Source organism: Yersinia proxima (genome assembly GCF_902170785.1).
In the GTDB taxonomy this organism is placed as follows: Bacteria; Pseudomonadota; Gammaproteobacteria; order Enterobacterales; family Enterobacteriaceae; genus Yersinia; species Yersinia proxima.
Map to the genome: position 1 here is coordinate 1 of NZ_CABHYG010000001.1, position 230,686 is coordinate 230,686.

Sequence of the window (230,686 nt, forward strand, 5' to 3'; positions counted from 1 at the left end):
GAGTAGGACACTGCCAGGCATCAAATAAGCCGAGACCCCATGCCAAAAGCGTGGGGTTTTTGCTATGTGTGAAATATGAAAGCCAAAGAAAGAGCCTTCTGCTGTGCAGAGGGCTTTTTTTATATCTGAAATTTGGAAACGACTTAACGATATATGAATCACATATACAGGTATGTGGTTATTGCATATATCTAAGCTGACAGAATGCTTGGATGCCAAGACAATATTCCTGCTGTATTAATTTTTCTGCCATTTTTATAACCACGACCACAGAAATAAAACTTCATTTCCTTAGAATCATTGATTCTAAAATTGAAACGATGTTTTGATTATTGAGGTCTAAATGAATGCTGGTCTCTTTGTATATACCGCAATATTGGCGACGACGCTTACCTGTACAGCGGTTCAGGCAAGCCCAGTGACATACCAAAAAGTAGCCATTACTGAAAACAACCTACCGGTGTTTTATCCACAGCTAAAAAAGCAAATGACTTATCAAAGCTCATGGTTGGCAGGTCAATATACTGATTTTGCTTTGTGGAAGAGTGATACCAGAAAAGTTCTTCGACAGGCACTACTCACTCCTGACTCAACCATTGCTTTCTCCGCAGAAAAGATCGATCAACAAGAACGTGGTAGCTATATTGCTGAAAAGATAGTGTTTAATATCACAGATGAAAGCCGAGTGCAGGGATTACTATTGACGCCAAAGAGCAAAGGGCCTCATCCGGCGATTGTTTTATTGCATGATCATGGCTCCAAGTTTGATATTGGCAAAGAGAAAATGATTCGTCCTTGGGGGGATAGCGCGCAGCTTGCCTCAGCACAAGAATGGTCAGATAAATTCTTCGGCGGTAAGTTCATTGGCGATGAATTGGCAAAACGAGGATATGTGGTGCTATCCATCGATGCTATTGGTTGGGGTGATAGAGGCCCTATCAGCTATGAGCAGCAACAAGCCTTAGCCAGTAACTTCTTTAATCTTGGGCGATCATTAGCGGGAACAATGGCTTATGAGGATATGCGAACTGTTGATTTTCTGGCGACATTGCCATCAGTTGATCCGCAGCGTATTGGCGTTGTAGGTTTTTCTATGGGTGCTTATCGCGCCTGGCAGCTAGCTGCATTGTCGGATAAAGTGGCTGCAACTGCGGCTATATCTTGGTTTGGTAACTACCAAGGCCTGATGACACCAGGGAATAACGTACTCCGCGGACAATCCGCTTTTTATATGCTGCACCCTGGCATTGCCAATAAGTTAGATTTTCCCGATATTGCCAGTTTAGCTGCACCAAAGCCGATGCTACTTTTTAACGGCGGAAAAGATAAGTTATTCCCATCGGATGCTGTGCAAGAGGCATATAACAAAGTACATGCCATTTGGCGTTCACAGAATGCGGAGTCACGGTTGGTCACGCGCAATTGGCCAGCATTGGGGCATGTATTTTATCAAGAGCAACAAGATGTGGTGTTCCCGTGGTTAGATCGCTGGCTCAAACCATAAAAAAAAGGCCCCGCAGGGCCTTGTGTGAAATCAACCGAATTAGTGAGAACTGCTCTGAGAGGCACCCAAGCCAGTTTGTGAACGTACAAACTGGGCTTTAAAGCGCAGCCGTTCTTGCTGGCCCTCTTCTGAGTTATCGGTAATGGAGAAGAACCAGATCCCGACGAACGCCACTATCATTGAGAATAGTGCAGGGTATTCATAGGGATAAATTGGTTTTGCATGTCCCAGGATAGTTACCCAGATTGTTGGGCCTAAAATCATCAGGATGACCGCAGTTAGTAACCCTAACCAGCCTCCAATCATTGCTCCGCGAGTCGTCAGCTTTTCCCAATACATAGAAATGAAAATAATAGGGAAGTTACAACTGGCGGCAATGGAGAATGCCAGGCCAACCATGAAGGCAATATTTTGTTTTTCAAACAGAATACCTAAGCCGATTGCGACAAACCCTAAAACCACGACAGTGATTTTCGATACTTTCAGTTCATCACGCTCATTTGCTTTGCCCTTCTTGATGACACTGGCGTAAAGGTCATGAGAAACCGCAGATGCACCTGCTAATGTCAGACCCGCGACCACCGCCAGAATAGTTGCAAAGGCAACAGCTGAGATAAAGCCTAAGAAGAAACTACCGCCTACAGCATCAGCCAGATGAACTGCCGCCATATTGTTGCCGCCCAGCAATGCGCCGGCCGCATCTTTAAAGGCTGGATTTGGGCCGACTAACAGGATCGCGCCAAAACCAATAATAAAGGTCAATATGTAGAAGTAACCGATAAAGCCTGTTGCATAGAACACGCTTTTACGGGCTTCTTTGGCATCACTTACAGTAAAGAAGCGCATCAGAATATGTGGCAAGCCAGCAGTACCAAACATCAAAGCCAGGCCAAGAGACAAGGCGGATATAGGGTCGGATACCAACCCTCCGGGGCTCATGATTGATAGGCCTTTAGGGTGAACTTTAACTGCTTCGCTGAACAGTGTATTGAAGTTGAAGTTAACCGACTTCATCACCATGAGAGCCATAAAGGAAGCGCCAGCCAGCAGTAATACGGCTTTAATTATCTGTACCCATGTTGTGGCCAACATGCCACCAAACAGGACGTACAGCACCATCAAGATACCGACCAATACGACGGCAACGTGGTAGTTCAAGCCGAACAGCAACTCAATTAATTTACCTGCCCCGACCATTTGTGCAATCAGATATAAAGCCACTACAACTAACGAGCCACAGGCAGATAAAGTGCGGATAGGTCTTTGTTTCAGCCGGTAAGATGCCACATCGGCAAAAGTATAGCGGCCCAGGTTGCGCAGACGTTCAGCGATTAAAAATAGAATGATTGGCCAGCCGATTAAAAAGCCGATGGAATAAATCAGACCATCGTAACCGGAGGTATAAACCAATGCAGAAATGCCGAGGAATGAGGCCGCTGACATAAAGTCACCGGCAATCGCCAAACCATTTTGGAAACCGGTTATACGGCCACCCGCAGTGTAATAATCGCCACGTGAACGGGTTCGTTTAGATGCCCAGTAGGTGATATATAGTGTTGCGCCGACAAACAGCACAAACATCACAATTGCTTCAATATTAAGTGGTTGACGATGGACTTCACCGGTAATTGCCTCTGCTTGTGACAGCGCAGGCAGAGTTAATAAGGAAAGTACGGACCAATGACGAGTCTTCATTGCTTCACCTCACGAAGAATTTCTGCCGTCAGACGGTCAAACTCGCCATTAGCACGAATAACGTAAATACCTGTCAGAACAAAAGAAATAACAATCAAACCCACACCAACGGGAATGCCGCGAGTAATGGTCGCACCCGCGTATAGCGGGGTGCCGAGCCATTGTGGTTCGAAAGCAATAAGGAAAATGAAACCGACATACAGCGCCAGGGTAATCAGCGACAGTAGCCAGGCAAAGTGACTGCGCTTTTGCACCAACTCTTTGAAACGCGGGTTATTTTCAATCTCTTGATAAATGTTGTCATTCATCAGAGTCTCTCCTTTGAGGCATTAAATAAGGTGCCGCCCGAAGGCGGCATAATTTACGATGGTGCTTGCATTGATTGTTTTTCTTCCAGCAACTTGTCGACGACACCCGGATCGGCGAGCGTTGAGGTATCCCCTAAGTTACTGGTATCACCTGCGGCGATTTTGCGTAGGATCCGGCGCATAATTTTGCCCGAACGTGTTTTTGGTAATGAATCGGTCCAGTGCAAGATATCGGGTGTGGCGATTGGGCCAATCTCTTTACGTACCCAATTGCGCACCTCGGTATACAGCTCAGGAGTTGGCTCTTCACCATGATTCAAGGTGATGTAGGCATAGATAGCCTGGCCTTTGATGTTATGCGGAACACCAACGACAGCGGCTTCAGCAATTTTTGGGTGCGAAACTAGCGCTGATTCAATTTCAGCAGTACCCAAACGATGACCTGATACGTTCAGCACATCATCAACCCGGCCCGTTATCCAGTAGTAGCCATCTTCGTCACGACGTGCGCCATCACCACTGAAATACATGCCTTTAAAGGTAGAGAAATAGGTCTGTTCAAAGCGGTCATGATCACCAAACAGGGTACGGGCCTGACCGGGCCACGAGTCGGTGATGACCAGATTACCTTCGGCGGCACCTTCTTGCGGGTTACCCAGGTTGTCTACCAGCGCCGGCTGAACGCCAAAGAATGGGCGAGTTGCAGAACCTGCTTTCAATTCGGTGGCACCTGGGAGTGGGGTTATCATGAAACCACCGGTTTCAGTCTGCCACCAGGTATCAACTATCGGGCATTTACTATTACCGATTTTATTGTAATACCATTCCCATGCCTCTGGGTTAATCGGCTCCCCAACCGATCCCATGATACGTAGCGAAGTGCGTTTAGTGCCTTCGATGGCTTTGTCACCTTCGGCCATTAAGGCGCGGATGGCTGTGGGGGCGGTATACAGAATATTGACCTGATGTTTATCAATCACCTGACCCAAGCGATTGACGCCCGGATAGTTCGGCACACCTTCAAACATTAAGGTAATAGCACCACAAGCCAGCGGCCCATACAGTAAATAGCTGTGGCCAGTGACCCAACCCACATCAGCAGTACACCAATAGATATCGCCAGGGTGGTAATCAAAAACGTATTTAAAAGTCAGTGCGGCGTAAACCAAATAACCGCCGGTGGTATGTAATACCCCTTTCGGTTTACCGGTAGAGCCGGAGGTATACAGGATAAACAGCGGATCTTCCGCATTCATTTCTTCCGGTGGGCAGTCGGCCGAAGCATCTTTAATCAGGTCGTGCCACCACAGGTCTCGTCCATCTTTCCAATAACTGGCATTGCCGGTTCGTTGGAACACAACAACATTTTTGATACTGGTAATGGCAGGGTTTTTCAGCGCTTCATCGACATTTTTTTTCAGTGGGATTGCGCGGCCAGCACGGATGCCTTCATCGGCAGTAATCACCAGTTTTGAGTTAGAGTCGATAATTCGGCCAGCGACTGCATCAGGTGAGAATCCACCAAAAATCACCGAGTGAACCGCACCAATACGGGCGCAGGCTAGCATCGCAACGGCAGCTTCTGGCACCATTGGCATATAGATAGCAACAACATCACCTTTCTTGATGCCCAGTTTTTTCAGCACATTGGCAAACTGGCATACATCATGATGAAGTTGTTTGTATGTAACGGTTTTGGACTGATTAGGATCATCGCCTTCCCAGATAATCGCAGTTTGATCACCGCGTTCTGCCAGATGGCGGTCCAGACAGTTTGCTGCAAGGTTCAATGTACCATCTTCAAACCAGCGGATACTGACATGGCCGGGATCGAAAGAGGTATTCTTCACCGTTTTATACGGTTTAATCCAATCAATAATCTTGCCATGTTCACCCCAGAATTCATCTGGGTTCTGAACCGATTGTTGATAGTATTGGTGATATTGTTCTGGGTTTATCAGGGCATGCTCTGCAATTGCAGTTGGAATAGAGTGCTTATGTATTTGGCTCATCATCATTCTCCTTGAGATTGTTAATAATATGTCAATCAAAAGTTAATTATAGTGTGAGGCGATGTTTTGTTTCTTTTTTGGGCGACAGATCACGCATAAAAGATGTTGATTTAGAGACTTACTTAATGTGCTGAGTGGTGAATCGATATCTTAATGATAGAAGAGCCGCGATTTGACCATGCTATAAAGGAAAGGAAATGTGGGCATCAGCTCATTTTCTGCACGAAAAGAGGATATCTTTAGACTGACAATGTGAATGATATTAACGCTACGTGATTAACACTGAGCGGTATTAGTAGTTAACCAGAAAAAATAATATCTATTTACCGATGAAGAATAAACATTATTTTAATCTCTTACTGTAATTAAAAAATAATATATATTCCAAGACGGAATATGTACTGGAAAATAAAAGATGAGCGGCATAAGTATGCATTTTAATGTTTTTATTATTTCCATCTTTGTTTGAGAATTTTCTCAAAAAAAATAGACTTTGGTTGCGGAATACCCAAAATAAGCGGAGAATTACAACAACGTAAATTAACAAGATGTAAACAAAATAACCCACAAAACAAAACATAATTATGGATTATGCAATAATTTAATTTCGCTCACTTTTCCTACTGATCGGTTAGGCTGTTATTTGCCATTGATGTATTTTACTTTTTTAATAACAAATATTTACTGATGATTAGTGATTATTTTGGCTGATTTTAAGCATAGGTGCGATGTAGGCGTAGTGTAAACAAGGCTTGCAGAGGAGTGCCTAGAAATGATACTGATTTATAACGTGGACGGCTGACGGGAGGCTGGGCCATAAGTTTTATCAACTATAGCCCCGTATTTAATGATTAAGTATTCTATTTGAGATGCTTGGTAACTTGCATTTTATAGAATGCTTTGAGGAATTTTTAGGGTATGAAAAGTGTAAAAATAAGTCTGGCCTGGCAAATACTCATTGCATTGGTATTAGGTATTTTGGTTGGTGCAGTTTTGCATAACCAAATTGAATCAAGAGAATGGTTAGTTAATAATATTTTAAGCCCAGCGGGCGATATTTTTATCCGCTTAATTAAAATGATTGTGGTGCCGATCGTTATTTCAACCTTGATCGTAGGTATTGCCGGTGTTGGTGATGCGAAGAAACTTGGGAGAATCGGTCTAAAAACCATCATCTATTTCGAAGTCATCACGACTGTTGCCATTATTGTCGGGATCACCTTGGCGAATGTGTTCCAGCCAGGGCACGGCATTGATATGTCAGCGTTGACTGTAGTTGATATATCTCAGTATGAAAAGACCACTGAACAAGTACAAAGTAGTAGCCACAGCCTGGTAAGCACCATTCTGTCGCTGATCCCTGCTAACGTCTTTTCTTCTATGGCAAAAGGCGATATGTTGCCAATTATTTTCTTCTCAGTGTTGTTTGGTTTAGGGCTATCTTCATTGCCAAAAGAAACCAAAGAACCACTGTTGAATGTGTTTAAAGCCGTATCTGAAAGCATGTTCAAAGTCACACACATGATTATGCGTTATGCGCCGATCGGGGTGTTTGGTCTGATCTCGGTAACGGTCGCCAATTTTGGTTTTGCATCATTGATTCCGCTCGCCAAATTGGTTGTTCTGGTTTACGCCGCTATTATTTTCTTTGCTTTAGTGGTGCTGGGCACCGTGGCGAGATTATGTAAGTTGCGTATTTGGACATTGATTCGAATTCTAAAGGATGAGCTGATTCTTGCTTATTCTACGGCTAGTTCTGAAACTGTATTGCCGCGAATTATCGAAAAAATGGAGGCTTATGGCGCGCCAAAAGCGATTACCAGCTTTGTCGTACCAACTGGTTATTCATTTAATTTGGATGGCTCCACTTTATACCAAAGTATTGCTGCTATATTTATTGCCCAGCTTTACGGCATTGAACTGTCAATCGGGCAAGAGATTATTCTCGTGCTGACCTTGATGGTGACTTCGAAAGGTATCGCTGGCGTTCCGGGTGTCTCTTTTGTTGTTTTGCTGGCAACATTAGGTAGCGTCGGTATTCCGTTAGAAGGCTTAGCCTTTATAGCGGGTGTTGACCGTATTTTGGATATGGCGCGTACTGCACTGAATGTAGTGGGTAATGCATTAGCAGTGTTGGTTATTGCCAAGTGGGAACATCAGTTTGATCATAAGAAAGCCAAGGCTTATGAGAAAACATTGTTTGCACCGAAACAAACACCGGTTCAAAGCTAACCATCACGTTTTCTCTTATTAGTAAAAAACCCCCTGTTGGTGAGAAACTAACAGGGGGTTTTTATTTACCACGCTCATAAATCATGATCATGCCGATAACTTATTGGCATTACTCATTTAAACCTAAACGATATGACCATTGAATCAATTCGGCGACTTTGTGCACATCCAGTTTTTTCATCATATTAAGGCGATGGGTTTCAACGGTTTTCTGGCTGATAGAAAGCTGAGTTGCGATAATACGATTACAGGACCCTTCGGTGATAAGTTTCAATATTTGCCGTTCGCGTGGTGTTAAAATGGTTTGATTTGTCTCGCTATCTTGAGTCAATTTGCTCAATAACATGCTATTGAGCGCGGGGTCAATATAGCGCTTACCCGCTGCCACAGTTTGAATGGCCGCTATCAAAATTTTCTGTGGGCTTTTCTTCAGAACATACCCTAGTGCGCCATTATTCAGTGTTCGGCTGGCGTAGTGCTCTTCATGACGAGCGGTTAATACCAGAATCTTCATGGCTGGCCAGCGGCGAATAAGTTGAATAATGACATCAAAACCGTTCATGCCAGGCAACCCTAAATCAATAATGACGATATCTGGTTCGGTTTGGCGACATAAGTTATACACCTCCAACCCATTCTCTGCCTCACCGACAATCTGATAGCGTGGATAAGCTGCAAGCATATTTTTGATGCCATTAATAATCAGTTCATGATCGTCCACAATTAATAATTTTGTATTCATAAACTTATTCCTTTACTTGATAATTTAAATGGCCTCATGGGTGCCCTGTGGTTGAAATAGACAATGGATTATTTTGTAATAACTAGGCCGCGTCTAAAGCCCCATCTAAAGGGGGGCGGATTTTATAGTTTATTGTCGGATTTACACTACTTAGACTTTACCAATGCCGGTGTCCGTTCCTTTTATTTTATTTCCAATATGTCGCATTTATTATTCACTAAATAGTTGTAAGTGTGGGTAATATACCATGATTCATCCATGTGTTTAATGAGTGAGCGAGGCTCAATTGCACATGTTCCTGTGACATTAATAATATTGATGAAGCTCCATAATAATAAATAAAGTGACAAGGTGAGTAATAAAAAAATAGTCAGTGAAAATGAAATTTGATGTAATACAGGCTTCTGCGGCTTGAATGTTGTGAAACCTTCTTTTTTGTTAATCGTATAACTATCAAAATAATAGGTTTGACCTCCAGTGTCGTAAACCTGAGTTATTGGATGACCATATTCAGACTGCTGACGTGTATCTTCATATGAAAAGAGCATCTTTGTAGTAATTGAGATTAACCAAATGGCCATTAGGGTTATGCTGAGTAAGTGTATCAATCGAGTGACGAGTGATGATGATTTTTCCATAAAGCCACCTGACTATTTTTTTTAGTACGCCACAGTCAAAATTTGATATCAAGAATTAAACTGATTTCGTTACTACTCGTTATAGATTCATTTAACTTCTAACAACTAGCGGATAATGAAAATGAATCATCGAGAAATTATATTTTTAAACGACCCTGTACGACATCAGATAACGAGTAAATTACTATGTTAATCGGGGAATATAAATTATAGTTTAATTAAATTTAAGGTTTATACCGGATGTCACCTTGCTACATTATTTGCCAATCTTGTGTTATAGCTATAACACTCGAAGGGATATTATGAAATCAATACAGTTTATTCTATTTCGGCAAGAGGAAAGATTACGTAGGGACGGGATCTGTTATACCGTGCCTGCCAGTAGTTTAGTCATTACCGATGAGCAAGCGAGTATACACTCTTTTTCACAAAACATTTTTATCTCTATATTGTGTTATCCGATAGATCTTTTACCACTTTATCAGGATTTAGCGAGTAAGATGGCACAACCAAATAAGTTTCGGCTGCCACAAAATACACATGAGTGTTGTAAAATATTACCGGTGAACAACAATATTATTTGTTCTGCCGAGAAATTAGTTGATATTGATCGGACTCTATCACTGCGGTTTCTTTATCTTTATTGTTTGGGCTTAGATTGTGTTTATTTCTCCAGATTATTAGAATCAATTGTCGGAACTAATAATGAATTACTAGAGTTTTTTGAGAAGAATCGCCTTAATCCTTGGACAGTTTCGCGTTATGCCAGCGAATTAGGCATTTCGACACGTAAATTGAATTTTTTATTTTATGAGAAATTTGGAATGTCTGCAAAACAATGGCTACTGGATCAACGTTTGAAAAAAGGTTGTGAGCTGTTGCTATCCACGCGACTCCGTGTGGCAGATATCGCCATGGAGTGTGGTTTTAGTAATCATGCCCATTTCTCAGATAGTTTCCGTCGTCGTTTTCAGCAATGTCCGTCCAGTATGAGGTCACTTATGGAATAGGAGGATTTAATGAGTATCAATGACTAGTTAATGGTTTGGCGCTGGGCTATAAAATCCCGAATAATAATTTTGATTCACGATAGATACCTGCGAGCCAGATATCTCACCCCACTGGGTTAACTTTTGTCTAACATCTAATTTTCAATACATCATCCCTTCATTAAAGAAATAATTGGCTTATTATACGTAGGTCTATTTTCTCGCTACGGCATATGAGCCTTATCTTGTCGGCGACAACACGTATTTTGGAGGTGTCAGTGTGAGCTGGCAGATGTTTAAATCTCAATATTTGGTGCGCTTCTGGGCCCCTCTACCCGCGGTAATTGCCGCCGGTATCTTATCGACTTATTACTTTGGTTTAACCGGTACATTCTGGGCGGTTACTGGTGAGTTCACTCGCTGGGGGGGCCACCTAATGCAGCTGTTTGGCGCGCACCCGCAAGAGTGGGGTTATTTTAAAGTTATCGGCTTAGAAGGGACGCCACTGGATCGCATCGATGGCATGATGATCATTGGGATGTTTGCTGGATGCATTGCTGCTGCGCTGTGGGCTAACAATGTGAAATTGCGCAAACCCCAACATGGTATTCGTATTGCTCAGGCACTGGTCGGTGGCATTATTGCGGGTTTTGGTGCGCGGCTGGCAATGGGGTGTAATCTGGCGGCTTTCTTTACCGGTATTCCGCAGTTTTCACTGCATGCCTGGTTCTTCGCGCTCGCGACGGCAGCCGGTTCCTATTTTGGTGCCAAATTCACGCTATTACCGTTGTTTCGTATTCCGGTGAAATTGCAAAAAGTGACAGCAGCCGCGCCATTAACCCAGCACCCAACCAGGGCTGCGCGACGTTTTCGTCTCGGTATGGTGGTGTTTGTTCTGGCGCTGGGCTGGTCATTGATTGAGTTGTTCCGCCATCCAAAATTAGGTATCGCCATGCTATGTGGGATTGGGTTTGGGCTTCTGATTGAGCGGGCGCAAATTTGCTTTACCTCCGCCTTCCGTGACCTGTGGATAACCGGGCGCACGCACATGGCGAAAGCGATTATTCTGGGAATGGCGGTCAGTGCTATTGGGATTTTCAGTTATGTGCAACTGGGTGTCGCACCGAAGATTCTATGGGCTGGGCCGAATGCCGTGATTGGCGGTTTACTGTTTGGTTTTGGTATTGTGCTGGCCGGTGGTTGTGAAACGGGCTGGATGTATCGCGCGGTAGAAGGGCAGATTCACTACTGGTGGGTGGGGCTGGGTAATATTATTGGTGCCACTATTCTGGCGTATTATTGGGATGACTTTGCGCCGGCATTGGCGACCAATTATGACAAAGTCAACTTATTGGAAACGTTCGGTCCAATCGGCGGGTTACTGGTGACTTACCTGATGTTGGCTATCGCTTTTGTGGCCATGTTGTGGTGGGAAAAGCGCTTCTTCCGTCAACAAAAAGCCACTGCATCCACTCTGGTTAAGGAGCCATCATGAGTCATTCTTCGTCAGTTGATAGTTTAGCCATTGATAGTTCAGTAGCACCTACGGCTATCGTGCCGGATTACCGTTTGGATATGGTGGGCGAACCCTGTCCATACCCAGCGGTCGCCACACTCGAAGCGATGCCACAACTGAAACCGGGTGAAATCCTGGAAGTGATCAGTGACTGCCCGCAATCTATTAATAATATTCCGTTAGATGCCCGAAATTATGGCTATACGGTATTGGATATTCAGCAAGATGGCCCGACTATCCGCTATCTGATTCAGCGCTGAAATGGGCAATCGATAAGACTGTTAAAGGCGGGTTTAACCCGCCAGTAAGGCTTTAATCGGTTTCAAATCTGTTTTAGTTGCCATCAGTTGACGTGCTTCCCAACGATCATGACCAGCCTGAACATTAATCCAAAAATCTGAGTCCGTTTCGAACAACGCTGCCAACATCACTGATTCTTCAATACTGATACGGCGTTTACCATTCAGTATTTCCGCAATGCGGGGACGAGACAGATTTAGGGCTTCCCCCAGTTTTGCCTGAGTGATATTAAGAGGTTTCATAAACTCTTCCTGAAGCATGATGCCTACAGTGGTTGGTTCACGCGAAATAGTATCCATAACACCTCCTGCTAATATTTATGTGGATCAAGATAAACATCCTGCGCCGCGCCATCTCGCCAACGAAAGATTAATCGCCATTGGATATTCACTCGAATACTTGACCACCCTTCCAGTGACCCCGATAAGCGTTCGTAATGATTACTTGGAGGCGCAAATAAGGAGCGTTCTGTTGTGGCGTATTCGATAAGGTCTAGTTTACGTGCCAAAGCTGACTCTATCGTGAGCGGAATGTCCTTAGCCCGATTTTTATTGAGATGGAATTGAGCTAAAGAACCCGACTGACCATCTTTAAAATTTTCAATCATCCCTGCATCCTTCGTTTTCCCAGTGCAATTATAGTATCTAAAAATGCGCCTGGTAGGAACGAATTTCATTACATGATGATATGAAATTCATCACTTAACAGAATGAAATACGTTGCATGAATATTGGCTTTAACCCTTCACGTTATAAGCAATTGGCGCTATCAACTCAATCACACCGTTGCGCAGTAGTTCGGTGGGGGGAATGGGTAATGGTTGGGCACGAGAAATCAGGACCATTGCCTCACGATCCAGCATTTTAGCGCCAGAGCTGGCGAACAACTCTGCAGTTAATACTTTTCCTTTATGATCAACAACAAAGCGTACGTGGCTGATCCCTTCCAGGCGATAGCGCAAGGCTTCTCGTGGATAGCGTTTATAGCGCGATAGGTGGGCCAGAACATCACTCTGCCATGAGGCTTTCCCACTGATTGCGGCTGAAGCATCGCTGGAAAAAGTCGCGGTGTTTTTATGACTCTCACCCGGTAATGGCGCGCTGGTGGTTGGGGCCGCCTTCTCTGCGACGACCGGCAGCGGAGTGTCTGTCCGTGGTTTAATCGGTTCTATTTTTTTCTTCTGTACCACTTTCTCCGGCCGAATAGCATGGGTGCCTTTAGCGGAGTGGGTTAATTTTGGTAACTCTTCCGGCCGTTTTTCGGGGGGAGCATCATCCGGTGCTGCCATGCTTTGCTGCAGCCCTTGGGGGATTTCGCGAGGGACCGATTTGGCTTGTTGATACAGCGTCAGTTCAATCATTACCGCCGGGGGCAACACGCCCTGGGGGGCCATTTTATTTATCCAGCCGAGCATAAACGCGGCGGTAAGCAAGTGTAGCCCGACCCCCAACAGCAAGCTGATACTCCAGCGTGTCCTGGGCTGCCCGAGGGGTAAATCCATCCTAAATTCATGGTTATTTTTTATTATCGACATAACTGTGTTGCCTTCCTGCAACTCGAATTATCTATGATGTATTTATTTGATTAGTAATATTTTTATTATTTATTTTGGGTGTGTTTGGCCAGCTAATAACTCTTTTCCCCAAAAAATAATAAGTGACAGATTATACAAATCAATAAACATATTGATAGTTATTGTGATTATCATTTGCATTTGATCGGGTTTTTCGCTTATAACCGCCAGCCTTAGAAGAGTGAAACCCTATGGTATTCACCCTCGTTTAATTCGCTGTTTTATTGCTTATTTCACCAGCCTTTTCTACCAGCAAAGTGGGCCACTGGATAAATGTACCTGATGCCGCAGGGTTGCCGCGTAACTGCCCGTTCGCCGGCCTGAGGCTGTACTGTCTAACGGATGCATTCATGGATAAACCGCCATCAAATAAAGTGAGTCTGGCCTATCAGAACACTTATGGTCAGTTGGTCAGCTTCTTTCGCAAAAGGCTGGATAATGCCAGCGATGCCACGGATCTGTCGCACGATGTCTTTACGCTGTGGCTAAAGCGAGCGAAACAGACACCTGTCGAGCATTCGCGGGCATTTCTTTTCAAGATTGCTCATCGGGTATTGATTGATCATTGGCGGGCTGCGGGTAAGCAGCGTATGGCGCTGGCACAAAGCCATGAAGATGACGAGGCCGAGCAAGAAATGGCACCGTCCGGGGCTGATCCGCAACATGTGCTGGAGCAGCAGCAGCGGTTGAGTCGATTGGAACAGGCGCTAAATAGCCTTAGCCCCCGCCGTCGTGAGGCTTTTCTGATGCATCGTTTCGACGGTTTATCCCAAATTGAAGTGGCGGAGAGGATGGGAATTTCTGTCAGTATGGTCGAAAAACATATTGCGGGCGCATTGCTGCATTGTAAGCGCTACGTTGCTGAACAAGGGAGTGAGCAACATGATGAATGAGAGCCGTTCTCTGAGCGCTGAGATTGATGAGCAAGCGGCGTTATGGTTCAGCCGCAGCCAGGCTCGACGCTTAACCACCCAAGAACAACAGCAACTGGATACATGGTTGCAATGCTCCCCCTCCCATGCGCAGGCCTATCGTCAGATGCAGCAGATTTGGGGGGATTGCGCATTAATTCCCCGGCCGGCCAGTGCGCCACAACCAGAAAAATCAACCCGCGGTTGGCGGCCCTTGCGCAGTTGTGCCGCCGGGATATTTTTCCTGTTTGCGCTGCTACTGCCGATGAGCCAACTGCCCTCGTTATTGACTAATGATATGAGTCTGCAGACCACGGATTATAGCCGAGAAATTGTGCTGTCAGATGGCACTCGGGTGCATGTTAATCGCCATTCGCAGGTGCGTGTTCATTATGCAAAAGATAATCGTCAGCTCTGGTTGGATCAGGGGGAAATTTACCTGCAAGTGGCCGCCAATAAAGCCCGGCCATTTATTGTTTACGCGGGTGAGAGCCAGGTGAAAGTGGTTGGAACCGCATTCGATGTGCGCTACGACTTAGGCGAGGTCGCGGTGGCGGTCAAAGAGGGGATTGTCGCCATGACCGGCAGGCCGAATATGACAGCAGTTATGCTGCATGCCGGTGATCGGGCGCAGTTGTTGCCGGCGAAGAAGCGCTTGCTGTTGAGCAAAAGTGCGGTGGCTGAAATTGGTCAATGGCGCAGCGGGCAATTATTGTTCCGTAATCGTCCTTTGGGGGAACTGGTCACTGAATTGCGGCGCTACCGGCCGGGTAAGATTGAACTGACCGATACCCGTTTGGCGCAATTACCGGTATCCGGCTCACTGGATTTAAATCATCCAGATGAGTTCCTCGACTCATTACCGTTGCTGCTGGCGGTGAATGTGGTGCATGACGATCAAGGTAACGTAATGATTTTTAGAGATTTAAATAAAAAGTAAAAAATAGTTAATTTTATAGGTGAGGATAATTCTCATTATCACGTCTTCCCTGATGCTGGTGCTTATTGGCATCGCATTGACATTTCTTAGGGAAGAAATAGCGTGATGATAAACAATAAAAAGAAAGTTTCTGGGGTGCCTGTTCTCACTGCCTTAGCGCTGGCAACGCTATTAGCGACACAGGGCGTTATGGCAGCGGATGTTTCGTTCAATCTGGCCGTGCAACCGCTGGCGAATGCCATTACTCAGGTGGCTCAACAGGGTCAATTACACGTCATTTTCGATGAGTCTGATGTGCGTAATTTGCGCGCTCCGGCTCTCAGCGGCAACTACAGTGCGCAAGGTGCATTGCAGCAATTGCTGGTGGGTAGTGGATTGGAACTGGTTGCCAGTGGTAAGGGGTATGTCGTCCGCCCCACACTGGTATCAGGGGCTGCGGCTGGTAGCATGGTGTTGCCAACCACCTCGGTGATGGGTGAGGCCGGTGGGCGTGCAGCTGTAGACAACGTGATGTCCGCTCCGCAAGTAGTGACCTCGGAAGAGATCCGCCAACGCCCGACGGGTAACGGCAATATCACTGAATTACTGCGCACCAATCCGGCAGTGCAATTCTCCAATAGTGACAACACCAGTCTGACGCAGGGCGAAATCAAACCCGGAGCCATTTCCATTCATGGTTCGTCGAGCTATCAGAATGCCTACAATCTGGATGGTGTCAGCTTTAACAACGATATCGATCCGGCCAGCGATGGTAACGGCGAAACTATCACCCGCATTGATAGTAGTGATCAGGGCATGTATATCGATAGCCGTTTGATCGACAGTGTGACGGTGTTCGACAATAACATTCCGGTGGAGTTTGGCGGGTTTACTGGCGGTACATTGGATGTCTCCAGCCGTCGTTGGCGTGGCGAGAACAGCGCCCATGCTTTTTACCGGGAAACTCGTTCGTCGTGGAACAAGGTTTTCACTGATCCGGATATGGAGTTCGATAGCTCGAAAAATGACACTAGCCGCCCGGCGCGTTATCAACCGAAATACAATAAGCAAAGTTTTGGTGGCTGGTTTGAAGCAGGCATTACCGACAATATGGGCATTGTATTTTCTGCCTCACAGCGTCTCTCTGATATTCCGACCTACACCACCGGCGGCAGCGGCCTGCAATTAAGCCCGAACAACGAGTTGGAGGTGGTCTCGGTGACCCCAGGCTATCGCAGCCAGAAGCGGGTTTCTGATAACTATTTCGCCAAACTTTCCTGGGATGCCAATGAGCGCACCAGTGCCCATCTCTCGGCCAATTACTCCGCTTACACCAGCACACTTTTCTCCAGCAGTGTCATTAACTCCGGCTATGACAATGACCATAACGGGCTAAGCACTACGCTCCAGTTGGAGCACCGTTTTGATATTGCCAATCTCGATTTTACCGCCGGTTATCAGCAACTAAAAGATGAACGCACCAATGATGTAAAAGACTTTTTCACTTTAGAAGACTACATGACCGACTGGCGTAATCCGCAGTTTTATAACAATGGCGGGCAGGGCGATTTGACCACTCGCCAGAACAGTGCCAGCGCCAAAGGGGTACTGCGTTTTAATGAATTTAATGCCTTAGGCCTGCAACACTCCCCCAATCTTGGCTTCGAACTGAACAAAACGACCGCCCGATATATCCGTGATCGCGACTATTACCGCTACAAATTCAGTGCTGCGGCGGATGATATCGCCTCTCTGACTGAAGCCAGTTATATCACCCGCTTCCGCGCCGGTAACTATGAGGCTGGCTACACCAACTACGCGCTGTTTTTGGATGACAGCATGCAGTATGGCCGCTTGACTGTACGCCCTGGTGTACGTTTGGATCGCGATGATTTTGTTCAGAAAACCAATATCGCTCCGCGCCTGAGCAGCAGTCTTGATCTATTTGGTACTGGTGACACTGTGCTGATCGCCGGGGCCAACCGCTACTATGGCCGCTCAATGCTGACTTACGCTTTATACGAAGCGCAGAACGCGGGTATGGAGCATTGCTACTACTTCTGTTCATTGGACCCATCCGAGAATGATTGGGATGGCGTGAAAGATTTCGAAGGTATCGACAGCTTAAAGACACCGTATAACGATGAACTGAGTTTTGCACTCCAGCAACAGGTGATGCAGAGCACATGGCGCTTACAGTATGTGCATCGTGAGGGTTACGACGAAGTACGTAGCCGCACCAAATACCGTAATCCAAACAGTGCATCACAAGCCCGCATCCGGACTTTTGATAACGGTGGCCGTAGCAGTAACGACCAGGTATCACTCTCGGTCAGCAACAGCAAACCTTGGGAACTGGCCGCCACAACTCATGCTTTTACCGGCTCACTCACCTGGCAGCAAAGTAAAAGCAATACGCCGAAAGATCAGGGCTATGCCTTCTTTGATCCGAACACCAAGCTGGATTCAGACAAAGTGTGGTACGACGGCAAAGTGATTAATGCCTCCGATTTGCCATCGACCAATTTCAACTCGCCGTGGCGGCTCAATCTGGAGCTAACCAGTGAGTGGCAAGAATATGACCTTACCGTCTATAACCTGTGGCAATGGCGCAGTTCGCGTAATCAAGCAGTGCGCTATCAGAATGAGTATTACACCGACACCAGCACCGGCACTCAGATGCTGAAATACGAAAAAACTCATTTTGCCAGTAACTTCCGCTGGGACACCAAAGTGACCTGGCAGCCCGCATTTGCTTATGGTGCTGGCATCTCGATTGAGGTGAATAACCTACTCAATAAACGCAATGTTTCCGACACCTTTGTGTATGGCGATCGGGTGCTGCACTCCTATGATCCGGGCCGCCAATTCTGGCTGCAAGTGAGCTACGACCTGTAATCAAATCTTTGACTAAAAACCATCGGGTTGCTTAGGCGGCCCGATACTTTTTGTTCTGAATCTTCAGAACTCTGCTTGCAGTTTGTTGATGAAAGCAATTGGCCTTATTTATGAAAAAGAACAAATTATGAAAACACTGAAACAATTCTATTACCTAGCCAGACCGTTCTGGGGCATCCGCTCAGCACTGCTGGCCTGGTTATTACTGCTGGTGGTATTGGCGCTCAGCCTTTCTTCTGTTTGGTTTAATGTGCAACTGAACCAATGGAATGGCAATTTTTACAACGCGTTACAGCAACTGAACAGCCAGGCGCTGTACCAGTTATTGCAGCATTTCATCCTGTTGGTCAGCGCATTGATTTTGGTGGTGGTTTTTGCTGACTACCTTAAGCAGCGATTGATTATGCGCTGGCGTATCGGCATGACCGAACATATTCTGGCGCGCTGGTTGTCGCATAAAGGCCAACATTATGCGTTAAAAATCAATGCGCTGGTGCCGGATAACCCAGACCAACGTATTGCCGAAGATGTCCGGTTGCTAATTGAATCCAGCCTGCGGTTGCTCATTACTTTCCTGCATTCACTGCTCACTCTGATTTCGTTCGCCACCATTCTGTGGCAACTCTCTGGCAGTATTAGCTTCTCGCTGGCACAACGCAGTTTCACCCTGCCGGGCTATATGTTCTGGGTGTGTATTCTGTACACCTTGCTAGGCATTGGCTTGACCCATTGGATTGGCTATCCGCTACGCCAGCTTAATATGGATCGCCAACGGCGTGAGGCAGATTACCGCAGTGGCTTGATTGCTCGCCGTGAAGCCAGTGATGCCATTGCCGGGCAGCGCGGTGAATACCATGAACGTGCGGCATTATTACAACGTTTCCGTGCGGTAGCCGATAACTGGTATCAGCTGATTCGCTATGAAAAAAACCTCTCATTCTTCACTGTGGGCTATCAACAACTCAGTGCGCTGGCACCCATTTTCTTTGCGCTACCCAAGTTTTTGGCCGGTGAGTTATTACTGGGCGGGCTGATGCAAATCCGCCAATCATTTGCACAAGTTGCTGGGGCGTTGGGTTGGTTTATTTTCTCTTACCGTGAGATTGCCGCCTGGCAGGCCACGGTCACCCGCTTGTATAACTTTGTGGTGTTACTGGATGCTGAGCCGGTTAGCCCGGTTGAAAGTGCGCCAGACGACGGCTTACCACTACGTGCTGCATTGGATCTCTACACTGCCGATGGCGCGATGTTATTGAGCAATATTACTTTTAATGCCACTGCGGGCAGCCTGACCTTGATCCAAGGGCGATCGGGGATCGGCAAATCTACCTTGCTACGCACTTTAAGTGGCCATTGGCCTCATTATCAGGGCCGCATTCAGCGCAGTGACAGTGTGAGCTGGTTGCCTCAGCGCCTCTATCTGCCCCATGAGCGACTGGATGACTTACTGGCTTATCCGGCACAACGCGAAGATTTCACTGAAGCGCAATTGCAGCAGGTGTTGGTGCAAGTTGGATTGCCGCAACTGAATTATCAGTTAGCGCTATCAACTGATTGGCAACAGCGTCTGTCCGGTGGCGAACAGCAACGGCTGATGTTCGCCCGCCTGTTACTGAATAAGCCTCGGCTGATTTTGCTGGATGAAACCACCGCTGCGCTGGATGCCGCCAGTGCTCGCCACTTATTACAGTTGCTTAGGCAGCAGTTACCGAACAGCGCGGTACTGCTGGTTAGCCATCAAACCTTCCTGGCTGATATTGCCGACTACCAATACCACCTCGACTATTCATCCGATGTTATTCAAGGAGTTGCCACACCATGTTTAACCAACTAGTGCGAACATTATTTGTTTGCCTGTTTTTGGGTTGTGTTCTGCCGGTTTCAGCGCAACAGCAAACACTGCCGGTGCGTGCTGATCTTCAGCATTTCACTCTCGGCAATGGTATGCAGGTTTACCTGTTGCCGCGTGATCAACCCGGTGTAGAACTGCGCCTGCTGGTGAACAGTGGTTCATTGCAAGAGAGTGAGCAACAGCGTGGGCTGGCTCACTTTGTTGAGCATATGGCGTTCAAAGGCACTCGTCACTTCCCCGGCACCAGCAGTTTTAAATCGCTAGAGAAACAAGGGATTACACTGGGTAGCCATGTCAATGCTGTGACCAGCCTGAATGCCACTACGTATAAGCTATCTCTGCCAAATGCCGATGAAAAACAGCTGACTTTGGGGCTGAGAATCTTATCGGACTGGGCGCAGGGCATCAGCTTTGAACCCGCCGCCTTTGATAAAGAACGGCAGGTGATCGTCGAAGAGTGGCGCTTGCGCCAAGGTGTAGGGTTCCGTATCAATCAGGCTTTGGAGCAGCTACGTTACCACGGGAGCCGCTATGCAGAACGTGATCCTATTGGGTTGCTGGATGTGGTGCGACAAGCTCCAGTCAGCGAAGCTGTTAATTATTATCAGCAATGGTATCAGCCTCAGCGCATGGCATTGGTGGTGGTCGGCCAATTTAAAGTGAATGATTTACGCAAACAGATCAATGAGTTATTCGCGATCCCTGTACCAGAAAAGTTGGCGAAGGATGATGCCAGTTGGTCGAAATTCGCCCCGCAGCCAGGGTTAATGCTCAGCACGGTATTTGATGCTGAGCAGGGAACGCGCATTATTCAGTTAGCACTACAGCGTGACCTCGCGGCCCCGCTAAACAGTGACAATGGGCAGTGGCGTGATCTGCTCGATACCTTGTGGCTGACTATTTTTAATCAGCGGCTGTCATTGCTGGTGGATAACGACCTGTTATCGGTGGCAAGCATCAACCAACAAGGTGCTCTGCTGGATAACCGTCGCATTCAACACTTGATGATTGCCCGCCCGCAAGGCAGTGACTATAACGGCACATTGCGCCAGCTATTCACTGAGTTGCAGCGAATGGCAACTGCGCCAGTTAGTGAGGCGGAGCTGAATGCGGCCCGCCAACAAATCCTCATCAAGCTGAGCCAGCAGGCGGCTTCCGAGAGCCGCTATCAGCATGGGTATCTGGCGGATAATATCACCACCGCCATTGAATTTGATCTGCCAATGCTAAACAAACAGCAGCAATTGGCGATGACCAAAACCTGGCTTGAGGCCATTGGCCCACAGCATGTTCAGGCGCAAGTAGCTGAATTATTGCAGGAAGGATCTGCCCGGCTGGCACTGATTGGCCCGGATAGTGATAAGTCACTGGTGGATAACCAGCAATTGGCGACGATGTGGAACAGTATTCGCCAAAGTGCTCCAGGGCCGTTTACCCTGAAGCCGAAGCCGGTTACCTTGACTGTCACCCCGCCGCCTGCCGGTAAGATTGTGCAGCGCCAGACTTTACCTATCCCCGATACCCAACTCTGGACATTGAGTAATGGTATTCGGGTGATTGTGAAAGCCAATGACCGCTTAAAAGATGATGTGCAACTCTCGCTGCGGATACCGGGTGGGCGCTCGTTGGAGGATGATAGTCGTGTCGGTGAAGTGAATTGGGCGATGCGGTTACCGGAAGTGAGTGGCTACAGCCAATACAACCCACGGCAGTTAGCTCAATTAGGCAAACAATCCGAAGTGGCTGTCGCTCCTTATGATGAGATGCTGTTCCACGGCTTACGCGGTTCGGCCCCGGCAGACAAACTCGAACCTCTGTTGCAATTGCTGTATTTGAAAATCACCGCACCTCAGTTTTCCGCAGAAAAATTAGCACAACAAAAACAATCATTTGGGTTGGGATTGGAGAAACAGCCCGTTGAGCGCCGCTTCCTCGACAGTATTACACAAGCGGGTTATCAACATGGCGATCGGTTGCTGGTAACCGCAACAGGGCCGTGGCGTAACTTCACTGTGGCGGGCCTTGAACAACGCCATCGGCAACTCTTTTCTGCCACGCAAGATATGACCGTGGCCCTCAGTGGCGCGTTAGATGAGAAACGCTTACAGCCGCTGGTGGAAAAATGGCTGGGCAGCTTGCCGCGCAGCGAACAGCGTTTGCATTGGCGCGATTTAGAAATAAAACCGCTGAACCAGGCGATGAGCCACGATTATCCGCTCGCCAGTAGCCCGAAAACGATGGTCAGTATGCAGTTCTCAGCCGAGGCTAATTGGTCGCAGCCGAACCTACTGGCACTGCAATTATTGGATAAAATCGTCACATTGCGGTTGCGTTATGACATGCGCGAGCAAGCCAGCGGTATTTATACGTTAGGTTTCTCACAACTGTTGGCAAAACTGCCACAGCCTTATTATCTGGCACGGCTTAACTTTACCTCAGCCCCTGAGCGCTCACAGGAAATGGTGCAAATGGCGCAGAAGGTTTTACAGCAAATAGCCACGGCGGGCGTCACGCAATCAGAGTTGGATAAAGCGAAAAAAGCCTGGTGGATCGAGCAAGATGCCAGCCGTACCAGTGCCAGTTATTGGACTGACGCACTGGCACAAGTTGCCAGCGACGATGGCAACTTTGCTTTATTGGCTCAAGAAGAGCAGCAGGTGAAAGCGGTCACACTTGAGCAGGTTAATGCCTTAGCCGCCCAATGGTTAGGGCGCAATCCAAAAGTGTTTAGCCTGAGTCCGACGAAGTAACTTATTGAGGGGTCATAAGTTTTATTATCATGATATGACTTATGGCCCACTCAAGGTTAATTGACAGTGGGTGGGCTTTTGGTCGTTGCCACCGCCAGAGACACACCTGCGGCTCGAAGTCGTTTTAATATACTGAATAACAACGAGCTTTTAGTATTACTCACCATGCGTGGACTCGGTACCAAACCGGTGACACTGAGTACAATACCGTCCGGACTTAACTGACTGAATTTCACTGATGGGGCAGGGGTATCGAGTATCGACTCGTGTTCTTCATACGCTTCTATCAGCAGTGCTTGTGCCAGTTCAACATCTAAATCCAGCGGGAATGTCAGGGCAATAGTGACAACTCCTTGTGCATTAGCCATCGTAGCATTACGCACATTCTGCGAAATCAATTGAGAGTTTGGTACGATAACCGTTGAGCGATCACTGAGTTGAATTTCTGTGGCGCGGACATTAATGCGCCGAATATCGCCCTCAACACCACTAATACTAATTAAATCGCCCACTTTAACTGGGCGCTCGGTGAGCAAAATAATGCCGGAAATAAAGTTCTTCACAATCTCCTGCAAACCAAAACCAATACCCACAGATAATGCACTGACAATCCAGGCTAATTTATTCCACTGAATACCGAGCACAGATAAGGTCAGCAGAATCACCAGTACATAACCGATATTACTGAATAGAGTGACTGCCGAGGTTTTTATTCCGGAATCCATCTGGGTTTTTGGCAGAAACTCATTACTTAGCCAACGTCGAGCGACATTCAGCGCATATAACCCGATAAGCAGACAAAGTGCTGCATTAAATAAATTTGTCGGGACGATATTTAATTTTTCCAGCCCTTCCCCACCTAACAGTTCCACGGTCTTTTGTAACAGCGAAACCGGAGTCGTCGAGCCAAAGGTGCCATTAAATAGCGCAATAATAGCCAGTAATATTAGTGTGACTTTGCTGGTGGCTGATAATAGTGTTGCTGCTTGGGCCAGATGGCGGTCATCAATATTTAGTGTTTGCTTAATCGCTTTACCGGCGCTACTGGTAGGAGAAAAGAGACTTTCTGCCAAATCAACACAAAGATGAGTCAGTAAATATAAGCAGGAGAGAACCAGGCAAACCCACACCAATTTGTAACTTAAGAATTTCGCCAGCGCGATATATCCAACTAACAATGACAGCAATATCGCTACTGCCGTAATGCCAATAGCCAGATGAATCAATCCAGCTAAAGTGGAATAGGCTTCTGGTTTTTCACCATTAACAACCAAATTACGGCGTATCCGGTTGGCGCGTAATGGAATAATAGCGGCGGTCAGTGCCACCAACAGCGCTGATATTCCATTGCCAAAAATTGTTCCCGATACACTGATATTGATCATATTGTTCATCTGATCAATGGCACCAAAAATCATGATGCAACTGGCTAATAGAGGAGGGAACAGTTTTAGAGACGCTGCAACTTCGTCAGCAATCGCGGGTAAACGCCATGAAGGACGCTGGTTAGATAAGAACGCTCGCCCGAGGCCCGCCACTAACGCAGAGAAAAACATAAGCTGAACAAAAGCCAGTGCAAAGTTCATCACCACCTGCGAGACATCCGGCGTGCGAGTGAATGCCTGAGTGATACATTGTGCCATGGTGACAGTAATCAGCACGGTATATAAGGTCGTTGCGCAGGCCATAAAACTGCGGCGCAAGGGGCCTTGAGGCAGGCATTTGGCGCAAAACCAGGCAGTCAGTTTGTCGAGGAGCTTAAAGCCAAATGCCCCGATAAGTAGTGTCAGCAACAGATATATCGTTGTGCCAATACGCCACTCGGGTTCCCAGGCGGTGTTCCAGGCATCCGCAAGTTCTTGCATAAAATCTTTCAGCCGCTTGTCATCATCGGCATTGGGATTAACGATGGGCGCCCAGAAATTTGCGCCCAAAATACTGCCGGAATTTAAGGCAATTTGTGATTTCAGTGCCGTTCGCCGCAAGGCGATAATCTGTGTTTCCAGATTTTCCGCATTGGTTTTGATGGCTTGGGCCTGATCATGCTGGCCTTCTAATTGTACTTTACGGGTGTTTAGCACTCGGCGTTGTTGGGCAACTATCGGGGTTTCGGTTAGTGTCCCGGTGGCAGGCGGAGGACCTAAAACATCTAATTGTGTTTGTAGCTGTTCCCGCTTGGGTTTCAATTCCGCCAGTAGAATATCGACATCCTTCACTAGCGCTATTGCCGTTTCATTTAACGCATTTAACTCATTATCTGATGTGCTGACAGAGACACTTTGCTTTAGCTTATCCAACTGTTTTTGCAGGCTAATTAATTGTACCGATATCGCCGGCTTTGCCGGTTCTTCGCTGCTCTCGGACGCGGTGTCTGATGTTGCCGCCGCCAGGGCAGTACCTGTCGTTGACAGCACCATAAGGGGTGCACAAATCAGTGCGAATAACAGACAGAATAGAGGGTAATGTCGACGTGAAACAACGTGCTCGTTCTTTTTCATAAAACCTGTCAGCCCGAATGTGAATACCACAATTAACCCATTAATTAGTGTAGGTATGCCTGCCTGATACTTATTGTGGCACACCCTGTGAGTTACTGAATAATCTTACTCCGATAATCACTCCCCTAAATTAAATATTAAAGATAATAATTATCATTGTAATTACCACTCTCATTTAATAAATTGTGCCCTGAACTTATGGACCCACGATATGTGGCGCGCAGGCAAGGGTATTTGCCGGGCGAAAATAGCAATGGATGCTAATTGATAACCATCTATTTCATATGCTCATTCTCTGGGGAAGATAACTATGTTCTCGGCTTTTATAATAAAGCGCTCCGCTATTTTATGCTCATTGGCTATGTTTATACCCTTAGCCTCCATTGCTGACGATACGATAGAAGTGACGGCTAAAGCAGGCCACGAAGCCGATTTACCCACCTTGGGTTACACCGCAACCACCACGAAAGGGGCCACCAAAACTGATCAGCCGCTCATCCTGACGGCACAAGCTGTATCAGTGGTTACCCGCCAGCAGATGGACGATCAAAACGTTGCGACAGTTAATCAGGCGCTGAATTACACGCCGGGTGTCTTCACTGGTTTTTCTGGTGGTGCAACCCGTTATGACACTGTCGCCTTGCGCGGTTTCCACGGCGGTGATGTGAACAATACCTTCCTTGATGGGCTGCGCTTACTCAGTGATGGTGGTAGTTATAATGTGCTGCAAGTGGACCCGTGGTTCCTTGAGCGTATTGATGTGATTAAAGGCCCATCTTCTGCGTTATATGGTCAGAGCATCCCTGGTGGCGTAGTCATGATGACTTCTAAACGCCCGCAATTTACCTCTGAAGGTCATTTCCGCCTGACGGCCGGTAATAACAATACGCAAGTTGCGGCATTTGATTATACCGACGCGATATCTGAACACTGGGCGTTCCGCCTGACCGGGATAACCCGTAACAGCGACACCATGTATGACCATCAGCGCGAAGAGCGCTATGCGATTGCGCCGTCATTATTGTGGCAACCCGATGAGAATACCTCATTGTTGCTGCGCGCCAATTTGCAAAAAGACCCTTCCGGCGGTTACCACAGCGCGGTTCCGGCTGATGGCAGCATCTATGGGCAGAAGTTAAGTCGCGGCTTCTTTGATGGCGAAAGTAATCACAACGTGTTTAAACGTTGGCAGCAAATCTATAGCTATGAATTTTCACATAAGTTTGATGATGTTTGGTCTTTCCGCCAAAATGCCAGCTATACCCATTCTAATACTCAGTTAGAGCAGGTTTACCAAGGGGGCTGGAATAGCGACCGTACCCTGATGAATCGCTATTATTCTGGCGAAGACTCCTCGCTCAATGCCTTTGCTGTAGATAACCAACTGGAAGCGGATTTCGCGACTGCAGCAGTTAAACATAAAGTATTACTGGGCTTTGATTTCCAGAAGTTCCGTAACAATCTGCGCAGTGATAGTGCTTATGCCACGCCGTTAAACCCCTATACCGGTGTTTCGGGTGGTTCGACGCTGTATAGTGATTATCTGCTGACCACTCCCGGCATTAATACATCCTATTTAAACCGCCGCTATGAACAGAGTGGCGTTTATCTGCAAGACGAAATGACACTGGATAATTGGCACCTGAATCTGTCCGGTCGTTATGATCGGATGAAAACGGAAAATATTAATAACACTGCCAACAGCGCCGATGAACGTACAGATAACCACGCGAGTGGGCGTGCGTCACTGTTGTACAGTTTTGATAGCGGTATTTCACCATACGTCAGTTACAGCCAGGCAATTACGCCAAGTTTGTTCCCGGATGCACAGCAAAAACTGCTGAAACCGATGACCAGCGAGCAGTATGAAGTGGGGATCAAATATCAGCCGCCGGGCAGTACTTCGCTCTATTCTGCCGCCTTATATGACCTGACCCAAAATGATGTGGCAAACCGTGCAGTACCGGCGACTTATTATATCCCGGCAGGTAAGGTCAATTCACAAGGGCTGGAATTGGAAGCCAGAAGTCAGATTAGTGACCGGCTGAGTGTGATTGCCGGTTATACCTATAATCGCGTGAAATTCAAAGATGCGATTGATGGCAATGATGGCAATACGCCAGTACTGGCACCTTCCAATATGGCATCGCTGTGGGCACAGTATGAAGCGGGTTACGGCATCAATGTGGGGGCGGGTATCCGTTACATTGGCAAGCAGTGGGCGGATGATGCTAATACCTTGCGTGTACCTTCTTATACCTTGGGCGATGCCTCTGTTCGTGCTGATTTAGGGACATGGGCTGCATCGTTGAAAGGCGCGTTTGTTCAATTGAATGTGAATAATATCGCAGACAAAAAATATGTCGCCGCCTGCTATAGCACCTCGTATTGCTACTGGGGCGCAGAGCGCTCAGTACAAGCGACAGTGGGCTACGATTTCTAACCGGTTCTCTATATTCTTCAATAGCCCGCAATCTCTGCGGGCTATTTATTACATTACTTCTTCTCAGCGCCAAAACGGGCGGCTGTAATCTCGCTTAATATCCTCTCGGCTCAGGCCAATATCTTTTAGCTGATCTGAATTCAATCTCGCTATGACATTGGCTGCTTTACGCCGCTCATTCCATTGATACGAGTATCTGTATGCTTTTAGCCATAATTGAATAAAAATATTTTGGCGATTTTTTGCAGCTCGAACAGTTGACGAGCAGCATTCATCTATTTGATCTTCAATTATATTATTCATCATCGACTCCCCGTCAGTAGGTGAGCCATTAGCATGAAACTTTGGCACAAAACATTACAGATGCAAATTAGGACTATTATTTCCATACAGATATGCGATATATCAACTGAATGGTTTGATTTCGTGCCATCTGTACCGGTTTTTATTCATTTATCAGGTGATACCAATGACTCGTTACCAACAACTGGCCGACATTCTTAGTCAGCGAATTAAAGCCGGGCTTTATGCCGCCGGTGAGCGGCTCCCCTCGGTCAGGCTCTTGAGTGACGAGCATGGAGTGAGTATTAGCACCGTACAGCAGGCATATCGGCAGTTGGAAGAATGCTTGCTGATTGAGGCGCGGGCGAAGTCGGGTTATTTCGTGCGTTGCAGTTCAAATTTGCCCTCTTTACCCGCCACATGCACTCATGCACAGCGGCCGGTCGAGATTTCGCAGTGGGAAAATACGCTGGCATTTTTGCAAAAAAGTGATCAGGACAATGTTATCCATCTGGGGACTGGCTCGCCTGACCTTTCTGGCCCAGGGCTTAAAATCCTCAGCCGCTTATTAAGCCGGGTGAGTCTTCACCAAAGTGAAGAAGTGCTGGAATATGACAATATTTACGGCTCGCCAGTATTACGTGAACAAATCGCCCGCCTGATGCTCGACAGTGGCAATCATCAATCAGCTGAAAATATTATTATTACTTCCGGATGCCACGGTGCGCTGGCTATCGCGTTGGGAGCTGTTTGTCAGCCCGGTGATATTGTGGCGGTAGATTCCCCCAGTTTTCATGGCGCGATGCAAACCCTAAAAGGGATGGGTATGAAGGTGATTGAGATCCCAACCGATCCGGTGGTGGGGATCAGTCTGGAAGCCTTGGAAATGGCTTTGGATCAATGGCCGATCAAAGCTGTACAACTGACGCCGACCTGCAATAATCCTCTGGGCTACAATATGCCGGATGAGCGCAAAAAGGCATTATTGACTCTCGCTCAGCGTTACGACATCGCCATTATTGAAGATGATGTGTATGGCGCTCTGGCTTATCAATATCCGCGCCCACCGACCATTGCCTCATTTGATGATGATGGGCGGGTATTGCTGTGCAGCTCTTTTTCAAAAACGGTGGCACCGGGTTTACGTATTGGTTGGATTTCTCCGGGGCGCTATTTGGATAAAGCGTTACACATGAAATATATTTCTGCCGGACGGGTTGCGTCATTGCCACAGCTGGCGATGGCTGAATTTATCAAGCAGGGCCATTACATGCAGCATTTACGTCGGATGCGCCGCCAATACCAACGTAATCGCGACATTATGACCGGTTGGGTGATGAAGTATTTCCCGCCGAATACGTGTCTCAGTCGGCCACAAGGCAGCTTTATGTTATGGGTCGAATTGCCGCATGGCTTTGATAGCTTGCGCCTAAATCGTTGTTTGTTGCCATTAGGTGTACAGGTGGCGGCCGGGTTTATCAGCTCTGCTTCAGGTAAATATCGTAATTGTTTGCGGTTGAGTTACAGCAAACAGATGACGGCTGAAATTGAACGCGCCGTGCAAAAAGTGGGTAAGACGATTTACGAATTGCTGGAAGAGGGTGGGTTGTCGATAGGGACATAAAAACCAAACCAACCTGCGGCTGGTTTGGCTTGAGATTATTGGCGCAGATAAATTTGCGGCAGGGCGCTTTCCGGATGACGCGAAATACCCAGATCAGCCTGATACCAGCGGGTCAGTGTTTCGGCATTGAGCACTTCCTCTGGTGTACCACAGGCCACCAGTTCGCCCTGTGCTAACAGCAAAATACGATCGGCATAGAGTGCGGCCAGATTCAAATCATGCAGCACGCAGCACACCGCCAGGGGTTCCTGAAGGGTGAGCTGGCGTAATAAGCGCAGGGTATGCTGTTGATGATACAAATCTAATGCGGAAGTTGGCTCATCAAGGAACAGCCAGCGCGGGGTCGGTTCCGGTTGCCACAGTTGCGCCAACACACGAGCGAGTTGAACCCGTTGTTGCTCACCTCCGGACAGTGCGCGGTAATCCCGCTGCGCCAGTGCCAGACAGTCGGTTTGCGCCATCACTTCTTGTAACGCCTGGCGATTTTGCGCCGCCCCATAAGGTGCACGGCCCATCTGAATCACTTCGCTAACACTGAATGGAAAGGCCAAATCGCTGTATTGGCGCATCACCGCTCGGGTTCGGGCTAATGCTTGGGGCTGCCAACTATTGAGGTTCTTTCCGAGCAACTGGCAGTGACCTTCAGATGGTGCGAGATAGCCGGTTAATAAACGCAGCAGAGTGGATTTCCCTGCGCCGTTTGGCCCGATAATCGCCACCATTTCACCGCTGGCAATTTGGAGTGAAACGTTATTAATCAACTTTTGCCCTTGTACATGGTAGGAAAGCTGATTCGCTTCTAATAGCGCCGTATCAACCACTGCGTTGCTCCCGCTGACGTAAAATCAGCCACAGAAAATAAGGGCCACCCAGTAGGCTGGTGATTAACCCGACCGGCATTTCTGCCGGAGCGACCAGAGTACGAGCTAGTGTATCGGCGGTCAGTAACAGGCAAGCGCCGCCCAGCGCAGCGCCGGGTAGTAACCAGCGGTGATCAGCTCCGATCCTCATCCGGATAAGATGCGGAACGACCAGCCCAATAAAGCCGATAACACCACTGACGGCGACAGCGGCACCAATCAAAATGGCACTGAGTAACAGCAAGCGCAGTTTGGCTTGCTTTACATTAACGCCGAGGTAGTGCGCTTCTTCGTCTCCTAGCTGCAACAGGTTCAACTGGCGTGCTTGCAGCAAACCGAGCACACAAGCGGGCAGAATCAATGATGCCGCTACCATGAGTGTTGACCACTGCGCCTGACCTAAACTGCCCATGCTCCACAGAGAGAACTGGCGTAATTGCTGGTCATCACTGATATAAGTCAGCACACCGACCGCTGCACCACATAGCGCATTGATCGCAATGCCGGCCAGCAGCAAACGGGATAAGTTGCCATGCCCCCAGCGGCTGAGGGTGAAAATAATGGCAGAAATGGCCAGACTGCCAATAAAGGCTCCGACCATATGACTGTAAAGCGCCAGCAGTGGCGGCAGGCTGAATGGCATCACAATAATCAGCCCGACACACAGGGCTGCGCCACTGCTGATCCCCAACAGGCCGGGGTCTGCCAGTGGGTTGCGGAATAACCCCTGCATGATCGCGCCGGAAACCGCTAGTGCGCAGCCGACCACTACCGCCAGCAGCACACGGGGCAGGCGGATATTTAGCCAAATATGCCACATGGCATCATCTAATGATGCATGCCACAAGGTACGAAACGAGAGCGTCAATGCACCCATATTGGCTGAACCGAGTGCCAGGATGATCAGGATCATCAGCAGGATACTCAGCATGAGTCGCGGGTGAATACGGCAATTCATTGCGCTTGTTCCATACCTTTGCGCAGTTGCGATAGCACTTGCGGTGTTTCCAGGCCAAAGCCGAGCAGCGCCATATCATCAACGACTAATAGGCGTTTATTTTTGCCCGCCGGTGTCAATGCCATCCCCGGTAATTTCCAGATACCTTCACTGCCACCTAGCGCTCTCACACCGTCACTGGTGATCAATAATAAATCCGGCGCACTGGCAATCACCCCTTCCTGTGATAACGGACGATAGCGGCTAAAACCTTGCATCGCATTGCTCCCACCGGCGGCGCGGATCATGGCGTCTGCTGCGGTATTTTGACCAGCTGCCATCGGGGTTAAGCCGCCATGACTCATGACAAACAGCACTTTAACCGGCAGTGGTGTGTTGTTCACCGCAGCTAAACGTTGCTGATAGTCTTTGATAAGTGCTTGCCCTTTTTCCTGCTGATTCAGTGCGCTGGCAACAGCATTTATCTTCACTGCCACACTTTCAGGTGTGGTTTGACCCGGTACAGTGACAACATTTACACCACTGTCGGCGACTTGTTTGAGTACCAGTGAAGGTTGCGCCAGCTCACTGACCAGCAGCATGGTCGGCTTCATTGCCAAAATCCCTTCGGCATTAAGCATGCGCATGTAACCAACATCAGGCAGCTTTTGCACTGCCTGAGGCTGTAGACTGGTACTGTCACGAGCCACAATCTCACCACCCGCACCCAGTGCGTAGGCGATTTCTGTGACATCACCGCCAATGGTGACGATACGTTCTGCGGCGAAAGAGTTCAGCGGCAGAAGACAGGCGCTCAGCGACAGAATGAAAGGGAGTGACAGTAACCTTAGTCTCATGCGGCGATATCCTTATTATTGAGGCGAGCAATTTGCTCACGCCATTGCGTTTGTTCTGGCTGGCCTTCGGTGCGCTGACCGTAAAGTTGTGCAATTTGGGTGCCATCAGCAGCAAACAGTTCCAAACTGGTCACGAAACCGTCTTTTGTTGGTTTGCGGGTAATCCAGCTTTCAGCAATCGTTGTTTCAATCAGATGCAGCGTGAAGCGCTGGTTGAAAACATTAATCCAATCTTGATGTGGTGTAACCTTTTCAATCATGCCGGTGAAGATTTGTACACAGCCACGGTTGCCCACAAAAATCATGATTTCATTCTGTTCTTGCTGAGCAATGTTCAGCAACTGGGTCAGGGAACTGTTATCAACCTGATAAGCCAGATCATTACCCACAGCGCGGAAAGCCTGTTGACGAGTCAGGTTATTGCGTTTGAGCAACTGGAAGAACTGATGCACGTCAGTCATAGCACGCCATTCAGCATCTACAGCTTCATCGGTGGCTGTCGGTTCAGTGACTTCAGGTGCGTTCAGTGGCTCTAGCTGCAACTCTGGGTTTTCTGTGGTGATAAACTGCGCCAATAGGGCTTCCCAGGCTGGCATGTCAGTTTGTTCAGTGACATACACTTTATGCAAAGCATCGCCTTGAGGGTCGAAGAACTGGATGCTATGGCGTACACCGTGGCGAGTTTCTTCTGTCAACGTGAATGCGCTGGCCCACTGGTTGAGGAACAGGCGTAAATCTAAATTGCGTGGATTGAGGATCAAACCAGCATGACCATTCAGATGTTGATTTTCGTAACGGCCCAGTTGCTCATGCACGGCATAGGTGTTGCGGGTGATAGCTTTGGCCTCACCGACAGCTTCCAATGCGGCCAGTAGTGCGCGGGCATCACCTTTCAGACGTTTGGCATCATGACCAACGCGGCTGTGGGTCAGTTCCGCTTCTGAAATGCCCATTAATGTGGCTAAATCGCGCGCATATTTGCCCGGATTATCTGCTTTAGCTTGTAGATACTGCTCATATATTGATTTGCTCATAATAACTTCCTCGTTCTATTGATTTTTTATATGCAGGTGACAGGTAGAAATGATAATCCGGTAATTCGCTGATTGAATTACCGGAAGTGTTATTTCAGACTAACTTTTGTATTCAGTTACCACTGATAGCTCACGAAGAACTTCGCGTTACGACCATCCTGTGGCACGCCTTGTGGCGCGTAATACTCTTTATCGAATGCGTTACCCAACACCACGGTGGTGGTCATACCTTTAAATTGCTCTTGGCCTTTATAGCTGACGTAGAAGTCATTGACGCCATAACCGGCTTGCGGTGTGCCTGAGCTAGAGACTCGGCTAGAACGATCAGCAAATGTTCCGATCCAACCCACAGCAAAGCCGGAGTTAGCAACAGGTACATCCAGGGTGCTGGTGACGGTATCCGGGTTAATGGTATCGAGCCATTCATTGGTATTTTGGTTTTTACCACGGGTGCGGTTATAGGCCAGGCCCAGGTTAAACCACTGGGTTTGGTAAGTCATAGTGGCATCCCAACCCCAGATTTTTGCCCGATCGATATTGGTGGAATAGGTCGAGCAGTTTTTGCAGTACAAGCCACCAGGCCCGAAGCCAAAGTCCATGGTCACGCCGGTGGAGATATAGTCTTTGGCGTTGGTATCGAAGTAGCTGGCTTTGAATTGCAAGTCATCTTCAGCCAGCATCAGGTCGTTAAAGCGCAAGCCAAAACCGTATTCTTGGGTTTCGTTGGTTTCCGGTTTCAGATTTGGGTTAGGTACCCAGTAGTTGGTCAGGGTATTGCCCGCGATATTCATCGAGAAATGCTTCGAATCGTTGTACATCTCACCCATAGTTGGAGCGCGGAAAGCCTGAGCATAGGAACCAAACAACATCAGCCAGTCTGTCGGTGTCACACTGACGGCACCACGAGATGACCATTTATCGGCATCTACATCGGCATAGCCTTCGCTGCTACCGCGATAGTTGTCATAGCGAGTACCGGCCAAAATAGAAACCGGCAGATCGCGTAAGGTGATTTCATCTTGCAGCCAGCCAGAACCAAAGCGGATATCTGCCTGCGGGAAACTTTCTGTTGCGCCGCTCGGTGTTTGTTCCTGTTTATAGGCTTCTGTACCGTAAGTCAGCAAGTGTGATGCAAAACTGTCGGTGAATAGGCGGGTGCGGTTTTCCAGCTTGCCACCTTTGGTCGTTTGCTTGCGTCCTTCTTCTGGCGTGCCTTGTGGTCGTGCATTGATTTCCACTTCAGAGTAGTAAACCTGTGCCGTGGCATTCAACCATTCTTGATCAAGTGGCTTAATGTTGTATTTAAGCTGAGCGTCACGTTGGATAGTCGAGCGGTCAGTTATAAGATTGGTGCTGGATGCCGCGCTAGTTTGCGGATTCTTTGGCTCCAGTGCGCTGTTGTTGTAATAGCGCAGATTGGCACTTAACGACTGAATCTGATCAATACGCCAGGTACCTTTTGCCAGCACATTGCTGATGGTTTCATCATTTGGCGCGTTAAAACCGTCACTTTGGCGAATATTGCCGATATCACGAGTACCAAAAGAGAGAATGCCATCGACATCATCGGTGCGGCCAAAGGCACTGGCACCCAAGCCGAAGCTGTGATCACCGGTCGCCGCAGCGCTGTAAACCCGATAGCCACTATTTTGGCCTGGCAATAAGAGATCGGCGGCATCAACGGTTTCATAAGAAATGACGCCACCTAATGCACCACTGCCATACAGCAGCGCTGATGGGCCGCGGACGATTTCAACACGTTTGACCAGCGCCGGATCGAGGAAGGTAGAGTTCAGGTGGCCGGTGTCAGTGCCTTGGCGAATACCATCAACCAAAGTCAGCACGCCTTGTTTGCCGTAGCCACGCAGTGTCACATCCTGCCCGTTAACGCGCCCGCTGCCAGTGACGGTCAGCCCTGGGATATTGCGCAGCATATCCGTGGCAGAGGTGGCGGTTTCGCTGGTCGGTGTATCGGCCTCAACCACTGTCACCATCATTGGTGCTTCAAAACTGCTGCGCTCATTACCAGTTGCAGTCACTACCATGGTATCGGCAGTGCGTTTTTTGCTGTTGGTTTGAGTGGATGTGGTATCAGCAGCTTGAACAGCAAGAGGCAAAGTGCAAGCGATTGCCAAACTGAGTGGGGACCAGCGGAAACGGTCGGAAGTGGAACGCGGCATGTCGGCAATTCTCCATATTTTCTATGCAAAAAATCATATGCAAAACAAATAAATAGGTTGCTGGCTGCCTTGATTCTAAAATCTGGGTGGCTTGCGATGTATCCTTTTGCCCTTGACGCCACAGCGGTGCTAGCGGAAACCGCTACCGTGCTGTCACGACATTGGCATTGGGTTATTATTTAGTCAGTATCAGTTTCCCTGCTTTAGTCTGGCGCAGTTGATAGCATTCGCCCTGATGAATGATAAAAGCGACACCGTGCTCCCCCAGCAATTGCTCGCTGGAGACAGACAGGGGTTTGCTGCCCGTAGGAGGTTTGGCCGCAGGCTCGTCATTCATTGTGGGTGCTTTGTTCAACTGTTTATCCATATAATCGGCAAGGCAATGATAACCACTATCAATATGATAAGCATTATCAATCATGGTTCGGTGTTACATCAAGACATATTTATTGTTAATTGATTTTTACTTTGCGAACTAATCCTGGTTCGACAAGCGCATAAATCTGACGATATGTGGCCGGATCTTCGATCATCTGGCTCAAATGAATGGCAACATCTTCGCGGGTAACCAGACCATGGGCCTCGGTTTGTAAACGGATAGCTTTACCTGTTGCGGGTTGGTCCAGTAAACCGCCGGGCCGAATCAGGGTATAAGTCAGTCCACTGGTTTGTAACCAGCTCTCAGCCAGTGACTTCTCGCGTACTGCCTGACCAAAAGCGGCTCGGGCGGCAGGGGAAAGCGTCGGCCAACTATCGCCGCAGCCAATGGATGTCACCAAAAGCATACGTTTCAGGCCTAGCTTCTCGGCGGTATCAATGATCAATCGGTTGCCTTGATAATCCGCAGTACGGCTACCTAATGTTGAAATGATGGCAGCGTCTGGGCCTGCGAGTTGGCAGGCCTGATGCACACTGTCTGGATCACAAGCATCCCCACACACAACAGTTAGCCCCTTGCTGCGTAACTCTTCTGCTTGCTGCGGATTACGGATCAATAATGTGACAGGGCGCGGGTTCTGAGCCGCGTCGGCATGTTGGTTTGCCAGTGCGAGTAAATGTGCGCCAACGCCATGACCTGCGCCGAATATCAACCAGGGTTTCATGGTGTTTCCTTGATTTTTTTATCGAAAACAGATGGTTCTTGAGCAAGCTGTTGAGCCAGTTGGTGGAAAGCGGCAAGGCCGTCAGCACGTAGCTGGCGATGTTCATCACGGCCAACATAGACTTTCAGCATCACATCACCTTGCTGATTAAAAAATTGAACCGATGCGGTCGCCATGCCCATAAACGGGCGTTCCAGTAGGGCAATGGCCTGGCAGTTTTGTGCTCTGATATGACCGCTAAGACCTTGTTTCTCGCGAAGGTTGAAATAGCCGTGGCGATGAAAACCGCTCGGCAGTGGGCCTTTGTGTTCCAGAATAATATCGGCGGTATGTACCAGAGTGGTGACATCTCCCCACTCCGTCATACTGTCCCAGACGCGATCAAAATGCTCAGCGCTGACTAATACGCGCTCTGGTAATTCACGTACCACATCAAGCGGGCTGACCTGATAATCCTGAGCAATTTGTTCCAGCGTGCCATCGGGTTGAGTGGCAAGAAATTCGGCCAAAGAGGGTTTATTTTGGAGAGTTGGAGCATTCATGAATGGCTTTCCGTGGTCATAAGTGAAGGAATAATATTTTGCAGAGCCTGCATGATGTTACTGGCCCAAAAACGCCCGCTGTCGGTGAGCCGCAGGCAGAAACTGTCATCTTTTAGCAGGTGGCTCTGATGCCACTGCGCGATCAATGGCATTAATGGGTAGGGGTCTGTGATTAACTCGCTCAAATCTAAACGACCGACTTCGATACCGCTTTGCAATTTAGCTCGCCACGGATGTTCGCCACTGGCTTGCGTCATCATCATCAATGGTTTTTGCCCGCTGTCGATTAATCGGTAGTAGTTATCCAGACTGCGGTGCTGCATGTAGGCGTGCCCTTGTAAAGAGCCGCCCGCACCGCTACCCAATGCAAGACAATCCGCTCCTTGTTTAATCAACAAGTTATAAAGATTTCGCTCACGAGTGGTGCGCGCCCAATGGCTATTACTTAACTGATGCCAACCGGCTTGGGCGAGGCTCTCCGCGCCGTTACAGTAAAAATCACACTGCTGCGCCAGTGTCGGCAGTTCTATCCGGTTATTTTCCACTGACTTGGCCAGTGGCGTGGTCGGCAACAGATTGAGGGCATACAGGTCAACACCATCTAGTGGCAGTTGGCGCACGATAGCCAAATCTTCCTGCCAGGTTTCCGGTGTTTGATGGGGTAAACCGAACATTAAATCGCAAACTATGGCAGCGCGATCGCGGGAAGCCAGATTTGTCAGAAAATTAATCGCCTCATCACGACTGGCTTTACGCCCCATGCGCTGACGAATGCGGGTATTAAAGGTTTGTATCCCGACCGAGAAACGGTTAGCACCCGCTTCCAGACAAGCATCAATCCGCTCATCGTCAAAATTGAAAATTCGCCCTTCAACGGTTATTTCACAGTCAGGAGCTAGCGGTAAACTTTTACGCAACTGGCTGATAATACTGTGTAACTGTTGTGCTGAAAGCGCACTGGGCGTGCCACCACCGAAGTAAATGGCATGAATTGGCCCCCCTTGTAGCAGTGGGCTGCTGGCCTCCATGCTCAATTCCCGCAGCAGGTAGTCGGTGTAGCGCGCGGTACTGTCGGGTTGCAATGGATTTTGATAGAAACCGCAGAAAGTACAATGAGTAGCACAAAACGGAATATGTAAATAAAGCAAACGCTTATTAGGCGGTAGCGCCTTTTGTAGCAGTGCCTGCCAGCTATCCTGGAGTGACTCTGCCGGTAAAGGGCGACTATCCCGCCATGGCATTGTGGCCCAGCGTTTTGGGAAAGGTAGCGGCCCCTGACGGGCGTGATATGGCATCAAATCAATATTCATAACAGGCTCTATTTCATTCTGAATGATAAATTAAATGATAATCATAAGCATTCGATCAATAGTTAAAGCCCGATACATTGATCCGTGTCATTAAATCAGTGTGGAACATGCGCAGATTGGATCGTCTTGTAGGAAATGTGGTGGCGCGGTGTCGTATTCGGGGGGGGTAGTGGAAGTTATACTTAGATTGTGACGAAAACTCTTATCAATTCAGTTGGGTAAGCTAACACTGTTACACGGGCATTAGCTTACCCGGATACTTAGGCCAGATAATGGCGGAACCAGGCGATGGTGCGTTCCCAAGCCAGGTCAGCGGCTGCCTTGTCATAGCGTGGTGTGGAATCATTGTGAAAACCATGATTTACACCGGGGTAAATATAAGCCTCATAGGTCTTGTTCGCGGCTTTGAGTGCTTGTTCATAAGCTGGCCAACCCGCATTAATATTGGTATCCAACTCAGCATAGTGAAGTAACAAGGGGGCTTTGATGCGGGGAACATCTTCGGGTTTAGCTTGCCGCCCATAGAAAGGGACTGCCGCCGCCAGTTCGGGGTAGGCGACAGCGGCGGCATTAGCCACTCCTCCACCATAACAAAAGCCGGTAATCCCAACTTTACCGGTGGTGGCTTCATTTGCTTTCATAAACTCAATTGCAGCAAAAAAGTCATTCATCAGTTTGGTAGGATCAATCTGCTGTTGCAGTTCACGGCCTTTATCATCATTGCCGGGATATCCGCCGACAGAGCTAAGCCCATCAGGTGCGAGTGCAATAAATCCGGCTTTTGCCACACGGCGGGCAACATCTTCAATATAGGGATTTAGCCCCCGATTCTCGTGAACAACTATTACCGCAGGAAGCGGGCCAGTTGCTTTGGCGGGGCGAACCAGATAGCCGCGAACTTCACCGTGGCCATTGGGGGAAGGGTAGGTGATATATGAAGGAATGATATCGGGATCAGTGAATTCGACTTGTTGAGCGAGTGCGTAGTTTGGAGTGAGCTGACCCAGTAGAGTGAGTGCGGTCAGGCCACCGACGGTATATTTTGCTGCCAACTCAAGGAACTGCCGCTTGGTTATCTTACCGTGGGCGTAATAATCGTAGAGTTCGAGCAGTTCGGGGGAAAAATCTTTCGCGGTAAGACGGGACATCGGCATGCTCCTTTTGTCGTGTGTAGAAACAACTTAAAAGATAGCAGAGTTACAGTTGCTAGTTTTTAGCCACTTGTATCCGATGTAAAACCCAAACGTCAGAAAGCAAAAAACCAGCCGTTAAGCTGGTTTCTTTAAATATGGTGCCCGGACTCGGAATCGAACCAAGGACACGGGGATTTTCAATCCCCTGCTCTACCGACTGAGCTATCCGGGCAACGGGGCGCATTAAACCGTATTGACCGCTGACCGTCAACGAATTTATAGCTTAAAATCGCTAAAACTGTATTGATCGCTCTCTTTTCAGGCAAAAAATGAAAAATACCGCAAAATTGTCATGAAATTATGCCTGATTCAAACATTAGCTTAGTGCCCCATTCTTACGACATTGAGCCACTTCCAATACATCTTCAGCCAGGCGTTTGGCCACTTCAACATCAATCAACTGGCGTTTAACCAGCAGTTTGCTGAGGCAACCTTCCAGAATCAGCTCCATTTGTTGTGCGACCATGCCAGCATCATCGGCATCCATCTCGTGCAACAGTTGTTGCGTATAGTTGAGCGAGGCTTGTTTTTGCTGTTCCGCCAATTGGTGGATTGGATGCTCATCATCAGGATAGAAGCTGCACGCCGCAATAAACAGGCAACCGGGATAGCGTCGGTTTTGCACTTGTTCACTGAGGGTTTGATAGCGTGCCAGTAATTTTTGTTTCGGCGATAATGTTTCATCTAGCTGCAATTGACGCCGCCAGGTATCGATCTGTTGAGCGTGGTAGCGCAAGCAATCATACAGTAACGCCTCGCGATCAGGCCAAAAGCGGGTCAAATCACTGACTTCGGCTGAAACTTCTTTTGCCAGCATCTCCAGCGTGGTGTTTGCCAGTCCTTTCTGTTCTAACAGATTGAGCGCACTGCTTAAAACTTGTTCACGTTGCACGTTGCTTTCCTCCAACATCTTATCTGGCAAATATGGCTAATCACTGCCTATTGTTAATATCACTCAATAGGTATCAGCACATTGCGCCTGCTGACTCTGTACCTTATCACTACTATGGCGAGATCTTATGAACTCTTTGCCATCACGCTGTTGCTTATTTCTCCGTGCTGAATAGGTGATGCAATTGACAACATTCCTGCACTCTGTGAAGCAGGGCGCATTTTATTGTGCATCTGCCTATAACCGTTGGTTAATAACTTATTATTCCTGTTCTTTTGCCCGATGGTTTATTGAAACGCGGTTTCTATAATGCTTATCGTGAATTGCATTACGCCCAGCATCAAGCCTTCGTTCAATGAGGGCGTTCTATCATAAGGATCGAAAATGAGTCTGCAAAATTATCCTAATCAGTTCCGCCGTCATCTACAACAAGGGCAGACCCTGATTGGTTGCTGGAGTGCTTTGGCACATCATATATCAACCGAGGTACTCGGTCTGGCGGGTTTCGATTGGTTGCTATTAGACGGCGAGCATGCTCCGAACGATGTTACGACATTTATTCCCCAGCTAATGGCGCTGAAAGGCAGTCATAGTGCAGCCGTTGTGCGCGCACCCAGTAACGAACCGATCATTCTCAAACGACTATTAGATATTGGTTTCTACAATTTTCTGATCCCTTTCGTCGAAAGTGAAGAAGACGCTATCCGCGCAGTGGCCTCAACGCGTTATCCGCCAGCTGGCATTCGTGGGGTTTCGGTATCTCATCGCGGTAACCTTTATGGAACGGTGCCGGATTATTTCGCCACTATTAACGACAACATTACTGTATTGGTACAGATCGAAAGCCAGCAAGGGGTCGATAATCTGGATGCTATCGTGGCGGTCGAGGGGGTCGATGGCATTTTTGTCGGGCCGGGTGATCTCTCTGCAGCATTAGGCTATCTCGGTCAGCCGAACCATCCTGAAGTACAAAAAGTGATTCGCCATATTTTTGATCGCGCCAAATTGCAGGGTAAACCGAGCGGTATTCTGGCTCCGGTTGATGCAGATGCTCGCCGTTATCTGGAATGGGGAGCAACATTTGTCGCGGTCGGTAGCGATTTGAGCGTATTGCGCAGTGCCACCCAGGCATTGTGCGACAGATTTAAAAAATAGTAATCAGTCTGTTTTAACCCTCTGATACCACTGTATAGGCAGCTTTCCGACTGACTTGAGGAGTGACAAATGAAAATCGGCTTTATTGGTTTAGGGATTATGGGAAAACCAATGAGTAAAAATCTGCTGAAAGCAGGTTACTCATTAACAGTCCTTGATCGGAATGCTGCGATACTGGACGAACTGCTCAGTGCCGGTGCTAGCAGGGCGTTGACGCCAAAAGCGCTGGCAGCGGAATGCGATATTATTATCACTATGTTGCCTAACTCACCTCATGTGAAGGAGGTAGTATTAGGTGAAAATGGTGTGATTGAAGGTGCCAAACCAGGATCGGTGTTGATTGATATGAGTTCAATCGCACCATTGGTTAGCCGTGAAATCAGTGCAGCTCTGGCAATCAAACAAATCGCCATGCTGGATGCACCTGTCAGTGGTGGTGAACCGAAAGCCATTGATGGCACTTTGTCCGTGATGGTTGGGGGGGATAAAGCGGTCTTCGACCAATGTCTTGCGGTGATGAAAGCCATGGGGAGCTCGGTGGTGCATACCGGTGATATTGGTGCGGGTAATGTCACCAAATTGGCTAATCAAGTGGTGGTAGCACTGAATATCGCCGCAATGTCCGAAGCATTAGTACTGGCTACTAAAGCTGGTGTAAATCCAGATTTGGTATTCCAGGCCATTCGTGGCGGTCTGGCAGGTAGTACTGTCTTGGAAGCCAAAGCCCCGATGGTGATGGATCGTAATTTTAAACCTGGCTTTCGTATTGATTTACATATCAAAGATTTGGCGAACGCTTTGGATACCTCACACGGCGTGGGCGCACAATTACCATTAACTGCGGCAGTTATGGAAATGATGCAGGCACTGAAAGTGGATGGGTTGGGAACCGCAGATCATAGCGCATTAGCTTGTTATTACGAGAAACTGGCTAAAGTTGAAGTGACGCGTTAATCGGTGGTGTACCGGCTCTGTATCGCGGCGGAAAGCTCATGAGATTAAATCATTTATGAAAATAGTCATCGCTCCGGACTCTTATAAAGAAAGTTTATCTGCGCTGGACGTTGCCGTACAGATTGAAGCGGGTTTTCGCACCCACTTTCCTGATGCGCAATATATCAAGTTACCTGTTGCTGATGGCGGAGAAGGTACGGTAGAGGCCATGGTTGCGGCAACTGATGGTCGAATTATTAAGGTGAATGTGACTGGCCCGTTAGGGGCGGAAGTTAGCGCTTTTTACGGGATATCCGGTGATGAAAAGTGTGCATTTATTGAAATGGCTGCCGCCAGTGGACTAGAACTTGTCCCTCCGGAATTACGTAATCCACTGAAAACCACCTCTTACGGTACGGGTGAATTGATTTGTAGTGCGCTGGATCAGGGCGTGAAACATATCATTATCGGCATCGGAGGGAGTGCGACCAATGACGGTGGTGCGGGAATGGCGCAGGCGCTGGGCGTTAAACTGTTGGATAAGCAAGGCAAACCGATCGGCTTTGGTGGTGGTAAACTTGCTGAGTTGGATGTGATTGATATTTCAGGGTTAGATCCGCGTATTAAGCAGTGTCAGATTGATGTTGCCTGTGATGTCACAAATCCACTGACCGGTAGCGAAGGCGCATCTGCTGTGTTTGGTTGGCAGAAAGGGGCAACACCTGCAATGGTAACCCAATTGGATGAGGGGCTATTGCATTACGCTGATGTCATTAAACGTCATCTGGATATTGATGTTGATCAGGTTGAAGGGGCGGGTGCTGCGGGGGGATTGGGTGCGGCGCTCCTGGCATTCTGTGGTGCGACCTTAAGTCCTGGTATTGATATTGTGACTGACGCATTGGGTTTGGATGCTTTAGTTCGTGATGCAACCTTTGTGGTCACTGGTGAGGGGCGGATTGACAGCCAAACCATTCATGGCAAAGTACCTATCGGTGTCGCTAGAGTGGCTAAGCGTTATAACAAGCCGGTGATTGGCATTGCAGGTAGCCTTACTGATGACGCTGATGTGGTGTATGAGCATGGACTGGATGCGATATTCAGTGTGATTTACAACATTTGTACACTCGAGCAAGCGCTGGATAATGCCGCAGATAATGTATTTAAGACTGCGCGCAATATCGCCGCTACACTGGCAATTGGTATCGCGGTCGCCGGGTCATAATATCTCGGTAAATCATTATTATTTTAAACCGAGGCCTCTCTCATGAGTGTATATAATCTTGATCCCCGACTGGCCCAGGACATCGTCACCCGAACGATGAAAATCATTGATACCAATATTAACGTGATGGATGGTAAAGGGCGGATTATTGGTAGCGGCGATGAAGAGCGCCTTGGGGAATTACATGAAGGGGCGCTATTAGCATTGTCACATGGTCGTATCGTCGATATTGATGATGCCGTCGCCCGCCAATTGCACGGCGTGAAACCGGGTATTAATTTGCCATTGCGTCTGGAGGGTGAAATTGTCGGCGTCATCGGCCTGACGGGGAATCCTGGCCAATTACGCCAATATGGTGAATTGGTTTGTATGGCGGCCGAAATGATGATGGAGCAGGCACGATTAGTACACCTGTTGGCGCAGGACAGCCGCCTGCGTGAAGAGTTGGTTCTGAACCTGATTCGTACTGAAGAGATATCGCCAGCGTTGATTGAATGGGCGCAGCGTCTTGGTGTTGATATCAATGAACCGCGTGTAGTGGCGGTGGTGGATGTGGACAGTGGTCAGTTGAGTGTTGACAGTGCCATGTCGGAATTGCAGGAGTTACAAACCTTGCTGACCACTCCCGAGCGGAACAACCTGATTGCGATTGTCTCTCTCACTGAAATGGTGGTATTGAAACCGGCGCTGAATAGTCATGGCCGGTGGGATGCAATTGACCATCGGCGGCGGATGGAATCGTTGCTATCAAGAATGACGGAGCGTGGCCGCTTACGAGTGCGCCTCTCATTGGGAAATTTTTTTACCGGCCCCGGTAGCATCGCGCGCTCATATCGTACCGCCCGTACCACCATGGCTGTAGGTAAACAGCGGATGCCTGAGCAGCGCTGTTATTATTATCAGGATTTAGTTTTACCTGTATTGCTCGATAGCTTGCGTGGTGGTTGGCAAGCCAATGAACTGGCCCTGCCTTTAGCCAAACTGCAGGCAATGGACAGTAATGGTTTATTGCTCCGTACATTGGCCTGTTGGTTTCGCAATAATGTGCAACCTACAGCGACGGCAAAAGCATTGTTTATTCACCGTAATACTTTGGAATACCGACTTAATCGTATTTCTGAATTAACTGGTCTTGATTTGGCAAATTTCGATAATCGTTTATTACTGTATGTGGCATTGCAATTGGGGGAGCAAGAATAGAATTAAAGACTTTTCTTGTAAATGTGAATAATAGAGGTGTGGTGAAGATTTTATTTATTAATAATGTTTTTTTTGATTATAATTTGAGGGTTTTGTAACTAAAATTGTTTATATTTAAGAATAATATTAGGTATTATGATATGTCTGTGTTTTTATTGAAGTATAAAATTGGACTAAAAAACTATTAGCAAAATAATCCATTCTATATAATAATGAAAAAGCAAATGCCATGGAGATATAAAATACCTCAGATTTAATCGAGTGGAAAACCATCTTAATTACTCCAGGATTGATGGCTGAGTGTTTTTATTACTTAGTGTTTTACTCGAATGGAGAAAGTAGATGAATCAGCCTCCTGGTACAACCAGTAAGCCCTTAGAGGCGATCAAAAGAATAATGGATGCATTGCTTCCTGTGTCAAAGATACAGGTTAGTCCACCACACCGAAAGTTTTCTTTCTTACCTAATAACAGGCAAATTTGCTATTTAATTCAAGATGGTTGCGTTCAGTTACATCGGACTCGCGATGGGATGATTTTACACTCGGTAAAAGCGCCCACTATTCTGGGTATGAGTAATCAATTAGTCCCTGGCGCAGAGGATTTCTTCTTTACTACAGAAACGACAACAATATTTGCGACTATCTCTGCGTCGGACGCAAAAAATATTATTGAAATTAATCAATTATGGTCTTTCTTATCTATTTTTCAGGCGTTTGTAATACGTCAGTTAAATGAGCATAGCTCAAAATTGTCTGGGCTTTCCGCGTATGAGATCACGAGAAACCAATTAATTAATTTAATGACTGAACCCGAAGAAATAAGAAGCAATATTACTGCTGTACAGTATATACAAGACCATACCAGATTATCTCGCAGTGGTATCATGAAAATGCTTTCTCAACTAAAAATGGGAGGGTACATTACTTTGGATAAAGGTCATCTGGTTGAGATCAATGATATGCCATTGAAGTACTAGGTTCTATTATTTTGTAGTAATTAAGGCTGTCTATTTTTAGACCTGAATATATTTATAAATGAGTTTGAGAATTTGTAAGATGCTTTTTTAACTCTGACAATAAATGCCATTCAGGATTTTTGATTATGAAATCTTTATTCATAGGAAAGTTTGTTAAACCATTGCTACTGACCATAATATTTTCTACTACGATTGGGTGTTCTTCACCAATCGCCACTCAGACTGAATATTCGGGTTTTTTAGGTGACTATAGCCAGCTAACTAAAGCCAAATCAGCAACAGGGCATGAGATATTGCGTTGGGTTTCGCCAAAATTATCAAGTAATAAATACACATCAATAATTTACACACCAATAATCTATTATCCGAAAGCTCAGCCCACGGATCGCGTTAGTTTAAACACGCTAAATACAATCCTTGATTATACCAATGCGCAGGTGAAAGGGGCATTAGCACAGCAACTGGCTTTGAGTTCCCAAAAATCTCCTCATACCTTGATCTTCAAAGGTGCCATTACTTCCGTCAATGCTGAGAATGAAGGTGTACAATTTTATGAAGTCCTGCCAGTTACTGCTGTTATTGCAGGCACAATGGCGGCAACAGGGCATCGCACACAACAGTCAGAACTATTTTTCGAAGCTGAGTTAATTGACAGTGAGACTGGCATGCCAGTTTTGAAAGTCGTACGTAAAGGATATGGTAAAAATTTATATAATAGTCAACAGATTATAACCAAAGCAGATGTGAAACAGGTCATCGATAACATGGTAACTGATATCAGCAAGTTTGATATCACACATAGATGATATGAATTTTATCACCCTGCCTTATCCCAGTAAGCAGGGTGGTATTGAATAGCAAAATGTCCTATCAATGCTGACGGTTCTGCAAATGCTGCAAAAATTGATCAACATCCATAAAGCCCGTCACTCTGGCGTCATTAATCTCATTACCTTGCGCATCGAAAAACAGGATGGTCGGTAAACCCAGCACATTCAACTCTTTCAACAGCGCTGCATGTTCTGCGCTGTTCGCTGTCACATCGGCTTGAAGTAACACCGTATCTGCTAGTTGGCGCTGAACCTGTTCATCACTGAAGGTGTATTTCTCAAACTCTTTACAGGCAGCACACCAGTCGGCGTACAAATCCAACATCACTGGCTTACCCTTCGCTTGCGCTAACGCCGCTTGTAACTGGGGTAAATCTGCCACTGGCTTAAACGCTAAATGTTTAATTTCACTCTGTTGCGTAGGGCTGCCGAACGCCCAGTCTTGTAGCGGACGGGCGGCAATCAACAACGCGGCCAGCAGCAATAACTGGAAAGCTCGCGCCCAGCCGGAGTGAGCTTTTAGGCTTAATATAAATGCCCAGCCGAAGAAGGCGATGGCCAGCAAACTCCATAAACGCAAGCCCCAGACATCCCCTAAAACCCGTTCCAGTAAAAACACGGGTAGCGCCAGAATGACAAAGCCGAATGCCTCTTTGACGTACTGCATCCACGGGCCACTGCGCGGGAGCAGTCTGTTGCCAAACAGGGTCACAATCACCAGCGGGATACCCATCCCTAAGGCATATAAATAGAGTGTTCCGCCGCCAGCCAACATATTACCGCTTTGGGCGATATACAGCAGAATGGCGCTGAGCGGTGCTGTGGTGCACGGCGAACAAATGAGGCCCGCCAGTGCGCCCATGGCAAAAACACCGGCCAATGAACCGCCCCGTTGGCTGCTGCTCCACTGCACCAGCCGGGTTTGCAGTGACGAAGGCAATTGCAGTGAATAGAGGCCAAACATGGATAACGCCAGCAGCACAAACAGTGCAGATAGCCCAATCAACACATAAGGGTGTTGTAGCGCGGCCTGAAATTGTAAACCCGCCGCCGCAACCACCAGACCGAGTAGGGTATAAGTCAGCGCCATCCCTTGCACATACACTATCGCCAACAACAATATTCGCCGCTGACTGTGCGGCTTTTCTCGTCCGAGAATAATAGCTGAGATCAGCGGGTACATCGGTAATACACAAGGAGTAAAGGCAATACCTATGCCAATAAGCAGCGCCCACAGCGGTGAAAAAGGTAATTCAGCCGCAACGGGAGTGGCATTGTTTGTCGCAGGTGAAATAGTGTCAGTCACCGCCGCCGTGGATGAACTGGCAGTAATGGCGGAAAGTGGAACAACCCGTGTTTCTGGCGGATAGCAGAAGCCAGCTTCGGCGCAGCCCTGATAAGTCACACTGACACTGGCTTGCTCACCGGCTTGTGTAATAGGGATTTTCAGGGTTAGCTGTTGCTTAAATATCGCCACTTCACCATAGAATTCATCATGATGAGCCTTGCCTTCCGGTAAGGTAAACGCCCCAAGAGTGGCATTATTCGGCACGATTTTGATTTGCTGGCGATACAAATAATAGTCAGGATGAATCTGCCAAGTCAGGGTGAGTTGGTCACCTTGTTGGCGAAAATCAAAGGCAAACGCCTGATCGACCGGTATAAACCGGCTCTGGCTACTTTTTTGGCCAAAAGAGGTGTTATCGCCAAATAGCGAAGCCTGTGCACTGTGCGGCGCGAGTAACACGCTGCACAGCAGCAGAATCAGAGTAATGAAGCGTTGAGCCATGACAGGTAATCTTTATCTCCGTCCCGTACCGGCAGCACCAGTAATTCCGGTGTTTGGTAGGGGTGATGTTGTTTGATATAGCTGAGAAGTGCCTGCTGATGACGGGTATTGCTCTTGAACAGAAGCTGAACTTCATACTCTTGCTGGAGCTTACCTTCCCAGTAGTAAATCGAGGTCGCACCTGGCAATAAGGTGGCGCAAGCAGCCAGTTTTTCACCTAAAACCTGCGCGGCTAAATCCTGCGCGCTGGCTTCATCAGGGGCAGTGCACAATACCACAATTGCATCACAAGTCATTGCATCACAAATATTCTCATCACAATTATTCGTATCACAATCAGACATCTTCACCTCGTAGGTCGCGCGGCTTATATGACGAAGTGGGTACTATAACGCGAGTGGATGTGGGTCAGAAGATGATTTGTGTAACAGTGGGATAGATGCGATGGATCTCGCAAATGAGAATGGGGCGCATCGCACGCCCCATTTACAGCTGATAGATTACAGAACCAGGCCGCCCATCACGAAGCCGAAACAAACGGCCAGTGCAACCCCGATGGTGCCAGGGATAAAGAACGGGTGGTTAAACACGAAGCGACCAATACGCGTGGTGCCGGTGTCATCCATTTGAACTGCGGCTACCAGTGTTGGGTAGGTTGGCAGAATGAACAGACCAGAAACCGCTGCGAAAGAAGCAATTGCCGCCAGTGGTGAAACGTTCAGTGCCATTGCCATTGGCATCAATGCCTTGGCAGTTGCAGCCTGAGAGTAAAGCAGTGCTGAACAGAAGAAGAAGATAACGGCCAGCAGCCATGAGTGAGCTTGAATCAAGCTACCCGCAGTTTCTTTAATCCAGTCCAGGTTGTGTTGTACAAAGGTATCGCCCAACCAGGCTACACCGAGGATACAAATACAAGCACTCATACCGGCTTTGAAGGTGCTGGAATTCAGGATTGAATCGGTATCAACCGAACACACCATCGTCGTGATGGTCGCCACACTCAGCATGATGATCAGGATAGCGTTAGTGGTATTCATCAATGGTGTTGCCACCAGACCGACACTTGGGCTGTTGATGATGGCATACGCCACAACACACAATACACCTGCCAGGAACAGCAGTACGGAGGTTTTAGCGCGTGGTTTAATCACTTTGACAGTGTCACCACGCAGTGTGACCAAACCTTCTTCCAAACGCTTGATGTAAATAGGGTCATCAGACAGTTTGGAGTTAAAGCACCAGGAAACGATCAGAGACATCACAAATACCGCAAGCAGGGTAGATGGGATGACTATCATCAGTAAATGTAAGTAGCTGACGCCATGACCTTCCATGACGGAAGACATGTAGACCACTGCCGCAGAAATAGGTGAGGCGGTAATGGCGATTTGCGCGGAGACCACAGCGGTAGACAGTGGGCGGCAAGGTTTGATGCCTTGTTCTTTCGCCACTTCTGCAATCACCGGCAAGGCTGACAGAGAAATGTTGCCTGTCCCGGCAAAGATGGTCAGAAAATAAGTGACCAACGGAGCAAGGATGGTGATGTGTTTTGGATTCTTACGCAGCAACTTTTCAGTTTGCTGTACCAGATAATCCATACCGCCAGCTACCTGCATTGCAGAGATGGCGGCAATAACGGCCATGATAATTGAAATAACATCGAATGGAATGCTACCGGGTTTGACACCAATGATCGCCAATACCAGAACCCCAATACCACCTGCAAAACCTATACCGATACCGCCTAACCTGGCCCCTAAAAAAATGGCCAGCAGAACGATGACTAATTCTACGGCTATCATAGTGTTTACTCCTTGATCCAAATGAAAAATTAAAGTTAAAAATTTGTATTTGCCAGAAAGTAAAAAGGCACGCTGTCCAGAGGAGCATGCGTGCCTTATAGGGCTACCGGATGATTATTTTATTGTTCATTTTCATCGGTATAACGCTTCGCTTTATATGCCGGATGCATCAGGTTCTCAACAGAGAAAATGTCGTCCAGCTCGGCTTCAGTTAATAAGCCGCGTTCCAGAACCACTTCCCGTACATTTTTACCGGTTTCCGCACAAATCTTACCCACGATGTCACCATTATGGTGACCAATGAATGGGTTCAGATAGGTAACGATTCCGATGGAATTAAAGACGTAGCGCTCGCAGACTTCTTTGTTGGCCGTGATGCCATTGATGCATTTTTCCAACAGGTTGTAACACGCATTTGTCAGGATGTGGATGGACTCAAACATCGCCTGCCCAATCACTGGCTCCATAACGTTCAACTGGAGCTGACCTGCTTCGGCCGCCATAGTAATGCAAGTGTCGTTACCGATCACCTTAAAACAAACCTGGTTAACGACTTCAGGAATAACCGGGTTCACTTTGGCTGGCATGATAGAAGAACCGGCCTGCAATTCTGGCAGGTTGATTTCATTCAGACCGGTGCGTGGGCCAGAGGAGAGCAAACGCAAGTCATTACAGATTTTTGACATCTTAACAGCCAGACGTTTCAGGGCACCGTGCACCATGACGTAAGCACCACAGTCAGAGGTCGCTTCAATCAAGTCTTCTGCTGGCACACATGGCAGACCACTGATTTCAGACAATTTCTGTATCGCTAACTGTGAGTAACCTTCAGGTGTATTTAGCGCAGTACCGATAGCCGTTGCGCCGAGGTTAACTTCCAGCAGCAACTCTGCAGTACGTTGCAGGTTTTTGGTTTCCTCTTTTAATAAGATCGCAAAGGCTTTGAATTCCTGGCCCAGCGTCATAGGTACCGCATCCTGCAATTGGGTACGGCCCATTTTCAGGATTTTCTCGAATTCTTTGGATTTTCTTTCGAAGCCTTCTTTTAACTGATTGATGGCGTCAATGAGCTTCATGATGGAAGCATAAACCGCAATGCGGAAACCCGTCGGGTAGGCATCGTTGGTGGATTGGCATTTATTCAGATGGTCATTAGGGTTAAGGTATTGATACTCACCCTTTTGATGACCCATCAGTTCCAAACCGATATTGGCCAGAACTTCGTTGGTATTCATGTTCAAAGAGGTACCGGCACCGCCTTGGAACACATCAACCGGGAACTGATCCATGCATTTCCCTTTATCCAGGACTTCATCACATGCCTGAATAATGATGTCAGCAATTTTACGTGGGATGGTATGCAACTCTTTGTTCGCCATCGCCGCCGCTTTTTTGACCATAACCATGCCGCGTACAAACTCTGGCACATCACTGATTTTGCTGTTGCTGATATAGAAGTTTTCAATCGCACGCAGGGTATGAACACCGTAGTAAGCCTCTGCGGGGACTTCTCGTGTACCTAACAGGTCTTCTTCAATACGAATGTTATTTGACATGAGAACCTTCTCTAATGTGCTGTCTTGTTTTGTATTTGTTAACTAAATTATGCCGCCGTGGGCAATATGATGCCGCAATGAACCTTAAGTGCGGAAAGATTAACCATTCATCTTATTGCTGACAGGATCATATGCTGCTTAATGATAAAAAGCCTTGAACTAGGATCACTATATGGCCGGAATTAATTGAGATGATCTGATATCTGTGATTTCTCTCACAGTTGAGCTAATCAGTAATAAAAGTATCCTCCTAACTTGAAAAGCGATTCAACCACCACCATTTTATGAGGGTCGACCCTCGTTGAAGGGGGATGCTGACGCTGAAATCCGCTAATAAGGGAAAAAAACAGTATCAGCACCAGCCGGGTCAAGGTTTTCATGGTATCTGTCAGGCAGGTTTACCCTGATGAGAGGTACTGAATGATTAGAATAAGGAGAATGCGGTGCGTTGGTTACCGTTAGCGCTGATATTTTTATTGGCATATATAGAAATATCGATATTTATCAAGGTTGCCGCTGTATTGGGTGTGCTGGTTACCCTCTTGCTGGTTATCTTCAGTTCTTGCGTGGGGATATCTCTGGTACGTAACCAAGGGATAAAAACCTTTATGCAGATGCAGCAAAAACTGGCAGCGGGTGAAAGCCCTGCGGCTGAAATGGTGAAAAGTGTGTCACTGGTCTTGGCCGGTTTCTTACTGCTGATACCTGGCTTCTTTACCGACTTCCTCGGTTTGCTGCTGCTTTTGCCTCCGATTCAAAAATCGTTGACGTTAAAATTGATGCCACATCTGAATATTTATCGTGGCGGCTTTAGTGCTGGCGGTTTTAATCATAATAATTCTGGCCCTATGGGCGGCGGAAATACCTTTGACGGCGAGTTTCAGCGCAAAGCCGATGATCACTTCATCGTAGAGCATCGTCCAGATGAGGATGATAAATCGACAGATAATCGTTTTAAAGATGATAAGTAAATCGCTTTGTTTTCTAATTGATTGTTTATTAATTATAAATTCATAAAGTAAATCATAATGCTTTCTTGAATGGGGTAACGCAGAGATGGCAAAAATGAGCCATCAGTGGGCAAGAAAAAACTGATTTTTTTTTTGCTCTCTCCCTTGAAGGGATGTGAAGTCGCCCCCATTAAGATAGCCACGGTATCGGTTGTGAAGGCAGACCGATATTAATCCTAAATCTGATACGGACCTTCTCATAGGAGAGCTATCAATGAAAATTCGTCCATTGCATGACCGCGTTATCGTCAAGCGCAAAGAAGTTGAATCCAAATCTGCTGGCGGCATCGTTCTGACTGGCACTGCAGCGGGTAAATCTACCCGTGGTGAAGTTCTGGCCGTCGGCAATGGTCGCATCCTGGATAACGGTGAGATCAAGCCGCTGGATGTGAAAGTTGGCGACATCGTTATTTTCAACGATGGCTATGGCGTGAAGTCAGAGAAGATCGACCATGAAGAAGTGTTGATCATGTCCGAAAGTGACATTCTGGCAATTGTTGAAGCGTAATTCACGCTCTCTAATCTTCTGAACTGAACGAACGAGTTAAGGGAAATCATACCAATGGCAGCTAAAGACGTAAAATTCGGTAACGACGCTCGCATCAAAATGCTACGCGGCGTAAACATTCTTGCTGATGCAGTAAAAGTGACCCTGGGCCCGAAAGGCCGTAACGTAGTTCTGGACAAGTCTTTCGGCTCTCCAACTATCACCAAAGATGGTGTTTCAGTTGCGCGTGAGATCGAACTGGAAGATAAGTTCGAGAACATGGGTGCACAGATGGTTAAAGAAGTTGCCTCTAAAGCGAACGACGCTGCGGGTGACGGCACCACTACTGCAACTGTATTGGCGCAATCCATTATCACTGAAGGCCTGAAAGCCGTTGCGGCCGGCATGAACCCAATGGATCTGAAACGCGGTATCGACAAAGCAGTTATCGCTGCAGTTGAAGAACTGAAAAAACTGTCTGTGCCTTGCTCTGATTCTAAAGCGATCGCTCAGGTAGGCACCATCTCTGCAAACTCAGACTCAACTGTGGGTGAGCTGATTGCACAAGCGATGGAAAAAGTTGGTAAAGAAGGCGTTATCACCGTTGAAGAAGGTTCAGGCCTGCAAGACGAGCTGGACGTTGTAGAAGGTATGCAGTTCGACCGCGGTTACCTGTCTCCTTACTTCATCAATAAACCAGAAACTGGTTCTATTGAACTTGAAAGCCCATTCATCCTGCTGGCTGACAAGAAAATCTCTAACATCCGCGAAATGCTGCCAGTTTTGGAAGCCGTAGCGAAAGCCGGTAAACCACTGCTGATCATTGCAGAAGATGTTGAAGGCGAAGCTCTGGCAACTCTGGTGGTTAACACCATGCGCGGTATTGTTAAAGTTGCCGCTGTTAAAGCACCTGGTTTCGGCGACCGTCGTAAAGCCATGTTGCAAGACATCGCTACCCTGACTGCGGGTACTGTTATTTCTGAAGAGATCGGCCTGGAGCTGGAAAAAACCACTCTGGAAGATCTGGGTCAGGCAAAACGTGTTGTTATCAATAAAGACACCACTATCATCATCGATGGCGTAGGCGATGAAGCTGCGATTCAGGGCCGTGTTGCTCAGATCCGTCAGCAAATTGAAGATGCAACTTCTGACTACGACAAAGAAAAACTGCAAGAGCGTGTCGCTAAACTGGCTGGCGGTGTAGCCGTTATCAAAGTTGGTGCCGCAACTGAAGTTGAAATGAAAGAGAAGAAGGCGCGCGTTGAAGATGCTCTGCACGCAACCCGTGCTGCGGTAGAAGAAGGCGTGGTTGCTGGTGGTGGTGTTGCACTGATTCGTGCTGCATCTGCTATCACAGCTGCTGGCCTGAAAGGCGACAACGAAGACCAGAACGTCGGTATTAAAGTTGCTCTGCGTGCGATGGAGTCTCCACTGCGTCAGATCGTGGTTAACGCGGGTGAAGAAGCCTCTGTTATCGCAAACAACGTTAAAGCGGGCGAAGGTAGCTACGGTTACAACGCTTACAGCGAAGAATACGGCGACATGATCGCGATGGGTATCCTGGATCCAACTAAAGTGACTCGTTCTGCTCTGCAGTACGCAGCCTCTATTGCTGGTCTGATGATCACCACCGAGTGCATGATCACTGACTTGCCACGTGATGACAAAGGTGCTGATATGGGCGCTGGCGGCATGGGTGGTATGGGCGGCATGGGCGGCATGATGTAATGCCCCAAGCCTATAGCTTTTCATTGATTGCTGATTAAGCTATAAACCTAAAGCGAGTGGGGCAACCTGCTCGCTTTTTTTATCTATTTACTACTGAACCTGTCATAACTCCGCCGCTATTCCGTCTTATACTCAGTCTTTTCTGATTCAAATTTCATAACTAAACGCCCTAAAAGCGCTTTTATTTCATTCAGTGTGATGATTGCAGGACTTTTTTTCGTTCTGACAGTAATTTAATGTGTAAACTGTTAATCATTAACCATCAGGCTCGACATCGGGTATTTGGATAATTTCGGCAGCGGATGCCTAAGCGGCAGCGATGCTTTCTGGTAATCTTTAGCGTGATTCTCAACTTCGAATGGGGAAAAAAATGCGGATTAAAGTGTTACTTGGTCTTTCAGCAGCGCTGTTGCTGGCAGGCTGTAGCTCCACTAACCAATTGAGTTCGGCGGGCGAGCAAGTGAAGTTCTCCGATACCAAACCGGGTAGTGAATGTCAGTTGGTTGGGCAGGTGACAGGTACTCAGAGCAATTGGATCTCAAGTGGTGAAAGCAGCTCTATGCGTGGTGCAGCAAATGACCTACGTAATAAAGCAGCGGCGATGGGGGGTAATGTTATCTATGGCGCAACCAGCCCGAGCGAAACCTTCTTATCCAGCTTTGCACCGCTAGACAGCAAGATGGTCGGCGAAGTTTACAAGTGCCCTTGATATCTGAAGCACGCAGGTAAATGAATCGGGGATGCTATAGCATCCCTTTTATACCCGTCATCTTTCAAATTACAGATGTGTTGGCTGCACTCAATCACCCGAATCACTTACTTGAGTAAGCTCATCGGGATTCTTTCATTTGCCGCCTTCCTGTACCTTGAAACCTATAGGGTATATACCAATGGTCATCTTTCAAATTACAGATGTGTTGGCTGCACTCAATCACCCGAATCACTTACTTGAGTAAGCTCATCGGGATTCTTTCATTTGCCGCCTTCCTGTACCTTGAAACCTATAGGGTATATACCAATGGTCATCTTTCAAATTACAGATGTGTTGGCTGCACTCAATCACCCGAATCACTTACTTGAGTAAGCTCATCGGGATTCTTTCATTTGCCGCCTTCCTGTACCTTGAAATCTATAGGGTATATACCAATGGTCATCTTTCAAATTACAGATGTGTTGGCTGCACTTCATTATTATTCATCCTGCATCAACCGGAGATCCAGCGGCGTTTTGCTAGGCTGCCCGCCGATTTCTCGTGCCAGACGGGGTACCAAATAACCCGATACGCGGCTGAGTAACCCTTTCATTAACTGCCGGGCTTCATCATCATTGACCATAAAATGAGCCGCACCTTGTACTTTATCCAGCACATGGATGTAGTAGGGCAGGATGCCGGCATCAAACAAGGCGTTACTTAATGTCGCCAAAACCTCGTCATCATCATTGACCCCACGTAGCAACACGCTCTGATTCAGTAGCGTCACACCTGCTCGCTTGAGCTGTGCCATACTGTCTCGTAATGACGCGTCAATTTCATTGGCGTGGTTGATATGTGTCACCATCAGCACCTGTAATCGCGAATCACTCAGGCGCTGACATAGCTCTGCGGTAATACGTGCGGGGATAACAACCGGCAAGCGAGTATGAATCCGCAGCCGTTTGATGTGGGAAATACTTTCAATTTCATCTAATAGCCAGCTAAGCTCACTATCTTTTGCCATTAACGGATCGCCACCCGAAAAAATGATTTCGTCCAGTTCAGGGTGTTGGCGGACATAGTCCAGCGCTTGACGCCAATTGGCCTTGTTACCTTGGTTATCCTGATAAGGGAAATGACGGCGGAAACAATAGCGGCAGTTAACGGCGCAGCCGCCCTTGACCAGCAATAGCGCGCGGTTGCGGTATTTGTGCAATAAGCCGGGGACAACACTGCGCTGCTCATCAAGCGGATCGTTGGTAAAACCGGGAGCGGCAATAAACTCCTCGCGCGCGGTGAGCACTTGCAGCAGTAAAGGGTCTGATGGGTTTCCCGGTTGCATACGCGCAACGAATGCACGAGGCACTCTTAAAGGGAATAAACGGCGCGCAGCAGTACCTTGTTGCAGGTTAGGGTGTTCATTTAACAGCAGAATTCTTAGCAATTCGTCCGGATCAGTAATTACATCGGCGAGTTGTTGCAACCAATCTTCTCTAATTGGCATGTTTCGGGTTACAATACTTGCCATTTTTTAGGCTTACTACCAGTTTCTTGAGGACCATCATGGCCAGTTATTATAGCAACGATTTTCGTCCCGGTCTTAAAATCATGTTCGAGGGCGAGCCTTATGCAGTCGAGTCCAGCGAGTTCGTAAAACCAGGCAAAGGCCAGGCTTTTGCTCGTGTTAAGATGCGCCGTCTGCTGACTGGCGGGCGCGTTGAAAAGACCTTCAAATCAACAGATTCTCTGGAAGGCGCTGACGTTAACGATCTGAACCTGACTTACCTGTACAACGACGGTGAGTTCTGGCACTTCATGAACAACGAGACTTACGAACAACTGCAAGCTGATGCTAAAGCCATTGGTGACAATGCTAAGTGGTTGATTGACCAAGCTGAATGTATCGTAACTCTGTGGAATGGTCAGCCTATTTCTGTGACCCCACCAAACTTTATTGAACTCGAAATTGTTGACACTGACCCAGGTCTGAAAGGTGATACTGCCGGTACGGGTGGTAAGCCAGCAACGCTGAGCACCGGTGCAGTGGTCAAAGTGCCACTATTCGTACAAGTTGGCGAAGTCATCAAAGTTGATACTCGCTCTGGCGAATACGTTTCTCGCGTTAAGTAAGCCAGCGCCGTAAAGCTGTGTGAAAGTTGCGCTGAGAATGAAAGAAAACCGCTTAATCGGCGGTTTTCTGCTATCTGAGGTTAGCTATCCATTACAGCAATTTAAGTCAGAAAAAGTGCAATGCTATTTTTTTGACTATCCTTATAGAGCGTATAGATAATTTCATACCATAAGGATCTTCTATAATGTTGAAGAAAAGCATCGCTGTTATTTTCTCATTGTTAGTTATCTCTTCATTGAGCGCCTGCAATACCACCAAAGGTGTGGGTAAAGATGTTCAAAGCGCAGGTAGCGCTATTGAACGCAGTGCTGAATAAATCCCCTTCATACTTCAGGCTGTATGTGTGTTGGCTACGTTCAATAACCCGAATCACTTAAGGCAGTAAGCTCATCGGGATTAATGAGGCTCACCCTGTGGGGGCATGAATGCTGTACAAATCGGTTCCACTTGCCGCCTTCCTGCAACTTGAATTATTTAGGATATATATGCATTGTTATCGGCGGCAATTAATTGTCGCCGGCTTTGCTTCTGACGGAGCAATGATATTGCTGCGTATTATTTAGCGTGATAATGTATCACTCTTATCTTAAGGCTGCCTGGGACGACCCGGCACGCATCTATTTTTTCGGGGACGACCCCACCTAAGCGAGGGGGTTACCATGGCTTGGATTATTCTGGTTATTGCAGGTCTGTTAGAAGTGATTTGGGCTATCGGCCTGAAATATTCCCATGGTTTTACGCGACTGGCACCCAGTATTGTTACGTTGGTGGCTATGGCAGCCAGTGTCTTCTTATTGGCGTACGCCATGAAAACGCTACCGGCAGGCACGGCATATGCGGTCTGGACCGGTATTGGCGCAGTGGGAACCGCTATTCTAGGCATTATGCTACTGGGTGAGTCGGCCAGTTTAGCTCGGGTATTCAGTTTGGGGCTTATTTTAGCCGGAATTATCGGGCTGAAGCTGGCGTCATAAATTATAGGGGAGGAACCTCCCCTTGTTTAACCCATATCAACTCCTCCACCGGGAAACCATAATGCTTCGCAACAGACACCAAACGATCGCGGGTTTGGTTATCAATTGTTGGTGTGCGGGATAAAATCCACAGATATTCCCGGTTAGGGCCAGCAATCAAAGCATGTTGATATGCATCATCTAAATCAATGACATTATAGCCACCATAGAACGGGCCAAAGAAAGAGACTTTCAGTGAGGCTTGTTGCGGAGAACCAATAAAATAGGCTTTGCCGATACTCTCCTGCCATTGCTGTTTCTTCGCGTTATAACCCCGATTAATAACTTTTACACCGCCATCATCACGGGGTGAGTAATTAGCCGTGACATTATCTAATCCGCGCTCAAAAGAATGATCCAACCGGGCGATTTCATACCAGGTGCCGAGATAGCGGGGTAGTTGGAAGTTATCGACGATTTTCACGTCTTTTGGCGGCGTAACACTACAAGCGACAGAAAGCAACGTTGCTGTTATTACGGATAATTTTGACCACAGACGCATCGGTATTCCTTAGTATTTTTACTATTAGCTTGTAATTGAGAATAGCTATCATCTATGAAAGAGGCAAATGGATGAATCTGAGTTATTGGTGGAATAGGGTATTGGCGGGATAAGTTGTTGGCGGTACAACAAAAAACGGCCCGGCATAAGCACGGGCCGTTGATAACGCATGGACAATTACAGTGTCAGAACACCGATGATAGCGACCACACTCAGAATGGCAGCCAGGCCATAGAACACCCATTTCCCAGCAGGAACGTGGATTTTCAAATCATGCATGGCATGGTGGATGCGGTGTAAACCACACCACAGCGGCAGAATAATCATCAGCAGCAGGAATACCCGGCCAATGAAACTCTGACAAAATGCCAGCACGCGCTCGTAGCTTAATGCTTCTCCTGGGAAGGCACCCAGTGGCAGCAAAATGGCAACCAACAGAATAACCGCCGGTGCAATAATGGCACTCCACATGCCGCCCGCACCGAACAGACCCCAGAAGATAGGTTCATCGGAGCGCTTAGGGACTTGATTCATCTTGTTCTCCTCCGGGTTAGAGTAAGGCAACGGCCAGAATAATCGCGGTAGCCACGATAGTCACAACCCACAGCGCCTTGATAACTGGCTCTGGACCCATTTTTTCGTCTTTAACAATAATATTGGCGGCCTTTGGTGCCAGTTCAAACCAGGTTTTGGTATGTAACACTGCGGCCAATAACGTAATGATATTGATCAGTAGCACCAACGGGTTTTGCAGGAATCCAACAAAGCCTTCCCACCCGGCCGGGCCACTTTTCAGTGCGAACACTCCGTAAATCAACAGAATACTGAACCAGACTGTGGGTACGGAAGTGCCTTCACGCAACATATAAAAGCGATAAAAACCGAGCTGTTGCCACCAGTTCGGGGCCATGGTACGGACGTATGCTTTACGTTTAGTAGTCATTACTGTTTCCCCTCCCTTATTGTGGTTTCAGCATGGCGATCATGAAGTCTTTCGCACTCTCAACCTTGCCTTGCTGGATAGCAGCCGCAGGGTCAACGTGCTTAGGACAAACTTCAGAACAGTAGCCAACAAAGGTACAACTCCAGACACCATTTTTGCCGTTTAGCTGTGGCATACGCTCTTTCTTACCGTGATCACGGTTATCCAGATTGTAACGGTGAGCCAGAGTGATGGCTGCCGGGCCAATAAACTCAGGATTCAGACCAAACTGTGGGCAGGCGGCATAGCACAGGCCACAGTTAATACAGCCAGAGAACTGGTGGTATTTCGCCATTTGGGCCGGAGTCTGCTTATTCGGGCCGTCTTTAGGTTTGCGTTCATTGCCAATGATATAAGGTTTGATGGCTTCCAGACTCTCAATAAAGTGAGTCATATCCACCACTAAATCGCGTTCGATTGGGAAGTTGCCCAGCGCCTCAACTTTCATCCCACCGGTATATTCGCGCAGGAAAGTCTTACAGGCGAGTTTTGGCACTTTGTTGACCATCATGCCGCACGAGCCACAAATGGCCATCCGACAAGACCAGCGATAAGACAGATCCGGTGCCAGGTTATCTTTGATATACCCCAACGCATCCAGCAGAGAGGTCTGCTCATCGTAAGGCACTTCAAAGGTTTCGAAGTGAGGTTCGCTATCACGTTCCGGGTTATAGCGCATGACTTCCATTTTCAGGAGTTTCATATCAGTCATTCGCCTGCTCCTTATCCTTTAAATCTTTTGCATCTTTGGCGTCTTTTGCATCTTGGGCGGTAGCTTCACCACCATAAACGCGTTTTGCCGGGGCCAGCTTGGTAATTTTTACGTCGCTGTATTCAAGGCGTGGTGCGCCGCCTGGGGTATGGAAGGCCAGCGTGTGTTTGAGGAAGTTCACATCATCACGCTCGGTGCAGCCTTCATCCAGACGTTGGTGCGCCCCGCGGGATTCTCTGCGATTCAGTGCCGAGTGGGCCATACATTCAGCCACATCTAAACCATAACCCAACTCGATGGTATAGAGCAGGTCGGTATTGAAAACACTGGAGTTATCGGTGATTTTCACGCGTTTGAAGCGCTCTTTCAGCTCAGCCAGTTTATCCACGGTCTTCTGCATCAGTTCCGGTGTGCGGTAAATGCCGCAACCTTCTTCCATTGATAAGCCCATCTCGTCGCGGATTTTAGACCAGTTTTCAGTCCCTTCCTGTTTCATCAGGTTGCTTAGGCGAGTTTCCACATCACGGGTCTGCGCATCCAACGCACTGCCATTGGCCGGGTTGCTTTCCATGGCGCGCGCTGCGGCTTGTTCGCCAGCAAGACGGCCAAAGACCACCAGTTCTGCCAGTGAGTTGGAGCCCAGACGGTTTGCGCCGTGCAGACCAACAGAAGAACATTCGCCAACAGCGAACAGCCCTTTGATTCGGGTTTCACACTGCTGGTTGGTTTCGATGCCACCCATGGTGTAATGTGCAGTTGGGCGCACTGGGATTGGCTCTTTAACCGGATCAACACCGACATATGCTTTCGCTAACTCACAGATGAATGGCAGGCGCTCAAGCAGTTTTTTCTCGCCCAAGTGGCGTAAGTCCAGATAGACCACATCACCACGCGGCGTGGCGATAGTGCGGCCAGCACGCCATTCATGCCAGAAGGCTTGCGATACTTTATCGCGCGGGCCTAGTTCCATGTATTTGTTCTTTGGCTCGCCGAGCGGGGTTTCTGGCCCCATGCCGTAATCCTGCAAATAACGGTAGCCGTCTTTGTTGACCAGAATACCGCCCTCACCACGACAACCTTCGGTCATCAAGATGCCTGAACCCGGTAAGCCGGTAGGGTGATATTGCACAAATTCCATGTCACGCAGAGGCACACCGTGGTGGAAGGCCATCCCCATACCATCACCGGTAACAATTCCGCCGTTGGTGTTATAACGATAAACACGACCAGCGCCGCCAGTGGCCATGACCACAGCATTGGCACGGATTTGCACCCGGGTGCCTTCCATCATATTCATGGCGACAACACCACGAGCCTGACCATCATCAACCAGAATATCCAGCACAAAATGCTCATCAAATCGTTGAATTTGTGGGTATTTTAAAGAGGTCTGGAACAGGGTGTGTAGCATGTGGAAGCCGGTTTTATCTGCTGCAAACCAGGTCCGTTCAATTTTCATTCCGCCGAAACGACGGACGTTAACAGAACCATCTGGCTTACGGCTCCATGGGCAGCCCCAAATTTCTAACTGGGCCATTTCTTCCGGGCAGCTATGGACAAAGTGGTCTACAACATCTTGTTCACATAACCAGTCGCCACCGGCTACGGTATCGTGGAAATGGTAGTCAAAGGTATCGTGGTCCTGTGTGACGGCAGCTGATCCCCCTTCGGCAGCCACAGTGTGGCTACGCATTGGGTATACTTTCGAGATCAGAGCAATCTTCAGCTGAGGGTTGGCTTCCGCTGCGGCTATTGCTGCACGTAAACCAGCTCCCCCGGCCCCGATAATGGCAAGATCGGCGTTAAAGGTTTGCACTGCGCTTCTCCATTGTTCAAGTGAAAATCTTATATCCTTCGTCCTTGACGCCGCGGTGGTGTTAACTGCAACGCCAATGGCTTTGGCTATATAAATTAAATTTCTATTCTTAATATATTTTCTGATATTTTTATTACGCTAACTTATTAGTAGGTAACGAGAATTATTCTATTAAGAATAGCTATTTCTTACTTTTTGTATGGAAATAATTATACCTAATGCTAAATGATAGAAATTTGATGTGATCGATTGTTTTGTTTTATTTGAACCATCTCAATGGCATTACTAGCAAAAACGTGATCCCAAACAGGATATGCTGGGCGAAAGTCATTTTTACAGAGGGAAATGCTGAATTCGTGGGGAGAATCTGCCAGATGAGTGACAGATTTGTCTGAGTGAGTAGATGCGAGTAGACTGCACCCCCTGTTTGATTTCGGAGTTAACCACCATGAGCGAAACGGCAAGCTGGCAGCCGAGTGCACCCATCGCCAATTTGTTGAAGCGCGCAGCAATAATGGCAGAGATTCGGCGCTTTTTTGCCGATCGTGGCGTATTGGAAGTTGAAACGCCCACCATGAGCCAAGCGACAGTGACGGACATTCATTTAGTCCCATTCCAAACCCGGTTTGTTGGCCCGGGCGCTGCCGATGGTTTGACGCTGTACATGATGACCAGCCCGGAATATCACATGAAGCGCCTGCTAGCAGCTGGCAGCGGTTCTATCTATCAATTGGGGCGCAGTTTCCGCAATGAAGAAGCTGGCCGTCATCACAATCCTGAATTCACTATGCTGGAATGGTATCGCCCGCATTATGATATGTATCGCCTGATGGATGAGGTGGATGACCTGTTGCAACAAATTCTGGATTGCGATAATTCAGAAAGACTTTCTTATCAGCAGGCATTCTTGCGTCATTTGGATATTGATCCCCTGTCAGCGGATAAAGCGCAATTGCGCGAAGCCGCAGCCAAGCTGGATTTAAGCAATATTGCTGATACAGAAGAAGATCGCGATACGCTGCTGCAATTATTGTTCACCGTTGGGGTTGAGCCTCACATTGGCCGTGATAAACCGGCATTTGTTTACCATTTCCCAGCATCGCAGGCTTCTCTTGCCGTGATCAGCACTGAAGATCACCGTGTAGCCGAGCGCTTTGAGGTCTACTTTAAAGGAATTGAGCTGGCGAATGGTTTCCATGAGTTGACTGATGGCGATGAGCAACTGAAACGTTTTGAGCAAGATAATCGCAGTCGTGAAAAACGCGGTTTACCACAACATCCCATCGACATGAATCTGATTGATGCCCTGAAACACGGTTTGCCGGATTGTTCTGGCGTGGCATTAGGGGTTGATCGTCTGGTGATGTTGGCGCTCGGGGCGGAAAAGCTGAGTGATGTTATTGCCTTCCCGGTCAATATCGCCTAATTCCCCTTCGTTCTTGGAGCCACAGCGGTGTTAGCTGCGTTCGCTCACCCGAATCACTTACTCCAGTAAGCTCATCGGGGTGCGCTTACTTGCTGCCTTGCTGCAACACCAATAACTTTGGGGAATGTCTGGTGTTCCTGGCACCGCAGCGGTGTTAAAAGAAATGCCCTGATCCTTCACAGATCAGGGCATTTTTGTTTCTTTCTCACTCAGTGATCTTACAGACTACCCGGTGTACGAGTTCGATTTGACGAAACCACACGCCCACGTCCCAGTGTTTCCAAACGAGCCTGGAAAGGTGGGAACGGCAGAGTAATACCGTGTTCGCGGTAACCGGCCAGAATCAACTGGTGGATCTCATGGCGCAGTGGCATACGATGGCCCATTTCAGCGGCATAAATACGCAGCTCAAAAATCTGAATTCCTTGCTGGAGATCGACCAAATAGACCTCTGGTGGCGGGTTATCTAATACCAATGTACAGCGGCGCGCGGCGGTCAGTAATACCTCCGTCACTTCCTCACTGCTGGTTTCTGCTGGAGCCGGCACAGTTAACACCACACGGGTGATGGAATCCGACAGTGACCAGTTAATAAATTGCTCGGTAATAAAGGCCTTATTCGGCACGATAATTTCTTTGCGGTCCCAGTCAGAAATTGTCGTCGCACGGGTATTGATTTTGGTTACGCTACCGGTGAGATCACGGATAGTTACGGTATCGCCGATACGGATCGGTTTCTCAAACAAGATGATCAAGCCGGAGACGAAGTTGGCAAAAATCTCTTGCAAACCAAAGCCTAACCCCAAACCCAGTGCGGCAACCAGCCATTGGAATTTCGCCCATTCAATCCCTAACATTGAGAAGCCGAGTAAGCTACCGAACAAGATCAATAGATACTTGGTGATAGTCGAAATGGCATAGCCTGTTCCCGGTGTGAGATCTAAATGCTGTAATAGCGCCAGTTCCAGCAGCGCAGGGAGGTTACGCACCAGTTGGGTGGTTACAATCATCACCAAAATGGCGATCAATAGTGATCCCATGGTGATCGCCTGTACCGACTCAATACCATTGATCGTCGATGACACATCCCACAGCCGAATGTTTTCCAGGAAACCGAAAGCCGAGTGAATCTCAGACCACAGTACGATCACTGAAACCAACGCGATCATGGTCAGAATGGATCGTACCAGCCGCAGAGACTGGGCGCTGATCACATCCAGATCAATTACCGGCTCTTCTACATCAATGGAACCTTCGGTGCTGTTATTGTGCGGCGTATCATCCTCGCCACGGGCGCGTTGCGCCAGAATATCGGCACGTCGCTGCTTGGCACGATCAAAGGCAATACGGCGGCGCTGAATCAGCATCCAGCGGCGAATAATATGGTAAACCACCAACAAGAAGAACCAGATAGCAACCGAAGTCTCCAGACGTGCCAACAGTGCCTGTGATGTGGTGAGATAACCCAGCGCAGACGCTAATGCGGCAATCAATGGTGCAGACAGCAGCAGCCCCCACAGCGCCACATTCACAATATTCTCGCCAGAACCTTTCTTATCCAGATAGAGAGGAATCCCAGCCCGCTTCAAACTGTTGGTCACCAAACTCAAGGCGATACACAGCAAAATAAAGCATAACCGGCCCAGTGTGCCGGCGAATTCACGGTCGTTATAATTCTCAAAGGTAATCAGTGCCATCATCAGCGGGATAATTAACCACACTGACATACGATAGAAGCGCATTGCCCGCCCGACTTGGGTCGGTGACCAGCGGAAATGGGTAATAAACAGGCCATGTGGGTGGGCAAATGAAGCACTGATCATAAACACCCACAGCACCGGAACTGTTGCGGTGACGGCATTCCCAATGGCAATTGCCATCGGATACGACCAGGCATTTTGCAATCCATAACCGACCGCGGCCCATAAAACCGGTAGCGGCAGTGCCATCAAAATCGACCAGAACACAGTACGTAGCGTCAGGGAGAAATGGTCTTGTGTCACTTTGCCTACACGGCTGCTGGCGCGTTCAAGGAAAGCATGATAGTGGCGGCGAGAGCTGATACTGAAACCAACAAACAGTAGCGCACCAATAATTGGTAGCAATGTCTCCTGATTAGTCATCATCATCACGAAGGCCCCACTCAACTGCGCCAGCGTATCCAGCGACAATAAGCGGGTAAGATCATGAGCGACATTCACAGGATAGGAGAGTGAAATCGGGCTGACATCCGCGACCCAAAACAGGTAACGGTGGGTGGCCTCACGCACTTCACTTAAGGCATCCACTAACTGGCTGTTAGCCACTTTCAGCTTGGTCAATTCAAGAATCTGGGTGTCATAGCCGGAGAGCAGAGAATTAAGCAATTCGCGCTGAGTACGCCACTGGGCATCCAGAATCCGCTGCTGTTCGGTGGTAAGTGGCGTGCCATCATCTTGAGTTAATTTGACATTTTGCTGCTGTAACTTCTCGAGCATGTCCTCATATTGCAGGCGTTGTACCCGTAACTGGGCCATATCGCGGTCCAATTGCTGAGATTTTGGTACATCCGGCAACCTGGCAACCTGTGCGCGCAGTGCTTCACCTAATGCGGTTGAAACCCCTAGCCACTGGGCCTGCTCACGAATGGTGCTGAGTGCCTGTCGGACTTGTTGGGTCTGTGAGACGGCCTGACGCTGCTGGGAGGAAATAAGATCGATGCGCTGGGCTTGCTGATTCAGTGCTTGAGACAACTCACGGTTTATCTGTAACTGCTGAGTAATCGACGCCGGTAAATCACCACCTTGCTCGGCCAGTAGCTCTGTTCGCTCAAGTGCTTGTTCTGCGGCCTGTTGGCGCTGATTATTTAGGGTATTACGCAATGCCTGAAGCTGGGTATCGACCCGCTCCTGACGCTTTTTGTAGAGTTCGGCCCGTAGCCGTGATAATTCCTGGCGATTATTGGCGGAAAGCTGGGAAAGCTCCAGCTCATTGACTTTCGCTTTGCGCGCCAGTGCCTCAGCTTGCAATAACGCCAGTTGAGCTTGCGCGGCTGGCGTGGTTGGGCCGCTTTGCGCCTGCAAGCGCGAGCTGATTTCTGTCAGAATTCGTCGGGCTTCTGATTGCTGTTGCGGCAGTTGATTGAGTGACTCGCTGATTTCGCGGGCACGATCTTGCTCTTGCTGCGACAAACGACTCAGTTCTAACAACTGACTGCTGATTTGCAGCACCTGCTGCTCCAGCTCGGACGTAGACATATTGCCCGGCACTGGCAGAGGTTTATCTTCCTGTGCTAACTGTTGGCGTAGCTCGCGGGTCAGCTTGGGAAAATCATCAATGGCTTTTTGATACTGCTGAGCGCGGATATCAGATTCTTTCGCATCCGCCAGCCAACTAAGAGCGCCTTGCAGTGCTTGAACAATTTCTGCCTGATTTGCCATCCCTTTATTGGCTTCAGCCTGTTTCAACTCTTGCCTGAGTTGTTCTTCATTCGGCTGAGTTGCCGCATGCAGCGGCAGGGATAACAACATGACAAACGACAGTAGCAGGCCAAAAGGCAGTAATTTGCTTAAAGGCCAGGAAATCATTGGACGCAAGTAAGGGCTCCTTAACATCAATTATGTCTTAAGCCGAAGGCTAGCACGGCGGAGTAACAGGGACGGCTTCGGCAAGGACTTCACCCATACGGGTCACCGAACCACTGTTTAGCTGTGGCGCTAAATACACTTTGCCTTCAGCAAACAGGTTAATCACCGTAGAGCCTAATTTAAAGCGGCCCATTTCTTGCCCTTTCTCCAGTGTTATCGCACCTTCAGCCCCTGCTTGTGGGTAAGTCCAGCGGCGAATGACACCTTCGCGTGGTGGCGTAATAGTGCCAGCCCAGACGGTTTCTATACTGCCAACGATAGTCGCACCCACTAAAATTTGGGCCATCGGACCAAAGGCGGTATCAAAGATACAAATAACGCGCTCATTACGGGCGAACAGATTGGGAACATTCGCTGCGGTCAATGGATTGACTGAGAATAAATCACCTGGAACATAAATCATCTCACGCAGAACACCATCACACGGCATATGTACCCGATGGTAGTCGCGCGGTGCCAGATAGGTAGTAACAAACTGCCCATTCTGAAATTCGGCAGCGAGCATATAGTTACCTGCCAGCAAAGATTCCACACTGTAATCGTGGCCTTTTGCCTGCAAGATTTGCCCGTCATGAATGGTGCCTAACTGACTGATAGCACCATCAGCAGGTTGAGCTAATAGATTTTCTTCGGCCACAACTGGGCGCGCACCTGCGCGTAGTGGACGCACAAAGAATTCGTTAAATGTGCGATAAGCAGAGAATTCAGGATCTTGTGCTTCTTTCATATCGACTTTGTAGTAGCGGGCAAACGCCTTGATAACCAGTTGTGTCAACCAGCCAGCTTGCTTATCCGCGCCCCAGCCAGCCAAGCGGGTTAGGCCTTGTTTTGGGAGTAAATATTGTAATCTGATCTTGATACTGTCTAGCACGTAGACCTCTTGGATTTGCTATGAGCTATAAAAATTAGGGGCGCATTATCTCTATGCGCCACGATGTAAGTCATTAAGTATAGAATTTGAAAACCACTATAAAGGCATCACTTTTCGTCGCTATCTGATGTCTTGCGGGGCTTCGCCTGTTCCATACTTTCCAGAATTCGATGGTAATTATCAAAGCGCTCTTCGGCAATTTTACCTTGCTCTACGGCCTCGCGCAGCGCACAACCGGGATCGTTGGTGTGGCTACAATCGCGGAATTTGCAGTGGCCAAGATAATCACGGAATTCGACAAATCCTTGGGTGATTTGTTCCGGAGCCAGATGCCAGAGGCCGAATTCACGTACCCCCGGTGAATCAATCACATCACCACCATGCTGGAAATGATACAAACGAGCGGCGGTGGTGGTGTGTTGGCCCAAACCTGAGTTATCCGAAACGGTATTCACCAAAATTTCGTTATCCGTTGGCGGTAACAATGCATTGAGCAGGCTGGATTTACCGACACCAGATTGACCGGCAAAAATACTGATCCGCCCGGCCAGTGCCTGTTCAAAGGCTTCCATCCCTTCACGGGTCTGGCTGGACACTTCCAATACGTTGTAGCCAATGCGACGGTAGATATCCATCATGCCGTCAACGAATTTACGACCATCGGCATCCAGCAAATCGATTTTATTCAGTACGATTAACGGTTCGACATCCAATGTTTCACAGGCCACCAGATAGCGGTCGATAATATTGAGAGAAAGTTCGGGTAAGATCGCCGAAACGATAACGATCTGATCAATATTCGCCGCGATCGGTTTCACGCCGTCATAGAGATCAGGGCGCGTCAGAACTGATGTTCGCTCATGCACGGCTTCGACGATACCTTTAACCCGCACGCCTTCCTGCGCTTGCAGGCCGGGACGCCAGACTACGCGGTCACCGGTAACCAGTGACTTGATGGTGCGACGGATATTGCAACGGTGCTGAACACCATCGGCGGCTTCGACATCAGCATGCTGACCGAAACGACTGATTACGATACCTTCTTGCGCATCGCCAAGCTGAGAGTCATCTAACTCAGGTTTTCTATCAGTGCGTAGCCGACGCTGATGGTTAGCCTGCACACGGCGTTGTTGACCTTTGGACAGTTTATTCTTGCTCACTGCGCCTCACTTGAATCTGCATTTATACTCTTCATACTTGAAGCCTCAGAATGGTTAACTGCGACCCCACTTACGTTGGGTATGTCGCTGGTTGCGACCAAAAAGGCTATGATACACATTATTTTATCAATTAACCGTTTGTTCGGTAGTCTCCCCAGCTAACAGGCAGGAAATATCATGGCAGAAAATCAAAATAATCTGATCTGGATCGATCTGGAAATGACCGGTCTTGATCCTGAAAGGGATCGGATCATCGAGATCGCGACGCTGGTCACCGATGCTAATTTGAATATCCTGGCAGAAGGCCCGGTGTTGGCTGTCCATCAATCTGATGAGCAACTTGGGCTAATGGATGAGTGGAATGTGCGCACTCATACTGGCAGTGGTTTGGTCGAGCGGGTCAAAGCCAGCCCGTTTAATGATCATGATGCTGAATTGCAAACCATCGAGTTTCTAAAGCAGTGGGTTCCGGCAGGCACTTCGCCTATTTGTGGTAACAGTGTGGGCCAAGACCGGCGCTTCCTGTTCCGTTATATGCCTGAGCTTGAAGCATATTTCCATTATCGCTATCTGGATGTCAGCACCTTGAAAGAGCTGGCGCGCCGCTGGAAACCCGAGATTTTGGCCGGTTTTAAAAAGCAAAATACTCATCAGGCACTGGATGATATTCGCGAGTCCGTGGCTGAGTTAGCCTACTACCGCGAACATTTTATTCAAAAATAATTAACCGGTGCTGGTAAAAACAGCATATTGTTGTTTTAATCGGCACTTAAACCAAAAAATGATTTTTTTGCTTTCAGGGGCTTGCGGCAAAACGGATTTCTCGTATAATGCGCACCCCGTACCGATGAAGAATTTGCAAGCAAGCGCAAACAGATTCAGTGCTGGAAAGTATGACCCAGAGCGGGAATAGCTCAGTTGGTAGAGCACGACCTTGCCAAGGTCGGGGTCGCGAGTTCGAGTCTCGTTTCCCGCTCCAAATTTTTTCATTCAATTCTGTCTTAATTATCCACAGCCGAGTCACGCGCTGCACGTCGTTTAACATACATTGTATTAACTTCTTCAACAGAGTTATCCACAGATTCTGCTGTTTTTGTATTCAGCTCGCAATTTAACCACTTTAATTTCCTGTTTTATAATCATCTGATTTAATTGCATATATTTTTATATAAAAACGTTATGCCGATCACTTGTGCTTTTTTTTGCACTTGATTGCCAAGGTGTTTTTATTTTTATGCACAGGAAAACTCTGAGTTTATTCATTATAAGAATAGTTGAAAAAAACTCGGCTCAATGTCATCCAACATCAAGCAAAAGCAGCATCAGGCATCGCGTGGCAGGCCTTTTTCAATCGCTCTCACCAGCCGTTTTTTCTGTGGCGATTGAACATCCCCAATCAGTGTAGACCGTCTTTTCAATTGTTGTGAGATGGCCCATTCAATATGTTCATCTAACATGGGATCAATGCCGCGACGTGCTTCCAATGCCAAGACAATATTATCGAGATAGGGCGCATTGCCTAATGCGACCGAGATATTGCGCAACCAGCGCAGATGGCCAATTCGGCGGATGGCTGAGCCCTCAGTGACCCGTAAAAACTTCTCTTCATTCCAGGCGAATAAATCCAATAGCTGCGGTGTATGCAATACCGCTCGCGGGCTGAAATCTTCTTCATCAGTTAATTGTGAGAAGCGGTTCCACGGGCAGATTAGCTGGCAATCATCACAACCATAAATACGATTACCCATCAGTGGGCGAAACTCTTCCGGTATTGCGCCTTCCAACTCGATCGTTAGATAGGAAATACAGCGGCGCGCATCAACGGTATAGGGAGCGACGATAGCCCCTGTCGGACAGGTGGTAATACAAGCAACACAGCGCCCACATTGTTCTTCTTGCGGTTTATCGACCGGCAGCGGCAGATCAATGAGTAACTCGCCGAGAAAGAACCAGGAGCCAGCATCACGATTCAAAATCAGTGAGTGCTTACCAACCCAGCCAATCCCCGCTTTAGCCGCCAGGGAACGCTCCATTATTGGCGCAGAATCGACGAACGGGCGGAAATTGATATCGCCGGCCGCCTGCTCCAGACAATAATTTTGAATCATATCACCCAATTTTTTCAGGCGTTGGCGTAACAATTTATGATAATCACGGCCTAAGGCATAACGGCTGACATAACCGAGTTCTGAATTCTTTAATGTGCTGGCAAATGCGGCCTTGGCAGGCAGATAATTCATCCGCACGCTGATCACCCGCAAAGTGCCGGGTAATAATTCATGAGGGCGCGCGCGCAGCATACCGTGGCGGGCCATCCAGGCCATTTCGCCATGATATTGTTTATCAAGCCAGGCCTGTAATCGCGGTTCTTCTGCTGACAAATCTGTATCGCAGATACCGACTTGCTGGAAACCTAGCGATTGCCCCCATTGCTTGATATGTTGGGCTAACTGATTCAGATCGAGGGGGTGTGCCATGACGGACCATAGTAAGAAACAAATCGGAGCCAGTTTACCACACTCTGTTTTTTCTGCGGACTGGGTGCGCCAGAATGAGGCGATTGCGGCGGCACATTTCTCTCTGACCTTATTTGACCTGATGGTGAGAGCCGGAAATGCCGCATTTGAACTGGCGCGAAAGCAATATCCCGCCGCACGCCACTGGCTGATTTTGTGTGGTCACGGTAATAACGGTGGCGATGGCTACATTGTTGCCAGCCGGGCATTGGCCGCAGGTTTGAATGTTACTCTGATTGCTTGCCCTGGTAATCGGCCTTTACCCGCAGAAGCCCATCAGGCGCAATCTCAGTGGCTGGCTGCCGGCGGTGTGATTAATCAACCTGATATACCCTGGCCACAATATATCGATTTAATTATTGATGGTTTGTTGGGTATTGGCCTGCGAGCCGCACCACAGGGAGTTTATGCGACGCTGATTGACACAGCAAATCGCCATCGTGCAGCAAAAATTGCCCTGGATATTCCGTCTGGACTGAGTGCTGATAGCGGTGCGGCTCCAGGCTCAGTTATCCGCGCCGATCACACCCTGACTTTTGTCACACTGAAACCCGGTTTACTCACCGGGCAAGCCCGTGATTGGGTGGGGCATCTGCACTGCAATGATCTGGGGTTAACACCATGGTTAGTTGCTCAACCGATACAAATTGAGCGTATGACGGCGGACCACCTGCCGCAGTGGCTGAAACCGCGCCGCCCCTGTGCTCATAAAGGCGAGCATGGGCGTTTATTGCTGGTAGGGGGCGATAAAGGATTCGGTGGCGCGATTCGCATGGCAGGAGAAGCCGCTTTGCGCAGTGGTGCCGGGCTAGTGCGAGTACTTACTCACATTGAGCATATCGCGCCGATTCTGGCCGCGCGCCCTGAGCTGATGGTGCAGGAATTAACTGATGAAACCCTCGAACAAAGTATGAATTGGGCTGATGTATTGGTGGTCGGGCCGGGGTTAGGGCAGTCGGATTGGGGCAGGAATGCTCTGAATCTATTGCAACAAAGTGATAAACCAGCATTATGGGACGCAGATGCACTCAACTTGCTGGCATTAAATCCGCTGAAGCGTCAGAATCGGGTGTTGACCCCCCATCCTGGCGAAGCTGCACGTCTGCTCGGTTGCCGCGTCGCTGATATTGAGAGTGACCGCTTACTTTCTGCCCGTAACATCGTTAAACAATATGGTGGTGTGGTGGTCTTGAAAGGGGCTGGTACTCTTATTGCCAGTGAACAAGGCGAGATGGCGATTGCTGATGTCGGTAATGCAGGTATGGCCTCCGGTGGTATGGGGGATATTCTGTCCGGCATTATTGGGAGTTTGATAGCACAAAAGCTGGTGCTGTATGATGCTGCCTGTGCAGGTTGTGTTGTGCATGGCGTTGCCGCAGACACACTGGCTGAAGTTCAAGGCACCCGGGGTTTACTGGCCACAGATTTGCTGTCAGTTATTCCGAAGTACGTTAATCCTGAGTTAGCAAAATAGATATCACAGAATGAAAGAACTCGTTTTACCTCTGCCCGACGAGGCAGCGACCGTTGCATTAGGGGGCGCTTTGGCTCATGCCTTCGAGGGTGCCAGCGTTATTTATCTATTCGGTGACTTAGGTGCCGGAAAAACCACTTTTAGCCGCGGCTTCCTTCAGGCCCTTGGCCATTCAGGGCATGTTAAAAGCCCCACTTATACCTTGGTTGAACCTTACGCCTTGACCCCAAGGCCGGTTTACCATTTTGACCTGTATCGTCTGGCTGACCCCGAGGAGCTGGAATTTATGGGTATTCGTGATTATTTCGATAAGCAGGCAATTTGTCTGGTGGAGTGGCCTCAGCAAGGTGCTGGATTCTTGCCTCAGGCTGATGTCGAGCTGCATCTGGCTTATCAGGCCGAAGGGCGAGAGGCTCGTCTGGTGGCTATTTCTGATGTGGGTGCTGATGTGCTGCGCCGTTTAGCTGCTGTGCAAGGATAATTTGATAATGACGCATAGCTTGACGCTACTAAATTGTTTAACGCGAATAAATGGTTTGACGCAAAAAACGCGCTGGAAACGATCATTTACCGCCATCATGTTGGTTATTATGGGTTTTTTTACCCTATCTTCTGCATTTGCCGCGAAGCTGACCGACATTAAAGTGAACAACGGCCCGACGGAAAGTCGGGTAACGCTCAGTTTTGATGGGCAGCCAGTTTATGCTTTCTTCTCTTTAAACTCACCCGAGCGGGTGGTGCTTGATGTTCGTCAAAGTGGCAATCTTTCCGGATTACCGCTGGAGTTCAGTGGCCAGAATCTGCTGAAAAGAATTCGCTCCAGTACCCCGAAAGATGCGCAAAGTACCCGTCTGGTACTGGAACTGACCCAAAAAGTTAAAACACGCGCCGTAACCCAGCAGTCGGGCAACAATTACACCGTCGTGATGACTATGTCTGCGGCGGCCAGTGCCCCTGTTCGGCAAACGCAACCGACTTTAAGCCAAAATCAAAATAATGTAAGCCAGAACAATGCGCCACTGAATCAAACCAATACGCCCAGCCCCAATGCTGGCCGTTTAACATCGCAGGCGTCGAACACCAATACTGCCTCACGGGTGACCAGCGCAAACACCAATTCGGTGGCTAAAAATCCGTTTAACAACAAACCCACCGTGGTGGTGAGCAGCGAAAGTGTTACGACGAATACTTCGCGTCCGATTAAAACGTCCAGTGCGGCGAATAGCTCCCGTGTAGTGGTCGCTATTGATGCGGGTCACGGTGGTCAGGATCCCGGCGCTATTGGGCAAAATGGCCTGAAAGAGAAAAATGTCACTATTGCCATTGCTCGTCGACTTGAGGCCCTGCTCAACAGTGACCCGATGTTTAAACCCGTATTGACCCGTAATGGCGACTATTTCATTTCGGTCATGGGCCGTTCCGATGTAGCGCGTAAGCAGGGTGCTAACGTGTTGGTATCTGTTCATGCTGATGCGGCACCTAACCGCAGCGCAACCGGGGCGTCGGTTTGGGTATTGTCGAATCGCCGCGCCAACAGTGAAATGGGTAACTGGCTGGAGCAGCATGAGAAGCAATCTGAACTACTCGGCGGCGCGGGTGATGTACTGGCCAATACCGCTTCTGACCCTTATTTGAGTCAGGCAGTACTTGATCTGCAATTTGGTCATTCACAGCGGGTGGGCTATGACGTTGCCACCAAAGTGCTCAATGAGCTGCAAAGAGTGGGTGATATTCATAAACGTCGGCCGGAACACGCCAGTCTTGGGGTGTTACGTTCACCGGATATTCCGTCATTGTTAGTGGAAACCGGCTTTATCAGTAACAGTACGGAGGAGCGGCTGCTTGGCAGTAGCGCGTATCAGGAGAAAATTGCTCAAGCCATTTATAAAGGTTTGCGCAGTTATTTCCTCGCGCATCCGCTACAAGCCGACCCAAAGGTCGAAAACCGCCCGCTCATTGAAACGGCGGCGGTTGATTCTTCGTCACAACGTTCAGGTGTTAGTCAGCCAGAGCCGGTGGTCAGCAATATAAGCAGTAATGCGCAAGGTGGCAGGGTATCTGCTACCAAGCCGGTAGCGGCGGGTGCTGTTACGAAAAATAGAAGTCAGATTCATAAAGTACAACGTGGCGAAACTTTATCCGGTATTGCCAGTCAATATGGCGTTAGCATGGCTGTATTACGGCAAAATAACACACTGAAAAATGATGTGGTCTGGGTGGGGCAGCGTTTGAAAATCCCTGCGTCGGGTGCAACAGTCGCGGCCGCCGCGCCAAAAGCAGTGGCTAAAGCGAAACCGGGTAAAAGCCAGCCGGTTAAGCATCAGGTAAAACGCGGTGATACGCTGTCGGCCATTGCAGCCAGATATGGTGTGTCGATGAGTGAGATTGAACGGGCGAATAAGATAAAGTCAGGTAATGTCCAACTTGGGCAAACCCTGACTATTCCACAGTCGTAAGCGAAAGGAACTGCTATGCCAATTCAGATTCTGCCACCACAGCTCGCTAACCAAATTGCCGCCGGTGAAGTGGTTGAGCGGCCTGCGTCGGTGGTGAAAGAGTTGGTGGAAAATAGTCTGGATGCGGGTGCCAGCCGGATTGATATTGATATCGAACGTGGTGGCGCGAAACTGATTCGTATCCGTGATAATGGTAGTGGCATTGGTAAAGACGATTTGGCATTAGCATTGGCGCGCCATGCCACCAGTAAAATTAGTTCGCTGGAAGATTTGGAAGCCATCCTCAGTATGGGGTTTCGCGGCGAGGCATTAGCCAGTATTAGTTCAGTCTCGCGTCTGATTTTAACCTCGCGCACCGCTGAACAAAATGAAGCCTGGCAGGCTTATGCCGAAGGGCGTGATATGGCCGTGACCATCAAACCTGCGGCTCATCCGGTTGGTAGCACGCTGGAAGTGTTGGATCTATTTTATAACACGCCCGCTCGCCGCAAATTTATGCGGACTGAGAAAACCGAGTTTGGCCATATTGATGAAGTGGTGCGGCGCATTGCACTGGCGCGCTTTGATGTAGCGATCAATCTCAGCCATAACGGTAAGTTAATGCGCCAATATCGCGCGGCTCCTGATCCTTCCCAGCATGAACGCCGGTTGGCGAGTATCTGTGGCCCGGCATTTTTGCAGCATGCGCTGGCGATTTCCTGGCAGCACGGTGATTTGACCATTCGCGGTTGGGTCGCTGATCCCGCCGCCAGCCGCACACTGAGTGAAATGCAATATTGCTACGTCAATAACCGCATGATGCGCGACCGGTTGATCAATCATGCGATCCGCCAGGCTTATCAAGATTTACTCAAAGACGACCAGCAGCCCGCTTATGTATTGTATCTGGATATTGACCCACATCAGGTCGATGTGAATGTGCATCCGGCTAAGCATGAAGTGCGTTTCCATCAGGCGCGGCTGGTGCATGACTTTATTTATCAAGCGGTCACCACGGTATTACAGCAAACAGCGACCCCGGTGCTGAACATCAATGAAGATGGCGAAGAAATTGAGGCTCCGCGCTGGCAGCCAGAAAATCGCGTGGCGGCAGGGGTTAATAAATATGCACAACCGGAGCCGGCGAAAACCGCGCCAGTTGTCCGAGCGTCGTCTCCTGAGCGAACCGCTACTACAGAGCGCTCAATAGCCCGCGAACGAACTCCCACTTATCACGCGGGCGAACCTTACCAAAAACAGCAAGGTGAGTTATATCGCCAACTGGTGCAGCCAGCTGTAGTGAATAAACCGGCGGCAGTCAGTCAACCTTCGGCCGCGCCAGCTCCAGCAGCGCGTCAGATTTCGACTGATGAGCCACTGCATGGTGATAATTACAGTTTTGGCCGGGTGCTCACCGTATTTCCGCCTTGCTATGCTCTTATTGAATATAAGCAGGGCATAGCATTACTTGAACTGACAGTTGCCGAGCGTTGGTTAAAACAAGCTCAATTGAATCCGCCTGCGGAAGGGCTACGTCCTCAGCCATTACTGATCCCATTAAAGCTGACATTAGATAAAAATGAGGCTACTGCCTGCCAGCGCCATCAGCAGTTGTTAGCGACCATGGGGATAGAATTGGCCGTTGAGCACACAAGAGCGACTTTACGTGCAGTATCTTTACCATTACGCCAACAAAATTTACAAAAACTGATACCGGAACTGTTAGGCTATCTGTCGCAACATGAAGAGATATCGCCAGATGCTCTCGCCACATGGATTTCTCGCCATCTTGGCAGCGAACATGAGGTATGGAATGTGTCTCAAGCGATACAGTTATTGACGGATGTTGAACGTCTTTGCCCGCAGTTGGTAAAATCACCGCCAGCGGGGCTATTACAACCTATTGATATAAAGGCCGCTTTGGCAACCCTGAAACATGAATGATATTGAAAATCCAGACCTGCCACCGGCAATCTTTATTATGGGGCCAACTGCCTCGGGTAAAACAGCGCTCTCCATTGCACTGAGACAGCGGCTACCTGTCGAGCTTGTTAGCGTCGACTCAGCCCTGATTTATCGCGGCATGGATATTGGTACGGCGAAACCCAGCGCCGAGGAATTGGCATTAGCACCACATCGGTTAATTGATATTCGCGATCCAGCAGAATCATACTCTGCCGCCGATTTCCGTAAAGATGCATTAAAAGAGATGGCCGACATTACCGCAGCCGGGCGTATTCCGCTGCTGGTGGGTGGCACGATGTTGTACTTTAAAGCGCTGTTGGATGGATTATCTCCATTGCCGTCAGCAGACCCGCAAGTACGCCAGCGTATTGAACAGCAGGCAGCATTGCTGGGTTGGGAGGCTTTACATCAGCAATTGGCTGAGATCGATCCCGTTGCTGCGGCGCGAATTCATCCTAATGATCCCCAACGGCTCTCCAGAGCACTGGAAGTTTTTTTTATTTCAGGTAAAACTCTAACAGAACTGACTAAAATTTCAGGTGAAACCTTACCGTATCGGGTTCACCAATTTGCGATTGCGCCTGTTAGCCGGGAACTGTTGCACCAGCGGATTGAATTACGTTTTCGTCAGATGCTGGATGCAGGGTTTGAAACAGAGGCTAGGGCGCTTTTTGACCGTGGTGATTTGCATACGGATATGCCAGCCATTCGTTGTGTGGGATACCGGCAGATGTGGTCTTATCTGTCCGGTGAGATTGATTACGACGAAATGGTTTACCGCGGAATCTGTGCGACACGTCAACTGGCAAAGCGCCAAATGACCTGGTTGCGGGGCTGGGGTTCAGTCCAGTGGCTCGACAGTGATAAGCCGGGAGAGGCTTTAGACTCTGTAATACAGGTTGTTAGTGCATAGGTTGAATGATTGTGTACAATTGATTAGTACTCAACGCGCGGATTTTTTTTACGCAGTTTATTTTCGAGCCGATAGGTTCTTAGTTAATAACAACAAGCAAATAAGGAAAATATAGAATGGCTAAGGGGCAATCTTTGCAAGATCCGTTCCTGAACGCATTGCGTCGTGAACGGGTTCCGGTTTCTATTTATTTAGTGAATGGCATTAAACTGCAGGGCCAAGTTGAGTCTTTTGATCAGTTTGTCATTCTGTTGAAAAACACAGTCAGCCAGATGGTTTATAAGCACGCCATCTCTACTGTAGTGCCTTCTCGCCCGGTTTCGCATCACAGCAATAATCCGAGTGGTAGCACTAATAATTATCATGGTAGTAATCCATCTGCGCCGCAACAGCCGCAGCAGGATAGCGATGACGCTGAATAAAGCGCATTGCTGGTCAACCATGACGGGGAACATAAGCAACGGATTCGGGCTTATGTTCTCCGCACTAGCGGTTTTGATCCGTTTGAGAGGTTGCTCGTTTGTTTGACCGTTATGAAGGCGGTGAGCAGGCCGTACTGGTTCATATCTATTTCTCGCAAGACAAAAACTCAGAGGATCTGCGTGAGTTCGAAGCGCTGGTATCTTCTGCGGGCGTAGAGGCTTTGCAAATTGTGACGGGTAGTCGCAAAGCTCCGCACCCTAAGTTTTTTGTGGGCGAGGGAAAGGCAGTAGAAATTGCTGACGCGGTGAAAGCCAGTGGTGCGTCTGTTGTCCTGTTTGATCATGCCCTTACCGCAGCGCAAGAGCGAAATCTTGAGCGTTTGTGTGAGTGCCGGGTTATTGATCGAACTGGCCTAATTTTAGATATTTTTGCCCAACGGGCCCGTACCCATGAAGGTAAATTACAGGTCGAATTAGCGCAATTGCGCCATATTGCGACTCGTTTGGTACGCGGCTGGACGCACCTTGAGCGTCAGAAAGGGGGGATTGGCCTAAGAGGGCCAGGTGAAACCCAGTTGGAGACCGACCGTCGTTTGCTGCGTGACCGTATCAGCTTGATTTTAAGCCGTTTGGAGCGCGTGTCAAAACAGCGTGAGCAAGGCCGACGTGCACGTACCCGTGCAGATATCCCGACAGTGTCTTTGGTGGGATATACCAACGCCGGTAAATCTAGCCTGTTTAACAAAATTACGGCAGCTGATGTTTACGCGGCTGACCAACTATTTGCTACGCTGGATCCCACTTTACGCCGTATTAATGTGGCGGATGTAGGCGATACAGTGTTGGCGGATACGGTAGGCTTTATCCGGCATTTGCCGCACGATCTGGTTGCTGCTTTCAAAGCGACATTACAAGAAACGCGGCAAGCCTCATTACTGCTACACATTATTGATGCAGCTGATCCTCGGGTGGCCGAGAATATGGCCGCAGTTGATTCTGTATTGGCAGAAATCGAAGCGGATGAAATCCCTACATTATTAGTAATGAATAAAATTGATTTGTTGGATGATTTCGTCCCGCGAATTGATCGCAACGAAGAAAATCTGCCAGTCAGAGTTTGGCTTTCAGCCCAAACCGGCGCAGGTATCCCGTTGCTCTTTCAAGCGTTAACGGAGCGTCTTTCAGGTGAGATCGCACACTTTGAATTGCGTTTGCCGCCTCAGGCAGGCCGTTTACGTAGCCGTTTTTACCAGCTTCAGGCAATTGAAAAAGAGTGGATAGACGAGGACGGGAACGTCGGTATGGTGGTAAGAATGCCTATCGTTGATTGGCGTCGTCTCTGTAAACAAGAGCAGGAGTTGGTCAGTTATATTATTAGTGAGCCAAGCACGGTTAATTAATGAGTGACTTGACCTTTCTTGTGAGATTAAGAGCCAGCTTCTTTGGCATGTGCTCTTGGCCTGAAGAAAACCAATCATAGAAGAATGGAGCTAAAACATGGCGTGGAATCAGCCCGGTAATAACGGACAGGACCGCGATCCGTGGGGGAGCAGCAATAATAATGGCGGCAACTCTGGCGGAAATAACAATAATAAAGGTGGTCGTGACCAAGGGCCGCCGGATCTGGATGATATTTTCCGGAAACTGAGCAAAAAACTGAGTAGCCTCACGGGTAAAGGTGGCGGCAACGGTAATGGCGGCAATGATAACAATGGTACGTCAAAAGGCCCTGGTTTCAGTGGTCGTATCGTTGGTATCGCTGTAGTTGCAGTTGTGGTTATCTGGGCGGCAAGTGGTTTCTATACAATTAAAGAAGCTGAGCGCGGTGTTGTGACTCGCTTGGGTAAATTAAGCCACATTGTACAGCCTGGTTTGAACTGGAAACCGACCTTTATCGATGAAGTCACTCCGGTTAACGTCGAATCAGTACGCGAATTGGCGGCATCTGGTGTCATGTTGACCTCTGATGAAAACGTCGTTCGCATCGAAATGAACGTGCAGTACCGCGTGACTGACCCGGCCGCTTACCTGTTTAGCGTGACTAATCCGGATGACAGTCTGCGTCAGGCAACTGACAGCGCAGTACGTGGTGTTATTGGTAAATACACCATGGATAAAATCCTCACCGAAGGCCGTACTATCGTTCGTAGCGATACTCAACGTGTATTGGAAGAAACAATTCGTCCATACAACATGGGTATCACTCTGCTGGACGTTAACTTCCAGGCAGCACGTCCGCCGGAAGAAGTTAAAGCGGCATTTGATGATGCGATTGCTGCTCGTGAAAACGAACAACAATATATTCGTGAAGCAGAAGCGTACACCAACGAAGTCCAGCCTCGTGCGAATGGTCAGGCACAGCGTCTGTTAGAAGATGCCCGTGCTTATGCCGCGCGTAAGGTATTGGAAGCCCAAGGTGAGGTTGCCGGTTTTGCGAAGTTGTTACCTGAGTATAAGGCTGCACCGGAAATTACCCGTGAACGTCTGTACATCGAAACCATGGAAAGAGTCCTTGGTCATACCCGCAAAGTATTGGCTAATGACAAAGGCAATAGCCTGATGGTGCTGCCGCTGGATCAACTGATGCGCGGTCAAGGTGCAGATAAAGCAGAGGGTAGTAAGGATAGCAGCCTGATTCGTTTGACTTCACCTTCTGCTGCTAATAGCAGCCAGGAGTCTGGTGTAAGTAACTCGAATACCAGTTCAACCAGTGGCTCTATCATGGATCAGCGCCGGGCGAATGCTCAGCGTGATACTTCCACTCGCGTAGGGAGAGAATAACCAATGCGTAAGTCTTTTTTACTTATCGTCGTTGTGGTGTTAGTCGCACTCTACGCTTCGCTGTTTGTGGTACAAGAAGGTCAACGCGGGATCGTACTGCGCTTTGGCAAGGTATTACGTGATAGTGATAACAAGCCTTTGGTGTATGCACCAGGCCTGCACTTCAAGATACCGTTTATCGAAACAGTGAAGACGTTGGATGCCCGTATTCAAACCATGGACAACCAGGCCGACCGTTTCGTGACCAACGAGAAGAAAGACCTGATTGTTGACTCATACTTGAAATGGCGTATCAGCGATTTCAGTCGTTACTATCTGGCCACCGGTGGTGGTGATGTTTCTCAGGCTGAAGTGCTGTTGAAACGTAAATTCAGTGACCGTTTGCGTTCTGAGATTGGTCGTCTGAATGTGCGCGACATCGTAACCGACTCACGTGGTCGTCTGACTTCAGATGTTCGTGATGCGCTGAACACCGGTAGTGTGGATGATGAAGCCGTTACCACCGAAGCAGATGATGCTATTGCCTCTGCGGCAGCGCGTGTTGAACAGGAAACCCGAGGCAAACAGCCTGCGGTTAACCCGAACAGTATGGCGGCTCTGGGGATTGAGGTTGTTGACGTGCGAATCAAGCAAATCAACTTACCGGCTGAAGTCTCTGACGCTATCTTCCAGCGTATGCGTGCTGAGCGTGAAGCGGTAGCCCGTCGTCACCGTTCACAAGGTCAGGAAGAAGCTGAGAAGTTGCGTGCAACCGCTGACTATGAAGTGACCCGTACTCTGGCAGAAGCAGAGCGTCAGGCGCGTATTACTCGCGGTGGTGGTGATGCCGAAGCGGCTCGTCTGTTTGCTGATGCATTCAGCAAAGACCCTGACTTCTATGCATTCATTCGTAGCTTGCGTGCTTATGAAAACAGCTTCAGCAGCGGTAACGATGTGATGGTTCTGAGCCCGGATAGCGATTTCTTCCGCTATATGAAATCGCCGGATAACTCTAGCAAACGTCCATAACGATTGCCGTGACAGACCGTTTTTGACCGTAACAGTAAGGCCCGTTCACGCGGGCCTTTTCTATTTGGGGCAGTCCTTTCCATCTGATTGAGACAGAAAATGAATTCAACCATTTTATTAGCATTGGGTTTGGTTTTGGTGCTGGAAGGGCTTGGCCCGATGCTTTATCCCAAAGCCTGGCGCAAAATGATTCTGGCAATGACCCAATTACCGGATGCCACTTTACGTCGTTTTGGTGGAGGATTAGTGGTTGCTGGCGTCGTTATCTACTACATGTTGCGTAGCCGCATGGGTGGCTAAATGTAAGCACAAAAATTGTGCAGTTATGTGTTAAAAAGTACTGAAAGCAGCCGAGTGAGATGTTAGAATCCTTTTTTAAGCAACCTGGTGATTTTTGAGATGGGTAAGAACGTCGTCGTACTGGGCACCCAATGGGGTGACGAAGGTAAGGGCAAGGTCGTTGACCTGCTGACTGAACGGGCTAAATATGTTGTGCGCTATCAAGGTGGTCACAACGCTGGCCACACTTTGGTTATCAACGGTGAGAAAACCGTTCTTCATTTAATTCCCTCAGGTATTCTGCGTGAAAACGTAACCAGCATCATCGGCAACGGTGTTGTACTGGCACCTGACGCCTTAATGAAAGAGATGACAGACCTTGAAGCGCGCGGTGTGCCTGTACGTGAGCGACTGTTACTCTCCGAAGCATGCCCATTAATCCTGCCATATCATGTGGCTCTGGATAATGCGCGTGAAAAAGCACGTGGTGCAAAAGCAATCGGTACTACTGGTCGTGGTATCGGCCCTGCCTATGAAGATAAAGTTGCCCGCCGCGGTCTGCGCGTAGGTGATTTGTTCAACAAAGAAACCTTCGCAATCAAACTGAAAGAAATTGTGGATTACCACAACTTCCAGTTGGTGCACTACTACAAAGAAGAAGCGGTTGACTATCAAAAAGTGCTGGATGAAGTATTGGCTATTGCCGATATTCTGACTGCAATGGTAGTTGATGTTTCCGAATTGCTGGACAGTGCGCGTAAGCGTGGTGATTTCATGATGTTTGAAGGCGCTCAAGGCACCTTGTTGGATATCGACCACGGTACTTATCCGTACGTGACTTCATCTAACACCACCGCGGGTGGCGTTGCTACAGGCTCTGGCCTGGGCCCACGTTATGTTGATTACGTACTGGGTATCGTGAAAGCCTACTCCACTCGTGTTGGTGCAGGTCCATTCCCGACTGAACTGAACGATGAAACAGGTGAGTTCCTGCGTAAGCAAGGTAACGAATATGGCGCGACCACTGGCCGTAGCCGTCGTACCGGTTGGTTGGATATCGTTGCAGTACGTCGTGCTGTGCAGATCAACTCCTTGTCTGGCTTCTGCATGACCAAACTGGACGTGCTGGATGGCCTGAAAGAAGTGAAACTGTGTGTTGGCTACCGCATGCCAGATGGCCGCGAAGTTGATACCACTCCACTGGCTGCTGAAGGCTGGGAAGGTATTGAGCCAATCTACGAAACCATGCCAGGCTGGTCAGAAGTGACCTTTGGCGTAAAAGAACACAGCAAGTTGCCACAGGCAGCGCTGAACTATATCAAGCGTGTAGAAGAGCTGACAGGTGTTCCGGTTGATATTATTTCTACCGGCCCGGATCGTGAAGAAACCATGATCCTGCGTGACCCATTTGATGCATGATTCATTAGCAAATAGCTAAATAATCAGAATTCAGACGCTAATGAACCGGGCTTATGTCCGGTTCATTGTTTATACCCGTCATACTTCAAGCTGCATGTGCGTTGGCTGTTTTCGTGACTCGCCCGTCCATGGGCCTCGCTTACTTGCCGCCTTCCTGCAACTCGAATTATTTAGGGTATATACTCCGCTAACCTGGCGTTGCTGTATGCAGAAGTGACCTCTGATAAGCCATTTTTACATCAAAAAACCCGCCCTTTATCTAAATGATTAGTCGCAATCTTTGTGGCTGGTTTATCATTCATCTATAAGTTTCTAAATAGCACTTAGAATCGCACTTATTAACCCATCCAAAACGTGTCATCTTAGATGGGTTTAAGCCGGGTAAACTGATACTCAGGGGTATACGTGCAGTTAACAAGTTTTACTGATTATGGTTTGCGGGCGCTTACTTATATGGCCTCGCTGCCTGAAGGCCAAATGACCAGCATTTCTCAGGTGACCGAGGTCTATGGCGTGTCTCGCAATCATATGGTTAAAATAATCAATCAGTTGAGTCGTGTCGGGTTGGTAACCGCTGTACGGGGGAAGAATGGCGGCATACGGTTAGGTAAACCGGCTGACCAAATTCGAATTGGTGACGTTGTGCGCCAGTTAGAACCACTTTCTCTGGTCAATTGCAGTAGTGATTTTTGCCATATAACCCCCGCTTGCCGCTTGAAACAAGTGCTTAATCAGGCGGTACAAAGTTTCCTTAACGAGCTGGATAACTATACTTTAGCCGATATGGTTCAAGATAATACCCCGCTCTACAAGCTATTACTTGTTGAGTAGATTTTTGCTTAATTAAAGATATATATACCCAAAGAACTTGGAGTTGCAGGTAGGCAACCAGTAAACGAATCCCGATGAGCTTACACAGGTAAGTGATTCGGGTGAGAGCGCGCAGCTAACACCCCTGCGGCTTCAAGTACGCAGGGTATAAGGCTGCTGCTGACAACGGAGGAACCGCAATGTCACAAGATCCATTCTTGGAACGAGAAGCAGAAAAATATGAGTCACCCATCCCTAGCCGGGAATTCATTTTGGCTCATCTCGCGAAGCGCGAAACACCAGCCAGCCGTGAAGAGCTGGCAAATGAACTTAATTTATCAGGTGAAGAACAGCTAGAGGCGCTGCGTCGCCGCCTACGCGCGATGGAGCGCGATGGGCAATTGGTCTTTACCCGTCGTCAGTGCTACGCCTTGCCGGAGCGCCTGGATTTATTGCGCGGGACTGTTATTGGTCATCGTGATGGCTTTGGTTTCTTACGGGTTGAAGGCAGTAAAGACGACCTGTACCTCTCAGCCGAGCAAATGAAAACCGCGATTCATGGCGATGTGGTATTGGCCCAACCTGTTGGCGCTGACCGCAAAGGTCGGCGTGAAGCGCGTATCGTGCGGGTATTAGTACCGAAAACCAGCCAGATTGTCGGGCGCTATTTTACTGATGCGGGTACGGGTTTTGTGGTGCCGGATGATGGCCGCTTGAGTTTTGATATTCTGATCCCACCAGACGCCATCAATGGTGCGCGGATGGGGTATATGGTGGTGGTCGAGTTGACCCAGCGCCCGACTCGCCGTACTAAAGCTGTGGGTAAGATTGTTGAAGTGCTCGGTGAGAACATGGGTACCAGCATGGCGGTAGATATCGCGCTGCGCACTCATGAGATCCCGCATACCTGGCCGCCACAAGTTGAAAAACAAGTTGCTGACCTGAAAGAGCAAGTACCGGAAGAAGCGAAAAAGGGCCGAGTGGATTTACGCAATCTGCCCTTAGTGACTATTGATGGTGAAGATGCCCGCGACTTCGATGATGCTGTTTACTGCGAGAAAAAACGCGGTGGTGGCTGGCGTTTGTGGGTGGCGATTGCTGATGTCAGTTACTATGTGCGCCCGCGCACTGCACTGGATGATGAAGCTCGCAGCCGTGGTAACTCGGTTTACTTCCCGTCACAAGTTGTCCCAATGCTGCCGGAAGTGCTGTCAAACGGCCTTTGTTCTCTGAATCCACAGGTAGACCGCCTGTGTATGGTGTGTGAGATGACTATCTCCGCACAGGGTAAGCTGTCGTCGTATAAGTTCTACGAAGCGGTGATGAGCTCGCACGCGCGTCTGACCTACACCAAAGTATGGCGAATCATTGATGGTGAAGAATCACTGCGCGAGCAATATAAGCCGCTGGTGCCGCATCTGTTAGAACTGCATACCATGTACAAGGCGCTGGATCAGGCTCGTGCTGAGCGTGGTGGTATTGCATTCGAGACCGAAGAAGCCAAGTTTATCTTTAACGCTGAACGGCGTATCGAGCGTATTGAGTCGACGGTGCGTAATGACGCGCATAAGTTGATTGAAGAGTGCATGATTCTGGCGAATATCGCCGCCGCGCGGTTTGTGGAAAAACATAATGAACCGGCGCTGTTCCGGGTGCATGACCGCCCAAGTGATGACCATATTTCAGCGCTGCGTAGTGTGCTCAGTGAGCTGGGCCTGACACTGGGTGGTGGTTTGAAGCCACAGCCAAAAGATTATGCGGTGCTGATGGATGAAGTTGCGGATCGTCCGGATCATGAAATGCTGCAAACCATGTTGCTGCGTTCGATGAAACAGGCGATTTACGATCCGGAAAACCGTGGTCACTTTGGTTTGGCGTTGGCGTCTTATGGTCACTTTACCTCACCCATTCGCCGTTACCCCGATTTGGCCATGCACCGGGCTATCAAGTACCAGCTTGCCAAAGAGCACGGTAATGTGAAAGAGCGCTGGACACCAACCGGTGGCTGGCACAGTGAGTACGAAGATATGCTGCAATTGGGCGAACATTGCTCAATGACTGAACGGCGCGCTGATGAAGCGACTCGTAATGTCGCAGATTGGCTGAAGTGTGATTTTATGCAAGATCAGGTGGGGAAAGTCTTCACCGGGATTATTGCCAGCGTCACTGGCTTTGGTTTCTTCGTCCGTCTGGATGACTTGTTTATTGATGGTTTGGTACATGTCTCCAGTTTGGATAATGACTACTACCGTTACGATAACATTGGTCAGCGTTTGATCGGTGAATCCTCAGGTCAGGTTTACCGATTGGGTGATACCGTGGAAATCCGGGTTGAGGCGGTACACATGGATGAGCGCAAAATTGATTTTGCTCTGGTTTCCAGTACCCGTAAACCGCGTGGTGAAGGCAAAACGGCGCGTGATAAAGCCAAGAAAGCCGATGGTCAGCGCACGATGCGCGATACCTCCACTGGCCGTGGTGGTCGTGGTAGTTCATCGAGTTCATCACGGCGTGATAGCGCGCCAGCAGGAAGTGGGCAGAAACGCCCTCGTCGTGCTAAAAAACCGGCAAACTTTGAGCCAGATAGCGCTTTCCGTCCGGCAGATGCCGCCGCTAAGTTAGATGACAAAGCGTTGGCCGAAAAAAAGGCCAAAGCTAAAGCGAAAAGAGCATCCGCCAAGACCAAGAAAATTGCTGCTGCCACCAAGGCCAAGCGCGCGAAGAAAAAAACCAGCAGTGACCAATAATGGCCTGTTGATTGTCGGGCGGCCCTGGTCGCCCGCATTCATTTATATTTAATCATTTATAAAAGAGCATCATGAGCGAAATTATTTACGGTATTCACTCCGTTAAAGCCTTGTTAGACAATGATCCACAACGTTTTCTGGAAGTTTTTATTCTGAAAGGTCGTGACGATCGTCGCCTACAGCCCTTGATTGCCGAACTGGAAGCTGCCGGTTTGGTGATTCAGGTTGCCAGCCGCCAGTGGCTGGATTCACAGGTTGAAGGTGGTGTCCATCAGGGTATCGTGGCGCGAGTCCGTGAAGGGCGTCAGTATCAGGAAAATGACTTGCCAGCATTGCTGGAAAGTGTAGAAACCCCCTTCCTGTTGGTGCTCGATGGCGTTACTGATCCCCATAATCTGGGCGCATGTTTGCGCAGTGCAGATGCTGCGGGTGTCCATGCGGTTATCGTGCCACGGGATCGCTCGGCGCAGCTAAATGCCATCGCCAAGAAGGTCGCCAGTGGTGCTGCTGAAAACGTACCATTGATTAAAGTCACTAATCTGGCGCGCACGCTGCGAGTGTTACAAGAGCACAATGTCTGGATTGTCGGGACTGCTGGTGAAGCAGACCATACATTGTATCAAAGCAAAATGACCGGCCCGATGGCATTAGTGATGGGAGCGGAGGGCGAAGGTATGCGCCGTTTGACCCGCGAACACTGTGATGAACTGATCAGCATTCCGATGGCAGGGAGTGTTTCTTCACTCAATGTGTCGGTTGCTACCGGTGTGTGTTTGTTTGAAGCGGTACGTCAGCGAGCGCTTAAAGCCTAATATACCCGTCGCCCTTCAAGATGCAGGGGTGTTGGCTGCCTTCACTTACCCCAGTCACTTACCTGTGTAAGCTCCTGGGGACTCGCTCACTTGCCGCCTACCTGCATCCCGAAGTAACTTGGGTATATGCATTTCATACTGGCATTTCAATCAAGCCAACATTTCCGGATGTTGGCTTTTTGTTTTTTATTTTTCACCCAGAGAATTTCGCATCACTATCAGCGATATAGAGTGGATTAATCGCTGTTTGTGATGTGTCTGTCAGCAAAAACCCCCGCCTGCACCATACTTAACCCTGATTTATGAATGCCGATTTCGCAATCAGTACCGAAATGGAGGAAGGTATGGAGTGGCAGACTCATTTGGTTTTCAACCAGCCAGAGCCGTTATCTAACAGTAATTTATATCTGTCTGATATGGCCTTGCGGGAAGCAGTGATGCGGGAACATGCTGGCTGGGATGGAGAGGATCTTGCTCGGATTGGACTTCAACTTGGCTCACAGGAGTCACTTGAATTAGGGCGGCTGGCAAACGCCAATCCGCCAGAATTATTGCGCTATGATGCAGCTGGCCAGAGATTGGATCAGGTGCGATTCCATCCTGCCTGGTATGTGTTAATGCAAGAGTTGGTTAATCACCGGGTGCATAATTTACCCTGGCAGGAAGATGCGCGGATAGGCTCTTTTGTCGCCAGAGCGGCGCGTTTTATCCTGCATGCTCAGGTAGAAGCGGGGACCTTATGCCCAATAACCATGACGTTTGGTGCCATTCCGCTGCTGCAACAAACACTTCCACCGCTATTCCAAAGCTGGATACCAGCATTGCTTTCAGATCGTTATGACTCGCATCAAATCATCGGTAGCCAGAAACGTGGTTTATTGATTGGCATGGGTATGACCGAAAAACAGGGCGGCTCCGATGTGTTAAGTAACTCCACCAGAGCAGAGCCGCTGGAGGCTCGCGGCAATGGTGAGGCTTATCGGCTGGTCGGGCACAAATGGTTTTTCTCGGTACCACAAAGTGACGCGCACCTGGTGTTGGCCCAAGCCGAAGGGGGGCTATCTTGTTTTTTCCTGCCTAAAATATTGCCAGACGGCAGCTATAACGCCATTCGCTTAGAGCGCTTGAAAGAGAAGCTCGGCAATCGTTCCAATGCCAGCAGTGAAGTTGAATTTGATAATGCGACCGCGTGGTTATTGGGCGATGAAGGTGACGGCATCCGCCAAATTCTGAAAATGGGTGGATATACTCGTTTTGATTGTGCGCTCGGTAGTCATGGCCTGATGAGAAGAGCCTTCTCCGTCGCGCTGTATCATGCCTGGCAGCGACAAGCCTTTGGTAAAGCACTCGTTGACCAGCCTTTGATGCGGCAAGTCTTGAGCCGTATGGCACTGCGTTTAGAAGGCCATACGGCGTTATTAATGCGTCTGGCCAGTGCATGGGAGAAAACCGGCGAGGTTCATGAGCAGGTATTCAGTCGGCTGTTGACGCCAGCGGCAAAATATCGAGTCTGTGGGCTGGGCAGCGGGTTTGTCGCCGAAGCGATGGAAGTTCTTGGCGGGATTGGTTATTGCGAACAAAGTGAGCTGCCGCGGATTTATCGTGAAATGCCGGTCAACAGCATTTGGGAAGGCTCCGGCAATATTATGTGCCTTGATGTGCTGCGAACCTTCCGCAAACTCCCCTCTGCGATAGAAATGCTTCAGCAAGAGTTTTATTCGGTGCGAGGGCAAAATCGGTTGTTTGACCGGGCATGGCGACAATTGCAGCAGCGGCTGAAAAATCCCAAGGAAGAGCAAGGGCGGGCGATAACGCAGCAACTGTTTGACTTGTGTTGTGCATCTCAATTGCTGCGGTTTGCCTCGCCGCCATTGGCCGATGCCTGGTGTCGCATGACGCTAGATCACCGGGATCAATACATGGTGCCTGAAGCGGTTTGCGCGCTGCTGCTCAGTCGCGGTAGCGGCATGAAATAAGCGCGAAATCATTTATACAACTAATTATTTATACAACAGAGCGTTGGCATACCAAATACCTGGATAAATACTGTCAGACATCATGATAATCAAATAGTAGGGCGCACCACTGGCATTGGCCCTGCGCTTAATTTCAGCTTCAATATCCATCGGGCTGCCAAATACTTGAGCTGAAACGGTGCCCACTTTTTGCAAGTTAAGGCTCTGTGCGCGGGTGATTTCCTGGGCATAGGGCTGAGCCACGGGTGGCGGAACCGGAGTAACGTGAAAAACACTGCAAGCCGAGAGTCCCAAAGTGATCAGTAAGGCCACCATTACACGTTTTATATTCATTTTTGCCTCGTTGTCAGCTGCGATATCACTGCTAAACCCATTATTTCTCAAGTGTAACGCTGCCACCTCAAGTATGAGGGAATATCTTGGAAGAAATTGATTTAAGACTTTATATCTTCATTTTGGCACACTGCATCTCTCGGTTATAAGCCTGTTCGCTGCCTGATAAACTAAGGATTCTCACCATGATTGAGATGTCGCTGGAAAACATTAATGGGATTGAGGTCATCCATGCGGCCCCAGCGGGCCAGCGTCAGCAGCCGTTACCGACCATTTTCTTTTATCATGGCTACACCTCATCAAAAGAAGTCTATTCCTATTTTGCCTATGCTTTCGCCCAAGCCGGTTTTCGCATTATAGCGCCGGATGCAGCTATGCATGGTGCGCGTTTTGACGGCAATGAAACTCAGCGGCTGTCCCATTTCTGGGAGATCCTCAAATCGAATATTGATGAACTACCTGGGCTTAAGCAGCATTATCAACAGGCAGGATTGATTGACGGTGATCGAATGGGTGTTGCGGGCGCATCAATGGGTGGGATGACCGCGTTAGGCGCGTTTGCCCGCTACCCTTGGGTCAGTGTTGCTGCCGATTTTATGGGGTCAGGTTATTTTACTTCGCTGGCGCATTCACTGTTTCCACCTTTGGATGCAGGACGGGAGCTCAGCCCGGCGGAGTTTGAACGTCGTCTGGCACCACTGGCAGATTACGACCTTTCCCACCAGTTGGAAAAAATTGCCGAGCGGCCTTTATTGGTTTGGCATGGCGAAGCGGATGATGTGGTACCCGCGGCGGAGAGTGCGCGCTTGGTTCAGGCACTGCAAGTCAGTAAGCGTGATAGCCATCTAACCTATCTTACAGAGGCGGGAATTGGTCATAAAATTACGCCAACAGCGTTGAGCGCAGGAACACGCTTTTTTAGCAAATATCTATAAAAAACCCCCGACAAGCGGGGGAATGGGTATGAGTATTGTCTTTTTTATCGGTGTTTCTCTGGTGTTGTATTTATCTATTGAATCTTAGCGATATAGAACGGCATTAACGTGCATGGAACTGTTGTCGCCGGGTTCATGCATGGCAATTATCTGATAAGAAGTGGCACCGCGCTCATCCGCTAATTTACTGATTTGTGCAGTGGCATCATCAGGAGAAATGACATTGTGACCCAGTGACAGAGCACCGATACTGACGCGCTGTTGCTGCATAGCTTGTTGAGCGGTTATTTCTGTGGCGGCAAAGGTGCTGGTTGATAATACCAAGCCGAGTGCGGCTGCGATGGTAAGTGTATGTTTCATAGGTGACTCCAAAATCTTATACCCGTTATACTTCGAGCCGCAGACGCGTTGGCTGCGTTCAATCACCCGAATCACTTACAACACAGTAAGCTCATCGGGACTCTTTCGCTTGCCGTCTTCCTGTAACTCGAATTATTTAGGGTATGTTTAGACACTTTGAATGACTTTCAGTTAGCTGCGCCGCTTGTTTTGCGGTGGATGTAAATAATTCTAGTCGCTTTTGTTAATTTAAAAATACGTGGCAATTGATTCACTTTGTCAAAAAAAGTGAATGATATTTATGTTGAGCTAATGATTTGATTGAAATATTTAGTAGACTAATGGATCTACATCCATTGGTTATTTAATGAACAAAAAATGCGGTTTTAGTTGAGTAATGGTTAGAACAAGAATAAATCCCCGGCAGTCCTTGAGTTTCAAAGCGTCCGCAAGTATAGTTACGCGTCATTTTTCAGCCGCACACAAACACGTTCCTTGCCTCCATGGGCCGCGGTTGACCCTATCAGGAGGCTGAATAATCCGTAAGGAGCAATAATCGATGCGTCATTACGAAATCGTTTTTATGGTCCATCCTGACCAAAGCGAACAGGTTCCGGGCATGATCGAGCGCTATAGTGCAACTATCACTAATGCTGCTGGTACGATCCACCGTCTGGAAGACTGGGGCCGCCGTCAACTGGCTTATCCGATCAACAAACTGCATAAAGCTCACTACGTTCTGCTGAACGTTGAAGCGCCGCAGGAAGCGATCGATGAGCTGGAAACAAACTTCCGCTTCAACGACGCCGTTATCCGTAGCATGGTTATGCGCGTTAAGCACGCGGTAACTGAAGCATCACCAATGGTTAAAGCGAAAGACGAACGCCGTGAGCGTCACGACTTCGCGTCAGAAGCCAATGATGATTCTGAAGCTGGGGATTCTGAAGAGTAATTGCCGTGGTGACCACTAATCGTCTGGTACTTTCTGGCACTGTGTGCAAGACACCGGTTCGAAAAGTAAGTCCTTCTGGAATTCCGCATTGTCAATTTGTGCTTGAGCACCGATCAACACAGCAGGAAGCCGGATTTAGCCGACAAACATGGTGCAGAATGCCCATCATCGTCAGCGGGCAAAAGTCACAAGCATTAACTCACAGTATAACGGTCGGCAGTCAGTTAACCGTTGAAGGCTTCATTAGCTGCCATCAAGGCCGCAATGGGCTAAACAAATTGGTTCTGCATGCCGAGCAGATTGAATTTATAGATTCTGGAGACTAGCCAAATGGCACGTTATTTCCGTCGTCGCAAGTTCTGCCGTTTTACCGCGGAAGGCGTTGTAGAGATTGATTATAAAGATATCGCTACGCTGAAAAACTATATCACTGAAAGTGGTAAAATTGTCCCGAGCCGTATTACCGGTACTCGCGCAAAATACCAGCGTCAGCTCGCCCGTTGTATCAAGCGCGCACGCTACCTGTCTTTGTTGCCGTACACTGATCGTCATCAGTAATCGGCCACTGTCCATTAACGACTTTGAGAGGATAAGGTAATGCAAGTTATTCTGCTTGATAAAGTAGCAAACCTGGGCAGCCTGGGTGACCAAGTGAACGTTAAAGCGGGCTATGCTCGTAACTTCCTGGTTCCACAGGGTAAAGCTGTTCCGGCAACTAAGAAAAACGTTGAGTTCTTTGAAGCACGCCGTGCAGAATTGGAAGCCAAATTGGCTGGCGTTCTGGCTGCTGCTGAAGCTCGCGCAACCAAAATTAACGAACTGGTCAGCGTTACCATTGCTTCTAAAGCTGGTGATGAAGGCAAACTGTTCGGCTCTATCGGTACTCGCGACATCGCTGATGCAGTTACTGCAGCTGGCGTTGAAGTGGCCAAGAGCGAAGTTCGTCTGCCGAATGGCGTTCTGCGTACCACTGGTGATCATGAAGTTCACTTCCAGGTACACAGCGACGTATTCGCTAAACTGAACGTGATTGTGGTTCCAGAAGCGTAAGTTACGCTGCTGTAAACCTGTTAAAACGCCAGCCTTGTGCTGGCGTTTTGCTTTTTGGTCAAGAGCCAAAAGGCATTAGGGTGCCGCTGGCAACATAATATCAAATGCACACAGTTCAGGTGCCACGCCCGAACAGCTATAAATCTCAAGAAAAGTAGTTTGCTGATATCGCCAATGTGGTTTCCCACTGATAGATGCCCGCCAGGTTTGGTTATCGAAGTACATATCCATTAACTTACCTTCGGCTTGCAAGTTATAGGTACATTTCTGGAAACGCCCCTGATCAATAATATTATCTTCCCCGCCATCACTATTGAGAACCAAAATAGCTTCATTGAAACTCTTAATCGCGCTGTCCTGGGGAATATCTCCTTGCACGTTGCCAATCCACTCACCCACACCAGCAGTGGTCGCGGTATAGACTCCATTGTTGTGCTTGATAGTATCAATGGCTGGGCAATGCTGTGTTGCGAATGCACCAAAGGGCATTAATAGCAGCACAAAAGGTAATTTATATTTCATCATCATCCCCTCTATTTATGAATACAGCTGTCTGCTAGTGGATGGCGTAAACCATCCGAAACAACTTAATTCGAGGGGAGATTAGATGACAATATCAAAGAAAATAAGGCGTTAGATAGAATGGGCTATGCCTGGTCACCGTTAACGCACGCGACGATAACTGCCATCGCTTTGGCGGGTAAACAGCACTTCCGCACTGTTGGTGGTTTCAATAGCCAAAGCCGCGACCACGCCTTGTGCATCCAGCATGATTTTGACTTCCTGGCCGGCTTTAAGATTACTGAGCGGTTTATCATTACCTTCGGCTTGCGCCATGGCAAAAACTTCATTTACCGGCAAATTATTATCGCGAAATAGCTGTGCCAGCGTTTTCCCTGCTTGAATTTGATAACTTTGCCAATTTCCCTGTGACGGGGGAGTCGCCTCAGGTGTAATCGGAGACGCCACCGTTGGAGGTGGCGGAGCATCAAGATTACCCTGTAATTGGGCCTGTAGTGGCACGTCAGTGGACGGTGCACTTACCGGGAATGCGTTATTGGTGTTATCACGGGAAACTGGCCACAACAGTGCCAGCAGCAATACTGTGGTTGCGATAATGACCCAGCGACGGTGAAAGTGAGGTAATGGCTCCATCCATTCAAAACTGTCCGGCAAGTGCCAGATTTTCAGCAGTAGCTTTTTAATCCCTTTTTCCTGTGCGGCGATAGCAACAGTTTCAGGGGACACATTATTTTCAGTAGAGGTGATATCCTCAGCAGGAGAAATGTGTTCAGACGCACTGACTTCAGACATCAGATTGTGATCATCAACATTTTTAGCATCTGGCATTATTCTCTGCCTGATACTCAGCCAGGTGTGCAGCAGTGGCTGATAAACCCGAGTGCTTTTCCTTCTCCTGGGCGCGATTCTGCCCATGGTGACCTCTCTTCGACTACGTAAAACTACATAAATAATAAAATAGCACTTCACCCATAGGCTTCTAAGTATAACCCTTCTTGCTTGAAGTTGGGTTAAGTCACTATCTGACTAATACCAAAAAACAGAATCTGGTGATACCTATGCTCTAAATAATTCGAGTTGCAGGAAGGCGGCAAGAGAGAAAATCCCGATGAGCTTACTATTTCTTAAGGTCAAGACCAGTAAGTGATTCGGGTGACAAATCGGTCAGGAACCGATTTGAACGCTGTTTGCAGCGGCCTCGCAGAGGCGAGGCCCATGGACGGGCCGAGTAACGAACATAGCCAACGTACATGCAGCTTGAAGTATGACGAATATAAACGGGGTATTTCCCATTAGCCTGCTACTATTGTTTCTTTTTCTACGACAAAAGTCATCATTCGCGAAGCAAGATTTTACCGCGCTCCCCTGCTGCTGTTATGCTGGCGGCTTTGACATGATTAGCGACTAAAGGAAAATCCATGACACCCCCTTCTTTTGATAGCGTTGAAGCGCAAGCAAGCTACGGAATTGGTTTACAAATCGGGCAACAATTGCAAGAGTCCGGGCTGACAGGTTTACTGCCAACAGCACTGTTGGCAGGTTTGTGTGACGCGATGGAAGGGAATACACCTGCTGTTCCTGTTGATGTGATACATCGCGCGCTACAGGAAGTGCATGAAAAAGCTGATAAGGTGCGTATTGAGCGCCAACAGGATTTGGTAAAAGAAGGGAAAAAATTCCTGGAGGATAATGCCAAGCGTGATGGCGTTACCACCACTGAATCTGGCTTACAATTCTCTGTATTACAAGCCGGTAATGGCCCGATCCCATCCCGTCAAGACCGTGTACGGGTGCACTATACTGGCCGTCTGGTGGATAAGACGGTATTTGACAGCTCCGTTGAACGTGGCCAACCCGCAGAGTTCCCTGTCAGCGGTGTTATTCCGGGCTGGATTGAAGCTCTGTCCATGATGCCAGTTGGCTCTAAGTGGGAGTTGTACATCCCGCACAATCTGGCTTACGGTGAGCGTGGTGCTGGTGCGACTATCCCACCATTCAGCGCATTGGTGTTTGAAGTGGAACTGTTGGAAATTCTGTAATTTTCGTCAACAGTGACAATAAAAAGGGCGACATGATGTCGCCCTTTGGCATTTATTGAGCCGGTAAATAATGAGTAATTGCAGTTATTCGCCATCCAGCGCACGGGGAAACAGCAAATTGTTTTCCAGATGAATATGTTCCATCAGGTCAGTTATGAATTCATTGATGCCAGTGTAAAGCGCACGCCAGGTATTGCAGGCACCTTCTGGTGGCGTCATATTTTGTGTTAGTTGTCTAACCACTTCCAACTGTTGTCCTACCGCGTCATGCTCCGCTTCCATCACAAATATGGGCCCACCAGCCTGTGACCCCATACCGCGTTTGATCATTGGAAACAGAATTTGTTCCTCTTTGTACATATGCTGGGTCAGCTCTTCCAGAATCGCCGTCAATTCGACTGCTAATCCACGAGGGCATGCTGGTTTCTCGCCATGAACGCGCTCAACTTTTTCAGCCATAAGAATCAATTCTGGCAGTTGTTCGCGATGGCGGTTGTGATAGCGGCTGATAATAAAATCAATGATGTTTGCCAGCGGTTGCTGTTGCCAACCCTCAGATGGCTGCGGTTCGGCTTGCAAGGCACTGAGCTGAGCTTCCAGCTCATCAATATCCAGATTCAACTTAGTGGCGGCGCGTAACAGTGTTTGCTTGCCACCACAGCAGAAATCCAACTGATGCTGACGGAATAATTTTGTTGCCCGTGGAATGGCGATAGCCAAAGCACCCAGAGATTGATTGCGGTAATCCATGATGACACCTCATTGAGTAATTAAATATCTATAAGATGCATAATAAATACATGTTATAGGTTGCGATATAGCTCTAAAGAGGTAGGTGAGGTCGCTACAGCGCTCCGTAAAGCGCTGTAGCCAGAGATTATTTCTGCTGTAAATCTATTTTGTATACTTCGAAACCGATCTCGTCAGTACCCATTGCTTTCATTGGGTATTGCGCTTTTTGCTTAATAAATTCAGCGGCTTTGGTACTTGGGGAGGTTTCAAAACGAATATCCAGCGGCTGCTGACTATTCAGCGTCGCCAGACGCCAGTTGTTATCCGCTTGTGGGGTTACCTGTCCATGCTTTTTGGTTTCTGCGCTGATATAAGCTGACAGAACCGCCCGGTTTTCATCTGGAGAGGCGAACGCAATATGACTATCACCGGTGCCAGCAAATTTACCGCTATAGGCGCGGTAGTTGTTGGTGGCAATCAGGAATGTGGCTTTCGGATCAATAGGTTTGCCATTAAACGTCAGGTTTTTGATGCGCTCGGCTTTGTCATTAATCAGCGCGCATTCGCCGTCATAGCGAGCAGGCTGGCTGACATCAATTTCATAGTTAACCCCATCGATAACATCGAAATTATAAGTACGGAAACCATCCCAGTTAATCAGTGATTGCGGTTTACTGCTGTTCACATCAATTTGATTAAATTGTGCGGCGGAGCACTCCAGCCACTGTTTAACATCCGCGCCACTGGCTTTCACTACCACCAACGTGTTCGGGTAAAGATAGAGATCGGCGGCGTTGCGGAAGGTCAGTTCGCCTTTTTCCACTTCGACAAAACTGGCAGGGTCATTTTTGCGGCCGCCAGCTTTAAATGGTGCGGCAGCAGAAAGCACCGGTAAATCGGCCAAGTCAGGATCGCCCTGAATAAAGTGTTCGGTATAGGCGCGTTGGGCATTATTGACAATTTGTACTGTCGGATCGTCTTGGATCAGCGACAGATAGCTATACATATTATCCGATGCTTTGCCGATCGGCTGGCTGACAAAATCACGGGTGCCTTGGTGATCGGCGGCTAACACTTTCACCAGGTTTGCATTCTCGGCGGCCAGCGATTTCTGTGTCGCTTTATCAAAGATAGGGCGGGCTTCGGCCTTGGCTTGAGTCACCTGCCATTGGCCTTGGTCATTATTCAACACAAAATCAACCACACCCAGATGGTCACCCCACTGGCCCGGCATCACTGCCGGAATGCCGTTTAATGTTCCCTGTGCAATATCTGCTCCTTTAATAGTGGCAAAATCTTTACTCGGGAAAACAGCATGGGCATGACCAAACATAATGGCATCAATTCCCGGCACCTGGCTGAGGTAGTAAACTGAGTTTTCCGCCATAGTTTTGTAAGGATCACTGGAGAGGCCGGAGTGGGGGATAGCAACCACTAAATCGGCACCTTGCTTGCGCATTTCCGGCACCCATTTTTTAGCGGTTTCGGTGATGTCATCGACGGTGACTTTACCGGTAAGGTTGGCTTTATCCCATATCATGACTTGCGGAGGCACAAAACCAATGTAGCCGATACGCAGATTATGGCTTTTCCCGTCGCGATCCTTGACCGGGGTATCAACAATTAAATAAGGCTGAAACAGTGGCTTACCGGTTTTGACATCAATGACATTGGCATTAACATAGGGGAATTTAGCCCCCGCCAGTGATTTTTTTAGATAATCCAGACCATAATTAAATTCATGGTTGCCGATATTACCCACCGTATAATCCAGCGTGTTCATCGCCTTATAGACAGGGTGAATCTCACCAGTCTTAAGCCCTTTGGCAGCCATATAGTCACCCAGTGGGCTGCCCTGAATCAGGTCGCCATTATCCACCAGCACACTGTTAGTCGCTTGTTGGCGAGCCGCTTCAATCAGACTTGCCGTACGGACCAGACCGAATTTCTCCGTAGGTTTGTCTTTGTAATAATCGAAATCCATCATATTGCTATGCAGGTCGGTGGTTTCCAGTACTCGCAAATCAACAGTTGCGGCCTGCGCAGTTGAGGTTGTGAGAGCAATCAGGCTGGCAAGAAGGGATAACGTCAGCGGACGCTTAAACATGGCTTTCTCCATCGTGGCTTTTCCATTAAGAAAACAATTCGACCTGTATCGCAAAAGAATATGTAAATTTAATAGGTCGTCATAACAAAGTGTGAAGTTTGGCAGAAAATGGTTTTGGATAACGCGGAGATGCTCACAGTTGCAGCAGGCAAATTTCCCTGATTTTATTTAGGGTTATCCGACAAAGGTGGCTATTTGGCCGGAAAATAATTAGTCTGCCAAACAGGTATTATGCATTGCGATGATTAATTTTTATTTTAGCTTTGCGTTCTAGAATGAATATAGCGTGAGTGACAAGTTCCAGGAACCCTTATTGATTTAACAATCATTATCAATATTCGACATGACTCATAAAACCAAGGGGTGGATGATGTTAGAGCAAATTTGCCAGTTAGCCCGCGAGGCAGGCGTGGCGATTATGGCGGTCTATCAGGGCGAGAAGCCCCTTGATGTGGCCCATAAAAAAGATGATTCGCCCGTTACGGCGGCGGATCTTGCCGCCCATCAAATTATCAAAGCCGGGTTGGCGGCATTGACCCCCGACATTCCTCTGTTATCTGAAGAAGACCCACCGACTTGGGCGGTGCGCCAGCACTGGCAGCGCTATTGGCTGGTTGATCCGCTGGATGGCACCAAAGAATTTTTGAGCCACAATGGTGAATTCACCGTCAATATCGCCCTGATTGAGCAAGGGGTGCCGGTATTGGGGGTAGTTTATGCTCCAGCGAGCGAAGTGATGTATAGCGCGGAAAACGGCCAGGCGTGGAAAGAAGAGTGTGGTCGCCGTATGCAAATTGAGGTGCGTGATGCCGTTCCGCCGCTGGTGGTTGTCAGCCGCTCCCACAGTGATGCTGAGTTGGAAGATTATTTAGCGCAATTGGGTGAGCATCAGACGGTAGCTGTCGGCTCGTCACTCAAGTTTTGTCTGGTCGCCGAAGGAAAAGCGCAGCTATATCCTCGTTTTGGGCCGACCAATGTATGGGATACAGCAGCTGGGCACGCTGTTGCTATAGCTGCCGGGGCACAAGTTCACGATTGGCAGGGCAAACCACTTTCTTATATCCCACGTGAATCTTTCCTGAACCCCGGCTTTAGGGTGTCTCTGTTTTAGTTTTACTGCTTCACAAGCTGGTGCAGTTGGTCGATGACCTGCTGCACCTCTTCTGAGGTTAGCGCGCCGTCTTTGGCAAATTTAACGTTTCCTTGCTCATCCAGAACCACAACCGCTGAGCCTTTCTCGGCTAAACCCCAGGCTTTTTTAACATTTCCATTGCTGTCGACCACAAACTGTGACCAGGGGAATTCCCGCTTATTACTTTCAATACTATTACGCACAAATACCGCGGTGCCGAAGATGGCGTCATCGGTATTGACGATTGTCGTCGTTTGGTAATGTTCGTGTGGCAGATTGGCATGTTTAATGGCCTCCACCAATGGCGCATTCAGTTCTTTTGCTGATGTGCGGCCAGCAATATGCTGGACAACGCGCACTTTGCCGGGCAATTGTGAGCTATTCCAGTTTTTATAGCTAAACTGATCAGTAGCCTTATCGTAGTTTAATTCGCCTTTATCGCTGACACCCACCGGCGGAACCCGTTGGTCAACTTGAATGGTGAGTGCGCTAGCCATAAAGGGGGTTAACAGCAGCGACAGTATAAGCAGGCTATTTTTTATCATGGGATGTCCTTGTGGATCTTATGAATGATGACTTAGTCCTGACAGCAGGCAAGTTTCCCAATAATAGGTGCAGATCAGAGGTCTGTCCTGTTTGTCTAAAATAATTATTTCTGACAGTTACCAGATGGTTATTCTGTTACAAACTCTCATTTTCTCTTAATTACACTGTAATATTATGTAAATACAGCATCAATGACTATTTTCGTGGGAACTTAACGCCATACTCTAGGTCTATTACTCTGCAATTATCTTACGCTACCTGTGATCTTGGTCGCTAAGGCGCCAGAGGGTACGTACTAGTGCTATGGGAGGAAAGTAAAACAATGAGGATCTTCCAACGTTATAATCCGGCAAAAATCGCGATGTATGTCAAAACGCTATTTCGCGGTCGGTTGTATATCAAGGATATGGGGGCTTTTGAGTTTGATAAGGGCAAAATTTTAATCCCGAAAGTTAGGGATAAACGCCATTTTGAGGTGATGTCGGAAGTTAACCGGCAAGTGATGCGTTTACAAACTGAAATCTAGCGACATCCCCGGATAGAATTAATTGCGGCCCCGAAATCGGGGTCGCTAATGTTTCAATCATCATAAATAGCGGTTATGCGTCACTGCTTTCATGTGGTGCTTTTGGCAATATCGGCGCTGGCTGGTCACTGAGTTTGGTCACCAGTAGCTGATCGATTTTGTAGCTATCAATGTCCACCACTTCAAACTTGTAACCGGCATATTTGACGAAATCGGTGCGCTTTGGAATTTTGCGCAGCATATACATCATAAAGCCGCCGATAGTTTCATAATTACCTGATTGCGGGAATTCGTCGATATGCAGCACGCGCATAACGTCTTCAATTGGTGTGCCACCTTCAATCAACCATGAACTTTCATCACGGGCCACAATCTGTTCTTCCTGCCCCTGACCGACTAAATCACCCATCAGCGTGGTCATTACGTCATTCAGGGTAATTATCCCAACGACCAAAGCATATTCGTTGAGGATAACCGCAAAATCTTCACCGGCAGTTTTGAAACTTTCCAGCGCTTCAGAAAGTGTCAGGGTATCCGGCACAATCAACGCTGAGCGTATTTGTACGCCACTGCTTAGCACCAGACTCTGGTTACCCAAGACCCGGTTCAATAAGTCTTTGGAATCAACATAACCCACCACTTGATCGATATGACCATCGCAGACCAGGAATTTTGAATGCGGATGGGTCGAAATTTTCTCTTTAATGCTGTCTTCACTTTCCCGTAGATCAAAATAAATCACACTTTCGCGTGAAGTCATGGAAGAGGGGACGGTACGGGATTCCAGCTCAAATACGTTTTCAATCAGTTCGTGTTCTTGCTTGCGCAGCACCCCTGCCAATGCACCCGCCTCCACGACGGCGTAGATATCATCTGAAGTGATGTCATCATTACGAACCATAGGTAGCTTGAATAGACGGAAGATCAGGTTCGCCATCCCATTGAAGAACCAAACTAATGGACGACAAATCATCAGGCAGAAGCGCATCGGGTTGACGATCCGCACGGCAACCGCTTCAGGTGAAATCATACCGATGCGTTTCGGGGTTAAATCTGCAAATAGAATAAATAAGCTGGTTACCAGGACAAATGAGCAAATGAAACTGACTTGATCGGCAAGCTCAGGTGACATAAAGCGTTCGAATACCACCCTGAAAGAGGGCGAGAATGCCGCATCACCGACAATACCACCGAGGATGGCGACGGCATTCAGCCCAATCTGAACCACGGTGAAGAAAATCCCCGGAGTTTCTTGTAATTTAAGTACTCGTAAGGCGTTGATATCGCCTTCATCTGCCAGAAGTTTTAATTTAATTTTTCGCGATGCTGCGAGTGAAATCTCTGATAACGAGAAGAAGGCACTCACTGCGATTAAAAATAGAATCAGTAAAATACTGTTTAACATAATCTGTCCGTGTCGTACCGACGATAGCGCCGGCGATCGTAAGGAAGGGCCATACTGTTATTTCGGTTAATTCAATTAGTTTCTGGATAACGGCGGAAAGTCGTTATCGGGCTGAAAATGAACAGCCCGAAGTAGTATAGCAGCAGCGGTGAGAGCGCCGCCAGCCTTACAAATTAGGAGGCATACAAACGCCGATACCGCCCAAACCACAATATCCATGTGGGTTTTTGTATAAATATTGCTGGTGGTCATCTTCGGCGTAGTAAAACGGCAGGGCAGCGGCAATCTCGCTGGTGATTGCTCGGCTGTCACCTGCCTTTGCCATGGCTTGTTGGAACAGAGTTTTACTCTCTTGCGCTTGTGTTTCCTGCTCGGGGGTCAACACGTAAATAGCTGAACGATATTGCGTTCCGACATCTCCACCTTGGCGCATTCCCTGAGCGGGATCGTGATTTTCCCAGAAAATCTGCAATAGTTGCTTATAGCTAATGATGGCAGGATCAAACACAACTCGAACCACTTCTGCGTGTGCGGTGCGACCACTACATACTTCATGGTAGGTTGGGTTGGGTGTGTATCCACCACTGTAACCCGCAGCGGTGCTATACACGCCCGGTTGTTGCCAAAACAGGCGCTCAACACCCCAGAAGCAGCCCATGGCGAAGATAGCAACTTCCATATCCTCGGGGACATGTGTCATGGAGTGTCCATTCACCACATGGAGAGTTGCGACCGGCATCGGTGTCAGTCGGCCCGGCAAAGCATTAGCCGCATCAATGACGGCAGTTTTATCAAAATTTTGCACCACAATAGACTCCGATGTTGACAGTGAATCCTAAGTTTACAGTAAATTGCTAACAAGATGTTTACAGTGAATGGCGATAGACAGTTGTATCTGATTGCGAGTTTGCACACAATAAGACCCATTCCGCATAAATGTAGCGGCTTAAGGTAGAGTTTTAGGGGTTATAGGCTTAAATCGGTCTTTGTACGCGGGATGATAGTGTGTTTGATGCCACTTTTTTGCAATGCCCGTAAGATCGTTTTTTACAGGAAAGTAGAATTTATTAGGAGTACGCGTGCCACGATACCCTATTCTGTGTTTTTTATGTGCATTGCTCGCCACACCTATTGCCTACGCCGCTAATGTTCGGTTGCAGGTTGAGGGTCTTAGCGGGGATTTAGAAAGAAACGTCAGGGCGCGTTTATCAACAATTGGCACTGATGAAGTCACCGCTGATGGGCGGTTTCGCTCCAGGGTGGATGAAGCCATCCGTCAGGGGCTACGTGCTTTGGGGTATTACGACCCCACCATCACTTTTGATTTACAAGAGAGCCCAGCACCCGCCCGTTCGGTGTTAATTGCCAAAGTGGTTCCTGGGGAGCCAGTCTTGATTGCTGGTGTGGATATCGTGCTGCAAGGCGGGGCGAAGACTGATCCTGATTATCTGGCATTGGTGCGCCGGGATACGCCTAAAATTGGCTCTATTCTCAATCATGGCGATTTTGATAATTTCAAAAGTTCACTGACTGGCCTGGCTTTACGCCGCGGTTATTTCGACGCCAATATGATCAAAAGTCAGTTGGGCGTTGCTGCTGAACTGCGCGAAGCATTCTGGGATATCGATTTCGACAGCGGCGAGCGCTATCGCTTCGGTAAAGTCATTTTCCAGGGCTCACAAATCCGTGAGGACTATCTGCAAAATCTGGTGCCATTTCATGAGGGTGAGCTGTACACCTCTGATGAGTTGGCCGAACTGAACCGCCGTCTGTCCGCTACAAACTGGTTTAACTCCGTGGTGGTTTCACCCGATTTTCGTGATGCGAAAAAAACCAAAATATTGCCGCTTGATGCCGTCGTGACACCTCGAACAGAGAATACCGTTGAGCTGGGGGGCGGTTATGCCACGGATGTCGGCCCGCGCCTGACGGCGAGTTGGCGTAAACCTTGGGTGAACTCCTACGGGCACAGCCTGACGACCAGCACCACACTCTCGGCTCCTGAGCAGACGCTGGATTTCAGCTATCGAATCCCGTTGTTAAAAAACCCACTAGAGCAGTATTACCTGCTGCAGGGCGGGTTTAGACGCACTGACCTTAATGACACCAAATCAGATACCACGACACTCAACGTTGCTCGTTTCTGGGATTTATCCAGCGGTTGGCAGCGCGCGATCAACTTGCGCTGGAGTTTGGATCACTTTACTCAGGGCAGTGTGACTGACACCACGATGCTGCTGTACCCGGGCGTGAGTATCAACCGCACCCGCCAGCGTGGGGGAGCCATGCCGGTTTGGGGGGATAGCCAACGCTATTCTATTGATTGGTCTGATACCACCTGGGGTTCTGATGTTGATTTCGGCATATTCCAGGCACAAAACGTGTGGATACGCACTCTGGGTGAGAAAAACCGCTTTGTGGTACGCGGTAATGTAGGTTGGATTGAAACCAATGATTTTGACCGTGTGCCGCCGTCACTGCGCTTCTTCGCCGGTGGGGATCGCAGTATTCGAGGCTATAAATTCCGTGATATTTCTCCGCGTGACAGCGAAGGTAAGTTAACGGGTGCTTCTAAATTAGCTACCGGTTCTTTCGAATACCAATATAACGTCACTGGCCGCTGGTGGGGGGCGGTGTTCGTCGATACCGGTGAAGCGGTAAATGATATTCGCAAAAGTGATTTAAAAACTGGCGCTGGGTTTGGCGTGCGTTGGGCCTCCCCGGTCGGCCCGATTAAACTGGATATCGCGAAGCCTATTGGTGATAACGAAGCACATGGCGTGCAATTTTACATCGGTTTGGGGCCTGAACTATGACTCGCATAAAAGAACCGACGCAAATAGAGGAACAGGTGCCGGCAGAGAAACCGATGCCGGTAAAAAAACTGAGGTGGGTAAAGAGACTCAGTATCGCATTTTTGCTCATTATCCTGTTGTTGGTGGGAACTCTGGCGGGCTTACTTGGCACCACCAGTGGTTTGCATTTTGTTATCAACAGTGCCGCACGTTGGGTGCCTGGCCTGGATATAGCCAGTGTCAGCGGTGGCTGGCGTGATCTGACACTCAAAGGCATTCAATACCAAATGCCGGGTGTTACCGTGAAAGCGGGACAGTTTCATCTGTCATTGCAGCTCTCATGTCTGAAACGCAGTGAGCTGTGTGTTAATGCGCTGACAGCACAAGATGTGGATGTGGTAGTCGATACCAAAGCTATGGAACCTGCCGCCCCCACACCTGCCAGCACTGAACCTATGGGCGAATTGAGTACTCCATATCCCATCACCCTACGTTTGTTGTCGCTGAATAATGTCAAAGTGGCTATTGATGACACGGCGATTTCACTAAATGAATTCCGCACTGGCGCGCATTGGCAGCAACGTGCATTGAACTTGATGCCGACTAAAATCGACGGGTTATTGATTGCATTGCCGAAAACAGTGCCCGCTATCGTCCCTGATGCGGCGAAGCCCGCCGTGGAAACCGCTATCGCTGTCAAAGAAGCGGTTGAACAACAGGCGGCGGCCCCCACGCCAGCCGAAACCCCGCTGGGTGAAACCTTAAAAGAGTTATTTGCCAAGCCACTATTACCCGATTTGCCCGATTTCCGTTTGCCGCTGGATTTACAGATTAAAGAGATTTCAGGGCAGCAGCTTCGGCTAACCGGTGACACTGATGTGCTTATCACCAATCTGTTACTGCAAGCCAGCACGCAAGATAACCGCATAACACTGGATACACTTGATATCAAATCGCCACAGGGTGGGCTGTCTGCCCGTGGTGAGGCGACGCTAGCAGATACGTGGCCGCTGAGTATCACCGTCAACAGTGCGTTGAACATTGAGCCACTGAAGGGCGAAAAAGTGAAACTGACTGTGGGCGGCGGGTTACGCGAACAACTCAAAGTCGCGCTTAATTTGTCCGGCCCGGTGAGCGCGCAATTGGAAGCCGAAACCGCGTTAGCACAAGCGGGGTTGCCAATGGCATTGACCCTGCAAAGTAAGCAACTACGCTGGCCACTGAGCGGCGAACCTCAATTTCAACTCGATAATCTCAGAATGCGGCTTAATGGGCAGGCGACAGATTACGCACTCTCAATTCGCTCGGACTTTAAAGGTACTGACTTGCCGCCCGCCATCTTCACATTGGACGGCAAAGGGAATGTTGAGCAATTCAATCTGACACGTTTGCGCCTGGCAGCACTGCAAGGTAATACCGATCTGACCGGTGTGGTGGATTGGAGCAAGGCGATCAGTTGGAACTCGGTATTAACTCTGTCAGGGATTAATACCGCCAAACAGTGGCCGGAGTGGCCGGCAAAACTGGATGGCAAGATTGTGACTCGCGGCAGTATTCATGGCGGCAGCTGGCAATTACAAGTGCCGGAGCTGACGTTGGACGGCAATGTGAAACAGAATCGCGTCACCGCGCGCGGTTCATTGACCGGCAATGCAGCAGGCCAGTGGCATATTCCGGGCATCAATCTGGCATTAGGCCGTAATAAGCTGGATGTCAAAGGTGACCTGAATGACAACTGGCTGCTTGATGCCAATGTTGATGCACCACAGCTTGATGGCGCGTTACCGGGGTTGGCTGGTGTGGTAAAAGGAACGCTGAAATTACGCGGAAACCTTAAAACGCCACAACTGTTGGCAGATCTCACCGCGAGCCGCTTGCGATGGCAAGAATTGACTATTAATCGGATCAAGATTGATGGTGATGTCCGCTCGACAGATCAAATACAGGGTCAACTGGCAATCAGAGTTGAGCAGCTCAAGCAAGCGGATCTGGTGGTTAGCCTCCTAACGTTAGAGGCCGGTGGTAACGAAAAACGGCATCAGTTACGCCTGAATATACAGGGTGAGCCGGTTTCCGGCCAGTTGGCGCTGGAAGGCAGTTTTGATCGGCAACAAGAGCGCTGGCGCGGAACGCTCAATAACACGCGCTTTGATACGCCGGTAGGTGAATGGCGTTTAAGTCGAGCCATCGCATTGGATTACCAAAACACTCTTGAGCGGGTCACCATCGGGCCGCATTGCTGGCTTAATCCGAATGCGGAACTTTGTGTGCCGCGTGCGATTGAAGCAGGCCCGAGTGGGCAGGCGACGGTGGTACTTAATCGCTTTGATTTAGCGATGATAAAACCGTTCCTTGGCCCGGATACCTCTATGAGTGGTGTGTTTACAGGGCGGGCCGATGTGAGTTGGAAAGCCGGTGGTAGCTTGCCAGATGTGCGGGTATCACTCAGTGGCAATGGCGTCAAAGTCCAACAAATGGTACAGGGTAATCCACTGCCGATCGCCTTTGAAACACTGAACTTGAATGGTGGTTTGGCTAATGGGCAGGTAAGGGCCGACTGGTTGATTAAACTGGTGAATAATGGCCAATTCTCTGGGCAGGTGCAGGTAGCTGACCCCGAGGGGCGGCGTAATCTATCCGGTAACATTGCTATCAGTAATTTCTCGTTGGCAATGATCAATCCTATCCTGAGTGATGGTGAAAAAGCCTCTGGCTTATTAAATGCGAATCTCCGTTTAGGCGGCAATGCGAAAAGCCCGTTAGTCTTTGGCCGGCTGGCGCTGGACAATGTGGATGTCGATGGTAGCTGGATGCCATTTGATATCACCGAAGGGCGTCTGGTGATGAATTTCGACGGTATGACCTCGACGCTAGAGGGGCTTATTCGCACCTCGCAGGGGCAACTTAATCTGTCCGGTGATGCCGATTGGCGTGATATCAATGCCTGGCGAGCCAGAATTGCGGCAAAAGGTAATAAATTACGGGTCACAGTCCCGCCAATGGTGCGAATTGATGTTTCTCCGGACATTGTTTTCGAAGCCACGCCGCAACTGTTTAGTCTTAATGGCTCGGTGGATATCCCGTGGGCGCGTATCACGGTGCAAGAAGTGCCGGAAAGTGCCGTCGGCGTCTCGCCGGATGAGGTGATGCTTAATAATGATTTGCAGCCTATTTCACCACGCTCGGCTGGTATTCCAATTAACAGCAACTTGGTTATTCATGTTGGCAATGATGTTCGCCTGAATGCATTTGGCCTGAAAGCGCGCTTACAGGGCGATTTAAGAATGATACAAGACCAGCGTGGTTTGGGCTTGAATGGGCAGATTAATATCCCATCGGGTAGTTTCCGCGCTTATGGGCAGGACTTGATTGTTAATAAAGGGGTATTGCTGTTCTCCGGGCCACCGGATCAGCCATTACTCAATATTGAAGCTATCCGAAATCCTGATGCGACTGCCGATGGCGTGACCGCTGGTGTGCGCGTGACTGGCATGGCCGATTCACCACAGCTGGAAATATTCTCAGATCCGGCAATGTCGCAGCAAGAAGCACTATCTTACTTGTTACGTGGGCAAGGGTTGGGTAATTCAGGAGCAGACAGTGGACTGATGACCTCAATGCTGGTCGGTATGGGGGTTGCACAAAGTGGTAAACTTGTGGGTAAAATCGGCGAGGCATTTGGCGTCAGCAATTTAGCACTGGATACTCAAGGGGTTGGTGATAGCTCACAAGTGGTGGTGAGCGGCTATGTCACCAAAGATCTGCAAGTAAAATACGGTGTGGGTATATTTGATTCGCTGGCTACGTTAACATTACGTTATCGGTTGATGCCCAGGTTGTATCTGGAAGCGGTGTCTGGTATTGATCAGGCATTAGATGTGCTTTATCAGTTTGAGTTCTAACAATGCGAATTATTGTCTACGGTAGTTTACGGCGCAAGCAAGGTAACAGTCACTGGATGACGGATGCCCAGTTGTTGGGCGAACATGACCTGGAAGGCTTTGATATGTACAACTTAGGTCATTATCCGGCAGTGGTTCCCGGAGATGGCACTGTGCATTGTGAAGTTTATCGAATTAACTCATCTATTATGAATGAGTTAGATGAACTGAAAAGTAATACCAAGGATTATCGGCGTGAATTGATCCAGACGCCTTACGGCAGTGCCTGGATATACCTTTACCGTTTACCGGTTGAAGGATTACCACGGATTTACAGTGGTGATTGGCTTAAGCGCCATGAAGAAAATGATAAACTGCAAAGCTAGATAAGCAAAAAAACACCGCGCAATGGCGGTGTTTTTGCTATTCACTTAAAAAGCACCTTTTCAGGAGGTGCTTTTTGCTATGTATTTTTTGTTATTTAAAACAGAAAATTACTTCTTAGCGCGTTCGAAAGAGGACAGGATTTCGGCTTTAGCGGCTGTGGCATCTTCCCAACCGTCAACTTTCACCCATTTGCCCGTTTCCAGATCTTTGTAATGCTCAAAGAAATGTTTGATCTGAGCTTTCAGCAGTTCTGGCAGATCTTGCACGTCTTTAACGTGATCGTATTCTTTGGTCAGTTTGCTGTGTGGAACAGCTACCAGCTTGGCATCTTCACCTGCTTCGTCAGTCATTTTCAACACACCCACTGGGCGGCAACGAATGACTGAGCCTGGTTGCAACGGATATGGCGTTGGTACCAGCACATCAACCGGATCCCCATCTAATGACAAGGTATTGTTGATGTAACCGTAGTTGCACGGATAAAACATCGCAGTAGACATGAAACGGTCTACAAACAGAGAGCCAGTCTCTTTATCAATTTCATATTTGATCGGATCAGCATTCGCCGGGATTTCGATCACAACATAGATATCTTCTGGCAGGTCTTTACCTGCGGGTACTTGGTTCAAGCTCATGTCGGTTTCCTTTTATCAAACCAGAAATGGAGTGCTGGCTATTATAGCCAAGTCTTATCTGAATTCCTGTCCTTTTCACTGCCTGATGACGGTGAGATTGCCTGAATCAAGGCGATTCCATGGAGATAAAATACTGTGATTATCTAAATGTATCTATTTTAAGCTGTTTTTCTGGTGATGGTTCAAGACGACTCTCTCAGCGCCGATAACTTAATCAAATAATAAGACAGTCCGCTGTACTGCTAACACTTTGTAATCTTAACCATTTGCACACAACCGGAAAAAACCGATGTTAAAAAAGATTACCATTAAGAATGGGCTTATTGCTCAACTAAGCCTTATGTCATTGATTTTGTTAATTGTCAGTGTAATTGGCATTAATTCAATCCAGGAAAGCTCACGCGCATTACAGGTCATAAATCAAATCCAAGGGGAGGAGTTGGGATCATTATCAAATAGCTTTACTGCCACATTAAGTGCCAGAACTGAGGCGGCATTAGCCATTCATCAATTAGAGATAGGTTTGATTGATGAGTCTTTGCAAACGGCAAAGCAGGCCGAAGAGTCACTGGCATTATCGCAAAAGGAGATGGCACGGTTTGTCAGCGCGGTATCTGAGCGGGGAGATGGGCAGGAGCTGGCGGCTAATATCCAAAAAAGTTATAAAAATTATGTTGATAAGGGTGTTATACCCATGTTGACGGCTATCAAGGCCGGTTACGCTGACGAGTATTACGAGGTGCTGGAAAAGAGCATTACCGATATCAGCAAAGCATTTAATAATGATGTTGCGACTTTTCGCAGTTATGCGTTGAATGCCGGCCAGTTACAAATTGATAAAGCCAATAGTGCCGCCAAAATTAAATTAGCCATCATTGTGGCTGCGGGCCTAATCACCTTAATTTCTGCAGTGTTGGCGTGGTTTGCGCTTAAGTACATCATTTTGCAGCCATTGGAGCAATCAATTCATCAGTTGGAATATATAGCTGATGGCGATTTAACTCACAATATCAACAGTGAGGGCAATACGGAATTGGCCCGGCTGGCGAAAGCGCTGCAAACCATGCAGCAATCACTGGTGGTCTCTGTCAGTAATGTGCGCGATGTCGGTGGTCAAATTGGCATTGGATCGCGAGAATTAGCTGCTGGGAATAACCATTTGGCGGAGCGCACTGAAGAATCTGCATCTTCATTGGAACAGACGGCGGCCAGTATGGAGCAGTTGACCTCAACGGTGAAAATGAATGCTGAAAACTCAGATCAAGCCAATCGCCTGGCGATGAGTGTGTCGGATATCGCCAGTAAAGGCAGTAAAGCCGTCAGTCATGTTGTTGATAAAATGCAGGCCATTACCACCAGTTCACGCCGTATCTCCGATATTATTGCTGTGATTGACGGCATTGCGTTTCAGACCAACATCTTAGCGCTTAACGCGGCAGTTGAAGCCGCCAGAGCTGGAGAGCAAGGCCGTGGTTTCGCGGTGGTGGCGGGCGAGGTTCGCAATCTGGCTCAGCGCAGCGCTCAATCAGCAAAAGAAATTAAAGACTTGATTGTTGAATCGCAAAATCGAGTGCGGGAAGGGGCGGATATGGCTGAATCCGCAGGGAAAACCATGCATGAGATTGCCGATGAAGTGAACCGTGTAACTGCATTGATGCGCGAAATCTCAGCTGCTTCTTATGAGCAAAGTAGCGGAATTGAGCAAGTGAATGTCGCTATAGCTCAGATGGATCAGGTGGCGCAGCAGAATGCCACATTGGTGGAACAAGCGGCTGCAGCAACGCGTTCATTAGAGGAACAAGCCGATGCGCTGTCAGCCAGTATGGCGGTATTTAAATTACAAAGTGATGAGCTGGTGGTCATAGCATAAAAAAAACAGCGGCTTAGTTGGCCGCTGTTTTCTAATGTTAGCGGTAGTTACTTAGCTTCTTCATCCGGGAATTTGGCGATAAAGCCTTCCGCATCTTCAACCATGGATTTAGTGCCGACGAAGAAAGGTGCGCGCTGATGCAGTTTCTCCGGCACGATATCCAGAATGCGATTAACCCCATCAGTGGCTTTCCCACCGGCTTGCTCTGCCAGGAACGCCATTGGATTACACTCATACAGCAAACGCAATTTACCTTGCGGATGGCTGGCGGTGCTTGGGTAAATATAAATCCCACCTTTCAACAGGTTACGATGGAAGTCGGCAACCAGTGAACCAATATAGCGCGAAGTGTATGGGCGCTGAGTGGCTTCATCCTGCTCCTGGCAATACTTGATGTACTTCTTCACACCCAATGGGAATTTAATGTAGTTCCCTTCGTTGATGGAATACATGCAACCGGTTGCGGGATAACGCACTTTTTCGCCGGATAAACAGAAAACGCCCAGCGATGGATCATAAGTGAAAGTATGGACGCCATAACCGGTGGTATACACCAACATGGTTGACGAGCCATATACCACATAACCTGCCGCAACTTGCTTAGTGCCTGGTTGCAGGAAGTCAGCTTCAGTAATCGGTGTGCCAAATGGGGTGATGCGACGATAGATGGAGAAAATAGTACCGACGGACACATTCACGTCAATATTTGAAGAACCATCCAGCGGATCCATTAGAACCACATATTTGGCATTTTCTGCGCGGCCACCATCAAAGATAACAATATCATCCTCTTCTTCTGAGGCGATACCAGCTACTTCGCCACGCGCTTTTAGGGCTGCTTTCAATTTTTCATTGGCAAACAGATCGAGTTTCATCTGGTCTTCGCCTTGAATATTTGAAACGCCGCTCGCACCTAAAATATCAACCAGACCTGCTTTGTTGATGTCGCGATGAATGATTTTTGCGCCGAGTTTGATTGCTGAAAGTAATGCAGTTAATTCGCCGGTGGCGTGAGAGAAGTCTAGCTGTTTCTCAACGATGAATTCGCCTAACGTTTTCATGACACAATCCCTGAATCTACGGTTAAATATCGATTTATTAACGAACAACTCACTTAATGGCAGCAGTGTAGCCCAAAGGTGAGAATGATTCATAGGCAATTCCATTTCTTCTCTTTGATTCTGAGCGGTAGAATGGTGACAAAATCGAAGCTATTAATACGGAAAATTTATGCGCATTCACATATTAGGTATCTGCGGCACTTTCATGGGCGGCCTGGCTATGCTCGCCCGTTCATTAGGTCATGAAGTGACAGGATCGGATGCTAACGTGTATCCGCCGATGAGCACACTGCTGGAGAACCAAGGGATCGATTTGATCCAGGGATATGATCCCGCTCAGTTGGTTCCAGCGCCAGATCTTGTGATCATCGGTAATGCCATGACCCGTGGTAATCCTTGTGTTGAAGCAGTATTAGAACAAGGCATCCCGTATGTGTCTGGCCCACAATGGCTGCATGACCATGTGTTGCCGGAGCGCTGGGTATTGGCAATCGCCGGTACACATGGTAAGACCACAACTGCTGGAATGGTGGCCTGGATACTGGAATCTTGCGGCTATGAGCCCGGTTTTGTGATTGGTGGTGTGCCAGGTAATTTCGATGTTTCAGCCCGTTTAGGAAATAGCCCATTCTTTGTCATTGAAGCTGATGAATATGATTGCGCCTTCTTTGATAAGCGTTCCAAATTTGTTCATTACAGCCCAAGAACTTTGGTGATGAATAATCTTGAGTTCGATCATGCTGATATTTTTGATGACCTTAAAGCCATCCAGAAGCAATTCCATCATCTGGTTCGTTTGGTTCCAGGTTCAGGCAAAATTATTGTCCCGGATAATGATAATCACTTAAAACAAGTGATGGCGATGGGGTGCTGGAGCGAACAAGAGTTGGTGGGTGAAACAGGTAGTTGGTTTGCACGTAAAGTCGCAGTAGATTCCAGCGTCTATGAAGTGTTCCTCGATAATGAATTAGTGGGTGAAGTGAGCTGGTCATTGGTGGGAGAGCATAATATGCATAATGGCTTAATGGCCATTGCTGCTGCCCGCCATGTGGGCGTACTACCGGCAGATGCTTGCCGGGCGCTGGGGGATTTTATTAATGCTCGTCGCCGGTTGGAATTACGCGGTGAAGCTCATGGCGTCACGGTCTATGATGATTTTGCTCATCACCCAACAGCAATTCTCGCTACGTTGGCAGCACTGCGCAGTAAAGTTGGCGGAACCGCACGTATTTTAGCTGTATTGGAACCACGCTCTAACACCATGAAGTTAGGTATGTGCAAAAACGAATTAGCCCCTTCCCTGGGTCGGGCTGACGAAGTCTTCTTGTTCCAACCACAGCATATTCCTTGGCAAGTTGTCGAAGTTGCTGAAGCCTGTATTCAACCAGCACATTGGAGCGCTGATATTGATACATTAGTTGATATGGTTATCAAAACAGCTCAACCAGGGGATCACATTCTGGTGATGAGTAACGGCGGTTTTGGCGGTATTCACGATAAGCTATTGAGTGCTTTGAGTAAAAAAGCAGAACACGAGGCTGAATCTCAAGAGTAGGTTGGATAAAAAAAGCCCCCGCATAGCGGGGGTAAAAGGGTTCGTCGGATAGACGACGAGGGATTATTCTGTTGTTGTGCTGATTTAACTCACTAACTTGTCGTAAGAGATACTCTATTCAATATGCTGAAAGTGAATATTCAACAGATTGAATAAACCATCATGTTGCGAAAGTATGCCCCTTATTACGGGGCATTTACTTTCATCTTTTAGACTTAAACTTATTTGTAGATCTCAGCAGTGGCATGCCAGTTATTTTCTTCGCGAGCTTCGATGACTTTATAAGCCTTAGCGCCCATGGCATCTGCTTTCTCAGACAAAGCCTGACGAATATCAGAAGGTGCGCCATTTAAACCACTGACGGTAATAGTCCCCATCGGCTGTAAATTCGCAGTTTGATTTTCACTAATAGAATCAGCTGCAAAAACACCAAATGACAATGCAGATAAAATGCTCATGGTTGCGATTGTAGTTTTAACTTTCATATTATTGCCTCTATTTATTCTTTTATCACTTCAATGGAAGTGTGATTTACGTCACGAAAATGAGTATACATCTAGTAACTGAGAATATTAATAGCTCGCTAATAATATTTGTTGTCACTTTTCCGTTGGTTATTACTTTTTAAGAACGAAAAGGAATAAAAATTGATTAAAAAACAACATATTTAAGAAAAAATAGTGTTTTTTCAATGCTATAAGTGTTTTTGACTAAAAGTGCGAAAGAGTATGGTGATTTTGACCATAAATGGAATGAAGACAGCGTTATTGGGCGATTTTAATATGGCCAAGGCAGTTAGATACCCTGTTTATGATAAGGTTTTAGGGCGAGCAAGATAGATGTGTATCAATGAGAGAATGCGGCATATAAGGCCGCATCTATAGATTTGCGAGGAATTAAAGTTCTTGTTCGAACAACCGGAGAATTGCTTCATGTAGTTGTTCAACGGTGAATCCTCGGGCTGGCGTGGTAAAAATAGTATCGTCGCCCGCAATGCTGCCTAGAATACCTTCTGCTTTACCTAATGAGTCCAGTAGGCGCGCGATTAACTGAGCCGCACCTGGGCTGGTGTTAATCACCACCACCGAATCATTATAATCGACATCCAATACCAGATTCTTTAGTGGACTGCTGGTTGTTGGAACCCCTAGTTCAGCAGGCAAACAATAAACCATCTCCATTTTTGCATTGCGTGTTCTGACCGCACCAAATTTGGTCAACATACGTGAAACTTTGGATTGGTTAATATTTTCAAAGCCTTCTTCCTGCAAGGCCAAAACGATCTCACCTTGAGAACTGAATTTCTCTTCTTTCAATAACGCTTTAAACGCCTTGATAAGATCTTCTTGTTTGGTGGGGTTGCGCATTTTTTATGCCCTGGGCAGTCAATAGTCAATAGGATTATTATGCATATAAATGAATTTTTATTCAACATGACTATGGAGTATTGGTGATAAAAGCACTGATATCAAGGTACAGGGGAATTCTAATATTATCTTGCTGTTACGATTATGCTAAATCGGATTTTTTCAACATTTCGACTTGGTAGCTAAAGTGTTATTAAAATGATGTTGTTTTGATGTAAAAAAAAGGTGTAATGTAACCGCCGATTAACCTGTCATGAATACGTAAGAGAATTTTAGAATAATGTGCGCTATATCATTAACGAATAAGCGGTTTACTCTAAAATGGATAAACCTTATGCGCCTTTTTGATGCGTGATATCTCAATCTGACTGTTAATAGATTGTGTTTAAAATCGCAATAAATTAAGGTTCGTAAATAGATGAATTCACGGCAAATTTAAATTAAATATAATAAGGAGTATAGGATGAAAGTTGCAGTTCTCGGTGCCGCTGGTGGTATTGGCCAGGCCCTCGCTCTTCTACTCAAGACCCAGCTTCCTTCAGGTTCAGACCTCTCATTATATGATATAGCGCCAGTGACTCCTGGTGTTGCGGTTGATCTGAGCCATATCCCAACTGCTGTTAACATTAAAGGTTTCAGCGGTGAAGATGCTACCCCAGCACTCCAGGGGGCAGATATTGTCCTGATCTCTGCGGGTGTTGCACGTAAACCAGGTATGGATCGTTCAGACCTGTTCAATGTGAACGCGGGTATCGTTCGTAATCTGGTTGAGCAAATCGCGCGTACTTGCCCGAAAGCATTAATCGGTATTATTACTAACCCAGTTAATACAACTGTCGCTATTGCGGCAGAAGTGCTGAAAAAAGCCGGTGTTTACGATAAAAACAAATTATTCGGCATCACTACCCTAGACACTATCCGTTCCAACACCTTTGTTGCTGAGCTGAAAGGCAAACAACCTCAAGATATCGAAGTGCCGGTTATTGGCGGCCATTCTGGTGTTACCATCCTGCCTTTACTTTCACAAATTCCAGGTGTCAGCTTCACAGAACAAGAAGTTATTGATCTGACTAAGCGTATCCAGAATGCAGGCACTGAAGTTGTCGAAGCAAAAGCCGGTGGCGGGTCAGCGACTCTGTCTATGGGGCAAGCTGCTGCACGCTTTGGTCTTTCTTTAGTTCGTGCTTTGCAAGGCGAAAGCAATGTTGTGGAATGTTCTTACGTTGAAGGTGACGGCAAGTATGCCCGCTTCTTTGCTCAGCCAATTCTATTGGGTAAAGATGGCGTAGCGGAACGGAAAGATATCGGCAAACTGAGTGCTTTTGAACAACAGGCACTGGCAAATATGCTAGATGTTCTGCACAAAGATATTGAGTTAGGCGAGCAGTTCGTCAAATAAACTCTTGTAATAGGGGCTAAAGCAGCCCCTTGAATGACATCATCAACCGCCGATGTAGTTTATTGGCGGTTTTTTTATTCTTCGGTTATAGGCTGTCGTATCCTGATTTTTCGGTCGAGAAGTGCACCGGTTTTTGAGTCAAAATAGCGTGTTGGCCAAATTTCGGAAGGATGAATTTCCAGGCATTCTGCAATCAACCATTCCCCCTTAGGCCAAGGCCGAGTTAGTGCATTAGCAAGTGTGGATGAGCTTAAACCTGCTTTTCTAGAGACTGCTGCCAGAGTAGTGTCTTTCTTACGTAGTGCCGCAATGATGTCGGCTGGGTGCCAATCAGATTTCCTTAAAATCATCTTTAATCCTTTTTTTTTCTAAGTAACTGGCGTGTTAGTGATATAAATAACGGTACATTGTTAATCGTACAGTGAACAGAAAGTAATCATTTAGAAATATACTAACATTTATTTTCTGAAAGAATTTAAATGTTTTCTAAATATTCCTTTTTTGTGTCACAACGCATATTAGGAAGCAATGCCATGAAAAAAGAGTGGTTTGCCGCTAAGGAATTGGCAGGTCTTGATGGGTTACCGTCATCACCACAAGGAGTAAACCTCATGGCTAAACGTGAGGGATGGGAACAGCGCCGTCGCCGTGGTGTTCAAGGCAAGGCTGTCGAGTATCATATTGAAAGTTTACCTCCCACTATACTGAATTCATTACAGTTAAGGGAAGAACCAGCTCAATATACGACAACACGACAGGACCCGCTGGTGTTATGGATTGAAGCGTATTATCGTTTTACCGAAGCTGAACGTGAACAAGTCATTACGTTTATATTTCGTGAAGGAGCAAAAAGCCTGATAGAGCGGCTGACGACGGATTAGTTAGTGCAGGGCTTTTTGCCAATGGATAACTCCGGCGACGATACCGGAGTTTCTGTATGATTTCTTAAAATGAGCGTTGTACTGCAATATGCGCCAAACCTTCTAGGGCCAGACGATAATCGCTTTCAGGGAGAACCTGCAAAGCTGCAATGGCTTTGTCCGCCTCTTCTTCAGCACGCTGGCGAGTATAATCTAGTGAGCCACACTGCTGCATTGCAACTAACACAGGTTCGAGTAAATGGCGGCCATTACCTTCCTCAATGGCTTGCCGAATCATTGCGGTTTGCTCTGGCGTTCCATTGTGCATTGCATGTAGTAACGGGAGTGTTGGTTTACCTTCGTTCAGGTCATCACCGGTATTTTTACCCAAAGTAATGCCATCCGAACTGTAATCCAGCAAGTCATCGATAAGCTGAAAAGCCGTGCCCAGATAGCGGCCATAATTTTGTAAGGCAAGTTCCTGCTCTTCGGTCGCATCGGACAAGACAGCAGCTGATTGAGAAGCTGCTTCGAACAAGCGGGCAGTTTTGCTATAGATGACCTGCATATAGTTTTCTTCAGTGATGTCAGGATTATTGCAGTTCATTAACTGCAAGACCTCACCTTCCGCAATCACGTTGGTTGCGGCCGACATCAATGTAAGAACACGCAGTGATTCAAGGCTGGTCATCATCTGGAATGAACGCGTATAGATATAATCGCCCACCAATACACTGGCTGCATTACCAAAGGCAGCATTGGCCGTAGCCTTGCCACGGCGCATATCTGATTCATCGACGACATCATCATGCAGCAGCGTCGCTGTATGGATAAATTCAATCAATGCCGCGACCGTGATATGTTTAGTGCCTTGATAGCCAAGCGCCCGAGCCACCAAAACAGCGATCATTGGGCGGATACGTTTCCCACCGCCACTGATAATGTAATGACCCAATTGATTGATGAGAACAACATCAGAGTTCAATTGTTCGAGAATTGTTGTGTTTACAGCCGCCATATCTGGCGCGGTTAAGTCGATAATCTTTTCTAGGTTCATTGTTATATTCAGCTGTTTTTCTCTTTAACTGCGATGAGATTACCGCCCACATTATTACATGACGTTCCCTGAGACTATGATTGTACTTGAAAAATCCATCAAATAAACGAGATGTAAGAAACTGTGCTTTTTTTCTTCTCTTGGGCCGATTATATACTTGTCATTCACTACATTTTTGCGTAGAATTCGCGCCCTATTGTGAATATTTATAGTGCGCTCTGGACTACAAAAGTGGAGTGTGCGGAAAGCGGAGTTTTATATGTACGCGGTTTTCCAAAGTGGTGGTAAACAACACCGAGTAAGCGAAGGTCAAACCATTCGCCTGGAAAAGCTGGACATCGCAACTGGTGAAGCTGTTGAGTTTGACCAAGTTCTGATGATTGCTAACGGTGAAGAAATCAATATCGGCGCTCCTTTAGTTGTCGGTGGCGTGGTTAAGGCTGAAGTAGTTGCTCACGGTCGTGGCGAGAAGATTAAGATTGTTAAATTCCGTCGTCGTAAGCATTACCGTAAGCAGCAAGGTCATCGTCAGTGGTTCACTGATGTTAAAATCACCGGTATCAGCGCTTAAGATTTAGGAGAGCGGATAAATGGCACATAAAAAGGCTGGTGGCTCGACTCGTAACGGTCGTGACTCCGAAAGTAAACGTCTTGGCGTAAAACGTTTTGGCGGCGAAGCAGTTTTGGCAGGCAGCATCATCGTTCGTCAGCGTGGCACTAAGTTCCATGCAGGCATCGACGTAGGTTGCGGCAAAGACCACACTCTGTTTGCTTTGAAAGACGGTAAAGTCAAGTTCGAAGTTAAAGGCCCGAAAAACCGTAAATTTATCAGCATCGAAGCTGAATAAGTTTTTCGCGTCCTGTAAATAGATGTAAGCCCTGCAATTTCGTTGCGGGGCTTTTTACATTTCTGGGTTAACCCCCCTGGTAAAAAATGGATACGAAGCAGCAGGCTGGTTTGGGTATTTTTTTGGCACTAACCACTGCCGTATTCTGGGGTGCCTTGCCGATCGCAATGAAGCAAGTGCTTGAGGTCATGGAGCCTTATACCATTGTTTGGTATCGCTTTATGATGGCGGCTATCGGTTTGGGGATTATCCTGGCTTCACGTCGTCAGTTGCCCTCTCTTAAACTTTTTCGCCAACGTCGCTGGCTAGTATTATTGATAGTTGCGACCTGTGGCTTGCTGGGGAATTTCATCTTCTTCAGTTCATCATTACAATATCTCAGTCCGACGACATCTCAGGTTATCGGGCAACTCTCGCCGGTTGGGATGATGGTTGCCAGTGTGCTGATTTTAAAAGAGCGAATGCGCATCACCCAGGTTATTGGTGCGGGCATGCTGATTTGTGGCCTGTTGTTATTTTTTAACACCAGTTTGCATGAAATCTTTACCCGTTTGACGGATTACACCCTTGGCGTGGCATTGGGGGTCTGTGCAGCGGTTGTCTGGGTCAGCTATGGTGTTGCTCAGAAGGTGCTATTAAGGCGTATGGCATCGCAACAAATTTTATTATTGTTGTACACTTTATGTGCAATCGCATTATTCCCATTAGCAAAGCCCGCCGTTATTTTTCAGCTAAATGGGTGGCAGTTTGCCTGTTTACTGTTCTGTGGGGTTAATACCCTGGTTGGTTATGGTGCTTTGGCTGAAGCCATGGCGCGCTGGCAGGCCGCGCAGGTAAGCGCACTCGTCACATTGACGCCGCTGTTTACCTTGTTTTTTTCAATTTTATTGGCGCTGGCCTGGCCAGATATGTTCGCCGCACCATCTCTCAACTTTGTGGGATACGTAGGCGCATTCGTGGTAGTGGCAGGTGCAATGTTTTCCGCAATTGGGCACCGTTGGTGGCCACGTCGGACAGAAATAAATCGGGTTGCTGCGCAAAAATAGCAGCTCGGTGAATGATTTACGGAGAAAGTAAATGAAGTTTGTAGATGAAGCTACAATTTTGGTTGTAGCCGGTGACGGTGGTAACGGTTGTGTCAGTTTCCGTCGCGAGAAATATATTCCTAATGGTGGCCCTGACGGTGGTGATGGTGGTGACGGTGGTGATATTTACCTGCTGGCTGATGAAAACCTCAACACACTGATTGACTATCGCTTTGTAAAATCTTTCCGTGCTGAGCGCGGTGAGAATGGGCAGAGCCGTGACTGTACCGGTAAACGCGGTAAAGACATCACCATTAAAGTCCCTGTTGGTACTCGTGTACTGGATCAAGGCACCGGTGAGATTGTTGGCGATATGACTCGCCACGGTCAGCGCCTAATGGTGGCAAAAGGCGGTTTCCACGGATTGGGTAATACCCGTTTCAAATCCTCAGTAAACCGCGCTCCTCGTCAGAAAACTATGGGGACGGAAGGCGAAACTCGTGAGCTGATGCTGGAGCTGCTGTTACTGGCTGACGTTGGCATGTTGGGTTTACCTAATGCCGGTAAATCAACCTTTATACGCGCCGTTTCTGCCGCTAAACCAAAAGTTGCTGATTATCCATTTACCACGCTGATCCCAAGTCTGGGTGTGGTTCGTATGGATCACGAGCAGAGCTTTGTGGTAGCTGATATCCCTGGTCTGATTGAAGGTGCTTCCGACGGTGCGGGTTTAGGTATTCGTTTCCTCAAACATTTGGAACGTTGCCGCGTACTGTTGCATTTAGTGGATTTGGCTCCGATTGATGAATCTGATCCGGTAGAAAACGCCAAAATCATTATTAATGAGCTACAACAATACAGCGAAAACCTTGCCCAGAAGCCACGCTGGCTTGTTTTCAACAAGATTGACCTGGTAGGGCCGGAAGAAGCTGAAGCACGCGCTAAGGCCATCGTAGAAGCTCTGGGATGGGAAGATAAGTATTATATGATCTCAGCTGCGAATCGCGATAACGTGAACGCCTTATGCTGGGATGTCATGAACTTCCTGAACTCACAACCTAAAGCGATGGCTATTGCTGAAAGCGCGCCAGAAAAAGTTGAATTCATGTGGGACGATTATCATCGTGAACAACTGGCTGAAGTGGAAGCTGAAGCAGAATCAGAAGATGACGATGATTGGGATGAAGAAGACGATGACGGCGTAGAGTTCATCTACGAACGTTAAGTTTCCCAGTAGTTGCACGTCAGTGAAGTAGGATGTGAACAAGGGCTGCCATTCGTGGTGGCCCTTTTGTTTGTAGGAGGAGCGCTGGTATTAATAAACTCGTTTAGCTGTGTGTGGTCGCCGGTATCCAGCATTGTGCTTTTAACCCTGAACGGTCAGAACGATTCTCCAGCGTGAGTCTTCCTTGGTGCAGTTGGGCAATTCGGATCACAATATTTAGCCCTAAGCCGCTGCCACCGTAGCGTTGGTCCATACGACGAAATGCCTGCGTCAGTTCACCTGCTTGTTCCTGCTTTATTCCTGGCCCTTCATCAGTAACTTGCAACAGAGTCCCCTGTGCTTCAGCAGACAGTTTGACTGAAATTTGACTGCCAACCGGGCTGTAGCGATGTGCATTTTCAACCAGATTACGCAGCATCAAACGCAGCAATGTGGCATCGCCCTGAGTCTGAGCATCAGCGGGAAGTTCCCATTGTAGAGTTTGCTGGCGCTGAGCGCACATTTCCTCCAGCTCTTCTTTCAGTGGTTGCACCACGTTTTCTATCCAATTCAATGTTTGATAAAGGCCACTGGCAAAATTCTGGCCGGCCCTCGACAGCATCAAGAGTTGTTCAATAGTGTGCATTAATAAATCAATTCGGCCGATAAGCGGCTTACTTTCAGCAATACCTTGCTGTTCCATCAATTCAAGATGCAGTCGAATACCGGCAAGAGGGGTGCGTAACTCGTGTGCGGCATCGGCAGTAAACAGGCGCTCTTGCGCGATGGTATTAGAGAGCCGGGATAGCAATTGATTAAGGGTAGATGTCACAGAGACAATTTCTTGCATGTCACTATTGACGACGACTGGGGTCAGGTTATCTGCGGAGCGCTCAGCCAATTTCTGCTGTAATTGATCCAGCGGTCGAATAATCCAACTGATGGCCCAAAAAGAGAGTAACAGAGTAATCGCCATCATGATGAGTGAGGGTGCAAGCAGTGAGGCAATGGCCTCGGCGATTTCGGTATCAACCCGCTCATTGCGCACTTTGGCGCTCAGCGTTTCATCCACTAAAAAGCTGATTTGTTCTTGGCTTTCATGCCATAACCAAAATGCACTAATCAACTGGGTTATTAATAATATTAACGCCAGCATCAGGATGAGACGACGCCGCATACTGATCATCATAGTGCTTCCAGCCGATAGCCAATGCCCCGGACTGTCCGGATACGATCTTTGCCCAATTTACGCCGCAGATTGTGGATATGTACCTCCAGCGTATTGGAGCCGAGATCGTCATTCCAGGTATACAAATCCTGTTGTAATAGCTCACGATTGACGGTTTGACCCGCACGCATGATTAAACGCGACAAAATTGCAAATTCTTTCGGTGTGACTTCCAACGGTTGGCCCTGCAAACACACTTGCTGTGTTGATAGATTAAGGCTCAGGTCATCTTGCTGTATTAGATTATCACTTTGCCCTTGATAGCGGCGGATTAGCGCCCGAACACGGGCCAGTAATTCTGCCAGAGCGAAAGGTTTTATCAGGTAATCGTCAGCACCAGCATCCAGCCCATCAACTCTATCTTCAAGGGCATCACGGGCGGTGAGAATAAGCACAGGGAGCGTCACCTGCTGACGACGCCACTGACGTAGCAGGACTGCACCGTCTTGATCCGGTAAACCGAGATCGAGAATAACCATGCTGTACTGACTGGTGAGTAACAAACTCTGCGCTTGTGCCGCGGTAGCAGCACAGTCGCAGGTATAGCCCCCGCTGGTCAGCGCCATGGCTATCCCTTGTTGTAGCAGTTCATCATCTTCAACAATCAGTAGTTTCATTTTTCTCAGTTATTCTGATAAATGTCTTTATACAGGCGACTTTCGAAACGCACCAATGGCGCCCGACGATTTTTTTGATCTTCAGGTGGTACAGCATAGCCAGATAAGAATTGCACAAAAGCCATACGTTGCCCACTGGCGGTAGTAATGAATCCGGCCAGATTGTACACGCCTTGTAATGCCCCTGTTTTAGCTGAAACTTTGCCGTCAACACCCGCTTCGTGCAACCCACCACGATAGCGTAATGTGCCGTCGTAGCCTGATAACGGCAGCATTGAGATAAAGTTAAGTTCTTGATCGTGCTGAGCTATATACTGTAAGGCCTGCATCATGGTTGCCGGTGAAATAAGATTATGGCGTGATAAGCCCGACCCATCCACGACAATACTGTTCCCCAGATCCACACCTGCTTTTTGCCGTAACACCTGTCGAACTGCATCAGCCCCCGCGCGCCATGTACCCGGCACGCCAAAACGCTGATGACCAATGGTTCTAAATACGGTGTCAGCAATCATGTTGTCAGATTTTTTCAACATAATTTTCAGCAAGTCATGTAACGGCGCTGATTGAGCTTGAGCTAACACAGTTCCAGCGGCATTAGGGGTTGTCTGGCGGCGTAAACTGCCATCAATTTGGATGTCAGCTTTTTTCAATTCATCTTTCAAAATAGCACCGGCGTAGCTGGCCCCATTCTGTACTGCAAAGGCCAAAGGCAGCGGCTCACTGCGCTGCGTCAGGCAGCCGGTCAGAGTGAACCGGTTTAACTCACCTGGCACCACATCTAATTCACAATATTGTGCATCAGGCGAACCTTTGGCTAAGGTGCGGACTTCACTGAACATCTGTACTGGATAATAAGATGCGACTCGGATAAATGCCATGTCACCTGGATTAGGTGCGCTATAGAGAGAGACAGAAAAACAGTTACGGTCGACAATAGCGGCTGCAGGCGGCGCACTAAAGCACTGTGTCATGTCGTTCCATGGCCAACCTGGAGCTTTGTCATGGCTGGCAAACACCGACGTATCAATAATCAAATCACCGGCGATTTGTTTTACGCCCGATTTTCTCAATGTCGCCACCATATTACGCAATTGCTGGCGTGTTAAAGTGGGGTCGCCATCAAAACGTGCTATTAAATTGCCACGTAAAATTCCATCGCTAATCGTGCCGTGGCTTTCCAATGTGGTATTGAAGCGAAAATCTGGCCCAAGCTGCAATAATGCCGCCAGCGCAGTCAGGACTTTTTGCGTACTGGCAGGCAATGCCATTTGCTGAGCGTGATAGTCTATTGCCGGAGTTGTGGCTCCGATTTTCTGTACAACTAACGCAAGATTTGCCCCATCAGGCAGATATTGTGTGTAATTCTCAACCTGAGCCGCATTGGCGTTAGATATGCTGATATTGATCGCAATAGCACAGGCCAATCCACTGACAATTCGTGAAAAATGCATAATTTCGGTATAACAGCTGAATAACGTGTTGCCATACTACGGTGCAACGAGGGCGAAAGTAAACGATGACCCTAAAGGAACTCTACGTTAAAATGCATATCAAAATGCAAAATTGATCCTGACTTGGGGTTTTGGCTCCGGGGTGGTTTTTTTTGTTTATCGCCTGGAGGCGGGTAGGATATCAAACTAGCCGTATTTTCATTCGAAAACGTTAGGATGACGGTTTTTTGAACAGGATAGATTTAGAGGTATTTAAAAGATGAAACAGATTCCGATGACGGTAAATGGCGCAGAGAAACTGCGTGAAGAGCTGGATTATTTAAAAGGTGTTCGCCGCCCTAAAATCATTGCTGATATCGCTACTGCCCGTGAGCATGGTGATTTAAAAGAGAATGCGGAATATCACGCAGCCCGTGAGCAGCAAGGGTTCTGTGAAGGCCGTATTCAGGAAATAGAAGCCAAACTTTCTAATGCACAGGTGATTGATATCACTAAAATGCCAAATAATGGCCGTGTTATTTTTGGTGCCACTGTACGTGTGTTAAATGTGGATACCGAAGAAGAGCAGCAATACCGGATTGTGGGTGATGACGAAGCTGATTTTAAACAAAATCTAATTTCAGTTAACTCACCAATTGCTCGTGGCCTGATTGGTAAAGAAGTCGATGACGTGGTTGTTATTCGTACTCCAGGCGGCGAAGTAGAATATGAAATTCTTAATGTAGATTATGTGTAATACTTGTTCATCTTAAGAATTAAGTGTACGCAATTTATAAAAATGAAGTTGTAAAGAAAAGTAAAAGGCCGCTTGCGGCCTTTTATCAGAACAAAGTGCATGGCACCTTTTCTCTAAAACAAGCGTCTTTAACGCGGTAAAATAATTTTGCGCTCTTTTGCCGGACGATAGAGCACTAAAATATTACCGATGATTTGGACGTTAACGGCACCGGTCTCACGCACGATGGCATCAGCAATTAGGGCTTTGGTTTCACGCTCTTCTGCAGTGATCTTCACCTTAATAAGTTCATGATGTTCCAGCGTTTGTTCGATTTCAGCCAGCACCCCTTCGGTTAACCCGTTGTTGCCCAGCATCACTACTGGCTTTAACGGATGGGCCAGGCTTTTCAGGTGTTGTTTTTGTTTGTTATTCAGATTCATCGTCTTTTTTGCTTAAGTTGGGATTGAAAACGGTTCATTCTACCGCCATCTCATGTGTATCACCAAATCGGTCTACGCCGAGAGGGAGTTTACGCGAGCTAAGCAACAGATGCGCGGGCTCTTAATTAAGATAGTTGGAAAAAGAGATGTCTAATAAAAAGCGTTCGGCTAGCTCCAGTCGCTGGTTACAAGAACACTTTAGCGATAAATATGTCATTCAGGCTCAGAAAAAGGGGCTACGCTCCCGCGCCTGGTTTAAACTTGATGAAATACAACAGAGCGATAAGATTTTTAAACCGGGTATGACTGTTGTCGATTTAGGCGCGGCACCCGGTGGTTGGTCCCAATATGTTGTAACCCAGATCGGTGGTAAAGGGCGGATAATCGCATGTGATCTTCTACCAATGGATCCTATAGTTGGTGTCGATTTCCTTCAGGGTGACTTTCGTGATGAACTCGTTCTGAAGGCTTTGCTAGAACGTGTTGGGGATAAAAAGGTTCAGGTGGTCATGTCTGATATGGCCCCGAATATGAGTGGTACTCCGGCAGTCGATATACCTAAATCAATGTATCTGGTTGAATTAGCTTTAGATATGTGTCGTGATGTACTTGCACCAGGTGGAAGTTTCCTGGTGAAGGTGTTCCAGGGAGATGGCTTTGATGAATACCTACGGGAAATTCGCTCCCTGTTTACGAAAGTTAAGATTCGTAAGCCAGACGCTTCTCGTGCGCGATCGCGTGAAGTGTACATTGTAGCGACAGGGCGGAAACTGTAGTACCCTAACGCTGTTTGTTAACACAGTTGTAATATGAGGTTAATCCCTTGAGTGACATGGCGAAAAACCTAATTCTCTGGTTAGTTATTGCAGTCGTACTGATGTCTGTATTCCAGAGCTTTGGACCCAGCGAATCGAATGGCCGTAGAGTGGATTACTCTACTTTCATGTCCGACGTAACCCAAGATCAGGTTCGTGAAGCACGTATCAATGGACGTGAAATTAACGTTAGTAAGAAAGATAACAGCAAATATACGACTTTCATTCCGGTCAACGATCCAAAGCTGTTAGATACCTTATTAACTAAAAATGTGAAAGTTGTTGGTGAGCCACCGGAAGAGCCGAGCTTGCTGGCCTCTATCTTTATTTCCTGGTTCCCAATGCTGTTGCTGATTGGGGTCTGGATCTTCTTTATGCGTCAAATGCAGGGCGGCGGTGGCAAAGGGGCAATGTCCTTTGGCAAGAGTAAAGCCCGAATGCTGACAGAAGATCAGATAAAAACTTCTTTTGCTGATGTGGCGGGTTGCGACGAAGCAAAAGAGGAAGTCAGTGAATTGGTTGAATACTTACGTGAGCCAAGCCGTTTCCAGAAACTGGGCGGTAAAATTCCGAAAGGCGTATTGATGGTTGGCCCTCCGGGGACAGGTAAAACCTTGCTGGCGAAAGCCATCGCAGGGGAAGCTAAAGTACCATTCTTCACCATTTCGGGTTCTGACTTCGTAGAAATGTTCGTTGGTGTGGGTGCATCCCGTGTCCGTGACATGTTTGAACAGGCTAAAAAAGCCGCGCCTTGTATCATCTTTATTGATGAAATTGATGCGGTAGGTCGTCAGCGTGGAGCAGGTTTGGGTGGCGGTCATGACGAACGTGAACAGACACTGAACCAAATGCTGGTTGAGATGGATGGCTTTGAAGGTAATGAAGGCATCATCGTCATCGCGGCAACTAACCGTCCAGATGTTCTTGACCCGGCGTTACTGCGTCCGGGCCGTTTCGACCGTCAGGTTGTAGTTGGTTTACCGGATGTACGTGGACGTGAACAGATTCTGAAAGTTCACATGCGCCGGGTGCCACTAGATATCGACATCGATGCTTCTGTTATCGCTCGTGGTACACCAGGTTTCTCTGGTGCTGACCTGGCGAACCTGGTCAACGAAGCTGCACTGTTTGCCGCTCGCGGTAACAAGCGCGTCGTTTCCATGGTTGAGTTCGAGAAAGCGAAAGATAAAATTATGATGGGTGCGGAACGTCGCTCCATGGTAATGACAGAAGCGCAGAAAGAATCAACGGCATATCATGAAGCTGGGCATGCGATCATTGGTCGTTTGGTGCCGGAGCATGATCCAGTACATAAAGTGACCATTATTCCTCGTGGTCGTGCATTGGGTGTGACATTCTTCCTGCCGGAAGGTGATGCAATCAGTGCCAGCCGTCAGAAACTGGAAAGCCAGATCTCGACCTTGTATGGTGGTCGTCTTGCTGAAGAAATCATTTATGGCCCGGAAAAAGTCTCTACCGGTGCATCGAATGATATTAAAGTGGCTACGTCTATTGCGCGTAACATGGTGACTCAATGGGGCTTCTCCGAGAAGCTGGGGCCGTTGCTGTATGCTGAAGAAGAAGGCGAAGTATTCCTTGGCCGTTCAGTGGCGAAAGCCAAGCATATGTCCGATGAAACCGCGCGTATTATCGATCAGGAAGTTAAATTACTTATTGAGCGTAACTACCAGCGTGCACGTAAATTGCTGTTAGAAAACATGGATGTCCTTCATTCCATGAAAGATGCGCTGATGAAGTATGAAACTATTGATGCACCGCAGATTGATGACTTGATGAATCGCAAAGAAGTTCGCCCGCCAGCGGGTTGGGATGATGCGAACAAGACTAAATCGTCTGATAACGATAGTACGCCAAAAGCGCCTACGCCGGTTGATGAACCACGTACACCAACGCCAGGTAATACGATGTCAGAACAGTTGGGCGATAAGTAAGTCTACTGTTGGCATCTATACTCTAAATAATTCGAGTTGCAGGAAGGCGGCAAGTGAATGAATCCCGATGAGTTGACGCCAGTCAATGATTCGGGTGAGAGAGAGCAGCTAACGTACATGCAGCTTGAAGTATACCGAGTATAAAGCGTTGTGATTAATATAAACCTCGGGCTTGCCCGGGGTTTTTCTTTTTCTACGATATAGAATCAAAGTGAACTGCCACTTTTAAGGCGCAAACACATGCATTTAACGGCCAGAGATCTGGTTTTGGATCTCACTCGCCCACAAGTAATGGGTATCTTGAATGTCACACCGGATTCATTTTCAGATGGTGGGTGTCATAATAATCTTGATAAAGCGCTACAACATGCTGAACTGATGTTATCAGCTGGTGCTACGTTGATTGATATTGGCGGAGAATCTACCCGTCCAGGTGCTGCCGAGGTCAGTGAGCAAGAAGAACTTGATCGGGTGGTTCCTGTAGTGGAAGCGCTGGCGAAACGTTTTGATGTTTGGTTATCTGTCGATACATCTAAAGCGGCAGTAATCACCGAGTCAGCTCGTGCTGGCGCTCATCTCATCAATGATATTCGTTCATTACAAGAGCCAGGTGCGCTTGAGGCGGCGGCTAAAACCGGGTTACCGGTGTGTCTTATGCATATGCAAGGGCAGCCACAGAGTATGCAGCAGTCCCCTCATTACGATGATCTGATGGCCGATGTAAATCAGTTTTTTAAGCACCATATTGATCGCTGTATTGCGGCTGGTATCGCAAAAAGTAAATTGTTACTCGACCCAGGCTTCGGTTTCGGTAAAAATCTGACACATAATTATCAACTACTGGCGCGCTTGGCCGAACTTCATCATTTTGAGTTGCCACTTTTGGTAGGAATGTCGCGAAAATCAATGGTCGGTCAGCTACTGAATGTTCCACCACAACAGCGAGTTATCGGTAGTGTGGCTTGTGCTGTTATTGCCGCCATGCAAGGTGCACAGATTGTCAGGGTGCATGATGTCAAAGAAACTGTCGAGGCGATGCGAGTCGTCGAGGCAACACTTTCAGCGAAGGGATAAACAAAAATTATGAGCGACCGTAAATACTTTGGTACAGATGGCATTCGCGGCAAAGTGGGTGACAGTCCGATTACGCCAGATTTTGTATTAAAGCTCGGCTGGGCCGCCGGAAAGGTTCTGGCTCGACATGGTTCTCGTAAAATTATTATTGGTAAAGATACGCGTATTTCTGGCTACATGTTGGAGTCAGCACTTGAAGCTGGCTTGGCTGCTGCTGGGTTATCTGCCTCATTTACCGGCCCTATGCCTACCCCTGCGGTCGCTTACCTGACGCGAACTTTCCGTGCAGAAGCCGGTATCGTTATTTCTGCCTCTCATAATCCTTTCTATGACAATGGTATCAAGTTCTTCTCAATTGATGGCACTAAATTGCCTGATGATGTGGAGGAAGCCATTGAAGCCGAGATGGAAAAACCACTCACTTGCGTAGAGTCTGCGGAACTGGGTAAAGCTAACCGTATTGTGGATGCTGCGGGCCGCTATATTGAATTTTGTAAAGGGACATTCCCGAGCGAGCTCAGTTTGAATGAGCTGAAAATTGTGGTCGATTGTGCCAATGGAGCGACTTATCACATTGCGCCAAGTGTATTACGTGAGCTAGGGGCAACCGTGATTACCATTGGCTGTGAGCCAGATGGTATGAACATTAACGAAAAATGCGGTGCTACAGATGTTCGTTTGCTGCAAGAGCGTGTTCTTGCAGAGAAGGCAGATGTTGGCCTGGCCTTTGATGGTGATGGTGACCGGCTGATGATGGTCGATCATTTAGGTAACAAGGTTGATGGTGACCAAATCCTCTACATTATTGCCCGTGAAGGTTTGCGTCAGGGTCAACTGAAAGGCGGTGCTGTCGGCACTTTGATGAGTAATATGGGGCTGCAATTAGCCTTGAAAGAGCTGGGTATCCCATTTGTTCGCGCCAAAGTAGGCGACCGCTACGTGTTGGAAGCTATGCAGGAAAAAGGCTGGCGTATTGGGGCTGAGAACTCCGGTCATGTGATCCTATTGGATAAAACCACCACCGGTGATGGTATCGTCGCTGGCCTGCAAGTGCTGACAGCAATGGTGCGTAACCATATGACCTTACATGATTTGTGCAGTGGTATGAAATTGTTACCACAAATCCTGGTGAATGTGCGTTTCTCCGGTGATCATAATCCGCTGAAATCAGAGAAAGTCGAAGAAGTTACCCGCCAGGTTGAAAAAGAACTGGGTGATCGAGGTCGTGTCCTGTTACGTAAATCAGGTACTGAGCCATTAATCCGGGTAATGGTTGAGGGCGATGACGCAGAATCAGTAATTGCAGAAATGGCTAATCGGATTGCTGATGCGGTAAAAGCAGCAGGTTAATAACTTTTTGACGGGGGAGGGCTCACACTCCCCCTGTAAATTACACTGAAGTTGAATAACTTGGCGTTTTTTTCTGCAAATGAACCCATGTAATGAAATTGCCCTTGCGTGTATTAGACGCTTTGGTTAGTATTCACACCCGCTTAAGTGGGTGAATAAGTCCCCGCTTGATGGGTGAGAAGCATTTAGCATGCGGTGAACCCGCAAGGATACAGGTACAACTATGTACGAAGCTCTTCTGGTTATTTTCTTGCTGATTTCGATTGGGCTGGTTGCTCTGATCATGTTACAGCAAGGCAAAGGCGCGGATATGGGAGCCTCATTCGGAGCAGGTGCTTCTGCAACTCTGTTCGGTTCGAATGGTTCCGGTAACTTTATGACCCGCATGACGGCTGTATTGGCGACGTTGTTTTTCGTCATTAGCTTGATTTTGGGCAATATGAGCACCAACCAGGGCAATAAAGGTAGCGAGTGGGAAAATCTGGGTCAACCAGCAAAAGCTGAGCAGACTGCAGCACCAGTAGCGCCGACTAAGCCGAGTAGTGATATCCCGCAGTAATGTTTCAAAAGTAGTCAGTAGTAAGAATGAGAAAGAAAGTTTTAAAATGGTTGTGAAGACTTAAACAGTAAAAACAACCAGTTAAATCAGTGCCGGGGTGGTGGAATTGGTAGACACGCTACCTTGAGGTGGTAGTGCCCGATTGGGCTTACGGGTTCAAGTCCCGTCCTCGGTACCAAATCAGACAGATAACTTGCTTTTTTGTCGTTATCAACGTAATATTTGCCACGTTTTCGGACGCGGGGTGGAGCAGCCTGGTAGCTCGTCGGGCTCATAACCCGAAGGTCGTCGGTTCAAATCCGGCCCCCGCAACCACTTTCCTAAAGTGTTTTTTTTCAAATGTTGTATTCGGTAGACCTCAGATACTTTCGATTTCAATTTGAAAAAAATACTTGTCAGAAAGTTGTACCGAAGCCGCTTTGCGGCAAACAGGGTCCAGTTGCATAAAGCCCCGAATTTCGGGGTTTTTTGTTATTTGACAGCAGAATCACTGGGCTATTAGGCCCTTTTTTTATGTCTTGGGGGTGGGCTTGTCCACATTAGAACAAAAGTTAACAGAGATAATTTCAGCACCGGTTGAGGCTTTAGGCTATGAATTAGTCGGCATTGAGTTCATCCGGGGGCGCCAATCGACGCTACGAATCTATATTGATAGTGACGACGGAATCACTGTTGATGCTTGTGCTGATGTCAGCCACCAGGTCAGCGCTGTATTGGACGTAGAAGACCCCATTACGGTAGCTTACAACTTAGAGGTTTCCTCTCCGGGCCTTGATCGCCCAATGTTCACTGCTGAACACTATACTCGTTACCTTGGTGAAGAAGTCACTCTGGTTTTGCGTATGGCAATGCAGAACCGCCGTAAATGGCAGGGCATTATCAAAGCCGTTGATGGTGAAATGATCACGGTTACTGTGGATGGAAAAGATGAAGTGTTCGCGCTGAGCAACATCCAGAAAGCGAACCTGGTACCCCACTTTTAAAGTTTGGATGAGGCAACTAGGATGAACAAAGAGATTCTGGCTGTTGTAGAAGCAGTTTCCAATGAGAAATCCCTTCCGCGCGAGAAGATTTTTGAGGCGTTGGAAACCGCTTTAGCGACAGCGACCAAGAAAAAATACGAACAAGAAATTGAAGTTCGCGTCAGCATTGACCGTAAAACCGGTGATTTCGACACCTTCCGTCGTTGGGTTGCCGTTGACGAAGTCACGATGCCAACCCGCGAAATTACGTTAGAAGCCGCTCAATACGAAGATCCTTCGCTCCAGTTGGGCGACTATGTTGAAGATCAGATTGAATCTGTCACTTTTGACCGCATTACAACCCAAACCGCCAAGCAAGTTATCGTACAAAAAGTACGTGAAGCTGAACGTGCTATGGTTGTTGAACAATTCCGCCAGTATTTAGGTGAGATTGTGACCGGTACGGTTAAGAAAGTTAACCGTGACAGTATTGCACTGGATCTGGGTAATAATGCCGAAGCGGTTATTAATCGTGAAGACATGTTACCGCGTGAAAACTTCCGCCCAGGCGACCGTATCCGTGGTGTTTTGTACGATGTTCGTCCAGAAGCTCGCGGTGCTCAGCTGTTTGTCAGCCGTTCACGTCCTGAAATGCTGATCGAATTGTTCCGCATTGAAGTGCCAGAAATTGGCGAAGAATTGATCGAAATTAAAGCTGCGGCCCGTGATCCTGGTTCGCGTGCTAAAATTGCGGTCAAAACCAACGACAAACGTATCGATCCGGTCGGTGCTTGTGTTGGTATGCGTGGTGCCCGTGTTCAAGCTGTTTCCAGCGAGCTTGGCGGCGAGCGCATTGATATTGTATTGTGGGATGATAATCCAGCCCAGTTTGTTATTAATGCCATGGCGCCAGCTGATGTTGCGTCAATTGTGGTTGATGAAGACAAGCACACGATGGATGTTGCCGTTGAAGCCAGTAACCTGGCGCAGGCAATTGGCCGTAATGGCCAGAACGTACGTTTAGCCGCACAGCTGAGTGGCTGGGAACTGAACGTAATGACGGCGGACGATCTTCAGGCGAAGCATCAGGCCGAGGCTCATGCCGCTATTGATACCTTCACCAAATATCTTGATATCGATGAGGACTTTGCCACCGTTTTGGTAGAGGAAGGTTTCTCTTCTCTGGAAGAATTGGCTTACGTGCCAATGAAAGAACTTCTGGAAATCGATGGTCTTGACGAAGATACGGTTGAAGCGCTGCGTGACCGCGCCAAAGCTGCATTGACCACGCTGGCCCTGGCACAAGAAGAAAGTCTTGGCGACCAAAAACCCGCTGATGACCTGCTGAATCTGGCCGGTCTGGAACGTAGCATGGCATTTAAATTGGCTGCGCGCGGTGTGTGTACGCTGGAAGATCTTGCCGAGCAGGGTATCGACGATCTGGCAGATATTGAAGGGCTTAGCGATGAGCAAGCCGGCGAGCTGATTATGGCCGCACGTAATATCTGTTGGTTTGGCGATAACGCGTAATAAACTGTAGCAGGAAGGAACAGCATGACAGATGTAACCGTAAAATCGCTGGCAGATGAGATTCAGACTCCAGTTGATCGCCTGGTACAGCAATTTGCTGATGCAGGGATCAAGAAGTCTGAAGTAGACTCAGTTACCCAGCAAGAAAAAGAAACATTGCTGGCACACTTAAACCGTGAACACGGTAGTGCGCCTAATAAACTCACGCTGCAACGCAAAACGCGTAGCACCTTGAATATTCCGAGCACCGGCGGAAAAAGTAAATCGGTGCAAATCGAGGTCCGCAAGAAACGCACTTATGTAAATACGCCGGAAGCTGAACAAGCGAAAGCGGAAGAGCAGGCACAGCGTGAAGCGGAAGAGCAGGCACAACGTGAAGCGGAAGCAGCAGCGCAGAAAATCGCTGAAGAAAAAGCTAAACGAGCGGCCGAAGAACAAGCCAAACGTGAGGCCGCTGAAAAAGCTAAGCGCCAAGCAGCGGAAAAAGAAAAAGTGACGAATCAACAAACCGACGAAAAAACCAAGCCAGCTCAGACTGATAAAGCACGCCGTGAAGCTGAAGCTGCCGAGCTGAAACGCTCAGTAGAAGAAGAAACACGCCGTAAGGTCGAGGAAGACGCGAAACGCGTTGCTGAGGAAGCCCGTAAAATGGCAGCCGAAAATGAAGGTAAATGGCCAGAGCCAGTAACTGAACAGACTGAATCTGCCGATTATCATGTAACTACCTCACAACATGCGCGCGCCGCGGAAGACGAAAACGACGCCAAAGTTGAAGGTGATCGCCGCAGCCGCACTCGTGGTGGGAAAGCGACTAAACAGAAGAAAGGCAATAAACTCTCTGAGTCTAAAGCTGATCGCGAAGAGGCACGTGCTGTTGGCCGTAAAGGCAAACGTAAACCAAGCACATTGCAACAGAGCTTCAATAAGCCTGTTGTCGCTGTTAACCGTGATGTAGTGATCGGTGAAACGGTGACTGTTGCTGAACTGGCCAACAAAATGGCAGTTAAAGGCTCTCAGGTCATCAAAGCTATGATGAAACTGGGTGCAATGGCAACGATCAACCAGGTTATCGATCAGGAAACAGCACAGCTGGTTGCTGAAGAGATGGGCCACAAAGTTATCCTGCGTCGTGAAAACGAGCTGGAAGAAGCGCTGATGAGCGACCGTGATACTGGCGCTGAAGCCGCAGCCGAGCACCGCGCTCCGGTTGTGACCATCATGGGCCACGTTGACCACGGTAAAACTTCTCTGCTGGATTACATCCGCTCCACGAAAGTGGCATCAGGTGAAGCTGGCGGTATTACTCAGCACATCGGTGCTTATCACGTTGAAACTGAAAACGGTATGATCACCTTCCTGGATACTCCAGGACACGCCGCATTTACTTCAATGCGTGCCCGTGGTGCTCAAGCGACTGATATCGTGGTGTTGGTTGTTGCAGCCGACGATGGCGTGATGCCGCAGACAATCGAAGCTATTCAGCATGCCAAAGCGGCGAACGTGCCGGTTGTGGTTGCAGTGAACAAAATCGATAAACCAGAAGCTGATCCAGACCGCGTTAAAACCGAGCTGTCTCAGTACGGCATCCAGCCAGAAGAGTGGGGCGGTGAGTCTCAGTTCATCAACGTATCTGCGAAAGCCGGTATTGGTATCGATGAATTGCTGAACGCAATCCTACTGCAAGCTGAAGTATTGGAGCTGAAAGCAGTTCGTACTGGCATGGCAAGCGGTGTTGTTATCGAATCCTTCCTGGATAAAGGCCGTGGCCCTGTAGCTACCGTGCTGGTTCAACAAGGTACGTTGAACAAAGGTGATATCGTACTGTGTGGCTTTGAGTATGGCCGTGTGCGTGCGATGCGTGACGAGCTAGGCCGTGATATCACGTCTGCTGGTCCGTCGATCCCGGTTGAGATCTTGGGTCTGTCCAGTGTTCCTGCTGCCGGTGACGAAGTTACTGTTGTTCGTGACGAGAAAAAAGCCCGTGAAGTTGCACTGTATCGTCAGGGCAAATTCCGTGAAGTTAAGCTGGCTCGTCAGCAGAAATCTAAACTGGAAAACATGTTTGCTAACATGACCGAAGGTGAAGTTTCTGAACTGAATATCGTAATCAAATCTGACGTACAGGGTTCTTGTGAAGCTATCTGTGATTCACTGGAAAAACTGTCTACCGATGAAGTGAAAGTACGCATTGTTGGCTCAGGCGTTGGTGGTATCACCGAAACTGATGCAACATTGGCGGCCGCTTCTGGCGCAATCATCCTTGGCTTCAACGTTCGTGCTGATGCTTCAGCGCGCCGTGTTGTTGAAACCGAAGGCCTGGATCTGCGTTACTACTCAGTTATTTATAGCCTGATTGACGAAGTTAAGCAGGCAATGAGTGGTATGTTGGCACCTGAGTACAAACAGCAGATTATCGGCTTGGCTGAAGTTCGTGACGTATTTAAATCACCGAAATTTGGCGCGATTGCTGGTTGTATGGTTACTGAAGGTGTGATTAAGCGTAATAATCCAATCCGCGTTCTGCGCGACAACGTGGTTATCTATGAAGGCGAGCTGGAATCTCTGCGCCGCTTCAAAGATGACGTTAACGAAGTCCGTAATGGTATGGAATGTGGTATCGGCGTTAAGAACTACAACGACGTCCGTACTGGCGATGTGATCGAAGTCTTCGAAATTATCGAAATTAAACGTACCATCGCTTAACCACCTCTGATTTGCTTATATCCATTTGGGGGGCCTTGGCCCCCCAAATTGTCTGGAGAATCCCAAATGGCAAAAGAATTCAGCCGTTCTCAGCGTGTTTCACAGGAAATGCAGAAAGAGATCGCACTCATCTTACAGCGCGAAATCAAAGACCCTCGTGTTGGCATGGCAACTGTGTCAGGCATCGAACTGTCTCGTGATTTGGCTTACGCTAAAGTCTTTGTGACCTTCCTGAATGTGTTAACTGACAATGCTGATCCGGATACAGTAAAGAATGGCATTAAAGCGCTGCAAGATGCTTCCGGTTATATCCGCACTCTGCTGGGTAAAGCGATGCGTTTGCGTATCGTGCCAGAACTGACCTTCGCTTATGACAACTCTCTGATTGAAGGGATGCGGATGTCTAACCTGGTGACTAATGTCATCAAAAATGATGTAGAACGTCAGGTTAATCCAGGAAGCGACGAGGAGAAGTAATGGGTCGTCCACGTCGTCGCGGCCGTGACATTAACGGCGTTCTGTTATTGGATAAGCCGCTGGGCCTCTCCTCTAATGATGTTTTGCAGAAAGTAAAACGTCTCTTTAGCGCAAACCGCGCAGGCCATACCGGTGCACTCGATCCATTGGCGACCGGTATGTTACCTATCTGTTTGGGTGAAGCGACCAAGTTTTCCCAATTTTTGCTCGATTCAGATAAGCGCTATCGAGTGGTTGCTCGTTTAGGTCAACGCACAGATACCTCTGATGCCGAAGGCGCATTAATCAGTGAGCGTGAAGTTAATGTCACGCAGGCACAGATGGATGCCGCGTTGGACAGTTTCCGTGGTAGCAGCCAGCAGGTGCCATCCATGTATTCTGCGCTGAAGCATCAAGGCAAACCGCTGTATGAATATGCCCGCCAGGGGATTGAAGTAGAGCGTGAAGCGCGCAGTATTACTGTGTACGAACTGCTGTTTATCCGCTGGGAAGGTAATGATCTGGAACTGGAAATCCACTGTTCCAAAGGCACCTATATTCGTACCATTATTGATGATTTAGGTGAATTACTGGGTTGCGGCGCACATGTGAGTTATCTGCGTCGGTTGCAAGTTGCGACTTATCCAAGTGACCGCATGGTGACATTGGAACAGTTGACGGCAATCGTTGAAACAGCGCAAGCAGAAGAGCGGTCGCCAAACGCTGAACTGGATGCGTTGCTATTACCGATGGATAGTGCGGTATTAAACTTCCCTGAAGTCAATCTGTTACCTGCTGTTGCGGCCTATGTGAAACAAGGGCAACCAGTACATGTAGCGGGAGCTCCTGGTGAAGGGATGGTTCGTATCACTGAAGGTGAAGAGCGCAATTTCATTGGTATCGGCACGATTGCTGAAGATGGTCGTGTGGCTCCGAAACGCTTGGTTGTAGAACATGTGGATGGTGCAAACCCTGTTGTAGCAGGTGTAGCGGCAGGAAACACACCGTAGGCCATACCCTATATAATTCGGGTTGCAGGAAGGCGGCAAGCGAGAGAGTCCCGATGAGTTGACATCAGTCAATGATTCGGGTGAAAGAGAGTAGCCAACGCGCATGCAGCTTGAAGTATGACGGGTACAGAAGGCCTTCCTTGCGATCCCGCAGTTCAAAGAGTAGAATAGTGCGGCTTACATATTGGGTTGCTGAATTAGAGATCGGCGCCTGTCTTAATTTATCTATATATTTGGAGTTGTATCATGTCTCTAAGTGTTGAAGCGAAAGCTAAAATTGTTGCTGACTTCGGTCGCGATGCTAATGACACCGGTTCAAGCGAAGTTCAGGTTGCTCTGTTGACTGCTCAAATTAACCATTTGCAAGGTCACTTCTCCGAGCACAAAAAAGATCACCACAGTCGTCGTGGTCTGCTGCGTATGGTATCCACGCGTCGTAAGCTGCTGGACTACCTGAAGCGTAAAGATGTAGCGAGTTACGTTTCCCTGATCGAGCGTCTGGGTCTGCGTCGCTAAGTCTGCGAGTTTCGGGAGAAAGGGGCCAAATTGGCCCCTTTTTTCTAAGAAGCAATGATAAAATACGTTAGTATATTGTTGTTGTTCTATATTTTTAAAACATAGGATCTTCCGGTGCAGAGGTTCGCGCGGCTAATGAGAGACTTTAACTCATGAGAGTTAAGGATTGTCATTAGTCGCGAGGATGCAGTGTGAAGGTATGAGTAACAGGTGGATGAGATCGTCAATACGATCCGGCACCGCATAGTATAAGGATACTATTTTGCTGACTCCGATTATTCGTAAATTCCAGTACGGCCAACATACCGTTACTATTGAAACTGGCATGATGGCTCGCCAGGCGACTGCTGCCGTTATGGTCAGCATGGATGACACCGCAGTATTCGTTACTGTTGTTGGCCAAAAGAAAGCTAAACCAGGCCAGAGCTTCTTCCCTCTGACTGTTAACTATCAGGAGCGTACCTACGCTGCTGGTCGTATCCCAGGCAGCTTCTTCCGTCGTGAAGGCCGCCCAAGTGAAGGCGAAACACTGACTTCACGTCTGATTGACCGCCCGATTCGCCCACTGTTCCCAGACAGCTTCCTGAATGAAGTTCAGGTTATTGCGACTGTTGTTTCTGTTAACCCACAAATTAACCCAGACATCGTGGCACTGATTGGCGCATCAGCTGCGCTGAGCCTGTCAGGTATTCCATTCAACGGCCCAATCGGTGCTGCTCGTGTTGGTTTTATCAACGACCAGTATGTGCTGAACCCAACCACCGATGAGCTGAAAGAAAGCCGTCTGGACTTGGTTGTTGCCGGTACTGCGGGTGCAGTATTGATGGTTGAATCAGAAGCAGACATCTTGTCTGAAGATCAAATGTTGGGCGCGGTTGTCTTCGGCCACGAACAACAGCAAGTTGTGATTGAAAATATCAACGCTCTGGTTGCTGAAGCGGGCAAACCGAAGTGGGATTGGCATGCTGAGCCAGTAAACGAAGCGCTGCATGCGCGCGTTGCTGAGCTGGCTGCTGCACGTCTGGGTGATGCTTATCGCATTACCGAGAAACAAGAGCGTTATACTCAAGTTGATGCTATCAAAGCTGATGTGACTGAAGCACTGCTAGCGCAAGACGATACATTAGATGCTGCTGAAATTCAGGATATCCTGGGTAGCGTTGAGAAAGACGTAGTTCGTAGCCGTGTATTGCGTGGCGAACCGCGTATCGATGGTCGCGAAAAAGACATGATCCGTGGTCTGGATGTGCGTACTGGTGTATTGCCGCGTACCCACGGTTCTGCGTTGTTCACCCGTGGTGAAACTCAGGCGCTGGTTACAGCAACACTGGGTACTGCACGTGACGCACAAAATATTGATGAGCTGATGGGTGAGCGTACTGACTCATTCCTGCTACACTATAATTTCCCTCCATATTCTGTTGGTGAAACAGGTATGGTTGGTTCACCGAAACGTCGTGAGATTGGCCATGGTCGTCTGGCGAAACGTGGTGTGTTGGCAGTGATGCCAAGCCCGAGCGAGTTCCCTTACACTGTACGTGTGGTTTCTGAAATCACCGAGTCTAACGGTTCTTCCTCAATGGCTTCTGTTTGTGGTGCTTCTCTGGCCCTGATGGACGCAGGTGTGCCGATTAAAGCCGCTGTTGCTGGTATCGCAATGGGTCTGGTTAAAGAAGATGAAAACTTTGTTGTTCTGTCTGACATTCTGGGTGACGAAGATCACTTGGGCGACATGGACTTTAAAGTAGCCGGTAGCCGTGACGGTATCACCGCACTGCAAATGGACATTAAAATTGAAGGTATCACCCGCGAAATCATGCAGGTAGCTCTGAACCAGGCTAAGGGTGCGCGTCTGCACATTCTGGGGGTTATGGAACAGGCTATCAGCACACCGCGTGGCGATATCTCTGAGTTTGCTCCACGTATCTACACCATGAAAATCAATCCTGAGAAAATCAAGGATGTGATCGGTAAAGGCGGTTCTGTGATTCGTGCGCTGACTGATGAAACTGGCACCACCATTGAAATCGAAGATGATGGCACCATTAAGATTGCAGCAACTGACGGCGACAAAGCGAAACATGCTATCCGTCGTATCGAAGAGATTACTGCTGAAATCGAAGTGAACCGTATCTATGCGGGTAAAGTGACTCGTATCGTTGATTTCGGTGCATTTGTTGCCATCGGCGGTGGTAAAGAAGGCTTGGTACATATTTCTCAAATCGCTGACAAGCGTGTTGATAAAGTGACTGATTACCTGCAGATGGGTCAGGAAGTACCGGTTAAAGTTATCGAAGTTGATCGTCAGGGTCGTATCCGCCTGAGTATGAAAGAAGCGACTACTCCTGATGCAGAAGCACCGGCACCAGAAGCAGCAGAGTAATTAGTATTCCACAGCTCCTTACTCATGAGTGAGGAGCTGTGTTATCTCGAGGGCAGGATGCTCTTGTGTTAAACAAATGGATGAAAGGATATTTATCCAATGTTTGTCTTCGGGAGTAGGAAATGAAGCCTTTCTTGCGCTGGTGTTACGTTGTGACAGCACTCATGCTGGCAGGATGCAGCAACCATGATTGGCGTAAAGACGAGGTATTGGCAATCCCGTTGCAACCTACGTTGCAGCAGGAAGTGATTCTGGCGCGCATGGAACAAATCCTTGCAAGTCGGGCACTTACGGATGATGAGCGCGCGCAGCTTTTATATGAGCGCGGAGTGCTGTATGATAGCCTTGGGCTACGGGCACTAGCGCGAAATGATTTTTCGCAAGCGTTAGCTATTCGTCCTGATATGCCAGAAGTTTTTAACTATCTGGGCATTTATTTAACGCAGGCAGGCAATTTTGATGCTGCCTATGAAGCGTTTGATTCTGTACTAGAGCTTGATCCAACTTACAATTACGCGCGTTTAAACCGGGGTATCGCTCTGTATTATGGCGGTCGACTCCCGTTGGCGCAGGATGATCTGCAGGCGTTTTATCAAGACGATCCAAATGATCCCTTCCGTTCGTTGTGGCTGTATCTGGTGGAAAGAGAAATCGATCCCAAGACAGCGGCAGTAGCGTTACAACAGCGCTATGAAAAATCGGACAGAGGGCAATGGGGATGGAATATTGTCGAATTCTACCTGGGCACGATCAGCGAAAAAACGCTGATGGAAAGGCTCAAGGCAGATGCAACGGATAACACTTCGCTCGCTGAGCATCTCAGTGAAACTGACTTCTATTTAGGTAAACATTACCTAAGTCTGGGGGACAAGGACACCGCTTCGGCGCTGTTCAAACTGACGGTAGCTAACAACGTTCATAACTTTGTTGAGCACCGCTATGCATTGTTGGAATTGGCGCTTTTGGGCCAAGAACAAGACGACCTATCGGAATCGGACCAGCAATAGCTGACGAGCAACAATCAGCCTGATATACCTTGGTTTTTACCAACGTTAATCACCCTAACAGGTGATGGCATTTTTGTTCGTTTTATAATCTAATTTGAGCCGGTTCACACTTTTCAATGAAAATGACTGAAAATTTTCTCGACGAGTTATGTAGACTGGCTGCCATTATTAATGAGGCACGTGTACATGACTACTGAGCTTGAAACCTCTTTTGCTGATCTGGGGCTGTCCGCTCCAATTCTTTCTGCTCTGACTGATCTTGGTTATGAAAAACCATCTCCTATCCAGTTGGAATGTATTCCACACCTGTTGAACGGCCGTGATGTTCTCGGCATGGCGCAAACCGGTAGTGGCAAAACAGCCGCATTTGGTCTGCCGCTGTTACACAACATTGATCCAAGCCTGAAAGCACCACAAGTGTTAGTACTGGCTCCAACTCGTGAGTTGGCTATTCAAGTTGCTGAAGCATTATCTAGCTTCTCTAAACATATGAACGGCGTTAACGTGGTAGCTCTGTATGGCGGCCAGCGCTATGACGTTCAATTACGCGCTTTGCGCCAGGGGCCACAAGTTGTTGTTGGTACCCCAGGTCGTCTGTTAGACCATCTGAAACGCGGTACTCTTAACCTGTCCAACCTGAGCGGTTTAGTGTTGGATGAAGCAGATGAAATGCTGCGTATGGGCTTTATCGAAGACGTTGAAAATATTCTGGCGCAGATCCCGGCTGAACATCAGACCGCGCTGTTCTCTGCGACTATGCCAGAAGCGATTCGTCGTATTACCCGTCGCTTTATGAAAGAGCCACAGGAAGTTCGCATTCAGTCTAGTATGACGACCCGCCCTGATATCAGTCAGAGCTATTGGGTTGTGGACGGTGTTCGTAAAAACGATGCGTTGGTTCGTTTCCTGGAAGCTGAAGATTTTGATGCTGCGATCATTTTCGTTCGTACCAAAAACGCCACACTGGAAGTAGCAGAAGCCCTGGAACGTAGCGGTTATAACAGTGCTGCATTGAATGGTGACATGAACCAGGCCGTGCGTGAGCAGACTCTGGAACGCCTGAAAAATGGTCGTTTAGATATTTTGATTGCAACTGATGTTGCAGCACGTGGTCTGGACGTTGATCGTATCAGCTTGGTTGTAAACTATGATATCCCTATGGATTCAGAGTCTTACGTCCACCGTATTGGTCGTACTGGCCGTGCGGGCCGTGCTGGTCGTGCATTACTGTTCGTTGATAGACGTGAACGTCGTCTGCTGCAGAACATTGAACGCACTATGAAACTGACTATCCCGGCAGTCCAATTGCCAAACGCCGAATTGTTGGGCGAACGTCGCTTAGCCAAATTTGCGGCTAAAGTTAGCCAACAATTGGAAAGCAGTGATTTGGACATGTACCGTGCGTTGCTGGCTAAGCTGCAACCAGAAGAAGGGTTTGATATTGAAACTCTGGCTGCTGCACTGCTGAAAATGGCACAGGGCGAACGTCCTCTGATCTTGCCTCCAGAAGCGCCGCGTCGTCCACAGCGTGAATTCAATACTCGTGATGACCGTGGTAGCGATCGTGGCCGTGACCGTAATGACAGCCGTCGTGAACCTCGTTCTGACAGCCGTGATGGTGGTGAGCGTCCAGCACGTCGCGAACGTCGTGATGTTGGTGAGATGGAACTGTACCGCATTGAAGTTGGCCGCGATGATGGTGTTGAAGTTCGTCATATCGTTGGCGCTATTGCTAACGAAGGTGATATCAGCAGCCGTTATATCGGTAACATCAAGCTGTTTGCTTCGCATTCAACTATCGAATTGCCAAAAGGCATGCCGGGCGAAATGTTGTCTCACTTCACCCGTACTCGTATCCTGAATAAGCCGCTGAACATGCAGCTGTTGGGTGATGCACAGCCGCATGAGCGCCGTGAGCGTCCAGCTGGCGGTAACGGTGGTGAGCGTCGTGGCGGTGGCCGTTCATTTGGTGGCGAACGTCGTGACGGTGCCGCTGGTGCTCCTCCTCGCCGTTCATTCGGTAGTGACCGTGCTCCAGCCGGTGCTGGTGAACAGCGTCGTGGCAATCGTGATGGTCAGCGTTCAGCTGCTCCACGTCGCGATGATGCCGCAGCGCCTGCCGCACCCGCTCGTCGTCGTTTCGGTGACGCATAAGCCTTAGTCATCTTCGATGATTAAACGTAAAAACCAGCCTCAGGGCTGGTTTTTTTATAGGTATCGAACGAGTTTGTTTTGCCAGGTGGAAAAATATTTGAGAGGGATTGGCCCAATGAGGTGGGAAATAATCTATTGCTTTCAATTCTTAATTTAAATAGAAATAAAAAGAATTCAGCTTATATTTTTTTATTGTAATCGGATATTTGAGTTGCATATTATTTAGCATCATAATTAATTCACAATTGATAGCTAGTTTACATATATTTTCTTTTAAATTAAGAAAGATTACATACCATTGTGATAGATTTGTTTTGAAACAAAAAATTATTTATCATAAGGATCTAAAAATGAAAACTTATATGGTTATACCTCTTTTTTCTTTTGTTCTTACTGCATGCTCAACGCCTGTAACATCACTAAACAATGAAGACCTTTGCGCAAAATTAGCCGAAGGAGAATATTTTAAAAATAATTGGATTTGGGACCCAGCATTTAAAGAATACCAAGATAGGAAAACAAAAGGCACTATTTCTGTAGACCAATGCGAAACAATAAAGGCGCAGAATATCGCTAGTTTTGCGAAAAAAGATGCTGAGGCAGAAGTTGAGTCTGACTAACACCCCGGCATAGGCAAAGAGTCGATCCCTGAAAGGAATTGATGTTTCGACGGGAAAGCGATGAATTGTCATCACATACACTTAGCTGTCCCAAGCGAGCATCTGGCATAAACCATCATGCGAGTTATTGGTTTTATTATGATTCACTTCAGCCATCGATTTTATTATTCTTAATAAAGTGGAGGAGGCGGAAAGGGTATTGAAAATCAATGTAGAGTTTATTGAGTTAAAAAATATATTTTTATGAGTCTGGTGGTTTTTATATTATCACCTATTTTTTTCTAATAAATTCAATACGCTTTTTAATTGAGTCGAATAGTTAGCTCATTAAATTCTGATGACTTTATCCTGAAACATAAAACCAGCCCTTTAGGGCTGGTTTTTATATCTCTAATCTATTGTATATAAATAGATTAGAGACGCTCGCCAGGTTGTAAGTCTTGTTGCAAACTGGCAATTATCTCAAATGAATATAATCGTGCCTGGTGATCAAAGATCTGGCCATTCACCATTAATTCATCGGCTTGCGTTTCCCGCAATAATGACTGAAGCCCGTGTCGGACTTTACTCTTATCACCAATAATGGACAGACGCAGCGCTTGATCAACACCAAACTGTTCGGCTGGTGAGCAGATTCTCTCCATATCCTCGACTGGCGGAGGAAGCTGCCCCGGTGTGCCACGGCGCAAATTGACAAACTGCTGCTGCATCGAGGTAAACAAGAAACGGGCATCACGCTCGCTGTCTGCGGCGACGACATTCACACACACAATCGCATAAGGTTTCGGCCATTGAGCGGAGGGTTTGAAGTTTTCGCGATACACTTTGAGCGCCTGCAATAGCATGTCTGGCGCAAAATGCGAGGCGAAAGCGAAAGGTAGCCCCATGGCAGCGGCTAGCTGCGCGCTATACAGACTGGAACCCAGCAGCCACAGAGGGACATGCAAACCTTGACCGGGGACAGCTTGTACCGCCTGCCCAGGTTGCACCTCGGCAAAGTAGTTTTGCAGTTCGCGCACATCAGACGGGAAGTTATCTACCTCACCGGAGAGATGGCGACGTAGTGCCATCATGGTGCGCTGATCAGTGCCGGGCGCTCGCCCAAGGCCAAGATCGATACGATCAGGATACAGCGAGGCGAGGGTGCCAAACTGCTCTGCTATCACTAATGGCGAATGGTTTGGCAGCATAACACCACCTGAACCGACGCGGATGGTGCTGGTGCCACTGGCAATATAGCCAATTAGCACTGAGGTCGCAGCACTGGCAATACCGGTCATATTATGATGTTCAGCCAACCAGTAGCGGTGATATCCCCATTTTTCAGCATGTTGAGCCAAGTCCAGCGAGGCGTGAAATGCATCTCGCGGTGTCCTGCCCTGAGCTATCGGTGATAAATCGAGAACAGAAAGCGGGATTTGCGGCTTATCTGTTATAGCAACATTGTTATCATTCATAGAATCGTCCATCTTAACCTTATGTCGAGTCGCTTGAAGGGCGAACGCATGAATCCTCTTCGTCCTCGACGTTGCAGGGTTGTTAGCTGCGCGCACTTACCCGAATCACTTACTTGAGTAAGCTCATCGGGATGCATTTGCTGGCTGCACCACCAATGACTTTGAGGATCTAACTGCATTAATAATTTGCTCACAGAAATGCGAGGTTATTACCCTTAGCAGCATAATCTAAATAACCGTTGCTGACGGGGTAATAAATGCGGCGATTAAAGGACTCGTAACCCTATGAGGAAGAAAATGTCATTTACCCTGTTGTTAGTGGCGCAGGTTTATCACCGCGCTGGGTTGCGAGCACTTTTGCGACGTAAACGAAATTCAGATTGATTTATAGCTATTTTTTGCGAATTTCGTTGGGCTGAAATATTTTTTTTCGCAATCCTTACATAACACTGAAAAAATCAAACAGTCGATGTCCGTACAATTGCGAATGATTATTCTCATCACAATGTACGGTACAAAATTATGCGCAGTAAGATTATTTTGGCGTGTTTGGTGTTCACGCTAGCCGCTTGCGATCAAGGCTCTTCACCTTCAGCTACGCCCTCACTCAAAGAGGTGGGGGTGGTGACCTTAAAAACCGAACCAGTGACATTGAGCAGCGATTTATCGGGCCGAACGGTTGCGGTGATGACGTCTGAAGTCAGGCCGCAAGTCGATGGGATCATCAAGAAACGCTTATTCACTGAAGGGGCTGAGGTCAGTGCTGGCCAAGTGTTGTATCAAATAGATCCAGCCAGTTATCAGGCGGCTTATGACACCGCAAAAGCCGCGCTGCAAAATGTTCAGGTCAGCGTAAAATCCGCCAGGCTGAAAGCCCAGCGTTATGCCGCATTAGCTAAAGAGAATGGTGTATCACAGCAAGATGCCGATGATGCCCAAACCAGCTATCAACAAGCATTGGCCAATGTGGCTGAAAAAACAGCCGCGCTGGAAGCCGCACGTATCAATTTGGCCTATACCCAAGTGCGGGCACCCATTTCAGGTCGTATCGGTATCTCCTCTGTGACGCCCGGGGCGCTGGTAACGGCTAATCAAACCACAGCATTAGCAACCATCCGTAACCTCGACCCCATTTATGTCGATTTAACCCAATCCAGTGCGCAATTACTTGCTTTACGCAAACAGCAGCAGGCCGGTAATGAAACCGTGGTGAATGCCCCGGTTCAGCTGACGTTGGAAGATGGCTCAGTTTATGCTCACGAGGGTTCACTGCAACTGGCCGAAGTGGCTGTGGATGAAGCGACTGGCGCGGTGACTCTGCGGGCTGAATTTCCTAACCCAGAACATCAATTATTACCGGGTATGTTTGTGCGCGCTTCGGTGCGTAACAGTGTGAATAACGCTGCGATTTTAGCACCTCAGCAAGGTATCACTCATGATGCGAAAGGCCACGCTACGGCATTGGTCGTCAATCAACAGCAGCAAGTTGAGCGGCGTGAAGTGGTCACCGAGCGTGCCATTGATAACTACTGGCTGATTAACAGCGGGTTGGTTGCGGGTGATCGCCTGATTGTTGAGGGAACGGAAAAAGTCAGTGTCGGTGATGAAGTCAAACCGGTAGAGGTGAGCACCAGGCTGCCTGTTGTGGCTGAATCTGCCACGTCATCAACCGGGGAGAAATAATCGATGTTTGCTCGTTTCTTTATCCATCGTCCGGTTTTTGCCTGGGTCATTGCCATTGTTATCATGTTGGGCGGGGCGGTGGCGATGCAAACCTTGCCGATAGCCCAATATCCCGATGTGGCACCGCCATCCGTTTCTATTAAAGCCACTTACACCGGAGCTTCGGCTGAAACACTCGAAAACAGTGTGACACAGGTGATTGAGCAAGAACTGACGGGGTTGGATGGTTTGCTCTATTTCTCTTCCTCCAGTAGCTCTGATGGCAAGGCCAATATTGTCGCGACCTTTAAACAGGGAACCAATGCTGATACTGCACAGGTGCAGGTACAAAATAAAGTGCAGCAGGCGCTAACTCGCTTGCCAACCGAGGTGCAGTCGCAAGGGGTCACGGTGACCAAGTCGCAGACTAACTTCTTGTTGATCATGTCGCTATATGATGAAAAAGACAAACACACCGGGACAGATATTGCCGACTATATGGTCAGCAACTTGCAAGATCCATTGGCTCGTCTCGAAGGGGTGGGTAGTGTGCAAGTGTTTGGTTCGCAATATGCGATGCGGATTTGGTTAAATCCAACCAAATTGGCGGCTTACAGCCTGATGCCCAGTGATATTCAAACTGCCATTGAAGCACAGAACACACAGGTTTCTGCCGGTAAAATCGGAGCATTACCGAGTGGCAAAGAACAGCAATTGACTGCGACGGTCATGGCGCAATCTCGCCTGAAAACACCGGAGCAATTTAACAATATTATTGTTAAAAGTGACAGCACCGGCGCGGTGGTACGGTTGAGTGATGTGGCCCGTGTTGAGCTGGGTAATGAAGACTACAGCGTGACCACTCGTCTAAATGGCCATCCGGCCGCAGGGATCGCGGTGATGTTAGCGCCAGGTGCCAATGCTTTGGCGACTGCCGAGAGAGTCAAGGCTAAAGCTGCCGAATTCGAGTTGAACCTACCTGATGGCTACAAAATTGCCTATCCCAAAGACAGCACTGATTTTATTAAAGTGTCGGTCGAGGAAGTGGTTAAAACGCTGATCGAAGCCATCTTGCTGGTGGTTATCGTGATGTACGTTTTCCTGCAAAATATCCGCGCTACCTTAATACCCGCAATTGCGGTGCCCGTCGTATTGCTGGGAACATTTGGCGTATTGGCTATATTTGGCTACTCAATCAATACGTTGACACTTTTTGGCATGGTGCTGTCTATCGGTTTGTTGGTGGACGATGCCATTGTGGTGGTGGAAAACGTCGAGCGGGTAATGCGGGAAGATAATCTCCCACCTCGTGAAGCCACTGAGAAATCAATGAGTGAAATCTCCAGCGCATTGATTGGGATTGCACTGGTGCTCTCGGCGGTATTCTTGCCGATGGCTTTCTTTGGTGGTGCGACCGGGGTGATTTATCGCCAGTTTTCCATCACGATTGTATCAGCGATGGCATTGTCGGTACTGGTGGCATTGACCCTCACACCAGCACTGTGCGCCGCATTCCTTAAACCCAATCATAAGCCGCCATCAAACACGGGGTTCTTCGGCTGGTTCAATCGTCGTTATGACCGGATGCAGACGCGTTATGAAAGCATGGTCGGGAATGTTATCCATCGATCTTTACGCTATTTACTGATTTACGCCGTGCTGATTGTGGTGATGGGCATACTGTTTATTCGCTTGCCGACTGGCTTTTTACCCACTGAAGATCAAGGTGATGTCATGGTGCAATATACCTTGCCTGCCGGAGCAACCAGTGGGCGCACTATGGAAGTCAGTAAGGCGGTAGAAAACTATTTCCTGACACAGGAAAAGGATAATACCAAAGCGGTCTTCACTATCTCTGGTTTTGGGTTCAGTGGCAGTGGGCAAAATGCCGGTATGGCGTTTATTGCATTGAAAAACTGGAGTGAACGGCCGAGCAGTGAAAACACCGCAACAGCCATTGCTGACCGCGCGATGAAGGCATTATCGGTTATTCGTGACGCCCAAATTTTCAGTATGACACCACCGGCAGTCGATGGATTGGGTCAGTCGAATGGCTTTACTTTTGAGCTACAGGCCGCTGGCGATACCAGCCGTGAGCAGTTACTCACTTTGCGCGATCAACTGATTGGCAACGCCAGTAAAGATCCTATTTTGACCTCCGTTCGCGCCAACACCTTACAACAAATGCCGCAACTACAGGTGGATATTGATAACGATAAAGCCGCAGCATTAGGTTTATCAATAAGTGATGTGAACGCCACACTGAGTGCAGCTTGGGGGGGAACCTATATCAATGATTTTATTGATCGTGGGCGGGTGAAAAAAGTGTATATGCAGGGTGATGTAGATTCCCGTTCTAAACCAGAGGATATCAACCAATGGTTCGTGCGTGGCAGCAGCGATGCCATGACATCATTTTCTGCTTTTGCGACCACACGTTGGATCTATGGCCCGGAAACTCTTTCGCGCTATAACGGGCAGGCGTCTTATGAAATTCAGGGGCAGGCAGCTTCCGGCAGTAGCTCAGGTACAGCAATGGATCGCATGGAGAAGTTAGCAGCTGAATTACCCGGAACCAGTTATTCGTGGAGCGGATTGTCTTATCAGGAACGTTTAGCCAGTGGGCAAGCATTGTCACTGTATGCCATTTCAATCTTGGTGGTATTCCTGTGTTTAGCGGCCTTGTATGAGAGTTGGTCGGTGCCTTTCTCGGTCATGATGGTTATCCCGTTAGGGATAATTGGGGCTGTCGCCGCAGCGACATTGCGTGGTCTGGAGAATGATATCTACTTCCAGGTGGCCTTGCTGACGACTCTTGGGCTGGCATCAAAAAACGCCATTTTGATTGTTGAATTTGCCGAGGCTGCCTATTTGCGTGGCGAACCCTTGGTGGCGGCGGCTTTGCAGGGCGCAGCGACACGTTTACGCCCTATCCTGATGACTTCACTGGCATTTGTTGCAGGGGTTATGCCTCTGGCAATTTCTACCGGTGCCGGAGCTAACAGCCGTATTTCAATCGGTAGCGGCATTATTGGCGGCACCTTAACGGCGACCGCGCTGGCCGTCTTTTTCGTTCCTCTATTCTTTGTATTGATTCGTCGCGTGTTCAGCGGCAAGTCAAAAAAAACCACTGAACATAAAGGAGTCTAAAATGTTCAGTCGCATACTGACATTATTGTTACCCGCGCTTCTGGCAGGATGTATTTCTCTCGATCCCGATTATCAACGTCCGGCAGCACCGGTTCCGGCAACGCTACCTTATTCAGCCGCCAGTAGCAGCACGGCGGCTGATATTCCGTGGCAGGAAACCGTGACTGAACCTAAGTTGCGCCAGGTTATTACCCTGGCATTAGGGAGTAACCGCGATTTGCGTCAGGCTATTGCTGATATTGAAGCTGCTCGTGCGCAATATGGTGTACAACGGGCCTCCCAGATACCAACGGTCAATGCCGGAGTAGAGGGCAGCCGCGGGCGCTCATTATCCAATACATCCGACGGCAACAACAATACGGCGATCAGTCAGAGTTATGGTGCTGAGATCAGTGTCAGTGCCTTTGAACTGGATTTATTCGGTAAAAAACGCAGTTTGTCTCGTGCTGAGTTTGAAACCTATCTGGCAACAGAAGAGGCCGCGAAAACCACGCGTATTACCTTGATTGCTGATACGGCAACCGCCTGGGTGACCTTAGCGGCTGACCAGAATCAATTATTGCTGGCCGAAGAGACGCTAAACAGTGCGGAACAGTCGCTGAAGTTAGCGCAACTGCGGCAGAGAAATGGCGTAGCGTCACGTATTGATGTGGCCGCGATGGAAACTTTGTATCAATCAGCACGGGCTGATGTTGCGCAGTACAAAACGACAGTCGCGCAGGATAAAAATGCGTTGGATTTGCTGGTGGGGCAGCCAGTACCTGCGAGTTTACTGCCAGTGGCGGCAGCTACTCTGCCGCAAGTTATCAAAGCTGTACCTGTTGGGCTTTCCTCTGATGTGTTGTTGAATCGACCTGATGTCTTGGCAGCCGAGCATAAATTGAAATCGGCCAATGCCAATATTGGAGCGGCCCGGGCGGCATTTTTCCCCAGTGTAACCTTGACTGCCAGTGGCGGCGTGGGCAGTTCGGCACTGGCAACATTGCTCAGTGAGGGGGCCGGGATTTGGTCACTAGCACCGGCTATTACCTTACCGCTATTTGATGGTGGAGCGAATCAGGCAGCACTGGATTATTCACAAGCACAGAAAAACGGTTATATCGCTGCCTATGAGAAAGCCATTCAGACTGCTTTTAAGGAAGTTGCTGATGCTCTGGCACGTAAAGCCACCATTCAGGAGCAGTTGATGGCTCAGCAGGCTTATGTGGCTGCAGCACAGGAAAGTTTTGAATTGGCGCAGAAACGCTATAAACAAGGAATAGATACTTATTTGAATATGCTGGATGCACAGCGCACTTTGTATTCAGCACAAGCCAGCTTGATTACTGTACAACAGACGCAAGCTAACAATATGATTACATTATATAAAGTTATTGGCGGTGGGATATCTGACGCCAGCAAAATCTAGCCTCTCCTTCTGCGGGTGCATACGCACCCGCATCTTTATCTTTAGCATTTCGCCAATTTAGCATTCCTCTTTGATTGCTGCAGCCAATTATTCTGATTTATTAACTTTTTAATCCATTATAAAACATTTAATGCTGTTTCAAGTGCCATTGGCTTTGATAGGTGTGACCATATCGACAAATGTCACATTAACCTTTCTATTTGAATGGTTAATTTTCATTGATGACAATCACAGATTTACTGTTGAAAAAACATTGTTCCGCAGTGCAGATATACTAGTAAGTTAGATATAACCTTTATTTATCAATGAATTAATTGTATTGTTGTTTTTTGGTAAAATAATATGCTGCTTTTTAATCATATATATAGATTAAAATTCAGTATAAGACTCTTTTTGTGGAATAATTTTCCATTAAAGTCTTTTTTAGTCGATGAAGTGACAAAAACATTCTCTATTCCTCGGCGTAATATAGCCAAAAAATAAGAACACCTGCCCTCGGCTATTTTCCTGAATGGGTTAAATAGCGGATAACTCGCTCTGTACATATTTATAACAATAAAACCTACTAACCAGAGATTAAGGCGAGACCGATTATGGAAACGGCAAAAACAAATGAGAGTGTCATTTTAATTGATTCTCCGGCAGCCAAAAATGCCAATATGACTGAGAGAGAATGGCAGGAAGCTATTAAGTTTGACAGCACGGATTTTGGCTGGGTAATAATGAGTATTGGGATGGCTATCGGTGCCGGAATTGTATTTTTACCGGTACAAGTTGGATTGATGGGATTATGGGTGTTTTTGCTTTCATCTATTATTGGCTATCCTGCCATGTATCTGTTCCAAAGATTATTTATTAATACATTAGCAGAATCACCAGAATGTAAAGATTACCCGAGTGTTATTAGTGGATATTTAGGAAAAAACTGGGGGATCGTTTTAGGTGCGCTCTATTTTATTATGCTGGTCATCTGGATGTTTGTTTATTCCACTGCCATCACCAATGACAGCGCTTCCTATTTACAAACATTCGGTGTAACCGAAGGGCTATTATCTGATAATCCTTTTTATGGTTTAGTGCTAATTTGCGTGCTGGTGGCAATCTCCTCACGAGGTGAAAAGCTGCTGTTCAAACTGTCGAGCTTTATGGTGATTACCAAGTTATTGGTGGTGGCTGCATTGGGTGTTTCGATGGTAGGGATGTGGCATTTGTATAACGTTGGTATGCTGCCACCCGTGGGTTTGCTGATAAAAAATGCGATAATTACCCTGCCGTTTACTTTGACATCTATTTTGTTTATTCAAACACTCAGCCCAATGGTCATCTCATATCGGGCCAAGGAAAAGTCACTGGAAGTGGCTCGTCATAAAGCCTTGAGGGCGATGAATATTGCTTTTGGTATTTTATTCTGCACGGTATTCTTCTATGCCGTTTCCTTTACGTTGGCAATGGGACACGATGAAGCTGTTAAGGCCTATGAGCAAAATATTTCAGCGCTGGCCATCGCTGCTAAATTCTTCCCCGGTGGATGGGCAACGGTAGTCAGTGTTATTTTAAATATATTTGCAGTAATGACAGCTTTCTTCGGTGTTTATTTAGGTTTCCGCGAGGCGACACAAGGTATTGTACTTAATATATTACGCCGCATCATGCCACCAGAAAATATTAATGAACGCTGGGTGCAAAATGGAATCATGGTCTTTGCTGTATTGCTGGCGTGGGGCGCGATTATATTAAATGCACCCGTCTTGAGCTTTACTTCTATTTGTAGCCCTATATTCGGTATGGTGGGTTGTTTGATTCCTGCATATTTAGTCTATAAAGTGCCGGCGCTGCATAAATATAAAGGTTTATCTCTAACGGTTATTATTATTACCGGTATTTTACTGTGTATTTCTCCATTCCTGGCATTCTCTTGAAATAACGGCATCTGACATTACCTGCTGTAAATGTTTGAAGGTATTTATTATGAGTAATACAACTGATTCTGCTTTATGGACGGCGTTTATCCATGTCATTCAACAGGATGTGCAACCCGCAGTAGGGTGCACTGAACCGATCGCTTTGGCGTTGGCATCAGCCATTGCTGCTTCATATTTGCCCGCGAAAGCTGAGCGCATTGAGGCACGGGTTTCACCAAACCTGATGAAAAATGGTATGGGTGTGACGGTGCCTGGCACCGGCATGGTGGGGTTGCCAATCGCCGCCGCAGTCGGGGCATTAGGCGGTGATCCTGACGGCGGGTTGGAGGTGTTGAAAAACCTCAGTTCACAACAGGTGGCAGAGGCGAAAGCCATGCTGGAGCGGGGGGATGTACGAGTCGATATGCAGGCGGGGGATGAAATCCTGTTTGCCGAAGCCACGCTATATCTGGGAGAACAATGGGCTTGTGTCACTATTGCCGGTGGCCACACTCAAGTGGTGAGAATTGTCATTAATGGCAATGTTCTGTTTGAACTGGCGCCAGAGTCCCCGTCAGAACAGGTGGCATGTCGTGCTCATGATTGTCTGAAACAGGCGACGGCTCGTCAGGTTTATCAATTTGCCACTCAAGTGCCATTTGAGCAGATTGCCTTTATTTTACAGGCCGCCAAACTGAATGGGGCACTGTCGCAAGAAGGGCTAACGGGCAACTATGGCTTGCACATTGGTGCTTCACTGATGCGTCAGCGCGGGCGGGGGCTGCTGGTTAAGGATTTGCTGTCTGATATCATGATTCGCTCGGCGGCGGCATCTGATGCACGCATGGGCGGAGCACTGTTGCCCGCGATGAGTAATTCCGGTTCCGGAAATCAGGGGATTGCCGCTACCATGCCAGTAGTGGTGGTGGCAGAACACGTCGGAGCCAGTGAGGAAGAGCTGGCGCGGGCGCTTATTCTTTCCCATTTGATGGCGATTTATATTCACAGCCAGTTACCCACTTTGTCTGCATTATGTGCCGCCACCACCGCCGCAATGGGGGCTGCGGCAGGGATGGCGTGGCTGCTGGAGCCGCGTTATGAACCGGTAGCATTGGCCATTGGCAGTATGATTGGTGATATCAGCGGGATTATCTGTGATGGTGCGGCCAACAGTTGTGCGATGAAAGTTTCCACCAGTGTTAGTGCGGCGTATAAGGCGGTGTTGATGGCATTAGACAGCAGCGGGGTCACCGGCAATGAGGGGATCGTCGCGGATGATGTCGATCAGTCAATCGCTAATCTGTGTGCGCTGGCCTGTGGTGCGATGCGGCAAACAGACAGTCAGATTATCGAGATTATGGCGCGAAAGTGTCACTGTGATTAAGCGTTGATAAGTATAAATAACCGGGAGGGCAGTGATGCTCACCCGGTTTATTGTTATTGGCTTATGACACCAATTCCAGACCGGCGAGCCGTCGCCAGTAGCCATTACAATCGGCTTTATCGGCCAGTGTCAGTGGGTTTAATCCCAACTCGTTGGCGCGGAATTGATCAATGACGCCCAGCGTTTCCATGCCTTGCGGCGAAAGACGGACGATATCCACCAAACCTTGCATAGAAATCAGATCGTTACCGAGGTTATAGCAATAGCCACTTTGGGTCTGAATCCCATTAAGGATAAACACCTGTTGCTCTTCCTGTGACAGCACCGGCCTACCTTGCGGGTATTTAATGCAGCAGGTCTCACACTCGTCTTTAGCCCGATCTTCTGAACGTGCAGTAAAGCAGCGGGCTGAATAAGCCAGCGGCAGGTGACCGTAGCTCAATACCTCGACTTCAAATTGATTGCGGAACCCCAGTTCTTCACACTGTTGCAGCACATTAGCCAGCCAATCGCGTGAAAGCTCAACTGGCATACACCAGCGCATCATGCCCTGACGGTGCAAAATCCGCAGAGTATAGGCGTTGTAGCAATTGAGGGCATGACCGGCGACAAAGGGTAAACCGCGCTCCGCCGCCATATTTACCGCACCCAAGTCATTAGCTTCTAACAAGAACTCGCCGTTTTCGACATAGCGCTTTAATTCATTTAATTCTGACGGCGCTTGCAGCAGGGCCAGTGTGGAAATTACTACCTGTTTGCCGCTGGCGGCAACGTCTTTGGCGAGTGCTAACCAATCACCCACTTTCATTTCGCGGCGTTTGGTACAAACATTCTCACCAAGATAAATAATATCGGCACTGCTACTGGCAGCGGCCTGATAAAAAGTTTCAATATCGGTTTTTGGCCAGTAATAGAGTACTGCGCCTAAGGCGTACTTCATATTTCCTCCGGCTACTGCCACTTGCGATGATAAGCGCCCAGGGTGGTTTGGGTGCCTTCGGACATAGCGCCCAGTTGTTCCATCCATTCTTCTTTGGCGGAAAATTGCGCAGGGTTGGCCAGATAGCGGTCAATCGCTTGCCGCCACACTTTCGCCACCTGGCTGACATAAGCCGGGCTGCGCTGACGCCCTTCAATTTTCACCGAAGCAATATTGGCGGCAAATAATTCCGGTAGCAGTTCAAGTGTATTGAGGCTGGTCGGCTCTTCCAGTGCATGATAGCGCTGCCCATCCACCAAATAGCGCCCTTTGCACAAGGTCGGATAGCCGGCATTTTCGTTATCTTCATAACGGTCGATCAGCACTTCATTGAGGCGAGACTCCATCCCTTGCGGGGTTTGCTGCCAGCGCACAAAGCGTGCCGGAGAGCAGGCACCGACGGTATTGGGCGATTCACCGGTCAAATAGGATGAAAGATAACAGCGCCCTTCAGCCATAATGCACAAACTGCCAAAAGCAAAAACTTCCAATGGAACCGGGCTGGTGCGGGACAGTTGTTTGACCTGATGCATGGATAGCACCCGCGGTAAAACCACTCGTGCCACATCAAAATGGCGTTGATAGAAGCGGATAGCTTCATCATTAGTCGCCGATGCTTGTACCGACACATGGCGCTCAACTTCCGGGTAGCGTTCGGCGGCATATTCCAACATCGCCAAATCCGCCAGAATCAAGGCATCAGCCCCAAGTTGTGCCGCCATATCAACGGCCCGTTGCCAGCGGGAATAGCCGTCAGGATGAGCAAACGTATTAATGGCAATATGCAATTTCCGTTTGCGGCTGTGAACGTAATTGACCGCTTCCTGTAATTTTTTATCGGTGAAATTCAGTCCGGCAAAATGGCGGGCGTTAGTATCATCTTTCAAGCCGATATAAACCGCGTCAGCACCATTATCGATTGCGGCCTTTAATGCAGGTAAATTACCGGCAGGACAAAGCAGCTCCATAGAATTTTCCCTATCCGAAGATGATATTAGAGTTTAGCGAATGGCGATTTTAGTTAACCCGCCGTGAACTGACCTTGATTTAGGGCAGTTTCTTTCGCATTGGTGCCATTCTTCTGATATTTAGCAAAGATCTGATGCAAAATTTATTGATATAACAGGCTTCCACATTCTGCCAATGTGGCAAAATAGAACTTTATTTTATGCAGGTTAATACCCAAAGTAATTGGAGTTGCAGGTAGGCGGCAAAAGAACTCATCCCACTGAGCTTACATAAGTAAGTGATTTGGGTGAGTGAATGTAGCCAACACCCCTGTGGCTTCAAGTACAAAGGGTATATCACCAAAAAGGAGTCAGCCTGTGTTGGGAGAACTACGAGCACGCCTTGTACGCCAAGGGCCAGCGCTGCTGCGGGGGCCGTTAAAACTTACGCCATTTGCTTTGCAACGCCAGGTGTTGGAGCAAGTGTTGGGCTGGCAATTCCGTCAGGCGCTGCTGGACGGAGATCTGGAGTTTCTGGAGTCTCGCTGGTTAAAAATTGAAGTGCGTGACCTCGCATTGCAATGGTTTATGACCGTGGAAAACGGTAGGCTGGTGGTGAGCCAACAGGCTGAGGCGGATGTTAGCTTCAGCGGTGATGCCAACGATCTGATTCTGATCGCTGCCCGTAAAGAAGATCCGGATACGCTATTTTTCCAGCGCCGGCTGCGAATTGAAGGGGATACCGAATTGGGCCTGTATGTGAAAAATCTGATGGATGCCATTGAATTGGAATCCATGCCGACGCTACTGCGAGTCGGCCTGCAACAACTGGCGGAATTTATTGAAGCGGGTCAGCAAGAGGGTGCGGCGAGTACTTCCCGTACATTAGCATCGTGCTGATCCGGGTTGAAATTCCAGTGGATGCTCCGGGGATCGACGCCTTATTACGCCAGGCATTCAAGGGCGATAATGAAGCAGAATTAGTGCAACAATTGCGCGAAGATGGCTTACTGACGCTGGGCATTGTGGCAACCGATGATGAAGGCGGTGTAGTGGGTTATGCAGCATTCAGCCCGGTAGATGTGGGCGGCGAAGACCGTCAATGGGTTGCACTGGCCCCGCTGGCAGTGGAAGAAGGTCTGCGTCGTCAAGGATTGGCTGAGAAGCTGGTCTATGAAGGCCTCGATTCTCTTAATGAGTTCGGCTATGCCGCGGTGGTGGTATTAGGCGATCCCGCCTATTATCAGCGTTTTGGCTTTGTGCCCGCGGCCCGTCATCAATTAACCTGCCGTTGGCCTGATACTGAAGAAGCCTTTCAGGTGTATGCGTTGGCAGAAGATGCACTGACAGATGCTGATGGCGAAGTGGTGTTTTCTGCGCCGTTTAATCGATTCTAACGTCTAGCAACGATACCAATGAAGAGGGCTGGTTCATCACCAGCTTTTCTTTTTGTTGCTTACTGAGCTGCTTAACCCGATATTCCAGTTTCAACGCCGTTGAGCGATCCCCTGCTTTACAATGAAATACCAGCGCTAACTCTCCTTTGCCCCGCAGCGCTTTTGCGCCTTTCCCGGCTTGATGTTGCGTCAGTCTCCTGGCCACATCAGTGGTAATGCCGGTATACAGCATGCCACTGGTGGTGCGCAGCAGATAGAGATGCCAAAGGCTGTCCGACATAATCTTATTCCAGTCCGGGGGTAGCGGTTCGGAACATTATTACCGGAATTTCCCATTGCATCCTGACTTTTTTATCTGCTGGCACCAGATCAGTTTAAATTGGTTCTATTTGGCTCAATATGAACCATTCGATTGCTTATTTAGTCTTTGCTGCAAATTCAAAGCGTGGTGAAACCAAACCGTACAGTGTCCAACCGAGGAAGGTGACAATCGCACCCCAAGTCATGGCTTCCTGACCTGAACTATAAAGTGCATAGAAGCTATACATCGCACCGATAAAGGCAATGATATTGGCTTTGCGCGCTTTTGCCGGTGGAACATTGGCGGTTTTCTGAATAATCACCAACGCTGCCATCGACAGAATATAAGGGATGATATTGGTTACGACGGCCAGATTGACCAGCACATTGAATTGTTTATTCAATGATGGGCTAATGGTCATTAGCGACAAGACACTCTGGATGATAACAATGGTCAGCATCCCTTTGATTGGCGCATCAGCTTTACTGACTTTAGAGAAGATTTTCGGGAAGAAACCTTCATCGGCAGAGGATTTAAATACCTGAGCGATGGTGAACTGCCAGCCGAGCAATGAACCGACACATGACATAATCATCAATGCCATGATGATTTTACCCACTGCCGGGGTAAACATATAAGCGAATGCCAGGCCAAATGGCGCTGTTGAGTTCGCCAGGTCCATATTAGGGACAATACCGGCGATGACGTTGGTCGAAATAATATAGATAACCGCTGCACCTAAAGTCCCGCCCAATACCGCAATCGGAACGTTACGTTCAGGGTTTTCTACAGCGTCGGTATTGGCACAAGCAGATTCCAGCCCCAGGAAAGCCCACAATGTCATCGAGATGGAGGAGCCGATAGCTTCAAAAGTTGGCACGCCATGTGGGTTCCATGCCGCCGCGTAAGCGGAGCCGCTAAACCAGAACCAACCAATAATCGAAATCCCCACGACTGGAATAATTACCCCCCAGATAGTGACACTACTGATTTGCCCGGTAATACGTGCGCCGCCGAAGTTAGCCACCGTTGCCAACCACAGTACGCCGATGGTGGCGATACAAATACCCAGTGGCGTTAAGGTGGCACCCAGTAATTCAGTTCCGTACCCGACCGCCGATATGGCAATAGCAATATTGGCAATCAATAGAGACGCACCATAGGTATAGTTGGCCATGAAGTTGCCGGATTTACCGAAAGCGTATTCTGCATAACCGCCCATCCCACCCGATTTACGGCTGAACATCCCGCACTGGGCAAATGCATAAGCCAGCGCCATGGAACCGACGGCGGTGACTAACCATGAAACGATAGAAATCGTCCCAACTTCGGCGAGTTTGGTTGGCAGCATAATTATGCCAGACCCCATCATATTGACGGCAGTCAGAATAGTTAGCTGTACTACTCCCATCTTATTATTTGTTTTACTCATTTTTATTATCTCTTTTTAAATTTCAGAGACTGCGGGAATATCTTCCCGCAGGTTTGAGTTATTGGTGTTGTAGAATAGAAGTCTTCTTTTTTACTTGTTTTTCATCATGTAGCCGTATGCGCGATTCCATCCGTCTTCATCGACTTGTAAATAAACACCTTGTAATTCAGGTGCAAAGCCTGGCAATAAGTTAATGCTTTCTTCAAGTGCCAGGAAATAACGTTGAGCAGCACCACCCCAAACTTCCCCAGGGACAACACACAATACTCCCGGTGGGTAAGGAAGTGCGCCTTCAGCGGCAATTCGGCCTTCTGCTTTACACAATGGAACTAATTCAGCATGTCCACGAACGAATTCAATATTGGCATCTTGAGGATTCATTACAACTTTAGGGAAATATTGTTTACGGAACATTTCTTTTTGCAGTTGTTTAACATCATAGCTGACATAAAGGTCATGCATTTCCTGACACAACTTACCGATGGTATAGCCTTTATAACGAGTTTCGTTATTACGATAAACGGTTGGTAATACATCACTCAGCAATGCATCTTCTTCGATGAAACGTTCAAAACGAGCAATTTGCGCCACCAAATGTTGCATTTTCGCCAAGTCTTCTGCTGGCGTTAATAAGAACAGAATGGAGTTAAGGTCACATTTTTCTGGCACAATACCATTTTCACGCAAGAAGTTAGCCAGAATAGTGGCCGGAATACCTGATGCGGTATATTCGCCGGTATTGGTATCAATGCCTGGTGTGGTTAATAATAATTTACAAGGGTCAACAAAATATTGTGACGCTTCATAACCTTCAAAAGCATGCCATTTTTCGCCTGGAATGAAATTAAAGAAACGTAAGTCTTGGGCCATTGCCTCGGTGTCATATTCCTGCCAAGGTTTACCATCAACTTCTACCGGTACAAACGGTTTAATCATATTACAGGTATTTAAAATCATTTTACGGGCTTCAATACCTGTCTTAACACAATCTAACCACATGCGCTGGCCACTTTTTCCTTCATGCATTTTCGCATTAACATCTAATGCTGCGAATAATGGATAGAATGGGCTGGTGGAGGCGTGCAACATAAAGGCATTATTAAAACGTTTATGGTTACAATAACGATCCTGGCCTTTAATATGTTTATCTTTCTTATGAATTTGTGAAGTTTGCGAGAAACCGGCTTGTTGTTTATGTACTGATTGCGTAACGATAATACCTGGATCGTTTTCATTCAGTTCAAGTAATAATGGTGAGCAGTCTTTCATCATTGGAATAAATTGCTCATAACCAACCCAAGCAGAGTCAAACAGAATATAGTCGCAAAGATGGCCGATTTTATCCACAACCTGACGAGCGTTATAAATGGTGCCGTCATAAGTACCTAATTGGATAATCGCCAGGCGGAATGGGCGCGCTTCGTTGGCACGTTCCGGGGCTACGCTACGTATTTGTTCACGCAGGTATTTCTCTTCAAAACAATGAGCATCAATACCACCGATAAAGCCAAACGGGTTACGGGCAGTTTCCAGATAAACCGGTGTAGCCCCTGCTTGAATCAGTGCGCCGTGGTGGTTGGATTTATGGTTATTGCGGTCAAACAGCACCAGATCACCACGGGCTAATAAGGCATTGGTGGCGACTTTATTAGATGCGGAAGTCCCATTTAGGACGAAATAGGTTTTATCGGCATTAAATACTTTCGCAGCATGTTTTTGAGCATCACAAGGTGCGCCTTCATGAATAAGCAAATCACCTAATTTGACGTCAGCATTACACATATCAGAACGGAAAATAGTTTCGCCGTAGAAGTCAAAGAATTGACGGCCAGCCGGATGTTTACGGAAGAATTGACCACCTTGATGCCCTGGGCAGGCGAAAGTAGAATTCCCCATTTCGACGTATTTTTTTAATGTATTAAAGAATGGAGGCAGCAACTCTTTTTCGTATTTTTCAGCTGCAGATTCCAGTTGTTTACCGTAAAAATCAGTATTGTCACCGCACAGTTCAAATACCCCATTTAAAGACGGTAATACATCGGTATTCAGTTCTTCTTCACAACAAACAGCGGCAAAAATCGGAATATCCAAACCTAATGAATGAATACTTTCAATAACACCATCATTAATGTCTTGAACAGAAAGAACCACAGCAGCTACATCAGTAAAATCGGTGTGTAAAACATCCACAACTTCACGCTGTGATTCGAAACAGCTTATAGCTGACGTACTTGCCGCGATATTTAATTTTTTCATCATGATTTCTCTTTTATTTTATTTAGGGTATATAAACCCGTCCAACATTTTTGCAAGTTGGATTTAGTCGTTTAATAAATTTTTGGTATGGCAGCCCATATCAATGAATTTAAATTCATTGATAAATGAAACTGCTTTTCTGCGCAACACGCTGCCTTTAAATCACTCATTACCTTTATATAAAAAAGGACTGAATTTAAGGCGCAGTGATCCTCATGTCATTTAGCATTAATGACAAAGGTGACATTTAATTTTTACAGGATAGCTATGTTTCTGCTGAAAGACTTAAACACCAGGCCAATAGAGATTGAATTATAATTATCAACAATCTGTTAGGCGCTGAAATATTATCAAGTGTTGGTCATTTCGGAGAAAGCAGACAATAGTTAACGTAACGAAAAGGTATCGCGAGATTTTCGTTGTTGTTAAAATTGTGCATAGACAATGACTATCCAATAAAATCGGATGTCATCGCAGGGGGGGAATTATCTATAATGGTAATAAGAAAAATTAAAATAACTACGGTGCGCCGGCATCATTAAATGCGTTGTCCGCCTTATATGCGCCATTTTCTTGTTGTTATTTTCCATTTGTGTAAGGTCTCTTTTTTTAAAAAGAAGTTTTAGTTTTAAACATGGTCTTTAAAAACCAGGTTGATGGCGGCTATTTTAGTCATAACACTTATTCATTCTGTGACTCACGTCATGTTTTTAGCCTATTTTTAAATGCCTTTTGACTAGAATATGAATAAAACATCATTTTTATGCGGTTTAAACGTTGTTTATTCAAAACTGTACTGGGTATTATGCAAAACAGTAGGGGTATATTTAACACGGCAGATACATCGTCAGCACTATTATTATGCGATATTAGCAATGAGAGCGGGTTCTTAATTGAAATTGTATTTTATTTGTTAAGCCAAAATTATTTGTTACATCCCAATTTATACGAAAATATTGCATATTAATTCAAATCAAACATATGCAGTAAATGTTAGCTAAATCACGTTATCAGGCTGTTGCTCGCCTAAATCCATATTATTAGGAAGGATATTCTTGTCCTATTGTTGTCGTTAGAGATAAATGTGGCAAAGCAGGGGCAAAAGCTGCCCCTGTGAGGATGAATTTAACTGAATAGCGGTAGGCTACTGTCGGTAAAGGGAATTTTTACCTGTATAACCTGCTGTTGACGGGTTAATTTGATAGATAAAATCTCGCCATCATTGTCCACTTGCACGTCTAGCAGCGGGTCGAGGTTGTTCATATCAAATACGCATGTGACCAGTGATTCACGGTGATGATGACGTAAAATCAGATAACTGATATCACGCACGGACGGATTTGCCGGAGCTAATCCCTGAAACAGTGTGGCATCTGCGGCGAGCCAGAGTGTTAGCGGGCGAGCCGCTGTTTGATAGCGGCACTGAATCACGCCATTCAGTAGCTGGGCAGTAACTTGATGTAAATATTGCATTGGCCCGCTATCGCAGAAGGTTGTACTTTCTCCTACCGATTCCATTGCCGCCCCGTCGATATGCAGTGTCCAGTTCCACTGTTGTTGATGTGGATTGACGATACTGCTGATATCGATAATCGCATCTTCTAACCATAAAAGACGGCGGCGAAATTTGACATCACGGTAAGCCTCGCTATCCCATTGGACTCGGGTATGACTGTCCAGTGTGGGGGCTTTTTGGCTCCAATCGACCTCGGTATCCAACCAACTAAAGTTTGCGGATTGATGCCAGTGATGAATAACTGGCACAGCGGGCGGCTGATTTTTCTGGTTAATACTGAGCGTATTGTGGGTGGCACTATTTTTGTAATAACCATAATGCAGTTGTGCGCCATAACCGGTAGTGCCTAAATCCGGTAGAACCTCTTGCCCTTGCTCAAACAGAATGAGATTCAGCCGATCATAATGGTCATGCTCTCCCCCGTATGGACTGTGCTTTAGCAACAAAGCGCGGCCAGATTGCGGTTGGCGAAGAATGGTCAATCCACAATCTGGTGCATGCAGCGTATCGGTTGGAATGACATCAATCATTGGTGGTGGCAATTCTTCAACGCCGTACAGCAGCGCATCCAAATTCAAGCGCGGTTCCTGGCGATAAATATGATGCAGGGCGGCAGCATATTCATCATTACCATAGGTTTTAAAGGCAAATTCATACAAATGGGCATGATTGAGCTGCTCCTGACCCGCAGTGCAATCATTGATGCGAGGGAATGTGCCATCGGGCATCAGTAATTTTAAAGGGAAACTGAGCATATCGCGGTAATAAGGTAACGCCAGCAGACTGTAACGGCTCCCAGCGGCCAGTTTTTCAAATGACCAGAAGCCTTGCAATGCATAAAAGTGATAATGCACCGAGCCTTCAAACCACAACCCTTCATTGAACAACCCATGTTCTAGCTGATAACGCAGGCCATACTCAGCATTCACCGCAAACTCAACATAGTGTTCATCTTCGAGGATCAGGCCGATTACCGCGATAGCGCTGCTAATTTTCACTTCATGGTTATGCAACTGGCGGGTGCGGTGTTGCATCAGGAAATCAGCCCCCTCGCGCAATAAGCGCCCGGCGATGCAATCACGCTGTTCCTGGCTGAGCGCCTCGGCAATAAAATCATAACCCAATGCAAAATCGAGCAGACAATTGGCCTCACACAAGGTTTGTGCATTGGCTTTGCCCGGCCCGTTGTAAGGGATACCGCCGTGCACTTCATAGCTGGGATAGTAGCGAGCATACTCTATCAAAATATCCCGCACCTTTTCGAAGTAGCGTATCTCGCCAGTGAGTTGCCACAGCAAACCGAGCTGATTACAGGCTTTGGCATTTAAGCCGTTAAGCGCCCGCCACCAGGCACCATCATAGGGTTCTCCGCTAAACAAATGAGAGTCTATCGGGCAACGGTGTTGCGTCGGTGAATAGCGATCCCACACTAACTTCACACCGTGATCGGGACAATAATAGTAATGATTCCAGGTGGCGATACCGGTGGCAGGGACTAGTGTGTCTGAGTCCAAAACCACCTGATTATCCTCAATCAGCGTGGCAATAATCTCGGACTGCTGCACGCTATTTCCCTGTTGTTGCATAACGCGCTGGCGGATTTTAGCCATCTGCCTGTCCGTAAACTGCTTCATATCTGATGTGTCCTCGACGGTGCTTATTTTTTGGCGATTAGGGGCTGTGTTATCGGGTAGAGCAAGATTTCAACGGCATCCGGGTATTTGGCCATCAGATATTGCGCTTTCTGCTGGAAATCAGGGTCTGTCGGATAGGCACGGGCGGCAGCCATCATATTGACCAGTGCTTTTTTATCTTGCACGCCATCCAGGTCTTTATACGGCCAGGCCTGGTCGGTATTGATAAAGCCCGCGACATATTGATAGCCTTTTTTTAGACTGTGTTCGTCAAGGCTAAAATTCCAGATATCTTTATTGGCAACTTCTCCCAGTCGACCCAACTTGTTGTAGGCTTCCAGATGGAAATTGCTGTAATGCCACGGACGGGTACGCTCCAGTTCAGCATTTTGTCGGCCCTGGATATCAAAGTGTGATGGAATTCGGCGCAATTGAGTGATCTCCAGGCGCTTTTGCGCTGCGGCTTTTTGGTCACTGAATAGCGCAAAAGAGGCGGCCTGCATATCAAAATAGGTGCCGTGGTTATTGTGCCAATTATCCTCTTCGAAACCATTCTGGCTGGTGGTCATCCATTGGTAAAAATCTTTGTACCAAAGTTTGATGGCTTGATAGTCGGCCTCAGTGAGGACATTGGCGGGTCTTATTAATTCAACCGCATCTATCACGTCTACCAGTGCTCGGCTATCGATCAGACCAATACCTCGGCCTTCATTGATACCCGGAATAGCTTGAGCATATTGGAGATTCGGGTTCATTCGGGTATTCGGATTGACGAACCAGTTGACCAATTGTTCGCGTGCTTTGTCGGCATACTCCGGTTTGCCGGTAAAGCTATAAGCCAGTGCCAGATAATAGACATCTTCACTGAAGTTGTTCATGCGCTTTTTATCTGTCGCATCACTGTTGGCTGCAGGATTTGTTTCGCCGTCTTTGCGCAAATAAGGCATACCGTCTTTCTTGCTTGGGTCTGGCCACCAATAAGGTGGGAAGCTGTAATAGTCGTGCTTGTCGCCACTGGCGGCGAGCAGGCTTTTATCCATGACGGAATAGAGCGGTTTTTTCAAGGCTTTATCAGCCTTAGTTATCAGATTTTTATAGGATTTTTCATAAAGTGGGTTGTTCTGCTTAATTTGTTCAATGCTGTAGTTAATGTCATCCATTTTTAATAATAATGGCAGGCTTTCCGCAGCATAAATAAAGGGTGAAGATCCCAGGAGAATAGCCATTAATATATTTTTTTTAGCCAATATTTTCATCATCACTTTCCTTATTTTTTATGAGTTACAAGGTTAAAAATAAAGTGCTTTGGTTAATTTAATTAATTAATACCATTTTTTAGTAATAGGTTTTTTCACCTGTAAAAAACAAGGTTATTAACCGTATTAGTATTGTTTAAATAAAAAGAACACCGTTCCATTTCAGATGGGTTTGAATTCTAGGGTAAAGTTTTTGGACTTTTGTGATCAGGATCTATCTTATAAATTATCTGTGAATAAATGATTTAAATTGTGATTGATATCAAATTAAATCTCTGTTTTAGACGTTTTTTAGGCAATTTAAATAATCTCATAATTTTTTTAATTTTTAAAATGAAGATTTTAACTTATTGTTTTTTGATTGTTAATTTAATTAATTGTCTATTTTTAGTAATTTTCCAAGTGTGATCTTAAGCAGAAAATTCAAAATGGAATTAAGTTTTGTTTTTTGTGGTGTAGTTTTTTGTTTTCCTCTGAGTTCTAATGTTGTCGAGTGTTTCGTGATTTTATTCTGTTATTTAAACTTCTGGGTAAATTCATAAAAATTAGATTTCAACGAGGACGCTGAGATGAAGACAAAAATGATAATGTCAAAAGTAAAAATAAAATCTTTGCTGTTGTTAACTTATTTAGCCATGGGGGTTCCTTCTCTCCACGCAGCAGAAACATTGCAGGTGTGGATACGTGCCAGTAATGATTCCAAAAATATTTATAAAACAGAAGCTGAAACTTTTGAGAAGAAAACCGGCATCAAAATTGAATATTTCAATGCCACCACCGATTTTGAACAGCGCCTGGCGCGAGCCGCAGCTGGCAATGCGCTGCCTGACTTGATTTTCAATGATGCAGCAGCCATTGGGCAGTTTGTCCAACTCGGGATTGTGGAGCCGATTGAGCCGAAAAATATTATTGGCGGGGCTGACATCTTAGATACCGCTTGGGAGAGCGCTCAATATATTGATGGCAAATATTACGGCGTACCTACCTCAGCACAAACCTTTGCGCTGTTTATCCGTAAAGATTGGCGAGAAAAATTGGGGTTAGAGCTACCCAAAAGCTGGGAAGATATTAGTACTCTGGCGAAAGCCTTTACCTTTAATGACCCCGATGGCAATGGCAAAAATGACACTTACGGCTTTATTTTGCCCGCCTCGACCACCCGTGGTTACGCCAGTTGGTTTATTAGCTCCTATCTCTGGCAAGCCGGTGGGGATTTCATTCGTCCGGCCGGTGAGGGCAAGTTTAAAGGCTCACTGGAAGAACCCGCAGCGGTTGAAACTCTGAGTTTCATTCGCGGCATGGTTTGCGACAAAACAGTACAGCCGGGGGCGATTAACGCCACCACCGCAGATGCCATTCCTTCCTTCCGCTCCGGCCAAAGCGGCATGTTCGTCACCGGCCCATATCATATTGCTCTATTTGATAAAGACCCCGGCAAAGAGGCTTTTGAAGTGATCCCGCCGCCAAAAGGGCCCAAAGGGCAGGCAACACTGGCTGAAGGCACCACGGTATTTATGATGAAAAGCAGCCAGAAAAAAGCAGCCGCTCAGAAATTTATAGAATTCATGATTTCACCGGAAGGGCAACAAATTGGCATGGGAATGGGCAGCAATAATATGCCAGTAGTGCGCTTGTCCATTAATAAACTGGTTGATACTAAAGCGGTTTATAACGATCCGCGTTGGGCAATGTTTGCTGATTTGTACGCCGATCATGGCCGCTATATTCCGCAAGTCCCTAACTGGACGCCGATTCGCCAGGTGACTGCAGAAGGTTTCAACCGCATCTTAGCCAACTGTGAAGGTGATATTCCTGCTGAATTAAAAGTAGTGAATCAGAAAGTGAATGATGAGTTGGCTAAACAGAATGTCTTAGGGCAGTGAGTAAATCATGATAACGCTAACCCCCCGACTAAAACGTAATCTGGTTCCGTGGCTGTTCCTGGCCCCGGCACTGGTCATCTTCACCTGGTTTAAATTCATCCCGATGCTGCAAGGGCTGGTGATGAGTTTTTACAAGGTTAACTTTAACCAGCCAAATGAGTGGGTCGGGTTTGACAACTTTTCCCGCGCGATGGGTGATGAAGCACTGCATTCTGCGGTTTTCAACACCCTGTTATATGTGGTGGTCACCATGGTGGTGGCCGCTTTTATCGCCTTCTTCTTAGCCATGCTATTGGAAGGCCCGGCGCGCCATTTGCGTTTTATCCGTACCGCTATCTTCTTGCCGGCGGTGACCAGTGCAGCGATCGTCGCCGAAATGTGGCGAATTCTGTTTAACCCGACCAGTAATGGGGTGGTGAACCACATTTTGTCGTGGTTCAGCATTGAAGCGCAGGGTTTTCTGGCAGATACCGACCAGGCGCTGTGGACTGTGATGTTGCTGCATATTTGGAAAGCGGTGCCTTACAACATGGTTATCTTTATTGCCGGTCTGGTGGGGATTAGCCGTGATTTGTATGACGCCTCGAATGTGGATGGCGCTAACTGGTGGAACCGCCTGCGTTACGTCACTTTACCCGGCATGATCCCTGCACTTTCTGTGGTGCTGATGCTGTCATTCATCCGTGGTTTCCGGGTGTTTGCTGAAGTCTATGCCACCACTGGCGGCGGCCCGTCTAATGCGACAGAAATGATCATGACTCATATCTACAAACTGGGCTTTGAGCAGTTTGATTATGGGTATGCATCCGCGGTGTCCTTCCTGTTATTCGCCTTCACTGTGGTGCTGACCATATGTCATCTCACCTTGAAAAAGCGCATCGCCCGTTACTAACCGAGCCGGAGACTGGTAATGAAAAGTAAAAGTTGGAACAGTATCGGCCGCTGGGTAATTTATGGTCTGTTGCTGGTGGTATTTGTCGGCCCGTACTGGGGCATTATCGCCACCGCATTCAGCGGCGCGCCGGTAAAACCCGGAGAGCTGCTGGCCTGGCCCAATCAGTTCTCGTGGGATAACTTTATCTTCGCCTGGATGGATATCGGCGTCTGGCAATACCTGCTGAACTCCATCGTCGTGGTGTTCTTCGGCACGGTGTTACAGGTGTCGGTCAGTGCGCTAGCTGCCTATGCGCTGGCGCGTAAAAAGTTTATCGGCGTCTCGCTGACCAGCTTGGTTATTCTGTCGACCATGATGCTACCGGAAGAAGTGATCGCCATTCCGCTGTATATGATAATCAACTGGCGACTGCCGCTTATCGATGCTTCGCTATACAACAGCTATCTGGGCATGATTTTGCCGGTGGTGGGCTGGGCTTTCTCTATCTTCGTATTGACCGAGTTTATGGCGGCTATCCCGAAAGAGCTGGAAGAAGCGGCGCGTATTGATGGTGCCAGCGAATGGCAAATCTTCTTCCACGTCATCCTGCCGCTGGTCAAACCGGCATTGGGCACGGTGGTGACCTTCGGCTTCATCATGATTTGGGACCAATACCTGTTGCCACTGATTGTGGTGAATCAGGACAGTTTGAACACTATTCCGGTGATCCTCGGCACATTACGTACTGACGAAACCATCACACCAAACATCTTTATTGCCATCACTCTGTTGGCGATGTTGCCAAGCATCATCGTGTATCTGGGTCTGCAAAAACATTTCAATCGCGGGATCATGTCTGGCGCGGTTAAAGGCTAGGGAGAAACAAAATGGGATCGGTTGTACTTAAAAATGTCTGTAAATCTTACGGTGACACCCATGTGATCCGCGATGTATCGCTGGAGATCCCTGATGGTGAGTTTTGCGTGTTGGTTGGCCCGAGCGGCTGCGGAAAGTCTACCTTACTGCGCATGATTGCCGGGCTGGAGGAGATCTCTGGCGGCACGGTTGGCATCAATGATCGAGATGTCACTGATGTTGAACCCAAGATGCGCGACATTGCTATGGTGTTCCAAAGTTATGCTCTTTATCCGCAGATGACGGTGCGCGAGAACATGGGTTTTGCATTGAAAATGGCCAAAATGTCCAAAGCCGATATCAATCAAAAAGTGGAATCCACCGCCGAGTTACTGGGCTTACAGGCACTGTTGGAGCGGCTACCGAAAGATTTGTCCGGTGGTCAGCGCCAGCGGGTTGCGATGGGGCGCGCCATCGTGCGTAACCCACAAGTGTTCTTATTCGACGAGCCTTTATCGAACCTGGATGCCAAATTGCGTACTCAGGTGCGTGGTGAGATCCGTGAATTGCATCAGCGGCTAAAAACCACGTCAGTGTATGTCACACATGATCAGATTGAAGCCATGACTATGGGGCAGATGATCGTGGTATTGCGCGACGGCCGTATTGAGCAAGTGGGTTCACCATTGGATCTTTATGATCGCCCTGCCAATCTGTTTGTGGCCGGTTTTATCGGATCGCCGGAGATCAATCAACTGAAAGGCACCGTAGTACTCAATACTGGCAAGACTACAGAACAAGGCGATGAATTCCTGCTGCGGCTGGAAGATGGCTCTTTGCTGACATTGCCTGCCGGTTTGCAAGTGACGGATGGGCAAAATGTGGTGTATGCCATTCGCCCGGAACAGGTCAATGTGGTGGATGAAAGCCACAGTGCCAGTGCACTGAAAGCGACCATTACCGCGATTGAAAATACCGGCTCGGATATGCAGCTATTTTGTAGCACCGGCGGGGGGCGCTTTACCTCGGTCTTCAAACAGCGTCTGGCGGTGAATGCAGGGGAGACGGTCTATTTGCAGCCTAAGCTGGCCGGTATCCACATTTTTGATGCCGCCACTGGCGTGCGGGTTGCTTGTCAGGCCGCATAAAGGAAGCAACGCGATGACGCCGATGAAATTGTACACGTTAGATGTGGACTGCCTTATCAAGGCAAAAGCGGTATTGCAGCAGCCATTTTCACCACTACAACCGGCCTTGCGCCGGTTATTAAGTGAAGCGGATGCATTACGCGATCAACCGCCGGAAAGTGTGACCCACAAAACGCTACTGCCCGTCAGTGGCGACATTCACGATTACTACAGCTTTGGCACCTACTGGTGGCCGAATCCGCGTAAGCCCAATGGATTACCCTATGTGCGTCGCGATGGGCATACCAATCCACAGAGCCAGAATGACGATACCGATACTCAGCGCATTGAGCGGATGTGTGACCGCTGCCTAACCCTCGGGCTGGCATACTATTTTACCGGTAATAGCCGCTATGCTCAGGTGGCGGCAGAACAGATCCGTTGCTGGTTTTTGGATGCCAAAACCCGCATGAACCCGCACCTGAATTATGGCCAGGCTATCCCCGGCATTGTCTCTGGCCGGGGGACGGGGTTAATTGATACCCGATTGATGTGGATGGTGATTGATACCATCGGGTTGATATTGCCCGCCAAGTTGCTGGATACCGAGGATACTGCGGTGTTACAGCAGTGGTTCCGCGATTTTAACCACTGGATGTTCCACAGCGAAGTGGGTCATTCAGAGTATGTCTGGCACAACAACCACGGTACCTGGTATGACGTCCAGCGCGCGGCTAATGCGATGTTCTATGGTGATCGCGGATTGGTTTCCACCATTATCCGCCAGGGAATTACCCAGCGGCTGGCGGCACAAATAGCGCAAGACGGTAAGCAGTGGATGGAATTGGAGCGCACTGTGCCTTTCCACTATTCCTTATTCAATATGGAGGCGCATTTGCTGCTGTGCCGTTATGGCGAACATGTTGAAATTGACCGCTGGGAGTGGGTACAGGATGGGCGCAATGTGCAGCAAGGGATTGATTATTTGCTGCCATTTATTGCTGAACCTGAATTATGGCCTTACCGCGATTTGCGGGGAATCGACTATGACAGTGCATTGCGGCTGTTATTACAGGCGGCGCGCGGTTATCCAAAAGAGGCGCAACGCTATCAGGCGGTACTCGCGACTCTTCCGGCTGATACCCTGACATCACGCGACCGTCTGATGTGGCAAAGTTAGTCGGGTCAAGGTTAATCAAGCTAAAGTTGATGTACACTCAAGGCTGTTTTTCAGCTGGAAAGTGATGTGAACAATGAGTGATGTGAATAACCCTGATGACCTGATCCCCATTACCCGCTTCCTGCGCCAGCAACATGTACTGACGCTGTGCGCTGGCAGCGGTATGGATATGTGGTGTGCCAACTGTTTTTATGTTTTTGATGAAGCGAAAATGGCGCTTTATCTGATGACAGAAAAGCACACCCGTCACGGCGAGCTGATGCAGATAAACCCGCAGGTGGTCGGCACAATTGCTACCCAGCCACGCACGGTAGCTTTGATAAAAGGCATTCAATATCGCGGTGCAATAACCGAATTAAAAGATGACGCAGAACAGATCGCCCGCCAGCACTATTGCCGCCGTTTCCCGGTAGCTAAAGTCGTATCCGCCCCTCTCTGGCAGCTCAATTTGCTGGAAATCAAGATGACCAATAATACTATGGGCTTCGGCAAGAAACTGCATTGGCATGCCCTTCTTCCTTGAAATTACAGGGGGGTTAGTTTCGTTCACGCACCCGAATCACTTACTGGTTGTTGATCTTAACGTCAGTAAGCTCATCGGAATAAGTTCGTTTGTCGCCTACCTGCAAAACTCCAATAACTTTGGGCATAGTTTCTTCGCTATGTTCTGGTGTTTCTGGTATTTATTATTCATATCAATTGATTTGATGATTATCTCCATGTTGGGGTGGTGCTAGCGTTTTTATCAGGAGGTCAGATGGCGAAGGTATTATTACTGGGGGCAAGTGGCCTGGTGGGGGGCGAGTTACTGCGCTTGCTGCGTTTGGATGCCCGCGTAACCTCTATTATTGCGCCAACCCGCAAGCCGTTGCCGCCCATGAATAAACTGATTAATCCGCAAGGCGAGAATATCGGCGAGTTACTAAAAACTCTGGATGAGCCGGTGGATTTGGTGTTTTGCTGTCTGGGTACGACTAGCCAGCAAGCGGGCAGTCAGGCGGCATTTCGTCAGGTGGATTATCGGCTGGTGCTGGCTGCGGGCGAAACCGGTTTACGGCTTGGCGCGCGGCATTTTCTGCTAGTAAGCGCGATGGGCGCTAACCCGAACTCGTGGCTATTTTATAACCGCACTAAAGGTGAGGCAGAGCGAGATTTACAAACTCAGGGCTGGCCACAACTCACTTTCGCCCGGCCTTCAATGCTGGCCGGTCAACGCACTAAACCGCGCTTGATGGAAAGCCTTAGCGCGCCGTTGTTTGCCTTATTACCTGATAAATGGCGCTTAATTAAAGCCAAAGATGTGGCACAAGCGCTGCTTGATCAGGCTTTTGCTCCGCCGAAAGAGGGGGTTGTTATTTTAACTTCAGCCCAAATGCAGCAACATTAATCATAATAAGCTAATTATCTGATTATCCTGCGCGATGGCGACGCCGTCGGGCAGGATGTTGTCGAGCGCCCAGGCATCCAATTGGTGGCTGATATGGGTCAGCAAGGTGGCTGCCGGTTTTAGTAACTCACTGATAGCGAGGGCCATTGTCACATCATTATGATTACGTGGCGGTGGACGGTGTGGGGAAAGTTGATGTGGCGGATGGCTGCAATCTTGTACCAATAAATCAATATTCTTACTGGCTAAAAATAGCGCGCTATCGGCGGGCAACCCAATGGTGTCGGTGAGATAGGCGATAGTTCGGTTGGGGCTTTGCAGCAGGTAGCCGAAGGTGATTTTTGAGTGATTGAGGGGCACTGGCGTAACCCGTAAATCGCCAAATTGAATTGGGTGAAATGCGCTGAGTGGCGGCTGAAAAGCCAATATTCCCGGATGCTTATACAGATCGTCGCAGCCATCAGGATCTGGCGGCCCGTACACTGGGATCGCATTTCCACACCCCCAACGTAACGGAAATAACCCCTGAACGTGATCCATGTGGTAATGTGTAAGCAAAAAACGCTGAATTTCCCCTCCAGCAAACAGTTGATCCAGTGTCGGCAACCCGGCATCAATCAAGGTCGTTTCCCCCTGATAACGCAACATTGCACTGCAAGGTTGACGGCGCAGCGCGGGTTGTAATCTGGCTTTGGTACAAATCACACACTGACAACCAAACACCGGCACCTGTTGGGCGCATCCGGTTCCTAACAATGTTAGTTCCATTTTTGATTCCCCTCCTGCTGTGTTGTGGGGGGCGTTGCCAGCAATTGCTGTAATTGCCCTAGCGTGTGGTGCAATTCGCCATCATTACAAAGTAGCTGGCAGTTAACCGGCAGTTGCTGTTGATAATGTTGCGCCCGCTGTAAACGCGCCTTGATTTGCTCACTGTTCTCACGCCCACGTTGCAGTAAGCGCTGAGCCAAAATTGCCGGCGAAACGGTCAGACACAGTGGCAGTAATTGGTGGTGATAGCGCTGCTGGGCTTCGGGTAAATAGGCTCGGGAGCCATTGACCACCACATCCAACCCGTGTTGCAGCCAGATATCAATCTCAATTCCTACTCCATAATGATGCTGATGTGCCTGCCAAAACAGCGCAAATAGCCCCTGTTTGGCGCGCAATAAAAACTCCTGTTCACTCAATGCGATATGATTTTCAGCACCCGCATTGGCTGCGCGGGTAATATAACGATGCGCGACCATAACGTTGGTGGGCATGGCCGCTCGTAGCGCGGACAGCAGGCAATCCTTGCCTGCACCGGAAGCACCCATCAGATAGATTAAGCGTGCCATCAGAACACCTGTATTCCCTGCCGCCAGACGTTTTGTACATACACATGCTGATTGTGCGAACCCTCATGGGTGCGCGCCAATATCAAATCAGCTCGCTTACCTTCGGCAATCACGCCGCGATCCGCTAACCCTAAAGCTCTGGCCGGATTACGCGTCACCAGATTGACCGCTTGCGCTAAGGTGAAGCTGTTGCTCTCGTCATGCGCGATACGGAATGCGGCATCCAGCAGGCTGGCGGGGTAATAATCGGAAGATAAGATATCCAACACGCCCAGTGATGCCAGTTGGTGCGCGGCGACATTGCCTGAATGGGAGCCGCCACGCACAATATTGGGTGCGCCCATCAATACCTGTAACCCATGCTGATGTGAGGCTCTGGCCGCCACTTCGGTGGTGGGAAATTCAGCAATGACACTACCCAATGCCTGTGATTCCGCCACATGTTCAGCGGTGGCATCATCATGGCTGGCCAAAGCTATTCCCCGCTGACGACAATGAGCGGCAATGGCCTGTCGATTCTGCCCCGACCAGCGGGCGGATAGGCTGATTTGCTCTTCTTCAAACTCTGCCATTTGCTGATCGTTAAGGTGATATTTACCCTGGTAATATTCACGGTACTTGGCGCGTGAAGCGAACTGGCGCTGGCCCGGTGAGTGATCCATCAGAGATACCAATGAAAGCTCTGGCTGCATCATCAGTTCTTCAAACAGTGGCAAGGTGCTGTCATGGGGTAATTCACAGCGCAAATGAATTCGATGCTCGGCTCGATTCAATCCTGACCGCTGGCTCTCTACCACGGCGTTAATCATTTTTTGCAGATTATCCAGCCGATGGCCGCCATCCCGCACATCGCCGACCGCCACGGCATCCAACACGGTCGTTATCCCGCTGGCAACCATTAGCGCATCGTGGCTACTCATTGCCGAATGTGCTGGCCAATCCACATTGGGGCGGGGGGTAAAAAACTTGTCGAGATTATCGGTATGCAGCTCGATCAACCCCGGCAACAACCAGCTATTTTGTCCATCAATTGCAGCTGAAAGTTGTGTCGGACGATCACTATAACTGCGGATCACCCCTTGGTGGATTTCCAGTGATCCGCTGACCACCTGATCCTCAAGAATAAGATTGACGTTGTTGAAGATCATGATGGGATCTCTGTGCTGGCGTGAGAGGGGGGCGGTGTCATAGTCAGTAAGCGGTCACTGACATGATTGCGTACTTTTTCATCGTGGAAAATACCGACAATTGCGGCTCCGCGCTGTTTAGCTTCATCAATCAGGCTGACCACAGCGGCGCTGTTGGTGCTATCGAGCGAAGCCGTCGGCTCATCCAGCAGCAAAATGGGGTAATCGACAATAAACCCTCGCGCGATATTAACCCGCTGTTGCTCGCCGCCGGAGAAGGTAGAAGGGGCCAGATCCCACAACCGCGGTGGCACATTAAGCCGCGTCAACAGATCCTGCGCCCGCTGTTGGCAGATTTGCCGATCAACCCCCAATTCCAGCAGGGGTTGCATCACCACATTTAATGCACTGATTCGTGGGATCACCCGCAAGAATTGACTGACCCAGCCCACCGTATGACGGCGCACAGCCATAATTTGCCGGGCTTGCGCACTCACCATATCCAGCCATTCTCCCTGATGTTTCACCCAGATATGGCCGCTGTCGGGTAAGTAATTGGCATATAAAGAGCGCAGCAGGGTGGATTTTCCGCTGCCGGAATGGCCGTGCAGCACCACACATTCGCCACTGCCAACTTCCAATGAAGTTTGATGCAGCACCGGCAGGCGAATACCGTGCTGGTGGTGTAACACAAAGGTTTTACTGAGATTTTCAACTTTCAGTTGTAGCATAGACAGTTGTAGCATAGGCAGCTGTAGGGCGTTCATAGTCAGTTCTCACTCAGTTTTGTAATACCGATGAAACCAGTAGCTGGGTATACGGATGGTGCGGGTCATCCAGCACCCGGTCAGTCAGGCCACTTTCGATAACTTGCCCCTCTTTCATCACCAGCAGACGGTTAGCCAATAAGCGGGCAACTCCCAAGTCATGAGTGACAATCACCACCGCCAATTGCATTTCCACCACCAGATTGCGCAGTAAATCCAGCAACCGTGCTTGCACTGACACGTCGAGGCCACCAGTCGGTTCGTCCATAAATACCAGCTTCGGATGCGTCACCAGATTGCGGGCAATTTGCAGTCGCTGCTGCATGCCGCCGGAGAAGGTGGTGGGCAGGTCATCAAGACGGGATAAGGGGATCTCGACATCTTCCAGCCAGCGGCCTGCTTGTTGGCGGATCTCGCCATAATGGCGCTGACCGATAGCCATCAGTCGCTCGCCGATATTGCCGCCCGCCGAGACTTGTGGCCGCAGCCCATCGAGTGGGTGCTGATGCACTACGCCCCATTCGGTGCGCAGTAAACGGCGGCGCTGGCTTTCGGCCATCTGATACAAATCAACCGCTGATTGGGCCTCAGGCCGATAAAAAATTTGCCCATGTTGCGGTGCCAGACGGGCTGAAATGGATTTCAGCAAGGTGGTTTTGCCCGAACCCGATTCACCAACAATCCCTAACACTTCACCGGGATACAGTTGGAAAGAGACATCACTGAATCCCTTACCCGGCGCATACAAATGGGTAAGATTCTCCACCGACAACAGCGGGTGAACAGCAGAGGGTTTTGAAATAACCTGTTCAACGATCATTGAATATTCACCTCTTGTGGGGCGGCCTGAGCCAGTTGCTGCTGGCAAAAATCAGTATCCGAACAAACAAACATCCGGCTGCCCTTATCGTCCATCACCACCTCATCGAGATAACTGTGGCGCGAGCCGCACAAAGCACAGGGTTCATCCCATTGCTGCACGCTAAAAGGGTGATCGTCGAAGTCCAGACTTTCCACTTTGGTAAAAGGTGGCAGGGCATACAGGCGTTTTTCACGGCCGGCCCCAAACAGTTGCAGCGCGGGCATCATGTGCATTTTGGGATTATCAAATTTCGGAATTGGCGATGGGTCCATCACATAGCGATCATTCACTTTTACCGGATAGGCATAGGTGGTCGCGATATGGCCGTAGCGGGCGATATCTTCATATAGCTTGACTTGCATTACGCCGTACTCCTCCAGCGCATGCATTTTGCGTGTCTCGGTTTCGCGCGGTTCAATAAAGCGCAACGGCTCCGGGATCGGCACCTGATAGATAAGGATCTGATCCTCCGTCAGCGGCGTTTCTGGAATGCGGTGCCGGGTCTGGATCAAGGTAGCGTCAGTGGTTTTTTCGGTAGTCGCCACTCCGCTGACCCGCTGGAAGAAGCGGCGGATCGACACCGCATTAGTGGTGTCGTCGGCTCCCTGGTCGATCACTTTCAGTACATCGTAACGGCCAATCAGGCAGGCGGTTAACTGAATGCCTCCGGTGCCCCAGCCATAAGGCATCGGCATCTCACGGCCGCCGAATGGCACTTGATAACCGGGGATGGCCACAGCTTTCAGTAACGCGCGGCGTAATGTTCTTTTGGTTTGCTCGTCCAGATAGCCCAGATTGTAACCGGTGAGAACTTCAGTCATGGCGCGGCTCCTGTTGTTCTGCGGCTACGGATGAATGCTCACGGCGCAGGCGCTTGAGTAACTCCAGCTCCGCTTGAAAATCAACGTAATGGGGCAATTTGAGATGAGAGACAAAACCGGCGGCTTCGACATTGTCGGCGTGGGATAACACAAACTCTTCATCTTGCGCCGGACTGGCGACATTTTCGTCGTATTCCCGGCTTTGCAAGGCGCGATCCATCAAGGCCATCGACATGGCTTTGCGCTCACCACGACCAAACACCAAACCGTAACCGCGAGTGAAATGTGGGGGTTCTGCTGCCGGGCTGACAAAACCATTCACCATTTCGCATTCGGTGAGTAAGATCTCACCGATATCAATCGCAAATCCCAGTTCTTCCGGCTCAATTGAAATGGTCAGCTCGCCGGTGCGGATCTCGGCGGCGAATGGATGAGTTCGACCATAACCGCGCTGGGTGGAATAGCCCAGCGCCAGCAGGAAACCTTCATCACCGCGCACCAGTTGTTGCAGCCGGGCTGAGCGATTACACGGATAAACCGGTGGGTTGCGGGTGATATCTTCCGGCGGGGTGCCGTCATCCCGCTCAACTTTTGCTAATTGCTCTTGCGCTAATAAATCAAACACATGAGCGCAATTATTTTGCGATACATCTTCTGGCGATATTTCCCTGCGATTGAGCGCGTGCGGCGCTTCACCCGAGGCCAGCAGGGTGAAATCCAGTAGTCGATGGGTGTAATCATAGGTGGGGCCGAGCACTTGCCCGCCGGGCAAATCTTTGTAAATGGCGGAGATGCGCCGCTCCAGCCGCATATTGCCAGTTGCCAACGGTTGGCTGACGGCCAGACGCGGTAATGTGGTGCGGTAGGCGCGCAGTAGGAAAATCGCTTCGACCAGATCACCGCTGGCTTGCTTGATGGCCAATGCAGCCAGCTCGCGATCATAGATACCGCCCTCAGTCATCACCCGATCTACCGCCAGACCTAGCTGTTGCTCAATCTGTTCGCAATCGATAGCCGGGATCTGTGTATCACCACGGCGCTGGTGTTCGAGTAATTGATGGGCTGCCGCAATGGCTTTTTCGCCCCCTTTGACTGCAACGTACATCAGCACACCTCCACATGGGTGGTTCGTGGGATAGCCATTAAGTTCTCGCCGCAGGTCAACAGAAAATCGAGGCCGGCAGGGAATGCGATCGGGCAGTTAAGCAGGTAATCCAGCACGGTAGAGGGCAATTGCGGAGCAACAGTACGGTGGTGCTCAATGCCCGGCCCGCGTAGGCGCAGAGGCACACCAAGGTGCAGACTGGTGGCCTGAAGAATGACGGTGGTGGAGTGCTCTGGCGAAAGTTCACTACCCGCCGGGCAGCTAATCAAAAGTTCTTCTTTTATCTCATTGTCAAATAAAGAAAAAATTGAATTTTTGATGCTGGTTGTCAGCGGCGCTCCGCAATGAAAACGTATATTCTGTTGCACGACATCATTGTTGAGCGGTTCATCCAGGTAGAGCGGCGTTTCCTGATCAACCAGGGTCAGCAGGATGCTGGTGGTGGCGGGATTTAATGGCTGCCAGCCGCTGCTATGGGGCAGTGAAACGACAACTCCCGGTTCGCTTAATGCCTTGAGAATACGGCGAAAAGCGTGCTGAGCATCATCAACCGGCTGATCAAAATGGTTTAATAGGCTCATTAGTCTTCTCCTCGCACCAGGGTGAAGAAATCCACTTTACTGGTGGCGATAGCGCGAGCGCGCAATTCCCGCCGCTCCTGCTGTATGGCCGCTAGAGGATGAATGACGGTTTTCAGCAGCAATTCACTCAGACCGGCTGGTTTTCCATTTATGCTGGAAAGCTGTAATAACGCATCTAATAGCGCGCAGAGTTCTGCATGAGGTTTATTGCGCCCGGCAATATAGCTGTAACCATAGATATCGGCGCTATCGTTGAGCCTGATTACCGCGCGGGTGAGGGTCATATCGCCCAGAATAAACCGGCGGCCAGTGCCGCCCATTCGCGCCTGTAATTGGCTCAAACCAATCTCTGGCGCACGGATCACCTGATACTGCGGTACCAGATTCAAGGGTTGCCAATGTGCAAGCAATTGCTCCGGTTGGCTGTGGGCCAACACCGACATCCAACCCTGCCGGGTGTTAGAGATACTTTCCATTTAGTGCTCCATGGTCAGTTCAATCATGTCGGCGCGCGTCAGGCTGACGGAGTACTCCGCCACCTGCTGGCTATCAACACGGATATTCAAGGTGCGCACACAGAGCAGCGGCGCATGGGTGGCAATTTCAAGTAAACGGCTCTCTTTGGCCTGAGCACGGCGTGCGCTAATGCGAGTCTGGCTACGGCTTAAAGGCTGTTGCAGATGTTGGCTGATGAATTGATGCAGTGAGCCGGAGTTAAACTGCTGCAATGCGGGCCACCAACTCAAATCCGGCAGGTAATGATCGATAACGCAGACCGGTACACCATTGACTCGCCGTAAGGTGCGTAAATGAATCACTGTCGTCCCTTCATCCAATGACAGCGCTTTGGCGACATGCTCAATGCACGGGCGTAAGACGGCGAGTAAGCGCTCACTGGTGGGGTCACTACCCTGATCTAATAAGTTTTGGCTAAAGCGCGCATTGGCATGTAGCGGGTAGTCATAAGGGCGCATTAACACCAGAATGCCGATACCTTGCCGACGTTGCAGCCAGCCGCGTTCGACCAATTCATCGACGGCCCGACGCAGGGTATGGCGATTGACCTGATAACGTTCGGCTAACTGCTGTTCAGACGGCAGATAATCTCCGCAGCGATAAGCACCGCGCAGCTCCTGTTCTAATTGGGCCGCAATTTGTTGATAGCGGGTGGGATAACTGGTCGGTGGTCTAGATAAGTGCATGGCAGATATACCCTCTGTGTGCATCATCACTTCTGACGGCCATCCACAATGAAACACAAGGAGCAATACTGATGAGCAGGTGGCGGATTGTCATGGTGATAACCAGTAAGTTTTCTCACCCGCTATGCTGGCGGTTTTTAATGACAGTAGGGTTAAGCTGAGATGGCGGAACGATGAAATCTTGTGGCGTGATAAACCGTTTTTCAGAGGTGAGGAATTTAAGGGGGAGTAGTCGCCATTCTGGCTCTGAAGAGTGCACAGAATGGCTAAAATAAATTAGCGTAGAAAATGGATAACCTGATTACCGCTGCCGCGCCAAATAAGCGACGGGTCTTTTAGGTCTTGCACAAATTTGCCATCGACCAGCACATTGATTAAATCAACCACTTGATGTTGGTCGGCGGTCAGTTCAGCCATTGTATAGCCAGTCCAGACCCAAATATCTTTACCGTCGCACTCCTGGCGTACGCGTTTGACCAGTTGCAGAATGGCGGACAGATTTTGTGGATGCAGCGGGTCACCGCCGGAGAGGGATAACCCTTGCCGGTGGATACGAGGATCGTTCAGATCCGCTATGATTTTATCTTCCATTTCTTGGGTAAATGGCTTACCCGAATTCAGCCGCCAGGTGCTTTTGTTATAACAACCTACACATTCGTGTACGCAGCCAGAGACGAACAGCGTACAGCGAGTGCCAGGGCCATTTATAACGTCGACGCTATAATATTGATGATAATTCATAATCAGTGCCTCCCTCGTACTTGAAGCCGCAGGGGTGTTCGCTACGTTCACTTACCCGAATCACTTACATCAGTAAGCTCATCGGGATAAGCTCGTTTGCTGCCTACCTGCAACTCCAATTACTTTGGGCCTTCGTCTTTGGTGGGTTAGCCCAGTTGTCCGTTTGCCAAATGCTTAACGCGACGCTTCACTTCTTCTTGTTTGCCGGCGTTAAATGGGCGTGCATCCGGGCTACCCAAATAGCCACATACCCGACGGGTGACTGACACTTTTGATGGTTCATGATTACCGCATTTCGGGCAGGTGAAGCCCTTGCTGGTACAGGAGAATTCGCCGGTAAAACCGCACTCGTAGCATTCATCAATTGGTGTGTTGGTGCCGTAATATGGCACCCGGCTGTAGCTGTAATCCCAGACATCTTCCAGCGCTCTGAGGTTATGCTGCAAGTTAGGGTATTCGCCGTAACAGATGAAACCGCCGTTAGCCAATGGAGGATAGGGCGCTTCGAAGTCCAGTTTGTCGTACGGGTTAACTTTCTTTTCAACATCCAGATGGAAGCTGTTGGTGTAATAGCCTTTGTCGGTGACACCTTCTACCACGCCAAATTCTGCGGTATCCAGGCGGCAGAAGCGGTCACAGAGGTTTTCGCTCGGTGTGCTGTACAGGCTAAAGGCGTAGCCAGTTTCTTCTTTCCAGCTATCCGTTGCTTGTCTCATGCGCTCGACGATAGCCACGCCTTTTGCACGTAACTTTTCGTCATCAAATACATGAGATTTATTGCCAAACAGAGCATTAACCGTTTCATGAATACCAATAAAGCCCAGCGAGATAGATGCGCGGCCATTTTTGAAGATTTCAGAGATATTGTCATCCGCTTGCAAGCGCACACCGCAAGCCCCTTCCATATACAGGATAGGAGCCACGCGGGCTTTGATCCCTTCGAGTCGGGCAATGCGGGTCATTAAGGCTTTCTTGGCTAACAGCAGGCGTTCATCCAGTAATCGCCAGAATTTATCTTCATCACCTTGAGCTTCTAAAGCAATGCGCGGCAGGTTAAGGCTGATAACTCCCAAATTGTTACGGCCATCGTGGATCTGTTCGCCATTTTCTTCATAAACACCAAGGAAGCTACGGCAGCCCATTGGTGTTTTGAAGGAGCCGGTAACTTTAACCACTTGATCGTAATTGAGAATATCTGGATACATGCGCTTGGTGGCACACTCAAGTGCTAACTGCTTGATATCGTAATTGGGATCGCCAAATTTATGGTTAAGGCCATCGCGGATAGCAAACACCAGTTTTGGGAACACCGCAGTTTTACGGTTTTTGCCCAAACCAGCAATGCGATTACGCAGAATCGCCTGCTGAATCATGCGCGACTCCCAACTGGCACCTAACCCGAAGCCGAAGGTAACAAACGGTGTTTGGCCATTGGCGGTATGCAGGGTATTCACTTCATATTCCAGCGATTGGAAAGCGTCATAACACTCTTTTTCGGTGCGTGACCGGGCATAGCCGTCAGCATCTGGAATCTGCCACTCTTCAGCGACCCGCTTGTGTTTATTGAAACTTTCGGTGACAAACGGTGCCAAAATTTCATCGATGCGGTTAATGGTTGTGCCACCATAGATATGGCTGGCTACCTGCGCAATAATCTGCGCGGTCACTGCGGTAGCAGTAGAAATGGATTTTGGTGGCTCTATTTCTGCGTTACCCATTTTAAAACCTTGGGTCAGCATCCCCTTGAGATCAATCAACATACAGTTGAACATCGGGAAAAATGGCGCGTAATCCAGATCGTGATAGTGAATTTCACCACGTTCATGAGCTAAAACCACGTCTCGCGGCAAAATATGTTGTTTGGCGTAGTGTTTCGCAACAATACCAGCCAGCAGATCGCGCTGAGTTGGGATGACTTTGCTGTCTTTATTCGCATTTTCGTTCAGTAGCGCTTTGTTACTTTGCTCTACCAAACCTTGGATCTCCTGATTCAGGCGACCGCGCAGTTCGCGCGAGATATCCCGGTCATGGCGATATTCGATATAGGCTCGGGCGAGTTGCTTGTATTGACCTGCCATCAGCTGGTTTTCTACCGCAGTTTGGATATCGCGGATATCAACTTTCGGCTGGTTCTCCATCGTCTGAGCGACCACTCGGGCAACAGTTGCACAATAATCTGCGTCTACCACGCCAACCGCTAGCGCTGCGCGCTCGACAGCTTCCTTGATTCGTACCTCATCAAAAGGTACCTGACAACCGTCCCGTTTAATCACTACTGTTTTCACAATGTCGCTCCTGTATCCTGCCGCGTAGGATTAGCCCCAAAACAATCTTATCCACAAGGCAAACCGCAGCACATAAGGGCTGCGAGGGGGTGTGGATGGTTTTGTGGATAACTACTATATATAGGTGTGTTAATTCCCATAGACACTATATATGGGTAATGACAGAAGTGACAGTCAACATAATTGACCTAGAACAAGGAAATCAGCTTTAGGTTTATTCCCTGTTCAGTGCATCACAAAATGGACATTTTTATGCCACTTTTTTTGCACAAAATAGGATGAGTTAGCGCTTCATTGGGCGGAACTGTTCCAGCAAAAAATCGATCCAAACGCGCACCCGCGGGGGTAAATCGGCAGAGGTATACAGTGAAGATCCGGTCCGCTATCGTTTTAACTCAATGTTATCAGATAGCGGTGTGCAATTGCGTGAGCGGCTAGATCCCGACAGTGAGTACCGCGTCATCTATGACTATGATGACCAAACTGTGGAAATACTGGCTTTTGTCAGTATAAAACAAGATTTAGAACGGTTTATCTACCGCTACCTCATGTTTCGATAGCATTCACTACTCGGTTTTGCCGGGTACTGAACGGCCTTTGTTGCCCTATAAAGTGCTACCCCATAAAATGTTCCGCCAACTCAAGATCCCGCCGCGTAAACTCTCTCACAATTTTCCCACTCTCCATCATGGCTGCGCGCTCGGACATATGTGCCACCACATCACTGTCATGGCTGACCAACAAATAGGTCATACCGTGTTCGCGTTTCAAATGATTGAGTAGATTGAGGATTTCCGCTTGCACTGACATATCTAATGCTGAGGTCGGTTCATCCAGCAGCAGCAGTTTCGGCCGCAATAGCAGGGCGCGGGCGATGGCAATGCGCTGGCGCTGGCCACCGGAAAATTGATGCGGGTAGCGCTGCGCCGCCGATGCCGGTAAGCCCACTTGCTCTAAAGCCTGATCAATGCGCCGCTGGATATTTTGCTCACCGTGAATCTTTAGCGGCTCACCCAGTGTGCGCTGAATATTATGTTGAGGATGCAGTGATGCATAAGGGTCTTGGAATACCATCTGCACATCTTTACGCAATTGGCCGACGAAACGTTGCCCCGGTTGCAATGGTTGGCCCAGCAAGGTTATCTCGCCTTGCCACTCCCGCTGTAAACCGGCCAAAGTACGTAATACGGTAGATTTACCGCAGCCAGATGCCCCAATCAGGCTGAATGTTTCACCTGCTTCAACCGCAAAACTGACCGACTCAACCGCTGTTTTTAGCTGATTCTTTTGGGCAAAACTGACGCGTAGATTTTTGACTTCAATCAGTGCCACGGGAACCTCCAGAGAAATCAGCGCTGCGATCTAATACCGGCAGATCCGTGCCATAGGTACTGGCATTTGGGCGGCAAGCCCATAAGGTATGGGTATAAGGGTGAGTTGAATGGGGCAGGTCAGCTGCTGCGCCTTGATCTACCAGTTTCCCCTGATACATCACCAACACGCGATGGCAATGCTCGGCGACTAACGGCAGATCGTGGCTGATCAACAACAAACTCATATTGCGCTGCTCAGTCTGTTCGACAATCAACTCCAGTATTTGATTACGCAATTTGGCGTCCAATGCGGAGGTTGGCTCATCGGCAATTAATACCCGTGGGTTATTCACTAAAGCGATAGCTAACATGGCTCGTTGGCCCATACCGCCAGAAAGTTGGCCGGGATAACTGTGCCAGGCACTTTCATTGAGTCCGACCGAGGCTAGCGCATTCAATACTCGCTCGCGGGTATCCGCGCGGGAAAGGGTGTTATGCAGCAGCAGGGATTCTTCAATTTGTTTCCCCACGGTTCGTACCGGATTCAGCGCATAGCGCGGATCTTGCAGTACCATAGCAATTTCGCTGCCACGTAATGCGCCCCATTGTTTCGGTTTCAACTGCAATAGGTCGTGTTCGATAACTTGACCTGAATTGCCCTGTTGATCGGTGTTATCAGCATAATAACTGAGCTTGTTAGCACTGACTTTGCCCGGAGCACGAACTAATCCCATCAATGCTCTGGCGGTAATGGACTTGCCCGAACCGGACTCACCCACCAGTGCAACCCGTTCGCGACCGAGATGGAATGAAATATTATCCACCACTCGCTGTTGCTGGAAATCGACACAGAGATTGTCGACGGCAAAAATTTTATCAGTCATGGTGAGGGTCCAAAATATCGCGCAGGCCATCGCCTAACAGATTAAATGCCATACTGCTCAGTAAGATAGCGCAACCCGGAATGGCGGCAATCCACCATTGGTCAAAGATAACCTGCATGCCATCCGCGACCATGGAACCCCATTCTGACATGGGCGGGCGCGCCCCTAATCCGAGGAAGCCAAGACCTGCCGCAGCCAGAATAATACCGGCTAAATCCAATGCCAGGCGCACCACCGCAGAAGGAAGGCACATAGGGAGAATATGACCCCACAGTAACCGCAACCCTTTGATTCCCATCATTTCAGCTGCGGCCAGATAATCACTTTTACGTAATAACTGAATCTCAGCTCTGGCCTGACGGGCATAGGCCGGCCAAGTGGTCAGGGCCAATGCCAGCGCACCGTTAATTAAACCGGGGCCAAGCATGGCAACAAAAGCAAAAGCCAGAATCAGCCGTGGCATTGACATCACCACATCGGTAACGCGCATCAGAATACGTTCGAGCCAGCCGCCGTAATAACCAGAAAGCACTCCGACCAGTAAGCCGAGCGGCAAGGTTATGACGGTAACCAGCAGCACCAACCCCAAGGTAGGGCGCGTGCCGTAAATCAGGCGCGACAGCATATCGCGGCCATAACTGTCAGTTCCCAGCCAGTGAACTGCGCCCGGAGGTAGCAACCGGTCGGCTGCGTTTTGCCAGTTGGGATCAAATGGTGCCAGCCACGGGGCGAAAATCGCGATAAACACCAGTGAGGAGAGAATAAATAGCCCAATGCTGGTGGAGGGGGAACGCTTTAGCGTGTGGCAGATTTTTGTTATCGGTATCGACATATCAGCGCGTTCTCGGATCCAGCAAGCGGACCAGCAGATCCGTCACATTGTTAATCAAAATAAAGCACATACCCAGCAACAGTGTTCCGCCCATAATGGCCGTGGTGTCTCCGGCAAACAGCGCGCTGGTCAGATAACGGCCAATGCCCGGCCAGGCAAAAACGGTTTCGGTGAGCACCGCACCTTCCAACATGCTGGTATAGGCCAGAGCAATCACTGTCAGCAAGGTGCCACGGATATTCGGCAGTACATGCGTCAATAAAATCCGCATCTCGCCCGCGCCTTTGGCTCTTGCCAGTGTGATGTACTCTTTATTCAGTTCACTCAGACAAGCTGAACGTGTCAGGCGAGTAATACTGGCAAGCGCGTAATAAGAGAGCAGGGAAACCGGTAAGATCAAATGAGCCAGAGCATTACTAAAGGCACCAGCATCACCTGAGCGCCAGGTATCGATCAGGGCAAAACCGGTTGTGGCTTCCACGGTATATTGATAAATATCATCGAGACGGCCAGGGCCGGGGCTCCATTGCAGGCGTGCATAAAATAGCAATAGCATCAGCAGGCCAAGCCAGAAGATAGGAACCGAATTCCCTAGCAAGGTGATAAAGCGGATAGTGGCATCCAGTTTGCTACCCGCCCAGCGCGCGCACAATAAGCCGAGGATAACTCCCAGTGCTGCGCCAATGACTAGCGATAATGTTGCCAGTTCCAATGAGGCAGGGAAAACGGTCAACAGATCTTGTAATACCGGCTGACCGCTGGCGCTGGCGACACCCAGATCCCCATGAGCCAGCCGTTCCAGATAATGCCAGAACTGAACCGGTAAAGGTTTATCCAACCCAAGTTGTTGTTTAACTTGCTGATAAGTGGCCTCACTGGCGTGGTCGCCCACGATTTGCAGCACTCTGTCCACCGGCGACAGTGCCGACAGGAAAAAGGTGATAACCAGTAGACCGAATAAGGTCAGGGCCAGGGTGAATAATCCCTGTAAAAACCCCCAAAGACGACGCCGGGATAGGGTTCCCGGCGTTTGATTTAGTGCGACAGACATCGACTAGCAACTCACTTATATTTCATAAGACTTTATTGATAGATCAGCACTACTTGCTGACGCGGTCATAATAGACCATATCTGCATTCAGACCTTGTTGATAGCCTTTTACATTATCTCGTAGCACAACTTGTGCTTTGGCTTGATCAATAAAGATATAAGGCGAGTTCTTTTGCAGCTCTTCCTGTAACTGAGTGTAGAGCGCGGTGCGCTTGGCCGGATCAGCCTCGGCGACTGCCGCCAATGTTTGTTTATTCAGCTCAGGAATAACCCAGCCGTTTAAACCGGCAACAGTACTGCTCTTACCGTCATTATAGGCAAAGGCGCTGGCATTTGAGTGTGCATCGAAGTAGTCCGGGATCCACAGACGGATAGCAGACTGATGCTGTTTGGCACGTACGCGGCCATACACCTGGCTACCAGCGGCTGGTAATAACACCAATTTCACGCCACCTTGGGCAAAGCTGGCTTGCAGCGACTGAGCAATTGTAATGAATGGCGGTTTGTTCTCCACATCCAGCGTCAGCGTGGCATCTTTAATACCAGCTTTGGTCAGAATTTCTTTGGCTTTAGCGGGATCAAAGGTGAACGGATTGCTTTCCAGCGCACCCGGTAACCCCACTGGCAAGAAACTTTGGTGTACAAAATACTGGCCTTTCAGCAAATCTTTGGTAATCCCCTGATAATCAACCAAATATCGGGCAGCCTGCCAGAATTCAGGTTTGCTCAACAGCGGATTGGCCTGATTGGCCGTATTAAATACCAGATAATTTTGTTCGGCAGACGGGATCTCGACAACTTGAATACCCGCCTGGGTTTTCAGTGCCGCAGTTTGGTCTGGCCCTAATTCACGCGCGATATCAGCATCACCTTGCTGGATCAGCAGGCGACGAGCACTTGGATCGGGAACGTTTTTAATAATGATATTTTTAATCAGAGGCTTATCGCCAGGAGATGTCGGATTGGCGTCCAGTACGATGGCCTGATGCGGTTGATAAACACGCATTTTGAATGGGCCACTACCGGCTGAATGCATTTTCAACCAGGCATTACCATAGTCGTCATCTTTTACATTAGCGGTCACCGCTTTTTTATCAACAATTGAGGCAATGGGGGTTGATAAAATATTCAGCGCAACTGCGGGGCTGACATCTGCACTCCAGCTCAGTTGCACGGTGTTGTTATCAATTTTCTTCAAATGCTGATCGATATTACTCGCATCCCAGCCCAAGACATTCAGGATAAAAGCCGGTGAACGGTTCATCTTGACAGCGCGATTAAAGGAATAAATCACGTCATCGGCTTGCACCGGATTGCCGGAGGCAAATACTGCCTGCGGACGTAATTTTACCGTAAGGGTTTTTGCCGCGGCATCGCCCTGCCAGCTTTCTGCAAGAACGGGTTCTATTTTTGCCGGATTATCACGATCGGCTTGCACCAGCCGCTGATAAAGACTTGGTACGGTCTGAATACTGGATAGCTCATTACTTTCAGCCGGATCAAGGCTCACGATATCATCCAGGGATTGCACCACAACCAGAGTATCTGGCGGCGTTGCTGCCAGTGCACTGCCAGATAGTGCTGTCAAAACCAATAGTGACAGAATTTTAGCTTTCATTGAGACTCCCTGAAATGGATTGAACCATCGTATTTTTAAAATATAGCGGGTGTAATAACACCAATGGGAAATTATTGTTTTTTCGACTATTTCATCGCAGTTTCTCACGATAATAGCTTTGCCGTCTGTGGTCAAAGTCTCAACAGTTATTTGTTATAACAATTAGTGATAAAGAAATATTGTATAAATGTAATGATTCTGCGGCGATTTAATACTGATAGTAGAACCCCATGTAAGCAATACCACAGGCTGTTTCGGCATAAATAAATGTTAGAGACTTCCCACTAAATATAGAATGAAATGGTTATAATGGAACGTCATTTCATTTTACTTATATGAAGGGAAAACCATGATCACCGGAAACATCCATCATTTGGAATTATTGCCTTATCTGCCTGCGCAATTAAAAGAAGCTATTGAATATGTGAAAAGTCACATCACTGCAGAAACGCCATTGGGTAAGCATGATATTGATGGCAATAACCTGTTCGTATTGATTTCCAATGACAGTACTGACTATCTGGAAAACCGCCGCGCGGAATATCACGCTAAATATCTGGATATTCAGATAGTCCTGGCGGGTGTTGAGGGGATGACTTTCAGTAACTTACCTGCTGGCAAACCCGATACCGACTGGTTGGCAGACAAAGATATAGCGTTCTTACCAGCAGGAGTTGATGAGAAGCAGTTTGTCATGCAAACCGGTGATTTCGTGGTGTTCTACCCAGGAGAAGTGCATAAACCATTATGTGCGGTGGGCGAACCGGCTAATGTGCGAAAAGCCGTAGTTAAGTTGGCGGTAAAATAAGCTATTTCACTTGCCAGCTTGAGCTTCGGGCAGTGCTCGCCGCCGTCACATACTCCGTGTATGCTCCGTTGGCTGCGCGCTGTCCGCACTCAATCTGCCTGCGCCAATAACGCCTATTGATTAGGTGTGAAAATAATTAAAAGCCGACACATCAGCTGCCGGCCTCATCATGATTACTCTTGACCCAGAGTGGCAACCATCACGGCTTTGATGGTGTGCAGGCGGTTTTCGGCCTGATCAAACACAATGCTGTGAGCCGATTCAAATACTTCGTCGGTCACTTCCATGCCCCCCGGTAAGTCATAAAGTTCGGCCATTTGTTTGCCGACGGTAGTTTGGTCATCGTGGAACGCGGGCAAGCAATGCAGGAATTTAACCTGTGGGTTACCGGTCAGTTTCACCACATCCATATTGACCTGATAGGGCTTGAGCAATGCAACCCGCTCCTGCCAGACTTCTTTCGGTTCGCCCATCGAAACCCATACATCGGTATACAAGAAATCAGCCCCTTTGACGCCTTCGGCAATATCTTCGGTCAAGGTGATTTTACCACCGGTCTTTTTGGCCTGCGCCTGACAAGCGACGACTAATTCGGCCTCCGGCCAGCATGCTTTTGGCGCGACCAGACGTAAATCCATCCCTACCAAAGCGGCCGCTTCTAACAGGGTATTACCCATGTTGTTACGAGCATCACCAAGATAGGCAAATTTCATTTCACTCAATGGCTTACCCGGCAAGTGCTCCTGCATAGTCAGTAAGTCGGCCAGTAACTGGGTTGGATGGAATTCATTGGTCAGGCCATTCCATACCGGCACGCCGGCAAATTCAGCCAACGTTTCAACCACCTTTTGGCCGTGACCACGATATTGAATACCGTCATACATCCGACCTAATACTCTGGCGGTATCTTTAATTGATTCTTTATGCCCTATTTGACTTCCACCTGGGCCGAGATAAGTCACCCGCGCACCTTGATCATATGCGGCAACTTCGAAAGAGCATCGAGTACGTGTCGAGTCTTTTTCGAAGATGAGCGCGATATTCTTACCTACCAATTTTTGTTGCTCACAGCCGGATTTCTTGGCTTGCTTCAGATCAGCTGCCAAATCCAGCAGGGCTGTAATCTCGGCGGGAGTAAAATCCAGTAACCTTAGAAAGTGACGTTTATAGAACTGACTCATCGTGTTCATCTTTTGCATCCTGAATAGTTCGGTTGAATTTAAATTCAATTTATACGTATAAATATTCAATTACAACCCCGATCAATAAATCTTTCTCGTTTGTAGTGGAGGCAATAGCGTGGGTGTGGGAAAATAGCGCCATACTAAGCCCATTGACTGAGGATAAAGGCATGGCAAACCGCGAAATGCTGGACGAACAACGTGACGAAACCCGCCTGATCATCGAAGAATTACTGGACGATGGCAGCGATCCGGATGCGCTCTACACTATTGAGCACCACCTTTCCGCCGAGAAATTCGAAGTGCTGGAAAAGGCTGCTGTTGAAGCATTCAAGCTGGGTTATGAAGTGACAGATGCTGAAGAGCTGGAAGTCGAAGATGGCTCAGTGGTGATGTGCTGTGATGTGATCAGTGAAGTTGCGCTGAATGCTGAAATTATTGATGCGCAGGTTGAACAGCTGATTGCACTGGCTGAAAAATGTGGCGTGAATTATGACGGTTGGGGCACTTACTATGAAGATCCTAACGCAGAAGATGATGAAGACGGCGAGTTCGACGACGAAGAGTTAGTGGACGAAGACGACGACGGTAAGCGCCACTAGATTCCTCTTCGTCTTTGGCGCTATAGCTGTGTTAGCGGGACTCACGCACCCGGACCACTGACTTGAGTCAGCTCATCGGGATTAATGAGCCTCGTCCCTGAGGCTCCCCCTTCGGGCAGCATAAATGCTGTTCAAATCGGTTCCCGACCGATTTGTTGCTCGTTTGCTGCCTTGCTGTAACGGTAATGACTTTGGGGATTTAATCAGGGGACTGATAAGCTTCGAACACTCGCTCTTGCCAAGGTGAGGGCAGGCAGAAGAGTAAAGCGTCCGCGCCAAGGAAGGCGCGGCTCGAGCCCCCAGGGAAGGGTTTACGGCGTCTTTACGATCTGCCTGTTTTCACCGTTTCGGGCACTCCGTTCTTAACTTTAGGGTGTAATGTCCCTTGATATTTGCTGAGAGGAAGTTAAAGCGATTTCAGCATAGTCACTTCGCAATCCACATGACCGGTATTTCCCATTGGGCCATTGATATGCTCAAAACCTAATCTTTCATATAAACCTACGGCACTGGTCAAACTGGCCGTGGTCTCCAGATAGCAACGGTTGAAGCCCTGTTGACGGGCAAACTCCAGCGCTTGTAACGCCAACTGCTTAGCCAACCCTTTGCCGCGCAATATCGGCAGGAAATACATTTTCTGCAATTCACACAGAGAGGCTTCACCACCCGACAAAGGTGCCACGCCGCCGCCGCCCGCAATATTTCCGTCAACTTCAATCACCCAGTAAGCGCTACGTGGCTGGCTGTACAGCTCATATAAGTGATCCAAATTGGGATCAGACACGGTATAGCCTTTATCGGCAGTCAGGCCGAATTCAGCCGAAACTTCCCGAATGACATTAGCGATAGCGAGGTTGTCTGCTACGGTGATGGGGCGTACCAGCAGGCGGATAGGTGTAGCTGTGGTCATACTCTTTAAACCTAAAGGTAATAACTTAGTAATAATCTGTAATACCATCTATACCCGTCATACTTCAAGCTGTATGTGCGTTGGCCGCTCTCAATAACCCGAGTCACTTACTGCAGTAAGCTCATCGGGACTATCTCGCTTGCCGCCTTCCTACAACTCGAATTATTTAGGGTATGACGCTGAATTAATACAATGATAAAAAAACAGCGGCTACCTAAATAGTCCGCTGTTTCTATTTTGCTGTTGAATTTCAGGTTAATTACAGTGCGGCGATAGTCGCCTGTTGCTCAATTAACTTCTGCTTGGCTTCAGCACAGGCTGCCATTCTTTCGCGCTCTTTGGCAACCACGGCTTCTGGCGCACGCGCCACAAAACCTTCATTACTCAACTTGCCTTCGATACGCTCAATTTCAGCTTCCAGCTTAGCCACTTCTTTTGCCAGCCTTTCCAGTTCGGTGGCTTTATCAATCAGGCCAGCCATCGGGATCAGCACTTCCGCACCTTCGACCAACTTGGTCACAGATACCGGGCCTTTATCACCTTCAGGTAATAGGGTGAGAGAGGACAACCGCGCCAGTGACTGGATGAAACTCTGGTTTTCCAGTACGCGGCGCTGAGCTTCAGCATTGGCTCCACGCAGCATCACTTCCAGTGGTTTACCCGGTGCGATGTTCATTTCTGCACGGATATTACGCACTGCAATAATGGTTTGCTTGATCCATTCCAGATCACTCAGTGCTTTCTCATCAACCTGGCTGGCATCATATTCCGGGAAAGGCTGCAACATAATGGTGTCGGCAGTAATACCTTTCAGGGTTTTGACTCGCTGCCAGATGGTCTCTGTGATGTAAGGAATGATTGGGTGTGCCAGACGCAGCAGGGCTTCCAGAACTTCAATCAGAGTATGGCGAGTCCCGCGCAGTTCCGCTTCAGAACCACTGTTCATCACTGGCTTGGCCAGTTCCAGATACCAGTCACAGGACTGGTTCCAGGTAAACTCATACAGAATATTAGCGGCCAAATCGAAGCGGTAAGTGTCCATCGCTTCGCGGTAGGCTTTGATGGTCTGATTGAATTCAGCCAGAATCCAGCGGTCAGCCAGTGACAGTACCATTTCGCCGCCATTCTGCCCGCAATCCTGCCCTTCGGTGTTCATCAGCACGAAACGGCTGGCGTTCCACAGCTTATTACAGAAGTTGCGATATCCTTCCAGGCGCTTCATGTCCCAGTTGATATCACGGCCGGTGGAAGCCAGAGCTGCCAACGTAAAGCGCAGAGCATCTGTGCCGTGCGGCTCAATACCGTTCGGGAACTGCTTCTCGGTGCGCTTGCGGATTTTCTCCGCCAACTGCGGCTGCATCATGTTGCCAGTACGTTTTTCCAGCAATTCTTCCAGCGAGATACCATCAACCATATCCAGTGGGTCAATCACGTTACCTTTCGACTTGGACATTTTCTGCCCTTCGTCATCACGGATAAGACCGGTCATGTAGACGGTTTTAAATGGTACTTGCGGCTTACCATTTTCATCTTTCATAAAGTGCATGGTCAGCATGATCATGCGGGCAATCCAGAAGAAAATAATATCAAAACCACTGACCACAACACTGGTCGGGTGGAAGGTTTTCAGTGCTTCGGTTTGCTCAGGCCAGCCCAGAGTGGAGAAAGTCCACAGGCCAGAGGAGAACCAGGTATCCAGCACGTCTTCATCCTGGCGTAATGCAACATCAGCGCCCAGGTTGTTTTCACGGCGTACTTCAGCCTCATCACGGCCCACATACACTTTACCCTGCTCGTCATACCAGGCTGGAATGCGGTGGCCCCACCACAACTGACGGGAGATACACCAGTCTTGGATATCGCGCATCCACGAGTAATACATATTTTCGTACTGCTTCGGTACGAATTGGATCTCGCCGTTTTCAACTGCTTCGATTGCCACTTTAGCCAGCGGAGCGGTGCGAACATACCATTGGTCAGTCAGCATCGGCTCGATAACCACGCCGCCACGGTCGCCATAAGGCACAGTCAGGTCGTGGGCTTTGACTTCTTCCAGCAGGCCAAGTTTATCGAATTCAGCCACTACAGCTTTACGGGCAGCAAAACGCTCCAAACCTTGGAACTGTTCTGGAATTGCACCGCTGCACGCATCAGTCGCTTCGCCATTGGTATCAAATACTTCCGCTTCGGTACGGATATCACCGTCGAAAGTCAGAACGTTGATCATCGGCAGGGCGTGGCGTTTACCAACTTCATAGTCATTAAAATCGTGCGCTGGCGTGATTTTCACACAACCGGTGCCTTTTTCCATGTCGGCATGCTCGTCACCGAGGATCGGAATACGGCGACCAACCAGAGGCAGGATCACTTCTTTGCCGATCAGATCTTTATAACGCGGATCTTCCGGGTTTACTGCCACGCCGGTATCGCCCAATACGGTTTCCGGACGCGTGGTAGCGACTACCAGATAGTCTTTGCCATCCGCAGTTTTAGCACCATCGGCCAGCGGATAACGCAGATGCCACATGGAGCCTTTGGATTCGCGGTTTTCGACTTCCAGATCAGAGATAGCCGTGCGCAGTTTTGGATCCCAGTTCACCAGGCGCTTGCCACGGTAAATTAAGTCTTCTTTGTGCAGACGTACAAACACTTCTTTAACCGCATTGGATAGGCCATCGTCCATGGTGAAACGCTCACGTTCCCAATCCACGGAGTTACCCAGACGGCGCATTTGGCGAGTAATGGTGCCGCCAGATTCGCCTTTCCATTGCCAGATTTTATCGATAAATGCGTCACGGCCGTAATCGTGGCGAGTTTTGCCTTCTTCTGCGGCAATCTTGCGCTCAACCACCATTTGGGTCGCGATACCGGCATGGTCAGTCCCGGCTTGCCACAAGGTATTTTTGCCCTGCATACGTTGATAACGAATCAAGGTATCCATGATGGTTTGTTGGAATGCATGGCCCATGTGCAGGCTACCGGTGACGTTCGGCGGCGGGATCATGATGCAGTAGCTTTCTTTACTGGTATCGCCGTTCGGCTTGAAATAACCCTGTTTTTCCCAGTGTTCATACAGCGGCTGTTCGATTTCTTGCGGGCTGTATGTTTTATCGAGGGACGGCTCAGTTTTGTCGGTATTAGAAGGTGTGTTTTCCATTTTCTTTTTTAGTTCAATTAGTTGGCGGCGTTGCCGTGGTCAAGTGGAAGCCGACGCTGCGATAAGACTTATATCGGTCGCGCGCCAACTGTTTCAAATTTTCTTCGTAAGGAACGAAGTCTACCACTTCATGGAAAGCGGTGGCAAAACCTGCGAACTCTGGTAGCAGGCTGATAAGCAGGTCGCGGGGGGAATTTCCACGTCGTTCCGGCCATGCCAGTTCGACTGGTGCGCCATACTTTGGCCCTTCACCCGCCAAATTATGGGGAACAAATTGCTCAGGTGCCCGTTGCCATAGTGCTTCATCCAGCCGCTGGGCCTGCTCCTGACTTTCACAGGCGATCAGTACCCGTTTGCCTGCCCGCCAACGCTCAGCCGCAATTTCGCAGGCCAACGCCTCATGAGCACGCAGCTCACCAGCGGGCGTGTCGTGTTCGAGCAGATAAAAGGTGGCGTTTTTCATAAATTCTCTCACCCTTCGTGCTTGAAGCCGCAGGGGTGTTCACTGCGTTCACTCACCCACCCGAATCACTTACTTGTAGTTGACCTACTTGAATAAGCTCATCGGGATGAGTTCGCTGGCTGCCTACCTGCAACTTCAATTACTTTGGGTGTATATCAAATGGAATACATCAAAACGATTAATCGTCGCCGTTTAACCCTGCGCGGTTAAGCAAGAACTGGGATAACAACGCGACTGGACGGCCGGTTGCGCCTTTGTTCTTACCTGAACGCCATGCCGTACCCGCGATATCCAAATGCGCCCAGCTGTATTTGCGAGTAAAGCGTGACAGGAAGCAACCAGCGGTAATCGCACCGCCCGCACGACCACCAATATTTGCCATGTCGGCAAAATTGGAATCCAGTTGCTCGTAGAACTCATCACCCAGTGGCAAACGCCATGCACGGTCACCCGCTTGTTCGGATGCCCCGATAAGCTCGTGAGCCAATGGATTGTGATTCGACATCAAACCGGTGATGTGATGGCCTAATGCCACAACACACGCCCCTGTCAGGGTCGCGATATCAATCACCACTTCTGGCTCGAAACGCTCAACATAGGTCAATGCATCGCACAGCACCAGACGGCCTTCAGCATCAGTATTGAGCACTTCAACTGTCTGACCAGACATGGTGGTGAGGATATCGCCTGGGCGATAAGCGCGGCCACCTGGCATATTTTCACAGCCCGCCAATACACCAATCACATTCAATGGTAATTGAAGCTCGGCCACAACACGCATGACGCCATAGACAGTTGCAGCGCCACACATGTCGTATTTCATCTCATCCATGCCTTCGGCAGGTTTGATGGAAATACCGCCAGAATCGAAGGTCAAGCCTTTGCCCACCAGCACAATTGGCTTAGCGTCCGGGTTTGGATTACCCTTATATTCTATCACCGACATCAATGATTCATTCTGCGAACCATGGCCTACAGCAAGATAAGAGTGCATTCCCAACTCTTTCATTTGCTGCTCACCAATCACGCGAGTGATGATATTGGTGCTGAATGCATCGGCTAACTGGCGTGCTTGCGAAGCCAGATAGGCGGCATTACAAATATTTGGCGGCATATTGCCCAAGTCTTTCGCCGCTTTAATACCGGAAGCTACCGCCAGACCATGCTGAATGGCGCGCTCACCGCTGGTCAGTTCGCGGCGAGTTGGTACATTGAATACCATCTTGCGTAGCGGGCGACGCGGCTCGGTTTTATTACTTTTAAGCTGATCGAAGGTATAAAGCGTCTCTTTCGCTGTTTCTACTGCCTGGCGCACTTTCCAGTAAGTGTTGCGGCCTTTAACATGCAGCTCGGTCAGGAAGCAAACGGCTTCCATTGATCCGGTGTCATTAAGGGTATTGATGGTCTTCTGGATCACTTGCTTGTACTGGCGCTCATCAAGCTCACGCTCTTTGCCACAGCCAATTAACAAGATGCGCTCGGAGAGAATATTCGGCACATGGTGCAGTAACAGCGTCTGCCCGACTTTGCCTTCAAGTTCACCACGGCGCAATAAAGCGCTGATGTAGCCATCACTAATTTTGTCGAGTTGTTCGGCAATGGGAGATAGACGACGAGGTTCGAAAACGCCGACTACAATACAGGCACTGCGCTGTTTTTCCGGGCTGCCGCTCTTTACACTGAACTCCATGCACTCTCCTGAATCTTAAAGACAAAGGCGGGAGCTACCGCTAGAATGTAGCGCTCCGCAACGATCTCTCTCCGTTGTGTTAACGACGTGTGTTAACCTTAACGGCATAAGTTGTTTTGTTTTGGCGACTATAAGCATGTTCCTATAGGACACCTAAACGCTAGATGCTGTAATACTATTTTAGCTGTGAAGGTTGCCATATGATGAGAATAAATGGCGGATTAACGATGAAACTATCGATTTTCCTGCAAAAAGACAAGTTTTCACAGGCGTATTAGCGTGATCATCATTAGATATCTGGTACGGGAAACACTTAAGAGCCAAATTGCGATTCTGTTCATCCTGCTATTAATCTTCTTTAGTCAGAAGTTAGTACGGATATTAGGCGCTGCGGTAGATGGTGAAATCCCGACAAATCTGGTTTTATCCCTTTTAGGGCTCGGTGTGCCGGAAATGGCACAACTTATCCTGCCGTTAAGCTTATTCCTTGGCTTATTGATGACGCTAGGTAAATTGTACACGGAGAGTGAAATCACCGTGATGCATGCCTGCGGCATGGGCAAGAAATCCTTGATTATGGCTGCATTGATCCTGGCGCTGGTTACTTCTGCGCTGGCGGCGGTCAACACTATTTGGCTTGGCCCTTGGTCTTCTAAACATCAAGACGAAGTGCTGAACGACGCCAGAGCCAACCCTAGCCTGGCCGCTTTGGCTGGTGGGCAGTTTAAATCCTCAACTGATGGCAATTCAGCCTTATTTATCGGTAACGTGACGGGCAAAGAGTTTAACCGTGTATTTCTGGCACAATTGCGGCCAAACGGTAATCAGCGTCCCTCCGTTGTTGTTGCTGACAGCGGTCACATGACCGAACGGCCCGATGGTTCACAAGTGGTCATCTTAAATAAAGGTACTCGCTACGAAGGCACTGCATTGTTGCGCGATTTCCGTATTACTGATTTTGTCGACTATCAGGCCATCATTGGTCATCAGGAAGTGCAGCAAAATAATAATGTGGCAGAGCAGATGACCATGAAACAATTGTGGAACTCGAACGAGCCTGATGCTCGCGCCGAGTTTCATTGGCGTCTAACGCTGATTGTGTCGGTTATCGTCATGGCGTTGCTGGTGGTGCCCCTCAGCGTGGTGAACCCACGCCAGGGCCGCGTGTTGAGTATGCTACCAGCTATGTTGCTGTATTTAATCTTCTTCCTGTTACAAAGCTCCCTGCGTTCTAACGCCAGTAGTGGCAAATTGGACCCTTTGATCTGGATGTGGACTGTAAATGGTGCTTATCTGGCTCTTGCGGTGATATTGAACCTGTGGGATGGCCTGCCGGCTCGTAAGTTACGTGCTCGATTGAGAGGTGCAGCCTGATGTTTGGTGTATTAGACCGTTATATCGGACGGACTATCCTCAATACCATCCTGATGACGCTATTCATGCTGGTATCGCTGTCCGGCATTATCAAGTTTGTCGATCAGTTACGTAAAGTCGGGCAGGGCGATTACTCAGCAGCATCTGCTGGCATGTACACCTTGCTCAGCATTCCTAAAGATATCGAGATCTTCTTCCCGATGGCAGCGCTGCTAGGTGCATTGCTGGGGCTGGGTACATTGGCTACACGCAGTGAGCTGGTGGTAATGCAGGCTTCGGGCTTTACCCGCATGCAAATTGCTGCCTCGGTGATGAAAACAGCGATCCCACTTGTGTTGCTGACCATGGCCATCGGTGAGTGGGTTGCGCCGCAAGGCGAGCAGATGGCGCGTAACTTCCGTGCGCAGCAAATGTACGGTGGTTCATTGTTATCAACGCAATCTGGGTTGTGGGCAAAAGACGGTTCTGACTTTATTTATATCCAGCGTGTATCGGGTGATAACGAACTGACTGGGGTGAATATTTATCATTTTGATAAACAGGATCGTTTGCTCTCGGTTCGCTATGCTGCCACGGCAACTTTTGAAGACAACCTGTGGCGTTTATCGCAGGTTGATGAGTCTGATTTAAGCAATCCAAATAAGGTGACTGGCTCGCAGACACTAACCGGTGAATGGAAGACCAACCTGACACCAGAGAAGTTGGGTGTGGTTGCCATGAACCCAGATTCGCTCTCTATTAGCGGGTTGCACGATTACAGTAAATACCTGCGGCAAAGCGGGCAGGAGTCTAGCCGGTATGAATTGAATATGTGGGGCAAGATATTTGCGCCATTCTCCGTTGCCGTAATGATGTTGATGGCGTTGTCATTCATTTTTGGCCCATTACGCAGTGTACCAATGGGAGTTCGGGTAGTTACCGGTATCTTCTTTGGCTTTGTTTTCTACGTGTTGGATCAGATTTTTGGCCCGCTTAGCTTGGTTTACAACATCCCACCGGTCATCGGTGCGCTGTTACCGAGTATACTTTTCCTCCTAATCAGTATTTATTTGCTGCTAAAACGGCGTTGATGGCGGTTTTTTCAACACTTAGACTAAACTTGGTGGGATAACAGTTGCATGCGGAGTTCGGGTAGGTATAATTCACCTCGTTCTCCGCATACTACTTCAGTGCCGAAGTGGCGAAATCGGTAGACGCAGTTGATTCAAAATCAACCGCCGCGAGGCATGCCGGTTCGATTCCGGCCTTCGGCACCATTAGTATGTAAAGAGACGTCTACGGACGTCTTTTTTTATGTCTAAAATCCAGTCCCCGCAAGGCTTTTCCTCTCTTTTCAGTCAACCGACGTCAATCTGAGTTACCCCACATCAACCTGCTTGTGAGTATACAAGTGAGTATATATGCTGGTTTGATAACGTTTATATACTCACGGCGGCATATGGAAGGATTACCATCATGGCCCTGACTGATACTAAGGTACGTTCGGCAAAACCTGAAGCAAAGGAATACTCGCTAGTAGACGGCGATGGCATGTTTTTGTTGATACACCCTAACGGCTCCAAATACTGGCGCTTTCGTTTCCGCTTTGGTGGTAAGCAACATCTGATGGCTTTTGGTGTTTACCCAGAGACATCTCTTGCTGATGCCAGACATAAAAGAGAAGCTGCCAGAAAACTGGTTGCGGCAGGTATTGACCCTCGCGAACAAAAACGTGCAGTAAAAGAAGAGTTGGCTAAAGAAGTCTTCACCTTCGAAGTGGTTGCCAGAGAATGGCATGCGACTAATAAGAAGTAGTCAAAAGATCATAGCTCCCGAGTTTTGAAAACCCTGGAAGACTTTCTTTTCCCCTCTATCGGTAAATGCAATATTACCGAACTTAAAACCCGCGATTTGCTGGTACCCATCAAAGTGGTAGAGAAATCAGGGCGTCTTGAAGTGGCTTCACGCCTACAACAGCGCACCACAGCAATCATGCGCTACGCCGTACAAAGCGGTTTGACCGATTATAATCCCGCGCAGGAAATGGCAGGAGCTGTCGCTACAGCAAAAAGGCAACATCGTCCCGCTTTAGAACTTAGCCGGACTCCTGAGCTCCTTCATCGTATTGACACATACACCGGTAGACCGCTCACTCGTTTAGCTATAGAAATAACGTTGCTTACCTTTATCCGTTCCAGCGAACTGCGTTTCGCCCGTTGGTCAGAGATCGACTTCGAGACAGCAATGTGGACGATACCGGCAGATCGCGAACCATTGGAAGGGGTTAAGCATTCTCACCGTGGATCTAAGATGCGAATGCCGCACCTAGTACCGTTATCTCGTCAGGCCCTTGCAGTCCTTGAGAAAATAAAACGACTAAATGGTAATCGCGATTTAATTTTCGTTGGCGATCATGACCCGCGTAAACCAATGAGTGAAAATACGGTAAACAATGCACTCCGGGTGATGGGCTATGACACGAAAGTTGAGGTTTGCGGGCATGGATTTAGGACTATGGCATGTAGTTCGTTGATCGAATCAGGGATGTGGTCGAAGGATGCGGTCGAGCGGCAGATGAGTCATCAGGAGCGTAACTCTGTACGTGCGTCTTACATTCATAAGGCAGAGCACTTGGATGAACGCAGGCTAATGCTGCAGTGGTGGGCTGATTTTCTGGATGCAAATCGGAAAAGCGTTATCTCGCCTTTTGACTATGCGAAGATTAAAAACTCCCTGTCATAAAGAAAGAGTGCATCGATAAGACTTACTTTGCACAAAAGAAAACACTATGGAGACCTGAGTGAATATCAGGTCTCTTTCAAATTTTTACCGAATTAAAATATAACCCCAGATTGTATCTGTTTTACGAGTTCACCAACTGTGAATATTTCCCAACCTTCTACTTGTATTTCGGTTAAATTCACTGCAATTTTTAATGTGGGCCATGCAGCTTCTACAGTTGCAATAATCTCATGTGCAGAGTTCTGTAAGTCTAATCCTGGAACCGGAGGTTGATATCCTTTGTGCTGCATAATGTTAATATCACCGTGAACAGATGGGTCAGTTAGCTCATAAATATCTTTCCAAGAATCAGCCTTTAATAACCCCTGCTGAGATCGCAAACGTTGAATAATTGCCATTTCAGCTTGAGTGACAAATATCCCTTCGTGGAGAGGTTGTTTGCGATGGCAATCCTTGCAAAGAACATGCAAGTTTTCTGCTGAATTATCGTATTTAACACCATTTTTATGATGAACATCGCAGAGCTGGCGTGTGGAGCTTAAATCAACACCGCAATCATTACATTTATAGCTTGATTGTTCACGTACAGACCGTGAAATCTCTTTCCAATTATCTACATAGCCACTATTTGCTTTATCATGAATACCTTTTGGCATATGACGGAAACAAGTACTGTAGTGAGAGAAAAAATTATTTAAGGAGAACGATTTAAATATTATTCTCTTTTGTATCTTATCAATGCTACCTTTATAATTTAGTCGTTCAAGGCAATTCATGCAAACTCTCAAGTCAGCATCTTGACTGCGACCTAAACCATCGTCAATTTCAAATAAACCATCAACACGGTTTGTTGCATGGTAGCGTTCAAAACGATTTTTCTGGCGCATTTCGTCAAGTGTTCGACACCATGCGATATGAAATCTTTTTCCTTTCTCACCATCCTCAATAGCAGCATCATATCGTCCGGAGTGATCCCGAATATATAGAAGAACTTGACGACCCCGGTAGGAAATTAAACCACTACCAGGATCAAGGTCAGCAATACTGACTTCCTTTCCTGCAGACAATTCAATATCAATAGGATCGAATACAACAAGCGCTTCATCAAGAGAAAATTTAGCACCAGAAGGAAGCATTTTTTTTCCTAGTGCAATCAATTCAGAAAAATCAAGAGTTAACTTCATTTTGACTATTCCTGAATAATACGACGAATTTGTAATTCGGCATTTGTAATAACTTTAAACGTGACTCGTCGTGAACGGTTTGGGTCTTCTTTTCCTTCAGGGGCAAGAATTGGATGTGAAGATGAATATCCTACCGCAGAAAATTTACTTTTCACCCATTTTTGGTGACCAGCTGATTCTTTTAAAGAATATACATATTGTAATACTGCACGAGTTCTTCCCTGAGATAACTCCATATTATTAAAATAGGCAATATCTTGATTGGCTGCACCCGTCCAATCTGTACTGGTATGTCCCTCTATACGTACCTCAGTAATATGCTGCTTATACTCATCTAATACTTTCAAATAGCGTGGGAAAAAGTCGTTAAGAATTTCTTTGAATTTTGGTTTTAAGTCTGAGCTGCCTAATCCAAAAAGAACATCAGGGGATTTAAATCTTACTTCAAGGGTTTGCTTATCGATTTCGGCATCCCAGGATGGTAGGTCTTTCGAAAACTCAACCTCTAAAGCATTATAAAGCTGCTGTTGAGCTTGCTCATAGGCAACAGCCACTTCTTTTATTTTTTCTTTTTCAATACGCACATAATGCATATAAGCAATAGAAATAAACATAAATACCATCATCAGTCCGGCCATTAGGTCTGACATAGAAACCCAGTGTTCATTATCTTGGGTTTTCTTCGGGGTAGGTTTGCCTATAATTTTATCCATTGATTGTTACCCACGGTTTTATCTTGAGTTAATTAATGGTTGTAGTTGGCCAAGAATACTTTGATATTCTTTTATTAGATGATCGTAGTTTTTAACAAATCCCTGGCTGATTGCCAGTAATGAATTTCCTAGTGCTTGCATTTCCCTATTCATTTCACGTTCAGTAGCTTGTTCAAAAGCGTGCAGTTGTTCGTTGATGGAACTACCAAAGCGCTCAACTGATTCTTTTACCTGTGAATTCAAACCTGCACTTGCTTTGTCAAATGTTGACTGGATGGTTCCAAACATATTATCTGCATTATTAGATAACTGTTGATTAAACTTATCACCGGTTTTAGTGAAGAGGTCAATAACACTGGCTGTGTTTTTTTCCATATTACGGTGAAGATCTTTAGAATGTGATTCAAGAGACTTCAAGAACTCATCACCACTTTGCTTCATTTCAGTAATGGTTTCACCCAAAGTTGATGTCAAAGTCTCAGAAGAATTACTTACATCATGTGCCATTGATGCAAATGCTTGCTGAGTCTGAGTAACCGACTGTCTGAAACCTTCTGAGCCTTCATCCAGGGCAATGCGCATGGCATTTGCATTGGTAAGTAGTTCCTCTCCTGTTTGCCCCAGGGAGGTACTGACACTCAGGGCACCTGCTTTAAGCAATTCACCTACTTCATTCAGTTTTTCATGGATAGCCGGAACTGCATCGGTTGCTTTATCACGTAACAAAACAAAAGCATCAAGGTGCTGAGATAACTCGCCTATTTGATGTTGGTTAACCTGCAAAACATCGCGTAACTCAGCCATTGCAAGTGGTATCTCTTTGCACTCCTCCCAGATACCAGCGACTGCACCACGTGTTTCAACTAATGATTCGACACTTTGTTGGTACTGTGCGCCCATTTGTTCGACTTGGGTTTTATAGTTTTCTTGCCAATCGACAAGTTTTTTTACCGAAGCATCAAGGGCTTTAAAGTTCTCACCGAATTGTTCTGTTAAGTTATTATTAAAATCAGTAATAACTTGTCTCAGTGCATCAATTATTTGCTCAGTCGCGCCCTTGGCCATCAAATCTGCAAATTGTTGAAGTTGTTCCCATAGTTTATTACTAAATTCATTATGATGAGAAAGTTGGATGCGAGATGTATCATTTATTTCATTACGTAATAATTTTATCTGTGCAACCAACGAACCTTCTTCGCTGCCATTCATTCCCGATACTAACTTTTCCAAAAATTGGTTTTGTTCTTTCAATTCATGGTGAATATGATCTGGAGTGATAATTTCTGTTTCATTAGTTGCCGATTTATTTCGTTTATTTGCAAAGAAAAATGCATCAAGTGCATTAAATGCAATAGCGAAAAACATACCGACAATACTTGTGATGAAAGCTGTTTTTAAACCACCAAGCAATACGGGGATACTAGTATCAATACTTTCTGTATTAAAATTCAATAAGCCAATAATTATGCCGATAAAGGTACCTAATATACCTAATGCACCCATTAGTGTCGGCGCATATTCCCTGAATTTGCTATGGATATTTTTATAGTCACACCACCAGGCACTAAAGAAGATTAAAATTACGGCCCAAATAAAAATATTGGTTACAAGCATTGAATCAACAGAGTGAAACAAATGTTCAAAAAGCTGGGCTAACATAACGATTCCTGTGTTACGTAATTGTAATTTTTAAGCTTAGCGGCAGGCACAATGGGAAAAATTTATCAAAGTGCTGCGAGCAAACCTGATTTTTGTGATTATTGTAACAAAATTAATCTAAGAATAAATGACATTAATCAGTCTTGAAGGTGGTTATCCTTTGAGCTTTTCATTCATGGTAGTAATGTGTTAAGAAATCTGATTCCGGACAAAAGGATGCTTGTGAAGACGCCAACTAACCCTCTTCTACTGTGGCTTAAAGATTTTCTTAGAAAACGCCAGCTAACAGTAACAGATGGAAGAGCTCTCTATGCCTATCGATGCGAAGATGTCGAATTCGCGAAACTGGCTCAGATTCTTAGCAGTCATGTCCCTCGGAGCTATCCCAAAACGGTCTTTATTTCTTACAGCGATGCTTTGTTCTGTCTTTATGCAGCCGAATTTATTCGTCGGAATCACACTGCTGGCCATCCCAAATGGGATGCTATTTTACAGTCCATAAACTGGCAAATTCCATATCAGCATCGCCAGAAGCTTGTCAGTGAAGGTATACGCTACTGGAAAAGAGAAGTGAGGAGTCTGGGGCAAGCTTCAGGCTACTTACATACACTAGCCTGCGAAGGTGGATTGCCAGTACGAATGATAGAAAATGAGAGTGGTTATTTAATAAACTACTTCAGGCGGATTTATCAGGCTTTGAGAGGGTCACAAGGTAATGTCTCAGCAGTTAAGATTGCGGAAGACTTGAGTGACACTATTCCAGGTACAATGCAAAACGAGCTTGTCTATGAAGTAGCGGGTGAATTTTGCTGGACGCTTTCTAAACTTCTTAACGAAAGTGGTCATCAGGGGGGAGATCCTATTGCCTCACTACGCAAGACATTGCCAAACTGGCATCACCAACTACCTCTCGTTCTCCTGGAAGAAAATGCAGCAGAAATAGTCAGGCGTTTACTTTCACAAACATCTGAAACCCGAGTCGCTTCTGGCATCTTAATAGAAAGAATTTGGATAGATGTCGATGACAGTTGGTTCTGTGACGCGCGCTTCCGTTTTCCTGGCATGCTACGTACTGAACAGCTTAAAGCCTTATTTGAGTGTGAAATACAACAAGATCAATCGCGACTGATTATTTCTGCACAATGGATAAATGGTGGAGCACGTCTGGCAATGCTAAGTCGTCATGAACATCAAGATTGGCGGATTGAGTTGTTGCCAGCTGCGACACAAAAAATCTCAGGCATGGAGGCTATGGGAGAAATATCATTAATGTTGTTTGATGGGCCAGCGCTCATAGGCAGGGGAATTCCGAAAGGAGGATACGAACTGGCAGAAGATCTCCCTTGGGTTTTTGAAGCTATGAACGAGAGTGAGTCACAGCTGAAATTATTCGGAATGGGTTCTGTTAGTTCTGTGCAAGCAGCTCTATTTATCTCATTGCCTGCAAATAGCAATCTGGATATCAGTGGTGAGGGAGACTTCGATATTCCACGACTTTTGACGAATAGTGCACGTAGTCTCACGAAAGTCAGTGGTGTTTTTAGCGTTATTTTGCAAGATGGTGCCATCTGTACTATTCGTACTCGGCAGATATCTGATTCATCGACTGAATATTTTATTAAACCATCAGAGGTCGATCTTGTTAAGTCGGATTATCCTGTTCATCGAGCCTGGCCTAAAATTGCCTGGAAAAAAGACCTTCAGCATGGGATTGTTCCCGAGCCGGAACTTTATTGGCGCTCAATACGTTCAGGGAATATGACATGGTCCTTAGTCTCAACTTCAATGCCTAAAGGGCAAGTTGAAGTACGGCATGTGGTTAATAATGAAGTGTTATTCAGTGGTCGGATGGTTGTTCTACCAGCAGATTTTGATATTAAAATTGTTCCCGACTCAGCCCAAAAAGGAATTATTACTCTTTCCGGGATTGCTGAAACGCGGGTAGAACGTTACACAAATAATGAAAATTATTTATTAAAAACTGACTATCTGGCTCAAGAGTGCATAGTTCCTTTCGATGGTAGTGTTTCCAAAAATATCACAATAGACCTGCGTGTTACCTGGCGGGATGGTTGTAACCTTAAGCTATTATTACCCTCTCCAGTGGCAGGTGGTCGATTTGTTAATCATGAAGGTGAGACATTTTCTGAAGGTATTGCATCAGTAGACCATTTACATGGGGTGAGCGCTGACTTGCTAACAATATCTCCAGTGGGAAAAGGTTTTCTAAATATAGAGTTAAAAGATGAGAACCCACTTTCTAAAAATTATCATTTTTTATCCATGGATATTCCATTATTAACTGGGCGCAATGAAAGCTTACAACAAATTTCACTATATGAGAAATATAACCTCTTAAAATCACTTCTAGCGTGCACATGGGCGAGAAATAGCTCATTACATCTTGATTTCTACGCTGAGAAATTAGGAAAAGTCGGTTCAACGCTAAACGTAAAACGATATGATGGTAAGTTTATTGAACGAGATGATCGTCTACATATTGATGTTCAGGACGCAATTAGCTTTCCACAAGATCGAGCTAGTGAAATAATTGTACAAGCAGTTTCACTTACAGATCCTGCTTCATGCGTTATGACCTTACAGAAAGATGCATTAGGTTATGATTTTTCGTCAAAGAGTGATAGCAGTGGGCCTTGGTTAATAATTGGCAAGCTAGATAACTATATTCGGGTTGAACCATTATTAAGATGGCGCGATAAATTACCCGTACACGATGAACTGTTAATAAAATCACTTTGTGAGCCGGAGCAGTCAAAACGTAAGAGTGAGATAAACTCACTGCTCTCCGATGTAAAAAACAATCCATTACAGCAGTCTGCTTATTCAATAGTCGAGTATTTAAAAAAATATAAAAGCTCTGATGACTTACCTCTGCATGTGCACGATTTGTTTAATAAACTATCCAGGGACCCACTGGCTTTAATTCAGCTCTTAATCACATCCTGTTTATCTGGTGATAGTGAGCTTATTTACGATATGCAAAATGAATTGCCATTCTCATGGGGTTGGATTCCATTCGAAAATTGGAGGAAATCTTTTCATGATTGTTATGTTTCTCTTGCAACTCAGTTTGGTGATGAAGCGCTGGCGTTAAATATATTACAGCCATTTGTTGTATTTATTAGTAATAGAGCAGCGATTGACCGTCGATTCGCAGCGATTGCCAATATGCTTCAAATGAATTTGAAATTATCACAATCAGTCTGTGTCGGAATTCCATCTGTTGATCGTGAGCAGTTTAATGAAGCAAAACAGATGCTGCTACGTACTCCGGATAGCTTTGGCCGTGTTGGAACCTTTACCAAGGAACAATGGTTAACTGCTATATCGCCTGATCTGAAATCTATATTTAAAAAGTTTTGGATCGAAGACAGTTACCAACAAAAATTTGAGAAACTATTTAATTTGATGTTGGTCGCCGCGTTGTTATCTCATAAAGATAATAATGTAATGCACCAGCTTTCTTCACTATTTGAAATACACTATCAACAAGCCCCGCAACAGTTGGGGGTCATTTATCAGTATTATTTTGAGCAAGCAGGAGTTTGTCATTGATGAAAGTCCAGCAACTACATTATGCGCCGCTTTTAAATCAACTTCATCAGCGTGCAGTGCGTTCGGTGGTGAGCCAACTGGCATTGCGTAGCAAATCGCTGACTGAGTATCTGGAATCTCAGTACTTCAGAGCACCAGGACAACAAGGTTCTCTGCTTGCCGATCCCGTATTTGAAAGTACTTTTGGTTGGATGCCTGCTAGTGAAACAATGGATGGTCTTCGAGACAAGCTCATATCTAACCATTTGGTTAATGCACTCAGTCATGCACCAGTGCCCTTTTCCCACCAGCTAACAGCCTGGCGTACTATTCTTGAAGATAAACAGTCCTTATTAGTGAGCAGTGGTACTGGGTCAGGAAAAACAGAATGTTTCATGGTCCCTGTACTGGAGGACCTGATTCGACAGCAAGAAGCGTACAGGCAGCCACTGACGGGGACTCAGGCTATTTTTTTGTACCCGCTTAATGCCCTAATCAACAGTCAGCAGGAACGGTTACGTGACTGGACCAAAGGATTTAAAGGAAAAATTCGCTTTGCGCTTTATAACGGTGAAACGAAACACACGAAATATGAGGTTCAGGAAGAGCAGAAAAAAGTTCCAGAACAAGCTTTGAGTAGAGAGGAAATATACGAGTCCCCACCTTCTATTATGGTAACGAATACCACCATGCTGGAATATATGCTTATTCGACGTAAAGATGCTCCTATCGTTGATAAGTCACAGGGGATGTTGAAATATATCGTTCTTGATGAGGCGCATAGCTATATTGGTTCCCAGGCGGCAGAGCTGGCATTATTACTGCGCCGTGTCATGCAGGCCTTTAATGTCGGTCCAGGGACTGATAATCCTGTTCAGGTCATTGCAACATCGGCCACGATTGGTGAAGATTCAGTCGAGGGCAATCAAGAATTGGCAAAATTTGTCGCTGATTTGGCTGGTGTGACTGAGCCGAATGTAAAAGTGATACGTGGTTACCGCCAGATCCCACCTATATCTGATACGCATATTCGAGCTGAATTTCCGTCATCTTTATCTTCACTAAATAATCTTACCCCGACAGAACTTTATCAACAGCTTTGTCAGTACCAAGTTACGCAAGAACTACGGCGAGCATTAACTCAGAAAAAAAATCCTGCAGTGCGTTTAAGTGAATTACTGGTTACTGCCCGGCATATCTGGCCGGAAATATCAAACCGTGAGTTATTGCAATTACTTGATCTGATGGCTAAAGCTCGTGTAGATACATCAGATTATTCGCTAGCTTTTACCCCTTTACGTATGCACGGGTTTATTCGAACTCTGGCTGGGCTATGGGCGTGTTCAAATCGGCAATGTGACCATAAATCTCCTGAATTGCAGAATAAGGATTGGTCGTTTGGACAAATTTGGTCTGAGCAACGCCTGTTTTGTGATTGTGGCGCACCAGTCTTTGAGGTACTTCGTTGTTCCGGCTGTGGCACAGCTTATTTATCGGCAAAGGAAGAATTAAAAAACGATGGCACTACATGGTTATCTGCACAACCAACTGTTGCCGATGAAGACGAGTTTGCTCTTGAAGTAGACTTATATCGTGATGATGAAGATGAAGACAGCGAAGAGAGCGGTCACCAGTTTGATCGTCTTTTAGCTGATACCGGTGAGAAAACATTTGTCTCACTCGAAGAGAACAGCCAAGGGAAAATAGTCAGTAATTCCGCAGTTGGTTATGAAGTGAATTTGCTGAGACCGGAAAACCGTGATGTAGGAAAATCGACGTTTTTTACTTGTATTTGCTGTGGTGATGCTGAGCGGAAAAATAACCCTTTATTTCGCCCACTGCGTTTGGGGGCACCTTTCTTTCTAAGTGACATTATTCCAACGTTACTTGAATTCTCCCCATTACCAAAAAACCTGGAAGAACAGCAAGGGCCTTTCAATGGTCGTCGATTACTGACTTTTACCGATTCCCGTCAGGGTACGGCACGAATTTCTGCACGCTTACAGCAAGATGCAGATAAATCAACCCTCAGAACCCTTTGCTATCAAGAGTTAGCGAACATAACAGAACGTTCTGCTGGTTTGAGCGACGAGCAGAAAGAATTGCTCAAACCTTATATTTCCCAATTCTCTGTAGTTCCAATATTTAAGAGTGCAGTCGAGGCTTTAAGTAAGGCGATAACCTCACATGAAGTGTTAAGCCCAAATGAAATTCTCGCTTTGAATACCATTACGGCAGCCATCAGTTCACAAAGCGAAGCACATGCTCAGGCAATGGAAGCGTTACTTTCTGGTTCGGGTGGTCAGAAGGTTAAATCTGTTTCCTGGCAAACATTGGTCGAGCAGCTATCCGGTAGTGTAGACCTGGCTGACCGAATGCGAGGTAGTTTCAAAGAAATATCTGGGCTTGATTTAACCAAACAACAGTTTGCCGATTTTTGTCTGTACAGTGAATTTGGACGCCGCCCTAAAAATGCATGGACGTTAGAAAATTTGGGTCTCGTTGCTATTCATTATCCTTTTATTGATAACGTGAATCGTTGTCCTCAGGATTGGAAAAGCCTTCTGCCAGATCCTGACAAGCAACTTGCCGAATGGCGCAATCTACTGAAAATTACCCTTGATTTCTTTATTCGCGAAAACAGTGCTGTCTTTTACGAGAATGAACAATATCCCCGTTGGATGGGGGCACGTTTCCCAGTAAAAATGCTGCAAGGGCCGGATAAAAAATATAAAGAGCAGAAGCGTGATCAACTTTGGCCCCAAATTCGGGATCGCCATTACAACCGGGTTATTAAGTTACTGGTGGCTGTATTCCCAGCTATTCAGCCAGATCAAACTTACTGGAAAGATTTAGTTAACAATTTAATGAAAGAGGCCTGGGATGCCATCAGGCCAAATCTACGTCAATTTGAGTCGGGTTATCAATTTGATATTAAAGAACAAGCTTATTTTTACAGCCCAAAAGAGATCTGGTGTTGTCCTTATACCCGGCGCGCACTTGATGTAACTCTGCTAGGTTACTCACCTTATTTACCTGGAAGTGAAGGCATTGCTCCTGAGAAGGCCGTATTGGTTGAAATGCCTGAATTGCCAATGCGCCACTGGCGGCTGTCTGGTGGCGGTGAGTTGCCAAGAGATGAGCGGTTACAATGGCTGGAAGATGACCCGCAAATCAAGAGCGCTCGTCGTGAAGGTGTGTGGTCTACCCGTAGCGACAGGCTGGCACTGAAGGATGGCTGGTATCGCCTGGAAGAGCATTCTGCACAACGCACACCTCAACAAAACCAGTTTAACGAAAAACTGTTTAAGGCTGGGAAAGTAAACGTGTTGAACTGCTCTACGACGATGGAAATGGGCGTAGACATTGGCGGTATGAGTTTGGTTGCGATGAATAACGTCCCTCCTGCTCCAGCTAATTATCTGCAGCGTGCAGGCCGTGCAGGGCGTCGAGGTGAATCAGCTTCAGCAGCAATTACCTTATGCAAAAATACCGCCCATGGTATGGAAGTTTTCAAAGATCCGCTTTGGCCATTTAACAGTAGTTCCAAGGCTCCACAGGTACGCTTTGAGAGCGAAAGCATTGTCCAGCGCCACGTCAATGCGCTGGTACTTGGTCTGTTTTTAAGGGCGGAAGTGCCGGATGCGACCAAGCTGAGTTGTAAATGGTTTTTTGAGGGTGAAGATAGCCAGTGTCAACGTTTCTTGAATTGGATGAATGGCCAATCAGAAGTATTGGCCAACAAGTTGAAACGGCTGGTTCAGGGAACGATATTAACGTCTCTGACTGCTTCCCAGCTACTTTCCCGTACCAATACAATGATGAAGAAAGCGGAGCTTCACTGGCGTAATCAACTCGCTATTTTGCTGCAAAATATTGAATCTTTGAAAGCAGACAATATTGCCTGGGAAGAGACTCCTGCCGGTAAAGCAATTGCCTATCAATTACGTGATTATCGTAGCGCATATCTTTTTTCAAAACTGATCAGTGAAGCTTTTCTTCCTGGACACGGTTTCCCTGTGGGGGTCGTTAACTTTAACTTCCTGACAGCTGATGAACTTGAAAAGCGTAAAGCTTTAAAAGCCAGTCAATTGGATCAGAAAGAGGGGACAGAGAACTTTTCACGTAGTCTCGAAAAACTGCCAAGTCGTGACTTGCCTACAGCATTGCGTGAATATGCACCGGGTGCCGATGTGGTTTTAGGCGGAAAAGTCTACCGGTCCGCAGGAATTATGCTCGGTAAAGTATTGGGGAGTGGGCAGGAGCTAAAAGGCGACCATCATATTCCGTGGTTCTGGCACTGCCGCCAATGTGGTGCGGGGTCTACCAGCGCAACATATCCTGCAGGTTGTAGCCATTGTGGTGCAGAAAAATCACTACTTACCGTGAGGCGCTATTTGCAACCAGTTGGTTTTGCGACAGATATCCGTTATCAGGCCCATAACGATGTGTCTATGCCCGCACAATTGCCTTATCAGGACCCTCGGGTTCTGGTGCCTTCAGCTGTATGGGTTTCTCTGCCAGATACATCACTGGGGCGTTACCGCTTTAGCAATAGTGGTGAGTTATTCCATTTCAGCGATGGTGAGTTCGGTAAAGGCTATGCCATTTGCTTGTCTTGTGGTCGCACTGAGTCACAAATGGAAGCTGAACGCACACCGGTAACACTCAAAAATCCTGCACTAGAAAATACGCATCTTCTGTTACGTGGCGGCAGTAATGATTGGCAGGGCAGCAGCAAGCTGTGCCATGGTCATGTTCATAAAGATTTGTGGTTAGGTTATAGCAGCCGTACAGACATGGTTGAACTGCAGCTTAATGACGAAAACGGTTTGCTGATTACTGATGATGTTGCTGCACGTTCCCTGGCTGTCACATTACGTGAAGGGTTGGCGCATAAATTAGGTATTGAAAATACCGAGCTGGGCGTCACTATTCAGCAATCACGCGATAGTAACAATGCTTATGGATACTCGATTTTCATCTATGACAATAATGCAGGCGGGGCAGGTTATGCTGTTCAAATAATTGATCTTTTTAGCGAAGTGTTTAACTACGCCAAAAAGTTACTTGATTGCTCATGCGATAAATTCTGTCATCACTGCTTACTCAGTTACGACAGTCAGCACTATGTCAGTAAGTTGGATCGCCATCGTGCCTTACCATTGCTCACCAGTACGCGTTTGCAGATGTTGAAACTTGCACCGGAATATCAATTCTTCGGGCCGAGCAGCCGGGTTGAAACTATCCCTCTAATGCTGCGTTTATCGCAGCATCTTAGCTCAGGGCGTTACGGCACTCTCTCATTGGTAATATCCGGAGTGACAGAGGAGTGGGATTTTGCGCAGTGGCCATTATTGAAGGATGTACTGCGGTTTGCATCCTCGGGAGGCAAGGTTGAACTGCTAATCACCTCCGCATTAGCTGAGTTACCTGAGAAAATACGCCATCAGTTGTCGGCATTGTCAGCGATGCCGGGTAATACATTATGCATCCGTCCTATCACTGAGATCCAGCTTGCTCAGAATAAAGGTCGCTGGTTGGCGCAAATTATTGGTGATGATCATTGCCTACAGTGGGCCGCAGGCAATGATGCCATTACCATCCCTGGTGAAAGCTGGGGGCAGAGTGCAACAACTCCTGTTGTATCTTGTCAGGTGTCCGCTGCTAAGGATTACCCTGGAAATGCGCTCTCCCCGGAAGAACTGTTACCTAAGTTGCCCGCGGGAGCTGTTCGAATCCATTTGTCCCACCAACTTGATGGCCCATTGGAAGGTTTCGGGGCACGTTTCTGGGCGCTTATAAGCAGTCAACACCCATTCTGGAAGCGTGCTTTCACCGAAAAACGTGAAATAGCTCAGGTGCAATATAGCGATCGTTATGTGAATAGTCCTTTCACTGCACGTCTGCTGGCCGAACTTTTGACTGAATTGGTCGAACAAGGAATGGCAGAACGAGCGGCACTCTCGATATCGGTGAAAAAGCTCGACTACAGTTCGCGTCAACATGACTCATTGTTTAACGCCTGGCTCAACGAGCAAGACAGGGAGCAGGTGTTGAGAACATTGCTGGAAGAAGGATATCTGGGCCCTGCCTGGTCAGGGAATATTTCATGGTTTGTTGGTGATAACCGAACGACTGACCATGGCCGCGAGTTAACTGTGTCATTCAAAGATGGTAGTGAAGGTTATCTACTGCTGGATATGGGGCTTGGCTACTGGCGCTGCCAGGGGGATTCATTCTTTGACTTCGAAGAGCATCCTTCCCGGCAAGTCGAAATAGTCGCTTCCAGTAGGGCAAATCTCATCGCTCCAGATAATGGTCTGCGAAGCTACATTATTGTCGGGTAATTGAAGGCCCCCTGCCTGTTCAGGGCAGGGGGTTGACGAAGCGCACTATTCTCATGTCTCTGGTTAATAAATAAACTAAATTATTGCGAGATGTCCCCCATTAAGCCATCACATTAATCAGCCATCGTGATACTCTTTAACTCCCTCTTTTTTATCGCAGTATGCCGTGCTGGTGCCGATAAACCGCCGATTTGCATTGCTGCTACAACAGACAGAAAAACCGATGAACGAACAAAATTATGCACCCGGAATGCGGGTAGTCATTCGTGACGCAGAGTGGCGTATTCGTCGCGCAGACAACAGCGGTGATGGTGGTCACTTGCTTATTTGTGACGGCATTTCGGAACTGGTACGCGGTAAAGAAGGGTTGTTTCTGACAGGGTTGGAAGAAAATATAGAAATACTGGATCCTGCAAAAACTAAGCTGGTAGAGGACGACTCCGCCAACTATCAGGCGTCACAACTTTATATCGAAAGCCAGCTTCGCCAGCGAGTGCCGACAGATAATTTGGTTCACTTCGGCCATAACGCGGCGATGGATTCGATGCCTTTCCAGCTTGATCCAACGCGGATGGCGCTGGCGCAGCCACGCCAGAGAATTTTGATTGCCGATGCGGTAGGCCTTGGCAAAACGCTCGAAGCGGGAATTTTGGTTTCTGAATTAATCCACCGTGGGCGTGGGAAACGTATCCTGGTGTTGGCAGTCAAGTCCATGCTTACTCAGTTTCAGAAAGAGTTCTGGAGCCGTTTTGCGATTCCTCTTACCCGTCTTGATTCTGCAGGTTTGCAAAAAGTACGCAACCGTATCCCCACGAACCACAACCCGTTTCACTATTTCGATAAAACGATTATTTCCATCGATACCCTGAAACAAGACATTGAATACCGTCACCATCTGGAAAATGCCTGGTGGGATATTATTGTCATCGATGAAGCGCATAACGTCGCTGAACGAGGGACCAGCTCCTTACGCAGCAAACTGGCAAAATTGCTTGCCGGGCGAAGCGATACGTTAATTATGCTCTCTGCGACCCCTCATGATGGTAAAGCTGAAAGTTTTGCCAGCCTGATGAACATGCTTGACCCCACTGCGATTGCTAATCCTAAAGAGTATGAGTACGCAGATTTCGCGGATAAAAATTTGGTTGTGCGTCGCTTTAAGAAAGACGTCAAAGACCAAATGGCTGGTGAGTTCCCGGAACGAGAAATCAAGGCCTTGAAACGAGAGGCGACATCCGCAGAAGAAGAGGTTTACCGCCGTCTTCTGGAAAGTAAATTCCGCGATGACGACGATGAAGATACTTCAGTAAACAAAGGTCGTTTGTTCAAAATCACGCTGGAGAAAGCTCTGTTCTCCAGTCCTATGGCTTGTGCCAGCGTGGTTGCGAACCGTTTGAAACGCCTGGAAAGCCGTAAAGAAATTAATAGCCAGAGCCAAATTAACGAACTGCATTCTCTGCTGCTGGCTTTGAATAATGTTGATGCCAGTCAGTTCAGCAAATACCAGTTATTACTGGAAACCATCCGCAGCGATCTCAAATGGAAAGCCAATAACAGCGACGACCGTCTGGTGATCTTTACCGAGAGCATAAAAACGCTGGAATTCTTGCACCAGCAACTGCTTGCTGACCTCAAAATCAAACCAGAGCAAGTCGCAACATTACGTGGCGACCAGGGCGACACTGTGCTGATGGAAACTGTTGAAGCCTTCGGTAAGCAACAGTCACCATTGCGTTTGCTGATCTGTTCGGACGTGGCATCGGAAGGTATCAACTTGCACCACCTGAGCCACAAAATGGTTCACTTCGATATTCCCTGGTCGTTGATGGTATTCCAGCAACGTAACGGGCGTATCGACCGCTACGGCCAAAAGCACGTTCCACAAATTCGTTACCTGTTAACTGAGGCGAATGAGCCGCAAATCAATGGCGATATGCGCGTTCTGCAAGTGCTGATCAACAAAGATGAGCAAGCGCAGAAAAATATCGGTGACAGTTCAGAATTCACGGGTAAGTTTACCCAGGAAGAGGAAGAAGAGCAGGTCGCAGGCTACATGATGCAAGGTAGCGATAACGGTGCCAGCCTCTTTGATGAGCTATTGAACAGTAACGTCGGTGAAAGTGCTGAACACGATTTATTCAGCGAACTGAGTAATGTGGTTTCCGACGACATTCAGTCACTAACGGCCACTGATACCAGCCTCTTCGCTGATGAACAAACCTACTGTGAAAAAGCCCTGGGTTATCTGAAGGCCAGTGGCCAACGTATTCAATTTGAAACCTTGCCTGATAACACTCTGTCGCTGGTGGCACCGGAAGAATTGCGCCGACGCTTTAATCAGCTTCCTCCAGAAATCACCCCGGAAAATGGCCAGCTTTACCTAAGCCAGGATAAAAAAGTTATCACTGATTCCATTATCCGTTCCCGTGGGGAGCAACACGCCTGGCCAGATATTCATTATCTCTGGCAAATCAACCCGGTGGTGCAGTGGTTAGATGACAAAATGCAGTCTGCTTTTGGTCGCCATCAGGCCCCGGTAATTCGCCTGCCGCATCTATTTTCGCCAGATGAAGACCATTTTATTCTCTCTGGCTTGTTCCCGAATCGTAAATCCCACCCGATGGTGAATTCATGGCTCGTGGTGAGTTTTAATCTTGACCAGCTAACCGGGAGTTTGCCGTTTGCTGAATTCCTGGCAAACAATCCGCAGCTTGGCAAAAAACTGACCAATGCCGGTGGCGAGCAACGCAACCACCAGCGCCAGCAGCAACTACTGGAAAAAGCGATTGACCATGCTCGCGATGTTTTTGCACACGATCGTCAGGCTTTTGAAGACAAAATTAACCAACAGCTCAATGAACATCTGGAAAAGCTAGAGAAACTCAAAGGGCGTCAGATAAGCCAGCTGGAAATGGATTTTGCTGAAAATAAACAGCAAGAGTCAGTTAAACAGAGCCGTAAAGAGCAGCGCCAGCGTGAAATTGAACACAACTTTAACAGCTATATCGAATGGATTGAGGACACGATGACGACAGAAAAACAACCCTACATTCAGGTCATTGCTGTTATCACCGGAGCGGAGGGTTAATCATGGCGTTGGTCGGTATTAATAACGAAAACGAATTTTACTCTAACCACTATTTGGGCGAAGTGTTTACCAGCGATATCCGCGAAGCTCTGGAGCCGTGGAACGAGCAGGAAAATGCCGCTCGTGAAGTAGAGCGCGCTGCCAGAGAACAGGGCGAAGAGTTTACACCCGGCTACCGGGCACCCTGGAATCAGCTAAACAGCCTGGCGACAGCCTTCTTCCGCCAGTTAGCTGAACAGGAAAAACAGCGCCAGATCCCGCAACGACTGGTGGATCAACGCAGCCGCTGGCAGCCACTGATGCAGGCCTTAGGCTATGAGCTGAACCCGCAAATTCAGGTGCTGGAGGACGGTTCTCCTCTTCCCGTGCTAGCGCGTTATAACAGCGCTGATGGCAGTCCGTGGTTATGGATTGTTGAAGCCCACGATGTGGAAGAGGGCACCCTCGATCCGCTTGCGTTATCCTTGCTGAAGGCTCAGTTCCCGGCTGATGTAGATAAAAAGCACCGTGATAATCTGCGTAAAAATGCCCGTGGTGAATACCGTTCCTGGCAGGATCTGATTTCCACCGAAGTCTTCACTCAGCCAGAACCCCCGCGATTTGTCTTGCTACTTGGCAACCGCCAGTTGCTGCTGCTGGACCGCACCAAGTGGGCGCAAAACCGTCTGCTGCGTTTTGATTTCGAAGAAATTTTAAGCCGCCGCGAAACGGAAACGCTGAAAGCGACGGCGGTGTTACTGCACAAAGATTCGCTCATGCCTGGCAGCGGCGCGCCTTATCTCGATTCATTGGATGCCAATTCCCACAAACATGCGTTTGGTGTATCTGAAGATCTGAAATATGCGCTGCGTGAAAGTATCGAATTACTCGGCAACGAAGCGATGCGTTACCTCATTGAGCGAGGGCTGGCAAACTATACGGGTAATCGTGCCGTTAACCCGGAAGATCTCAGCCGTGAATGCCTGCGCTATATGTACCGCCTGCTGTTCCTGTTCTATATCGAAGCTCGTCCCGAACTGGGCTATGCACCCATGCAGGCGCGGACCTATCTGCAAGGCTACAGCCTGGAAACGCTGCGTGACCTGGAAATGATCCCGCTCACCAGCGAAGAGGACAGAAATGGCCGTTACCTGCATGACAGCCTGAATATGCTGTTTAAGCTGGTGCGTGAGGGCTACAAAGGTGGTGAGAAGATCCAGAGCGACTGGATCAGCGGTGAACAGATCAGTGTTCATAGCAATCAGTTCAAGATCCCTCGTCTTGAAAGTCATCTTTTTGCGACAGAAAACACGCCTTATTTGAATCGTGTTGTGTTCCGTAATGAAACGCTGCAACAGGTTATTCAGGCGATGTCCCTGAGCCGTCCAGGCAAAGGGCGTTTTGCGCGTCGCGGGCGTATTTCTTATCGCCAGTTAGGGATTAACCAGTTAGGTGCAGTGTATGAAGCGCTGCTCTCCTATCGTGGATTCTTTGCCAGCCACGATCTCTATGAAGTGAAAAAAGCCGGGGAAGAGTTCAACGAACTGGAAACCGGCTACTTCGTCAGTGCCGATGAGATAACGAAATACCACGATGACGAAAAGGTTTACGAGAAAGACGGCAGCCTGCGTATTCACCGTCGGGGCAGCTTTATCTATCGGATGGCCGGTCGTGACCGAGAGAAATCGGCGTCTTACTACACCCCAGAAGTGCTGACTCGCTCATTGGTAAAATACGCGCTCAAAGAACTGTTTAAAGAGCAGATTGAGCCGATAGCCGATCCGCATGCTAAAGCCGATGCGATTTTAAAACTCACCGTTTGCGAACCGGCAATGGGAAGTGCTGCGTTCCTTAACGAAGCCATCAACCAGTTAGCAGAAGCTTATCTGTTCCATAAACAGCAGGCGGAAGGGCGACGGATTCCGCAGGATCAGTACACCCAGGAATTACAACGGGTGAAAATGTACATCGCGGATAATAACGTCTTCGGCGTTGACTTAAACCCGGTGGCGGTTGAACTGGCGGAAGTCTCCCTGTGGCTGAACGCCATTAGCGGTGACACCTTTGTGCCCTGGTTTGGTTACCAGCTGCACTGCGGTAACTCGCTGGTCGGCACCCGTCGCCAGGTATTTAACAAGAGCGAACTGACTTACAAAAAAGCCAAAGATCCAAGCTGGCTGAACAGCGAATCTGCTGAGTTGTCGATGATTACGCCACGCGATGAAAAGCAGATTTTCCACTTCCTGCTGCCAGACAGCGGCATGGCAAACTACAGCGACAAAACGGTTAAGCAGCGTTACCCGGATGATTATAAACTACTGGATGCCTGGCGTAAGGCGTTTACCGCAAGCTTTGAACCGCATGAAATTAATGATTTGCAGCGTATCAGCGGCAAAGTAGAAGCGTTGTGGAACGCGTATCGTCAGCAGCTTAAAGCCGAGCGCGAAGCCACCGCTGATGGTTATGCCGTCTGGCCATTGCCAGCCGATGCGCAATTGTACTCCAGCATGCGCAGCAAGGACGAGACGTTCAGCAAACGCCACCAGGACAATAGCGTCTATCAAAAACTACGTTGGGTAATGGACTACTGGTGTGCGCTGTGGTTCTGGCCGATTGATAAAGCCGATGAACTGCCGGATCGCAGCGACTGGCTGTTTGATCTGGAGACCCTGCTCGACGGGATTGTGGTGACGGAAGAAGTGACCGCTGCGGAATCAAACTCTATTGCTGATTTGTTTGATTCAGAAGAAAGCATTCGTGAAGAAGCATCACTTTTCTCCGGCACCGGTCGCCTGAAAACCGATGTGCTGTTCCGCCATTTACCGCGCCTGAAAGTGGTAGACGCGTTGCGTAAACAACACCGTTTCTTCCACTGGGATTTAGAGTTCAGCGATCTGTTTGCCGAACGTGGCGGTTTTGACCTGATGCTGGGTAACCCGCCGTGGCTGAAAGTGGAATGGCAGGAAGCGGGTGTGCTGGGTGACTTCGAGCCGGAGTTTGTGCTGCGAAAACTGAGTGCGTCAAAGTTGGTAACGCTGCGGGAACAAACCTTTAACCACATCCCTGCGCTGGAAGATGCCTGGCGCAGTGAGTACGAAGGCTGCGAAGGGATGCAGAACTTCCTTAATGCACAGCAGAATTACTCTGTATTAGCAGGTCAAAAAGCAAATCTCTACAAATGTTTCTTGCCGCAGGCCTGGCGCTTAGGTGCTAATAAAGGAGTGGCTGGGTTCCTACACCCTGAAGGGATTTATGACGATCCGAAAGGCGGACAACTACGTGCTGCTGTGTATCCGAGGCTAAGAGCGCATTTTCAATTTCATAATGAACTGAGTTTGTTTGCAGAAGTGCATCACGCAACGATGTTCAGTATTAATGTTTATGGGCCACAGCAGGTGACACCTTCATTCATCAACATGTCGAATGTTTATGCGGTAAACGCGATTGATGCATCGTTTAAACATAACAACCAAGGGCCTGTGCCGGGCATTAAAGATGAACAGGTAATTGACGGAAAGGTAAAAGTTTTCTGGAATACCACCGGCCACCGTTCTCGCCTCATCAACGTTGGTTTGCACGAACTCTCCTTATTTGCTCGCCTGTACGACGATGAAGGAACTCCAGCCTTACAAGCCCGTTTGCCTGCATTACATGCAACACAGCTAGTCACAGTGTTAGATAAATTTGCTGATCAACCAACGAAATTAGGGGATTTGAGTGGATCCTACTATGCGACGCAACACTGGAATGAAGTCAATGCACAAAAAGACGGTACGATGAGGCGTGAGATTCAATTCGCAGATCATACTTCGCAATGGATTTTATCAGGACCGCATTTCTTTGTGGGGAATCCTTTCTACAAAACGCCAAGAGCAAACTGTACGCTGAATAGTGATTACGACTGCCTCGATCTGTTGACTCTGCCAGAAGACTATTTGCCACGCACCAACTACATCCCTGCATGTGATGCGCAGGAATATGCCAAACGTACGCCGCGAGTGACTTGGACTGAGCTTGGTGAAGATGAGCCGAGGAAGGTGACGGATTATTATCGTTTCGTGAACCGAGAAATGATAGGGCCATCTTCAGAGAGAACACTGATTACAACTATTGTTCCACCGGGTGTTGCCCATATTAACACTTGCCTTGGTTCTGTTTTTAAAAACACTCAAATATTGCTCGATTACTTTGCTATGACTATGTCGGTCCCTTTGGACTATCGCGTTAAAAGTACCGGTATGGGGCATGCTAATACTTCTCTCATAAACCAGTTGCCAGTCCTTACAGCTGATAAATATAGAACTGCTTTACATAGTCGAGCATTGAGTTTGGTTTCGTTGGTGAATAGTTACTCAGAGCTTTGGCAATCCAGCTACACCTCTGATTTCAACACCCAACGCTGGAGCCGCAACCTCACGCAGCTTCCACAAGATTTCTTCGCCAACCTCACGCCAGAATGGCAGCGTAACTGCGCTTTGCGCACCGATTACACCCGCCGTCAGGCGCTGGTGGAAATCGACGTGCTTGTTGCTCAGTCCCTGGGATTAACGCTCGAAGAGTTGCTGACTATCTACCGCGTCCAGTTCCCGGTGATGCGTCAGTACGAAGCTGACACCTGGTACGATCAAATCGGCCGGATTATCTTTACCCCAAGTAAAGGGTTGGTGGGCGTTGGCCTGCCGCGTACGGCGCGTAAAGCTGATTTAAAAAATGGTTTTAGATTCTCGGTTGATAGCCCGGAATGGAAGGGCGGTGATGGCGAGGAGTTGGCGATTGGCTGGGACGATGTTAAACACCTCCAAAGCGGCACTGTCAGTGTGACTTTTGATGACTACACCCGCAGCGATGCTGGTGAGCGCCGCACCGTGACCTGGCAGGCACCGTTTATCAAACCAGACCGCGAAGACGACTATAAAATCGCCTGGGCATTCTTTGAAAATGATAAGGAGAGCATCTGATGCTGCCTTCCGTTGTCAGTCGGCAGGTCGCCGACAGCGTAGCCGAATTTTTACGTGCGGCCTTTCCGCTCAATAGTCCGTTATTCAATGGCGAAGAAAACGAAGATATCAATATGCTGGAGCAGTTTTTGCGCCAGCCAGAAGCGTTGCTGAAAGGGCCGTATCTCTCCGCTCAGTTGCCGTTTCGTAAAAGTACTTTGCCGCTGGATTTCTTCCCCCATCTGTCGCTGCCGTTCCCGCCGCACGCCCATCAGGCGCAGGCTTTTGAACGGCTGGGAAATGACGAGCCACAGCCAACGCTGGTGGCAACCGGCACCGGTTCTGGTAAGACGGAATGTTTCATGTTCCCATTGCTTAACTACTGCGCAGGAACTCCGGGTGCCGGGGTGAAAGCGATAGTGATTTACCCCATGAACGCCCTGGCAACCGATCAGGCCAGTCGTTTTGCTCAAACTATCAGTGGTGATCCACGCCTGCACGGTAAAGTCACCGTTGGCTTGTTTGTGGGTGATAGCGAAGAACACCCTAGCAAAAAAATGTCCGCCGATAAGGTGATTACCTGCAAGCACACGCTGCGCGACAGCCCACCAGATATCCTGCTGACTAACTATAAAATGCTTGACTACTTGCTGATGCGTCCCGGCGACCAAAAGCTGTGGAGGCACAATAAGCCCGGTATGTTGCGCTATCTGGTGGTGGATGAGCTGCATACTTTTGATGGTGCTCAGGGTTCCGATTTGGCCTGCCTGGTGCGTCGCCTTAAATACCATGTCGGTGTAGATAACGCACGTTTTGCCTGTGTAGGTACTTCGGCGACCGTCGGAGATGAACTGGAGCAATTGCTGGACTACGCGCAAACTATTTTTGATCAGCCGTTTACCGATGCAGCCGTGATCCGCGAAGATCGTTATAGCGCAGCCGAGTACCTGCAAGGCTTTGAAATAACTCACAGCCAATATCCCGCGCAAGAAGATAAAAAGGCGCTTGAACCTCATCGTTATGCCACGCCGGTTGACTATCTAAACGGGCAGATTCCCCTTTGGTTCCCGGAGTGTACATTGCGTCTTCCTGAGAATCTGGAAGACGATAACGGGCGTGAAAAACGCGTAGCGCTCGGTGAAATGTTACGTCGCCACAGTGTGTTGCATGTATTACTGCGTGATTTACAGGGTGGCATTCTTTCCGAACAGCAGTGCCTTCAAAACCTACAGGTCATGCTTTCTGAAAGTCCGGAACACGCCGCTTTGGTGTTGCAAAGTATTCTGGCGCTGATTGCTCAGGCAAGGCTGGAAGTGCCGGAAAACCCTGGCGACCATCAGCAGCGAATTGCAGCAGGTAAACCACGCCCGGTCTTACCCTTTGTACAGCTGCGTTCACAATTATGGTTACGTGAAATGCGTCGCCTGGTGGCCAGCGTTTCAAAAACACCGCAACTGGTATTTGCCGATGACCTGACCGTTGAAGACCGAGAACATCATCTGCCGGTCATCCACTGCCGTGACTGCCATGCCACCGGTTGGGTGAGTATGCGCCACGGGCAAAATGTGCAGCTGGAAACCGATCTTGATGGGATTTATCGCCAGTTCTTTGAAAAGGGCCGCTCGATTGTGCTGGCCTTCCCGGATAAGAATGAAAAAGCCGTTAGCGGTGTGCATCAAAAATTATGCCCGGCTTGCCTGAAGCTTAATAAGCAAACCAACGTGCAGTGTGGGCACTGTGGTTATAGCGAAATGGTTCGGGTACTGATCCCTGATATGCTCAAAGAGCGCAAAGACCAGCTTGAGTTCGCCAACGAATGCCCTTATTGCAACAGCAAAAATGGTATCTCGATCCTCGGTTCGCGAGCGGCCAGCTTATCGGCGGTGATGATCCACCAGCTCTATGGCAGTAAGTTT

General features: G+C 48.0%; 190 protein-coding genes, 5 tRNA genes and 1 pseudogene (1 of these 196 cut by a window edge). 106 read left to right on the top strand and 90 right to left on the bottom strand.

Annotated features, from left to right (window positions below):
* On the bottom strand, positions 1-219 hold a 219-nt coding region (locus FTB31_RS00005; protein ID WP_227730987.1), incomplete at its 3' end, for a hypothetical protein.
* A gap of 124 nt (positions 220-343) precedes the next feature.
* On the opposite strand from FTB31_RS00005, the gene FTB31_RS00010 reads away from it, so the two are divergent.
* Positions 344-1,504, top strand: a complete 1,161-nt coding sequence (locus tag FTB31_RS00010) for a dienelactone hydrolase family protein (RefSeq protein ID WP_050079023.1) — start codon at positions 344-346, stop codon at positions 1,502-1,504.
* 39 nt (positions 1,505-1,543) lie between these two features.
* On the opposite strand, the gene actP is transcribed toward FTB31_RS00010, so the two are convergent.
* The 3 genes from actP to acs are packed head-to-tail and all read right to left on the bottom strand — an operon-like array spanning position 1,544 to position 5,519.
* A complete protein-coding gene (gene actP, locus FTB31_RS00015; protein WP_077175620.1) occupies positions 1,544-3,199 on the bottom strand; it encodes a cation/acetate symporter ActP in 1,656 nt (551 codons plus the stop codon).
* The gene (locus FTB31_RS00020) at positions 3,196-3,507 is read right to left on the bottom strand and encodes a DUF485 domain-containing protein (RefSeq protein WP_005156735.1); all 312 of its coding nucleotides are present in this window, start codon (positions 3,505-3,507) and stop codon (positions 3,196-3,198) included. The genes actP and FTB31_RS00020 overlap by 4 nt, the downstream gene beginning before the upstream one ends.
* A 53-nt stretch (positions 3,508-3,560) precedes the next feature.
* On the bottom strand, positions 3,561-5,519 hold the full coding sequence (gene acs, locus FTB31_RS00025) for an acetate--CoA ligase (RefSeq protein WP_227727187.1): 1,959 nt from the start codon (positions 5,517-5,519) through the stop codon (positions 3,561-3,563).
* Positions 5,520-6,437: 918 nt separating this feature from the next.
* Between acs and gltP the strand changes: the two genes are divergently transcribed.
* Positions 6,438-7,751 (top strand): glutamate/aspartate:proton symporter GltP, encoded by a 1,314-nt coding sequence (gltP, locus tag FTB31_RS00030; protein WP_050078894.1) that lies wholly within the window; start codon positions 6,438-6,440, stop codon positions 7,749-7,751.
* Positions 7,752-7,860: 109 nt separating this feature from the next.
* Here gltP and FTB31_RS00035 read toward each other — a convergent pair whose 3' ends face one another.
* Together FTB31_RS00035 and FTB31_RS00040 are read right to left on the bottom strand one after the other, a co-directional pair.
* On the bottom strand, positions 7,861-8,493 hold the full coding sequence (locus FTB31_RS00035; RefSeq protein ID WP_077175623.1) for a two component system response regulator: 633 nt from the start codon (positions 8,491-8,493) through the stop codon (positions 7,861-7,863).
* Between the two features lie 182 nt (positions 8,494-8,675).
* On the bottom strand, positions 8,676-9,131 hold the full coding sequence (locus FTB31_RS00040; protein WP_077295815.1) for a hypothetical protein: 456 nt from the start codon (positions 9,129-9,131) through the stop codon (positions 8,676-8,678).
* A 302-nt stretch (positions 9,132-9,433) separates the two neighbouring features.
* Here FTB31_RS00040 and FTB31_RS00045 point away from each other — a divergent pair, with 302 nt between their 5' ends.
* The 3 genes from FTB31_RS00045 to yedF all read left to right on the top strand — a co-directional run bounded on the left by FTB31_RS00045 (position 9,434) and on the right by yedF (position 11,896).
* Complete coding sequence (locus FTB31_RS00045; protein ID WP_139343759.1) at positions 9,434-10,141, top strand: helix-turn-helix transcriptional regulator; 708 nt, start codon at positions 9,434-9,436, stop codon at positions 10,139-10,141.
* Between the two features lie 259 nt (positions 10,142-10,400).
* Positions 10,401-11,615, top strand: a complete 1,215-nt coding sequence (gene yedE, locus FTB31_RS00050) for a selenium metabolism membrane protein YedE/FdhT (RefSeq protein WP_050078890.1) — start codon at positions 10,401-10,403, stop codon at positions 11,613-11,615.
* On the top strand, positions 11,612-11,896 hold the full coding sequence (yedF, locus tag FTB31_RS00055; protein WP_050078889.1) for a sulfurtransferase-like selenium metabolism protein YedF: 285 nt from the start codon (positions 11,612-11,614) through the stop codon (positions 11,894-11,896). Before yedE ends, yedF begins: the two co-directional genes overlap by 4 nt.
* 33 nt (positions 11,897-11,929) lie before the next feature.
* On the opposite strand, the gene FTB31_RS00060 is transcribed toward yedF, so the two are convergent.
* The 3 genes from FTB31_RS00060 to FTB31_RS00070 all read right to left on the bottom strand — a co-directional run bounded on the left by FTB31_RS00060 (position 11,930) and on the right by FTB31_RS00070 (position 13,392).
* A complete protein-coding gene (locus FTB31_RS00060) occupies positions 11,930-12,235 on the bottom strand; it encodes a HigA family addiction module antitoxin (protein ID WP_019080754.1) in 306 nt (101 codons plus the stop codon).
* An 11-nt stretch (positions 12,236-12,246) separates the two neighbouring features.
* Positions 12,247-12,543, bottom strand: coding sequence for a type II toxin-antitoxin system RelE/ParE family toxin (locus FTB31_RS00065; RefSeq protein WP_050078888.1), 297 nt, complete (start codon positions 12,541-12,543; stop codon positions 12,247-12,249).
* A 129-nt stretch (positions 12,544-12,672) separates the two neighbouring features.
* Complete coding sequence (locus FTB31_RS00070) at positions 12,673-13,392, bottom strand: energy transducer TonB (RefSeq protein WP_050078900.1); 720 nt, start codon at positions 13,390-13,392, stop codon at positions 12,673-12,675.
* 467 nt (positions 13,393-13,859) lie between these two features.
* On the opposite strand from FTB31_RS00070, the gene FTB31_RS00075 reads away from it, so the two are divergent.
* From FTB31_RS00075 to FTB31_RS00095, 5 genes are all read left to right on the top strand, one after another.
* Entirely contained in the window at positions 13,860-14,402 is a 543-nt protein-coding gene (locus tag FTB31_RS00075) for an RNA polymerase sigma factor (protein ID WP_050078887.1), read from the top strand.
* Positions 14,392-15,360 (top strand): FecR family protein, encoded by a 969-nt coding sequence (locus FTB31_RS00080; protein WP_050078886.1) that lies wholly within the window; start codon positions 14,392-14,394, stop codon positions 15,358-15,360. Before FTB31_RS00075 ends, FTB31_RS00080 begins: the two co-directional genes overlap by 11 nt.
* 105 nt (positions 15,361-15,465) lie before the next feature.
* On the top strand, positions 15,466-18,237 hold the full coding sequence (locus FTB31_RS00085) for a TonB-dependent receptor (RefSeq protein ID WP_227730988.1): 2,772 nt from the start codon (positions 15,466-15,468) through the stop codon (positions 18,235-18,237).
* An 88-nt stretch (positions 18,238-18,325) separates the two neighbouring features.
* Positions 18,326-20,071, top strand: coding sequence for an ABC transporter ATP-binding protein/permease (locus FTB31_RS00090; protein WP_227727193.1), 1,746 nt, complete (start codon positions 18,326-18,328; stop codon positions 20,069-20,071).
* Positions 20,056-22,839 carry a M16 family metallopeptidase gene (locus FTB31_RS00095; RefSeq protein ID WP_227730989.1) on the top strand — a complete coding sequence of 928 codons (2,784 nt, stop codon included), beginning with the start codon at positions 20,056-20,058 and terminating at the stop codon, positions 22,837-22,839. The genes FTB31_RS00090 and FTB31_RS00095 overlap by 16 nt, the downstream gene beginning before the upstream one ends.
* Positions 22,840-22,895: 56 nt before the next feature.
* Here FTB31_RS00095 and FTB31_RS00100 read toward each other — a convergent pair whose 3' ends face one another.
* Positions 22,896-25,229, bottom strand: coding sequence for a DUF3772 domain-containing protein (locus FTB31_RS00100; protein WP_407084045.1), 2,334 nt, complete (start codon positions 25,227-25,229; stop codon positions 22,896-22,898).
* A 418-nt stretch (positions 25,230-25,647) separates the two neighbouring features.
* Between FTB31_RS00100 and FTB31_RS00105 the strand changes: the two genes are divergently transcribed.
* Entirely contained in the window at positions 25,648-27,780 is a 2,133-nt protein-coding gene (locus tag FTB31_RS00105) for a TonB-dependent siderophore receptor (protein ID WP_227730990.1), read from the top strand.
* A 63-nt stretch (positions 27,781-27,843) separates the two neighbouring features.
* Here the strand turns inward: FTB31_RS00105 and FTB31_RS00110 are convergent, their stop codons facing one another.
* Complete coding sequence (locus FTB31_RS00110; RefSeq protein WP_050078897.1) at positions 27,844-28,083, bottom strand: DUF1127 domain-containing protein; 240 nt, start codon at positions 28,081-28,083, stop codon at positions 27,844-27,846.
* A 166-nt stretch (positions 28,084-28,249) separates the two neighbouring features.
* Between FTB31_RS00110 and FTB31_RS00115 the strand changes: the two genes are divergently transcribed.
* The gene (locus FTB31_RS00115) at positions 28,250-29,686 is read left to right on the top strand and encodes an aminotransferase-like domain-containing protein (RefSeq protein ID WP_227727200.1); all 1,437 of its coding nucleotides are present in this window, start codon (positions 28,250-28,252) and stop codon (positions 29,684-29,686) included.
* Between the two features lie 35 nt (positions 29,687-29,721).
* Here the strand turns inward: FTB31_RS00115 and FTB31_RS00120 are convergent, their stop codons facing one another.
* The 12 genes from FTB31_RS00120 to FTB31_RS00175 form a co-directional block, all read right to left on the bottom strand.
* On the bottom strand, positions 29,722-30,507 hold the full coding sequence (locus FTB31_RS00120; RefSeq protein WP_005156550.1) for a heme ABC transporter ATP-binding protein: 786 nt from the start codon (positions 30,505-30,507) through the stop codon (positions 29,722-29,724).
* Positions 30,500-31,504, bottom strand: a complete 1,005-nt coding sequence (locus FTB31_RS00125; protein WP_005175607.1) for a FecCD family ABC transporter permease — start codon at positions 31,502-31,504, stop codon at positions 30,500-30,502. Before FTB31_RS00125 ends, FTB31_RS00120 begins: the two co-directional genes overlap by 8 nt.
* Entirely contained in the window at positions 31,501-32,340 is an 840-nt protein-coding gene (locus FTB31_RS00130; RefSeq protein ID WP_077175630.1) for a heme/hemin ABC transporter substrate-binding protein, read from the bottom strand. The genes FTB31_RS00125 and FTB31_RS00130 overlap by 4 nt, the downstream gene beginning before the upstream one ends.
* A complete protein-coding gene (locus tag FTB31_RS00135; protein WP_077295829.1) occupies positions 32,337-33,374 on the bottom strand; it encodes a hemin-degrading factor in 1,038 nt (345 codons plus the stop codon). Before FTB31_RS00135 ends, FTB31_RS00130 begins: the two co-directional genes overlap by 4 nt.
* Positions 33,375-33,490: 116 nt before the next feature.
* Complete coding sequence (locus FTB31_RS00140; protein ID WP_077175632.1) at positions 33,491-35,554, bottom strand: TonB-dependent hemoglobin/transferrin/lactoferrin family receptor; 2,064 nt, start codon at positions 35,552-35,554, stop codon at positions 33,491-33,493.
* A 175-nt stretch (positions 35,555-35,729) separates the two neighbouring features.
* Entirely contained in the window at positions 35,730-35,975 is a 246-nt protein-coding gene (gene hemP, locus FTB31_RS00145; RefSeq protein ID WP_050078878.1) for a hemin uptake protein HemP, read from the bottom strand.
* Between the two features lie 31 nt (positions 35,976-36,006).
* Complete coding sequence (locus FTB31_RS00150; RefSeq protein ID WP_077175633.1) at positions 36,007-36,657, bottom strand: SDR family oxidoreductase; 651 nt, start codon at positions 36,655-36,657, stop codon at positions 36,007-36,009.
* Entirely contained in the window at positions 36,654-37,199 is a 546-nt protein-coding gene (gene hutX, locus FTB31_RS00155) for a heme utilization cystosolic carrier protein HutX (RefSeq protein ID WP_050078876.1), read from the bottom strand. The genes FTB31_RS00150 and hutX overlap by 4 nt, the downstream gene beginning before the upstream one ends.
* Positions 37,196-38,509, bottom strand: coding sequence for a heme anaerobic degradation radical SAM methyltransferase ChuW/HutW (hutW, locus tag FTB31_RS00160; protein WP_077295831.1), 1,314 nt, complete (start codon positions 38,507-38,509; stop codon positions 37,196-37,198). The genes hutX and hutW overlap by 4 nt, the downstream gene beginning before the upstream one ends.
* A gap of 260 nt (positions 38,510-38,769) precedes the next feature.
* Positions 38,770-39,657 carry a YghX family hydrolase gene (yghX, locus tag FTB31_RS00165; RefSeq protein ID WP_050078874.1) on the bottom strand — a complete coding sequence of 296 codons (888 nt, stop codon included), beginning with the start codon at positions 39,655-39,657 and terminating at the stop codon, positions 38,770-38,772.
* A 141-nt stretch (positions 39,658-39,798) separates the two neighbouring features.
* Positions 39,799-39,874: transfer RNA gene (locus tag FTB31_RS00170), tRNA-Phe, on the bottom strand.
* A 144-nt stretch (positions 39,875-40,018) separates the two neighbouring features.
* Positions 40,019-40,594: a transcriptional regulator gene (locus FTB31_RS00175; RefSeq protein ID WP_050075623.1), complete on the bottom strand. Its 576-nt coding sequence runs from the start codon at positions 40,592-40,594 to the stop codon at positions 40,019-40,021.
* Between the two features lie 384 nt (positions 40,595-40,978).
* Between FTB31_RS00175 and garL the strand changes: the two genes are divergently transcribed.
* The 6 genes from garL (at position 40,979) to FTB31_RS00205 (ending at position 46,891) form a co-directional block, all read left to right on the top strand.
* The gene (garL, locus tag FTB31_RS00180) at positions 40,979-41,749 is read left to right on the top strand and encodes a 2-dehydro-3-deoxyglucarate aldolase (protein ID WP_050075624.1); all 771 of its coding nucleotides are present in this window, start codon (positions 40,979-40,981) and stop codon (positions 41,747-41,749) included.
* Between the two features lie 69 nt (positions 41,750-41,818).
* Complete coding sequence (gene garR / locus FTB31_RS00185; protein WP_050075625.1) at positions 41,819-42,703, top strand: 2-hydroxy-3-oxopropionate reductase; 885 nt, start codon at positions 41,819-41,821, stop codon at positions 42,701-42,703.
* A gap of 55 nt (positions 42,704-42,758) precedes the next feature.
* Entirely contained in the window at positions 42,759-43,907 is a 1,149-nt protein-coding gene (locus tag FTB31_RS00190) for a glycerate kinase (protein WP_077295833.1), read from the top strand.
* Between the two features lie 42 nt (positions 43,908-43,949).
* Positions 43,950-45,107 carry a CdaR family transcriptional regulator gene (locus FTB31_RS00195; protein ID WP_050075627.1) on the top strand — a complete coding sequence of 386 codons (1,158 nt, stop codon included), beginning with the start codon at positions 43,950-43,952 and terminating at the stop codon, positions 45,105-45,107.
* 342 nt (positions 45,108-45,449) lie between these two features.
* The gene (locus tag FTB31_RS00200; RefSeq protein ID WP_050075628.1) at positions 45,450-46,085 is read left to right on the top strand and encodes a winged helix-turn-helix transcriptional regulator; all 636 of its coding nucleotides are present in this window, start codon (positions 45,450-45,452) and stop codon (positions 46,083-46,085) included.
* Positions 46,086-46,210: 125 nt separating this feature from the next.
* A complete protein-coding gene (locus FTB31_RS00205) occupies positions 46,211-46,891 on the top strand; it encodes a DUF3313 domain-containing protein (RefSeq protein WP_077295837.1) in 681 nt (226 codons plus the stop codon).
* 64 nt (positions 46,892-46,955) lie between these two features.
* Here the strand turns inward: FTB31_RS00205 and FTB31_RS00210 are convergent, their stop codons facing one another.
* The 4 genes from FTB31_RS00210 to aspA form a co-directional block, all read right to left on the bottom strand.
* Positions 46,956-48,704 (bottom strand): protein-disulfide reductase DsbD, encoded by a 1,749-nt coding sequence (locus FTB31_RS00210; protein WP_227730991.1) that lies wholly within the window; start codon positions 48,702-48,704, stop codon positions 46,956-46,958.
* Positions 48,680-49,048: a divalent cation tolerance protein CutA gene (cutA, locus tag FTB31_RS00215; protein ID WP_019080730.1), complete on the bottom strand. Its 369-nt coding sequence runs from the start codon at positions 49,046-49,048 to the stop codon at positions 48,680-48,682. The genes FTB31_RS00210 and cutA overlap by 25 nt, the downstream gene beginning before the upstream one ends.
* 156 nt (positions 49,049-49,204) lie before the next feature.
* Positions 49,205-50,506 (bottom strand): anaerobic C4-dicarboxylate transporter, encoded by a 1,302-nt coding sequence (locus FTB31_RS00220; protein WP_005175570.1) that lies wholly within the window; start codon positions 50,504-50,506, stop codon positions 49,205-49,207.
* A 119-nt stretch (positions 50,507-50,625) separates the two neighbouring features.
* Positions 50,626-52,062: an aspartate ammonia-lyase gene (gene aspA / locus FTB31_RS00225; RefSeq protein ID WP_050075631.1), complete on the bottom strand. Its 1,437-nt coding sequence runs from the start codon at positions 52,060-52,062 to the stop codon at positions 50,626-50,628.
* A gap of 443 nt (positions 52,063-52,505) precedes the next feature.
* Between aspA and FTB31_RS00230 the strand changes: the two genes are divergently transcribed.
* The 4 genes from FTB31_RS00230 to FTB31_RS00245 all read left to right on the top strand — a co-directional run bounded on the left by FTB31_RS00230 (position 52,506) and on the right by FTB31_RS00245 (position 55,996).
* Positions 52,506-53,033, top strand: coding sequence for an FxsA family protein (locus tag FTB31_RS00230; protein ID WP_050075632.1), 528 nt, complete (start codon positions 52,506-52,508; stop codon positions 53,031-53,033).
* 253 nt (positions 53,034-53,286) lie between these two features.
* A complete protein-coding gene (locus FTB31_RS00235; RefSeq protein WP_004391824.1) occupies positions 53,287-53,580 on the top strand; it encodes a co-chaperone GroES in 294 nt (97 codons plus the stop codon).
* A gap of 54 nt (positions 53,581-53,634) precedes the next feature.
* A complete protein-coding gene (gene groL / locus FTB31_RS00240; protein WP_050075633.1) occupies positions 53,635-55,287 on the top strand; it encodes a chaperonin GroEL in 1,653 nt (550 codons plus the stop codon).
* 370 nt (positions 55,288-55,657) lie between these two features.
* The gene (locus FTB31_RS00245; protein ID WP_005175566.1) at positions 55,658-55,996 is read left to right on the top strand and encodes a DUF4156 domain-containing protein; all 339 of its coding nucleotides are present in this window, start codon (positions 55,658-55,660) and stop codon (positions 55,994-55,996) included.
* Between the two features lie 481 nt (positions 55,997-56,477).
* Here the strand turns inward: FTB31_RS00245 and epmB are convergent, their stop codons facing one another.
* Positions 56,478-57,509, bottom strand: a complete 1,032-nt coding sequence (gene epmB, locus FTB31_RS00250; protein WP_077295841.1) for an EF-P beta-lysylation protein EpmB — start codon at positions 57,507-57,509, stop codon at positions 56,478-56,480.
* A 35-nt stretch (positions 57,510-57,544) separates the two neighbouring features.
* On the opposite strand from epmB, the gene efp reads away from it, so the two are divergent.
* From efp to sugE, 3 genes are all read left to right on the top strand, one after another.
* On the top strand, positions 57,545-58,111 hold the full coding sequence (gene efp, locus FTB31_RS00255; RefSeq protein WP_005156473.1) for an elongation factor P: 567 nt from the start codon (positions 57,545-57,547) through the stop codon (positions 58,109-58,111).
* A gap of 185 nt (positions 58,112-58,296) precedes the next feature.
* Positions 58,297-58,428: an entericidin A/B family lipoprotein gene (locus FTB31_RS00260; RefSeq protein ID WP_004706993.1), complete on the top strand. Its 132-nt coding sequence runs from the start codon at positions 58,297-58,299 to the stop codon at positions 58,426-58,428.
* A gap of 343 nt (positions 58,429-58,771) precedes the next feature.
* Positions 58,772-59,086, top strand: a complete 315-nt coding sequence (gene sugE, locus FTB31_RS00265; protein ID WP_050075635.1) for a quaternary ammonium compound efflux SMR transporter SugE — start codon at positions 58,772-58,774, stop codon at positions 59,084-59,086.
* 1 nt (position 59,087) lies between these two features.
* Here sugE and blc read toward each other — a convergent pair whose 3' ends face one another.
* From blc to frdA, 5 genes are all read right to left on the bottom strand, one after another.
* On the bottom strand, positions 59,088-59,627 hold the full coding sequence (gene blc / locus FTB31_RS00270; RefSeq protein WP_050075636.1) for an outer membrane lipoprotein Blc: 540 nt from the start codon (positions 59,625-59,627) through the stop codon (positions 59,088-59,090).
* A 177-nt stretch (positions 59,628-59,804) separates the two neighbouring features.
* On the bottom strand, positions 59,805-60,161 hold the full coding sequence (gene frdD, locus FTB31_RS00275) for a fumarate reductase subunit FrdD (protein WP_050075637.1): 357 nt from the start codon (positions 60,159-60,161) through the stop codon (positions 59,805-59,807).
* A gap of 16 nt (positions 60,162-60,177) precedes the next feature.
* On the bottom strand, positions 60,178-60,570 hold the full coding sequence (gene frdC, locus FTB31_RS00280) for a fumarate reductase subunit FrdC (RefSeq protein ID WP_005175556.1): 393 nt from the start codon (positions 60,568-60,570) through the stop codon (positions 60,178-60,180).
* A 16-nt stretch (positions 60,571-60,586) separates the two neighbouring features.
* A complete protein-coding gene (locus FTB31_RS00285; RefSeq protein ID WP_005156463.1) occupies positions 60,587-61,321 on the bottom strand; it encodes a succinate dehydrogenase/fumarate reductase iron-sulfur subunit in 735 nt (244 codons plus the stop codon).
* The gene (gene frdA, locus FTB31_RS00290) at positions 61,314-63,137 is read right to left on the bottom strand and encodes a fumarate reductase (quinol) flavoprotein subunit (protein WP_050075638.1); all 1,824 of its coding nucleotides are present in this window, start codon (positions 63,135-63,137) and stop codon (positions 61,314-61,316) included. Before frdA ends, FTB31_RS00285 begins: the two co-directional genes overlap by 8 nt.
* A 448-nt stretch (positions 63,138-63,585) precedes the next feature.
* On the opposite strand from frdA, the gene epmA reads away from it, so the two are divergent.
* The gene (gene epmA, locus FTB31_RS00295) at positions 63,586-64,563 is read left to right on the top strand and encodes an elongation factor P--(R)-beta-lysine ligase (RefSeq protein ID WP_077175638.1); all 978 of its coding nucleotides are present in this window, start codon (positions 63,586-63,588) and stop codon (positions 64,561-64,563) included.
* A gap of 218 nt (positions 64,564-64,781) precedes the next feature.
* On the opposite strand, the gene mscM is transcribed toward epmA, so the two are convergent.
* The 3 genes from mscM to rsgA all read right to left on the bottom strand — a co-directional run bounded on the left by mscM (position 64,782) and on the right by rsgA (position 70,220).
* On the bottom strand, positions 64,782-68,138 hold the full coding sequence (gene mscM, locus FTB31_RS00300) for a miniconductance mechanosensitive channel MscM (protein ID WP_050075640.1): 3,357 nt from the start codon (positions 68,136-68,138) through the stop codon (positions 64,782-64,784).
* A gap of 40 nt (positions 68,139-68,178) precedes the next feature.
* Positions 68,179-69,060 carry an archaetidylserine decarboxylase gene (gene asd, locus FTB31_RS00305; protein ID WP_077175639.1) on the bottom strand — a complete coding sequence of 294 codons (882 nt, stop codon included), beginning with the start codon at positions 69,058-69,060 and terminating at the stop codon, positions 68,179-68,181.
* Positions 69,061-69,167: 107 nt separating this feature from the next.
* On the bottom strand, positions 69,168-70,220 hold the full coding sequence (gene rsgA, locus FTB31_RS00310; protein ID WP_011815419.1) for a small ribosomal subunit biogenesis GTPase RsgA: 1,053 nt from the start codon (positions 70,218-70,220) through the stop codon (positions 69,168-69,170).
* Positions 70,221-70,397: 177 nt separating this feature from the next.
* Between rsgA and orn the strand changes: the two genes are divergently transcribed.
* Together orn and FTB31_RS00320 are read left to right on the top strand one after the other, a co-directional pair.
* Positions 70,398-70,943 carry an oligoribonuclease gene (gene orn, locus FTB31_RS00315; RefSeq protein ID WP_011815420.1) on the top strand — a complete coding sequence of 182 codons (546 nt, stop codon included), beginning with the start codon at positions 70,398-70,400 and terminating at the stop codon, positions 70,941-70,943.
* Positions 70,944-71,123: 180 nt separating this feature from the next.
* A tRNA-Gly gene (locus tag FTB31_RS00320) sits at positions 71,124-71,199 on the top strand.
* A 343-nt stretch (positions 71,200-71,542) separates the two neighbouring features.
* Here the strand turns inward: FTB31_RS00320 and queG are convergent.
* Positions 71,543-72,697, bottom strand: a complete 1,155-nt coding sequence (gene queG / locus FTB31_RS00325) for a tRNA epoxyqueuosine(34) reductase QueG (protein WP_227720131.1) — start codon at positions 72,695-72,697, stop codon at positions 71,543-71,545.
* Here queG and nnr point away from each other — a divergent pair.
* From nnr to FTB31_RS00400, 15 genes are all read left to right on the top strand, one after another.
* Positions 72,696-74,210, top strand: a complete 1,515-nt coding sequence (gene nnr / locus FTB31_RS00330; RefSeq protein ID WP_227730992.1) for a bifunctional ADP-dependent NAD(P)H-hydrate dehydratase/NAD(P)H-hydrate epimerase — start codon at positions 72,696-72,698, stop codon at positions 74,208-74,210. The two genes, queG and nnr, sit on opposite strands and share 2 nt — an antisense overlap.
* A 10-nt stretch (positions 74,211-74,220) precedes the next feature.
* Positions 74,221-74,691, top strand: a complete 471-nt coding sequence (gene tsaE / locus FTB31_RS00335; protein WP_005156441.1) for a tRNA (adenosine(37)-N6)-threonylcarbamoyltransferase complex ATPase subunit type 1 TsaE — start codon at positions 74,221-74,223, stop codon at positions 74,689-74,691.
* Positions 74,692-74,788: 97 nt separating this feature from the next.
* The gene (gene amiB, locus FTB31_RS00340) at positions 74,789-76,666 is read left to right on the top strand and encodes an N-acetylmuramoyl-L-alanine amidase AmiB (protein ID WP_227731038.1); all 1,878 of its coding nucleotides are present in this window, start codon (positions 74,789-74,791) and stop codon (positions 76,664-76,666) included.
* A 15-nt stretch (positions 76,667-76,681) separates the two neighbouring features.
* Positions 76,682-78,589, top strand: coding sequence for a DNA mismatch repair endonuclease MutL (mutL, locus tag FTB31_RS00345; RefSeq protein WP_227730993.1), 1,908 nt, complete (start codon positions 76,682-76,684; stop codon positions 78,587-78,589).
* Positions 78,582-79,523 (top strand): tRNA (adenosine(37)-N6)-dimethylallyltransferase MiaA, encoded by a 942-nt coding sequence (gene miaA / locus FTB31_RS00350; RefSeq protein ID WP_050075646.1) that lies wholly within the window; start codon positions 78,582-78,584, stop codon positions 79,521-79,523. The genes mutL and miaA overlap by 8 nt, the downstream gene beginning before the upstream one ends.
* Positions 79,524-79,639: 116 nt before the next feature.
* Positions 79,640-79,945, top strand: coding sequence for an RNA chaperone Hfq (gene hfq, locus FTB31_RS00355; RefSeq protein ID WP_004392473.1), 306 nt, complete (start codon positions 79,640-79,642; stop codon positions 79,943-79,945).
* Between the two features lie 98 nt (positions 79,946-80,043).
* Entirely contained in the window at positions 80,044-81,345 is a 1,302-nt protein-coding gene (hflX, locus tag FTB31_RS00360) for a ribosome rescue GTPase HflX (RefSeq protein ID WP_227720130.1), read from the top strand.
* Between the two features lie 97 nt (positions 81,346-81,442).
* Positions 81,443-82,726 carry an FtsH protease activity modulator HflK gene (gene hflK, locus FTB31_RS00365; protein WP_050075648.1) on the top strand — a complete coding sequence of 428 codons (1,284 nt, stop codon included), beginning with the start codon at positions 81,443-81,445 and terminating at the stop codon, positions 82,724-82,726.
* Positions 82,727-82,729: 3 nt separating this feature from the next.
* Positions 82,730-83,734: a protease modulator HflC gene (gene hflC / locus FTB31_RS00370; protein ID WP_050075649.1), complete on the top strand. Its 1,005-nt coding sequence runs from the start codon at positions 82,730-82,732 to the stop codon at positions 83,732-83,734.
* Positions 83,735-83,833: 99 nt separating this feature from the next.
* Positions 83,834-84,034, top strand: a complete 201-nt coding sequence (locus tag FTB31_RS00375; protein ID WP_004713662.1) for a DUF2065 family protein — start codon at positions 83,834-83,836, stop codon at positions 84,032-84,034.
* A 99-nt stretch (positions 84,035-84,133) separates the two neighbouring features.
* A complete protein-coding gene (locus FTB31_RS00380) occupies positions 84,134-85,432 on the top strand; it encodes an adenylosuccinate synthase (RefSeq protein ID WP_005175500.1) in 1,299 nt (432 codons plus the stop codon).
* Between the two features lie 405 nt (positions 85,433-85,837).
* Positions 85,838-86,263 carry a nitric oxide-sensing transcriptional repressor NsrR gene (nsrR, locus tag FTB31_RS00385; RefSeq protein ID WP_005156409.1) on the top strand — a complete coding sequence of 142 codons (426 nt, stop codon included), beginning with the start codon at positions 85,838-85,840 and terminating at the stop codon, positions 86,261-86,263.
* A 179-nt stretch (positions 86,264-86,442) separates the two neighbouring features.
* Positions 86,443-88,989: a ribonuclease R gene (gene rnr / locus FTB31_RS00390; protein WP_227726620.1), complete on the top strand. Its 2,547-nt coding sequence runs from the start codon at positions 86,443-86,445 to the stop codon at positions 88,987-88,989.
* Positions 88,990-89,060: 71 nt separating this feature from the next.
* A complete protein-coding gene (rlmB, locus tag FTB31_RS00395; protein ID WP_011815427.1) occupies positions 89,061-89,801 on the top strand; it encodes a 23S rRNA (guanosine(2251)-2'-O)-methyltransferase RlmB in 741 nt (246 codons plus the stop codon).
* Between the two features lie 332 nt (positions 89,802-90,133).
* Positions 90,134-91,777 (top strand): isovaleryl-CoA dehydrogenase, encoded by a 1,644-nt coding sequence (locus tag FTB31_RS00400; RefSeq protein ID WP_227731039.1) that lies wholly within the window; start codon positions 90,134-90,136, stop codon positions 91,775-91,777.
* Positions 91,778-91,801: 24 nt separating this feature from the next.
* On the opposite strand, the gene bsmA is transcribed toward FTB31_RS00400, so the two are convergent.
* Positions 91,802-92,110 carry a biofilm peroxide resistance protein BsmA gene (gene bsmA / locus FTB31_RS00405; RefSeq protein ID WP_227730994.1) on the bottom strand — a complete coding sequence of 103 codons (309 nt, stop codon included), beginning with the start codon at positions 92,108-92,110 and terminating at the stop codon, positions 91,802-91,804.
* A 185-nt stretch (positions 92,111-92,295) separates the two neighbouring features.
* Here bsmA and yjfP point away from each other — a divergent pair, with 185 nt between their 5' ends.
* The gene (yjfP, locus tag FTB31_RS00410; protein ID WP_227730995.1) at positions 92,296-93,045 is read left to right on the top strand and encodes an esterase; all 750 of its coding nucleotides are present in this window, start codon (positions 92,296-92,298) and stop codon (positions 93,043-93,045) included.
* 84 nt (positions 93,046-93,129) lie between these two features.
* Here yjfP and FTB31_RS00415 read toward each other — a convergent pair whose 3' ends face one another.
* Complete coding sequence (locus tag FTB31_RS00415) at positions 93,130-93,405, bottom strand: YdgH/BhsA/McbA family protein (protein ID WP_005156389.1); 276 nt, start codon at positions 93,403-93,405, stop codon at positions 93,130-93,132.
* Between the two features lie 538 nt (positions 93,406-93,943).
* On the opposite strand from FTB31_RS00415, the gene rpsF reads away from it, so the two are divergent.
* Genes rpsF through rplI form a run of 4 tightly spaced genes read left to right on the top strand, consistent with a single transcriptional unit; the run spans position 93,944 to position 95,386 of the window.
* A complete protein-coding gene (rpsF, locus tag FTB31_RS00420) occupies positions 93,944-94,336 on the top strand; it encodes a 30S ribosomal protein S6 (RefSeq protein ID WP_002210153.1) in 393 nt (130 codons plus the stop codon).
* Positions 94,337-94,341: 5 nt separating this feature from the next.
* Entirely contained in the window at positions 94,342-94,662 is a 321-nt protein-coding gene (gene priB, locus FTB31_RS00425) for a primosomal replication protein N (RefSeq protein ID WP_020282467.1), read from the top strand.
* A gap of 4 nt (positions 94,663-94,666) precedes the next feature.
* Positions 94,667-94,894, top strand: coding sequence for a 30S ribosomal protein S18 (gene rpsR / locus FTB31_RS00430; RefSeq protein ID WP_002210155.1), 228 nt, complete (start codon positions 94,667-94,669; stop codon positions 94,892-94,894).
* A gap of 39 nt (positions 94,895-94,933) precedes the next feature.
* Positions 94,934-95,386, top strand: coding sequence for a 50S ribosomal protein L9 (rplI, locus tag FTB31_RS00435; protein WP_005175476.1), 453 nt, complete (start codon positions 94,934-94,936; stop codon positions 95,384-95,386).
* A gap of 75 nt (positions 95,387-95,461) precedes the next feature.
* Here the strand turns inward: rplI and FTB31_RS00440 are convergent, their stop codons facing one another.
* Positions 95,462-95,911 (bottom strand): DUF3757 domain-containing protein, encoded by a 450-nt coding sequence (locus FTB31_RS00440; RefSeq protein ID WP_072081658.1) that lies wholly within the window; start codon positions 95,909-95,911, stop codon positions 95,462-95,464.
* A gap of 138 nt (positions 95,912-96,049) precedes the next feature.
* On the bottom strand, positions 96,050-96,823 hold the full coding sequence (locus FTB31_RS00445; protein WP_072081659.1) for a LysM-like peptidoglycan-binding domain-containing protein: 774 nt from the start codon (positions 96,821-96,823) through the stop codon (positions 96,050-96,052).
* 503 nt (positions 96,824-97,326) lie between these two features.
* Between FTB31_RS00445 and FTB31_RS00450 the strand changes: the two genes are divergently transcribed.
* Positions 97,327-97,947, top strand: a complete 621-nt coding sequence (locus FTB31_RS00450; RefSeq protein ID WP_050075656.1) for a peptidylprolyl isomerase — start codon at positions 97,327-97,329, stop codon at positions 97,945-97,947.
* Positions 97,948-98,031: 84 nt separating this feature from the next.
* On the opposite strand, the gene ytfE is transcribed toward FTB31_RS00450, so the two are convergent.
* On the bottom strand, positions 98,032-98,697 hold the full coding sequence (gene ytfE / locus FTB31_RS00455) for an iron-sulfur cluster repair protein YtfE (RefSeq protein ID WP_077293426.1): 666 nt from the start codon (positions 98,695-98,697) through the stop codon (positions 98,032-98,034).
* A gap of 127 nt (positions 98,698-98,824) precedes the next feature.
* Positions 98,825-100,798, bottom strand: coding sequence for a bifunctional 2',3'-cyclic-nucleotide 2'-phosphodiesterase/3'-nucleotidase (locus FTB31_RS00460; protein ID WP_077174316.1), 1,974 nt, complete (start codon positions 100,796-100,798; stop codon positions 98,825-98,827).
* A 358-nt stretch (positions 100,799-101,156) separates the two neighbouring features.
* Between FTB31_RS00460 and cysQ the strand changes: the two genes are divergently transcribed.
* Entirely contained in the window at positions 101,157-101,897 is a 741-nt protein-coding gene (cysQ, locus tag FTB31_RS00465) for a 3'(2'),5'-bisphosphate nucleotidase CysQ (protein WP_175628026.1), read from the top strand.
* A 2-nt stretch (positions 101,898-101,899) separates the two neighbouring features.
* Here cysQ and FTB31_RS00470 read toward each other — a convergent pair whose 3' ends face one another.
* Positions 101,900-102,463: a YtfJ family protein gene (locus FTB31_RS00470; protein ID WP_050075660.1), complete on the bottom strand. Its 564-nt coding sequence runs from the start codon at positions 102,461-102,463 to the stop codon at positions 101,900-101,902.
* A 323-nt stretch (positions 102,464-102,786) separates the two neighbouring features.
* On the opposite strand from FTB31_RS00470, the gene FTB31_RS00475 reads away from it, so the two are divergent.
* Complete coding sequence (locus tag FTB31_RS00475; protein ID WP_011815437.1) at positions 102,787-102,990, top strand: DUF1107 domain-containing protein; 204 nt, start codon at positions 102,787-102,789, stop codon at positions 102,988-102,990.
* Between the two features lie 73 nt (positions 102,991-103,063).
* Here the strand turns inward: FTB31_RS00475 and FTB31_RS00480 are convergent, their stop codons facing one another.
* Together FTB31_RS00480 and msrA are read right to left on the bottom strand one after the other, a co-directional pair.
* Positions 103,064-104,395 carry a hemolysin family protein gene (locus FTB31_RS00480; RefSeq protein WP_050075661.1) on the bottom strand — a complete coding sequence of 444 codons (1,332 nt, stop codon included), beginning with the start codon at positions 104,393-104,395 and terminating at the stop codon, positions 103,064-103,066.
* A 166-nt stretch (positions 104,396-104,561) separates the two neighbouring features.
* Positions 104,562-105,200, bottom strand: coding sequence for a peptide-methionine (S)-S-oxide reductase MsrA (msrA, locus tag FTB31_RS00485; RefSeq protein WP_077174341.1), 639 nt, complete (start codon positions 105,198-105,200; stop codon positions 104,562-104,564).
* 274 nt (positions 105,201-105,474) lie between these two features.
* On the opposite strand from msrA, the gene tamA reads away from it, so the two are divergent.
* The 3 genes from tamA (at position 105,475) to FTB31_RS00500 (ending at position 111,457) form a co-directional block, all read left to right on the top strand.
* On the top strand, positions 105,475-107,211 hold the full coding sequence (tamA, locus tag FTB31_RS00490) for an autotransporter assembly complex protein TamA (RefSeq protein ID WP_227730996.1): 1,737 nt from the start codon (positions 105,475-105,477) through the stop codon (positions 107,209-107,211).
* Positions 107,212-107,279: 68 nt separating this feature from the next.
* The gene (gene tamB / locus FTB31_RS00495) at positions 107,280-111,092 is read left to right on the top strand and encodes an autotransporter assembly complex protein TamB (protein WP_227720145.1); all 3,813 of its coding nucleotides are present in this window, start codon (positions 107,280-107,282) and stop codon (positions 111,090-111,092) included.
* A 2-nt stretch (positions 111,093-111,094) separates the two neighbouring features.
* Positions 111,095-111,457 carry a gamma-glutamylcyclotransferase family protein gene (locus tag FTB31_RS00500; RefSeq protein ID WP_077293422.1) on the top strand — a complete coding sequence of 121 codons (363 nt, stop codon included), beginning with the start codon at positions 111,095-111,097 and terminating at the stop codon, positions 111,455-111,457.
* 108 nt (positions 111,458-111,565) lie between these two features.
* Here the strand turns inward: FTB31_RS00500 and ppa are convergent, their stop codons facing one another.
* The gene (gene ppa / locus FTB31_RS00505; RefSeq protein ID WP_050916899.1) at positions 111,566-112,093 is read right to left on the bottom strand and encodes an inorganic diphosphatase; all 528 of its coding nucleotides are present in this window, start codon (positions 112,091-112,093) and stop codon (positions 111,566-111,568) included.
* Positions 112,094-112,382: 289 nt separating this feature from the next.
* Here ppa and FTB31_RS00510 point away from each other — a divergent pair, with 289 nt between their 5' ends.
* Entirely contained in the window at positions 112,383-113,963 is a 1,581-nt protein-coding gene (locus FTB31_RS00510; RefSeq protein ID WP_050075665.1) for a methyl-accepting chemotaxis protein, read from the top strand.
* 47 nt (positions 113,964-114,010) lie between these two features.
* Here the strand turns inward: FTB31_RS00510 and fbp are convergent, their stop codons facing one another.
* On the bottom strand, positions 114,011-115,024 hold the full coding sequence (gene fbp, locus FTB31_RS00515) for a class 1 fructose-bisphosphatase (RefSeq protein WP_004875434.1): 1,014 nt from the start codon (positions 115,022-115,024) through the stop codon (positions 114,011-114,013).
* Between the two features lie 169 nt (positions 115,025-115,193).
* Here fbp and mpl point away from each other — a divergent pair, with 169 nt between their 5' ends.
* A complete protein-coding gene (gene mpl / locus FTB31_RS00520) occupies positions 115,194-116,579 on the top strand; it encodes a UDP-N-acetylmuramate:L-alanyl-gamma-D-glutamyl-meso-diaminopimelate ligase (RefSeq protein WP_050075666.1) in 1,386 nt (461 codons plus the stop codon).
* Between the two features lie 221 nt (positions 116,580-116,800).
* Here the strand turns inward: mpl and yhcN are convergent, their stop codons facing one another.
* Positions 116,801-117,064 (bottom strand): peroxide/acid stress response protein YhcN, encoded by a 264-nt coding sequence (gene yhcN, locus FTB31_RS00525; protein WP_050075667.1) that lies wholly within the window; start codon positions 117,062-117,064, stop codon positions 116,801-116,803.
* 411 nt (positions 117,065-117,475) lie between these two features.
* Positions 117,476-117,946 (bottom strand): transcriptional regulator ArgR, encoded by a 471-nt coding sequence (gene argR / locus FTB31_RS00530; RefSeq protein WP_050075668.1) that lies wholly within the window; start codon positions 117,944-117,946, stop codon positions 117,476-117,478.
* A gap of 463 nt (positions 117,947-118,409) precedes the next feature.
* Here argR and mdh point away from each other — a divergent pair, with 463 nt between their 5' ends.
* The gene (gene mdh, locus FTB31_RS00535) at positions 118,410-119,345 is read left to right on the top strand and encodes a malate dehydrogenase (protein WP_050075669.1); all 936 of its coding nucleotides are present in this window, start codon (positions 118,410-118,412) and stop codon (positions 119,343-119,345) included.
* 74 nt (positions 119,346-119,419) lie between these two features.
* Here the strand turns inward: mdh and FTB31_RS00540 are convergent, their stop codons facing one another.
* Complete coding sequence (locus FTB31_RS00540; protein WP_050075670.1) at positions 119,420-119,695, bottom strand: helix-turn-helix domain-containing protein; 276 nt, start codon at positions 119,693-119,695, stop codon at positions 119,420-119,422.
* A gap of 183 nt (positions 119,696-119,878) precedes the next feature.
* Here FTB31_RS00540 and FTB31_RS00545 point away from each other — a divergent pair, with 183 nt between their 5' ends.
* Positions 119,879-120,226, top strand: a complete 348-nt coding sequence (locus FTB31_RS00545) for a DNA-binding protein (RefSeq protein ID WP_050075671.1) — start codon at positions 119,879-119,881, stop codon at positions 120,224-120,226.
* Positions 120,227-120,290: 64 nt separating this feature from the next.
* On the opposite strand, the gene ispB is transcribed toward FTB31_RS00545, so the two are convergent.
* Complete coding sequence (gene ispB, locus FTB31_RS00550; RefSeq protein WP_050075672.1) at positions 120,291-121,262, bottom strand: octaprenyl diphosphate synthase; 972 nt, start codon at positions 121,260-121,262, stop codon at positions 120,291-120,293.
* Between the two features lie 259 nt (positions 121,263-121,521).
* Here ispB and rplU point away from each other — a divergent pair, with 259 nt between their 5' ends.
* The 4 genes from rplU (at position 121,522) to cgtA (ending at position 124,360) form a co-directional block, all read left to right on the top strand.
* Complete coding sequence (rplU, locus tag FTB31_RS00555; RefSeq protein WP_004699896.1) at positions 121,522-121,833, top strand: 50S ribosomal protein L21; 312 nt, start codon at positions 121,522-121,524, stop codon at positions 121,831-121,833.
* A 19-nt stretch (positions 121,834-121,852) separates the two neighbouring features.
* Positions 121,853-122,110 carry a 50S ribosomal protein L27 gene (gene rpmA / locus FTB31_RS00560; protein WP_004699897.1) on the top strand — a complete coding sequence of 86 codons (258 nt, stop codon included), beginning with the start codon at positions 121,853-121,855 and terminating at the stop codon, positions 122,108-122,110.
* An 86-nt stretch (positions 122,111-122,196) separates the two neighbouring features.
* The gene (locus FTB31_RS00565; RefSeq protein ID WP_050075673.1) at positions 122,197-123,156 is read left to right on the top strand and encodes a DMT family transporter; all 960 of its coding nucleotides are present in this window, start codon (positions 122,197-122,199) and stop codon (positions 123,154-123,156) included.
* Between the two features lie 31 nt (positions 123,157-123,187).
* Positions 123,188-124,360, top strand: a complete 1,173-nt coding sequence (gene cgtA, locus FTB31_RS00570) for an Obg family GTPase CgtA (RefSeq protein WP_050075674.1) — start codon at positions 123,188-123,190, stop codon at positions 124,358-124,360.
* Between the two features lie 103 nt (positions 124,361-124,463).
* On the opposite strand, the gene pmrB is transcribed toward cgtA, so the two are convergent.
* Genes pmrB through dacB form a run of 3 tightly spaced genes read right to left on the bottom strand, consistent with a single transcriptional unit; the run spans position 124,464 to position 127,638 of the window.
* Positions 124,464-125,525 (bottom strand): two-component system sensor histidine kinase PmrB, encoded by a 1,062-nt coding sequence (pmrB, locus tag FTB31_RS00575; protein WP_050076109.1) that lies wholly within the window; start codon positions 125,523-125,525, stop codon positions 124,464-124,466.
* A complete protein-coding gene (pmrA, locus tag FTB31_RS00580; RefSeq protein ID WP_077174313.1) occupies positions 125,525-126,184 on the bottom strand; it encodes a two-component system response regulator PmrA in 660 nt (219 codons plus the stop codon). The genes pmrB and pmrA overlap by 1 nt, the downstream gene beginning before the upstream one ends.
* Before the next feature lie 5 nt (positions 126,185-126,189).
* Positions 126,190-127,638 carry a serine-type D-Ala-D-Ala carboxypeptidase gene (gene dacB / locus FTB31_RS00585; RefSeq protein WP_005175403.1) on the bottom strand — a complete coding sequence of 483 codons (1,449 nt, stop codon included), beginning with the start codon at positions 127,636-127,638 and terminating at the stop codon, positions 126,190-126,192.
* Between the two features lie 259 nt (positions 127,639-127,897).
* Between dacB and greA the strand changes: the two genes are divergently transcribed.
* The gene (gene greA, locus FTB31_RS00590) at positions 127,898-128,374 is read left to right on the top strand and encodes a transcription elongation factor GreA (protein ID WP_050075676.1); all 477 of its coding nucleotides are present in this window, start codon (positions 127,898-127,900) and stop codon (positions 128,372-128,374) included.
* 128 nt (positions 128,375-128,502) lie between these two features.
* Here the strand turns inward: greA and yhbY are convergent, their stop codons facing one another.
* The gene (gene yhbY, locus FTB31_RS00595; RefSeq protein WP_004389225.1) at positions 128,503-128,796 is read right to left on the bottom strand and encodes a ribosome assembly RNA-binding protein YhbY; all 294 of its coding nucleotides are present in this window, start codon (positions 128,794-128,796) and stop codon (positions 128,503-128,505) included.
* A 146-nt stretch (positions 128,797-128,942) separates the two neighbouring features.
* Between yhbY and rlmE the strand changes: the two genes are divergently transcribed.
* The 18 genes from rlmE to FTB31_RS00685 all read left to right on the top strand — a co-directional run bounded on the left by rlmE (position 128,943) and on the right by FTB31_RS00685 (position 147,887).
* Positions 128,943-129,572 (top strand): 23S rRNA (uridine(2552)-2'-O)-methyltransferase RlmE, encoded by a 630-nt coding sequence (gene rlmE, locus FTB31_RS00600; RefSeq protein WP_050075677.1) that lies wholly within the window; start codon positions 128,943-128,945, stop codon positions 129,570-129,572.
* Positions 129,573-129,628: 56 nt separating this feature from the next.
* Positions 129,629-131,563 carry an ATP-dependent zinc metalloprotease FtsH gene (ftsH, locus tag FTB31_RS00605; protein WP_077174312.1) on the top strand — a complete coding sequence of 645 codons (1,935 nt, stop codon included), beginning with the start codon at positions 129,629-129,631 and terminating at the stop codon, positions 131,561-131,563.
* 240 nt (positions 131,564-131,803) lie between these two features.
* Entirely contained in the window at positions 131,804-132,637 is an 834-nt protein-coding gene (gene folP, locus FTB31_RS00610; protein WP_050075679.1) for a dihydropteroate synthase, read from the top strand.
* Between the two features lie 9 nt (positions 132,638-132,646).
* Positions 132,647-133,987 (top strand): phosphoglucosamine mutase, encoded by a 1,341-nt coding sequence (gene glmM / locus FTB31_RS00615; RefSeq protein WP_005156280.1) that lies wholly within the window; start codon positions 132,647-132,649, stop codon positions 133,985-133,987.
* Positions 133,988-134,210: 223 nt separating this feature from the next.
* Entirely contained in the window at positions 134,211-134,546 is a 336-nt protein-coding gene (gene secG, locus FTB31_RS00620; protein ID WP_077174311.1) for a preprotein translocase subunit SecG, read from the top strand.
* Between the two features lie 91 nt (positions 134,547-134,637).
* Positions 134,638-134,724: transfer RNA gene (locus tag FTB31_RS00625), tRNA-Leu, on the top strand.
* Between the two features lie 60 nt (positions 134,725-134,784).
* A tRNA-Met gene (locus tag FTB31_RS00630) sits at positions 134,785-134,861 on the top strand.
* A 215-nt stretch (positions 134,862-135,076) separates the two neighbouring features.
* The gene (gene rimP / locus FTB31_RS00635; RefSeq protein WP_002222054.1) at positions 135,077-135,529 is read left to right on the top strand and encodes a ribosome maturation factor RimP; all 453 of its coding nucleotides are present in this window, start codon (positions 135,077-135,079) and stop codon (positions 135,527-135,529) included.
* A gap of 21 nt (positions 135,530-135,550) precedes the next feature.
* Positions 135,551-137,038, top strand: coding sequence for a transcription termination factor NusA (gene nusA / locus FTB31_RS00640; RefSeq protein ID WP_005156278.1), 1,488 nt, complete (start codon positions 135,551-135,553; stop codon positions 137,036-137,038).
* 24 nt (positions 137,039-137,062) lie between these two features.
* On the top strand, positions 137,063-139,741 hold the full coding sequence (gene infB / locus FTB31_RS00645; RefSeq protein ID WP_050075681.1) for a translation initiation factor IF-2: 2,679 nt from the start codon (positions 137,063-137,065) through the stop codon (positions 139,739-139,741).
* A 66-nt stretch (positions 139,742-139,807) separates the two neighbouring features.
* Positions 139,808-140,218 carry a 30S ribosome-binding factor RbfA gene (gene rbfA / locus FTB31_RS00650; protein ID WP_005175393.1) on the top strand — a complete coding sequence of 137 codons (411 nt, stop codon included), beginning with the start codon at positions 139,808-139,810 and terminating at the stop codon, positions 140,216-140,218.
* Positions 140,218-141,207, top strand: coding sequence for a tRNA pseudouridine(55) synthase TruB (truB, locus tag FTB31_RS00655; RefSeq protein ID WP_005175391.1), 990 nt, complete (start codon positions 140,218-140,220; stop codon positions 141,205-141,207). Before rbfA ends, truB begins: the two co-directional genes overlap by 1 nt.
* 246 nt (positions 141,208-141,453) lie before the next feature.
* Positions 141,454-141,723, top strand: a complete 270-nt coding sequence (rpsO, locus tag FTB31_RS00660) for a 30S ribosomal protein S15 (protein ID WP_005156269.1) — start codon at positions 141,454-141,456, stop codon at positions 141,721-141,723.
* Positions 141,724-141,985: 262 nt separating this feature from the next.
* Positions 141,986-144,106, top strand: coding sequence for a polyribonucleotide nucleotidyltransferase (pnp, locus tag FTB31_RS00665; RefSeq protein WP_005156266.1), 2,121 nt, complete (start codon positions 141,986-141,988; stop codon positions 144,104-144,106).
* A 122-nt stretch (positions 144,107-144,228) separates the two neighbouring features.
* Complete coding sequence (gene nlpI, locus FTB31_RS00670; RefSeq protein WP_005156264.1) at positions 144,229-145,113, top strand: lipoprotein NlpI; 885 nt, start codon at positions 144,229-144,231, stop codon at positions 145,111-145,113.
* A gap of 122 nt (positions 145,114-145,235) precedes the next feature.
* Positions 145,236-145,310, top strand: coding sequence for a protein YrbN (gene yrbN, locus FTB31_RS21545; protein WP_223499600.1), 75 nt, complete (start codon positions 145,236-145,238; stop codon positions 145,308-145,310).
* On the top strand, positions 145,300-147,267 hold the full coding sequence (locus FTB31_RS00680; RefSeq protein ID WP_050075683.1) for a DEAD/DEAH family ATP-dependent RNA helicase: 1,968 nt from the start codon (positions 145,300-145,302) through the stop codon (positions 147,265-147,267). Before yrbN ends, FTB31_RS00680 begins: the two co-directional genes overlap by 11 nt.
* A gap of 350 nt (positions 147,268-147,617) precedes the next feature.
* Entirely contained in the window at positions 147,618-147,887 is a 270-nt protein-coding gene (locus FTB31_RS00685; RefSeq protein ID WP_050075684.1) for a hypothetical protein, read from the top strand.
* 413 nt (positions 147,888-148,300) lie between these two features.
* On the opposite strand, the gene FTB31_RS00690 is transcribed toward FTB31_RS00685, so the two are convergent.
* Complete coding sequence (locus FTB31_RS00690; RefSeq protein ID WP_227730997.1) at positions 148,301-149,356, bottom strand: luciferase-like monooxygenase; 1,056 nt, start codon at positions 149,354-149,356, stop codon at positions 148,301-148,303.
* 510 nt (positions 149,357-149,866) lie between these two features.
* Here FTB31_RS00690 and FTB31_RS00695 point away from each other — a divergent pair.
* The 5 genes from FTB31_RS00695 to FTB31_RS00715 all read left to right on the top strand — a co-directional run bounded on the left by FTB31_RS00695 (position 149,867) and on the right by FTB31_RS00715 (position 158,849).
* The gene (locus FTB31_RS00695; RefSeq protein WP_077293417.1) at positions 149,867-151,027 is read left to right on the top strand and encodes an efflux RND transporter periplasmic adaptor subunit; all 1,161 of its coding nucleotides are present in this window, start codon (positions 149,867-149,869) and stop codon (positions 151,025-151,027) included.
* A gap of 3 nt (positions 151,028-151,030) precedes the next feature.
* Positions 151,031-154,156 carry an efflux RND transporter permease subunit gene (locus FTB31_RS00700; RefSeq protein ID WP_077293415.1) on the top strand — a complete coding sequence of 1,042 codons (3,126 nt, stop codon included), beginning with the start codon at positions 151,031-151,033 and terminating at the stop codon, positions 154,154-154,156.
* 1 nt (position 154,157) lies between these two features.
* Positions 154,158-155,564 carry an efflux transporter outer membrane subunit gene (locus FTB31_RS00705; RefSeq protein WP_227730998.1) on the top strand — a complete coding sequence of 469 codons (1,407 nt, stop codon included), beginning with the start codon at positions 154,158-154,160 and terminating at the stop codon, positions 155,562-155,564.
* A 593-nt stretch (positions 155,565-156,157) separates the two neighbouring features.
* Positions 156,158-157,483 carry an SLC5/6 family protein gene (locus FTB31_RS00710; RefSeq protein WP_050075688.1) on the top strand — a complete coding sequence of 442 codons (1,326 nt, stop codon included), beginning with the start codon at positions 156,158-156,160 and terminating at the stop codon, positions 157,481-157,483.
* 49 nt (positions 157,484-157,532) lie between these two features.
* Entirely contained in the window at positions 157,533-158,849 is a 1,317-nt protein-coding gene (locus FTB31_RS00715; protein ID WP_077293411.1) for an L-cysteine desulfidase family protein, read from the top strand.
* A 61-nt stretch (positions 158,850-158,910) separates the two neighbouring features.
* Here FTB31_RS00715 and FTB31_RS00720 read toward each other — a convergent pair whose 3' ends face one another.
* Complete coding sequence (locus FTB31_RS00720) at positions 158,911-159,789, bottom strand: U32 family peptidase (protein WP_077174306.1); 879 nt, start codon at positions 159,787-159,789, stop codon at positions 158,911-158,913.
* Positions 159,790-159,800: 11 nt separating this feature from the next.
* Positions 159,801-160,796 (bottom strand): ubiquinone anaerobic biosynthesis protein UbiU, encoded by a 996-nt coding sequence (ubiU, locus tag FTB31_RS00725; protein ID WP_019080678.1) that lies wholly within the window; start codon positions 160,794-160,796, stop codon positions 159,801-159,803.
* A gap of 357 nt (positions 160,797-161,153) precedes the next feature.
* On the opposite strand from ubiU, the gene ubiT reads away from it, so the two are divergent.
* Together ubiT and FTB31_RS00735 are read left to right on the top strand one after the other, a co-directional pair.
* Positions 161,154-161,675 (top strand): ubiquinone anaerobic biosynthesis accessory factor UbiT, encoded by a 522-nt coding sequence (gene ubiT / locus FTB31_RS00730; RefSeq protein WP_011815454.1) that lies wholly within the window; start codon positions 161,154-161,156, stop codon positions 161,673-161,675.
* Positions 161,669-162,172, top strand: coding sequence for a GNAT family N-acetyltransferase (locus FTB31_RS00735; protein ID WP_050075691.1), 504 nt, complete (start codon positions 161,669-161,671; stop codon positions 162,170-162,172). The genes ubiT and FTB31_RS00735 overlap by 7 nt, the downstream gene beginning before the upstream one ends.
* Here FTB31_RS00735 and FTB31_RS00740 read toward each other — a convergent pair.
* The 6 genes from FTB31_RS00740 to FTB31_RS00765 all read right to left on the bottom strand — a co-directional run bounded on the left by FTB31_RS00740 (position 162,159) and on the right by FTB31_RS00765 (position 170,567).
* Positions 162,159-162,452, bottom strand: a complete 294-nt coding sequence (locus FTB31_RS00740) for a GIY-YIG nuclease family protein (protein ID WP_050075692.1) — start codon at positions 162,450-162,452, stop codon at positions 162,159-162,161. The two genes, FTB31_RS00735 and FTB31_RS00740, sit on opposite strands and share 14 nt — an antisense overlap.
* A 136-nt stretch (positions 162,453-162,588) precedes the next feature.
* Positions 162,589-163,905 carry a putrescine-ornithine antiporter gene (gene potE / locus FTB31_RS00745; protein WP_005156245.1) on the bottom strand — a complete coding sequence of 439 codons (1,317 nt, stop codon included), beginning with the start codon at positions 163,903-163,905 and terminating at the stop codon, positions 162,589-162,591.
* A 90-nt stretch (positions 163,906-163,995) separates the two neighbouring features.
* On the bottom strand, positions 163,996-166,161 hold the full coding sequence (speF, locus tag FTB31_RS00750) for an ornithine decarboxylase SpeF (RefSeq protein WP_077174303.1): 2,166 nt from the start codon (positions 166,159-166,161) through the stop codon (positions 163,996-163,998).
* 485 nt (positions 166,162-166,646) lie between these two features.
* Complete coding sequence (gene speFL / locus FTB31_RS00755) at positions 166,647-166,751, bottom strand: leader peptide SpeFL (RefSeq protein WP_105877053.1); 105 nt, start codon at positions 166,749-166,751, stop codon at positions 166,647-166,649.
* 535 nt (positions 166,752-167,286) lie between these two features.
* The gene (locus tag FTB31_RS00760) at positions 167,287-169,311 is read right to left on the bottom strand and encodes a heparinase II/III domain-containing protein (RefSeq protein ID WP_227730999.1); all 2,025 of its coding nucleotides are present in this window, start codon (positions 169,309-169,311) and stop codon (positions 167,287-167,289) included.
* A 23-nt stretch (positions 169,312-169,334) separates the two neighbouring features.
* Positions 169,335-170,567 carry an alginate lyase family protein gene (locus FTB31_RS00765; protein WP_227731040.1) on the bottom strand — a complete coding sequence of 411 codons (1,233 nt, stop codon included), beginning with the start codon at positions 170,565-170,567 and terminating at the stop codon, positions 169,335-169,337.
* A 569-nt stretch (positions 170,568-171,136) separates the two neighbouring features.
* Between FTB31_RS00765 and FTB31_RS00770 the strand changes: the two genes are divergently transcribed.
* The 7 genes from FTB31_RS00770 to FTB31_RS00800 all read left to right on the top strand — a co-directional run bounded on the left by FTB31_RS00770 (position 171,137) and on the right by FTB31_RS00800 (position 177,873).
* A complete protein-coding gene (locus FTB31_RS00770) occupies positions 171,137-172,450 on the top strand; it encodes an ABC transporter substrate-binding protein (RefSeq protein WP_077174301.1) in 1,314 nt (437 codons plus the stop codon).
* Between the two features lie 7 nt (positions 172,451-172,457).
* Complete coding sequence (locus tag FTB31_RS00775; RefSeq protein WP_005156239.1) at positions 172,458-173,342, top strand: carbohydrate ABC transporter permease; 885 nt, start codon at positions 172,458-172,460, stop codon at positions 173,340-173,342.
* A gap of 18 nt (positions 173,343-173,360) precedes the next feature.
* Entirely contained in the window at positions 173,361-174,200 is an 840-nt protein-coding gene (locus FTB31_RS00780; protein ID WP_227721929.1) for a carbohydrate ABC transporter permease, read from the top strand.
* An 11-nt stretch (positions 174,201-174,211) separates the two neighbouring features.
* Positions 174,212-175,327: an ABC transporter ATP-binding protein gene (locus FTB31_RS00785; RefSeq protein ID WP_050075700.1), complete on the top strand. Its 1,116-nt coding sequence runs from the start codon at positions 174,212-174,214 to the stop codon at positions 175,325-175,327.
* A gap of 22 nt (positions 175,328-175,349) precedes the next feature.
* Positions 175,350-176,486: an alginate lyase family protein gene (locus FTB31_RS00790; RefSeq protein WP_050076111.1), complete on the top strand. Its 1,137-nt coding sequence runs from the start codon at positions 175,350-175,352 to the stop codon at positions 176,484-176,486.
* A gap of 73 nt (positions 176,487-176,559) precedes the next feature.
* On the top strand, positions 176,560-177,009 hold the full coding sequence (locus FTB31_RS00795; protein WP_227731000.1) for a YhbP family protein: 450 nt from the start codon (positions 176,560-176,562) through the stop codon (positions 177,007-177,009).
* A 234-nt stretch (positions 177,010-177,243) separates the two neighbouring features.
* Positions 177,244-177,873: a Rossmann-fold NAD(P)-binding domain-containing protein gene (locus FTB31_RS00800; RefSeq protein WP_227731001.1), complete on the top strand. Its 630-nt coding sequence runs from the start codon at positions 177,244-177,246 to the stop codon at positions 177,871-177,873.
* Here the strand turns inward: FTB31_RS00800 and phnP are convergent, their stop codons facing one another.
* From phnP to FTB31_RS00885, 17 genes are all read right to left on the bottom strand, one after another.
* Positions 177,874-178,641, bottom strand: a complete 768-nt coding sequence (gene phnP, locus FTB31_RS00805; RefSeq protein WP_050075706.1) for a phosphonate metabolism protein PhnP — start codon at positions 178,639-178,641, stop codon at positions 177,874-177,876.
* Complete coding sequence (phnN, locus tag FTB31_RS00810) at positions 178,632-179,210, bottom strand: ribose 1,5-bisphosphokinase (RefSeq protein ID WP_050075707.1); 579 nt, start codon at positions 179,208-179,210, stop codon at positions 178,632-178,634. Before phnN ends, phnP begins: the two co-directional genes overlap by 10 nt.
* Positions 179,210-180,358, bottom strand: coding sequence for an alpha-D-ribose 1-methylphosphonate 5-triphosphate diphosphatase (gene phnM, locus FTB31_RS00815; protein ID WP_019084233.1), 1,149 nt, complete (start codon positions 180,356-180,358; stop codon positions 179,210-179,212). Before phnM ends, phnN begins: the two co-directional genes overlap by 1 nt.
* Positions 180,355-181,104, bottom strand: a complete 750-nt coding sequence (gene phnL, locus FTB31_RS00820) for a phosphonate C-P lyase system protein PhnL (RefSeq protein WP_175628024.1) — start codon at positions 181,102-181,104, stop codon at positions 180,355-180,357. The genes phnM and phnL overlap by 4 nt, the downstream gene beginning before the upstream one ends.
* A 13-nt stretch (positions 181,105-181,117) precedes the next feature.
* Positions 181,118-181,924 (bottom strand): phosphonate C-P lyase system protein PhnK, encoded by an 807-nt coding sequence (gene phnK / locus FTB31_RS00825; RefSeq protein ID WP_227726640.1) that lies wholly within the window; start codon positions 181,922-181,924, stop codon positions 181,118-181,120.
* The gene (locus tag FTB31_RS00830) at positions 181,921-182,787 is read right to left on the bottom strand and encodes an alpha-D-ribose 1-methylphosphonate 5-phosphate C-P-lyase PhnJ (protein ID WP_050075710.1); all 867 of its coding nucleotides are present in this window, start codon (positions 182,785-182,787) and stop codon (positions 181,921-181,923) included. The genes phnK and FTB31_RS00830 overlap by 4 nt, the downstream gene beginning before the upstream one ends.
* Entirely contained in the window at positions 182,780-183,892 is a 1,113-nt protein-coding gene (locus FTB31_RS00835; RefSeq protein ID WP_077293400.1) for a carbon-phosphorus lyase complex subunit PhnI, read from the bottom strand. The genes FTB31_RS00830 and FTB31_RS00835 overlap by 8 nt, the downstream gene beginning before the upstream one ends.
* On the bottom strand, positions 183,892-184,473 hold the full coding sequence (gene phnH / locus FTB31_RS00840) for a phosphonate C-P lyase system protein PhnH (protein ID WP_227720455.1): 582 nt from the start codon (positions 184,471-184,473) through the stop codon (positions 183,892-183,894). The genes FTB31_RS00835 and phnH overlap by 1 nt, the downstream gene beginning before the upstream one ends.
* Entirely contained in the window at positions 184,473-184,949 is a 477-nt protein-coding gene (phnG, locus tag FTB31_RS00845; RefSeq protein ID WP_077174295.1) for a phosphonate C-P lyase system protein PhnG, read from the bottom strand. Before phnG ends, phnH begins: the two co-directional genes overlap by 1 nt.
* Positions 184,950-185,675, bottom strand: a complete 726-nt coding sequence (phnF, locus tag FTB31_RS00850; RefSeq protein ID WP_019084225.1) for a phosphonate metabolism transcriptional regulator PhnF — start codon at positions 185,673-185,675, stop codon at positions 184,950-184,952. It abuts the gene before it with no gap.
* Between the two features lie 276 nt (positions 185,676-185,951).
* On the bottom strand, positions 185,952-186,416 hold the full coding sequence (gene nrdG / locus FTB31_RS00855) for an anaerobic ribonucleoside-triphosphate reductase-activating protein (RefSeq protein WP_050075715.1): 465 nt from the start codon (positions 186,414-186,416) through the stop codon (positions 185,952-185,954).
* A gap of 146 nt (positions 186,417-186,562) precedes the next feature.
* The gene (gene nrdD, locus FTB31_RS00860; protein WP_050075716.1) at positions 186,563-188,701 is read right to left on the bottom strand and encodes an anaerobic ribonucleoside-triphosphate reductase; all 2,139 of its coding nucleotides are present in this window, start codon (positions 188,699-188,701) and stop codon (positions 186,563-186,565) included.
* 615 nt (positions 188,702-189,316) lie between these two features.
* A complete protein-coding gene (locus tag FTB31_RS00865; RefSeq protein WP_050075718.1) occupies positions 189,317-190,033 on the bottom strand; it encodes an ABC transporter ATP-binding protein in 717 nt (238 codons plus the stop codon).
* The gene (locus tag FTB31_RS00870; RefSeq protein WP_077174293.1) at positions 190,020-190,898 is read right to left on the bottom strand and encodes an ABC transporter ATP-binding protein; all 879 of its coding nucleotides are present in this window, start codon (positions 190,896-190,898) and stop codon (positions 190,020-190,022) included. The genes FTB31_RS00865 and FTB31_RS00870 overlap by 14 nt, the downstream gene beginning before the upstream one ends.
* Positions 190,891-191,724, bottom strand: a complete 834-nt coding sequence (locus tag FTB31_RS00875) for an ABC transporter permease (RefSeq protein WP_026017978.1) — start codon at positions 191,722-191,724, stop codon at positions 190,891-190,893. Before FTB31_RS00875 ends, FTB31_RS00870 begins: the two co-directional genes overlap by 8 nt.
* Before the next feature lie 7 nt (positions 191,725-191,731).
* Positions 191,732-192,781, bottom strand: a complete 1,050-nt coding sequence (locus FTB31_RS00880; RefSeq protein WP_050075720.1) for an ABC transporter permease — start codon at positions 192,779-192,781, stop codon at positions 191,732-191,734.
* A 49-nt stretch (positions 192,782-192,830) separates the two neighbouring features.
* Positions 192,831-194,399, bottom strand: a complete 1,569-nt coding sequence (locus FTB31_RS00885) for an ABC transporter substrate-binding protein (RefSeq protein ID WP_050075722.1) — start codon at positions 194,397-194,399, stop codon at positions 192,831-192,833.
* A 349-nt stretch (positions 194,400-194,748) separates the two neighbouring features.
* Here FTB31_RS00885 and FTB31_RS00890 point away from each other — a divergent pair, with 349 nt between their 5' ends.
* The gene (locus FTB31_RS00890; RefSeq protein ID WP_050875469.1) at positions 194,749-195,207 is read left to right on the top strand and encodes a YhcH/YjgK/YiaL family protein; all 459 of its coding nucleotides are present in this window, start codon (positions 194,749-194,751) and stop codon (positions 195,205-195,207) included.
* Between the two features lie 173 nt (positions 195,208-195,380).
* On the opposite strand, the gene argF is transcribed toward FTB31_RS00890, so the two are convergent.
* Complete coding sequence (argF, locus tag FTB31_RS00895; protein WP_227721948.1) at positions 195,381-196,388, bottom strand: ornithine carbamoyltransferase; 1,008 nt, start codon at positions 196,386-196,388, stop codon at positions 195,381-195,383.
* Between the two features lie 170 nt (positions 196,389-196,558).
* Here argF and rraB point away from each other — a divergent pair, with 170 nt between their 5' ends.
* Positions 196,559-196,990: a ribonuclease E inhibitor RraB gene (gene rraB, locus FTB31_RS00900; protein WP_026017976.1), complete on the top strand. Its 432-nt coding sequence runs from the start codon at positions 196,559-196,561 to the stop codon at positions 196,988-196,990.
* Between the two features lie 406 nt (positions 196,991-197,396).
* Here the strand turns inward: rraB and FTB31_RS00905 are convergent, their stop codons facing one another.
* The 4 genes from FTB31_RS00905 to pepA all read right to left on the bottom strand — a co-directional run bounded on the left by FTB31_RS00905 (position 197,397) and on the right by pepA (position 203,210).
* The gene (locus FTB31_RS00905; RefSeq protein WP_019084214.1) at positions 197,397-197,900 is read right to left on the bottom strand and encodes a GNAT family N-acetyltransferase; all 504 of its coding nucleotides are present in this window, start codon (positions 197,898-197,900) and stop codon (positions 197,397-197,399) included.
* Between the two features lie 259 nt (positions 197,901-198,159).
* Positions 198,160-201,057, bottom strand: a complete 2,898-nt coding sequence (locus tag FTB31_RS00910; RefSeq protein ID WP_227731006.1) for a valine--tRNA ligase — start codon at positions 201,055-201,057, stop codon at positions 198,160-198,162.
* Between the two features lie 13 nt (positions 201,058-201,070).
* Complete coding sequence (locus tag FTB31_RS00915) at positions 201,071-201,520, bottom strand: DNA polymerase III subunit chi (RefSeq protein WP_002209309.1); 450 nt, start codon at positions 201,518-201,520, stop codon at positions 201,071-201,073.
* A 178-nt stretch (positions 201,521-201,698) separates the two neighbouring features.
* A complete protein-coding gene (gene pepA / locus FTB31_RS00920; protein WP_005175279.1) occupies positions 201,699-203,210 on the bottom strand; it encodes a leucyl aminopeptidase in 1,512 nt (503 codons plus the stop codon).
* A 279-nt stretch (positions 203,211-203,489) separates the two neighbouring features.
* On the opposite strand from pepA, the gene lptF reads away from it, so the two are divergent.
* The 4 genes and pseudogenes from lptF to FTB31_RS00940 all read left to right on the top strand — a co-directional run bounded on the left by lptF (position 203,490) and on the right by FTB31_RS00940 (position 207,305).
* Entirely contained in the window at positions 203,490-204,584 is a 1,095-nt protein-coding gene (gene lptF, locus FTB31_RS00925) for an LPS export ABC transporter permease LptF (RefSeq protein WP_050075727.1), read from the top strand.
* Complete coding sequence (gene lptG / locus FTB31_RS00930; RefSeq protein ID WP_227729696.1) at positions 204,584-205,654, top strand: LPS export ABC transporter permease LptG; 1,071 nt, start codon at positions 204,584-204,586, stop codon at positions 205,652-205,654. The genes lptF and lptG overlap by 1 nt, the downstream gene beginning before the upstream one ends.
* Before the next feature lie 101 nt (positions 205,655-205,755).
* Positions 205,756-205,840 (top strand) — tRNA-Leu (locus FTB31_RS00935).
* A 199-nt stretch (positions 205,841-206,039) separates the two neighbouring features.
* Positions 206,040-207,305 (top strand): annotated as a pseudogene (locus FTB31_RS00940) (tyrosine-type recombinase/integrase).
* 92 nt (positions 207,306-207,397) lie between these two features.
* On the opposite strand, the gene zorE reads toward FTB31_RS00940, so the two are convergent.
* From zorE to zorA2, 3 genes are read right to left on the bottom strand one after another with little or no spacing between them, the layout of a single operon-like run.
* Positions 207,398-208,489 (bottom strand): type II Zorya anti-phage system protein ZorE, encoded by a 1,092-nt coding sequence (zorE, locus tag FTB31_RS00945; RefSeq protein ID WP_050075740.1) that lies wholly within the window; start codon positions 208,487-208,489, stop codon positions 207,398-207,400.
* 5 nt (positions 208,490-208,494) lie between these two features.
* Positions 208,495-209,202 (bottom strand): type II Zorya anti-phage system protein ZorB2, encoded by a 708-nt coding sequence (gene zorB2, locus FTB31_RS00950; protein WP_050075741.1) that lies wholly within the window; start codon positions 209,200-209,202, stop codon positions 208,495-208,497.
* Positions 209,203-209,220: 18 nt separating this feature from the next.
* The gene (gene zorA2 / locus FTB31_RS00955) at positions 209,221-210,861 is read right to left on the bottom strand and encodes a type II Zorya anti-phage system protein ZorA2 (RefSeq protein WP_050075742.1); all 1,641 of its coding nucleotides are present in this window, start codon (positions 210,859-210,861) and stop codon (positions 209,221-209,223) included.
* 216 nt (positions 210,862-211,077) lie between these two features.
* Here zorA2 and FTB31_RS00960 point away from each other — a divergent pair, with 216 nt between their 5' ends.
* The 5 genes from FTB31_RS00960 to FTB31_RS00980 all read left to right on the top strand — a co-directional run.
* The gene (locus FTB31_RS00960; RefSeq protein ID WP_227720461.1) at positions 211,078-214,437 is read left to right on the top strand and encodes an STY4851/ECs_5259 family protein; all 3,360 of its coding nucleotides are present in this window, start codon (positions 211,078-211,080) and stop codon (positions 214,435-214,437) included.
* A complete protein-coding gene (locus FTB31_RS00965; protein WP_227731007.1) occupies positions 214,437-220,766 on the top strand; it encodes a DEAD/DEAH box helicase in 6,330 nt (2,109 codons plus the stop codon). Before FTB31_RS00960 ends, FTB31_RS00965 begins: the two co-directional genes overlap by 1 nt.
* A 223-nt stretch (positions 220,767-220,989) precedes the next feature.
* Positions 220,990-223,854 carry a DEAD/DEAH box helicase gene (locus FTB31_RS00970; RefSeq protein WP_227720464.1) on the top strand — a complete coding sequence of 955 codons (2,865 nt, stop codon included), beginning with the start codon at positions 220,990-220,992 and terminating at the stop codon, positions 223,852-223,854.
* A 2-nt stretch (positions 223,855-223,856) separates the two neighbouring features.
* A complete protein-coding gene (locus FTB31_RS00975; RefSeq protein WP_227731008.1) occupies positions 223,857-228,791 on the top strand; it encodes a class I SAM-dependent DNA methyltransferase in 4,935 nt (1,644 codons plus the stop codon).
* Positions 228,791-230,686 carry the start of a DEAD/DEAH box helicase gene (locus FTB31_RS00980; protein WP_227731013.1) on the top strand. Its footprint extends 4,452 nt past the window's final position, so the window shows 1,896 of its 6,348 coding nt (coding positions 1-1,896); its start codon is at positions 228,791-228,793; the stop codon falls past the right edge of the window. The genes FTB31_RS00975 and FTB31_RS00980 overlap by 1 nt, the downstream gene beginning before the upstream one ends.

Bases quoted from the DNA above. Each gene is read 5' to 3' on its own strand.
- FTB31_RS00010 (WP_050079023.1), top strand. From the start codon at position 344: ATGAATGCTGGTCTCTTTGTATATACCGCAATATTGGCGACGACGCTT.
- actP (WP_077175620.1), bottom strand. From the start codon at position 3,199: ATGAAGACTCGTCATTGGTCCGTACTTTCCTTATTAACTCTGCCTGCG.
- FTB31_RS00020 (WP_005156735.1), bottom strand. From the start codon at position 3,507: ATGAATGACAACATTTATCAAGAGATTGAAAATAACCCGCGTTTCAAA.
- acs (WP_227727187.1), bottom strand. From the start codon at position 5,519: ATGAGCCAAATACATAAGCACTCTATTCCAACTGCAATTGCAGAGCAT.
- gltP (WP_050078894.1), top strand. From the start codon at position 6,438: ATGAAAAGTGTAAAAATAAGTCTGGCCTGGCAAATACTCATTGCATTG.
- FTB31_RS00035 (WP_077175623.1), bottom strand. From the start codon at position 8,493: ATGAATACAAAATTATTAATTGTGGACGATCATGAACTGATTATTAAT.
- FTB31_RS00040 (WP_077295815.1), bottom strand. From the start codon at position 9,131: ATGGAAAAATCATCATCACTCGTCACTCGATTGATACACTTACTCAGC.
- FTB31_RS00045 (WP_139343759.1), top strand. From the start codon at position 9,434: ATGAAATCAATACAGTTTATTCTATTTCGGCAAGAGGAAAGATTACGT.
- yedF (WP_050078889.1), top strand. From the start codon at position 11,612: ATGAGTCATTCTTCGTCAGTTGATAGTTTAGCCATTGATAGTTCAGTA.
- FTB31_RS00060 (WP_019080754.1), bottom strand. From the start codon at position 12,235: ATGGATACTATTTCGCGTGAACCAACCACTGTAGGCATCATGCTTCAG.
- FTB31_RS00065 (WP_050078888.1), bottom strand. From the start codon at position 12,543: ATGATTGAAAATTTTAAAGATGGTCAGTCGGGTTCTTTAGCTCAATTC.
- FTB31_RS00075 (WP_050078887.1), top strand. From the start codon at position 13,860: ATGGATAAACCGCCATCAAATAAAGTGAGTCTGGCCTATCAGAACACT.
- FTB31_RS00080 (WP_050078886.1), top strand. From the start codon at position 14,392: ATGATGAATGAGAGCCGTTCTCTGAGCGCTGAGATTGATGAGCAAGCG.
- FTB31_RS00085 (WP_227730988.1), top strand. From the start codon at position 15,466: ATGATAAACAATAAAAAGAAAGTTTCTGGGGTGCCTGTTCTCACTGCC.
- FTB31_RS00090 (WP_227727193.1), top strand. From the start codon at position 18,326: ATGAAAGCAATTGGCCTTATTTATGAAAAAGAACAAATTATGAAAACA.
- FTB31_RS00095 (WP_227730989.1), top strand. From the start codon at position 20,056: ATGTTTAACCAACTAGTGCGAACATTATTTGTTTGCCTGTTTTTGGGT.
- FTB31_RS00105 (WP_227730990.1), top strand. From the start codon at position 25,648: ATGTTCTCGGCTTTTATAATAAAGCGCTCCGCTATTTTATGCTCATTG.
- FTB31_RS00110 (WP_050078897.1), bottom strand. From the start codon at position 28,083: ATGAATAATATAATTGAAGATCAAATAGATGAATGCTGCTCGTCAACT.
- FTB31_RS00115 (WP_227727200.1), top strand. From the start codon at position 28,250: ATGACTCGTTACCAACAACTGGCCGACATTCTTAGTCAGCGAATTAAA.
- FTB31_RS00125 (WP_005175607.1), bottom strand. From the start codon at position 31,504: ATGAATTGCCGTATTCACCCGCGACTCATGCTGAGTATCCTGCTGATG.
- FTB31_RS00130 (WP_077175630.1), bottom strand. From the start codon at position 32,340: ATGAGACTAAGGTTACTGTCACTCCCTTTCATTCTGTCGCTGAGCGCC.
- FTB31_RS00135 (WP_077295829.1), bottom strand. From the start codon at position 33,374: ATGAGCAAATCAATATATGAGCAGTATCTACAAGCTAAAGCAGATAAT.
- FTB31_RS00140 (WP_077175632.1), bottom strand. From the start codon at position 35,554: ATGCCGCGTTCCACTTCCGACCGTTTCCGCTGGTCCCCACTCAGTTTG.
- hemP (WP_050078878.1), bottom strand. From the start codon at position 35,975: ATGATTGATAATGCTTATCATATTGATAGTGGTTATCATTGCCTTGCC.
- FTB31_RS00150 (WP_077175633.1), bottom strand. From the start codon at position 36,657: ATGAAACCCTGGTTGATATTCGGCGCAGGTCATGGCGTTGGCGCACAT.
- hutX (WP_050078876.1), bottom strand. From the start codon at position 37,199: ATGAATGCTCCAACTCTCCAAAATAAACCCTCTTTGGCCGAATTTCTT.
- hutW (WP_077295831.1), bottom strand. From the start codon at position 38,509: ATGAATATTGATTTGATGCCATATCACGCCCGTCAGGGGCCGCTACCT.
- yghX (WP_050078874.1), bottom strand. From the start codon at position 39,657: ATGTCCCGTCTTACCGCGAAAGATTTTTCCCCCGAACTGCTCGAACTC.
- garL (WP_050075624.1), top strand. From the start codon at position 40,979: ATGAGTCTGCAAAATTATCCTAATCAGTTCCGCCGTCATCTACAACAA.
- garR (WP_050075625.1), top strand. From the start codon at position 41,819: ATGAAAATCGGCTTTATTGGTTTAGGGATTATGGGAAAACCAATGAGT.
- FTB31_RS00190 (WP_077295833.1), top strand. From the start codon at position 42,759: ATGAAAATAGTCATCGCTCCGGACTCTTATAAAGAAAGTTTATCTGCG.
- FTB31_RS00195 (WP_050075627.1), top strand. From the start codon at position 43,950: ATGAGTGTATATAATCTTGATCCCCGACTGGCCCAGGACATCGTCACC.
- FTB31_RS00200 (WP_050075628.1), top strand. From the start codon at position 45,450: ATGAATCAGCCTCCTGGTACAACCAGTAAGCCCTTAGAGGCGATCAAA.
- FTB31_RS00205 (WP_077295837.1), top strand. From the start codon at position 46,211: ATGAAATCTTTATTCATAGGAAAGTTTGTTAAACCATTGCTACTGACC.
- FTB31_RS00210 (WP_227730991.1), bottom strand. From the start codon at position 48,704: ATGGCTCAACGCTTCATTACTCTGATTCTGCTGCTGTGCAGCGTGTTA.
- cutA (WP_019080730.1), bottom strand. From the start codon at position 49,048: ATGTCTGATTGTGATACGAATAATTGTGATGAGAATATTTGTGATGCA.
- FTB31_RS00220 (WP_005175570.1), bottom strand. From the start codon at position 50,506: ATGATAGCCGTAGAATTAGTCATCGTTCTGCTGGCCATTTTTTTAGGG.
- aspA (WP_050075631.1), bottom strand. From the start codon at position 52,062: ATGTCAAATAACATTCGTATTGAAGAAGACCTGTTAGGTACACGAGAA.
- FTB31_RS00235 (WP_004391824.1), top strand. From the start codon at position 53,287: ATGAAAATTCGTCCATTGCATGACCGCGTTATCGTCAAGCGCAAAGAA.
- groL (WP_050075633.1), top strand. From the start codon at position 53,635: ATGGCAGCTAAAGACGTAAAATTCGGTAACGACGCTCGCATCAAAATG.
- FTB31_RS00245 (WP_005175566.1), top strand. From the start codon at position 55,658: ATGCGGATTAAAGTGTTACTTGGTCTTTCAGCAGCGCTGTTGCTGGCA.
- epmB (WP_077295841.1), bottom strand. From the start codon at position 57,509: ATGGCAAGTATTGTAACCCGAAACATGCCAATTAGAGAAGATTGGTTG.
- efp (WP_005156473.1), top strand. From the start codon at position 57,545: ATGGCCAGTTATTATAGCAACGATTTTCGTCCCGGTCTTAAAATCATG.
- FTB31_RS00260 (WP_004706993.1), top strand. From the start codon at position 58,297: ATGTTGAAGAAAAGCATCGCTGTTATTTTCTCATTGTTAGTTATCTCT.
- sugE (WP_050075635.1), top strand. From the start codon at position 58,772: ATGGCTTGGATTATTCTGGTTATTGCAGGTCTGTTAGAAGTGATTTGG.
- blc (WP_050075636.1), bottom strand. From the start codon at position 59,627: ATGCGTCTGTGGTCAAAATTATCCGTAATAACAGCAACGTTGCTTTCT.
- frdD (WP_050075637.1), bottom strand. From the start codon at position 60,161: ATGAATCAAGTCCCTAAGCGCTCCGATGAACCTATCTTCTGGGGTCTG.
- frdC (WP_005175556.1), bottom strand. From the start codon at position 60,570: ATGACTACTAAACGTAAAGCATACGTCCGTACCATGGCCCCGAACTGG.
- FTB31_RS00285 (WP_005156463.1), bottom strand. From the start codon at position 61,321: ATGACTGATATGAAACTCCTGAAAATGGAAGTCATGCGCTATAACCCG.
- epmA (WP_077175638.1), top strand. From the start codon at position 63,586: ATGAGCGAAACGGCAAGCTGGCAGCCGAGTGCACCCATCGCCAATTTG.
- orn (WP_011815420.1), top strand. From the start codon at position 70,398: ATGGCAGAAAATCAAAATAATCTGATCTGGATCGATCTGGAAATGACC.
- nnr (WP_227730992.1), top strand. From the start codon at position 72,696: ATGACGGACCATAGTAAGAAACAAATCGGAGCCAGTTTACCACACTCT.
- queG (WP_227720131.1), bottom strand. From the start codon at position 72,697: ATGGCACACCCCCTCGATCTGAATCAGTTAGCCCAACATATCAAGCAA.
- tsaE (WP_005156441.1), top strand. From the start codon at position 74,221: ATGAAAGAACTCGTTTTACCTCTGCCCGACGAGGCAGCGACCGTTGCA.
- amiB (WP_227731038.1), top strand. From the start codon at position 74,789: ATGTTGGTTATTATGGGTTTTTTTACCCTATCTTCTGCATTTGCCGCG.
- mutL (WP_227730993.1), top strand. From the start codon at position 76,682: ATGCCAATTCAGATTCTGCCACCACAGCTCGCTAACCAAATTGCCGCC.
- miaA (WP_050075646.1), top strand. From the start codon at position 78,582: ATGAATGATATTGAAAATCCAGACCTGCCACCGGCAATCTTTATTATG.
- hfq (WP_004392473.1), top strand. From the start codon at position 79,640: ATGGCTAAGGGGCAATCTTTGCAAGATCCGTTCCTGAACGCATTGCGT.
- hflK (WP_050075648.1), top strand. From the start codon at position 81,443: ATGGCGTGGAATCAGCCCGGTAATAACGGACAGGACCGCGATCCGTGG.
- hflC (WP_050075649.1), top strand. From the start codon at position 82,730: ATGCGTAAGTCTTTTTTACTTATCGTCGTTGTGGTGTTAGTCGCACTC.
- FTB31_RS00375 (WP_004713662.1), top strand. From the start codon at position 83,834: ATGAATTCAACCATTTTATTAGCATTGGGTTTGGTTTTGGTGCTGGAA.
- FTB31_RS00380 (WP_005175500.1), top strand. From the start codon at position 84,134: ATGGGTAAGAACGTCGTCGTACTGGGCACCCAATGGGGTGACGAAGGT.
- rnr (WP_227726620.1), top strand. From the start codon at position 86,443: ATGTCACAAGATCCATTCTTGGAACGAGAAGCAGAAAAATATGAGTCA.
- rlmB (WP_011815427.1), top strand. From the start codon at position 89,061: ATGAGCGAAATTATTTACGGTATTCACTCCGTTAAAGCCTTGTTAGAC.
- FTB31_RS00400 (WP_227731039.1), top strand. From the start codon at position 90,134: ATGGAGGAAGGTATGGAGTGGCAGACTCATTTGGTTTTCAACCAGCCA.
- bsmA (WP_227730994.1), bottom strand. From the start codon at position 92,110: ATGAATATAAAACGTGTAATGGTGGCCTTACTGATCACTTTGGGACTC.
- yjfP (WP_227730995.1), top strand. From the start codon at position 92,296: ATGATTGAGATGTCGCTGGAAAACATTAATGGGATTGAGGTCATCCAT.
- FTB31_RS00415 (WP_005156389.1), bottom strand. From the start codon at position 93,405: ATGAAACATACACTTACCATCGCAGCCGCACTCGGCTTGGTATTATCA.
- rpsF (WP_002210153.1), top strand. From the start codon at position 93,944: ATGCGTCATTACGAAATCGTTTTTATGGTCCATCCTGACCAAAGCGAA.
- rpsR (WP_002210155.1), top strand. From the start codon at position 94,667: ATGGCACGTTATTTCCGTCGTCGCAAGTTCTGCCGTTTTACCGCGGAA.
- rplI (WP_005175476.1), top strand. From the start codon at position 94,934: ATGCAAGTTATTCTGCTTGATAAAGTAGCAAACCTGGGCAGCCTGGGT.
- FTB31_RS00440 (WP_072081658.1), bottom strand. From the start codon at position 95,911: ATGATGAAATATAAATTACCTTTTGTGCTGCTATTAATGCCCTTTGGT.
- FTB31_RS00445 (WP_072081659.1), bottom strand. From the start codon at position 96,823: ATGGGCAGAATCGCGCCCAGGAGAAGGAAAAGCACTCGGGTTTATCAG.
- FTB31_RS00450 (WP_050075656.1), top strand. From the start codon at position 97,327: ATGACACCCCCTTCTTTTGATAGCGTTGAAGCGCAAGCAAGCTACGGA.
- ytfE (WP_077293426.1), bottom strand. From the start codon at position 98,697: ATGGATTACCGCAATCAATCTCTGGGTGCTTTGGCTATCGCCATTCCA.
- FTB31_RS00460 (WP_077174316.1), bottom strand. From the start codon at position 100,798: ATGGAGAAAGCCATGTTTAAGCGTCCGCTGACGTTATCCCTTCTTGCC.
- cysQ (WP_175628026.1), top strand. From the start codon at position 101,157: ATGTTAGAGCAAATTTGCCAGTTAGCCCGCGAGGCAGGCGTGGCGATT.
- FTB31_RS00470 (WP_050075660.1), bottom strand. From the start codon at position 102,463: ATGATAAAAAATAGCCTGCTTATACTGTCGCTGCTGTTAACCCCCTTT.
- FTB31_RS00475 (WP_011815437.1), top strand. From the start codon at position 102,787: ATGAGGATCTTCCAACGTTATAATCCGGCAAAAATCGCGATGTATGTC.
- FTB31_RS00480 (WP_050075661.1), bottom strand. From the start codon at position 104,395: ATGTTAAACAGTATTTTACTGATTCTATTTTTAATCGCAGTGAGTGCC.
- FTB31_RS00500 (WP_077293422.1), top strand. From the start codon at position 111,095: ATGCGAATTATTGTCTACGGTAGTTTACGGCGCAAGCAAGGTAACAGT.
- ppa (WP_050916899.1), bottom strand. From the start codon at position 112,093: ATGAGCTTGAACCAAGTACCCGCAGGTAAAGACCTGCCAGAAGATATC.
- FTB31_RS00510 (WP_050075665.1), top strand. From the start codon at position 112,383: ATGTTAAAAAAGATTACCATTAAGAATGGGCTTATTGCTCAACTAAGC.
- fbp (WP_004875434.1), bottom strand. From the start codon at position 115,024: ATGAAAACGTTAGGCGAATTCATCGTTGAGAAACAGCTAGACTTCTCT.
- mpl (WP_050075666.1), top strand. From the start codon at position 115,194: ATGCGCATTCACATATTAGGTATCTGCGGCACTTTCATGGGCGGCCTG.
- yhcN (WP_050075667.1), bottom strand. From the start codon at position 117,064: ATGAAAGTTAAAACTACAATCGCAACCATGAGCATTTTATCTGCATTG.
- argR (WP_050075668.1), bottom strand. From the start codon at position 117,946: ATGCGCAACCCCACCAAACAAGAAGATCTTATCAAGGCGTTTAAAGCG.
- mdh (WP_050075669.1), top strand. From the start codon at position 118,410: ATGAAAGTTGCAGTTCTCGGTGCCGCTGGTGGTATTGGCCAGGCCCTC.
- FTB31_RS00540 (WP_050075670.1), bottom strand. From the start codon at position 119,695: ATGATTTTAAGGAAATCTGATTGGCACCCAGCCGACATCATTGCGGCA.
- FTB31_RS00545 (WP_050075671.1), top strand. From the start codon at position 119,879: ATGAAAAAAGAGTGGTTTGCCGCTAAGGAATTGGCAGGTCTTGATGGG.
- ispB (WP_050075672.1), bottom strand. From the start codon at position 121,262: ATGAACCTAGAAAAGATTATCGACTTAACCGCGCCAGATATGGCGGCT.
- rplU (WP_004699896.1), top strand. From the start codon at position 121,522: ATGTACGCGGTTTTCCAAAGTGGTGGTAAACAACACCGAGTAAGCGAA.
- rpmA (WP_004699897.1), top strand. From the start codon at position 121,853: ATGGCACATAAAAAGGCTGGTGGCTCGACTCGTAACGGTCGTGACTCC.
- FTB31_RS00565 (WP_050075673.1), top strand. From the start codon at position 122,197: ATGGATACGAAGCAGCAGGCTGGTTTGGGTATTTTTTTGGCACTAACC.
- cgtA (WP_050075674.1), top strand. From the start codon at position 123,188: ATGAAGTTTGTAGATGAAGCTACAATTTTGGTTGTAGCCGGTGACGGT.
- pmrB (WP_050076109.1), bottom strand. From the start codon at position 125,525: ATGATCAGTATGCGGCGTCGTCTCATCCTGATGCTGGCGTTAATATTA.
- pmrA (WP_077174313.1), bottom strand. From the start codon at position 126,184: ATGAAACTACTGATTGTTGAAGATGATGAACTGCTACAACAAGGGATA.
- dacB (WP_005175403.1), bottom strand. From the start codon at position 127,638: ATGCATTTTTCACGAATTGTCAGTGGATTGGCCTGTGCTATTGCGATC.
- greA (WP_050075676.1), top strand. From the start codon at position 127,898: ATGAAACAGATTCCGATGACGGTAAATGGCGCAGAGAAACTGCGTGAA.
- yhbY (WP_004389225.1), bottom strand. From the start codon at position 128,796: ATGAATCTGAATAACAAACAAAAACAACACCTGAAAAGCCTGGCCCAT.
- rlmE (WP_050075677.1), top strand. From the start codon at position 128,943: ATGTCTAATAAAAAGCGTTCGGCTAGCTCCAGTCGCTGGTTACAAGAA.
- ftsH (WP_077174312.1), top strand. From the start codon at position 129,629: ATGGCGAAAAACCTAATTCTCTGGTTAGTTATTGCAGTCGTACTGATG.
- folP (WP_050075679.1), top strand. From the start codon at position 131,804: ATGCATTTAACGGCCAGAGATCTGGTTTTGGATCTCACTCGCCCACAA.
- glmM (WP_005156280.1), top strand. From the start codon at position 132,647: ATGAGCGACCGTAAATACTTTGGTACAGATGGCATTCGCGGCAAAGTG.
- secG (WP_077174311.1), top strand. From the start codon at position 134,211: ATGTACGAAGCTCTTCTGGTTATTTTCTTGCTGATTTCGATTGGGCTG.
- nusA (WP_005156278.1), top strand. From the start codon at position 135,551: ATGAACAAAGAGATTCTGGCTGTTGTAGAAGCAGTTTCCAATGAGAAA.
- infB (WP_050075681.1), top strand. From the start codon at position 137,063: ATGACAGATGTAACCGTAAAATCGCTGGCAGATGAGATTCAGACTCCA.
- rbfA (WP_005175393.1), top strand. From the start codon at position 139,808: ATGGCAAAAGAATTCAGCCGTTCTCAGCGTGTTTCACAGGAAATGCAG.
- truB (WP_005175391.1), top strand. From the start codon at position 140,218: ATGGGTCGTCCACGTCGTCGCGGCCGTGACATTAACGGCGTTCTGTTA.
- rpsO (WP_005156269.1), top strand. From the start codon at position 141,454: ATGTCTCTAAGTGTTGAAGCGAAAGCTAAAATTGTTGCTGACTTCGGT.
- nlpI (WP_005156264.1), top strand. From the start codon at position 144,229: ATGAAGCCTTTCTTGCGCTGGTGTTACGTTGTGACAGCACTCATGCTG.
- FTB31_RS00680 (WP_050075683.1), top strand. From the start codon at position 145,300: ATGACTACTGAGCTTGAAACCTCTTTTGCTGATCTGGGGCTGTCCGCT.
- FTB31_RS00685 (WP_050075684.1), top strand. From the start codon at position 147,618: ATGAAAACTTATATGGTTATACCTCTTTTTTCTTTTGTTCTTACTGCA.
- FTB31_RS00690 (WP_227730997.1), bottom strand. From the start codon at position 149,356: ATGGACGATTCTATGAATGATAACAATGTTGCTATAACAGATAAGCCG.
- FTB31_RS00695 (WP_077293417.1), top strand. From the start codon at position 149,867: ATGCGCAGTAAGATTATTTTGGCGTGTTTGGTGTTCACGCTAGCCGCT.
- FTB31_RS00700 (WP_077293415.1), top strand. From the start codon at position 151,031: ATGTTTGCTCGTTTCTTTATCCATCGTCCGGTTTTTGCCTGGGTCATT.
- FTB31_RS00705 (WP_227730998.1), top strand. From the start codon at position 154,158: ATGTTCAGTCGCATACTGACATTATTGTTACCCGCGCTTCTGGCAGGA.
- FTB31_RS00710 (WP_050075688.1), top strand. From the start codon at position 156,158: ATGGAAACGGCAAAAACAAATGAGAGTGTCATTTTAATTGATTCTCCG.
- FTB31_RS00715 (WP_077293411.1), top strand. From the start codon at position 157,533: ATGAGTAATACAACTGATTCTGCTTTATGGACGGCGTTTATCCATGTC.
- FTB31_RS00720 (WP_077174306.1), bottom strand. From the start codon at position 159,789: ATGAAGTACGCCTTAGGCGCAGTACTCTATTACTGGCCAAAAACCGAT.
- ubiU (WP_019080678.1), bottom strand. From the start codon at position 160,796: ATGGAGCTGCTTTGTCCTGCCGGTAATTTACCTGCATTAAAGGCCGCA.
- FTB31_RS00740 (WP_050075692.1), bottom strand. From the start codon at position 162,452: ATGTCGGACAGCCTTTGGCATCTCTATCTGCTGCGCACCACCAGTGGC.
- potE (WP_005156245.1), bottom strand. From the start codon at position 163,905: ATGAGTAAAACAAATAATAAGATGGGAGTAGTACAGCTAACTATTCTG.
- speF (WP_077174303.1), bottom strand. From the start codon at position 166,161: ATGAAAAAATTAAATATCGCGGCAAGTACGTCAGCTATAAGCTGTTTC.
- speFL (WP_105877053.1), bottom strand. From the start codon at position 166,751: ATGGAAAATAACAACAAGAAAATGGCGCATATAAGGCGGACAACGCAT.
- FTB31_RS00760 (WP_227730999.1), bottom strand. From the start codon at position 169,311: ATGAAGCAGTTTACGGACAGGCAGATGGCTAAAATCCGCCAGCGCGTT.
- FTB31_RS00765 (WP_227731040.1), bottom strand. From the start codon at position 170,567: ATGAAAATATTGGCTAAAAAAAATATATTAATGGCTATTCTCCTGGGA.
- FTB31_RS00770 (WP_077174301.1), top strand. From the start codon at position 171,137: ATGAAGACAAAAATGATAATGTCAAAAGTAAAAATAAAATCTTTGCTG.
- FTB31_RS00775 (WP_005156239.1), top strand. From the start codon at position 172,458: ATGATAACGCTAACCCCCCGACTAAAACGTAATCTGGTTCCGTGGCTG.
- FTB31_RS00780 (WP_227721929.1), top strand. From the start codon at position 173,361: ATGAAAAGTAAAAGTTGGAACAGTATCGGCCGCTGGGTAATTTATGGT.
- FTB31_RS00785 (WP_050075700.1), top strand. From the start codon at position 174,212: ATGGGATCGGTTGTACTTAAAAATGTCTGTAAATCTTACGGTGACACC.
- FTB31_RS00790 (WP_050076111.1), top strand. From the start codon at position 175,350: ATGAAATTGTACACGTTAGATGTGGACTGCCTTATCAAGGCAAAAGCG.
- FTB31_RS00795 (WP_227731000.1), top strand. From the start codon at position 176,560: ATGAGTGATGTGAATAACCCTGATGACCTGATCCCCATTACCCGCTTC.
- FTB31_RS00800 (WP_227731001.1), top strand. From the start codon at position 177,244: ATGGCGAAGGTATTATTACTGGGGGCAAGTGGCCTGGTGGGGGGCGAG.
- phnP (WP_050075706.1), bottom strand. From the start codon at position 178,641: ATGGAACTAACATTGTTAGGAACCGGATGCGCCCAACAGGTGCCGGTG.
- phnN (WP_050075707.1), bottom strand. From the start codon at position 179,210: ATGGCACGCTTAATCTATCTGATGGGTGCTTCCGGTGCAGGCAAGGAT.
- phnM (WP_019084233.1), bottom strand. From the start codon at position 180,358: ATGATCTTCAACAACGTCAATCTTATTCTTGAGGATCAGGTGGTCAGC.
- phnL (WP_175628024.1), bottom strand. From the start codon at position 181,104: ATGAACGCCCTACAGCTGCCTATGCTACAACTGTCTATGCTACAACTG.
- phnK (WP_227726640.1), bottom strand. From the start codon at position 181,924: ATGATCGTTGAACAGGTTATTTCAAAACCCTCTGCTGTTCACCCGCTG.
- FTB31_RS00830 (WP_050075710.1), bottom strand. From the start codon at position 182,787: ATGACTGAAGTTCTCACCGGTTACAATCTGGGCTATCTGGACGAGCAA.
- FTB31_RS00835 (WP_077293400.1), bottom strand. From the start codon at position 183,892: ATGTACGTTGCAGTCAAAGGGGGCGAAAAAGCCATTGCGGCAGCCCAT.
- phnH (WP_227720455.1), bottom strand. From the start codon at position 184,473: ATGAGCCTATTAAACCATTTTGATCAGCCGGTTGATGATGCTCAGCAC.
- phnG (WP_077174295.1), bottom strand. From the start codon at position 184,949: ATGGAAAGTATCTCTAACACCCGGCAGGGTTGGATGTCGGTGTTGGCC.
- phnF (WP_019084225.1), bottom strand. From the start codon at position 185,675: ATGCACTTATCTAGACCACCGACCAGTTATCCCACCCGCTATCAACAA.
- nrdG (WP_050075715.1), bottom strand. From the start codon at position 186,416: ATGAATTATCATCAATATTATAGCGTCGACGTTATAAATGGCCCTGGC.
- FTB31_RS00870 (WP_077174293.1), bottom strand. From the start codon at position 190,898: ATGACTGATAAAATTTTTGCCGTCGACAATCTCTGTGTCGATTTCCAG.
- FTB31_RS00880 (WP_050075720.1), bottom strand. From the start codon at position 192,781: ATGTCTGTCGCACTAAATCAAACGCCGGGAACCCTATCCCGGCGTCGT.
- FTB31_RS00885 (WP_050075722.1), bottom strand. From the start codon at position 194,399: ATGAAAGCTAAAATTCTGTCACTATTGGTTTTGACAGCACTATCTGGC.
- FTB31_RS00890 (WP_050875469.1), top strand. From the start codon at position 194,749: ATGATCACCGGAAACATCCATCATTTGGAATTATTGCCTTATCTGCCT.
- argF (WP_227721948.1), bottom strand. From the start codon at position 196,388: ATGAGTCAGTTCTATAAACGTCACTTTCTAAGGTTACTGGATTTTACT.
- rraB (WP_026017976.1), top strand. From the start codon at position 196,559: ATGGCAAACCGCGAAATGCTGGACGAACAACGTGACGAAACCCGCCTG.
- FTB31_RS00905 (WP_019084214.1), bottom strand. From the start codon at position 197,900: ATGACCACAGCTACACCTATCCGCCTGCTGGTACGCCCCATCACCGTA.
- FTB31_RS00910 (WP_227731006.1), bottom strand. From the start codon at position 201,057: ATGGAAAACACACCTTCTAATACCGACAAAACTGAGCCGTCCCTCGAT.
- FTB31_RS00915 (WP_002209309.1), bottom strand. From the start codon at position 201,520: ATGAAAAACGCCACCTTTTATCTGCTCGAACACGACACGCCCGCTGGT.
- pepA (WP_005175279.1), bottom strand. From the start codon at position 203,210: ATGGAGTTCAGTGTAAAGAGCGGCAGCCCGGAAAAACAGCGCAGTGCC.
- lptG (WP_227729696.1), top strand. From the start codon at position 204,584: ATGTTTGGTGTATTAGACCGTTATATCGGACGGACTATCCTCAATACC.
- zorE (WP_050075740.1), bottom strand. From the start codon at position 208,489: ATGAAGTTAACTCTTGATTTTTCTGAATTGATTGCACTAGGAAAAAAA.
- zorB2 (WP_050075741.1), bottom strand. From the start codon at position 209,202: ATGGATAAAATTATAGGCAAACCTACCCCGAAGAAAACCCAAGATAAT.
- zorA2 (WP_050075742.1), bottom strand. From the start codon at position 210,861: ATGTTAGCCCAGCTTTTTGAACATTTGTTTCACTCTGTTGATTCAATG.
- FTB31_RS00960 (WP_227720461.1), top strand. From the start codon at position 211,078: ATGCTTGTGAAGACGCCAACTAACCCTCTTCTACTGTGGCTTAAAGAT.
- FTB31_RS00965 (WP_227731007.1), top strand. From the start codon at position 214,437: ATGAAAGTCCAGCAACTACATTATGCGCCGCTTTTAAATCAACTTCAT.
- FTB31_RS00970 (WP_227720464.1), top strand. From the start codon at position 220,990: ATGAACGAACAAAATTATGCACCCGGAATGCGGGTAGTCATTCGTGAC.
- FTB31_RS00975 (WP_227731008.1), top strand. From the start codon at position 223,857: ATGGCGTTGGTCGGTATTAATAACGAAAACGAATTTTACTCTAACCAC.